Annotated in this window: 192 protein-coding genes, 1 tRNA gene and 1 CRISPR repeat array (2 of these 194 only partly in view); of the genes, 69 read left to right on the top strand and 124 right to left on the bottom strand. The window is 46.9% G+C overall.

Annotated elements, in window-relative coordinates; translation table 11 throughout:
- The 8 genes from GWG06_RS03995 to GWG06_RS03960 all read right to left on the bottom strand — a co-directional run.
- Positions 1–239, bottom strand: partial view of an aminotransferase class IV gene (locus GWG06_RS03995; RefSeq protein ID WP_127038100.1) — the 5' portion only. 604 nt of this gene lie to the left of the window's left edge; 239 of the gene's 843 nt are visible here — the first part of the coding sequence; its start codon is at positions 237–239; its stop codon lies beyond the left edge, outside the window.
- A 195-nt stretch (positions 240–434) separates the two neighbouring features.
- Positions 435–1,091 (bottom strand): 3-oxoacid CoA-transferase subunit B, encoded by a 657-nt coding sequence (locus tag GWG06_RS03990; protein ID WP_160711487.1) that lies wholly within the window; start codon positions 1,089–1,091, stop codon positions 435–437.
- Positions 1,092–1,123: 32 nt separating this feature from the next.
- Positions 1,124–1,816, bottom strand: a complete 693-nt coding sequence (locus GWG06_RS03985; protein ID WP_127038096.1) for a CoA transferase subunit A — start codon at positions 1,814–1,816, stop codon at positions 1,124–1,126.
- Between the two features lie 21 nt (positions 1,817–1,837).
- Entirely contained in the window at positions 1,838–2,320 is a 483-nt protein-coding gene (locus GWG06_RS03980) for a DUF4296 domain-containing protein (RefSeq protein WP_160711485.1), read from the bottom strand.
- Positions 2,321–2,381: 61 nt separating this feature from the next.
- A complete protein-coding gene (gene porD / locus GWG06_RS03975; RefSeq protein WP_127038092.1) occupies positions 2,382–3,311 on the bottom strand; it encodes a type IX secretion system protein PorD in 930 nt (309 codons plus the stop codon).
- On the bottom strand, positions 3,304–4,527 hold the full coding sequence (coaBC, locus tag GWG06_RS03970) for a bifunctional phosphopantothenoylcysteine decarboxylase/phosphopantothenate--cysteine ligase CoaBC (RefSeq protein ID WP_235938129.1): 1,224 nt from the start codon (positions 4,525–4,527) through the stop codon (positions 3,304–3,306). Before coaBC ends, porD begins: the two co-directional genes overlap by 8 nt.
- A gap of 103 nt (positions 4,528–4,630) precedes the next feature.
- Positions 4,631–4,972 (bottom strand): DNA-directed RNA polymerase subunit omega, encoded by a 342-nt coding sequence (locus GWG06_RS03965; protein WP_078668842.1) that lies wholly within the window; start codon positions 4,970–4,972, stop codon positions 4,631–4,633.
- Complete coding sequence (locus GWG06_RS03960; protein ID WP_127038090.1) at positions 4,941–5,771, bottom strand: outer membrane protein assembly factor BamD; 831 nt, start codon at positions 5,769–5,771, stop codon at positions 4,941–4,943. Before GWG06_RS03960 ends, GWG06_RS03965 begins: the two co-directional genes overlap by 32 nt.
- 438 nt (positions 5,772–6,209) lie before the next feature.
- Between GWG06_RS03960 and mraZ the strand changes: the two genes are divergently transcribed.
- The 13 genes from mraZ (at position 6,210) to ftsZ (ending at position 23,013) form a co-directional block, all read left to right on the top strand.
- Positions 6,210–6,677 carry a division/cell wall cluster transcriptional repressor MraZ gene (gene mraZ / locus GWG06_RS03955; RefSeq protein WP_127038088.1) on the top strand — a complete coding sequence of 156 codons (468 nt, stop codon included), beginning with the start codon at positions 6,210–6,212 and terminating at the stop codon, positions 6,675–6,677.
- A gap of 10 nt (positions 6,678–6,687) precedes the next feature.
- Positions 6,688–7,599 (top strand): 16S rRNA (cytosine(1402)-N(4))-methyltransferase RsmH, encoded by a 912-nt coding sequence (gene rsmH / locus GWG06_RS03950; RefSeq protein ID WP_127038086.1) that lies wholly within the window; start codon positions 6,688–6,690, stop codon positions 7,597–7,599.
- A 101-nt stretch (positions 7,600–7,700) separates the two neighbouring features.
- Complete coding sequence (locus GWG06_RS03945) at positions 7,701–8,081, top strand: FtsL-like putative cell division protein (protein WP_235938127.1); 381 nt, start codon at positions 7,701–7,703, stop codon at positions 8,079–8,081.
- A 188-nt stretch (positions 8,082–8,269) separates the two neighbouring features.
- On the top strand, positions 8,270–10,375 hold the full coding sequence (locus GWG06_RS03940; RefSeq protein ID WP_127038084.1) for a penicillin-binding protein: 2,106 nt from the start codon (positions 8,270–8,272) through the stop codon (positions 10,373–10,375).
- Entirely contained in the window at positions 10,376–11,842 is a 1,467-nt protein-coding gene (locus GWG06_RS03935) for a UDP-N-acetylmuramoyl-L-alanyl-D-glutamate--2,6-diaminopimelate ligase (RefSeq protein WP_160711483.1), read from the top strand. It abuts the gene before it with no gap.
- Between the two features lie 83 nt (positions 11,843–11,925).
- Positions 11,926–13,185 carry a phospho-N-acetylmuramoyl-pentapeptide-transferase gene (gene mraY / locus GWG06_RS03930; protein WP_127038081.1) on the top strand — a complete coding sequence of 420 codons (1,260 nt, stop codon included), beginning with the start codon at positions 11,926–11,928 and terminating at the stop codon, positions 13,183–13,185.
- Positions 13,186–13,219: 34 nt separating this feature from the next.
- Positions 13,220–14,560, top strand: coding sequence for a UDP-N-acetylmuramoyl-L-alanine--D-glutamate ligase (gene murD / locus GWG06_RS03925; RefSeq protein WP_127038079.1), 1,341 nt, complete (start codon positions 13,220–13,222; stop codon positions 14,558–14,560).
- 160 nt (positions 14,561–14,720) lie between these two features.
- Entirely contained in the window at positions 14,721–15,917 is a 1,197-nt protein-coding gene (locus GWG06_RS03920; protein ID WP_235938126.1) for an FtsW/RodA/SpoVE family cell cycle protein, read from the top strand.
- Positions 15,918–15,954: 37 nt separating this feature from the next.
- Positions 15,955–17,046 carry an undecaprenyldiphospho-muramoylpentapeptide beta-N-acetylglucosaminyltransferase gene (gene murG / locus GWG06_RS03915; RefSeq protein WP_127038077.1) on the top strand — a complete coding sequence of 364 codons (1,092 nt, stop codon included), beginning with the start codon at positions 15,955–15,957 and terminating at the stop codon, positions 17,044–17,046.
- A gap of 58 nt (positions 17,047–17,104) precedes the next feature.
- Positions 17,105–18,454, top strand: coding sequence for a UDP-N-acetylmuramate--L-alanine ligase (gene murC / locus GWG06_RS03910; protein ID WP_127038075.1), 1,350 nt, complete (start codon positions 17,105–17,107; stop codon positions 18,452–18,454).
- A gap of 63 nt (positions 18,455–18,517) precedes the next feature.
- Positions 18,518–19,603, top strand: coding sequence for a cell division protein FtsQ/DivIB (locus GWG06_RS03905; protein ID WP_160711481.1), 1,086 nt, complete (start codon positions 18,518–18,520; stop codon positions 19,601–19,603).
- Positions 19,600–21,006, top strand: coding sequence for a cell division protein FtsA (ftsA, locus tag GWG06_RS03900; RefSeq protein WP_127038071.1), 1,407 nt, complete (start codon positions 19,600–19,602; stop codon positions 21,004–21,006). Before GWG06_RS03905 ends, ftsA begins: the two co-directional genes overlap by 4 nt.
- A 174-nt stretch (positions 21,007–21,180) precedes the next feature.
- Positions 21,181–23,013, top strand: a complete 1,833-nt coding sequence (gene ftsZ, locus GWG06_RS03895) for a cell division protein FtsZ (RefSeq protein ID WP_160711479.1) — start codon at positions 21,181–21,183, stop codon at positions 23,011–23,013.
- An 87-nt stretch (positions 23,014–23,100) separates the two neighbouring features.
- Here the strand turns inward: ftsZ and GWG06_RS03890 are convergent, their stop codons facing one another.
- The 3 genes from GWG06_RS03890 to GWG06_RS03880 all read right to left on the bottom strand — a co-directional run bounded on the left by GWG06_RS03890 (position 23,101) and on the right by GWG06_RS03880 (position 28,638).
- Positions 23,101–24,849 carry a DUF4091 domain-containing protein gene (locus tag GWG06_RS03890; protein WP_202182941.1) on the bottom strand — a complete coding sequence of 583 codons (1,749 nt, stop codon included), beginning with the start codon at positions 24,847–24,849 and terminating at the stop codon, positions 23,101–23,103.
- Between the two features lie 128 nt (positions 24,850–24,977).
- Entirely contained in the window at positions 24,978–26,930 is a 1,953-nt protein-coding gene (locus tag GWG06_RS03885) for a KUP/HAK/KT family potassium transporter (protein ID WP_127038067.1), read from the bottom strand.
- 157 nt (positions 26,931–27,087) lie between these two features.
- Positions 27,088–28,638, bottom strand: a complete 1,551-nt coding sequence (locus tag GWG06_RS03880) for an OmpA family protein (RefSeq protein ID WP_160711477.1) — start codon at positions 28,636–28,638, stop codon at positions 27,088–27,090.
- A 312-nt stretch (positions 28,639–28,950) separates the two neighbouring features.
- Here GWG06_RS03880 and GWG06_RS03875 point away from each other — a divergent pair, with 312 nt between their 5' ends.
- Entirely contained in the window at positions 28,951–29,916 is a 966-nt protein-coding gene (locus GWG06_RS03875; RefSeq protein ID WP_173962813.1) for a polyprenyl synthetase family protein, read from the top strand.
- Positions 29,917–30,052: 136 nt separating this feature from the next.
- Positions 30,053–31,762: a single-stranded-DNA-specific exonuclease RecJ gene (recJ, locus tag GWG06_RS03870; protein WP_160711475.1), complete on the top strand. Its 1,710-nt coding sequence runs from the start codon at positions 30,053–30,055 to the stop codon at positions 31,760–31,762.
- Here the strand turns inward: recJ and GWG06_RS03865 are convergent, their stop codons facing one another.
- Complete coding sequence (locus GWG06_RS03865; RefSeq protein WP_202182940.1) at positions 31,763–32,539, bottom strand: carboxylesterase family protein; 777 nt, start codon at positions 32,537–32,539, stop codon at positions 31,763–31,765.
- Positions 32,540–32,688: 149 nt separating this feature from the next.
- A complete protein-coding gene (htpG, locus tag GWG06_RS03860; protein WP_127044329.1) occupies positions 32,689–34,518 on the bottom strand; it encodes a molecular chaperone HtpG in 1,830 nt (609 codons plus the stop codon).
- 274 nt (positions 34,519–34,792) lie between these two features.
- On the opposite strand from htpG, the gene GWG06_RS03855 reads away from it, so the two are divergent.
- From GWG06_RS03855 to GWG06_RS03790, 15 genes are all read left to right on the top strand, one after another.
- Entirely contained in the window at positions 34,793–38,080 is a 3,288-nt protein-coding gene (locus GWG06_RS03855; protein WP_160711473.1) for an Ig-like domain-containing protein, read from the top strand.
- 221 nt (positions 38,081–38,301) lie between these two features.
- A complete protein-coding gene (gene rpsF / locus GWG06_RS03850; RefSeq protein WP_235938124.1) occupies positions 38,302–38,652 on the top strand; it encodes a 30S ribosomal protein S6 in 351 nt (116 codons plus the stop codon).
- Positions 38,653–38,657: 5 nt separating this feature from the next.
- Positions 38,658–38,933 (top strand): 30S ribosomal protein S18, encoded by a 276-nt coding sequence (gene rpsR, locus GWG06_RS03845; RefSeq protein WP_127040719.1) that lies wholly within the window; start codon positions 38,658–38,660, stop codon positions 38,931–38,933.
- A gap of 6 nt (positions 38,934–38,939) precedes the next feature.
- On the top strand, positions 38,940–39,386 hold the full coding sequence (rplI, locus tag GWG06_RS03840) for a 50S ribosomal protein L9 (RefSeq protein ID WP_127040716.1): 447 nt from the start codon (positions 38,940–38,942) through the stop codon (positions 39,384–39,386).
- A 136-nt stretch (positions 39,387–39,522) separates the two neighbouring features.
- On the top strand, positions 39,523–39,681 hold the full coding sequence (locus tag GWG06_RS30525) for a hypothetical protein (protein ID WP_235938122.1): 159 nt from the start codon (positions 39,523–39,525) through the stop codon (positions 39,679–39,681).
- Positions 39,665–40,159, top strand: a complete 495-nt coding sequence (locus GWG06_RS03835; RefSeq protein WP_127040713.1) for a DUF6169 family protein — start codon at positions 39,665–39,667, stop codon at positions 40,157–40,159. The genes GWG06_RS30525 and GWG06_RS03835 overlap by 17 nt, the downstream gene beginning before the upstream one ends.
- A gap of 26 nt (positions 40,160–40,185) precedes the next feature.
- Positions 40,186–41,064 carry a hypothetical protein gene (locus tag GWG06_RS03830; RefSeq protein WP_160711471.1) on the top strand — a complete coding sequence of 293 codons (879 nt, stop codon included), beginning with the start codon at positions 40,186–40,188 and terminating at the stop codon, positions 41,062–41,064.
- Between the two features lie 39 nt (positions 41,065–41,103).
- On the top strand, positions 41,104–41,724 hold the full coding sequence (locus GWG06_RS03825) for a rhomboid family intramembrane serine protease (protein WP_160711469.1): 621 nt from the start codon (positions 41,104–41,106) through the stop codon (positions 41,722–41,724).
- A 47-nt stretch (positions 41,725–41,771) separates the two neighbouring features.
- Positions 41,772–42,533: a hypothetical protein gene (locus GWG06_RS03820; protein WP_160711467.1), complete on the top strand. Its 762-nt coding sequence runs from the start codon at positions 41,772–41,774 to the stop codon at positions 42,531–42,533.
- A gap of 60 nt (positions 42,534–42,593) precedes the next feature.
- Entirely contained in the window at positions 42,594–42,968 is a 375-nt protein-coding gene (locus GWG06_RS03815) for a hypothetical protein (protein WP_127040701.1), read from the top strand.
- Between the two features lie 48 nt (positions 42,969–43,016).
- Entirely contained in the window at positions 43,017–43,580 is a 564-nt protein-coding gene (locus GWG06_RS03810; RefSeq protein WP_160711465.1) for an RNA polymerase sigma factor, read from the top strand.
- Between the two features lie 55 nt (positions 43,581–43,635).
- On the top strand, positions 43,636–44,595 hold the full coding sequence (locus GWG06_RS03805) for a FecR family protein (protein WP_160711463.1): 960 nt from the start codon (positions 43,636–43,638) through the stop codon (positions 44,593–44,595).
- A 225-nt stretch (positions 44,596–44,820) separates the two neighbouring features.
- Positions 44,821–48,102: a TonB-dependent receptor gene (locus GWG06_RS03800; RefSeq protein ID WP_160711461.1), complete on the top strand. Its 3,282-nt coding sequence runs from the start codon at positions 44,821–44,823 to the stop codon at positions 48,100–48,102.
- 24 nt (positions 48,103–48,126) lie between these two features.
- Complete coding sequence (locus GWG06_RS03795; protein ID WP_160711459.1) at positions 48,127–49,734, top strand: RagB/SusD family nutrient uptake outer membrane protein; 1,608 nt, start codon at positions 48,127–48,129, stop codon at positions 49,732–49,734.
- A gap of 151 nt (positions 49,735–49,885) precedes the next feature.
- Positions 49,886–52,246 carry a family 20 glycosylhydrolase gene (locus GWG06_RS03790; RefSeq protein ID WP_202182939.1) on the top strand — a complete coding sequence of 787 codons (2,361 nt, stop codon included), beginning with the start codon at positions 49,886–49,888 and terminating at the stop codon, positions 52,244–52,246.
- Between the two features lie 34 nt (positions 52,247–52,280).
- On the opposite strand, the gene GWG06_RS03785 is transcribed toward GWG06_RS03790, so the two are convergent.
- The 22 genes from GWG06_RS03785 to GWG06_RS03680 all read right to left on the bottom strand — a co-directional run bounded on the left by GWG06_RS03785 (position 52,281) and on the right by GWG06_RS03680 (position 74,463).
- Positions 52,281–53,465 carry a cytochrome P450 gene (locus GWG06_RS03785; RefSeq protein WP_160711457.1) on the bottom strand — a complete coding sequence of 395 codons (1,185 nt, stop codon included), beginning with the start codon at positions 53,463–53,465 and terminating at the stop codon, positions 52,281–52,283.
- A gap of 72 nt (positions 53,466–53,537) precedes the next feature.
- Entirely contained in the window at positions 53,538–54,638 is a 1,101-nt protein-coding gene (locus GWG06_RS03780; RefSeq protein WP_160711455.1) for a D-TA family PLP-dependent enzyme, read from the bottom strand.
- An 11-nt stretch (positions 54,639–54,649) separates the two neighbouring features.
- A complete protein-coding gene (locus GWG06_RS03775) occupies positions 54,650–55,114 on the bottom strand; it encodes a RidA family protein (protein WP_127040679.1) in 465 nt (154 codons plus the stop codon).
- Positions 55,115–55,133: 19 nt separating this feature from the next.
- On the bottom strand, positions 55,134–56,447 hold the full coding sequence (locus GWG06_RS03770; RefSeq protein ID WP_160711453.1) for a gluconate:H+ symporter: 1,314 nt from the start codon (positions 56,445–56,447) through the stop codon (positions 55,134–55,136).
- 49 nt (positions 56,448–56,496) lie between these two features.
- Positions 56,497–57,780: an ABC transporter permease gene (locus GWG06_RS03765; protein WP_127040673.1), complete on the bottom strand. Its 1,284-nt coding sequence runs from the start codon at positions 57,778–57,780 to the stop codon at positions 56,497–56,499.
- A 186-nt stretch (positions 57,781–57,966) separates the two neighbouring features.
- Entirely contained in the window at positions 57,967–59,340 is a 1,374-nt protein-coding gene (locus tag GWG06_RS03760; RefSeq protein ID WP_127042122.1) for an NADH-quinone oxidoreductase subunit N, read from the bottom strand.
- A gap of 89 nt (positions 59,341–59,429) precedes the next feature.
- Complete coding sequence (locus GWG06_RS03755) at positions 59,430–60,845, bottom strand: complex I subunit 4 family protein (protein WP_160711451.1); 1,416 nt, start codon at positions 60,843–60,845, stop codon at positions 59,430–59,432.
- A 33-nt stretch (positions 60,846–60,878) separates the two neighbouring features.
- Positions 60,879–62,777, bottom strand: coding sequence for an NADH-quinone oxidoreductase subunit L (gene nuoL / locus GWG06_RS03750; RefSeq protein ID WP_160711449.1), 1,899 nt, complete (start codon positions 62,775–62,777; stop codon positions 60,879–60,881).
- Between the two features lie 49 nt (positions 62,778–62,826).
- Complete coding sequence (nuoK, locus tag GWG06_RS03745; protein ID WP_127042116.1) at positions 62,827–63,144, bottom strand: NADH-quinone oxidoreductase subunit NuoK; 318 nt, start codon at positions 63,142–63,144, stop codon at positions 62,827–62,829.
- A gap of 37 nt (positions 63,145–63,181) precedes the next feature.
- Entirely contained in the window at positions 63,182–63,652 is a 471-nt protein-coding gene (locus tag GWG06_RS03740) for an NADH-quinone oxidoreductase subunit J family protein (RefSeq protein WP_235938120.1), read from the bottom strand.
- Between the two features lie 82 nt (positions 63,653–63,734).
- Complete coding sequence (nuoI, locus tag GWG06_RS03735; RefSeq protein WP_127042112.1) at positions 63,735–64,238, bottom strand: NADH-quinone oxidoreductase subunit NuoI; 504 nt, start codon at positions 64,236–64,238, stop codon at positions 63,735–63,737.
- Between the two features lie 52 nt (positions 64,239–64,290).
- Positions 64,291–65,334 (bottom strand): NADH-quinone oxidoreductase subunit NuoH, encoded by a 1,044-nt coding sequence (nuoH, locus tag GWG06_RS03730; RefSeq protein ID WP_173962815.1) that lies wholly within the window; start codon positions 65,332–65,334, stop codon positions 64,291–64,293.
- A gap of 20 nt (positions 65,335–65,354) precedes the next feature.
- Positions 65,355–66,452 (bottom strand): NADH-quinone oxidoreductase subunit G, encoded by a 1,098-nt coding sequence (locus GWG06_RS03725; protein WP_160711447.1) that lies wholly within the window; start codon positions 66,450–66,452, stop codon positions 65,355–65,357.
- 88 nt (positions 66,453–66,540) lie between these two features.
- Positions 66,541–67,908 (bottom strand): NADH-quinone oxidoreductase subunit NuoF, encoded by a 1,368-nt coding sequence (gene nuoF, locus GWG06_RS03720; protein WP_127042108.1) that lies wholly within the window; start codon positions 67,906–67,908, stop codon positions 66,541–66,543.
- A 67-nt stretch (positions 67,909–67,975) separates the two neighbouring features.
- Complete coding sequence (locus GWG06_RS03715) at positions 67,976–68,188, bottom strand: hypothetical protein (protein WP_127042106.1); 213 nt, start codon at positions 68,186–68,188, stop codon at positions 67,976–67,978.
- The gene (locus GWG06_RS03710) at positions 68,188–68,685 is read right to left on the bottom strand and encodes an NADH-quinone oxidoreductase subunit NuoE family protein (protein ID WP_127042104.1); all 498 of its coding nucleotides are present in this window, start codon (positions 68,683–68,685) and stop codon (positions 68,188–68,190) included. Before GWG06_RS03710 ends, GWG06_RS03715 begins: the two co-directional genes overlap by 1 nt.
- Before the next feature lie 28 nt (positions 68,686–68,713).
- Complete coding sequence (locus GWG06_RS03705; RefSeq protein ID WP_127042102.1) at positions 68,714–69,934, bottom strand: NADH-quinone oxidoreductase subunit D; 1,221 nt, start codon at positions 69,932–69,934, stop codon at positions 68,714–68,716.
- A gap of 11 nt (positions 69,935–69,945) precedes the next feature.
- Positions 69,946–70,461, bottom strand: a complete 516-nt coding sequence (locus GWG06_RS03700) for an NADH-quinone oxidoreductase subunit C (RefSeq protein ID WP_127042100.1) — start codon at positions 70,459–70,461, stop codon at positions 69,946–69,948.
- Between the two features lie 44 nt (positions 70,462–70,505).
- Positions 70,506–71,069 carry an NADH-quinone oxidoreductase subunit B gene (locus tag GWG06_RS03695; protein WP_127042098.1) on the bottom strand — a complete coding sequence of 188 codons (564 nt, stop codon included), beginning with the start codon at positions 71,067–71,069 and terminating at the stop codon, positions 70,506–70,508.
- A 24-nt stretch (positions 71,070–71,093) separates the two neighbouring features.
- Positions 71,094–71,489 carry an NADH-quinone oxidoreductase subunit A gene (locus GWG06_RS03690; RefSeq protein ID WP_127042096.1) on the bottom strand — a complete coding sequence of 132 codons (396 nt, stop codon included), beginning with the start codon at positions 71,487–71,489 and terminating at the stop codon, positions 71,094–71,096.
- A gap of 296 nt (positions 71,490–71,785) precedes the next feature.
- Entirely contained in the window at positions 71,786–73,516 is a 1,731-nt protein-coding gene (locus GWG06_RS03685; RefSeq protein WP_127042094.1) for a tetratricopeptide repeat protein, read from the bottom strand.
- Between the two features lie 38 nt (positions 73,517–73,554).
- On the bottom strand, positions 73,555–74,463 hold the full coding sequence (locus tag GWG06_RS03680) for a substrate-binding domain-containing protein (protein WP_158631576.1): 909 nt from the start codon (positions 74,461–74,463) through the stop codon (positions 73,555–73,557).
- Positions 74,464–75,028: 565 nt separating this feature from the next.
- On the opposite strand from GWG06_RS03680, the gene GWG06_RS03675 reads away from it, so the two are divergent.
- Together GWG06_RS03675 and hisS are read left to right on the top strand one after the other, a co-directional pair.
- A complete protein-coding gene (locus tag GWG06_RS03675) occupies positions 75,029–75,463 on the top strand; it encodes a low molecular weight protein-tyrosine-phosphatase (protein ID WP_127042090.1) in 435 nt (144 codons plus the stop codon).
- Between the two features lie 24 nt (positions 75,464–75,487).
- On the top strand, positions 75,488–76,840 hold the full coding sequence (gene hisS / locus GWG06_RS03670; protein WP_160711445.1) for a histidine--tRNA ligase: 1,353 nt from the start codon (positions 75,488–75,490) through the stop codon (positions 76,838–76,840).
- Positions 76,841–76,985: 145 nt separating this feature from the next.
- Here hisS and GWG06_RS03665 read toward each other — a convergent pair whose 3' ends face one another.
- The 12 genes from GWG06_RS03665 to GWG06_RS03615 form a co-directional block, all read right to left on the bottom strand.
- Positions 76,986–77,471, bottom strand: a complete 486-nt coding sequence (locus GWG06_RS03665) for a hypothetical protein (protein ID WP_160711443.1) — start codon at positions 77,469–77,471, stop codon at positions 76,986–76,988.
- Between the two features lie 45 nt (positions 77,472–77,516).
- Positions 77,517–77,729: a hypothetical protein gene (locus GWG06_RS30520; RefSeq protein WP_235938118.1), complete on the bottom strand. Its 213-nt coding sequence runs from the start codon at positions 77,727–77,729 to the stop codon at positions 77,517–77,519.
- Positions 77,730–77,780: 51 nt separating this feature from the next.
- Entirely contained in the window at positions 77,781–78,380 is a 600-nt protein-coding gene (locus tag GWG06_RS03660) for a hypothetical protein (RefSeq protein WP_160711441.1), read from the bottom strand.
- 456 nt (positions 78,381–78,836) lie between these two features.
- On the bottom strand, positions 78,837–79,175 hold the full coding sequence (locus GWG06_RS03655; protein WP_160711439.1) for a hypothetical protein: 339 nt from the start codon (positions 79,173–79,175) through the stop codon (positions 78,837–78,839).
- Positions 79,176–83,606 (bottom strand): DUF6443 domain-containing protein, encoded by a 4,431-nt coding sequence (locus tag GWG06_RS03650; RefSeq protein ID WP_160711437.1) that lies wholly within the window; start codon positions 83,604–83,606, stop codon positions 79,176–79,178.
- Positions 83,607–83,635: 29 nt separating this feature from the next.
- The gene (locus tag GWG06_RS03645; RefSeq protein WP_160711435.1) at positions 83,636–86,848 is read right to left on the bottom strand and encodes an RHS repeat domain-containing protein; all 3,213 of its coding nucleotides are present in this window, start codon (positions 86,846–86,848) and stop codon (positions 83,636–83,638) included.
- An 88-nt stretch (positions 86,849–86,936) separates the two neighbouring features.
- Positions 86,937–87,299, bottom strand: coding sequence for a hypothetical protein (locus tag GWG06_RS03640; RefSeq protein WP_160711433.1), 363 nt, complete (start codon positions 87,297–87,299; stop codon positions 86,937–86,939).
- 94 nt (positions 87,300–87,393) lie between these two features.
- Complete coding sequence (locus GWG06_RS03635) at positions 87,394–89,424, bottom strand: protein-disulfide reductase DsbD family protein (RefSeq protein ID WP_160711431.1); 2,031 nt, start codon at positions 89,422–89,424, stop codon at positions 87,394–87,396.
- A gap of 106 nt (positions 89,425–89,530) precedes the next feature.
- Complete coding sequence (locus tag GWG06_RS03630) at positions 89,531–89,986, bottom strand: protein-disulfide reductase DsbD domain-containing protein (protein WP_127043231.1); 456 nt, start codon at positions 89,984–89,986, stop codon at positions 89,531–89,533.
- A 32-nt stretch (positions 89,987–90,018) separates the two neighbouring features.
- A complete protein-coding gene (purQ, locus tag GWG06_RS03625; protein ID WP_127043229.1) occupies positions 90,019–90,711 on the bottom strand; it encodes a phosphoribosylformylglycinamidine synthase subunit PurQ in 693 nt (230 codons plus the stop codon).
- A gap of 189 nt (positions 90,712–90,900) precedes the next feature.
- A complete protein-coding gene (locus GWG06_RS03620; RefSeq protein ID WP_127043227.1) occupies positions 90,901–91,878 on the bottom strand; it encodes a DUF6427 family protein in 978 nt (325 codons plus the stop codon).
- Between the two features lie 15 nt (positions 91,879–91,893).
- Positions 91,894–93,414, bottom strand: coding sequence for a hypothetical protein (locus GWG06_RS03615; protein WP_160711429.1), 1,521 nt, complete (start codon positions 93,412–93,414; stop codon positions 91,894–91,896).
- A gap of 190 nt (positions 93,415–93,604) precedes the next feature.
- Between GWG06_RS03615 and GWG06_RS03610 the strand changes: the two genes are divergently transcribed.
- Positions 93,605–94,519: a TIGR01777 family oxidoreductase gene (locus GWG06_RS03610; RefSeq protein WP_160711427.1), complete on the top strand. Its 915-nt coding sequence runs from the start codon at positions 93,605–93,607 to the stop codon at positions 94,517–94,519.
- 146 nt (positions 94,520–94,665) lie between these two features.
- Here GWG06_RS03610 and GWG06_RS03605 read toward each other — a convergent pair whose 3' ends face one another.
- From GWG06_RS03605 to GWG06_RS03575, 7 genes are all read right to left on the bottom strand, one after another.
- The gene (locus GWG06_RS03605; protein ID WP_160711425.1) at positions 94,666–95,910 is read right to left on the bottom strand and encodes an anthranilate synthase component I family protein; all 1,245 of its coding nucleotides are present in this window, start codon (positions 95,908–95,910) and stop codon (positions 94,666–94,668) included.
- 72 nt (positions 95,911–95,982) lie between these two features.
- A complete protein-coding gene (locus GWG06_RS03600; RefSeq protein ID WP_158631682.1) occupies positions 95,983–96,438 on the bottom strand; it encodes a hypothetical protein in 456 nt (151 codons plus the stop codon).
- A gap of 94 nt (positions 96,439–96,532) precedes the next feature.
- Positions 96,533–97,804: an adenylosuccinate synthase gene (locus GWG06_RS03595; RefSeq protein WP_127044346.1), complete on the bottom strand. Its 1,272-nt coding sequence runs from the start codon at positions 97,802–97,804 to the stop codon at positions 96,533–96,535.
- A 205-nt stretch (positions 97,805–98,009) separates the two neighbouring features.
- Positions 98,010–100,253: a RelA/SpoT family protein gene (locus tag GWG06_RS03590; protein ID WP_127044345.1), complete on the bottom strand. Its 2,244-nt coding sequence runs from the start codon at positions 100,251–100,253 to the stop codon at positions 98,010–98,012.
- A gap of 266 nt (positions 100,254–100,519) precedes the next feature.
- Positions 100,520–101,299, bottom strand: coding sequence for a response regulator transcription factor (locus tag GWG06_RS03585; protein WP_127042603.1), 780 nt, complete (start codon positions 101,297–101,299; stop codon positions 100,520–100,522).
- Between the two features lie 150 nt (positions 101,300–101,449).
- On the bottom strand, positions 101,450–102,886 hold the full coding sequence (locus tag GWG06_RS03580; RefSeq protein WP_160711423.1) for an alpha-L-fucosidase: 1,437 nt from the start codon (positions 102,884–102,886) through the stop codon (positions 101,450–101,452).
- A gap of 2 nt (positions 102,887–102,888) precedes the next feature.
- Positions 102,889–105,387 carry a beta-mannosidase gene (locus GWG06_RS03575; RefSeq protein ID WP_160711422.1) on the bottom strand — a complete coding sequence of 833 codons (2,499 nt, stop codon included), beginning with the start codon at positions 105,385–105,387 and terminating at the stop codon, positions 102,889–102,891.
- Between the two features lie 134 nt (positions 105,388–105,521).
- Here GWG06_RS03575 and GWG06_RS30430 point away from each other — a divergent pair, with 134 nt between their 5' ends.
- Complete coding sequence (locus GWG06_RS30430; RefSeq protein WP_173962817.1) at positions 105,522–105,695, top strand: DUF6728 family protein; 174 nt, start codon at positions 105,522–105,524, stop codon at positions 105,693–105,695.
- A gap of 154 nt (positions 105,696–105,849) precedes the next feature.
- Here the strand turns inward: GWG06_RS30430 and lpxB are convergent, their stop codons facing one another.
- The 7 genes from lpxB to GWG06_RS03540 form a co-directional block, all read right to left on the bottom strand.
- Complete coding sequence (gene lpxB, locus GWG06_RS03570; protein ID WP_127042597.1) at positions 105,850–106,956, bottom strand: lipid-A-disaccharide synthase; 1,107 nt, start codon at positions 106,954–106,956, stop codon at positions 105,850–105,852.
- Positions 106,957–106,974: 18 nt separating this feature from the next.
- Positions 106,975–107,277, bottom strand: coding sequence for a hypothetical protein (locus GWG06_RS03565; RefSeq protein ID WP_127042595.1), 303 nt, complete (start codon positions 107,275–107,277; stop codon positions 106,975–106,977).
- 40 nt (positions 107,278–107,317) lie between these two features.
- On the bottom strand, positions 107,318–108,094 hold the full coding sequence (gene surE / locus GWG06_RS03560; RefSeq protein WP_127042593.1) for a 5'/3'-nucleotidase SurE: 777 nt from the start codon (positions 108,092–108,094) through the stop codon (positions 107,318–107,320).
- Between the two features lie 84 nt (positions 108,095–108,178).
- Positions 108,179–108,958 carry an ABC transporter permease gene (locus GWG06_RS03555; protein ID WP_160711420.1) on the bottom strand — a complete coding sequence of 260 codons (780 nt, stop codon included), beginning with the start codon at positions 108,956–108,958 and terminating at the stop codon, positions 108,179–108,181.
- 2 nt (positions 108,959–108,960) lie between these two features.
- Positions 108,961–109,851 (bottom strand): ABC transporter ATP-binding protein, encoded by an 891-nt coding sequence (locus GWG06_RS03550; protein WP_160711418.1) that lies wholly within the window; start codon positions 109,849–109,851, stop codon positions 108,961–108,963.
- Between the two features lie 96 nt (positions 109,852–109,947).
- Complete coding sequence (locus GWG06_RS03545; RefSeq protein WP_127042587.1) at positions 109,948–112,347, bottom strand: 3-hydroxyacyl-CoA dehydrogenase/enoyl-CoA hydratase family protein; 2,400 nt, start codon at positions 112,345–112,347, stop codon at positions 109,948–109,950.
- A gap of 277 nt (positions 112,348–112,624) precedes the next feature.
- Positions 112,625–113,893, bottom strand: a complete 1,269-nt coding sequence (locus tag GWG06_RS03540; RefSeq protein ID WP_160711416.1) for a M57 family metalloprotease — start codon at positions 113,891–113,893, stop codon at positions 112,625–112,627.
- 339 nt (positions 113,894–114,232) lie between these two features.
- On the opposite strand from GWG06_RS03540, the gene GWG06_RS03535 reads away from it, so the two are divergent.
- Together GWG06_RS03535 and GWG06_RS03530 are read left to right on the top strand one after the other, a co-directional pair.
- A complete protein-coding gene (locus tag GWG06_RS03535; RefSeq protein ID WP_160711414.1) occupies positions 114,233–114,460 on the top strand; it encodes a DUF433 domain-containing protein in 228 nt (75 codons plus the stop codon).
- Positions 114,457–114,801, top strand: a complete 345-nt coding sequence (locus GWG06_RS03530) for a DUF5615 family PIN-like protein (RefSeq protein WP_160711412.1) — start codon at positions 114,457–114,459, stop codon at positions 114,799–114,801. Before GWG06_RS03535 ends, GWG06_RS03530 begins: the two co-directional genes overlap by 4 nt.
- 71 nt (positions 114,802–114,872) lie before the next feature.
- Here GWG06_RS03530 and metG read toward each other — a convergent pair whose 3' ends face one another.
- Positions 114,873–116,999 (bottom strand): methionine--tRNA ligase, encoded by a 2,127-nt coding sequence (metG, locus tag GWG06_RS03525; protein ID WP_160711410.1) that lies wholly within the window; start codon positions 116,997–116,999, stop codon positions 114,873–114,875.
- Positions 117,000–117,126: 127 nt separating this feature from the next.
- On the opposite strand from metG, the gene GWG06_RS03520 reads away from it, so the two are divergent.
- Positions 117,127–118,032 (top strand): S66 peptidase family protein, encoded by a 906-nt coding sequence (locus GWG06_RS03520; RefSeq protein WP_160711408.1) that lies wholly within the window; start codon positions 117,127–117,129, stop codon positions 118,030–118,032.
- Positions 118,033–118,218: 186 nt separating this feature from the next.
- Here GWG06_RS03520 and GWG06_RS03515 read toward each other — a convergent pair whose 3' ends face one another.
- Together GWG06_RS03515 and GWG06_RS03510 are read right to left on the bottom strand one after the other, a co-directional pair.
- Positions 118,219–119,031 (bottom strand): HesA/MoeB/ThiF family protein, encoded by an 813-nt coding sequence (locus GWG06_RS03515; protein ID WP_127044598.1) that lies wholly within the window; start codon positions 119,029–119,031, stop codon positions 118,219–118,221.
- A gap of 15 nt (positions 119,032–119,046) precedes the next feature.
- Positions 119,047–120,420: a sensor histidine kinase gene (locus GWG06_RS03510; protein ID WP_127044597.1), complete on the bottom strand. Its 1,374-nt coding sequence runs from the start codon at positions 120,418–120,420 to the stop codon at positions 119,047–119,049.
- Between the two features lie 461 nt (positions 120,421–120,881).
- Here GWG06_RS03510 and GWG06_RS03505 point away from each other — a divergent pair, with 461 nt between their 5' ends.
- Positions 120,882–121,433, top strand: coding sequence for a YqgE/AlgH family protein (locus GWG06_RS03505; protein WP_127044667.1), 552 nt, complete (start codon positions 120,882–120,884; stop codon positions 121,431–121,433).
- A 502-nt stretch (positions 121,434–121,935) separates the two neighbouring features.
- Here GWG06_RS03505 and atpC read toward each other — a convergent pair.
- Together atpC and atpD are read right to left on the bottom strand one after the other, a co-directional pair.
- Positions 121,936–122,193, bottom strand: a complete 258-nt coding sequence (gene atpC, locus GWG06_RS03500; RefSeq protein WP_127043781.1) for an ATP synthase F1 subunit epsilon — start codon at positions 122,191–122,193, stop codon at positions 121,936–121,938.
- A gap of 56 nt (positions 122,194–122,249) precedes the next feature.
- Positions 122,250–123,752, bottom strand: a complete 1,503-nt coding sequence (gene atpD, locus GWG06_RS03495) for a F0F1 ATP synthase subunit beta (protein WP_127043780.1) — start codon at positions 123,750–123,752, stop codon at positions 122,250–122,252.
- A 337-nt stretch (positions 123,753–124,089) separates the two neighbouring features.
- Between atpD and GWG06_RS03490 the strand changes: the two genes are divergently transcribed.
- On the top strand, positions 124,090–125,319 hold the full coding sequence (locus GWG06_RS03490; protein WP_127043779.1) for a purple acid phosphatase family protein: 1,230 nt from the start codon (positions 124,090–124,092) through the stop codon (positions 125,317–125,319).
- Positions 125,320–125,475: 156 nt separating this feature from the next.
- Here GWG06_RS03490 and pnuC read toward each other — a convergent pair whose 3' ends face one another.
- A complete protein-coding gene (gene pnuC / locus GWG06_RS03485; RefSeq protein ID WP_160711406.1) occupies positions 125,476–126,138 on the bottom strand; it encodes a nicotinamide riboside transporter PnuC in 663 nt (220 codons plus the stop codon).
- 301 nt (positions 126,139–126,439) lie between these two features.
- Here pnuC and GWG06_RS03480 point away from each other — a divergent pair, with 301 nt between their 5' ends.
- Positions 126,440–127,894 (top strand): DUF6600 domain-containing protein, encoded by a 1,455-nt coding sequence (locus tag GWG06_RS03480; RefSeq protein ID WP_160711404.1) that lies wholly within the window; start codon positions 126,440–126,442, stop codon positions 127,892–127,894.
- Here the strand turns inward: GWG06_RS03480 and GWG06_RS03475 are convergent.
- Both GWG06_RS03475 and GWG06_RS03470 read right to left on the bottom strand, forming a co-directional pair.
- Positions 127,891–128,403 (bottom strand): GNAT family N-acetyltransferase, encoded by a 513-nt coding sequence (locus GWG06_RS03475; protein WP_160711402.1) that lies wholly within the window; start codon positions 128,401–128,403, stop codon positions 127,891–127,893. The genes GWG06_RS03480 and GWG06_RS03475 overlap by 4 nt on opposite strands.
- Before the next feature lie 9 nt (positions 128,404–128,412).
- Complete coding sequence (locus GWG06_RS03470) at positions 128,413–129,042, bottom strand: hypothetical protein (RefSeq protein ID WP_160711400.1); 630 nt, start codon at positions 129,040–129,042, stop codon at positions 128,413–128,415.
- Between the two features lie 233 nt (positions 129,043–129,275).
- Here GWG06_RS03470 and GWG06_RS03465 point away from each other — a divergent pair, with 233 nt between their 5' ends.
- From GWG06_RS03465 to GWG06_RS03430, 8 genes are all read left to right on the top strand, one after another.
- Positions 129,276–130,265, top strand: a complete 990-nt coding sequence (locus tag GWG06_RS03465; RefSeq protein WP_235938116.1) for a hypothetical protein — start codon at positions 129,276–129,278, stop codon at positions 130,263–130,265.
- A gap of 431 nt (positions 130,266–130,696) precedes the next feature.
- Complete coding sequence (locus tag GWG06_RS03460) at positions 130,697–132,727, top strand: M48 family metalloprotease (protein ID WP_160711396.1); 2,031 nt, start codon at positions 130,697–130,699, stop codon at positions 132,725–132,727.
- A 90-nt stretch (positions 132,728–132,817) separates the two neighbouring features.
- Positions 132,818–134,782 (top strand): DNA polymerase III subunit gamma/tau, encoded by a 1,965-nt coding sequence (locus GWG06_RS03455; RefSeq protein WP_160711394.1) that lies wholly within the window; start codon positions 132,818–132,820, stop codon positions 134,780–134,782.
- Between the two features lie 117 nt (positions 134,783–134,899).
- Positions 134,900–136,543, top strand: coding sequence for a pyruvate dehydrogenase complex dihydrolipoamide acetyltransferase (locus GWG06_RS03450; protein WP_160711392.1), 1,644 nt, complete (start codon positions 134,900–134,902; stop codon positions 136,541–136,543).
- 204 nt (positions 136,544–136,747) lie between these two features.
- Positions 136,748–137,254, top strand: coding sequence for a GbsR/MarR family transcriptional regulator (locus tag GWG06_RS03445; RefSeq protein WP_160711390.1), 507 nt, complete (start codon positions 136,748–136,750; stop codon positions 137,252–137,254).
- A gap of 56 nt (positions 137,255–137,310) precedes the next feature.
- Entirely contained in the window at positions 137,311–138,312 is a 1,002-nt protein-coding gene (locus GWG06_RS03440; protein WP_160711388.1) for a TIGR01777 family oxidoreductase, read from the top strand.
- Between the two features lie 18 nt (positions 138,313–138,330).
- On the top strand, positions 138,331–138,708 hold the full coding sequence (locus GWG06_RS03435) for a CoA-binding protein (RefSeq protein WP_160711386.1): 378 nt from the start codon (positions 138,331–138,333) through the stop codon (positions 138,706–138,708).
- Between the two features lie 214 nt (positions 138,709–138,922).
- Positions 138,923–139,396 (top strand): ribonuclease H-like YkuK family protein, encoded by a 474-nt coding sequence (locus tag GWG06_RS03430; protein ID WP_127043434.1) that lies wholly within the window; start codon positions 138,923–138,925, stop codon positions 139,394–139,396.
- A 160-nt stretch (positions 139,397–139,556) separates the two neighbouring features.
- Here GWG06_RS03430 and yihA read toward each other — a convergent pair whose 3' ends face one another.
- Entirely contained in the window at positions 139,557–140,165 is a 609-nt protein-coding gene (gene yihA, locus GWG06_RS03425; protein WP_127043435.1) for a ribosome biogenesis GTP-binding protein YihA/YsxC, read from the bottom strand.
- 210 nt (positions 140,166–140,375) lie between these two features.
- Here yihA and ubiE point away from each other — a divergent pair, with 210 nt between their 5' ends.
- The 5 genes from ubiE (at position 140,376) to GWG06_RS03400 (ending at position 146,429) form a co-directional block, all read left to right on the top strand.
- A complete protein-coding gene (gene ubiE, locus GWG06_RS03420) occupies positions 140,376–141,113 on the top strand; it encodes a bifunctional demethylmenaquinone methyltransferase/2-methoxy-6-polyprenyl-1,4-benzoquinol methylase UbiE (protein WP_127043436.1) in 738 nt (245 codons plus the stop codon).
- The gene (porT, locus tag GWG06_RS03415) at positions 141,086–141,787 is read left to right on the top strand and encodes a type IX secretion/gliding motility protein PorT/SprT (protein ID WP_235938114.1); all 702 of its coding nucleotides are present in this window, start codon (positions 141,086–141,088) and stop codon (positions 141,785–141,787) included. The genes ubiE and porT overlap by 28 nt, the downstream gene beginning before the upstream one ends.
- A gap of 152 nt (positions 141,788–141,939) precedes the next feature.
- Complete coding sequence (locus GWG06_RS03410) at positions 141,940–143,283, top strand: dihydroorotase (protein WP_160711384.1); 1,344 nt, start codon at positions 141,940–141,942, stop codon at positions 143,281–143,283.
- A gap of 166 nt (positions 143,284–143,449) precedes the next feature.
- Positions 143,450–144,778, top strand: coding sequence for a MutS-related protein (locus tag GWG06_RS03405; RefSeq protein ID WP_127043438.1), 1,329 nt, complete (start codon positions 143,450–143,452; stop codon positions 144,776–144,778).
- Between the two features lie 109 nt (positions 144,779–144,887).
- Positions 144,888–146,429 carry a YifB family Mg chelatase-like AAA ATPase gene (locus tag GWG06_RS03400; RefSeq protein ID WP_127043439.1) on the top strand — a complete coding sequence of 514 codons (1,542 nt, stop codon included), beginning with the start codon at positions 144,888–144,890 and terminating at the stop codon, positions 146,427–146,429.
- Here GWG06_RS03400 and GWG06_RS03395 read toward each other — a convergent pair whose 3' ends face one another.
- A complete protein-coding gene (locus GWG06_RS03395) occupies positions 146,430–148,556 on the bottom strand; it encodes an elongation factor G (RefSeq protein ID WP_160711382.1) in 2,127 nt (708 codons plus the stop codon). It abuts the gene before it with no gap.
- A gap of 148 nt (positions 148,557–148,704) precedes the next feature.
- Between GWG06_RS03395 and GWG06_RS03390 the strand changes: the two genes are divergently transcribed.
- The 7 genes from GWG06_RS03390 to GWG06_RS03360 all read left to right on the top strand — a co-directional run bounded on the left by GWG06_RS03390 (position 148,705) and on the right by GWG06_RS03360 (position 157,857).
- Positions 148,705–150,483 (top strand): ABC transporter ATP-binding protein, encoded by a 1,779-nt coding sequence (locus GWG06_RS03390; RefSeq protein ID WP_160711380.1) that lies wholly within the window; start codon positions 148,705–148,707, stop codon positions 150,481–150,483.
- 45 nt (positions 150,484–150,528) lie between these two features.
- A complete protein-coding gene (locus GWG06_RS03385; RefSeq protein ID WP_160711378.1) occupies positions 150,529–150,951 on the top strand; it encodes a DUF983 domain-containing protein in 423 nt (140 codons plus the stop codon).
- 430 nt (positions 150,952–151,381) lie between these two features.
- Positions 151,382–151,771: a type VI secretion system tube protein TssD gene (tssD, locus tag GWG06_RS03380; RefSeq protein WP_127044348.1), complete on the top strand. Its 390-nt coding sequence runs from the start codon at positions 151,382–151,384 to the stop codon at positions 151,769–151,771.
- Between the two features lie 50 nt (positions 151,772–151,821).
- Positions 151,822–153,663 carry a type VI secretion system Vgr family protein gene (locus GWG06_RS03375; RefSeq protein WP_160711376.1) on the top strand — a complete coding sequence of 614 codons (1,842 nt, stop codon included), beginning with the start codon at positions 151,822–151,824 and terminating at the stop codon, positions 153,661–153,663.
- A gap of 15 nt (positions 153,664–153,678) precedes the next feature.
- The gene (locus GWG06_RS03370) at positions 153,679–156,933 is read left to right on the top strand and encodes a peptidoglycan DD-metalloendopeptidase family protein (RefSeq protein WP_160711374.1); all 3,255 of its coding nucleotides are present in this window, start codon (positions 153,679–153,681) and stop codon (positions 156,931–156,933) included.
- The gene (locus GWG06_RS03365) at positions 156,911–157,390 is read left to right on the top strand and encodes a DUF5991 domain-containing protein (protein ID WP_160711372.1); all 480 of its coding nucleotides are present in this window, start codon (positions 156,911–156,913) and stop codon (positions 157,388–157,390) included. Before GWG06_RS03370 ends, GWG06_RS03365 begins: the two co-directional genes overlap by 23 nt.
- 17 nt (positions 157,391–157,407) lie before the next feature.
- Positions 157,408–157,857 (top strand): hypothetical protein, encoded by a 450-nt coding sequence (locus GWG06_RS03360; RefSeq protein WP_160711370.1) that lies wholly within the window; start codon positions 157,408–157,410, stop codon positions 157,855–157,857.
- A 65-nt stretch (positions 157,858–157,922) separates the two neighbouring features.
- On the opposite strand, the gene GWG06_RS03355 is transcribed toward GWG06_RS03360, so the two are convergent.
- From GWG06_RS03355 to GWG06_RS03335, 5 genes are all read right to left on the bottom strand, one after another.
- Positions 157,923–160,376, bottom strand: coding sequence for a TonB-dependent receptor (locus GWG06_RS03355; protein WP_160711368.1), 2,454 nt, complete (start codon positions 160,374–160,376; stop codon positions 157,923–157,925).
- A 97-nt stretch (positions 160,377–160,473) separates the two neighbouring features.
- The gene (locus GWG06_RS03350; protein WP_160711366.1) at positions 160,474–160,806 is read right to left on the bottom strand and encodes a hypothetical protein; all 333 of its coding nucleotides are present in this window, start codon (positions 160,804–160,806) and stop codon (positions 160,474–160,476) included.
- Between the two features lie 54 nt (positions 160,807–160,860).
- Complete coding sequence (locus GWG06_RS03345; protein ID WP_127044196.1) at positions 160,861–162,444, bottom strand: DUF1501 domain-containing protein; 1,584 nt, start codon at positions 162,442–162,444, stop codon at positions 160,861–160,863.
- Positions 162,445–162,462: 18 nt separating this feature from the next.
- Complete coding sequence (locus tag GWG06_RS03340) at positions 162,463–164,085, bottom strand: DUF1800 domain-containing protein (protein WP_160711364.1); 1,623 nt, start codon at positions 164,083–164,085, stop codon at positions 162,463–162,465.
- A 239-nt stretch (positions 164,086–164,324) separates the two neighbouring features.
- Positions 164,325–165,503 (bottom strand): thiolase family protein, encoded by a 1,179-nt coding sequence (locus tag GWG06_RS03335; protein ID WP_160711362.1) that lies wholly within the window; start codon positions 165,501–165,503, stop codon positions 164,325–164,327.
- A gap of 153 nt (positions 165,504–165,656) precedes the next feature.
- Between GWG06_RS03335 and GWG06_RS03330 the strand changes: the two genes are divergently transcribed.
- Positions 165,657–165,729 (top strand) — tRNA-Lys (locus GWG06_RS03330).
- A gap of 199 nt (positions 165,730–165,928) precedes the next feature.
- Positions 165,929–166,285: a hypothetical protein gene (locus GWG06_RS03325; protein ID WP_160711360.1), complete on the top strand. Its 357-nt coding sequence runs from the start codon at positions 165,929–165,931 to the stop codon at positions 166,283–166,285.
- 399 nt (positions 166,286–166,684) lie between these two features.
- On the opposite strand, the gene GWG06_RS03320 is transcribed toward GWG06_RS03325, so the two are convergent.
- Entirely contained in the window at positions 166,685–167,845 is a 1,161-nt protein-coding gene (locus GWG06_RS03320; RefSeq protein WP_160711358.1) for an MDR/zinc-dependent alcohol dehydrogenase-like family protein, read from the bottom strand.
- A 492-nt stretch (positions 167,846–168,337) separates the two neighbouring features.
- On the opposite strand from GWG06_RS03320, the gene GWG06_RS03315 reads away from it, so the two are divergent.
- Both GWG06_RS03315 and GWG06_RS03310 read left to right on the top strand, forming a co-directional pair.
- The gene (locus GWG06_RS03315) at positions 168,338–169,081 is read left to right on the top strand and encodes a DNRLRE domain-containing protein (RefSeq protein ID WP_160711356.1); all 744 of its coding nucleotides are present in this window, start codon (positions 168,338–168,340) and stop codon (positions 169,079–169,081) included.
- 202 nt (positions 169,082–169,283) lie between these two features.
- The gene (locus GWG06_RS03310) at positions 169,284–169,793 is read left to right on the top strand and encodes a RidA family protein (protein WP_160711354.1); all 510 of its coding nucleotides are present in this window, start codon (positions 169,284–169,286) and stop codon (positions 169,791–169,793) included.
- A 122-nt stretch (positions 169,794–169,915) separates the two neighbouring features.
- Here GWG06_RS03310 and GWG06_RS03305 read toward each other — a convergent pair whose 3' ends face one another.
- The 17 genes from GWG06_RS03305 to cas6 form a co-directional block, all read right to left on the bottom strand.
- A complete protein-coding gene (locus tag GWG06_RS03305; RefSeq protein WP_160711352.1) occupies positions 169,916–170,677 on the bottom strand; it encodes a hypothetical protein in 762 nt (253 codons plus the stop codon).
- A gap of 12 nt (positions 170,678–170,689) precedes the next feature.
- A complete protein-coding gene (locus GWG06_RS03300; protein ID WP_160711350.1) occupies positions 170,690–174,064 on the bottom strand; it encodes a TonB-dependent receptor domain-containing protein in 3,375 nt (1,124 codons plus the stop codon).
- 180 nt (positions 174,065–174,244) lie between these two features.
- Positions 174,245–175,273 (bottom strand): FecR family protein, encoded by a 1,029-nt coding sequence (locus tag GWG06_RS03295; protein WP_160711348.1) that lies wholly within the window; start codon positions 175,271–175,273, stop codon positions 174,245–174,247.
- 187 nt (positions 175,274–175,460) lie between these two features.
- Positions 175,461–176,063, bottom strand: a complete 603-nt coding sequence (locus GWG06_RS03290; RefSeq protein WP_160711346.1) for an RNA polymerase sigma-70 factor — start codon at positions 176,061–176,063, stop codon at positions 175,461–175,463.
- Positions 176,064–176,226: 163 nt separating this feature from the next.
- Positions 176,227–177,030: a hypothetical protein gene (locus GWG06_RS03285; RefSeq protein WP_127036847.1), complete on the bottom strand. Its 804-nt coding sequence runs from the start codon at positions 177,028–177,030 to the stop codon at positions 176,227–176,229.
- An 11-nt stretch (positions 177,031–177,041) separates the two neighbouring features.
- Positions 177,042–177,827, bottom strand: a complete 786-nt coding sequence (locus GWG06_RS03280; RefSeq protein ID WP_202182937.1) for a hypothetical protein — start codon at positions 177,825–177,827, stop codon at positions 177,042–177,044.
- A gap of 30 nt (positions 177,828–177,857) precedes the next feature.
- Positions 177,858–181,268 (bottom strand): TonB-dependent receptor, encoded by a 3,411-nt coding sequence (locus GWG06_RS03275; RefSeq protein WP_202182936.1) that lies wholly within the window; start codon positions 181,266–181,268, stop codon positions 177,858–177,860.
- Positions 181,269–181,430: 162 nt separating this feature from the next.
- Positions 181,431–182,444 carry a FecR family protein gene (locus GWG06_RS03270; RefSeq protein ID WP_160711344.1) on the bottom strand — a complete coding sequence of 338 codons (1,014 nt, stop codon included), beginning with the start codon at positions 182,442–182,444 and terminating at the stop codon, positions 181,431–181,433.
- 92 nt (positions 182,445–182,536) lie between these two features.
- Complete coding sequence (locus GWG06_RS03265) at positions 182,537–183,121, bottom strand: RNA polymerase sigma factor (protein WP_127036853.1); 585 nt, start codon at positions 183,119–183,121, stop codon at positions 182,537–182,539.
- A 128-nt stretch (positions 183,122–183,249) separates the two neighbouring features.
- Positions 183,250–188,228: a CRISPR direct-repeat array (repeat unit 30 nt; unit sequence ATTTCAATTCCACTTTGGTACGATTAAAAC).
- A gap of 205 nt (positions 188,229–188,433) precedes the next feature.
- Positions 188,434–188,697: a CRISPR-associated endonuclease Cas2 gene (cas2, locus tag GWG06_RS03260; RefSeq protein WP_160711342.1), complete on the bottom strand. Its 264-nt coding sequence runs from the start codon at positions 188,695–188,697 to the stop codon at positions 188,434–188,436.
- Positions 188,698–189,702, bottom strand: a complete 1,005-nt coding sequence (gene cas1b, locus GWG06_RS03255) for a type I-B CRISPR-associated endonuclease Cas1b (RefSeq protein WP_160711340.1) — start codon at positions 189,700–189,702, stop codon at positions 188,698–188,700.
- 11 nt (positions 189,703–189,713) lie between these two features.
- Positions 189,714–190,232 carry a CRISPR-associated protein Cas4 gene (gene cas4, locus GWG06_RS03250; RefSeq protein WP_235938109.1) on the bottom strand — a complete coding sequence of 173 codons (519 nt, stop codon included), beginning with the start codon at positions 190,230–190,232 and terminating at the stop codon, positions 189,714–189,716.
- A gap of 24 nt (positions 190,233–190,256) precedes the next feature.
- A complete protein-coding gene (cas3, locus tag GWG06_RS03245) occupies positions 190,257–193,028 on the bottom strand; it encodes a CRISPR-associated helicase Cas3' (RefSeq protein WP_160711336.1) in 2,772 nt (923 codons plus the stop codon).
- Positions 193,012–193,779, bottom strand: coding sequence for a type I-B CRISPR-associated protein Cas5b (gene cas5b / locus GWG06_RS03240; RefSeq protein ID WP_160711334.1), 768 nt, complete (start codon positions 193,777–193,779; stop codon positions 193,012–193,014). Before cas5b ends, cas3 begins: the two co-directional genes overlap by 17 nt.
- A gap of 12 nt (positions 193,780–193,791) precedes the next feature.
- Complete coding sequence (locus GWG06_RS03235) at positions 193,792–194,703, bottom strand: type I CRISPR-associated protein Cas7 (protein ID WP_160711332.1); 912 nt, start codon at positions 194,701–194,703, stop codon at positions 193,792–193,794.
- Between the two features lie 6 nt (positions 194,704–194,709).
- A complete protein-coding gene (locus GWG06_RS03230; RefSeq protein WP_160711330.1) occupies positions 194,710–196,647 on the bottom strand; it encodes a hypothetical protein in 1,938 nt (645 codons plus the stop codon).
- A gap of 343 nt (positions 196,648–196,990) precedes the next feature.
- Complete coding sequence (gene cas6, locus GWG06_RS03225) at positions 196,991–197,764, bottom strand: CRISPR-associated endoribonuclease Cas6 (protein WP_160711328.1); 774 nt, start codon at positions 197,762–197,764, stop codon at positions 196,991–196,993.
- A gap of 169 nt (positions 197,765–197,933) precedes the next feature.
- Here cas6 and GWG06_RS03220 point away from each other — a divergent pair, with 169 nt between their 5' ends.
- Positions 197,934–199,031 carry a M23 family metallopeptidase gene (locus GWG06_RS03220; RefSeq protein WP_160711326.1) on the top strand — a complete coding sequence of 366 codons (1,098 nt, stop codon included), beginning with the start codon at positions 197,934–197,936 and terminating at the stop codon, positions 199,029–199,031.
- A 36-nt stretch (positions 199,032–199,067) separates the two neighbouring features.
- Here the strand turns inward: GWG06_RS03220 and GWG06_RS03215 are convergent, their stop codons facing one another.
- Positions 199,068–201,443, bottom strand: a complete 2,376-nt coding sequence (locus GWG06_RS03215) for a TonB-dependent receptor (RefSeq protein ID WP_160711324.1) — start codon at positions 201,441–201,443, stop codon at positions 199,068–199,070.
- A 314-nt stretch (positions 201,444–201,757) separates the two neighbouring features.
- Between GWG06_RS03215 and GWG06_RS03210 the strand changes: the two genes are divergently transcribed.
- Positions 201,758–205,063, top strand: coding sequence for a hypothetical protein (locus tag GWG06_RS03210; RefSeq protein ID WP_160711322.1), 3,306 nt, complete (start codon positions 201,758–201,760; stop codon positions 205,061–205,063).
- A 10-nt stretch (positions 205,064–205,073) separates the two neighbouring features.
- The gene (locus GWG06_RS03205) at positions 205,074–208,634 is read left to right on the top strand and encodes a DUF6443 domain-containing protein (RefSeq protein ID WP_160711320.1); all 3,561 of its coding nucleotides are present in this window, start codon (positions 205,074–205,076) and stop codon (positions 208,632–208,634) included.
- 2 nt (positions 208,635–208,636) lie between these two features.
- Here GWG06_RS03205 and GWG06_RS03200 read toward each other — a convergent pair whose 3' ends face one another.
- Entirely contained in the window at positions 208,637–208,981 is a 345-nt protein-coding gene (locus tag GWG06_RS03200) for a winged helix-turn-helix transcriptional regulator (RefSeq protein ID WP_127036864.1), read from the bottom strand.
- A gap of 89 nt (positions 208,982–209,070) precedes the next feature.
- Here GWG06_RS03200 and GWG06_RS03195 point away from each other — a divergent pair, with 89 nt between their 5' ends.
- Positions 209,071–209,940, top strand: a complete 870-nt coding sequence (locus GWG06_RS03195) for an MBL fold metallo-hydrolase (protein WP_160711318.1) — start codon at positions 209,071–209,073, stop codon at positions 209,938–209,940.
- Positions 209,941–210,108: 168 nt separating this feature from the next.
- Here the strand turns inward: GWG06_RS03195 and GWG06_RS03190 are convergent, their stop codons facing one another.
- The 23 genes from GWG06_RS03190 to GWG06_RS03080 all read right to left on the bottom strand — a co-directional run bounded on the left by GWG06_RS03190 (position 210,109) and on the right by GWG06_RS03080 (position 226,202).
- Entirely contained in the window at positions 210,109–211,122 is a 1,014-nt protein-coding gene (locus GWG06_RS03190; RefSeq protein ID WP_160711316.1) for a hypothetical protein, read from the bottom strand.
- Between the two features lie 51 nt (positions 211,123–211,173).
- Complete coding sequence (locus GWG06_RS03185; RefSeq protein WP_160711314.1) at positions 211,174–212,109, bottom strand: hypothetical protein; 936 nt, start codon at positions 212,107–212,109, stop codon at positions 211,174–211,176.
- 76 nt (positions 212,110–212,185) lie between these two features.
- Entirely contained in the window at positions 212,186–213,148 is a 963-nt protein-coding gene (locus tag GWG06_RS03180; protein WP_160711312.1) for a hypothetical protein, read from the bottom strand.
- Between the two features lie 15 nt (positions 213,149–213,163).
- Positions 213,164–214,123, bottom strand: a complete 960-nt coding sequence (locus GWG06_RS03175; RefSeq protein ID WP_160711310.1) for a hypothetical protein — start codon at positions 214,121–214,123, stop codon at positions 213,164–213,166.
- Between the two features lie 13 nt (positions 214,124–214,136).
- Positions 214,137–215,093, bottom strand: coding sequence for a hypothetical protein (locus GWG06_RS03170; RefSeq protein ID WP_160711308.1), 957 nt, complete (start codon positions 215,091–215,093; stop codon positions 214,137–214,139).
- Between the two features lie 14 nt (positions 215,094–215,107).
- Complete coding sequence (locus tag GWG06_RS03165) at positions 215,108–215,719, bottom strand: hypothetical protein (RefSeq protein ID WP_160711306.1); 612 nt, start codon at positions 215,717–215,719, stop codon at positions 215,108–215,110.
- A 1-nt stretch (position 215,720) separates the two neighbouring features.
- Positions 215,721–216,551, bottom strand: coding sequence for a hypothetical protein (locus GWG06_RS03160; RefSeq protein WP_160711304.1), 831 nt, complete (start codon positions 216,549–216,551; stop codon positions 215,721–215,723).
- Entirely contained in the window at positions 216,548–217,033 is a 486-nt protein-coding gene (locus GWG06_RS03155) for a hypothetical protein (protein WP_160711302.1), read from the bottom strand. The genes GWG06_RS03160 and GWG06_RS03155 overlap by 4 nt, the downstream gene beginning before the upstream one ends.
- Positions 217,030–217,887: a nucleotidyltransferase gene (locus GWG06_RS03150; RefSeq protein WP_160711300.1), complete on the bottom strand. Its 858-nt coding sequence runs from the start codon at positions 217,885–217,887 to the stop codon at positions 217,030–217,032. The genes GWG06_RS03155 and GWG06_RS03150 overlap by 4 nt, the downstream gene beginning before the upstream one ends.
- Before the next feature lie 2 nt (positions 217,888–217,889).
- Positions 217,890–218,183 carry a hypothetical protein gene (locus tag GWG06_RS03145; protein ID WP_160711298.1) on the bottom strand — a complete coding sequence of 98 codons (294 nt, stop codon included), beginning with the start codon at positions 218,181–218,183 and terminating at the stop codon, positions 217,890–217,892.
- The gene (locus GWG06_RS03140; protein WP_160711296.1) at positions 218,167–218,463 is read right to left on the bottom strand and encodes an oxidase; all 297 of its coding nucleotides are present in this window, start codon (positions 218,461–218,463) and stop codon (positions 218,167–218,169) included. The genes GWG06_RS03145 and GWG06_RS03140 overlap by 17 nt, the downstream gene beginning before the upstream one ends.
- Positions 218,460–218,675: a hypothetical protein gene (locus GWG06_RS03135; protein ID WP_160711294.1), complete on the bottom strand. Its 216-nt coding sequence runs from the start codon at positions 218,673–218,675 to the stop codon at positions 218,460–218,462. The genes GWG06_RS03140 and GWG06_RS03135 overlap by 4 nt, the downstream gene beginning before the upstream one ends.
- Positions 218,668–219,216 (bottom strand): hypothetical protein, encoded by a 549-nt coding sequence (locus GWG06_RS03130; RefSeq protein ID WP_160711292.1) that lies wholly within the window; start codon positions 219,214–219,216, stop codon positions 218,668–218,670. The genes GWG06_RS03135 and GWG06_RS03130 overlap by 8 nt, the downstream gene beginning before the upstream one ends.
- Before the next feature lies 1 nt (position 219,217).
- Complete coding sequence (locus GWG06_RS03125; protein ID WP_160711290.1) at positions 219,218–220,198, bottom strand: hypothetical protein; 981 nt, start codon at positions 220,196–220,198, stop codon at positions 219,218–219,220.
- A complete protein-coding gene (locus GWG06_RS03120) occupies positions 220,191–220,742 on the bottom strand; it encodes a DUF6046 domain-containing protein (protein ID WP_160711288.1) in 552 nt (183 codons plus the stop codon). Before GWG06_RS03120 ends, GWG06_RS03125 begins: the two co-directional genes overlap by 8 nt.
- A 10-nt stretch (positions 220,743–220,752) precedes the next feature.
- Positions 220,753–222,549: a tape measure protein gene (locus tag GWG06_RS03115; protein WP_160711286.1), complete on the bottom strand. Its 1,797-nt coding sequence runs from the start codon at positions 222,547–222,549 to the stop codon at positions 220,753–220,755.
- 35 nt (positions 222,550–222,584) lie between these two features.
- The gene (locus GWG06_RS03110; protein WP_160711284.1) at positions 222,585–222,764 is read right to left on the bottom strand and encodes a hypothetical protein; all 180 of its coding nucleotides are present in this window, start codon (positions 222,762–222,764) and stop codon (positions 222,585–222,587) included.
- A complete protein-coding gene (locus GWG06_RS03105) occupies positions 222,758–223,066 on the bottom strand; it encodes a hypothetical protein (protein ID WP_160711282.1) in 309 nt (102 codons plus the stop codon). Before GWG06_RS03105 ends, GWG06_RS03110 begins: the two co-directional genes overlap by 7 nt.
- A 43-nt stretch (positions 223,067–223,109) precedes the next feature.
- A complete protein-coding gene (locus GWG06_RS03100) occupies positions 223,110–223,544 on the bottom strand; it encodes a hypothetical protein (protein ID WP_160711280.1) in 435 nt (144 codons plus the stop codon).
- A gap of 31 nt (positions 223,545–223,575) precedes the next feature.
- A complete protein-coding gene (locus tag GWG06_RS03095; protein ID WP_160711278.1) occupies positions 223,576–224,805 on the bottom strand; it encodes a DUF2586 family protein in 1,230 nt (409 codons plus the stop codon).
- Between the two features lie 47 nt (positions 224,806–224,852).
- Positions 224,853–225,317: a CHAP domain-containing protein gene (locus tag GWG06_RS03090; RefSeq protein WP_160711276.1), complete on the bottom strand. Its 465-nt coding sequence runs from the start codon at positions 225,315–225,317 to the stop codon at positions 224,853–224,855.
- Between the two features lie 15 nt (positions 225,318–225,332).
- Positions 225,333–225,959, bottom strand: a complete 627-nt coding sequence (locus GWG06_RS03085) for a hypothetical protein (RefSeq protein WP_160711274.1) — start codon at positions 225,957–225,959, stop codon at positions 225,333–225,335.
- Positions 225,960–225,974: 15 nt separating this feature from the next.
- Positions 225,975–226,202, bottom strand: a complete 228-nt coding sequence (locus GWG06_RS03080) for a hypothetical protein (protein WP_160711272.1) — start codon at positions 226,200–226,202, stop codon at positions 225,975–225,977.
- Positions 226,203–226,529: 327 nt separating this feature from the next.
- On the opposite strand from GWG06_RS03080, the gene GWG06_RS03075 reads away from it, so the two are divergent.
- Complete coding sequence (locus GWG06_RS03075) at positions 226,530–227,012, top strand: hypothetical protein (protein WP_160711270.1); 483 nt, start codon at positions 226,530–226,532, stop codon at positions 227,010–227,012.
- Here GWG06_RS03075 and GWG06_RS03070 read toward each other — a convergent pair whose 3' ends face one another.
- The 5 genes from GWG06_RS03070 to GWG06_RS03050 form a co-directional block, all read right to left on the bottom strand.
- Entirely contained in the window at positions 227,013–227,375 is a 363-nt protein-coding gene (locus tag GWG06_RS03070; RefSeq protein WP_235938107.1) for a hypothetical protein, read from the bottom strand.
- Positions 227,376–227,396: 21 nt separating this feature from the next.
- A complete protein-coding gene (locus tag GWG06_RS03065) occupies positions 227,397–227,627 on the bottom strand; it encodes a hypothetical protein (protein WP_160711266.1) in 231 nt (76 codons plus the stop codon).
- Positions 227,628–227,799: 172 nt separating this feature from the next.
- Entirely contained in the window at positions 227,800–228,222 is a 423-nt protein-coding gene (locus GWG06_RS03060) for a helix-turn-helix domain-containing protein (RefSeq protein ID WP_160711264.1), read from the bottom strand.
- A complete protein-coding gene (locus GWG06_RS03055) occupies positions 228,219–228,908 on the bottom strand; it encodes an AAA family ATPase (RefSeq protein ID WP_160711262.1) in 690 nt (229 codons plus the stop codon). Before GWG06_RS03055 ends, GWG06_RS03060 begins: the two co-directional genes overlap by 4 nt.
- Positions 228,909–228,938: 30 nt before the next feature.
- Positions 228,939–230,686, bottom strand: partial view of a hypothetical protein gene (locus tag GWG06_RS03050; RefSeq protein ID WP_160711260.1) — the 3' portion only. 208 nt of this gene lie beyond the right edge of the window; 1,748 of the gene's 1,956 nt are visible here — the last part of the coding sequence; the start codon falls outside the window, past its right edge — the gene reads right to left on this strand; its stop codon occupies positions 228,939–228,941.

Below are 230,686 nucleotides of genomic sequence, written 5' to 3'. Positions count from 1 at the left end.
TGTGTAAAGAAAAATGTCTTGGTAAAATGAGCAGGAACTTCAAAATGCAGGAGGTTCAGGCTGGCAAGCAGGCGCTCAAAGTGCAGGTCGCCCAGCACTACATTTCCCTGGTAAACCTTCAGGGTTTCAAAACATCCATCCCCGTAGCGGAATGAACGGTTATCGGCTGTTAAGATAGGATCACCGGTATGTACGTATTTACCGTTATAACAAAGGAAACCAACTTGCACCTCAAACATATTTAGCAAGTTGTAAGTTAGCCAATAATTCTGTGATTTGTCGAATTAGGATGGGATAAATAATTGCGAATTACGAATTGCGAATTACGAATGAGGAAGCGAAGATTTAAACGAAGATTAAAGGTGATATGTAATGGTTATCGCTTAAATCTTCGCTTCCTCATTCGTAATTCGCAATTCGTAATTCGCAATTAACTATAAAACCATTTCCGGCACCTCTCCTTCCACAATCAACTTACCTGCTGTTTTGGATTTGATCTCTTCTACGGTTACGCCGGGAGCGCGTTCCAGGAGTTTAAAGCCCTGCGGGGTGACGTCCAGTACGGCGAGTTCGGTGACTATTTTCTTTACGCAATTGACGCCGGTAAGGGGTAAGGTGCAGTCAGGGAGTAGTTTGCTCTCACCTTTGGGGTTGGTATGCATCATGGCAACGATGATGTTTTTGGCAGATGCTACCAGGTCCATGGCGCCGCCCATTCCCTTTACCATTTTACCGGGAATCTTCCAGTTGGCAATATCTCCGTTGTGGGATACTTCCATGGCGCCGAGAACGGTGAGGTCTACCTTGCCGGCCCGTATCATACCGAAGCTCTCGGCGGAATCAAAAAAGCTGCCGCCGGGTAGCAGGGTCACGGTTTCTTTTCCTGCATTAATGAGGTCCGCGTCGATGTCTGCTTCCAGCGGATAGGGGCCCATGCCGAGCATACCGTTTTCCGACTGCAGCATGATGGAAATGCCTGCAGGGATGTAGTTGGCGACCAGTGTAGGGATGCCGATACCCAGATTTACATACATACCATCCCGCAATTCCTGCGCAATTCTTTTGGCAATGCCATATTTATCAAGAGGCATAAAAAGCTGATTTAGAAATTAATAGATGCTGCTCAGATCTGGACAGTTTTACGTTCTATCCGTTTTTCATAGTCTGCGCCTCCGAAGATGCGGTGCACATAGATACCGGCAACGTGTATGTTGTCAGGATCCAGTTCTCCCGGCTGTACCAGGTGCTCTACTTCCGCAATGGTGATTTGTCCGGCTTTGGCCATGGAGGTACTGAAATTACGGGTAGTTTTACGGAACTGCAGGTTGCCCATGGTATCTCCTTTCCAGGCTTTTACAATGGCAAAATCGGCGTGCAGCGCCATTTCCATCAGGTAATGCTTACCGTTGAATTCGCGGGTTTCTTTTCCGGCAGCGATTTCAGTACCATAACCGGCGGGGGTAAAAAAGGCGGGGATGCCCATGCCGGCCATCTGAATACGGGTGGCCAATGTGCCTTGCGGAATCAGGTCTACTTCCAGCTCGCCGGCCAGAAGTTGTCTTTCAAATTCGGCGTTTTCTCCTACATAGGACGACATCATTTTTTTGATCTGGCGGGTTTTCAGCAACAGGCCCAGTCCGAAATCGTCAACGCCGGCATTGTTGGAAATACAGGTGAGTCCTTTGATACCTTTTCTTACCAGCGCAGCAATACTTTTTTCCGGGATACCACACAAACCAAATCCACCCAGCATTAACACCGCGCCATCCGGAATATCATGTATGGCCTCGTCTGCATTAGCTACTACTTTGTTCATGTTTTGGTGTTTTATTATATCTTATGGTTGCCGTTTCACGAAAGGCCGTACAGTGTCGGTATTCGTGGGAATGGCAATGGCTTTTTCTGCGTAGGGGAAAATAATTTTCAGCCGGTGCATCAGTGGGGCGCTTTCACTTCCCGGCTCTCCCAGTTTGGCTTTTCGCGCGGTGAGGTCTGCCTGCACCATTTCAAATACCTCTTTCATCCGGTCAGGATGATTTTCATAATACGTGTAGCTGGTCATAAACGTCTTCGCATCTATTTTATGCAGGTCCAGCACCTGTTTGTACAGCACTTTGACTTTTTCCTGCCGGATAGAATCCGGTACCCGCATATTATCCTGGGTAATATCATTTCCGTAGGCATCTGCCACCGACATATCCACCAGGATGGCGGTCATTTTCTGCTTATCGATATACTCCTTGGGTATCCGGTCTCCATCTCCACAGGCAGTGAGAAACCATATTATTACTGCCGCTAGCGCTGTTATGCTGTTCTTCATTTTTTCTGATTGGTCCTGTTAGCAGCTGTATAACGGCAAAGGCTATACGCTGACAGGTAGCTTATTTCATTTGTTGATACTTCTGTGCATTCGGTATATCCATCTGGGCCAGTAATTCCGCGGCCCTGCTTTTTTCCTGCGGCATGGCCTTGGAAAATATTTTCTGCAGTTCATCTGCCTTTGCCTGGTAGAAAGTCTGCATCAGCATGGAATTGGGTATATCCTGGTGAATAGCATAGAGCAGGTTGAGGCAATTCATAATGGCAGCGCGGCCTCTGGCTGCATCGTCATACATAATATCGAGGCCGTTGCGGTGGTATTGGTACATGACATCGTGGAAGTTCAGGAACTTCACATTGAGGAGGTTATCCTGCAGCCAGTAGCGGTTACGCTGACCTTCAAAGGCTTTCCAGCCGGTGATATCTTTTCCGTCGGGCGCGTTGTTGACGATATTGAGCGCTTTTTTGAAGTAGGCATCGCCGCCGCGCGGGGAAAAGGAATCGTAGTCCAGCCCCAGGATGACGTTTACATAATAGGCCATGACAGCCGTAAGATTAGAAGCCAGCGGGTCATTACCTACCACGCGGTTATCGTTGAATTCCAGCGGCTGGAATTCCGCGTACCGGAACAATACGTTATTGTCCTGGGTGTTGAGCAGGCTGGTCACATACCCGCTGTTATATACGGGCCGGGTAGCCTGTATGGTGAGCGAAGCCTTATAGGTGTTTTCACCGGCCACCCCGGTAATATTGAGCAGGAAATTACATTCAATCCTTTCCGCGGGCGTGAAGGCATCATCAGTCCAGTGGCGGTTATTGAGGAACTCCTTCAGGGCTGTCTGCAGGGTGGTAAACACTTTTCTGTCTACGCCCTGTACCTGGTTGGCGATCACGGTAACGTTGGCCCTGATCTCCTGTGCACGGGCAGTACGGCCGCAAAATAAAAAGAAGGCGCCTGCCAGCAGCAGGGTCAAAGGGAAACGGTTATGCATGTTGCAATTCGATTATAGCAGAAACAATATCCTTGGCAACTTCCTGTTTGGATTTCAGCGGCAGGCTGCGTTCTTTGCCGTGGTGGTCAAACAGGGTTACTTTGTTGGTGTCATAGTTGAATCCGGCTCCTGCGTCTGCGAGGGAGTTCATTACAATCATATCCAGGTTCTTATCCCGCAGTTTTTTGAGGGCGTATTCCCTTTCGTTGTTGGTTTCCAGGGAGAAGCCCACCAGCAGTTGCTGGGGCCCTTTGTTGTTACCCAGTGTTTTCAGGATATCATGGGTTTTCTCCAGGGCTATGCTGAGCTGTTCGTTGTCTTTCTTGATTTTCTTATCAGATGTCTGCGCCGGGCGGTAGTCAGCCACAGCGGCAGCGGCTACCACAATGTCCGATAGCGGGTAAACGGCAATGACGCTGCGGAACATTTCTTCGGCAGACTGTACATTGATGATATCGATACCGGGGTGATGGGTGGTGAGGTGGGTAGGGCCGAGTACCAGTTTCACGCGGGCGCCGGCATCGGCGAGGGCTTCCGCGATGGCGATACCCATTTTTCCGCTGGAGTGGTTGGTAATATACCTTACGGGGTCAATGTGTTCAATAGTGGGCCCGGCAGTTACTACGGCTACTTTACCATCCAATGGCTTGCGGGCATTGGATGCCTGGCTGAAGTGGCGGCGCAGCAGGGCGACCATGCTTTCAGGTTCCGCCATGCGGCCTTCTCCGAACAGGCCGCTGGCCAGTTCGCCGGAGTCCACGGGGATCTGCAGGTGGCCATACTGGCGGAGTTTGTCCAGGTTGGCCCTGGTGGCGGGATGACGCCACATGTCTTCATCCATGGCGGGGGCGAAGAGAACGGGGCAGGCGGCCGACAGGTAAATGGCCAGCAGCAGGTTATCGCAGAGGCCGTTGGCCATTTTGGCGAGGGTATTGGCAGAAGCAGGTGCTATGAGCATAACATCTGCCCAGCGGCCCAGCATGACGTGGTTATTCCAGCTGTTGTGGTCGCTGATATGGAGCGGTACTTCATTTTTGGAGAGGGTAGCCAGGGTGAGCGGGGTGATGAAATCTGCTGCTGCAGGGGTCATCACCACTTTTACGATGGCGCCTTCCTTTACGAGCAGGCGGGTGAGGGTAGCCGCCTTATAGGCCGCGATACTGCCGGAAACGCCCAGCAGAATCTTTTTTCCATGTAGAATTTTAATATCGTCCATAGATATAAAAACAAAAAAAAAGCGGCAGATATTATTCTGCCGCCATGAAATTAATATTTTTATTTTTCGCAATCACGCACCTCACAAAATAATGTGCGGCGGATTAGCTGAACAGATCGTCGTCGTTCTTGCGGAAATAAATTTTATTATCCAGGAACTCCTGAGTAGCCTGAATTGCAGGATTTGCCAGTCTTTCGTAAAAGCGGGAAATCTCAATCTGCTCCTTGTTTTCGTGTACTTCTTCGAGGTTGTCAGTATGACTGGCAAACTCTTCCAGCTTGGAATGGAGCTCCTCTTTCACGGAAATATTGATCTGATTGGCGCGTTTGGCTATCACGGCAATAGACTCATATAAGTTTCCGGTCCGGTTCTTAATGTCGGTAGTATTTTTGGTTTCTACCCAGGGATTAAGACTACTGGTTAGACTTCTCTTTATTTTGCTCATTTTCCAGTGATTTAATATTATTTTGTGCTAAGGTATAAAATTTTTCGGCTTCCGGCTTCAATTTACTGTTTGGATAGTGGTCGGCAAAGTCCATGTACTCACTCACAACTGTTTCGTAGCGTTCTTTTTGCTTTTCCTCTATACTGTTTTTAGCATAATTGAAATAGGCCCTGATAGCCATTATCTTGTAGCCGTCGCTTTTATCAGAGTCCGGGTAGTTGCGCATCAGGTTTTTGAAGGCGATACCGGCAGCTTTATAAAAGCCGAGGTTGTAATACAGTTCGGCGGCTGAATATTCTTTTTTCTCCAGTTTGCGGCGGCAGAGTTCAATCACCAGGTTGGCTTCCGCCACCTTATCCGCGGTGGGATAGTTGTTGATGAAGGTCTGCATCTGTGCCATGGCCTTCATGGTGTTGGTCTGGTCCAGGGAAACCTTGGGAGACTGTTTATAGTAGCAATAAGCCTGCATGTAGTCTATTTCCACAGCTCTGGGGCTGTTGGGAAACACATCCAGATAATTTTTAAAGTGAAATGCTGCCTGCACATAGTCCTTTACATAGTAGGAGCAGTATGCATAGTTATAGTACAGCGCTTCGAATTTTTCAGTTCCCTTGTACACCGTTAACAGGTCCTGGTAGAGCGTTTGCGCCGTATTGTATTTTTTCTTCTGGAACAATTTATCCGCATACGCGAGCTTCTTCTCGAAGTTGTTGCTTTTTTCGATTCTTCTCAGCTCCGTATTACAGGAAGTGGATACTATCAGCGCAAGGATAGTGGTGTACAATAAAAATTTCCGCATAAAAGAGTGGCAAAATTAAGAATTAAATGTAAATGTAAGGCAGAGAGATTTTCATTGCTGTTAAAATTTTGCAAAAGGGGTAATTAAATCGCTGAAACAGCGTCTTTTCCATCCGGAAATTAAATTTTACCACCTGTTCCCACCGAAAATAAAAAAAGGGGGGCAGAAAGTCAAAAAAAGCCGGTAAAAAAATTTTATCAAAGGGGTTACAGATACGCTTTTCAGAAGATATGAACACATAATTCACATTAATTAACACGTTATACACATACATACACACATAATGCACAGCTACGGTGCATAAAGGCGTGTGAAACCCTGTATATTGGCCTTTCTGTTCCTGTGGAAAAAATTTATAAAGTATTTTTTCGTTAAAAAGTGGGAAAAAGTGTTATTTTGTGTTAGAAAATGGATTTTTGAAATACTTTGCCCCATGGTATGACAGGTTTTCTTGGCGAATATGAAGCAACGCTGGACGCAAAGGGCCGCTTTTTACTGCCTGCTGGATTCAAAAAGCAGCTGTCAGAAAGCGCCGGTGGACAGTTTGTGATTAACCGCGGCTTTGAGAAGTGCCTGTCGTTGTATCCCATGAACGAGTGGCAACCCATTTTCGAACGTATCAGCAAGCTGAACGATTTTGACCCGAAAGTAAGGGAATTTAGGCGCTACTTCCTGAACGGGGCTACCATACTGGAGTTAGATAGCGCGGGAAGACTGCTGGTACCGAAAAACCTGCTGTCATACGCTAATCTGGAAAAAGATATTGTGCTGGCAGCAGCATCCAATAAAATCGAGATCTGGGATAAAGGTAAATACCAGGAGTTCTTTGAAAATTTCTCACCAGGAGCCTTCAGTGATCTGGCTCAACAGGTTATGGGAGGAGGAGACAATAATATTTCAATTTAAACTGGAGCATATGGGCGAACAACAATATCACCTACCCGTTCTGCTGCAGGAAACAACAACGCTTCTACAGATTAATCCCGAGGGAACTTATGTAGATGCTACGTTTGGAGGCGGAGGACACTCAAGAGCCATACTGGAGAAACTGGGCGAAAAAGGACGACTGATAGTATTTGATCAGGATGAAGATGCTTACCGCAACAGGATTATAGATGAACGTGTAACATTTGTACAACAAAATTTCCGGCACCTGCAACGCTTCCTGAAATTACATAAGGCGGAACAGGTAGACGGCGTGCTGGCGGATCTGGGTGTGTCTTCACACCAGTTCGATACGGCAGAAAGAGGTTTCAGCATCCGGTTCAACGGAGACCTGGACATGCGAATGGATACGAGAACAACGCTCACGGCAGCACAAATACTGGCTACCTGGGGCGAAGCAAGGTTACAACTGATTTTCCAGGATTACGGAGAAGTGACGAATGCCAAAACGCTGGCACAAACCATTGTCAGGCTACGAAAAACACACCCCATGCGTACTATCACAGAATTCAAATCTGTGATCCAGCCCATCGTAAAAGGCAACCCGCAAAAATATCTGGCCCAGGTTTTCCAGGCCCTGCGTATAGCCGTTAACGATGAACTGGGCGCTTTAAAAGATTTACTGACACAATCTGCCAACGTGTTAAAACCAGGAGGCAGATTGGCCATCATCACCTTCCACTCGCTGGAGGACAGGCTGGTAAAAAATTTTATGAAGACAGGCAGTTTCGAGGAAGCACCGGAAGATCCGTTTGGAAAGGAAACACCCCCCAAATTGTTCAGATTAATCACAAAAAAACCGGTTACCGCCAGCGATGCAGAACTGAAGCTTAACAGCAGATCCAGAAGCGCAAAGCTGAGAGTAGCCGAAAAAACATCGTGATACGGCATTTCGCCGGCTCACAAGATCCTATCCTATCCTATACACATCTGTTGTGATTTGCTTTCATTTTATATTGTCAATCTGTTAAAAAGGCATAAAGCGTGTTGCAGGAAGAAGTTATAGAAAAAAACCAGGATACACCCGAGACAGTTACTGAAACTGCCTCCAGGGATACCAAACGGGAATGGCGTCTGCGCATCAATTACAGAGCGCTGGTGCAAAACATGCCCTTTATCGGTTTCCTGTCTGTTCTGGCATTGATCTATATCGCCAACAGTCATCTCGCTGAAAAAAAAATCCGCCGCATTAATCAGCTTGGCAAAGAAATTAAAGAGCTCAAGTGGGAATACATCAACGTGAAAAGTGAGCTCATGTTTCGCAGTAAAATGAGTGAAGTCAGCAAGTCGGTAGAGCCGCTGGGCCTTAAAGAACTCAGCTCCCCTCCACAAAAGATTGTGCTGAAAAAAGATACTGAAAAATGATTTAATCATTGGTACCTGATGCTGCCCGCCTGATAATCAGGACGGGGATGCTGGTAATCAAAATTGGCAAGCATCTCATATAAAAAAAGCAGCCAGTGTCAGGTACCTCCCTTAATAGCCGTTAGCTGTTAGGCATTAGCATTCCGCTAAGCCCTAACAGCTAAAAGCATAAAGTTAATATTACGAAAGTGGATGTAAAAAAGGACATATTGTGGCGTGTGTATCTGTGCCTGATCGGCATGGCACTCTTCGGTGTGGCCATCCTGGTTAAGGTTTTCTACATCCAGAACATTAAAGGCGACTACTGGCGGAATATGGCTGACAGCCTCCATACCGGATATGTAGCCCTCGATGCGGAAAGAGGAACCATCTACTCTGAAGAAGGCAGAATGCTGTCTACCTCCATTCCCTACTTCGATATACGCATCGATTTCGCCGCCGACGGCCTCCGCGATAAAAACGGCAAAGTGTTCAAGGAAAACCTCGACTCCTTATCCCTGGCACTTTCCCAGACTTTCGGCGACCGCACCAGAGCAGGATACAAACAACTCCTGCAGGAAGGCTACAAATCAAAGGACCGCTACTTTCTCCTGAAAAGAGATGTGCCCTTTAACCAATACCAGCAGCTACGCTCCTTCCCCATGTTCCGGCTGGGGAAAAATAAAGGCGGTATGATCGCGGAAAGCAAAAGCAAACGTATCAACCCCTTTAAACTCCTGGCCAACAGAACCATCGGACTGGCCAGAGAAAACTCCCAGAGCGTGGGCCTGGAAAGAACCTATAACGATTACCTGAAAGGGGTAACCGGAAAAAGACTGATGCGCCGCATCGCAGGCGGTACCTACGTACCCGTGGAAGGCTATGATATCGAACCGGAAAACGGCCGCGATATTATCACCACCCTCGATGTTAACATGCAGGACATCGTGGAAACCGCCCTCATGAATATGATGGTTTCCAATGAAGCAGATCACGGCACCTGTATCCTCATGGAAGTTAAAACCGGCAAAATCAAAGCTATCGCCAATCTGGGCCGGCAACCCGATGGCAGCTACTGGGAAAATATGAACTATGCACTGCAGGTAGGCGAACCCGGTTCCACCTTTAAACTGGCTACCGTCATCTCTGTGCTGGAAGATAAATACGCGACCATGAACTCCATGGTCAATATGGAAAATGGACGCTGGCAGGTAGGCCGCAGAACCGTATTCGATTCTGAACCCCACCCCGGCCCCCAGAATGTAACCATCAAACACGCATTTGAACTCAGTTCCAATGTAGGAATGGCTAAACTGGCCGTTCAGTTTTATGGCAGACAACCCAACAAATTTGTATCTAATCTCAAAAGACTGAGACTGGATCAGAGTACGGGTATAGACCTGGTCGGTGAAGGCAGACCGGTGGTTAAAACCACCGCCTCCAAAACATGGAGCAATACCTCACTGCCCTGGATGGCATTCGGTTACGAAGTGCTGATAAGCCCGCTGCAAACGTGCATGCTGTACAATGCAGTGGCCAACAACGGTAAAATGATGAAGCCCTACCTCGTCAATTCTGTGATGGAATTTGGCCAGGTAGTTAAACAGTTTGAGCCTACCGTACTGCTGGACAGCATCTGCTCCAACCGGACACTCAGACAGGTACAGGCCATGCTGGAAGGTGTTGCTGTAGACGGTACTGCGAAAAGATTACGCAGCCCCTACTACAACTTCGCCGCCAAAACCGGTACCGCCCTCGTCGCCAACGGCAGCAGAGGTTACGCTGATAAAATCTACCAGTCCTCATTCGCCGGATATTTCCCGGTCAATGATCCGCAGTACACCTGCGTGGTAGTCATCAAAAACAAAGCGCACGCACTGCGCTTCTACGGCGCCAATGTAGCAGGCCCCGTATTCCGCGAGGTAGCTGACAAACTGTATGCTATCGCCGTGGAAAAACAAAAGCCCATGCAGGCCACCCTTCAGCTGGATTCAACACTGGCAATGAAAAACGGGAAAGGCGCTGAATGGAAAGAAATACTAGGAACACTCCGGCTGCCCGCCAGTAGCTCCGTCAGCAACAACAGCTGGGTAAGCGCAAAGGTCAGCAACCGGAAAATTGCCTTTGAATCACTGACGCAAGCCAAAGGCGCCGTACCCGACGTAACAGGAATGGGCCTTAAAGACGCGCTGTACCTGCTGGAAAATGCCGGGCTGCGGGTAGTGGTGAAAGGAGCCGGAAAAGTGAGAACACAATCTCTCCCCGGCGGAACAAGAATAGGAACTGAACAGACAATCGTAATAGAACTGAGTTAGATGAAGACGCTGCGCGACATATTGTATAATGCAGGCATCAGAGCCGTTCATGGTAATACCGACATTACCGTGAACGCATTGTGTATCGATTCCAGGGCCATACGCCCCGGAGATGCTTTCATTGCGGTGAAAGGAGTACATGTAGACGGCCATCAGTACATTGATAAAGCCATAGAACAAGGCGCTGCCGCCATCATTTGTGAAACATTGCCGGAACAACTTTCCGGCAACACCGTTTTTGTACAGGTAGAAAACAGTGCGCAGGCCAGCGGTGTCATCGCAGGAAACTTCTATGACAACCCATCCCATAAACTGCAGCTGGTAGGCGTAACCGGTACCAACGGAAAAACCACCATCGCTACCCTGTTATTCCGCCTGTTCACCAGGCTGGGCTATCATTGCGGGTTATTGTCTACCGTACAGAATCAGATCGGCGATAACGTGATACCTTCCACGCATACCACGCCGGACCCTGTCAGCCTCAACGCCCTGCTGGCCAGAATGGCGGACGAAGGCTGCCTGTACGCCTTTATGGAAGTAAGCTCCCACGCAATTCACCAGCAGCGTATCGCCGGACTGAAATTCGCGGGAGGCATCTTCAGTAATATTACCCATGATCACCTGGACTATCATAAAACATTTGATGAATACATCCGGGTAAAGAAAGCATTCTTTGACCAGCTGCCGGCAACGGCTTTTGCTCTCACCAACCTCGATGATAAAAGAGGGATGGTCATGCTGCAGAATACCAGAGCAAAAAAGGCGACCTACAGCCTGCGCACCCTGGCGGATTTCAAAGGTAAAATACTGGAAAATAACCTCACCGGACTGATTATGCAGATCAATGAAACGGAGGTACACTTCCGTCTCATCGGTGAATTCAATGCCTATAACCTGCTGGCAGTATATGGCGCAGCCATACTGCTGGGCAGCGATAAAGCAGCCGTACTCCGCGCCCTCAGCGATATTCAGGGTGCAGAAGGCAGGTTCGATTATATCGTTTCTGCACACGACCAGATCATCGCTATTGTGGATTATGCACACACGCCGGATGCATTGAAAAATGTACTGGCCACGATCAAAAACCTGCGCAAAGGACACGAACAGGTAATTACCGTAGTAGGCTGCGGCGGTGACAGAGATACGGCTAAAAGACCTGTCATGGCCGATGTGGCGGCAGAACTGAGCGACCGGGTGATTCTGACATCCGATAATCCGCGCTCGGAAGATCCTGCAGCCATCATCCACGAAATGGAAGCCGGCGTACCGGTGCATCTGAAGAAAAGAGTGCTCTCCATTACCGACAGGAAAGAAGCTATCAAAACAGCTGTTTCCCTCGCCGGTAAGGAAGACATCATCCTCGTTGCCGGAAAAGGCCATGAAAAATACCAGGAAATAAAAGGAGTGAAACATCCCTTTGACGATAAACAGGTGCTGCAGGATGTGATGAAACTGATGGACAAATAAAACTAAAAGAGGAACCAAGAACTTAATAATCCAATGCTTAACAGCCGGCAATCCGCTGAGGAAGCCGACTACGACTAAAACATATGTTATATTATTTTTTAAATTACCTGAAAACAGAATTTAAGATCAGCGTCATCGGCGGTGGTATGTTTCAGTTTATCACCTTCCGTGTAACGATGGCTCTCCTGCTGTCGCTGGTCATCTCTTTGTTATTGGGTAAACGTATTATTAAGTTCCTGCAACGCAAACAGATCGGCGAAACCATCCGTGAACTGGGCCTCCAGGGTGAAAACACCAAAAAAGGCACCCCTACCATGGGCGGCCTGATTATTCTCGCAGCTATTATCATCCCTACCCTGCTCTTTGCACAGGTAGCCAATGTATATATCTGGCTCATACTGTTATGTACCGTATGGCTGGGACTCATCGGATTTGTAGATGATTATATCAAGGTATTTAAAAAGAATAAGGAAGGACTGGCCGGCAAATTCAAGATCCTGGGCCAGGTAGGACTCGGCCTCATTGTAGGTACCACCCTCTACTTCAATACGGATGTAGTGGTATCACGTGAAGTAATGGGCGCTAAAAAACTGGCCCCTTATGAAAGGCAGATGACCAACCATCCGGAAAGGGTTACCCGCGACGGACACCGGTTTGTGGATGTAAAAACACCCATTACCACTATCCCGTTCGTTAAAAACCATGAGTTCAATTATTCCAAACTGATCTCCTGGATTCCGGGAGCAGAAAAATATACGTTCGTCATCTACATACTGATCGTCATCTTTATCATTACCGCCGTATCCAACGGCGCTAATATAACGGACGGACTGGATGGCCTGGCAACAGGAGTGTCGGGCATTATAGGAATAGGGCTCGGCATTTTTGCTTATGTATCCGGCAACATCCAGTTTGCGGAATACCTCAACATTATGTACATCCCCAACCTCGGTGAGCTGTCTATTTTCATCGCGGCCTTTGTGGGTGCATGTGTTGGGTTCCTCTGGTATAATGCATACCCCGCACAGGTTTTCATGGGCGACACCGGAAGCCTGGCTTTGGGAGGAATTATCGCCGCACTGGCATTCATTGTACGCAAAGAGCTGCTGATTCCTATCTTCTGCGGCGTATTCCTGGTAGAACTGTTATCTGTCATGTTACAGGTATCCTACTTCAAATACACCAAGAAGAAATACGGAGAAGGCAGACGTATACTGAAAATGTCGCCGCTGCATCACCACTACCAGAAACTGGGATACCACGAAAGCAAAATATCCGTGCGTTTCTGGATCGTAACCGTGATGTGCGTAGTGTTTGCCATCGCAACATTTAAAATGAGATAATAAATTAACAGACTAACATAGAAGACTAAACGAAATGGAACATAAACTCATCATATTAGGAGCCGGTGAAAGCGGAATAGGTGCAGCCTTGCTGGGAAAACAGCAGGGATATGATGTTTTTGTATCTGACGGAAGTATCATAAAAGATAACTATAAACAGGAACTGGCGGTAAACCATATCTCTTTCGAAGAAGGACATCATTCCTGGGATATCATACTCGGCGCAGACGAAATCGTTAAAAGCCCCGGTATCCCTGAAAAATCGGAACTGATGAAAAAGGTACGCGAAAAAGGCATACCTGTCATCTCCGAGATAGAGCTGGCCTACCGTTTCTCGACAGGTAAAAAGATAATTGCCATCACCGGCAGCAACGGCAAAAGCACCACTACTGCCCTCACCTACCACGTCTTTAAAACTGCAGGACTGGATGTGGCTATGGTAGGAAATATTGGTGTCAGCTATGCCAGGCAGGTGGCGACCGCCCCGGCGGAGTATTATGTGATTGAAATCAGCAGCTTCCAGCTGGATGACATTAAGGAATTCAAACCCAACGTGGCCATCCTGCTGAACATTACGCCTGATCACCTGGACCGGTACGACTACAAAATGGAAAATTATGTAGCGTCCAAGTTCAGAATCGCGATGAACCAGACAAAAGAAGATTATTTCATCTATTGTATGGATGATCCGGAGATCATGCATCATTTGGCGCAGCAACCCATTTATTCAACATCAATACCTTTTACCATCATGAAACCACTGAAAGAAGGCGGCTTTATTGCCAACGAGCAGTTGCAAATACTGGTTGACGGAGAACCGGTTATCATGTCCATGTACGACCTGGCACTAAAAGGGAAACACAATCTGTATAATTCGATGGCAGCAGCAATTGCAGGCAGAACCATGGATATAAGAAAGGAAAAAATCCGCGAAAGCCTGGCTTCCTTCAAAAGCCTGGAACATAGAATGGAATATGTGACTACTGTCCGCGGTGTGGATTTTATCAATGACAGCAAGGCTACCAACGTAAACTCCGTCTGGTTTGCCCTCGAAAGCATTGAGAAACCTATTGTACTGATTATGGGAGGTGTGGATAAAGGCAATGACTACAGTGCCATCCGCGACCTCGTAAAAGAAAAAGTAAAAGCTATCATCTGCCTCGGTGTAGATAACGCCCCCATCGTGGACGCATTATCCAAAGACACACCGGTCATGATCAGCACCGGCAGTATGCCGGAAGCCGTACGCGCAGCCTTTGACCAGGCAACAAAAGGAGACGTGGTCATGCTCTCTCCCGCCTGCGCCAGCTTCGACCTCTTCAAAAACTATGAAGACCGCGGCCGCAAATTCAAAGAAGCCGTAAAAGAACTGTAACGGAAAAGGAAAAAGATTGAATAAAGGGCTTCCTGAACAAAACACAATCAATAAAACACAATCAACATAACACAATCAACATAACATAATCAACATAACATAAAACAACAAAACACAATAAAATCTCAAATAACAAAATAAAAAAATAATCTGATACCATATGATGGGGTTGCTACATAGAACAAAAGGCGATAAGGTTATCTGGACGATAGTAATATTTCTATCGCTGGTGAGCCTGCTGGCTGTATATAGCGCAACCGGCTCCCTCGCCTACCGTGAGCGGGGCGGTCATACGGAATATTATCTGCTGAAACAGCTCACTGTGCTGGTGATGGGTATTGTGATTATCTATTTCGCGCACCGGGTAAACTACACCATTTACTCCCGGGTGGCGCAGGTAGGTTTCCTCATATCCATACCGCTGCTGATCTACACACTGGCCTTCGGATCGCATATCAACGATGCCAGCAGATGGATCCGGCTCCCGATTATCAACCTGACGTTCCAGACATCGGATGTGGCCAAACTCGCCATCTTCATGTATGTGAGCCGGCAGTTGTCCAGACGGCAGCATGTGATCAACGATTTCAAAAAGGGATTTCTGCCCATTATCATACCGGTAGGCATCATCTGCGTATTGATTATGCCGGCCAATATGAGTACGGCCCTGCTGCTGGGCGCCAGCTGCATGCTGCTCTGCTTTATAGGCCGCGTACCGGTAAGGTTCCTGGCTTCCATGGTGGCAGGCGGACTGGTACTGGTGCTGCTCCTGTTCTTTGTGGCCAAGCTCACCAACATGGAAATGCGTACCAAAACCTGGGAAAAGCGTATTGACAGCTTTCTGCATGACGATCATACAGAGATTCCGTACCAGGTACAGCAGGCCAACATCGCCATCGCCGGCGGGGGCATACTGGGCAAAGGACCGGGTAACAGCACGCAGCGCAACTTTTTACCACATGCGTATTCCGATTATATCTATGCAACGATCATTGAAGAATACGGTATGTTCGGCGCATTCCTGATACTGGCGGCTTACATGCTGCTGCTGCTGCGGTGTATCAGGATATATAAAAAATGCCCCTACGCTTTCGGAGCATTCCTGGCAGTAGGGCTCAGTGTTACGCTGGTGATACAGGCGCTGACCAATATGGCTGTTAACGTACAGCTGTTCCCGGTGACAGGAGTTACCCTGCCGTTGGTGAGCATGGGCGGTTCCTCTGTATTATTTACCAGCATGGCCATTGGCATCATCCTTAGTGTGGCGCGCAACGTGGAAGAGATGGAAGGTAAACAGGCCGAAAGAGAAAGACTGGAAAGAGTAATGGCGAACGCAGATAATACTGCCGTTGCCTGATAATATAAAACGTAAAACGATAAAGCAGACTGAATTCATGCAACGCAAAGTGATCATAGCAGGTGGAGGCACCGGAGGACATATCTTCCCGGCGATAGCGATTGCCAATGCGTTGAAAAAAATCCATCCGGATACCGACATCCTCTTTGTAGGCGCCATCGGTAAAATGGAAATGGAGAAAGTACCCGAAGCAGGCTATCCCATCAAAGGGCTGGAAATTGCAGGGTTCAACCGCAGCAACATCTTCAAAAATATATTGCTGCCCTTTAAAATCTGGAAAAGCCTGCGTCAGGCTAAAGCAATCCTGGCAGACTTTCAGCCGGATGCTGTAGTGGGTGTTGGCGGTTATGCCAGCTTCCCCATGCTGAGAAGGGCACAGAAAAATAATATTCCGACGCTGATACAGGAACAGAATTCCTTTGCCGGCAAAACGAATAAGATTTTAGGTAAAAAAGCGAAGAAGATATGTGTGGCGTACGATGGTATGGAGAAATTTTTTCCGGCAGATAAAATTGTTATTACCGGCAATCCGGTGAGAAACAATATCACACAATCTGCCGCCACCCGGGAAGATGCCATGCAGCATTTCGGGCTGAATCCGGAAAAGCAGACCATCTTCGCCGTTGGCGGAAGCCTCGGCGCCAAATCCATCAACGAAGCCCTGGTGCCTTTGCTGGAAAAAATGGTGCAGCAGGATATACAGCTGATATGGCAGACCGGCAAGCCCTTTTATGAAACAGCCAAAGCGGCAGCTGCCCCGTATGCTGAGCATATCAAGGTGCATCAGTTCATCAACGTGATGGACCTTGCCTACAAGGCAGCAGATGTGGTACTGTCCCGCGCCGGCGCCCTCGCCATCGCAGAACTCTGCGTGGTAAAGAAACCGGTAATATTCGTGCCTTATCCCTTTGCTGCGGAAGATCATCAGACTTCCAACGCCATGAGCCTGGTGAATAAGAAAGCCGGCCTCATTATCAGCGACAGCGAAGTCAGGACGCAACTGGACAACGTACTTTTCAGCCTCCTCCAAAACAGGGCGCTGATGGAACAACTGGAACAAAATATCGGCAAACTGGGGAATCCCAACGCCGATATGGTGATTGCAAAAGAAGTACTGTCGGTTATTTGAGATTTGGTTATTTGATTATTTGATTATTTGAGATTTGATTATCTGGGATTAGAGATATATGGATTTGAACAACATACATAAGGTTTATTTCATCGGCATCGGTGGTATCGGCATGAGTGCCATTGCACGCTTTTTCAACGAGAAAGGCGTTAAAGTGAGCGGCTACGACCGTACTGCTACTCCGCTTACCAGACAACTGGAAGCAGAAGGTATGCAAATCCATTACACAGATGATGTAAATGCTATTGACAAGGATACTAACCTTGTCGTATATACGCCGGCCATTCCGGCTACACATACGGAACTGCAATGGTATCGCGATAATGGCTATGAAGTGGTAAAACGCAGTGATGTATTGCAGGAAATTACCCGTACCCTGTTTGCCATTACAGTGGCAGGCACCCATGGCAAAACAACCGTTTCTACCATGATTGCCCACCTGCTCACAGACAGCGGCTACGGCTGTAACGCTTTCCTGGGCGGTATCAGCGTGAACTACAACAAAAATTTCTGGAGCAGCGATAAACAGGTTGCCGTTATTGAAGCAGATGAATATGACCGCTCCTTCCTGAAATTAAGTCCGGATATAGCTGTGCTTACTGCCATGGATGCAGATCACCTGGACATTTACGGTACGCCGGAAGCCATGGAAGAAGCATTTATTCAGTATACGCACAACATCAAGCCCAATGGCACGCTGATTGCTAGGTTCGGCCTGCATCGCGGCAGTGAGCTGAAAGCAGACAACAAGCTGCTCTACAGTTTACAGAACGATGCTGCCAACGCTTACGCTGCCAACATCCGCATGATTAACGGCGGATACGAGTTTGATGTAATGCAGCAGGACTGGATGATTGATAACCTGCACCTGCAGATCGGCGGTATGCATAATGTGGAAAATGTTGTAGCAGCCATTACCGTAGCACACCTGTTAGGTATCAGCGCAGATAAAATCAGGGCTGCAGTAGCCAGTTTCAAAGGTATCAAACGCAGGTTTGAATATGTGATCAAGAACGATCATCAGGTATATATAGATGATTATGCACATCACCCGGAAGAGTTGCGGGCACTGATTACCAGCGCCAGAGCACTATTTCCCGGCAGACAATGCACGGTTATTTTTCAACCGCACCTGTTCAGCCGTACACGCGACTTCGCGGAGGGTTTTGCAGCAAGTCTTTCGCTGGCAGATGAAGTGATTTTATTACCCATCTATCCCGCCCGTGAACTGCCGATTGCCGGCGTCACCAGCGAGATACTGGCAGCCCGGATTACCGTACCTGTAAAAATTATGCAGAAAGAAGAAGTGCTGGAATGGCTGAAAAAAACACCTGTTCCGCTCCTGATTACTGCCGGCGCCGGCGATATCGATCAGTTAAAAGAACCGATCAGCCATTTGCTTAATTAAGATTTTATCGCAAATAAAATCCGTAAATCAGAAAATTTCATAAATCCGTAAATATTAACATCCGTGTCTAAAACCAGAACAGTATTCAAAAAGCTTGGTGCGCTTCTCCTCTGGGGAGCAGCACTGACCGGTTTTGTGGTACTGCTGGCAGCAGCCAACCAGGATAAGGATGCCGGTAAATGCAAAAGCATCCGGGTATCCTTCGAAGGAAAAGATGATAACTTCTTCATAGAATCAAAGGATATAAAATCACTGATAACGAAAGATAAAAACCTGAATCCGATAGGCAAAACAGTAGGCGAAATCAATATCGCACAACTGGAAGCCATTGTAGACCAGGATCCGTGGGTAAAAAATTCAGAGCTGTACTTCGACAACAGGCATAACCTGCATATCAAGGTAACACAGCGGGAGCCGATAGCCAGGGTATTTACCTTTTCCGGCAACAGCTACTACCTGGATGAAGCGGCAGAACGTATTCCGGTTTCCGCGCGCTATGCAGCCAGGGTACCGGTTTTCACAGACTTCCCTACGGATGCGGAAAAGCTGCAGCAGCCGGATAGCCTGCTTACCGCACAGATCGTGTCGCTTGGCAGTTATATCCTGAACGATCCCTTCTGGATGGCGCAGGTAGAACAACTGATGGTAACGCCTGAACGCAGATTTGAATTCGTGCCGAAAATGGGAGATCAGGTAATTGTATTCGGAGATGGAAATGATATTGAAAAGAAGTTCACCAAACTGCTGGCTTTTTACAAGGAAGGTTTAAACAAAGTAGGCTGGAACAATTATACGCGCATCAACATCGCATTTGAAAACGAAGTAGTGTGCACCCGTAAAGATGGAGTAGCTCCGCTGCAACCGCCAATACCGAAGGATAGCCTGAAACTGGCTATAGCAGACGAGCCGCCGATTGCAGACAGCGAAGACTCAACGGAGAAGGCCCCGGAAGTAAAAAAACCGGAACCAGCTCCGCCCGCTGCCAGACCGGTAGAGAAAAAACCGGCAGCAGCAAAAGCAAAGGCCAGAGCGCCGGAGAAAAAAGTGAAGAAAGAAAAAGCAGCAGCGCCGCCCAAGCAACAACCCAAAGCAGTGTATAAGCCAGGGAATAAATCTGTTAACACATCAAAAAAACAAAAAACGCCATGAATCAGGAAGCTCCCATCATTGTAGGCCTCGACATAGGAACTACGAAGATTGCTGCCATTGCAGGACGGAAGAATGAATACGGGAAACTGGAAATCCTGGGATTCGGTAAAGCTACATCGTTTGGTGTGCAGCACGGTATGGTGCTGAATATCGACCAGACGATCAAAGCTATCAGGCAAGCCCTGGAAAACTGTTATGCCTCCAGCCCCAATCTGGAAATCAACGAAGTGTACGTTGGCATCGCAGGGCACCATATCAAAAGTTTGCAGACCCGTGGCGATATCGTCCGCAACGACACTGATGCGGAAATATCCCAGAAAGATATTGATCAGCTTATCAACGATCAGTACAAAACTGTTATCCCTGCCAGCGATCAGATTATTGATGTAATCCCACAGCAATATATTGTGGACAGTCTGCAGAATATCACCTACCCCATTGGTATGTCGGGGGTGAAGGTGGGTGCAAACTTCCATATCATTACCGGTGATAAAAATGCTATCCGCAACATTAACCGCAGCGTGGAGAAATCCGGTCTGAAAATCCGTGACCTGGTACTCCAACCCCTGGCTTCTGCTGCAGCTGTAATGTGCGATATGGACTTCGAAGCCGGCGTTGCCATCGTGGACATCGGCGGTGGAACCACCGACCTGGCAGTGTTCTACGAAGGTATACTGAAACATACAGCAGTTATTCCTTACGGCGGTGAAAATATTACCAACGATATTAAAAACGGCCTGGGCGTACTGAAAACACAGGCTGAACAGATGAAGGTTCAATTCGGTTATGCACTGGCCGATGAAGCGAAAAGTAATGCCTACATTACTATTCCGGGTTTACGCGGACAAAGCCCCAAAGAGATTTCCGTGAAAAACCTGGCGCATATCATCCAGGCGCGTATGAGTGAAATACTCGATTTCGTGGTATATCATCTCAAACAGATCGGTATGGACAATAAAATGCTGAACGGCGGTATAATCCTTACCGGTGGCGGATCCCAACTCAAGCATCTGATTCAGCTGACAGAGTACACAACCGGCGCCAGCGCTCGCATCGGCTTCCCGAACGAGCATCTCGCCAGCGGTATGTTCGACGATGAGCTGACCAAACCCATGTATGCTACCTGCGTAGGCCTGATACTGAAAGGTTACAATGATTATGAGAATGACCGTAAGTCGCTCGAAGAAAATTATGTAAAAATTAATACCAGCTATCTGGCAAAAGAACAGGCCGCACAAACTTTCTCCCAACCGGAAGAATGGGAAGAAGAAGCAACGCCGTCAACGCAGGAAATCCAGGACAGGAAAGCAAAAGAAAGGAATGCCTCCCTGAAGAATTTTCTGGATAAAATGAAAACGAAGATCATTGATATGTTTACAGAAGAAGAAGATGCAAAACTGTAAACTGTAAATGGAACAATTGTTGTGAACAGCAAACGTTTAATATATAAGAATTAAGAACGATAATTAATAATGACAGGAATATGAACCATAATAATAACGGCAAAGCATACACGCACTTAATTCTTAATCAGTTCATTATTAATTATTCGTACTAACCCATAAAAGTATAGAGTCATGATACATTTTGATCTTCCTAAGGAAAAATCTTCTATCATCAAAGTCATCGGAATTGGTGGCGGTGGAAGTAATGCGGTGAATCATATGTATAGCCAGCGCATTGAAGGGGTGAATTTTATTATCTGCAATACCGATGCTCAGGCTATTGCCAACAGCCCTGTGCCCAACAAAATCCAGTTGGGACCGCACCTCACACAGGGGTTGGGAGCCGGCGCCAATCCCGAAATCGGGAAGCAGGCTACAGAAGAATCCTTTGAAGAAATCAAAAAAATACTGGAGGTTAATACCAAAATGGCCTTCATAACTGCCGGCATGGGCGGTGGTACCGGTACCGGTGGCGCCCCTATCATCGCGCGGATATGTAAGGAACTGGGTATCCTGACCGTAGGTATTGTTACTACCCCATTTTCTTATGAAGGAAAGAAAAGAATGCTGCAGGCAGATGAAGGCGTTCAACGCCTGAAAGAGTATGTAGATACCCTGCTGATCATCTCCAATGATAAATTAAGACAGAAATTCGGTGACCTGAAATTCAAGGCCGCCTTCGAAAAAGCGGATAACGTACTCGCTACCGCCGCCAAATGTATCACCGATGTGATCAACTCTACCGGTCAGATCAACGTGGACTTTGCGGATGTTTGCACCGTTATGCGTAACGGCGGCGTGGCTATCCTCGGCGCTTCCATCGCGGAAGGTGAAAACCGTGCGCAGCGCGCCATCGAAGATGCACTGACATCTCCGCTGCTGAATGATAACGATATCCGCGGCGCTAAATGGATCCTTATCAATATCTCCTCTTCTGAAGGTGAATTTGAACATACACTGGATGAAATGGATATTATCCAGGCTTACGTACAAAGCCAGGCCGGCGAGGATTGCGATGTGATCCTTGGTGTAGGCTACGATCAGACCCTGGACCGCAAGCTGGGTGTTACCATCATCGCTACAGGCTTCGAACAGAAACCTATCCAGCAGATGAAACTGACGCCTTCCAGCCCGGAACGCACAGAGCCTAAAATCGTCATGCAGCTCGGAAAAGACGGCGACGAAAAAAAAATGAACATGCAACAGTCCCAGGGACTGCTGTTCCAGGAACCACAGGACCTGATGGCGCCACGCCTCATGGAACCGGTGATCACACATCCTGAACCGGTAATGGCCTACACGCCACCGCAACCTGCTCCGCAACAGGCGCCTATAGCGCCTGCACGGCAGAACTATGTACTCAATGTGCAGCAGGTACCGGTGCAGCCGCAACCTCAGCCGCAACAGCTGACTCCTGAGCAACAATATCAGCAGCAGCTGCAGCAGCAACAACTGCAGCAACAGCAGCAAATGCAACAGCAGATGCAGCAACAGCAACAGATGCAGCAGCCGCCCGTACAGCCCAATGTGAATGTTATTCAGCCACAATCAGGCAGCAGCGCCGGCGGATACCTGAACAGACCCGCTCATATCTACGTGGAGCCCGGCAACACGCCGCCACCGGAAATGAAAATGGTATACAAGGAAGAAGAAGAAATCAATACGCCCATGCCGCCGGATGTGCCTATGCAGCACTCCTACGAAGAGCTGGAAGAACAAAAACGCAAACAGGCCGAAAGAGTGGCCAAACTGCGCAGTATCAGCTTCAACGTAAAAAACATGGACAATAATGCAGAGATTGAAAACGTACCGGCTTATCTGCGCCGTAACGTAACGCTGGACAACGGTGCAGGATCTGCAGAACATTTCTACTCCAATTACACCGTGAGTGGAGATCCGTCTCAGAATAATCATCCTGAGATAAACACTATCAATACATTTTTAGATGGGAAAAAGCCCGATTGATGAACATAAATAATCCATTCGGACAAATTTGATTGTTTTTTAGTTGTGTTAAAAGAAAATCCTCCGGTTCCCCGGAGGATTTTTCTTTTATAATGTGTTCAGCACTGCCCGGGCATCTTTCAGCAAATCTGCCGCCGGTATGGTTTTCAGCGCATTGATATCTTTAAACGGTTGCAGCAGTGTTTCCAGCTTAGCAGCTGTACCTGCAGTATTCTCTGCGCTCAGTATCCGCATCTTCTCATAATCCTGAATACCTTCTACCAGCCTTTCGAAACGGATGGAAGATCTCGGTCCCGGATATACGAAATAAGTATCACCGGCAGCCCAGGCACGGAAACGGGAATCCTGCAACGGGCGCTTTACCCAGCAGTTATAGGCCCAGCGCAGGTAACCGGTATAGCCTTTCGCAGCGGCATGCCACCCCATATACGCCGCTTCTGCGGAAGGTGAAAAGGTAAAGGTATTCGGGAACCCTTCTGTGCAGCAGGTATAAAAAGTAGTAGGTAACCCTTTGGCTACACGCGCTTTCAGCACTTCGTCAGGAAACGGTTCCTTGGAAGCCACGCAGAAATCATACAGCTCCGGCTCAATCGGCGCATGATAACTGCCGGCAAGCGATACCTTGAAATCCTTGTCTGCCTTACGTATCAGCGTCAGCGCCTCTTGCATATCTGCCATAGGTCTTTCATCCATAGCAATAGTAGTCTTGTTGAACCAGCCCTTTGCTTTCAGGTGTTTTACAAAATCAACCAGCATGGGCTGCCAGTGCGCTGTATATTCCGGAGAACCAGGTTTGGCAATCAGCAATGTATCCTTTCCGCTGGCTTCATCATAGTAATAGAATTTCAGGTTCCAGGGAATCATGCTGTAGCAGTTGATTTCCTTGCTGATACCCAGATCCGTCATGAACTGCACCCATTTATCGAAAATGCTGTAGTCATAAGCCCAGCTGCCATCTTTTTTCTTTGTCCATTTCACCATACTGCCGTAAACATCTTCTGTCTGGCTGTTCCACGGATCATAGATGATGGTGGTGGTAATACATTTCTGTCCGGCATCCGCGAGCATTTTCATATAGGGCTTCATCGCCGCGAAATGTGCTGCGCTCCAGGGTTTTACGTTATACATGCGGGCAACGGCATCCGGACTTTGCCACAGATCCAGGTGAAATTTCCAGTCTTTGGCTGCCGGCAGCGTATGGTTTACCACTTCTATTTCATAAGGCAGACTGGTTGTTTCCTTACCTGTCTTTACTATAACAGCACCTTTATACAGACCTGCAGGGGTGCCTTGAGGTACCTGGATGCTGAGCCATACCGGCTGGGTGGTATTGGCCGCAATATCTCTTTTATTGATGATGTCAATACCGTCTGCTACCAGTGAGGAGTCAAAATTCTCCGGCTTGCGGTAGCCGCAGCCGCTGCCGTCTTTATTCAGTTCGTCGGTCATGACATAGCGCACAAATCCGGTTGTGACTGCGCTGGCTGGAATACTGGCATTACCGGCGCCTTTCAGCGGCCCGTTGATAATGTTTACAGCCGTCAGCGGCCTGGTAGTCCAGATAACTACCTGGGTATGTACCCGTTCCCCTTTCCATGCTTTTGTACGCCACGTTTGTGCGAGAGCGTTATAATCCGGCGCGTTCCGTTTTTCATAACGTATATCAACCGAACCGAAAGCGGCATGAAGCCGGGAGTCTTTCACCGGGTCCCAGGAGGCTTTATTGACAGGACGTGGATCAGGGAGTTCCTGATAATCGGCGGAGGGAATGCTTTGCGCCCATACGTTTTGTTGCAATGCCAGTAGTACCAGCATGCCAAAAAATTTGTTCACCATCTGAATCAGCTGTTTTGCTATTAACAATCCGGGCATTTCATCCCCCGGAAATTTCATCGATGCTCAATATCTATAAAATTTCCGGCTTATGAAATGCCCGGGTAATAATAAATGCTGAATAGCTAAAATCAGTGTATGATACGGCGGAGCTGCAGATTTGTTACCGGAGCCACCACCAGCGGATACTTCTCAATGGTAACATAACTGGAATCCAGCCCGAAGCCCCGTTCTTCCGACAAACTGATCTTCTTCAGGAAGAAATACATCTTCATGATCATTCTTTCATATAATGGCAGATCGTTGTCGTGCGACAGGAATTTTTCCATGACGATAAACTGGAAATCACCTACCACATTGTTTTTGCTGAGTGATTCGTAGCGGCTGGTAATATTCACTTCCTTGTTACGTACCATATCTTCCACCACCATTCTGAACATCAGGTTGATACGCTGTTCCACTTTGAAACCGAGGCGGAATTCCACCCGTATTACCTCATTGGGAATAATGGTTTGCACAGAATATTCGCTCAGATAAGGTTCATCCACCACATCAACGTGTACAAACCAGTAAATATCGGCCCGTTTGGGCTTTTTATTGAGAATGGAATAGATGATCTTATGTTCGATTTCCTTCGGATTATCGGCACTGCTCATATAAACCAGGTGGGTAGCGTATTTCGGGATAGAAGTATCGTTACTCAGCTCCTGTATGATAGGGAGATAATCTTCCAGCCTTACAAATTCCACGTACCTGTTCTTGATCTTCCTGGATTTAAACCATACAATCATGACCAGGAATAATGCGCCTGCAACGATGACAGTAACATAACCGCCGTGCATGAATTTCACGAGGTTGGCAAAGAGGAAGGAGAATTCTATGGAGAAGTAAACGACAAGATAGAGCAATATCCAGCCTATCCAGACTCTTTTCGTATAGAGATAGAAGGCAAAAAGACAGGATGTCATGAGCATACAGATAGTGATGGAAAGGCCGTAAGCCGCCTCCATATGCGATGATTCCTGGAATATCAGTACGATAGCCGCACAACCTACAAACAGCATGGTATTGATGCCGGGGATGTACAGTTGTCCGCGCATTTCAGTCGGATAATTCACCCTCATTTTAGGCCAGAGGTTCAGTCTCATAGCTTCCGCGATCAGGGTAAAGGAGCCTGAAATGAGTGCCTGGCTGGCGATAATGGATGCCAGTGTAGCAATTAATACCCCGAAGATGATAAACCATTCCGGCATGATGGTAAAGAACGGGTTCTGATCTTTCGGGATGATCTGTCCTTTCTGGGTGAGGAGCCATGCGCCCTGGCCGAGGTAGTTGAGTATCAGGCAGGATTTCACGAAAATCCAGGATACGCGGATATTTCCCTTACCGCAGTGCCCCAGGTCGGAGTATAATGCTTCCGCCCCGGTAGTACAGAGGAATACGGCGCCCAGGATCAGGAATCCTTTGGGATAGGTAGTGAGTAACTCTATAGCATAATGAGGACTGAAGGCTTTGAAGATGCTGAGGTCATCCGCGATATGGGAGATACCGAGGATACCGAGCATGGAGAACCAGAGTACCATAATAGGGCCGAACATGCGTCCGATGGAGACGGTTCCGAACTGTTGCATAATGAACAGGCCGGTGATGATGGTCAGTACTATTTTTACGATGGTGAGCTGGCTCAGGTCCTTAAATACTTCCAGTGTCCGGAGCCCTTCTATGGCGGAGGTGACAGTGATGGGTGGTGTGATGATACCATCTGCGAGGAGGGCGGCGCCTCCGATCATGCCGAATATTACAGTCCATTTGGCATGTCGGCGTACCAGTGCATACAGGGAGAAGATACCTCCTTCTCCTTTATTATCTGCCCGCAGGGTAAGAATAACGTATTTAACGGTGGTTTGCAGGGTCAGTGTCCAGATGATACAGGATATACCTCCGATAACGAGGAGGTCACTGATGGGGTTGCCGCCAACAATAGCTTTGAAAACGTAGAGCGGAGAGGTTCCGATGTCGCCGTAGATGATGCCCAGCGCTACTACTAAACCTGCCAGGGATACCCTGTTAATGTTTATTCCCACGTGAATAAAAAGTTGGTTAAAAAAGCCATCAAAATTAGGGGTAAATATTGATTCCAGCAATAAAACGTGTAACAGCTGTTATACCCGCAAAAAAAATCCTCTCCCGGCAGTAGCACGGGAGAGGACTTTATTATCTTCTCAATGAGAGAGGTATTGATTAGTTAGCTGGAGCTAAGTCAACAGTACCGGACTCACCAGGAGTGTTTTGTTTGATGAAGCGACCACGGTCGATTCCTTGTTTGTCAGCCAGGTAGTCGATTACAGAATCAACGCGGCGGCTGGACAGGTCAACACCACCTTTTTTACCTTTAGCACCTGCGTGACCGGTAACCAGTACGTTGCAGGAAGGATTAGCTTTCAGGGTAGCTGCAACAGAAGACAGGATAGCTGCCTGCTCGTTACCTACTTTAGTAGAGCTGCCTTTGAAAGATACGCTTGGCAGAACCAGGCTAGCGCAGGAAGTCTCGGCTGGTCTGTTTTTGCAGCACTCAGGATCCGGGCATTTACCAACGCCATCAGCATCAACTGGCTGGCAGTAAGTAGGAGTGATCAGTTGTTTGTCTTTGTAGTCAGGAACACCATCACCATCAGTATCTTTAGCTACACCGTGAACATCAACAGGAGCGCCTGCTGGTGTGTTAGGCTCGCGGTCGAACTGGTCAGTAACACCGTCTCCGTCAGCATCAGGCAGAACAGGAGTAGGCAGTTTCATGTGACGTGGGTTGCTCAGCTCGCTGTAAGCGTATTCCAGTGGGTTGATCCACCATAATGGCTGTACGCGTTTAGCAGGGTTACCCAGATTGAAGTTCAGACGAACGCTGGTGTAAGAATAGAAATCCTTAGAAGCGCCGTATGGGTTGGAATAACCATCTAACCATGCATCGAATGGCATAGTGATTTTCTCTTCAATACCGATGTTGAAACGTTTAGATACTTTGAACGCTACGCCGGTACCGAGGTCCAGAGCGTGACGGAGCAGTTGGTTATCATCTTTACGACCGATAGTAACCCTGTTACCCTGAGAAGGAGCATTTTGCTCATACTTCTTATCTCTCAGGTTGTTCAGTTGTTTTCTGATATCGCTGCGTTTAGCATTGAAGTTGATACCAGAGTAGTTGTAGCCGTTACCGTTTGCATCCAGTGCGTCAACGTCAACGTCTGCCAGTACGATGGAGTAACCACCTAACAGGTACCAGTTAACTTTAGGTTCTGCTTTGTAGAACAGGATGTTGCTCAGGGAAGCGATCACATCCAATGACAGCTGATGGTTCTGAGATTTGTAGTTTGGTACAATCATACCACCATTCAGTGCTGCAGTCTTAGCCCATGGGTTACCGTTGTAGGCAACAGTAGGACGCAGTCTGTAGTCTTGGCCTTTATCGATAGATCCGATATACTCAGCTCTTAAGGAGAAGGTATGACCCAGTGATTTTCTCAGAGAGATACCACCGCCAAAACCTGGTTGAGGAGGAATAGTTCCGCTGATCAGGTGCAAACCACCGCTGAAACCCAGTTCCCACATATCCCTTGGTTTAGCAGGGAAATTAGACTGGTGGTTCAGGAAGTTATTTTGTTGTACCAACCGCTTGCCCGACACTTTGGAAGAATCCAGCGCATCGTAGCCGGTAGGTTGAACCTGTGCAAAACTAGTAGATGCTGCCAGTAAACTCACAGCGCCTGCCAGTAATAAGTACTTTTTGCTTGCCATAATTGTGTTTTATTTAAAAACTGTTAAAAATTTACTAATAACCCGTTTTTTACCTAGCAAAGGTAAATATCATAAATGAATAATCAAATTTTTCTTGCAATATTATTTTCATTGATAAGTCCCTCAAAATTAGAGCTTAACCGAAACTATTTATATACCTTATTTAGGACCAGGTTAAAGTAATGTCAGGAGCTTGTTAACATAAACCTTAATCCTTGTTAAAGGAATGTTATACTTCATATACAAATTAGAGGCCAAAATGTTAAAATATCCCATATAAAACATAGCTTAGCAATCCTTTTTATTTTATACATGGACGATATTAAGCACCTGATAGGTAAGGAATTACAGGATTTTGAAAATAAATTCGCGGATTCAGTAAAAAGTCACGTACCGCTACTGGACCGCATTATGCATTACATTGTCAAGCGGAAAGGCAAGCAGATCAGACCCATGTTTGTACTGCTTTCTGCCCGGCTTTTCAGTGATAATATCCAGGAAGGCACCTACCGGGCCGCCGCCCTGGTTGAACTGCTGCACACCGCCACCCTTGTGCACGATGATGTGGTAGACGACGCCAACCAGCGCCGGGGATTATTCTCTATCAATGCCTTATGGAAAAATAAAATTGCTGTTCTCGTAGGCGATTATCTGCTCTCCAAAGGGCTGCTGCTGTCCCTTAACAATAATGATTTCAGATCTTTGCAGATATTATCCGAAGCCGTTAAGGAAATGAGCGAAGGAGAACTGTTACAGATTGAAAAAACCCGTAAACTCAACATTAAGGAAGATATTTATTTCGAAATCATCCGCAGGAAAACAGCTTCCCTGCTGGCCTCTGCCTGTGCCGCAGGCGCCTGGAGCACCACTGCCGATGACCATACCACCGAACAGATGCGTCTCTTCGGCGAAAAGGTAGGTATTGCCTTCCAGATCAAAGACGACCTGTTCGATTACGGCTCCGCCAAAATAGGAAAGCCTACCGGCATAGATATCCGGGAGAAAAAAATGACGCTCCCCCTTATCTATACACTGGAACACGCTTCCCCGGAAACCCGCCGGAAAATTATCAACATCGTTAAAAACCATAACACGGAGAAAGACCGCGTAGAAGAAGTCATCCAGCTGGTAAAAGCCTCCGGCGGCATCGACTATACCAGACAAAAAATGCTGCAATACCGCGATGAAGCACTCGCTATCCTGAACCGCTTCCCTGAAAATGATATCAGAAACGGCCTCGAATCTTTAGTCAGGTTTACCACAGACAGGGCTTTTTAGAAGAAAAAAAGTAAAATGTAAAATAATAAATGTAAAATGTAAAAGTAAAATGCATCTGCTGCATCCCTGCTTTTACATTTTACACCGGTTTCTGTTACATTTTTATTTTTAATCTGTTTCTCCTTACCTGAACATAATGCAAAAACGTTGGACAGTAAAAGCATATCAGCCGAATCAGGAAAAATCTCTTCAAGCCTCACTACGCGTACATCCGCTGTTATGCAGATTGCTGGTGCAACGCCAGGTTCACACCTTTGAAGCCGCCCGGCAGTTCTTCCGCCCGTCGCTGGATGACCTGCACGATCCCTGGATGATGAAAGACATGGACAAAGCCATTTCCCGCATTGAACTGGCTTTCTTCCGGCACGAAAAAATACTGATCTACGGCGATTACGATGTAGACGGGACCACAGCTGTGGCTACTGTGTACGCTTTTCTCCACAACCTGTACAATAACATTGAATTCTATATTCCGCACCGCTACCGCGAAGGCTACGGCATCTCGGAACAGGGTATCGCCTATGCGAAGGAAAATGACTTCGGCCTTGTCATTGCCCTAGACTGCGGCATTAAATCAGTAGCCTATATCCGGCACGCCAAAGAGGCAGGCATCGATTTTATTATCTGCGATCATCACCTGCCGGATGCCGAACTGCCACCTGCCGTGGCTATCCTCAATCCAAAACAGTACGACTGCCCTTACCCTTATAAGGAACTGAGCGGATGCGGCATCGGATATAAACTTATTTCCGCCTTCGCCCAGAAGAGAGGACTGCCGGCATCTGCCGCCAACCGCTACCTGGACCTGGTGGCCACCAGCATCGCGGCCGACATTGTTCCCATGACCGGCGAAAACAGGATACTGGCTTTTCACGGGCTTAAAAAAGTAAATGAAGATCCCCTGCCGGGTATCAAGGCCCTCATACAACTGAGTGAACTGAAAGAACAGCTCACCATCTCCAATCTGGTATTTGTGATTGCGCCCCGCGTTAATGCGGCAGGCCGCATGGACGATGCGCGGAAAGCCGTAAACCTGTTCATTGAAGACGATGTTGTAAAAGCCGCTGACATCGCGGCCGTTTTACATGCGGATAATTTCGACAGAAAGGAAATCGACAATACCATCACCCAGGAGGCCCTGGTACTTTTACAGAATGATGCCGGCATCAGTGAAAAAAAATCTACCGTGCTGTATCAGGCACACTGGCATAAAGGCGTGGTAGGCATCGTGGCCTCCAGGCTGATTGATAAATATTATTACCGCCCCACCATCATTCTCACCCAGTCCAATGATAAGGTGGCCGGCTCCGCCAGGTCTGTCATGGGCTTCAATGTGTACGAAGCCATCCATCAGTGCAAGGATCTCCTGGAAAATTACGGCGGGCATTTTTACGCGGCCGGCATGACGCTCAAACCGGAAAATGTAGCCGCCTTCCAGCAGCGCTTTGAGGAAGTGGTAGCCAGCACGATACGTCCGGACCAGCTTACGCCTGAAATCATTATTGATACAGAAATTTTTTTTACCGATATCACCACTGCCTTCAATAATATTCTCAAACAGTTTGAACCACTTGGCCCGGAAAACCTCCGGCCTGTTTTCCTTGCCAGAAATCTTACGGATACCGGTTATTCAAAACTGGTGAAAGAAGAACATATCAGGTTTTCTGTCAGACAGGGCAGATCCAATACTACCCTTACCGGCATTGGTTTTTATATGGCGGAGAAATTCCCGGTAGTCACCGGCAGGCAGCCATTCGATATGGTATTTAATATAGATGAAAATGAATGGAACGGGCAGACTACCCTGCAATTAAAAGTAATTGACATCAGGCCTTCCGGCAAATGATTACGGTTTCCGCTGCTGTAACATCCAGGTATATAATTCTTCGGTAGCATAAGCGCGCGTCCAGGAGTCATGGCCTCCGTCCGGATACTCGGTGTATTTTACATTTCCGCCGATTGCTTTCAGCGCATTTACCATGTCGCGGGAACCTGCCACACTTACGGTAGGGTCATTGGCGGCATGGAAAGCCCAGACGGGCATGGTCTTTATTTTATCCACCTGCTTCGTGTCGCCTCTGCCCGCAATGGGAATCACTGCTGCAAAGTGTTCGGGATTCGCTTCCGCCCAGGCCCATGACTGAATACCGCCCATACTTAACCCGGTGAGATAAATTCTCTTCGGGTCTATATGATACCTGGCTACCACGAATTTGTAAAACGCTTCCAGCGCGGCAGCATTCCACCAGATACGGCGGCATTGCGGCGCTACCATTACAAAAGGTTTTCCTTTTACGGCTTTGGGCAGACCGGTTACTTTTACCTTATTCACATCTGTGCCCATCTCGCCGGTGCCATGCAGGAATATTACCAGCGGCCATTTTTCCTGTCTTTCATTATACCCATCCGGGATATACAGGAGATAATCCGTGATGTTGGAATTTTCATCTCTGGTAAATGACTGATTCGTCATTCCCGGGGTCTGCCGGGTAAAGGTATCCGTTACCGGAGTTGGTACGGATGTACCTTCCGGCATTACACGAGCTGATTTGGAACAGGAGATCAGCACCAGTGCAGTAAGCACGAAGACATGGTTAATAATTTTAATTAAGGTTTTTTTCATATAACTGTATAAAACTAAAAAGTCCTCCGGCGTAACGCCGGAGGACCAGTTCAAGAATATTTTTCCCCTGTTTTGCTGATACAGGGCAGATTTTCCATCTGCAAAGAAAATTAAAAACGGGAATAAATATATTTTATTTTATAGCTATACTATTTCTTTCCGTTTGTCAGCAGTTCTACGCTCCTGTTCACGAATGCAGTAAGGTCTGCACCTGTCAGCAGGTTCTGGGACAACAACGCGAGGTCTGCCAGATTTCTGATCTGTTTCTGTTGCAGCTCATTATCTTTTTCTTCCAGGATATTCAGGTAAACAGGGTGGTTAGCGTTTACGGTCATATTGATTTCATCCGGCATGGAAGCGTACCAGTTCATGCCGCCACCGCCCATGGAAGCCATATCTTTCATACGGCGCATGAATTCGGGGCGTGTAACGATTACCGGCTGTGATTCTCCGCTCAGGCCTTTCAGTTCCACTTTGATGTTAGGCTGTGTAATCTGTGCGGTGAAGATATCTTTCAGGGCGCCTTCCTGTTCTTCAGACAAAACAGTAGTTCCGTTTTCATCCTTATCGATCAGGTGGTCAGCGATATCTGCATCTACGCGGGTGAACTGAACATTCTCCCATTTGGATTCGATGTTGTTGATGAAGGCCGCATCTACCAGTGTTTCCATTTTCACTACGATATAGCCTTTGTTTTTCGCAGCCTGTACGTAGCTGTCCTGTTGTACCGGGTTGGTAGCATACAGTACCACCAGCTTGCCTTCCTTGTTGGTTTGCAGGGCAGCGGCAGCCGTACGGTATTCTTCCTGTGTATAGAAGGTGCCGCCTTCCACGTTTTCCAGCAGCAGGAATTTGTTGGCCTTGTCCATGAACTTGTCGTCTGTCATCATGCCATACTTCACAAACAGTCCGATGGAATCCCATTTCTCTTCAAATCCTTTGCGGTCGTTGCGGAACATTTCATCCAGTTTGTCCGCCACTTTTTTAGTGATGTGCGCGTTGATTTTCTTTACGTTCGGATCGCCCTGGAGGTAGCTACGGCTTACGTTCAGCGGGATATCCGGACTGTCTATCACACCATGCAGCAGCATCAGGAATTCAGGAACAATATCTTTTACTTCATCCGTAACATATACCTGGTTGGAGTAAAGATTAATTTTATCTTTCTGGATTTCGTAGCTCTTGGTAATTTTCGGGAAGTACAGGATACCGGTGAGGTTGAACGGATAATCCACGTTGAGGTGGATCCAGAACAAAGGTGCTTCTGCGAAAGGATATAATTCCTTGTAGAAGTTCTGATAATCTTCCGTAGTGAGTTCACTTGGTTTTTTAGTCCAGGCCGGCGAGGTATTGTTGATCTGTACACCTTCAAATTTTACCGGAACGGGCAGGAATTTACAGAATTTGGTAAGGATAGCACGGATACGGCTTTCATCGAGGAATTCTTCACTTTCTTCGTTGATGTGCATCACTATTTCGGTACCTCTTTCTTCCTTGGTGGTTTCTTCCAGCTCGTATTCCGGGCTGCCGTCGCATTCCCAGCGAACAGCCGGGGCATCTTTCCAGGATTTGGTAAAGATTTCCACTTTACTGCTCACCATGAAAGATGAGTAGAAGCCCAGACCGAAATGTCCGATAATATTGGTACCGCTTTCCTGTCCTTTGTATTTCTTCAGAAATTCTTCTGCGCCGGAAAACGCCACCTGGTTAATGTATTTATCTACTTCTTCAGCAGTCATACCAATGCCGTGGTCAGCTATGGTAATTGTTTTTTTCTCTTTGTCGAGTTTAACTTCAATGTCAATGTTGCCAATGTCACCTTTAAATTCACCTACGCTGGCGAGGGTTTTCAGCTTCTGGGTGGCGTCTACCGCGTTACTTACCAGTTCGCGGATAAAGATTTCATGGTCTGAATACAGAAATTTTTTGATGATGGGGAAAATGTTCTCTGTCTGAACACGTATTGCGCCTTTTTGCATCGGTTATCTGATTTTTTTCAAAACACTTTTTTCAAAGTATGTGCCAGCCGGGTACCGGCTGACAAGATGACAACCTTTTTAACATGCTGAAAATTCACATATAAAAAATCTGCGCAGACAGACCCAATAACATTTATTTTATTTCTAATATTAATAATCTCAACAAATTAACATTTAAATCATATTAAACGCTCCGGGAACCGCTTCAATTTAGTAGATTTAGTATAGCAGATAATAAATAATTGTACCCCACCCTAATCTCTAAATCTTATCTATGGTTAAACCTTTACGCTATTATCTTTTATTGCTGGGTATCCTGAGCCGGACGATGGTTACGGCCCAGAGTGATCCTGCGGCGCAGTCTTTACCTTACACCCAGAATTTTGACGCATTGCCTGCATCCGCAACGGTTTACCCCGATGGCTGGCAAGGCTGGACGCTGCCGGGTTCGCCGTCAGGGAATTTCAACATCTCTGCTGCGTCAGCCGACAAGCCACTCAGCGCCAATGGGAGTGCTTCTTCCACCGCCAACGGCGTTTACAATTACAGTGGTAAGCTGGGTTTTCTGAACAGCGGCAGCGTGGATAACAGCCTGGTGCTGGCGGTTAATGCCGGCGGGCAGGTAAATATTACGGTCAGTTTTGACGTGATGACACTCAGGAATCCTTACGATGGCAGCGCCAATACCCGTATTAATGAGGCCGGGTTGCAATATCGTATAGGCAATACCGGTAGCTTCACCAATATCAGCGGAACAGCCTATCAGAATAATACTTCTTTGCAAACCGGCTCTGGTATTACCTTGCCGCAGAACCTGGCAAACATATCCATTGTGTTGCCGGCAGCATGTAATAATCAGCCGCTGGTACAGCTGAGATGGGTGAACCGGCAGATCGGCGGGGCGGGTTCCCGGCCTTCGTTTGCCATCGACAACATTCAGATCAGCGGATCGGGAGGCGACTTCACGCCTCCGGCCATCAGCAGCCTGATCCCGGCCAATGCTGCCACCGGCGTATCTCCTGTAACCCAGATCAGCGCCTTCTTCACAGAAAATATCCAGGCGGGCAGCGGTAATATTTATCTGCATAACATCAATGCCGGCACAACTGACACATTTGCCATTCATCATCCGGCAGTTACTGTCAGCAATAATATACTGACCCTGAACAAGGTGTTGCTGCCCAATAAAAGTTATTATCTCCTGCTGGACAGCGGGCTGGTGAAGGATTTGTCCGGCAACGGTTTTGCGGGGATAGCAGATAGTGCGCAATGGCAGTTCAGTACCGGCAGCCAGGAGCTGAATTATAACTTCAACGCCTGTACGCCGTCGGGCAGTAGTACGCTCACAGGCGGTTTCCGTCAATACAGTGTCAGCGGTGCGCAGGTATGGGCCTGTACCACTTTTGGCCAGAATAGCAGCAATGGTGTGCAGATCAATGGTTTCAGCGGAAGCGCCATAGAGAATGAAGACTGGCTGATTTCACCGGTTTTTGATTTCAGCGGCTTCCAGGTGCCGTTACTGCATTTCAGCAGCCGCACAGCCTTTAACGGTCCATCGCTCAGTTTGCGCGTATCTACAGATTACAGCGGCAGCGGCGATCCCCGGCTGGCTACCTGGCATACGGTGAACGGCCGTTTCCCGGCAGCAGGCAGTGATGTATGGACATTATCCGACGGCATCAGCCTGTATAACTTCCGGCAATCCAACGTATATATTGCATTTGTATATACTTCTTCTCCGTCATTGCAGGCCGCCCGCTGGACAATTGACGATTTCGGTATCAGAGATACCAGTGCGGTACCTGCGCCTACGATGAACAGCAGTCCGGCTGCACTTGATTTCGATTATGTAAAAGCTGGTCAGCAATCCGCACCGCTGGCCGTCAGCTTCTGGGGCAATGATTTCACCGGCAACCTGCAGGTCAGCGCACCGTCGGGCTTCCTGGTATCCAGTGACAGCAGCAGTTTCAGCAGTCAGTTGACTATTCCGCTGGCAGTTATTAATGCCGGTCCGCAACAGGTATGGGTAAAATTTGCGCCGGGTGTTGCCAATCAGGCTTACAGCGGCGTGTTAACCTTCAGTGCGCCGGGCTTTACGGATAATCATATTACCCTGTCGGGCACCTCGCTGCGTTCCCTGAAAGTGGTGAACTGGAATATTGAGTGGTTTGGCAGTCCTGTGCAGAATCCTGCCAATGACAGTTTGCAGCAGGCCAATGTAACAACGATCCTGCAAAGGCTGGATGCAGATATTTATGCGCTCGCCGAAGTGGTGGATACAGCGCGCTTCCGGGCGGTTGCCAGTCAGCTGCCGGGCTACAGCTATGTTATATCGGATTTCGGTTCTTATGCGGACAGTATTAAAGATGTGGATTATGCCGCTGCGCAGAAGCTGGCATTTTTGTATAAAACATCGGTGATCCGTAAGATCCGTACATATGGTGTATTGAGACAGGGCGGCAGTAATACTGCGTATTATAACTGGTCTTCAGGCCGTTTCCCTTATCTGATGGAAGCTACCGCCAGGCTGGGGAACGACTCCGCGCGTATTAACTTTGTGCTGCTGCATGCCAAAGCCAATACGGGTACCAGGGCCGAAAAACTGGAAGGCTGGAATAGACGGAAGAATGGAGTGAAAGAGCTGAAAGATACGCTGGATGCACAATATCCATATAGTAATCTGCTTATAGCGGGAGATTTCAATGACGATCTTTCCAAGACCATTACAACGGAAAGGGCGCCGGATACGACTACTTCCTATATAGATATAGTGGCAGATACGGTTAACTACAAACCGCTTACGCTGCCGTTAAGTCTGGCCGGGCAGCGGTCTACCGTAAGTTTCTCTTCTGTGATAGATAACGTCGTTTCTTCCAATGAAACAGGTGTAGCCTACATTCCCGGTTCTGCGCGGATTTTGACGCAGGTGCAGCAGTGGGTCAGCAGTTACAGCAGCACTACTACCGATCACTATCCGGTATTGAGCCGGTATAGCCTGCTGGTACTGGCTAATCCGCAGCCATTATCGGGTTTTGATGCCAAACCTGATGGCAGCAAGGTGCAGTTTACCTGGAATACACCGTATGAGATTAACAGTGGCAGCTTTGTGATAGAGCGTTCCCGTAATTTCCGCACATTTGACCCGATAGATACGATTGCGGCGAAAGGCAGTACGGCGGCAGCGAGCAGTTACCTGGCCTATGACAACAATCCATGGCCGGGCTTTGTGCAATACCGGCTGCGGCTGAACGGACTGGATGGCAGTACCAGGTATAGTGTGGTGAAAACTGTCTTTTTAACAGACAGGGATCTGTGGCTGAAGTTGTTATGGTCCATTCTGGGCCACCAGCTGCAGTATTGGATAGACTGGTCTAAGAATGGCCCTGCCAGCGTGCAGCTGATAGATTTACAGGGGCGTATCCGTTACCAGGGCAGAACGGAGCTGAACAAGGGCAGAAATTACCGTACATTGGATATCAATCACTTACCATCTGGTATTTACTTCCTGCGGGTACAATCCGGGGAGCAGGTGCAGGTGAGTAAGATTGTGGTAAGTCAGTAATGATCAAACAAGTATTCAGACAGGCCCTTCCGGTATACCGGAAGGGCTTTTTTTTGCTGGAATATCATTATATAATCGAATCATTTACAGCACATTATACATAAAAGCACAGAAAAGTCAAGATATTTGCTGTTTTGGGGGTGGCGGGAGAGCGGAAATTGTGAATAGTTCTGTATCTTTGCGATCCAATTTTTTTTATCAAACTTTTAAAACAGGGAATTATGAACTACGAATTGATGGTGATCTTTACCCCTGTGCTTTCTGAAGACGATTACAAAGCGGCTCAGAAAAAATTCGCTGATATCATTAAAGATAACGGCGGAGAAATTACGCACGAAAATCCCTGGGGATTAAGATCACTGGCGTATCCTATCCGGAAAAAAACTACAGGAATGTATGTTGTTCTGGAGTACACTGCGCCATCCGACCTCAATGAGAAGCTGAAAATCCAGCTTAACCGTGATGAAAATGTATTACGCCACATGATCACTGCGCTCGACAAATACGCTGTTGAGTATAACGGTCGCAAGAGACATGGTGTAAATGCTGAATCTAAAACCACTGAAGCTTAAAAATTATGGCAGTTAAACCAAAAAAACAGGAAATCAAGTACTTAACAGCCGTAAAAACCGAGAAACGTCAGAAGAAATACTGCCGTTTCAAGAAAATGGGCATCAAGTACGTAGATTACAAAGACGGTGAGTTTTTAAAGAAATTTTTGAACGACCAGGGTAAAATGTTACCACGTCGTATTACAGGTAACTCCCTGAAATTTCAGCGTAAAGTAGCCCAGGCTATTAAGAAAGCTCGTCAAATGGCTTTATTGCCTTATGTTACTGACCTTTTAAAGTAAGAAGTTATGCAAATTATCTTAATACAAGACGTAGATAACCTGGGTCAGAAGAATGAACTGGTTAACGTAAAAAATGGTTACGCCAGAAACTTCCTGATTCCTCAGAAGTTTGCGGTAGAGGCTAGCCCTTCCAACATGAAGCAACTGCAGGAGCGCCTGAAAGTGCAGAAAGTGAAAGAAGAGAAACTGCTGGCTGAAATTGCGAAAGTAGTGGAAGTGCTGAAAGCATCTCCTGTTAAGATCGGCGCTAAAACCGGTACTTCCGGTAAAATCTTCGGTAGCGTTACCGGTGTTCAGATTGCCCGTGCAATTAAAGAGCAGAAAGGTTACGAAATTGACCGTCGCCGTATCCACATCATTGATGATGTAAAAGAATTAGGTACTTACAAAGCACGCCTGGATTTCGGTAAAGGCAACGAAACCGAAATGGAGTTCGAAGTAGTATCTGAATAATATTTCCAACGTTGTTGGAATAAAGAATTTCCCGGGCTGTTATGCAGTCCGGGATTTTTTTTGTGCGTTAAGAAGTAATTAACAAGCGGGGATATCAGAATAGGTAATTTTAGGATATATTTGTAATGTATCTGAAATGAAAACAACAAAAAACATATCAAAGCCTGATCCTAAGATTGTCAATATCTTAAAAAAGATGATTGAGGATAAGAAATTGATTCATGATTACATTACGAACGGTCGTGATTTATCTGAATTAAAATCTAAAGGCATTAAGTTTGTTCAACCCTTATAAACTCACAGAACTCAAGACGGGCGTTTATCAATTTACAACGGATTTTAGCGTTGTATATTCCGTGTATTTTGGTGATGGTCAGAATTACTTCTATGACTATCCCGAATTTGCCGGAGAAGTACTGACTTTTGGATTTGACCGCCTGAGCAGTCATGACCAAAACTATTTTGATATTAAGGTAAGGTATACCATTATCCACCTTATTATTCAGTATTTAGAAACCCATCAGGATAAGATTTTGTTCTTCGTTTGTGATAGTGCAGATAGCAAGGGCACCGGCAGAATGAGAATATTTCAGCACTGGTACCGGCAGTTGCAAGTAGCTGATCTTGAAAAACACGATGAAACTATTGATACCGGAGACATGCTTATCCATTGCTCCATTATTCTCCATTCCAATAACAATATGCGTAATCATATCCTCTCCTCCTTCCGGCACCTCAGCCATTCTACTGCTCAAAAACTCAAATCTTATTAGTATTTTCATACCAGAATACATCCTGTATGAAAAAATACCTTTATTGTCTGTTGATTCCTGTGCTTATCACAGCATGCAGTTCTAACAAGAATAAATACCGTACCATATTACGGCTGTCGTCTATTGGCATTAAAGGCGATTCTATCCCGCAGTATACTTTCCGGTATGACCAGGAAGGCCACCTGGTAGAACTGGTTAAGTATCACCAGTTCAATGACACCAACAATACTACTTTTACATATGACAGTTCCAACCGCCTTTGCAGTATGACTGCTGTCCGCCAGCACAATAATTCCCGGCAGGTACAGCAACATGCACGCGTAAACGCCTGGGATAAAGATGGTAATATCCGTGAGATTGCGTACTTCGATCCGGCGCAGCAGCTTATCAGAACCGCCACCATCACCTGGAAACACGGGTTGCCTGCAGCCCTGAAATATTCCGACTCCACACAGGCTGTCAAATGGGAAAATGATAACGGCAATCCTGACTGGAAAAATATCTGCAGTGATTCCCTGCCGGAAGAAAAGAAAGAAGGCAACCTGCTTGTACGTAATACACAACATGAATGGGATCAGAACTACAATCCCTTGCGGCCGCTCGTAAACCAGCTGCTGCTCAGCGGTTGTATACCGTTACCGGCACAGACCAGGCCTGTTCCCGATTTCGCCAGCCTGCTGCTGCCAATCAGTACCAACAATCCTACCCTCATCAAAATGGAGGAAAAAGAGAAAACAGCATATTCCAATACTTCCATGGAATGCCAGCGCCAGACTACCCTGCAGTTCGATTATACCTATAACTGGAACGGCTACCCGCAGAGCGCCTGGGTGCATTTTCATACAGAAGGATTTACCCGCCTGAGCGGCGACTCTCAGCTCATTATCGACTATCAGTACCAGTAGCCGCACGGCACTTCGGGAATTATCCGTAACTTTTGATATATGGATACACTTACCCGTATGAAGACGATGCCCGTCACGCTCCTGCTCATCGCGGTGAATGTAATCGTATATCTGCTCACCGTACTAATGGGTATGGATATATGGCAGGGCAACGGCGAAAAGCTACTGCACTGGGGCGCCAACTACTGGCCCATGACCATGCAGGGGCAATACTGGCGGCTGCTGACCAGCATGTTTCTGCATGCAGGACTCTGGCATCTATTCACCAATATGCTGGGGCTGCTGATTGCCGGCATGTTCCTGGAGCCTGTCATACGCAGCTTCCGGTTTGCAGCAGCGTATATCCTGACGGGTATCATCGCGGATTTTGTCAGTATCTGGTATCACAGAACTACTGTAGGTGTAGGCGCTTCCGGTGCTGTTTTTGGCATTTACGGCGTATTCCTGGCACTGCTCACCACTCCCCTCTTCCGGCCTTCTGCCCGCTACGGTTTTCTGATTTATGTCAGCATGTTCGTTATACTGAATTTTATTGTAGCGCTTTTCGCGGAAGGCATCGATAATGCTGCACATCTCGCCGGCTTCTGCAGCGGCTTTATTACCGGTTATCTCTACTTCTTCACACTCAGCAAACAGGACGGCGACCGGCTGCCGCAATAGATATATACAAGTTTGATTACATTTGTATTCCTAAAAAACTGTACGCTATGAGGAAACCTATATTGCTACTTGTTCTATCATCCCTGCTGATCTGGGGCTGCGAATCGTCCCGGCAGAAAGGCGGAATGGCAGATTCGCTGCTGGTAACAGATACGATTGTTCCTGAACAGGATATTTACGCTAAACCGGATATTCCGGCTGGCAAACCCTTTGACTCTGTAAAAGCCGGCGATAAAAAATTCCTGCTGTACTACATCGAAAAATCTGAATTCGATAAATATCCCTACACTGTTCCGGACAGCAGCGAAACCATTGCCCTGAAAAAAGATCCTGCCGTCAGGAGAAAGGGCGACAGCCTGTTCATCCGCCTGGAAAACGGGCGTGAAACTGTACGCGTGAATAATACACTGGATGACGGAGATGATTATGTACGCTATAAATATGTGAGCGACCTGGCAGTCATCGGTAAAAAAGGCCTGGACCTCACCTTCTATGAGGCTGATGCCTATCAGCTGACTGATATCAAAACCGGCGACAGCATCTTCCTGTGGACACCTCCTGTTATCTCTCCTGACAAAAAATACTTCATCTGCTCCAGCTGTGACCTGATGGCAGGCTTTAATTCCAACGGTTTTCAGCTGTATGAAATCAATAACGGCCACCTCAAGGAAGTGGCAGAAGTAAACCTGGAGAAATGGGGACTGGAAAGAGTACAATGGATTAACAACAATACCCTTATCGCGGAATACCATACGATGGCCGGAGAAGAACAGAACTATTTCCGGTATGTAAAGCTCATCATGCAGTAAACGTAATTTTATTACGGCTATTTAGTATATTTAGATAGCCGTAATAAATCGCATCTGCGTATGAAAAAACTGATCACATTGTTGCTGGCAGCGCTCTGCTGCTTTGCATATATTGCCAGAAGCCAGGCCCCCACTATCAATATAGAAGGCACCGCCGCCTCTATCGTCAGTAAACTCGACAAATCGCTTTTTCTTACCGACAGGCAAAAGCCCAGAATGCTCACTATTGTGACGGGTTACCTGCAGCAGAAAAACAATATCAGACCATTGCAGCTGAGCAATGAAAAGGCTTATCATACCAAATTAAACAGTATGCAGAACGGACTGCATACCCGGCTCAAGCCCCTGCTGACACTCACGCAGTATACAGAATTCCTGGCCTTGAAACCTAAAGCCTTTGATGAAACCAATGTGCTCTCACAATTATATTATTGAGTAGGAAAGCCGCATATCTTTGCTATGTTTGCGTGAAAAGATTATTAATTGGAGCATTTGTCAGATAAGGCGTTGATGCAGGCATTGCAGGAGAACAGGGAAGACGCTTTCCGCGTGCTTTATGAGCGACATTGGGATATGCTTTACAGCCGTGCTTTCCGGAAGATAAGCGCCACTGATGATATTGCTGACATACTCCAGGAAATCTTTATCTATCTATGGAAAAACCGCCACACCATTCAGCTCCAGTCAACGCTGAGCAACTATCTCCTTACAGCGCTGGACTATAAAATCATTGACTACTACCGCGCAAAAGCCGTACGCATCAATTACTACCGCCAGTTCCTGGAAACCGCATCCGATATTCATTTCGGGGTAACAGAAACTATACAGTTCCGTGAACTGGAAACCCTGATTGCCGGCGAAGTTACCGCCATGCCTTCCCGGATGCAACAGGTATTTGTACTGAGCCGGGACAAAGGAATGAGCGCGGCGGCCATCGCCACTCACCTCTCCATGTCTGAACAAACCGTCAGAAACCAGATCAGCATTGCCCTCCGGCGTATCCGGGAGCGGCTGGCGAACACCTATTCCTTCTCCCGAAAAAAATAATTTCTCCCAAACCGGTATATCCGTTTCCATAAACCGACTCTTTAATAACTGAGTTATGGAAAACGGGAATATCAACAACGATCAGCTGCTGGCGCTGCTGGAAAAATACAGCCGCCATGAATGCACCGAATCAGAACTTCAATGGATCAGGCAATGGTATGAACAACTGGATGTATCCGGCCAGCAGCCGCATGCGCAGCCGGGAACACCCGCTGCTGCCGCGTTGAAGGCACAGGGCTGGGAAACGGTGCTGGATGCCGCACGCGTTCGCCGTAAGCCTGTTTATCTCCGTACCTGGTTCAGGGCCGCCGCTGCAGTACTCCTCATAGGAGGCTGCTCACTGCTGGTATGGCTCCGCTACCAGCCGGCCGCCAACATCATCCAGGCCGGTTCTGCCATTGTTCAGCAACAGTTGCCGGATGGCACCCGCATCTGGCTCAACAGAAAAAGCCGGCTCACCTGCTATCCGAATGATAACCGTACCGTTTCACTGGAAGGGGAAGCATTTTTCGATGTAGCACAGAATGCCGCCAAACCCTTTGTCATACATACTTCCAGGATGGATATCCGCGTACTCGGCACGTCTTTTAACGTAAAGGCATATACGGAAGATATTTCCAGCGAAACGTTGCTGGTTACCGGCGCAGTGGAAATTACGCTGAAAAACAACCAGCAGAAACTACGGTTACGGCCCAACGAAAAAATTGTACTTAAATCAGCCAACACAGGCAGCTATCAGATAAAAACCAACACTGTGAACAATGATAGTACCTATAATGACATCCTCTGGCGGGATAATAAACTCGTATTCAATCACGAAACTTTTGAAGAAATAGCTGCGAAGATGGAACGCTGGTATGGTGTACGTATTCATATACAGGATGCCTCTCTTAAAAACCTGCTGTTCACAGCCATCTTTGAACAGGAAACAATTGACCAGACGCTGACAGCACTGCAGCTCTCAGCACCTTTTCATTATCAGATAAACCAACATGACATTTTTATCACTAAGTAAAATCCACTTATGACCTGATTGTATCCACAGTGAACAACAATTAAAAAGGGAAATGCTGTCACATTTCCCTTAGCTCTGATCAACAGTTGCAGGATTCCCGGTTTGAGAACAGGAGCCTGTCACTTTTTTATTGACCAAAAGTTTCCTAAATGTATGAAAAAATCAAGGAGTTTTTTTCATGAAGGAGCGTCGTATCCCTTCATGATCCTTAAAGCGATTCTTCTTATGAAATTATCGTTCTTTCTTACGCTGATCACCTGTTTACAGGTATCGGCCACCGCCTACTCACAGCGCTCCCGCATTACCGTTAATGTATCGGAAGTGAAGCTGATGAAATTTCTGAAACTGGTGGAGAAAAAATCCAATTGCCGGTTTGTATATAATGATAATGCCATAGCTCCTGATCTTACAGTATCCCTGCAGGTAAATGACGCCGCTGTGGAAGATGTACTGACAACTGCGCTGGCCAATACCGGCCTGCATTTCACGCTGCTGAAAAATGACCTGATTGTGATTGCACCGGAGCATATGGTCATCCAGGATGTTATCATCCAGGGTAAGGTAACTGATAAAAACGGTACTCCCCTGCCTGGCGTAAGCATCAAAGTGGATAAAACCGGGAAAGGCACTATTACCAACGAACGCGGGGAATTCAAGCTGGAAGCACCTGGCGCTGCCAACCTGATATTTACCTATATCGGTTACCAGCAGCTGACCATGCCGGTTAACAACCGCACTGTCATAGAAGCTGTGCTGGCAGATGATACCAAAGGATTGAGCGAAGTGATTGTGGTAGGTTACGGCGTGCAGAAGAAAGCGAGTCTGACCGGCTCTGTGGCTACTGTCAGCGGTAAGGACGTCCGCGCCATGCCCGTTGCCAACCTCTCTAACAGCCTCATTGGCCGAGCTCCGGGCCTCATTGCCCGCCAGAACTCCGGTGAACCGGGCAACGACGGCGCATCGCTGAGTATCCGTGGTAAAAGTACCTTCGGCTACAGCGGCATGCTCGTTATTGTGGATGGTATCCAGCGCTCCTTCGCGGAGCTGAACCCTGCCGATATTGAAACCATCAGCATACTGAAAGATGCATCCTCTGCTGCCATCTATGGTTCGCGTGCAGCCAACGGTGTTATGCTCATCACTACCAAACGCGGCAGCACCGGCATTCCTACCATCTCCTACAACGGTTATGTGGGTTTCCAGCAGCCCACCCGTATTCCTAAACAGCTGAACAGCCTGCAATACATGCAGATGTACAACGACGGTCTGAAATCCAACGGACAGGCGCCCAGGTATTCTGAAGACGATATCAACACTGTACGTAACAATCCCGATCCGCTCCGTGGCCTTGCCAATACCGACTGGTGGAAAAGTACCATGAACAACACCGCCATGCAGACACAGCATGACCTCAGCGTAAGAGGCGGCAGCGATAAAGCCCGCTATTACATTTCCATCGGCTACCTGGATCAGAATTCTCTCTATAAATCCACCAACTACAAACGATATAACATCCGCTCCAACGTGGACGCGAATATTGGCAAACATCTCGTGGCATCCGTTGACCTGGCGGCCCGCCTGGAACGCAGAACTGGCCCCGGTGTAAATGCCACCACTATTTTCAACTCCATTATCCGCGCGGTGCCACTGGATGCTGACTATTATCCCAACGGCCTGCCTGCCGGCACCACCGGCGGCCGCAGCCCGCTCCTGGACGCCACCGAAAGCGGCAACCGCAAACAGGACTGGAATACCTTCCAGAGCAACTTCTCCCTGAAATATGATGTTCCCGGCGTAAAGGGCCTGTCATTAAAGGGTGTGGCGGCATATGACAAAAGGATGCAGTACGAAAAACAGTTCGCTATTCCTTACTCCTACTACAGCTACAATGCTTCGTCCAAAACATATGATAAAATTACCCGCGCCGGTAGTATTAACCTGACACAGAACTCCGAACAGCAGGCTGGTATTACAACACAGGCTATCGTGAATTATATCCGCTCCTTTGGCAAACATGATGTTGACGGTACCCTGCTATATGAAACCTACAATTACCGGATGGATAAAATGAATGCCTACCGTGAACAGTTTGACAGTCCGCTTATTCCGGAACTCTTTGCCGGCAGTGGTAACGGACTTAAAAACGATGGTACCGCAGATATCTATACCCGTGCAGGGGTAGCAGGCCGTTTCAACTACGCCTACAGCCACAAATACCTGCTCACCGCCACTTTCAGGTATGATGGCTCTCTTAGCTTCGCGAGTGACAAACGGTGGGGCTTCTTCCCTGGTGTATCTGCAGGATGGGTAATCTCTGAAGAAAATTTCTTCAAAGACAACGTACGCGCTGTTAATTACCTGAAGTTTAAAGCATCCTACGGCCAGCTGGGAAATGATAGTGTACGTGCATTCCAGTACCTGCCTACCTATTACGCCGGTACAGGCAATGGCACTACTTCTGTTTACATCATCGACGGAAAACCTTATAACGGTATTTTCTCTTCCGGTTATCCTAACAGCGACATCGGCTGGGAAGTGGCTACCACTACAGACTTCGGCTTTGAAGCCTCCCTCTGGAACCGAATGCTTACCATCGATGCAGGCTACTTCTACAAACGTACCAGCAAAATTTTGCGCCCGCGTACGGCTTCTGTACCCGGTACCTTCGGTGAAACATTGCCCTACCAGAACGTAGGTATTGTGGATAACCAGGGCTTCGAACTGGAACTGGGCCATGAGAACAGATTCGGACAGGTTGATTTTAATGCAAAAGGCACCTTCACCTACGCGCGCAACAAAGTGATTTATATGGACGAACCTGCGAATGTGCAGGCACCTTTAAGGCAGACAGGACGGCCGTTTGACCAATATTCCGGACTGGTGGCCATAGGAATTTTCCAGGATGAAGAAGAAATTAAGTATGCACCTAAGCAATACAATTTCAATCCTAAACCAGGCGATATCAGGTATGCAGATATTAACGGTGATGGGATTATCAACGATGATGACCGCACTATCATTGGCCGCAGCAAGGTTCCTGAAATTGTATACGGACTTAACCTCGGCGCCTCCTGGAAAAATTTTGACATCAGCATGTTATGGCAGGGAGCTGCCAATTTCAACACCTATCTGGCCAATGAACTGGCGTATCCATTCTTCAACGTATCCAATCCCATGACCTACATGATGGATTACTGGACACCGGAGAACCGTGATGCTGCCTTCCCGCGGCCGGTGGCAGGTGGTAACGCCAATAACCTGAAACAGTCATCCTTCTGGCTGCGCGATGCCAGTTACATTAAACTGCGCAGCCTGAATATCGGTTACTCACTGCCCGCTTCCATGCTGAAAAAATACAAGGTGCAACAGTTACGCCTATACGTAGCTGCGGCTAACCTGCTCACCATTTCAAAGCTGAAAGGACTGGATCCTGAAGTACCTTCTGAAACGCGCGGTTATTATCCGCAGCAGCGCAGTGTGAATTTCGGTGTGAATCTGACTTTATAATCTCTCTCCGTAAACAGAAAAATGATGAAAAAAATCTCCATATATATTCCGGTTATTATTACCTGCCTGCTTGCCTGGAGTGCCTGCAGCAAAATTGACCAGTCGCCGGTAAATAGTCTTTCTGATGAAACCGTATGGAAAGATCCCAGGCTTGTGCAATTATATGTAGCCGACATCTACGCCAACCTGCCTATCGGATTTGATGTAACCACAGATGGCACCGCCAACCTGTCCTGCATTACCGACGAAGCCCGCGGCAGCTATGCCTGGCTGGGAGCCAACATCCTGCAGATTAACGGCAAATACACTTCCAGCAATGCGCCGCTCGACATCTGGAGCAGTGCCTATAAAAATATCCGTAAAACAAATGTTTTCTTTCAGCAGATAGAAAAAGTAAATAACATGCCGGAAGAAGATAAAAAGAATTTAACCGGACAGGTAAAATTCCTGCGGGCATTTTATTACTTCGAACTGGTGAAACGTTATGGCGGCGTACCATTAATTACGACGCCGCAAACACTGACAGACGACCTGATGGTAAAACGCGATGATACCACTACCGTGTATAATTTCATTTCCACAGAACTGGATGCAGCAGCAGCCTTACTGCCTGCCACCGCCCGCGCCGGGCTGGCTAACAGGTGGACGGCACTCGCGCTGAAAAGCAGGGCTATGCTCTATGCACGCCGCTGGAACGATGCAGCCAAAGCATCACTGGAAATCATCGAAAAAGGTGGTTATGCACTGGTGAATAACTACAGCGATATTTTCAGCACCAAACAGCGTGCATCCACTGAAAGCATCTTTGAAATTCAATACCTCGACCCCAGCAGGGTACATAATTATGACGCCATGAACGTTCCCTATTATGATAACCCCGGCGACTATACGAGTTTAACGCAGCCAACACAGGAAATGACAGATGCCTACGAAATGCAGGCTACCGGCAAAGCCATTACAGATCCGGCTTCCGGCTATGATGCACAGCAGCCGTACAAGGGCCGCGATCCCAGGTTCTATGCCACCATCCTGTATGAAGGTGCACGCTGGAAAGGCCGCACCATCGAAACACGAGTAGGTGGCACCGATGGTATCGTTGGCCGCAATACCACCAATGACAACACAAAAACAGGTTACTACATCCGTAAATACCTGGATGAAACATTGCCACTGGAAAAAATCTGGAACAGCACGCAAAGCTGGGTAGAATTCCGTCTGGGTGAAATCTTCCTGAACTACGCGGAAGCCACCAACAACCTGAACGATCCTGCTACCGCAAAAAAATACGTGGACCTTATCCGCGCACGTGCACAGATGCCCGCTTTACAGGCAGGCATGAACACCACTGCCATGAGTGAAGCCATCATGCATGAACGGAAAATAGAACTGGCCTTCGAAAACCACCGCTACTGGGACCTTCGCCGCTGGCGTACTGCCGTGAAAGTATTAAACAACAAAACCTTCCACGGCATGCAGATCACCCTGGTTAACGGCGCCTACAAATACGAAGTGATAGAAGCCGATCTCGGCGCTTCTTCTCCCAGAGTATTTACAGAAGATTATTATCTGTTACCCATTCCTAAAACAGAACTGGAAAAGAACAAACAGCTTACGCAAAACGTACCGTGGTAATACGTTATCTTTAATTGCGAATTACGAATTGCGAATTACGAATGTAGAAGCGGAGATTAAAGCGAATGATTACATTTTATCAATCGCTTTAATCTCCGCTTTAACTCATCATTCATCATTCGTAATTCATAATTATTCAAAAAGTGAACACATGAAATACACAACTGCTCTATTTTTCTGCGGGCTGCTTACTGCTATGTCTGCTGCAGCGCAGCAGCTGCCTGATTCTGCTGTATTTGCACAGGCGGCCGCGGCTGTAACTTACAAGGCGGCTATCACCGGAGATATGCGCGCCATTACTATGCCGGCGGCTCCGGAAGGCTACCGGCTGCTGTTACGGGGTACAGACAGGCTGCCGGTTATTGATGCCAATGGGAATATTCATACGCCGCTGGTATCGTCCGTTGTAAAACTGTACTTTGTATTACAGCGGCTGAAAGACAGCGCTACACTGGATGTTCCTAATCTGACTGTTACCGTACCCGGCAAATATGAATCGGGCAGTGGTAATACTGCTCCGGGCGTTATCCCTGCATTACGGGAATGGTATGGCGGTAAAGGCAGCTATCAGCTGGCAGCCGGAACATCGCTGGTAATTGACCCCGTATATGCGGCAGCGTTATTACCGGGCGTAACCGCCTTTCAGCAGGACCTGCAGCTACTCACCGGCGGCACACGCTATCAGGTCAGGAAAGGGAAGCCGGGCAAAGGCGATATCTATTTTACCTTATCTTCCCCTGATACATCTGTCGGCGAAGAAGGTTACCTGATGCAGATTACCGACCGTATCACCATTCAGGCCCCTCATCATAAAGGCGCTTTCTGGGCAACCAGAACCATCCTGCAGATATTGGAACAGGATGCGCAGCACCGTCATATTCCGCAGGGTATTACGCGGGACTATCCCAAATATGCCGTGCGCAGCTTTGTACTGGATGCAGGCAGAAAATTTTTCAGCATAGACTTCCTCCGGCATTATGTGAAGTTCATGTCTTACTACAAGATGAACGATTTCCATATTCATCTCAATGACAATGGCTTCGCCAAATTCTTCGGCGACAACTGGGACAGTACCTACGCTGCATTCAGATTGGAGAACACCACCTATCCGGGTCTGACCGCGAAAGACGGGGCGTACAGCAAGCGGGAATTTATAGCCCTGCAGGCGCTGGCAGACAGCTTTGCCGTGAATATTATTCCGGAGATAGATGTGCCTGCACACTCCCTCGCCTTCACCAGGGTAGAGCCGCAGACAGCCAGTCTTACCTACGGCCGGGACCACCTGAACCTTGACAGCGCTTCCTACCGGATGATAGATAACGTATTCCGGGAATACCTGCAAGGGCCGGAACCGGTGTTTAAAGGCGCTGAAGTGCATATCGGCACAGATGAATACGCCAAGAAGGAAGCCGAGAAATTCAGGGCGTTTACAGACCATTACATACGTTTTGTGGAGAGCTTCGGCAAAAAGGTAAGAATGTGGGGATCTCTCACGCATGCCCGGGGCAATACGCCTGTAAAATCCGACGGTGTAACCATGAATGCCTGGTACAATGGTTATGCCGCACCGCGCGATATGATCCGGCAGGGATATGATCTTATCAGCACACCGGACGGATGGCTCTATATTGTACCCGCCGCCGGTTACTACTACGATTACCTCGACGTACAACGACTGTATAATAAATGGGAACCCAACATGATCGGAGATGTAACTTTTCCGATGGGGCATCCGCAGATTAAAGGCGGTGCATTTGCTGTCTGGAACGACCATCCCGGCAACGGTATTACCGCCCGCGATGTACATGACCGCGTCTTCCCCGCCATGCAGGTGCTGGCGGAAAAAATGTGGAACGGCCATACTGAAAGGAGCAGCTACAATACCTTCCGGCCCGTTGCCCTGCAACTGGGCGAAGGTCCGGGTCTGAATATGCGCGCGAAAGTTACCGGTAAAACCACCGAAGTACTCGCCTATGATTTTGCTTCTGCAGCAGATAACAGCGGCAATAACAGAAACATGCAGGAGATGCACCAGGCTTTGCTGACACCGGATAAAACCCTGCTGTTAAAAGGCGGGCGCAGCTTTGTACAAACACCGCTTACGGAAATCGGGTATAATTATACCGTACAGTTTGAGATCAAACCGGCAGCTGGCAACAAACCCAATGCCGTCATCTTCTCCTCACCGGATGCTGCTGTAACCTTGCTGCAGCAGGAAACGGGCAAACTGGGATTCACCAGGGAAGGCTATCATTACTATTTTAATTATCGTGTACCCGTTAACGTTTGGACAACCATTAAAATAACAGGTAATAATAAAGGCACCAGCCTGTACGTAAACGGCAAACTGGCAGAAAGACTGGAAGGCGCTACCATTGCCTTCTCCAACACGAAGGATAAAATTGCTAAAGTACAGACATTAGTTTTTCCGCTGGCATACATCGGTGATAAAACCAACAGCTTTGCAGGAGAAATAAAAAATCTGAAGGTGTTGAATACAGTAGAAGACTGATGATGATATTATAATTTTAAAAGGCCGCGCTGCATCAGCAGGTGCGGCCTTTTTCTATGGCATGCCAGGTGTTGAAAGCGATAGGCAGTTGCTGAAATCCTACTGCAATTCCACTCTCCGAAGGTTGCAGCAATACGCCGGGTTGCAGGTGGATATGTCTCATCCTCCGTAAAATTTCCTCCAGCGCAATACGGACTTCCGTTCTGGCCAGTGTATCTCCTACGCAGTAATGAAGGCCATATCCGAAAGAGAGTACATTTCCCCGGAGATGATTTCTGTATAAATCAAAATTATGCGGATCCGGAAATACTTCCGGGTCGCGGTTCGCGGCGGCTATCCATCCGTTCAGCAGGTCGTCTTTACGAATCAGCTGGCCATCCAGGTACACATCATGCCTGGCCCTGCGGTACATACTCACCGGCGAAGGCCGCAGCCGCAGTACTTCCCAGATAGCCCGGGGAATCAGTTCCGGATTATACATCAGTATTTCCTGTAATTCCGGATACTCAATAAATATCTGTACGGCATTGGTCAGCAGTGAAGCCGTTGTTTCATAGCCACCGATAAGAATTGTCATACAGGTGGCTATCTTCACTGACAGCAGCACTTCTTCGTCTCCTATTTTTGCTAAGGATAGTTTGGTAATCAGGTCATCTTCCGGCTGTTGTTTACGCAGCGCCATCATATGGGTGAAGAATGCGGTCATCTCTTCCTGCGCTTTGGCGGCGGTTTCAGGGCCGCCTTCCACGTAACCGGCATTAACAATAGTTTTTGCCCAGTAGTTTACTTTCGGCAGTGCGCTGGACGGAATACCCAGTATGCTGCCGATAACGCCGGCAGACAATGGCAGGGCAAAGTCGCGCACAAACTCCATTTCATGGTGCTGTATATTTTCTTCCAGGAGAGATATACATAGGGCACGGATATGCTCTTCCTGTTTAGCTACGGCACTGCGGCTGAAAGGAGGCGCAATCAATGCGCGGAACAGACCATGCAGCGGAGGGTCCAGCTGATTGAAATTGCTACCGATAATGTAATCATCCCGCCTCGGCAGAAAAGCATTGCTGAATGTTTCATAGTCCATGAAGATCCTTTGTACATCAGCGTGGCGATACACCTGCCAGGCGCCTTTACCACCAAACATAAGGCGGTGATCCTGATCAAAGTGAACAGGACGGATGTCAACCGGATGAAAGAAAGGCTGGGAAATGACCGGCATAACAGATTAATCTTTTATCAAGTTATCATATTTCACTGCGGTCAGACGGGCGGTCGGAACAACCGGTTATTCCTACACAATAATCTGCCTGTCTCTTGCTATTACTTTCCAGTTGCCGGTAACCTCATTGGCTGCCGCCACGTACGCTTTTTCGTACAGGGCTATGGTCGGACAAATATGCAATGGCACCCCATAGAACACAGTACCCACGGGATATGCAGTCGTATCTCCCACTTTCAGCACCAGGTGTTCTTCGCTTTGCGAAACAGGTTGCGCTTCCGGCGCATTCAGGAAATGTACGCGTGGCTGCGGGTTTTCTGCTGCAACAGATTTATGCCCGAGGTCCAGGCAAAGCAGCTGTTCATCAATAACAGATACCACCCTGGTAACAACGAGTGCTGCCCATTGAAAGGGCTGTTCCGGCAGATTGCGTGCATATCCCCAGTCCCAGAATACAAAGGTACCCGGACTGCATTGGATATGTTCTCTGGCGGCATGAATGGGAAAGGTAGGCGAGCCACCGGCAACGATGACCGGCTGCGGCAGGCCACTGTCTGTTATCTGCTGCTGCAACGCTGCTACCGGTGCATATGCTTCATCGCAACGTTTTTTTCGTATATCCATGTCCGTATCATGCAGGTGCCCGTCGTATGCGTGCAGCCCCTGCGGGATCAGTCCGGGTAAGGTATGCAGGTAGCGATACAGTTCCAGCGCGGCGGCATCCGGGCGGATACCTGTGCGGTTCATGCCTACATTCAGATCAATATATACAGCGATCCTGCGCTGGGTGCTAAATACAGCATGGATAGCATCTGCTGATGCCTTGCTGTCTACCAGGCAGGAGAAAACCGTATCCGGATATTTCTGTGTCAGTTCCAGCAGGCGGGTGATCTTGGGCCCTACCGGCTGATAGGCCAGCAGCACATCTTTTGCACCGGCGATACCCAGCATTTCTGCTTCTGCAATGGTAGCGCATTTAAAACGTTGTATTCCTGCCTTCAGTAACAGCTGTGTCACCTCCAGCATTTTATTCGTTTTTACGTGTGGGCGTAACCGTTGTATGTCATCGATCATTGTCTTTAACAGGCTGACATTAGCCTCTATCCTGTCTTTATAAACTACTGCCGCGGGAGAATCTATCTGCCCGATATTCTTCAGTTGATACCAGTCCATGTTTTCTTTTATTAAACGTGTAATTCAAATAAGGCTTCTATTTCTACGGGGATATTATCGGGCAGTGAACCGAAACCAACGGCACTGCGTACGCCCACGCCATTGTCAGGACCCCATACTTTTGCAAACAGCTCGCTGCATCCGTTAATTACATACGGATGCCGTTCAAATTCGGGTACACAGTTCACCATGCCCAGCACTTTAATTACCCGTTTAATTTTATCGAGGCTGCCGAGGTTATCAATCAGGGTGGCGAGAATGGCCAGCCCTACCTGCTGCGCAGCCAGCTTACCTTCTTCCATACTCAGGTCCTGCCCGATGCGGCCGATGATCAGGCTTCTGTCTTCCTTCACTGTTCCATGCCCTGATACATATACATGTTTTCCGTCTATCAGCAGTGGCTTATATACTCCCAGCGGTGTGGGCGGCGGGGGAAGTACGAGGCCCAGCGCCTTGAAATTTTCTGTGGGTGTCATTTCCGTTTATGCGTTTACGTTATACGATCATATTTAAGATAAGGCAACCGATCAGACCGGCTACTGAAACGATTGTTTCCATTACCGACCAGGTTTTGATGGTATCTTTTACAGACAAGTTAAAGTATTCCCGGAACATCCAGAAACCGGCATCGTTCACATGGGAAAACATGAGACTGCCGGCGCCGGTGGCCAGCACCATCAGGTTGGGATTTACGCCGGAAGAAGCGACCAGCGGCGCTACAATACCTGCGGTTGTTAAACCGGCTACCGTAGCCGATCCTATACATACGCGGATAATAGCCGCAATACCCCAGGCCAGCAGCAGCGGATGCAGGTGCATGTTGCGCAGCGAGGCCGCTATATAATCACTCACCCTGCTATCGTGCAGCAGCTGGGTGAGCGCACCGGAACCGGCTATTACCAGGATGATGACGGCCACGTCGCGCACGGCGTCATCCATCAGCGTCATGATTTTCTTTGAAGGCATTCCCCGTTGTACGCCCAGCAGCAGGATACCGTTCAGCACTGCCAGCAGCATTACAATGAGGGGTTCTCCCAGCCAGGTAGCCACGTGATAGAGCACATGTTCCTGCGGCAGCCATAACCTGGACAATGCAGTTACCGCCAGCAGCAATACCGGCAGCATGGCGGCAAAGAGGCTGGCGCCCATTCCCGGCAGTTCTTCTTCCGGCATGGGCGGCGCTACAAACATCTTTCCGGGTGCTGACCTATAGTTTTTAAGAAAACGGGAGAAGACAGGCCCGGCCAGAATAATGGCCGGAATCGCTACCAGGATGCCGTATAACAGCGTCAATCCCATATTGGCATGGAACTGTGCCACCAGCGCAGTAGGCGACGGATGCGGCGGTAAATATCCATGTGTAACAGACAGGGAAGCCAGCATCGGAATACCCAGATATACCACCGGTAGTCCGGTCTGCGCCGCTACCGTGAATATGAGAGGTACCATCAGTACAAACCCGATATTATAGAACAGCGGAATACCTACGATGAAGCCGGTCAGCATGAGCGACCACTGAATATACCCAGGACCAAAGAGTTTCATTAATCCGCCTGCGATCTTTTGTCCGGCGCCGCTTTCCGCCACCAGTTTTCCCAGCATACTACCGAAAACAATGACTACAATCAGTGATCCCAGGGTTTTTCCGATACCTGTCTGTATCGACTGGGTGATCTCCGTCACAGGCATATGCAGGGCGAGGCCCATCAGCAGGGATACAATGAGGAAGGACAGGAAAGTATTAAGGCGCAGCCAGGTAACCAGGAGTACCAGGAGCAGGATAGCAGCAGTTACAATCAATAAGGGCATGTCTTGTTATTTTGAACAAGAACAAGATAATAAATAGGAACTGGATTTACTATTCGTAACGCAGGGCAATAATCGGGTCCAGTTTAGACGCCTTCACAGCGGGATAAATGCCGGAAATGAGTCCTACTGCGGCGCACAGGCTTACGCCGATGAGTATCCACAACCAGGGTATGATAAAGGGGGATTTCAGCAGGGCAGATACAATATTACCCAGCAACATACCCATGAATACACCGATCAGTCCACCCATCACACTGATAATGATGGCTTCATACAGGAACTGCCGGCGGATGGTAAGGCCGGTAGCGCCCAGCGCTTTGGTAACGCCTATTTCGCGGGTTCTTTCAGCCACAGACACCAGCATGATATTCATCAGCCCGATGGCAGAGCCGAAAAGGGTGATGAAGGCGATAGCCACGGCGAACAGGTTCACCTGGCTCAGGCTCTTGAACAGCATCTCTGCGATACTGTCGCTCTTACTGATCTGGAAGTTATCTTCTTCATTGAGGGCCAGTCCGCGGATAATGCGGAAAACGCCGGTAGCCTCTCCCTGCGCGGCTTCCATCAGTTTAATATCTTTCACTGCCACACTTACCTGGTAGGAAGAAGAGGGCTTGTTAAATATTCTTCGTGTATTGTTTACCGTTGTAATCACCACATTATCAGCACTCATCAGATTACTGCTTCCCTTGGAGGCCAGTACGCCGATAACGCGGTAGCGGATATCGCCCACGCGCACAGAGTTGTTGATAACGTTCTTCATTTTCTTGCCAAACAGCTTCTCGGCCACATCCTTACCCAGGATAGCCACATTACGGCCGGATTCCACGTCAAGCGTATTAAAATTCCTGCCCTGCGCTACTGTATAGCTGGAAATATCCAGGTAGTTCTCATCTCCCCCGATCATATTCACATTCGGGTTTGTCTTCTTATCATCCTTATAAACGGTAGCGATACCGCTGGCGCGGAAGGAGATGCTCACTGTAGCCGGGAATTTATAACGTTCCTTGAACAACACCGCCTCCTGGTACCTGATCGGCTTGTTGCTGTTGGATTTTTTAACCTTCTTCTTCTGATTTTTATTTCCTTTGGAAGCCTTATCTCCGCCGTCATCCCCGAAGTTCACCTGCATGTCGCGGTTACGCAGTGAGAAACTGTTGGCGCCCATACTGGCAAAGCTGGTATAGATGCTGTTTTTCATACTGTCGATAGCAGTGAGAATACCCACCAGTACAGTAATACCTACTGCAATAATAGCTACAGTAAGACCTGTCCGCAATTTATTGCCAGTTACAGAACGATAAGCCAATGAAAATATATCCCGGGATTGCATAGATTAACCAATTAGGATAAAGTTAATGTAAATACATGGGGAAAACCATTCTATTTGGGATAAACGGCTTGGGGAAAATTACGAATTACGAATTGCGAATTACGAATGAGAGCGAAGATGTAAGCGGATATTCGCTTTCATCTTCGCTCTCATTCGTAATTCGCAATTCGTAATTCGTAATTCTTTTTATAAAAAAGATATCAGGAGATTCGGGAACAGGCCGAGTAAAATTACCAGTGCGATCACAGCAATCAGGGTAATTTTAAAGCCGCCGGACACTTCTTCTACTTCAGGGTCGCCCTGTTTGAAATACATGGCGATGATTACGCGGAAGTAGTAGTAAACGCTGATAGCAGCGCAGAGTACCCCAATGATAACGAGCCACAGCAGGTGACCGTGCTGGATGGCTGCCGCGAGCACAAAATACTTGGCGAAGAACCCTGCTGAAACAGGAATACCGGCCAGGGAGAAAAGGAATATTGTTACTGCCAGCGCCAGCAACGGTTGTTTGCGGGCAAGACCGTTAAAGCCTTCGAAGGTATAATCCTTCAGCTTCAGCAGTACGGCGAAAATACCGATGGTAGCGATGCTGTAGGCAGCGGCATACAGGATGATACCCTGTGTAGCCAGGGTGTTCATCGCCACTACTGCAAACAGCATGAAGCCGGCCTGCGCAATACTGGAGTACGCCAGCATACGCTTTACGCTCTGCTGAAATACTGCGCTGAAGTTACCGATAATCAGGGTAGCAGCGGTGATAATAGAGAGAATCAGTGTCCAGTGGCCGCTGATGGCGCCGCCGGCAAAGCTCACATGGAACATGCGCAGGAAAGCCACAAACGCACCGGCTTTCACAACGGTAGCCATGAACGCTGTAAATACGGTAGGTGAACCATCGTATACGTCCGGTGTCCAGAAGTGGAAAGGCACAGCAGATACTTTAAAGGAAAACGCGAACACCATCAGGATGATACCGCATAACGCCAGCGGATGAACGGGGTCAGTACCCAATCCGAGTTCCGCTATGTTGAAAGTACCGGCTGCTCCGTATATCAGGGTAATACCCATCAGCAGGATACCGGTGGAAAAAGATCCCATCAGGAAATATTTCAGGGATGCTTCATTGCTTTTCAGGCTTTTTCTGTCGGCGCCCGCGAGGATATACTGCGGGATAGACATAATTTCTATTGACAGGAACAGCATCAGCAGGTTACTGAAAGATGATGCCAGGGATATACCTGCCAGGATAAAAAATATCAGTGCGTAGTAGTCGCCGACATGTTCCCCCACCTTTACCATTTCACGGCCGGATAACAGGAAGTACAGCAAGGTTGCGCCTAATGCTACGGCATTGAACAGCACACTGAATTTAGATACTTCAATCATGCCATACATCGTAAAGCTGCCCAGCGCTACAGATGGATACTGCGCCAGGTTAGCAATAAATGCTATAATGATGGCCGCTATGGCAAAAAATTTAATATGCTGCTTATTACGTACAAGTAATCCAACAAACATCAGAACAACGCCCGATAAAGCAGTAGAAATTAGTGCATTCATATTTTTGCGTTACAAAACCCGTTTAAAATTTTTCATTTGAAATTTTGTCATTTGGTTATTTACATCTCAAATAACTAAATAAAAAAATCTCAGAATGTTTTGCTTACCAGATCCAACATAGGCTGAGGATAAACGCCCAGCACCAGAATCAGGATCACTATCAGGCTCAGTGCCACGGCTTCGCCAGGCTGTAAGTCGGTAGTTTTATCAGTGAGTTCATTGCCTTCACCGAAGATCACTTTCTGGATCATATTCAGTGTGTATACGGCAGAAAGGATAATACCCAATCCGGCGAATGCCATGAACCAGTGATTATATTGGAACAAGCCGCTGAACATCAGGAACTCACCGATAAATCCGTTGGTAAGCGGTAACCCGATATTAGCCAGGCTGATGATAACCAGGAAGATGGCCATGCGGGGCGCCTTGCGGGCAATACCTCCGAGCTGGTCCATATTTTTCACGCCCAGGCGGTTCTGGATGATCTCCACGATGATCCACAATCCGATGATGTTGATACCGTGGTTGAACATCTGCAGGAGTACGCCCTGGGTGCTTTGTTCGTTATGTGCAAAAATAGCGGCACACATCAGGCCGATGTGAGCGATGGAAGAATAGGCGATCAGCCTTTTGATATCGCTTTGTACCATCGCGATGCAGGAGGCATAGATGATACCGATCAGCGACAGCACAATGGCTACATCTCCCCACATGGCAACGCCCTGCGGCAGTACCGGCATGAGCCAGCGAAGTACGCCGAACAGCCCCATTTTCACCATTACCCCGGAGAGGATCATGGTTACGGGAGTAGGCGACTGCTCGTAAGTATCCGGCTGCCAGGTATGAAACGGGAACACCGGCATCTTGATGGCGAAAGCCACGAAGAACAGCCAGAAGAGCCATTTCTGGTCACCCAGGCTCAGCGGCAGGCTGGTAAAGGCTGTCCAGCTGAAAGAGTGGTCCGGCGTCTGGAAATACAGGTAGATAATACCTACCAGCATCAGCAGGGAGCCGAGGAAAGTGTATACAAAGAATTTAAAGGTAACGGCTATACGTTTTTCACCGCCCCACAGGGAGCAGAGGAAATATACAGGTATCAGCGCCAGTTCCCAGAATATGTAAAACTGCAGTGCATCGTAAGCGGTGAATACACCGGTTAACCCTGCCTGCGATAACAACATCAGTCCGTAGAAGCTGTTGGGTTTTTCATAACTGCGGTTCCAGATGGTGATAAATACCAGCAGGAAAGCCGCAGCAGTGAGTAAGCACAACATAACGCCCATGCCATCCATTCCCACGCGGAACTGACTTCCCAGTTGAGGTATCCAGTCTGCCACCAACGATAATTTTGCAGGCGAGGCATGAAACGTGCATGCTGCTGCTATTGCCGCCACCAGCGTTGCCAGGGATGAAATCATGCCCAGCACTTTAGGCCCGGACCCTTTCAGGCCAAATGCAATCAGGCCCGCAACGAAAGGAATCAATATTAATAAAACTGTCAACATAATTTATCTGCGCTTGTAACTTCCGCTATTGGTTTATAATAAGAATCCGATCACAAATAACACGATCATACCGATCACCATGGCAAAGATGTAGAATCCAACCTGACCGTTCTGTACGAGGCGGATCTGCTGACTGCCCCATTGTACGCTGCGGCCGATGCCATTTACCAGCCTGTCGATACCTGCCTTTTCAACTGTATCGCGGAAGAAGCGGGACAGTTCATACAGTGGTTTTACAATGACAGCTTCATACAGCTCATCGATATACCATTTGTTTTCCAGCACTTTGGCCAGTCCGGTATTTTCTTTACCTGTATCCGTATAATTCGCGAATTTTCCACGGGCAATGAGAATGAACACAATTACCAGCGCACTGCTCAGTCCCATCAGCATCCATTCAGTGGAATGTGACAGGTGGTGCGCAGTGGCAAACGGCGCAGATGGTGCAAACACCGGCGCAAGGTATTCTGCCAGCAGGTTCTTCACACCAAATACTTCCGGTAATCCTACATAACCACCGAAAATGGATAATACCGCCAGGATCATCAGTGGAATGGTGATGGCAGCAGGGCTTTCATGCAGGTGGTGTTCCTGTTCATGTGTACCACGGAAGCTTCCGGAGAAGGTAATGTAGTACAGGCGGAACATATAGAAAGCGGTCATCAGCGCGCCCGCCAGGCCCAGTACATATAATACGGGGTTGTTGGCAAACGCCTGCGCCAGAATTTCATCCTTGGAGAAGAAACCGGAGAAGCCCGGTATACCGGCAATAGCAAGACATCCGACCAGGAATGTCCAGTTGGTGGTAGGCATGAATTTCTTCAGGCCGCCCATTTTGCGGATATCCTGTTCACCGCCCATGGCATGAATTACAGAGCCGGAACCCAGGAACAGCAGCGCTTTGAAGAAAGCGTGCGTCATTACGTGGAATACCGCGGCCGTGTAAGCGCCAACGCCCAGTGCCAGGAACATATAACCCAGCTGGCTCACGGTGGAATAAGCCAGTACTTTTTTAATATCGTTTTGTTTCAGTGCAATAGAAGCGGCGAACAGGGCGGTAGCCAGGCCAATCACTGCTATCACCATCTGAATGCATGGCGCCAGCGTATAAATCACGTTGCTGCGGGCAATCATATAAATCCCGGCAGTCACCATCGTAGCGGCGTGGATCAGCGCTGATACAGGAGTAGGACCCGCCATCGCATCCGGCAGCCAGGTGTACAGCGGAATCTGGGCTGATTTACCCATAGCGCCCACAAACATCAGCATGGCGATAGCTACCAGTACCGGGCTGTTCATGCCCAGCGGCGCTGCTTTCGCAAATACTTCAGGGAAAGTTACTGTACCAAACTGCATAATCATGAAGAAGATGCCCAGCAGGAAGCCGAGGTCACCGATACGGTTCATGATGAACGCTTTCTTGGCAGCATTGTTATAGCTGGTATTTTTAAACCAGAAGCCAATGAGCAGGTAAGAGCAGAGCCCAACGCCTTCCCATCCGATGAACATCATCACATAGTTGGCTCCCAGTACCAGTATCAGCATGGAGAATACGAAGAGGTTGAGATAGGCGAAATACCTGGCAAAGCTCTCATCGCTTTCATCATGCATGTAGGAAGTGGAGTAAATGTGGATCAGGGTACCCACGCCGGTAATAACGAGCAGGAACAGGGCGCTCAGCTGATCTACCTGGAATGCAAAAGGAATATGCAGGTTACCTACGGAAATGAAGTTGAACAGGTGTACTACCTGCGCCTGAAATCCGGGGGCTTTCACCTCAAAAAATATCAATAAGCTCACCACAAAGGAAGCCAATACAGAACCGCTTCCAATAAACCCTACCAGGGACTTGGATAAAAATCTGCGTCCCAATCCATTTACCAGAAATCCGAGTAACGGTAAAAATGGTACCAGCCAAACTAGATTAATCATTTATCAATTCTATTTACGACGACAACTAATAATTACAAAAGGCGAATTATTAATTTTTCAGCCTGTTAAGAATGTTTATATCAACTGAGTGTGTATTTCTGTAAACCATGGTAATGATGGCCAGTCCTACAGCTACTTCCGCTGCGGCAACCACCATAATAAAGAATACAAACAACTGCGCTGATCCGGCATCTACTTTTCCTGCATCTGCCCACATTTTGGAGAATGCTACCATCAGGAGGTTTACGGCATTCAGCATCAGCTCTATGCACATGAAGATGATGATCGCATTACGGCGCATCAATACCCCCATCACACCGATGCAGAACAGGGCGATACTCAGGAATATGTAATATTGAACAGGCATAATATTTTTAATTATGAATTATCAATGATGAATGATGTTAGTCCTTTTTACCGATTACTACGGCGCCTACCATGGCGCTGAGGAAGAGGATACTGCTCACCTCAAACGGCACCACGTATTGTTTGAACAATAATTTACCCAGGTTGCCGATCAGACCGATTTCTGTTGACTCCGTTCCCAGTGCCGGCATACTGGCGTCGCGCAGGGCGGCAACAAGTACTACCAGTAATGCGCCGCCGCTGATGGCGCCGGCATATTTCAGCCAGTTGCGTTTCTGCGGTTCCAGTTCAGCATTCAGGTTCATCAACATCATCACATAAAGGAACAACACCATGATAGCACCTGCATATACGATGATATGCACCACGGCCAGGAACTGTGCATTCAGCATCACATAATGTCCGGCTATGGTAAAGAAGGTAACGATCAGGCACAATACACTCGTCACGGGATTCTTGCTAAGCACTACGCCCAGCGCTGATACCAGCGCCACAAACGAAAGTACCATGAAAATTATTTGTTGGATACTCATTCCCATCTCTGCTATGTTTGACTATTGTATTTTTTAGCTAATGTGCGCTGTGAAAAAATTATTTACCTGTTTTAGGATCAGGAATCAGCAGATCATCTTTTCCATAGATGAAGCCTTTACGCTGATAGTTGGATGGCGCAAAGGTTTCAGACATGTAGATGGCATCTTTGGGGCAGGCTTCTTCACAAAATCCGCAGAAGATGCAACGCAGCATGTTGATTTCATACCTGGCTGCATATTTTTCTTCGCGGTACAGGTTTTCTTCACCTGTTTTTCTTTCTGCCGCTTCCATGGTGATCGCTTCTGCGGGGCAGGCTACTGCGCACAGTCCGCATGCAGTGCATCTTTCACGTCCTTCTTCATCACGGTTCAGTACATGTAACCCACGGAATACCGGGCTGAAATCACGTTTCTTCTCCGGGAAACTAACGGTAGCCTTGCGCTGGAAAAGGTGCTTCAGGGTGATACCCATACCTTTTGCAATAGCAGGTACGTATAATTTTTCCATGAATGTCATCGGCCTGCGGTCTACCGGCTTAGCTCTGTTTGTAAGTGCTTGCATAGTAAATGCTTTATTTAGTCCGCACCCTGCGGTGCGTATAAAGTAATAGTTTTTAGTGTTGACGTAACAATACCACGCCACCGGTAATCAGCATATTGGCCAGTGCCAGCGGAATCAGAACTTTCCAGCCCAGGCGCATCAGCTGATCGTAACGGAATCTGGGGATTGTCCAGCGAACCCACATAAAGAAGAATATGAACAGCAGTGTTTTGATAAACAGTGCTGCAAATCCCAGCAGGGAGATCATATTCGGGCTCAGGCCGAGGCTGTCCATATACGGGAAGGCATAGCCGCCGAAATACATGGTAGCCATCAGCGCGGAGCTGATAAACATGTTGATATATTCTGCGAACAGGAAGAAGCCGAGTTTCATGGAAGAATATTCCAGGTGGTAACCACCATTCAGCTCATTCTCTGCTTCGGGTAAGTCAAACGGTGTACGGTTACATTCTGCAAAAGCACAGATCAGGAAGATGAAGAAGCCCAGCGGCTGATATACTACGTTCCACAGGTCATGGCGCTGTTGCTCCACGATTTCTTTCAGGCTGAGGGTACCTGTGAGCATGAGTAATGCTATCAGGGCCAGTCCCATAGGCAGTTCGTAGGAGATAATCTGGGAAGCGGCACGTACAGAGGCCAGCAGCGAGTATTTGTTGTTGGAAGCCCAGCCGCCCACCATGATACCGTAAACGCCCATACTTACTACTCCGAAGATGAAGAGGATACCGATGTTCACATCAGCCACCTGCAGGGAGATGGTTCTTCCGGCAATGGTGAGGGTATCTCCCCAGGGGATTACGGCACTGGTCATACAGGCCACCACCATGGCGATGGAAGGACCGAGTATAAAGAGGAACGGATTGGAGTTGGTGGGAATAATTTCTTCCTTGAAGAAGAGTTTACCACCATCAGCCAGCGGCTGTAACAATCCCATAGGGCCCGCGCGGTTAGGACCGAGACGGTCCTGGATCCAGGCGGCCACTTTTCTTTCTCCCCAGGTAGAGTACATGGCTACTACCAGCGACAGCACCAATACAGCTGATATCAGCAGTATTTTTTCAATGATAAAAAACCAGTCTATGCTTAATAACGTCATTTCCAGTTACGAATTACGAATTACGAATTACGGTGATTAAAGTCATCCGAGTGAGCCGGGCCGTCGATCTTGGACAGATCTATATCCGGTCTGTTCACCTGGCTAGTGGTATGGATATCGAACAGCAGTTTCGGCTGTCTTCCGTCCAGCACTTCTACCAGCGGATCTTTCGGTTTAACGGTATTCACGTAGTGCCCCTGAGAGATAACGCTGTGGCGGTCTATCTTACGGGGTCCTTCGATGATCCAGTCTTTCGCTTCTTTCTTATCAAAGCGGCAGGTATCGCAGATGAAATTTTCCACTTCGCCGTACTGGTCTTTGCGGGCAGTAACGCGGAATACTTCGTCGCCGCGCATCCACAGTACGGTTTTGCCGCAGCATTTGGGATCTTCGCAGTGACGGTGGGCATCAACCGGTTTGAGGAACCAGACGCGGTTTTTGAAGCGGAAAGTTTTATCAGTGAGTGCGCCAACGGGGCATACATCGATGACGTTGCCGATAAAGTTGTTGTCGAGGGATTGGTGGATATAGGTGCTGATTTCAGAAGCGTCGCCGCGGCCGAGAATACCGTGTTCACGTTTCTCTGTGAGCTGGTCGGCAGTGAATACGCAGCGGTAACAAAGGATACAGCGGGTCATGTGCAGCTGTATCTTGTCGCCTATATCTATCTTGTCAAAAGTTCTGCGTTTGAATTCGTAGCGGGTAGCTTCAGCGCCATGTTCGTAGCTGAGGTTCTGCAGGTCGCATTCGCCGGCCTGATCGCAAACAGGGCAATCCAGCGGATGATTGAGCAGCAGGAATTCCACTACGCCTTTGCGGGCTTCCTGTACTTCCGGGGAAGTGATGTTGGCTACTTCCATACCATCCATTACGGTAGTACGGCAGCTGGCCACCAGTTTAGGCATCGGGCGCGGATCGGCATCGGAGCCTTTGGATACTTTTACCAGGCAGGTACGGCATTTACCGCCACTACCCTGTAATTTAGAGTAGTAGCACATTGCCGGCGGCACTATATCCCCTCCTATCTTCCGCGCCGCGTTCAGTATCGTTGTGCCAGGCTCGACCTCCACGGAGATGTTATCGATCTTAACCTTGAATAATTTTTTTTCCTCCGCCATCTTGATATATTTTTTGCGCTGCGGATCTTTCAGCAAGACATCGGGCGCAAAGTTTATAGTTTATAAGTTAATTTCCAGTCTTATATAATTACACAGTTGCTGCCGGCTCCGGTACAGGAATCGGGTCAGCGTAGTGCGCCAGTCCGAAGTTGCGGGTCAGCGCTTCATCCGGGTTCTTCACGTGCCATTCAAATTCATCACGGAAGTGGCGGATAGCCGCTGCTACCGGCCATGCGGCAGCGTCTCCGAGCGGGCAGATAGTGTTACCTTCTATCTTACGCTGGATATCCCACAGCAGGTCAATATCACTCATTTTACCTTTACCGTATTCGATATTGTGCAGTACTTTCTTCATCCAGCCGGTACCTTCGCGGCAGGGGCTGCACTGGCCGCAGCTTTCGTGGTGGTAGAAACGGGCGAAGGTGAGCGTATTGCGTACAATGCACTGGTCTTCGTCCATCACGATAAAGCCACCGGAGCCTAACATGGAGCCGGTTGCGAAACCGCCGTCGTTAAGGCTTTCGTAGGTCATCATGCGGGTTTCGCCTTTAGCTGTTTTCAGCAGCAGGTTAGCCGGCAGTACCGGAACGGAAGATCCGCCGGGGATGCAGGCTTTCAGGCGTTTGCCGTTTTTGATGCCTCCGCAGTATTCGTCAGAATAAATAAATTCTTCTACAGAGATGTTCATTTCGATCTCATAAACGCCGGGTTTGTTGATATTACCGCAGGCAGAGATCAGTTTGGTACCGGTAGATTTACCGATGCCGTATTTGATATATTCATCGCCGCCGATGTTCACGATAGGCACTACGGCTGCGAGGGTTTCCACATTGTTTACCACGGTTGGGCATCCCCAGAGCCCTTTTACTGCCGGGAACGGAGGCTTGATACGTGGGTTGCCGCGTTTACCTTCGAGAGATTCCAGCAGGGCTGTTTCCTCGCCGCAGATATAGGCGCCGGCGCCGCGTTGTACATATATTTCCAGATCAAAGCCGGTGCCCAGGATGTTTTTACCCAGCCAGCCCTTGTTCTTAGCTTCAGCGATGGCCTGTTCCAGAATATCCGGAATCCAGGCGTATTCGCCGCGGATGTAGATATAAGCTGCATTTGCGCCCAGTGTAAAGCTGGAAATCAGCAACCCTTCGATCAGGAGGTGCGGGATAAATTCCATCAGGTAGCGGTCTTTGAACGTACCTGGTTCAGATTCATCCGCATTGCAGACGAGGTAACGGGGAACGCCTTCAGGTTTGGCGATGAAGCTCCATTTCATACCGGTAGGGAAACCCGCACCACCACGGCCTCTGAGACCGCTCTTCTTCACTTCTTCCAGTACGCCTTCCGGGCCCATGCTTTTCAGCGCTTTCTCCGCTGCCGCATATCCGCCGTTGCTCCGGTAAGTATCATAGTACCGGATACCTTCTATATGTGCTTTTTCTAACAGTAATTTGCGTCCCATTTTCTTCCTTATGGTTTAATGGCGGGTAAATAAATACAGCACCATCAACAGATTTGTGATATATCTTTTATGCCTTACGTATCTGATGTTGCGAAATGCGATCGCCGAGTCTGTAAAACAGCAGGCCGGCGCTGATTCCGCAAACAAAGGAGATGTAGCTGTTTTCCACGCGCCAGATTACGGTAAGTAATCCCATCAGCAGCGCGGCTTCGAGCATGGTCAGTGTATGACGCTGGATAAACTCCCTGATACGCATAGCTATATTGTTTTTCTGATGCATCAGTTTGCTTTTGCCCTGCATTCTGCAATGATCTCATCTACCCTTGCCGGTGTCAGGTGTTCCCTGAAGTGTTTGCCCAGCTGCATCATCGGCGCATAGCCGCAGGCGCCGAGGCATTCCACTGTTTTCAGGGTGAACATACCGTCTGGCGTAGTTTCGCCTACACCAATGCCAAGTTTATTCTTTATATAGTCAATGATCTGATCAGAACCGCTCACCATGCACGGACCTGTCTGGCACACCTCGAAGAGGAATTTACCGACCGGTTTCAGGTTGAACATGCTGTAAAAGGTGGCTACTTCGTACACTTCAATAGGTTTCAGTTGCAACAGGGACGCAACATAATCCATAGTGTCTGAGCTAAGCCATCCGTCAAATTCTTCCTGCGCCAGGTGCAGCACCGGTATCAGTGCGCTTTTCTGCTTTCCTTCCGGATAGCGGGCGACGATTTCTTTTACTTTATTCAGTTTCTCTTCAGAAAATTGAATTGCAGCCATTATTTTAATCAGCTTTAATCTTCAAAAATTATGCATCCAGTTCACCTGCAATCAGGTTCAGACTACTCATACACACGATAGCATCACTCAGCATAGCGCCCTTTACCATTTCAGCGTATGCCTGGTAGTAAATGAAGCATGGACGGCGGAAGTGCAGGCGGTAAGGGCTGCGGCCACCATCGCTGATGAGGTAAAAGCCCAGTTCACCGTTCGCACCTTCTACAGCGTTGTACACTTCACCAGGTAAAATATCTGATTCACCCATCACAATTTTGAAGTGATAGATGAGTGCTTCCATTTTCGTATATACATCCTTTTTGTCCGGGAGATAGTAGGCAGGTACATCTGCGTGATACACATCATCAGGCAGGCTTTTCAGCTTTTCCATTGCCTGACGGATGATGCTGATGCTTTCCCACATTTCCGCGTTGCGCACCAGGTAACGGTCGTAGCAATCGCCGGTAGTACCTACGGGCACGCTAAAGTCGAAGTCCTGGTAGGAAGAGTAAGGATTAGCCACGCGCACATCGTAGTCAACGCCGGCGGCTCTTAAATTCGGGCCGGTGAAACCGTAGCTGAGGGCTTTTTCCGCGCTGATGCCGCCAACACCCTGGGTACGTTCCATGAAGATGCGGTTACGTGTCAGCAGGGTTTCAAATTCTTTCAGTACAGCAGGATATTCCGCGAGGAACTTTTCTATTTTCGCGAAGGCGGCAGGGGTGAAATTTCTTTCAAACCCGCCGATACGGCCGATGTTGGTCGTCAGTCGGGAGCCGCAGATTTCTTCGTAGATTTCGTATATGAGTTCGCGGTAGGTCATCAGGTAAACGAAACCTGTTAACGCACCGGTATCCACGCCCATTACCGCGTTACAGATCAGGTGATCTGCAATACGGGCCAGCTCCATGATGATAACGCGGAGATAGTCTACGCGTTTGGGTATTTCGAGGCCCAGGAGTTTTTCTACGGTCATGATCCAGCCCATGTTATTGATGGGGGCAGAACAGTAGTTGAGGCGGTCGGTGAGTGGAGTGATCTGGTAGTAGGGGCGGCGTTCAGCGATTTTCTCAAAAGCGCGGTGTATATACCCTACGGTAGAAACAGCGCTGACGATTCTTTCCCCGTCAATTTCCAGGATATTCTGAAATACGCCGTGTGTGGCCGGGTGGGTAGGCCCCAGGTTCAGCGTGGTGGTGGTCTTTTCGATAGAGCCTTCCGGCAGTTTTATATGTTGTTTCTGATCTGACATATCCTAAGTTGTTAAATGTTACCCCCGCGACCAAACATTTCGTCGTCTTTATCAATACGCATGGCATCTTCCAGCGGGAACTCCTTGCGCATGGGGAAATAGGTCATTTCGTCCACATTCAGGATACGGATCAGGTTGGGATGTCCAACGAAATCGATCCCGAAGAAATCGTATGTTTCACGTTCCATCCAGTTGGCAGATTCGTAGAGGCTGGTGGCGGTAAAGACTTGAGGAGCTGCAACCGGTGCGAATACCTTGAGGCGGAGCCTTACGTTATCCACGAGGTTATGCAGGTGGTATACTACTGCCAGTTCTTCGTTTTTTCTTTCCGGATAGTGCACGGCTGTGATATCTGTCAGAAAACGAAAACGCAATTCCTCATCATCAAACAGGAATTGCATTATTTTCAGGTTATGATCTTTCTGTGCAGTGAAAGTGAGCAGTCCAAACGGCTCTTCAAAGCCGGTGAGCACATCTCCAAACTTCTCCGTCAGGCGTTGCTGTATGCGTTCGTTTGTTAAAGACATTAACAATAAGAGATTTACGAGTTACAATTTACCATTCCCCTTCACTATTTGATACCGTAGGACTCCATCAGTTCCTTATATCTGTCGGAATTACGGCGGCGGAGGCTTTCCTGGCCTACCAGTTCCTGTATTTTCATGAAGCCGTCGATGATACCTTCAGGTCTTGGCGGGCAGCCGGGAACGTATACGTCTACCGGGATAACCTGGTCAATACCCTGTAATACAGAATAGGTATCGAAGATACCGCCGCTGGAGGCGCAGGCGCCAACAGCCATTACCCAACGGGGTTCGGCCATTTGCAGATAAACCTGACGTACGATAGGGCCCATTTTTTTGGAAATGGTACCCATTACCATCAGCAGGTCGCACTGGCGTGGCGTAAATGCCATACGTTCAGCGCCGAAGCGTGCGAGGTCATAGGTAGCCGCCATGGTAGCCATGAACTCAATACCGCAGCAGGAAGTTGCAAATGGCAGGGGCCAGATGGAGTTCTTGCGCGCCAAACCAATCGCCTTATCAAAAGAGGTGGCATAGAATCCTTCACCGGAATATCCCTCCGGGATTTCCACCGTCTTCACTTTATTGTTATATTGAACCGGACGAGCCATTGCTTAAAATTTAAAGTTTTTAGATTAGTCTTCCCATTTGAGGGCGCCCTTCTTGATAATATAGATAAAACCACACAAAAAGAAGCCCACAAACATCAGCACAGCAGTGAACCCTTCCCAGCCCAGCTCTTTAAAATTAACAGCATAGGGGTAAAAAAAGATCACTTCCACGTCAAACAGCACGAAAAGAATAGCTGTCAGAAAGTACTTGATAGCTACCGGCTGACGGGCATTTCCCCGCTGTTCAATTCCGCTTTCAAAGTTAATCAGCTTATCGCTTGTTTTACGCTTGGGTCCCAGGAAGTGGGTGGCGAGCATGGTGATCCCAACAAAACCTAGAGCAGCAATTAATTGCAGTACTATAGGGAAATAGCTAAAAGGAGTAGTCGTTGCTGACAAAAATACAGTGTCTGTATACATAAGCTTCCCGATAAAACATTGTCCGAATGCGCAAAAATACTGTAAGTAAACCAAATATCAAATCTATTAGGATTTAAAATATTATCTTTTTTTGCCAGACGGAAACCTTAGAAACCGGTCTGTTCTACCCTGGTTTATCCTCCTGTTTTCCGGCTTATTGTTGTTTTTACACACTAAATGCCGCGGCAGCGCGGCATCGGGAGGAGCGGGCATTTCAAATAATCAGGAGATTACCGCTCATAAAAAAGCTCCGGGTAAAAAATACCCGGAGCTTTTTTTTATGTATAGCAAGAAAATTATTTCCTGTTCTGCGCTGGTTTGGCAGCAGGCTTAGCAGCCTGTTTTGACATGGAGGCCTGAGCATCCTTGATCTGCTGTACGGTAGAGTTGTTAGGTTCGATAGACAATACCTTATCTATATAGATTTGCAGGTTAGCCTTATCTTCCTTGTTGTAGTAGTAGATCATCAGGTACTGATACGGGAACATTAACAGGCGCGGAGTAATTTTCGCTTTCTCCGGACCGCCGATTTCAAAGAATTTCTGGAAGTAGGGAACTGCCAGGCCTAATTTGGCGTCAGCATCCTTGGCCATGTTGGCACGACCTCTCCAGTATAATCCGAAAGATTCCTGTTCAGGGAATTTGCTGATGAAAGTACCGTAGGTAGAATCGGCAGCATCGTAGTTACGGCCGTACATTTCCATGGTACCTTTCCAGAAATAGTCGGTTACTTTGCCTGTATTTGCTTTCTCGTCAAAATCGTTTACGAGTTTACCGTACCATTCAGCAGCACGTTTGTAATCGCGCAGTTTTTTGAATGACTCTGCTACGCTTCTGTAGGTATCCACATCTTTGGTCGTATCGGAAGAAGCATATCTTTCCAGATACAGGGAAGCCAGAGAGTCATTGATAGCAGCCTGTGCAGAGTCAGCGATTCTTACGCGGCCGTATACTTCACTTAACTGTTTATAATCCAGTGCTTCCAGCTTGCTTTCGCCTACGCTTTTCACGTATTCATCCATCACCTGCTTAGCGTTGAGGGAGTCACCGCTCTGGAGGTATGCATCGCTGACGAGGCGGCTGAATTTGCCTTTGTATACTGCGTCTGCTCCTGGCAGTGCAGCTTTACCCTTGCTTACAGCGTTTGCGTAATCTTTCTTGAAGAAGGAGATAGAGGCAGAATAGTAGTCATTTTTCAGTTTATCTGCCGGATCAGCCACTTTCATGTATTTTTCCAGGTATTCAGCGGCTTTATCCCATGACAGCTGGTCTTTCCTTGGTGTGGTGTAGAACAGGAACAGTTCATGGAAAGCAGGAGCATAGTTAGGATCCATGTTGGTAGCTTTGGTCCAGTCAGCTACAGCTTCCGCTTTCAGGCGGGCGTTGTAGTTAACAAGTCCTTCTTTCATCACGGCTTCTGCATTATTAGGATCCAGTTCCAGTGCTTTTTCGTAGGCAGTAATGGCTTTACCACCGTTTTCACCACCGAGGTAGCGGTAAGCATCGCCCAGTTCGATCTGGTCGGCAGCGGTAGCTGTATATTGTTCTTTCTTTTTACGTCCTTCGTTGTTGAGGAGTTTCTCCATGATAGTCAGGGCGTAACCGCGGTCGCCGCCTTTGATTTCGGAGTTAGCGTCAGCGATAGCGCGTGCTACCTCGCCATCACGACCCTGAGTAGCTGCACTGGCAGCTTCAAATTTGGCTTTTGCAGCAGCAGCATCTCCTTTTATCAGGTCAATGCGTCCCATACCAGCTTGCAGTAATGCAGAGGTTGGAACGGCCTGCAGTCCTTTCTGAAAAGTAGCAGTAGCGCCTGCCACATCTTCCAGTGCGAGCTGAGCTATACCCATGTAGTAATAAGCCTTGTCATCTGTAGGTTTCGCAGCAATTACCTTTTCAAAATTCTGTTTTGCTGACAGATTCTTACCATAATACAGGTCTTTCAATCCATCCTCCACAGATTGAGCCATCACGCTGCCGGAAGCGGCGCACAGCAATGCTACGAGTAAACTTTTCCGTCTGTTCATTTGCAATCTGGTTTTAGTTTTAGTTGTGTGTTTTTTTTCTATTTAAGATTGGCTTCCCTGAAAACCACATTCAACCTGGCTGGGAATAACCGGAACTGCTTGATAACAAGCTGTCCTTCGTAACTGCCCAGGAAGGTTGCAAATCCTGTGCCTAAGCCATGGTATGGCTCTTTCAGGCAGTAGAAGAAGCCCCTTTTCAGCGGATATGTACCAATGCCGATATAGGCCTGATAAGGTAGAACAAAATCCGAACCATAGTCGGCGCGTAATTTTACAACAGTTACCTTATTGGTGAAGGCCATTGCGAGCGAGTCACTTTCATCAGAGATCCAGCTGACGCCGATGACACCGATAGCATCCTTGTTTTTGGATACATAATCGATTACCTCGGGATTGGTTTTGGCGGCCATGGTGCCGGCCGGCAAAGGTTTACCTTTATTGATGGAATCCTGGATGTATCTCACGGTGCTTGAGTTGGCATTATCAAACACCAGTTGCCATTTCCTGTCTTTGTTGGTGCCGTCCATAATCCCGCGGACCTGATCCATGGTGAGGATGGAGTCCGGGTTGCTGTGGTTGACTACCAGGGCGAGGGCGTCCCAGGCCAGCATCAGGCTGTTTGGAACGATCTTGATTTTTTTGAAGTAGTCTCTTTCAGCCGTATTGAAATCGCGTGTCACGATTACCAGACGGGCACTATCGTTTAAAAGATCTTTAAAACATTCTGCTTCCGGTTTATAGGAAGGAATGATATGCGCTTTCGGATACAGTGATTCGAAAACTTTTATTTCTGAATCTATCAGCGGCTTGTAGGTTTCATCCACACTGATGCGGATAGTTCCTTCAGTTGCCGTATCCAGCTTTTTTGCGTTGTTGGGTCCGCAGGCGGACATCAGCATGGCCAGCGCTGCTAAATATACAGCATTGTTCTTAAAACTGAAAAACATATCATTCTCTTTAGTGCCTGTTAAAAAAAAGTTTCCGTATACCATTATACGCTCTGAAAGCGCCGTATAATATTAATACTGCTCCGATGACAGTCATCCATTGTTGAGATAGACGGAACTCTCCCAATCCCAGCTTCTGCGCAAAAATTGCGAAAAGACCAAAGAGAATAAAGAATATGCCTCTGATAAGTTCACCCATTGGCCTGTATTTATTTTCCAGCCGCCTGTTTGTTTGTTCTTCCAGTTTTTCCATGTTGTGAATTACAATTATACAAAAAAATATTTTTTAATCTGGTATCAGGAATTTTAGAAGAATGTTAAAAAAAAGTGCCAAAACCATGTTCCGACCCTCATCAGGGCGCAATTTGAGGCATTTTTTCAACATGTTGCAAATTTTTGATTTAAAAATTCAACATTTTCTGCCGCTTATAATTAAGGAGTCATTTTATTTTATAATTGGCAGTTTTTGCAAAAAATCCCTGCTTTTTACGGATTAAGATGCAAATGGATAAACATTTCCATAATATCTTGTAGGTTTGCGGGCTGATTTACAATTATATTAACAATGAAGATATTGATGGTTTGTCTGGGCAATATCTGCCGTTCACCGCTGGCCGAGGGTATAATGCGACATCTCGCCGCCGGCAGGGGTCTTGACTGGGAAATAGACTCTGCCGGCACCGGTAGCTGGCATATTGGCGATCCGCCCGATCCCCGTTCCGTAAAAGAAGCGCGGAATCAAGGGGTAGATATTGCCGGTCTGCGCGGCCGACAGTTCCAGACAACTGATTTCGACGCATTTGACCGCATATATGTGATGGATAAGAACAATTACAGGGATGTACTGCGCAAAGCCCGTAACGAAGCTGATAAGGCCAAAGTACATTTCCTTTTGCCGGAAGAACAGGAAGTACCGGATCCCTGGTACGATGATGCGTTGTTCGCACCTGTTTACAAATTAATATATGATGCCTGTAAATGCATCACAGACAAAGCATAATAGCAACTTTAATAACTTTTTGAAATGATAAAACCCAGTATACCATCAGGTACCCGCGATTTTGGCCCCGTAGTCGTAAGAAAACGGAATTACATCTTCCAGACCATCCGCAGCACCTTTGAGGTTTACGGCTTCCAGCCGCTGGAAACTCCCGCCATGGAGAACTTATCCACCCTCACCGGCAAATACGGAGAGGAAGGCGATAAACTCATGTTCCGCATATTATCCAACAACGATGATAAACTGGCTGCTGCCAAAGCCGCTGCCAGCAATAAAGAAATGTCGTCCATACTGAGCGACAAAGCCCTCCGGTATGACCTCACCATCCCGTTTGCCCGTTACGTAGTCATGAATCAGCAGGAACTGACCCTGCCCTTCAAGCGCTACCAGATGCAACCCGTATGGCGGGGTGACAGGCCGCAGAAAGGCCGCTACCGCGAGTTCTATCAGTGCGACGCCGACGTGGTGGGCAGTAACTCCCTGCTCAACGAAGTGGAACTGCTCCTGATCTATGATACCGTACTCACCAGACTCGGACTACAGGGATATGAACTGCGCGTCAACAACCGCAAAATATTAAGCGGCCTCGCAGAAGTAATCGGTAAACAGGACCTCCTCACCGACATCACCATCTCCATAGACAAACTCGATAAGATTGGTGCAGAAGGTGTGAGAAAAGAACTGGCAGCCCGTGGCCTGACCGATGCTGACATTACCACCATCGAGCAATTCCTCGCCATCAGCGGTACCAGCGAAGAAAAACTGGCCCAGCTCAAAACACTGCTGGCCGCTTCCGAAACCGCGCAGAAAGGCATCGAAGAGTTGTCTTTCGTCATCAACTCCGGCTACGCCCCATTCAACACCGCACCTATCATAGACGTCACCCTCGCCCGCGGCCTCAACTACTACACCGGCATGATCGTAGAAGTGAAAGCACCAGCCACCGTGAAAATGGGCAGCATCGGCGGAGGCGGCCGCTACGACGACCTCACCGGCATGTTCGGCATGAAAGGCACGTCCGGCGTTGGTATCTCCTTCGGCGTAGACCGTATCTATGACGTACTCGAAGAACTAAAGCTGTTCCCCGAAGCGACGCAGCAATCCACCAAAGTGCTGTTCCTCAACCTCGGTGAAGCCAGCGCACGCGCAGCCTTCAGCTATATGATGCAGCTACGCGCCAGAGGCATCGCCGCAGAACTGTTTCACGAGAGCGCCAAAATGGATAAACAGATGAAATATGCAGATAAAAGAGGCATACCGTATGTAGTAATCCTCGGAGAATCTGAACTGCAGGAAAATCTGCTCAGTGTGAAGAATTTAGTGAGCGGGCAGCAGGAGAAAGTGAGTGCAGCAGCTTTTGCGGAGATGACGTTTTGATTTATAGCTTTTTTATAAATGAGAACTCCCGGTTACTGAGGTAGCCGGGAGTTTTTGGTTATAGTGTTTAATAGAAAGATTATTTTACTAACTCCGTTTTGAAATTTATACTGTTAATAAAAACGGGGGTCTGCCTTAACTGTATCTATAATACTTCATTAACATTAAAATGTTTCATTCTCTCTAAATTATCATTAATTAATGTTATAGAAAAAAAGTCAGTGATCTTATCTTTAATTACATTGACATCAAGAGTTTTTACTGGTTTCGCTTTCAAAAAATACCTAAAATCAGTGTATTCATTTAAGATTACTTTATCAAAGTAGTAAAATCCACGTGATGCCATAAAATATAGATCTTTCAAGTAATTCTCCTTTCCCTTGTCACTAAAGTTACCTATCTTCTGTAAAACATCTTCTTCAAGTATTATATCATTTGATAAAACCGGAAGAGAACGAAAAAAGCTTATCATCTTCTTTAACTTTTCCATATCAGCAGAGACAGACTCTGGGAGCAACCCACCAGCAGAAGCAACTACAGCTATATGACCATAATTATCAAGAAAAAACCAATCAGTATCTATTACATATTCTAAAGCCATTTTCTCATTTATCCTTTTTTCTGAATACATTTTACTCGATTTTAAACATTGCTTTACAATTGTTGCATGGTACTATTATTTCCATTGTACGTGGCACACACACAATTTTAAATACTGATTATTCCCAATTTCCGCTTCTGCTCCGTTGAAATGCTTAATAAAATCAATATAGTCTACCACAGGCGTAAAATAAATTTGTGACAAAAAAGCGGCTAATACATTTGGATCTACAGGAGTATTCTTTTCTAATAACTTAATATATTCTTGCATAACTACATTCCATGCCATTGTCAACCCAAACGGATAATTATAATTTCTCTTATAGCACTGTATTTTTATCTAACGCGATATAATGCTATTAATCACGCTTGCGTGGGCTAAGGTACTTTCAACAAAGTATACCGTTTGTAGAGGAAGTTCTGATTTAAAATTCGTAACAATAACATCACCAGAATTACACCCTCTCCCCATAGATATTTTATCTGTTTTTTTAAATAGTGTCGCAATTTTTAAAGGTCGTTGCCATTCCTGTATTTTAATCCACTTATCAATATAGTAGCGATATGAAATAATATTTGTCCGGCTTCCATTAAAACATATCAGATAATTAACCAATCGCTTGATTTCTCCATTTTTCACGACCTCAATAACAGCCCATTTCTTACCTTTGCAGTTAAAATCAGTGGTGATTTTCTCCAGGAAAAGCAATCTTATAGATTTATAGTTTATACTGTCAATCCCTTCCCATACTCCCGGCATCGATTCCAATCTATTCTGATACAGTTCTCGTTCTTCCCCTGCAATTGTTGACATTGCTTTTTCTTCCAATGCAGACAAACTTACTTTATTCCAGCGTTGAAGTAAATTATCAATACCAGGGTTCTCAATACTATTTAATATACCCAAAAAACTGACACAGAGGCATGTTAGTATTTTCATAAACTTCAATTATTATGGAAATTTAATTTTAAAATCTATCTTATAATCTATTGGCTTTACCTTGGGTGGAATGGGTGCAAATGGCTGTAATCGGGACTTTGCACCTTGCTCTTTCCGTATCCATGAGTCTTTCTGCCGAACTTTGACTTCTTCCCTTGATATTTCCGAGAATGGCTTTGGCAGTCTACCAGCATGGTACTGGACAAAAAACTACTTAAACGAATAGAAGATATTGAAGCCTTACCAGAGGAGGAAAAAGAAAAAATTTATTACTTCATTGATATGGCTATTACTTATAACAAAACTAAAAAAGCGTATTCACGATAAACAGAAAAGCCGCAGGCGTTCGCCTGCGGCTTTTCTGTTTATCATTTTCGGGAATGAATCTTACAAAAACTAACATGAACGAGGTTTTATGCTAATTTACCCTCATAAAATATTGGCCTTACATTAGTATTACTCCATAAGTTTATAACTCCCATCATTCAAAAAATAATCTTCAATATTGTCCATTTTGCGCACTTCTTTAAGTACATCATGTTCAATATAAATATCAAATTCATCCTCCAAATTAATTTGATTGCAAACAGGGCATATATCTGTTTCTAAGATGCCATATACCTTTACGCAGGGCCATCCAGGAACACCAATGTCATTCCCTCCCCACTTTAACTTATCTCCCAACCGATATTGCAACTGCCAGGTATCCCCATATTTGAATTGAATTTTGGCTTCATAAGTATTCTTGCAATTAGGACATTGCACATTTACTATAAGCAAATTATAAGCTCCCATTTAAAAATTTTTAACTGGCAAACCAATTGCCCGCATGAATTTTACCATCTGTTTATCATTCGAAATTATGGTAGCATTGTTATTCGTTGCACCCGCAATAATACTTGCATCGTTTGTTCCAACTTTCCTTCCCATACTTTCTGCTGTTTGCTGTAACGCTTTGACTTGAGAGGAAGACCCTCCTTTTGTACTAACAGTAGCACCTATTTCTTTCATATAACTCCTTAAAGCATCTTTATCTCCTTTAACTAAAAATTCCTTAATTGCTGTAATTGAAACGATTGGTTTGTCATTACCAATGGCAGCCTTTACTGCATCCTTTGAATTTCCTTCAATAGCATGAACTAACGCATTATTATCTAAACTAACTACTGATCTTTCTGCCACTTTAGCAGCACCCATTTCCGCTTTCCCTCCTGGAATTAAGGATACAGCTACCTCAACACCAGACACTACTCTTGATTTATCTTCTGAAAAACCGCTTTCATAACTCTTACCTACTACTAATTCTGCAGCGGGAACCAAGGGGTTCACGTATCTATTTGCCGCCTCTACTCCTTCGTTTATAATTCCTCCCACATATTGCGCTGCAAACTTAAGCGCAGAACCTACTCCTGTCGGTGCAGTCAATGTATATTCCCTGCCAGTAACAAGTCCTACCCGTTTAATAGGATCTCCTGGCCCGCTTGGCTCATCACCTAAAAAGTCATTGTACTTAATGGGATTGTCATAGTTAGATACATACGGAGACCATGCTTCCATGTTCTCGATCTTCGGATCTATCTGATTCCATCTTCCTATCTGCGGATCAAGATTCCTAAACTGCGCATCATATATATCAAGATCCAGATCGCTCGTATATTCTATACCGTTATATTTCTTCCTGTTTTCAGGATAATTCGACCCCTTCAACGCATTCGAACTAATCCCCGCCATCGTCAACCCAAACGGATAATAATGCGTCTCTTCCAGCATCCTCCCTGCATTCTGCACTACTACCAGGTTATCAAAGAACACATCCTGCGGAGTCTCATTGCTGGTGTATACATACAGGAAGCCGCTCTTCGCTACCGTCATCTTCTCTGTGCCTAACTGCTGCAGTTCATCAGGAGTGGCTTTCACCTGTTTCACCCCACTGTTCACTTCTACTAATTTAAACTGATCGTCGAATAAAACAAAATTCAGGTACGCCTTCGGTTTATCTGCCTGTGGCTGGTCCTGGTTTTTCTCCTGTAATTTCCGGTAATCATTGTTGTAGAAGTTGGTATTGAATGGTGTTGTTCCGGTTGCATCTGTAATACCGTGGGCGCTGTTATCAGTACCGGGACTGCTGAAGGCCCGCGCCAGATCGGCAACCATGTCTTCTGCCAGTGGGGATTTATTGTTCTGCTGAGGACTGGTGGATTTATAAAAAGCCTGTGTGTTGATGGAAACAGTATCCCCTGCCATTACGCGGAGTACCAGAGAGGGACCTATTTTCTGACCACCGGATTTTGCGTTGAGCTTAGCTACAAATTCATTAGGTTCGGATGACTGATCTGTCGGGTAGCCTACCGGCTTGTTGAAACGGGTGTTGTCTACATTGCTGAACAATGCATTTTCTACACGTGCAGCAGCGGTTTCCATGGAAGCCCTGTAAATACTGGTATCCTGCTGTTCGGTTAACACCATCCGCACGTTACCCAGGTGATCTTTCACGAAGTAATCATAGAAGTAGGCCACTGGCTGATTCGCCTTCGCAAAGGCACGGATCCGGCCCTCTTCATGCGGAATGAATTGCAACGTATCATTCTGATACACCAGACTACTGATGTAATCTGTTACCGTCACTTTGGGTATCGAAGAAGTACTGTCTGTAACTGTTTTGCGCAACTTGTTGCCGGCAGCATCATACTGATAGACGATAGTACCTTTTCCCCTGATAGCTACCTGCCTGGGCAGATTCAGGTGGTTGTAACTGATCCCGCCTGCTTTGATGTTCTTGTTATCATCCTGCGTGAGGTTGCCGTTGTCGTCGTAATTGTAGTCATTGCTACCCTGACCATTGATTTCTTTAAAATCTCCCAATGCAGAGGAAGGATCATTTGCATTGTCAATTACTCCCTGCAGTTTGTTGCTGTTGGGTAGATAGGTATAACTCAATCTGTCTATATCAGCACTACTGGTACCTTTCCTCCCCTTCTGCGCCATGGCGAGGATGTTACCATTGGCATCATAGGCAGATGTAGCCATAGTCCCATCTCCCATGGTAACGGTAAAATCATAGCCGGCACTGGTGTTCCAGCCACTGTTGTTCTGGGTGAAATCTGCTTTCAGCAGGCGGTTGGCCGCATCGTAGCGGTAGCCATAGGAACGCCACTGCTGGTCGCTTTTACTTCTCCAGGTAATGCCGGAGATGTTGCCGTTGAACTGCGATTGCGTGTAGCCGTAATCGTAATGCAATTCCGTACCGAAGAAATGCCCCTGTCCGCCGGCCTTTGCAAACTCCTTGTTGATCCCTTTCAGCCACCCGCGGATGTTATAATCATAATCCAGTGATTCTATATTACTCAGTGTCTTTGTCTTTAACTGCCCCAGATCATCGTAGCTGTTCTGCACCATGTCCTTTAGCGGGGTGCCATTCAGGGATTTGCGGATACCGGTCACCCTGCCCATCGCATCGTAGTCCGTTACGGTCAGCAGGCTGGTGACAGCCGCCACCTTGCTTTTCGGATTGTTGACGTACTGATAGGTACTAAGCGTCTTTCCGTTAAAATCATACAGCGTGGAAACAACTTCCTTACCGGTATTCATTTTATCGGAGACAAGCTGTATAGTGCGGCCTTTATCATCGTAATAAATACTGGTCGTCAGCCAGATGTCTGTATTCAGCACACGTACCTTATTGCCGGTAACCAGTCCTGTAGTGGCGCTGCTCACCGCGCTTACCGGTTCTGCATACGGATTATTACCTGCCTGCAGCTTCGTAAAATCAGCTGTCACCGCAGGAAGCGCCCCGGTATAATTATACTTGTCGTAAAAAGTATAGGTCAGCGGCGTAAGTTGGGAAGGGTTAATGCCTGGCAGCGCATTGGTGGCGGCAATAGTAGTACTGCCGGCATTGGCCGCAGGCGCCGTAAACACATCGGTAGTTCCGGAAGCACCGGTATCAAAGCCATCTTCCAGATTTACGCTGTTGGTGGCCTTGTATTCCGGGCTGCCATCATGCTGATTGAGATATAAATCTGCAGTTCCGGGAAAAGTATATGCCACCTGCTGTGTGCCGGTGCTGCCGCTCATGCTGGTTTGCAGCGCGTCGCGGGTAACTGCGGAGTTATACAGCGCCGTCATTACCGGTCGGTTCAGGTTATCATAGAAAGTAGCCAGCCATTGCGGTTGCTGCTGCGTCCGGAGATTGGCATCACGGGTAAATACCAGGCGGTCACGCAGGTCATATACCATCTCTGTGGCGTAGCGGGTGCCGGGAACGCTTTTAGTAATCATTCTCCTGCGGCCGTCATACTGATACTGAAAACACAGTTCATCAGCGATCTGCTGGGAAACAACCCAGTTAGACTTGATCAGCTCCACGGCTTTAGGTGGAATCACAAAACGCAGTAGGTTTAAGTCGTCATACACATAATAAGTACAGAGCCAGCCATTATGCCCATCCGCGGAGCCGGACAGGAGTTCCACCTTCTTCAGTATTACCTGCCCTTCTTTATCCTTGAACTCAACTACCCGGTTGCCGGTTTCATCTGCCGTGATATTTTTAAACAGTTGTCCTGCTGCATACACGCCCGATTTAACAGGAATAATACCATTGGCAGGTACCGACCAGATGACAACTGCATCTGCCGTTGTATTAATCTGATAGTCGCTGGAAACGCCGCGTCCTGCGCCGGCCCAGCTGTTACCCGGAGCCATGGTTTTCAACACCCGGTTCAGCGGGGAAGCCTCAAATACCGTTTCTGAGTAAAATATTTTCTCTCCCGGATATTGATTGCCGGCAAAAGTATTCAGTTCGGTAAAAGGCTGCTGTTTGAATTTTCCATCTGCAGCGGAAGAAACATAAGGCAGGTATTTATACCGTTCCCGCCCCAGGCTGTCATAGACTACCGGTGTCACCAGGTCACGCGGTGTACTGCCGCCACTGGCGCCCTTATTCACCGTCTGTATCAGACGACCCAGTCCATCAAAATACTGTGTGGTTTGCTTCACAGCCTTCACATCAGTAGCAGCGGAAACTGCCGCCGGATCGGCTGCAGGCATCGATGGCTCATATATGCGGATGTAGTTTATCTGCGGTGAATTATAGCCTGCAGGCAATGGCACTGCGGTAGCCGCAGGAATGCTACTGCCATCAGGTTTGAGCTGTGCTGAAATATGCAGCGCGGTAAAAGCGCTGAAGGTTAACAGTATACTTTTTTTTATATAGGGATGGATAATCATTCTATGGTAATTACAAAGGATCTTTTAATTTATTGTGCTGCCGGGGCCTGGTAATTATAGGAAATCATCTTCAATATCTTTCCTTTGGTATCACGGACTAATGACAACCTGCCAAAGCCGTCATACTCGTAATAGATAGTCTGACCGGAAGGATCAGTTGCACTTGTCATTCCCAGCAAAGGCCGGAAGGTATAGGTATTCACCAGTACACCAGCTGTATTCCTCAGCGCAGCTAACCGGTTCCTGATCTCGGTATCATCATAACTGGAACTGACGATACCTGCGTTCACTATACCATCCGCCACAGCATAGGTCATTCCTTTTACGGCGGCTACCGGATACCTGTTTCCATATGCCCAGATAAAAGACTCCGTCATATCATTGGCTTTATGTTGCTGCAATACATTTCCCAGGTTATCATACAAATCAAATACGATAACCGGTTCATACCTGCTATCTTTCGTCACAGCGCCTCCTGCAACGGCAGATGGAGTGAAATTATTCACTGGTGTATTGAGCATCAGTTTATACACCGTTTCGGGATAGGGCCGGTCTGTTTTAAATGATACAAACCTGCCGGCAGTAACTCCGGAATCAGCCCCGGTACTATAAGAAGTCCAGGATTCAATTACCGGCGCTAAAATATGCAGCTGCTGCAGGTTCCGGATTCCGGCAGATATATTATCAGTGGCGGTTGCCTTGTAATTAAGCGGATATCTGAAACGTTCTGTTATTGTTTTCTGACTGGATGTCCGGGTAACTACACCGGGGTTCAGGGAAGTAGTATCGTAGGTATAGGCAGTCACGGTCAGCAGTGAATCACGCATACCGCGGCTATAGGTAATAACAGAGTCACTTATCAATGGCATCCAGTCTGTTTTATGACTGAAATACTCTGTATTGTACTGGGTTTCCATATACTTACCATTCACTATGGCCGACCCGACGCAGAAAGAACGTTGCTGCACCTTGAAATTTTGTACGGAGTAAGAGAAGTCAGGCATAATCGCATACTTCTTTTTCTCCCATAGCAGCAGTTCATTACCGGCACCATAGGTTAATTTATGGGTGAGCAATCCTCTGCGCCAATCGAAGCTGATAGCGGGCGGAAAGGGAGGCGCCTGAATAGTCCAGTCCGGATAGTTATAGGCGGAAGTGAAATAGCTGACTGTTCTGATGGTAGAATCTTTGGTATTCAGCAACTCCGTTACTCTTCTGTAGCCTACCACTCCGCCTTGAGAAGATCCCGGAGCCATCTGGGAGAAAGAAGTATAACAGTTATAAGTGTATCTTTTGCCGCACATAGCAGAATGGCCATCATCTCCCAGTTGAGTATAGGAATAATGATACTGTGGCAGTCCCATTATTACACCGCTGCTGTAAGATTTATCTGCCATGGTGTATTCATATCGTTTGATGACATCATTGCTATGGCTGATACCATCGTAGCTGGTTATTTTAGCAACCCTGGCGCCTCCTGTCAGTCGCTTACGGGTGATAACGCTGTCAGTGAACAATTTATATCCAACCATTCCGCGGAGATAATCGTAAGGGTTGACAACATTTACATCAATTGAATAAGTACCTGGGTCCAGTGTTTTAAAAACCTGCCCTTCTGTGGACCGATCCAGTTCTGTGGCATAATAATGAAGAATAAGTATTTTCTGTGTGCCCTGAATCCTGTAAAGTGCTACTACCCCTTCTGATGGCAGATTATTATAGGAGGTACAGGGTACATTGTCATTACAATTAGTGATATAATAACTAATGCTTACTTCCTGCTTTTGCTGTATCTGAAAAGTGTCTGATTTTGCCCCGGGCACACCAAGGGTATTATACCTCAATCTTGCCCCTGCAGACATACTTTTTTCATAATATTCGGGCGCTGCTTCACCATTCTTTATCCAGCCATAATCATTTCCCTGATACTCAAAGGTGGAATAACCACCTGTCGGATAGTCTATCTTATTTAAAATACCATTTAAAAGATATGTAGTATCTGTTTCCCTGTCTGCCAGCTTTTCTTCCCGGCCGAGGCGGTTAACAATGTAAGGAATCAGTGTATTATTCTGCTTACCATTATAAAATCCCCAATGATCCTGAGAAAGAGAAGTTAAACGGGGTACACTGTTTGGATTCAGGTAACTGAATTTATAAGCAGGCAGGCTTTGCGTACCACTTCCATATTCTATAACCGAATCTAATCTTAACTTCTCTGCACCAGAGAAATAACTATAATTCAGCAAGAATTTCTTCATCCGGTTGCCTTTGCCATCCAGATAAACAATAGAATCTATCTTCTTATCAGTAGCATCTGTTCTGGCAGAATAATAAAATTTCACCTGAAAACCCGTACCTGTTACAGACTTCAGCAAACTGCCTGAAATCATCTGCGAGCTTTCAGTTTTTTCATCCACGGTTGCCGGATAATCTCCTGTTGTAAAATCATACAGGATTTTTTTTGTTTCCTGCTCCTGACGGGTAGACACCGAATAGGAAAAATCTTCATACGTCAGGATAATGGAATCCTTTTTATCAGGAGAAAATATCCTGCTCAGATACCAGGCCTGCGGCGCATTGATAAATGATTCAGATACATTTGAACTGGTAGATGAACTTTCTGCATCTCTAAACTCATACCTGAAACCATTCTCATCTACAATATACTTTTTGAAATTATCCAGATCACCAATATGTAACTTAGAATAAGGCAGGGTTCTGTAAGCAGAATCAAAGAACATGAATTTGCCTGAGCGCTGGTTGTAATTATAATAATACACATCAGATTCAGTATCCTCCAGACCGCTGCCTAAACGCATCAGATAGGAATCTGCATAATCCGTAACGCCATATCCCTGTTTCAGGCCGCCTCGGTCCTTGATGGAATTAAATCCATTCCCCTGCTCATCCGGAAGTCCCATAATAGTTCTGGTAATACAGCCACCCGCATTCAGCGACCAGCCAAGCCCTGCGCGGGATGCTACTTCACCAACCCTGATGCCGCCAGCATGATAAGTTAAAGAAACAGGAAACTGTAATTGTCCGCTCTGCGCAGTGAACATCGGAATTTCAATGGAGGGTATCCCGGAATACAGACTCACCGGAATTTCTCCGTAACGCGCCAGTGCAGCTGCATTCGGAGGGGGAGCAATAGAATAGGTATTGATCTGGGAAGTATTGATCTGGGCACTTACATGTACAAAGTCCAGACAGACAGCCAACAGCATTAACAAACGCTTCATAAGGTATAGTAGAAATTATCTTAAAAACTATGGTAAGATACAAACAAAAATCTGCATCAGTTTTTTATTCCGGGGCAACCCTGTATGCTCAATTCCCACTGCCTCCGCAACACACCTCATTCACCAGCTGAAATATTCTTTCACAAAATGCTGATGTCTCCCGTTGTGCAGGCAATACCAGCGTAATCTGTCTTTCCGTTTCTGCATACAATGCATCAAAAATGATATAGAAAGGCCCTTCGTGATGGCCATTCAGAAAGAAGCCCTGCTGTTCCATTTCTTCAAATGTAATCTTGTCTGCCGCGTAAAAAACGTTGTACACATCCTCTTCAAAATCTGATTCCTTGTAAAATTCCTTCCAGATATCTTTCAGCTTTAATTCAAACGCGTCAAAAAAATCCAGCAGATCTTTTTTTGTGTATAAGATATAGTCTACTCCCGATATTCTCATGGCTACTCCTTTTCTTAAATATACTGAAATATCGCTCCAATAAAAAAAGTCCGGTAATTGCTTACCGGACTTTTTAAGATGAATATGGTAGTGATTATTTTCCCTGGCGTTTTGCAAATTCTGCCTTGGCACTTTCCAGGTATTGAATAAATGCATCGGCATCTTCCTTAGGATCGTAGCCATAACCTTTATTCACGAGTGCTTTACCTTCCAGGTCAACCGGGATATAATAAGGCTGTGAATTACGTTTGAAGTGCGTAGCTTCCAGGTCCAGGTTTTTCTGGCCGATGTTGGTCACTTTGCTACCATCAAATTTGGAAGTATACTGCTCTGCGTCCGGTAAGGATGTTTTTTCGTCGGTGTAGAGAGATGCTACCACGAAATCGTTGCGCATAATTTTCATTACACGCGGATCGGACAATACCGATTTTTCAAACTTACGGCAGTTCACGCAGGTATGACCGGTGAAGTCGAGCATCAGCGGCTTGTTGGCTGCTTTGGCTGCTGCCAGCGCTTCTTCATAATCAAAGAAGAGGTTGTCCACACCGGGAATTTCAGAATGCAGGATATCCACCAGTTTCTTCGGTTTAACAACGGCTGTAGTACCGGAAGAAGTATTTCCGCCGCCGCCGCCACTTTCAAGCGATACCCTGATATCTGTCAGGGATTTATTCAGGTTGAAATCCTGTGATCCTTCATGTGGTAAAAATCCGCTGATACCTTTCAGCGGCGCTCCCCACATACCCGGAATCATATATATCACAAAGGAGAAAGTCACCAGTGCGAAACTCAGACGGGTAACAGAAAGGAACGGAACATCGCTGTCATGGCTGAATTTCAGCTTACCGATCAGGTAAAGTGTTAACAGTCCGAAGATAGCGATCCACAGCGCCAGGAATATTTCCCTGTCCAGCAGGTTCCAGTGGTACGCCATATCTACGTTGGAGAAGAATTTCAGCGCGAGGGCCAGTTCCACAAAACCCAGCGTTACTTTCACCGCGTTCAGCCAGCCACCGGATTTACCGATTTTATTCAGCAGGCTGGGGAACAATGCAAACAGTGAGAAGGGAATAGCCAATGCCAGCGAGAAACCAAACATACCTACCAGCGGGCCCGTATTCCCCCCCTTGGCAGCCAGTACCAGCAGGTTACCCAGAATAGGACCGGTGCAGGAGAAGGAAACGATGGCCAGTGTAAGCGCCATGAAGAATATCCCCAGCATACTGCCCATACCTGCTTTGGAATCTGATACGTTTGCCCATGAGCTGGGCAGCGATATTTCAAAGGCCCCCAGGAAAGAGAAGGCAAACAGCAGGAAGATCACAAAAAAGATCATGTTGGCAATACCGTTGCTGGCCAGTGAGTTCAGCGCGCTGGCGCCGAATATCTTCGTTATCAGGAAGCCCAGGAAGGTATAGATGATGATGATAGACAAGGAGTAGGTAAATGCATTTTTAATACCTTCTGCTCTCGTTTTACTGCGTTTGGTAAAGAAGCTCACGGTAATCGGGATCATGGAGAATACGCACGGCGTAATCAGCGCAATGAAGCCACCGCCGAAGCTGGCGATAAATATCCACCACAGGGATTTGTTGGAGGCATCATCTTCTGCCACATCACCGGAAGCCGTTTCTGTTGCGGCTGGTTCTGCGGTAGCAGTAGCCTGGCCATTGCCCACTGCGATATCGAATTTCTCTTCTTCCGGCAGCACTTCCTCTCCTTTCAGCACCATGTAGCTAACGGTACCTTTCAGTTTGGTTAAAGGCGCATCTGCATTAACGGCCACGTCGAAGGTGGCTTCCTGCTCAAAGTATTTAATATCGATATTGTCAAACAGCGGCTCTTTACGGTTTTCCAGTTTACCCTGTTCTGTTATACCGCCAACTGTTCCTTTGATGGAACTGTCCAGCGCTATCCTGGTATTGGGATCATCATTGCCCATGGTGGTGGAAAACAGCAGCCAGCCTTTGTCTATGCTGCTTTTCGCGTGAAGTATGTATTCCTTGTCGCTTTTCTTCTCGACAGAGAACTGCCATTTCACAGGCTTCGGGCTTTGTTCCTGCGCGCTGGCCTGCAGGCCGAACATCGCAAAAAGAGGTATCAGAAATGAAAGCAATTGCTTCATATAATCAATAGGCTTTAAATACTATAAAGTGGATTAAACAACAACGAGTTCCTTTTTTGGAGGAACTCGTTTGTCTTTATAACGTATAGCGGTTATAGTGCGCAAGTTATTTTCCTCCTACACTAACAGAGAATTCAATTTCTTTAGGCGGCAGACACTGATGATCGTCGCATACCATGAATTCCACAGAACCTTTCACCTTGGTGGCAGCTTTACCTTTTACGGTAACTTTCTGTACAAAGTCAACGGTGTTTTCGTAGTATTTCAGCTCGGAGTTGAAGTTTTTGTCGAAAGATTTATGCAGCTTGCCTGCTTCTGTTACTTTACCCGTAGCTACTGCCAGCGGATTTTTGGCAAACTTGAAAGTGGTAGGAACAGGGCCCTCGCCGGCTTCCTGTGCATAAAGGTGCCAGCCAGACTCGATGGTAGCGGTAGCATGCACTTCATACGTGGTAGCATTTACTTTCTTGGCAGAAAAATTCCATTTAACCGGATTCTCGATCTGAGCGCTTGCCAGAATAGGCAAGGCAAACAAAGCCAGTGCTGTTAATAATTTTTTCATGCTTTTCTTTTTAAGTGGTTGGTGGTGATTGATTAGTTATTATTGATCAGACTCTGGAGAATCAGCTGTCCGTCAGTGTTACCCAGTGCAAGACTGGTAGCTCTTTCCGGATGTGGCATCATCCCAAAAACGTTTCTTTCTTTATTGCAGATACCTGCGATATTACGGATAGCGCCGTTGTGGTTGGCAGATTCAAGAATATTGCCAAACTCATCGCAATAGCGGAACAGGATCTGGTTATTTTTCTCCAGCTCGTCCAGCGTAGCGTCGTCAGCATAGTAGCGGCCTTCTCCGTGGGCAATAGGAATCATCAGCGGTCTGCCGGTTACATCTTTGGTGATGGAGGCTACCGTGTTCTCACTTTTCAGGAAAATATTCTTGCAGATGAACTGCTGGGATTGGTTACGCAGCAGCGCTCCCGGTAACAGGCCGGCTTCACACAGTACCTGGAACCCGTTACAAACGCCGATTACACGACCACCCTTGTTGGCAAACTCAATCACACTCTGCATCATAGGACTGAACCTGGCGATGGCACCGCAACGCAGGTAATCTCCGTAGGAAAATCCGCCCGGCAGTACGATACAATCTTCTGTGCTAAATGCGCTCAGGTCTTTATCCTTATGCCACAATTCTATTACTTCCTGCCCCAGATCATTGCGCAGGGAATCAATCATGTCATGATCACAGTTAGAACCCGGAAAGGTGACAACACCAAATTTCATCTGAAAATGTTTTGTGTTTTATATATAAATAATGCTTTAAAAACTGATTTCCCCTCCCTCCATATTGAATTTATTATTCATACTATGGCTTCCGGGAAAGAACAAAATTACTTCTCCTGCGGCAATTTTCCATTGCCGCTTATCCCGATTTAACAAAATACTGGTAATCAGCTGCTTAAAATTGGCTTTCTAGCTGAAATACTGCATGACAATGACGTAAGCCAGCGTAATGAAGTGGATAATGTTGGCAAATGTTTCATTGGTCACCGACCAGTAAACATTGGCGGCAAAGATGGAAACCGGCAATACCGCCAGCACCCAGTAAGCAGGAGAAAAATGAACATTGAAGAACGGTACCAGCATGGCTACGAGTACATATATTATCAGCGCGGCCCATATCTTCCGGCCCTGTATCAGCATTTTCTTTAACGGACGCTGCAATAACAGCCAGCCCAGTATAAAAAACAACGTACAGGCCACCATGGCGCCCCATACCTTATAATCACTGATCATCGGCAACGACAACCCTATATTCGGAATCTTCCGCAGCAGGGCCATCTGCCCGGTCAGGAACAGGTAGGTGCCCATCAGGTATAACGGACAAATCAGCCCCAGAATGGCAATTATCCACTCTGCCAGCCGGAAGGCACGCATAATCAGCATACTCACCAGCAGCAGCAGACAGAATATAATGGCCGGGAAATAGAACAAACCCGCTATCCCCAGGGCAAAACCAATGTTAAATACCACATCGCGGGCCGAAGTACGTGTATACAGCTCCGTTATGCTGGAAAATACCCACAGCATAATCAGGTTCACCAGCAATGCCGGAGAAAAAGTGTTCCAGCTCTGCAACATGGAAGTAAACAGCAGGAAACACATGGCCGGCAGATAGGTGGCCTTCGGAAATAAACGGTGATGATTGATGATCTTGGTAAATAACAGCGACTGCAGCAGTAACAGCAGAATAGCCAGTCCTGTATACAGGAAAGGACTATCGCCCGTCAGCCGGTGCATCCATTGCACCAGCAACTGGTACAACAGGCCCTCCGACCCGTCGGCCACATATGCGACCGGGTGCAGCAGATAGTAAAACTTAACCAGCAAGGTGTATATCAGCAACAGCAATACCGTAAGCGGATTGCCTGAACGGAAAAATCTTATCACAGTACAAAGGTGTGATTAAAAGTCAATTTTAGCAAAGCAAATATAATTCCTGTAAATACATGGTACCAATACCGTACGGCCACTGATCTGCTTTCCGTAACGCGGCATCCAGGTGAAACCCTTGTCCAGGTTACGTAAGGTAGGCATGCGGTTCAATTTCCCGCCGGGAGCCAGACTCACGTCTGTCAGCATATAACTGCGCCGGTCCAGCTCATTGTACAGAAAACGCAGCTCGCTGCCGATATTCACCATCAGGTAAGATAAATACAGATCGGCATTATCATCAAACTGGCTCTTACGCACAAAGTTGTTCCATTGCATATTGCCTTCTTCATCAAAAGATAATACCGCAATGTTATCATAATGATACCTCACTCCCTGGGAATTATTCCAGTACCACGGGTTGTAATATAAAGGAGAATAAGGAGAGTAATAATAGGGAGAATACATGCCATACGGACTGCCATACATATAGTTCCAGCGGTTCCAGGGCTGGTAGCGGGAAGAAGTATAGAAGGATTCTGCCGTCAGCAGAAATCCACCGTTGGAAGTATTAATGATCTTACGGATGAAGTAATCGTTGAAAGCACTGCTGGTATTGGATTCGCCCCGCGCATTCATTTTCAGTTCATTGGAAAACACCGTTGTTTTCTCATAAACCGGCTTATTACCGGCATAATCAAATTTATACAGGTACATCCCTTCTACATTCCCTCTTTTCTGTTTATAATAGAAGGCGGTTACCAGCGCGGTATGACGGCTGTTATCCAGCTTCATCTTCACTTCATCCAGCAACATGGTTTTGAAACCCATAGGATTCACCTCAAAACTGTCGACCAGGGAACGCTTCATCACCATGCTGCCGCTTATCACATAATCGCGGTTGGACGTGCGTTCCAGCTTATTGAAAATAAAATCCCCTTCGTTGGTGAGATTGAAATTACTGAGGAACTGCTTCTTTCCTTCCATGGGAAGGGACAGCCGGCTGTTGTTCACCAGGCTCATAGTGCTGTCATACAGGAAAGTATAGAACACATTGTTATCTTCCTTATCCTGGTTGATCTTATACACCATGATACGGTTCTTATCTTCCGAAATCTCCACAGAATATACCTTGTTCTCTTTGGAATACATGCCTATCCGGGTAGAGTCAATCAGTATCGGAGCGTCATTGAATTTCGCATCCGGCGTCATCGCAGCACAGAAACTGTATACAGCGTCCTTACGTTGAAACTGGTAAATCATCAGCACTTTATCGGGATAGGCCACGAAATCCATGCTGATAACTTTCCTGGGCAGAAAATCCAGCTTCACGCGGTCTTTCAGCTGCATGTCCGCATCGTATACAGAAACCGCATAGTCGCCCCGGTCTGTTTTATAGACGAGAATATTCCCGGACACCTTTCCAATGATTTCAAACTCAGTACTTTTGTAATCATCCTTTTCCGGTTCGGAATAGGAAATTTTCTGGGCCATTGCTGCATTGCCGGCAAAAAACAGCAACAGGAACAGTTGAATGCGGTATAGCGTGTGCATGCTGTAGATATGTTTCAGATACTGTGTGATAAGTCAGAGATGTGCTAGTGCGCATCCTGTTCAAACTTACATCAAAAATCAGAAATTAATGCGCCTATTTCACAGAAGCGATCGTCGCCTTTACTTTAATACCAAAAGGCCCGATTTATTGTGTATTTTTAATAAATTTTTTTAAAAGCAGATAAACTTAATGGAGACCGTTATTATAACCGGTGGAACAGGATTGATAGGTACGGCGTTAACCCGCCTGCTGCTGGAGCGTGGATACAAGGTGATTATTTATACCAGGGATCCCGCCAAAGGCACAAACAAATCTGTTACCTATGCAGCATGGGATATAAATAACCAGACACTGGACGTTACTGCCCTGCAGGCAGCTGATTATGTTGTTCACCTCGCAGGCGCCAACGTAGGCGAAAAACGCTGGACGGCCGCCCGCAAACAGGAAATCATCGACAGCCGCACCAAAAGCAGCGACCTGCTTTTTAAAATGATGCGCAGTCATCCCAATAAAATCAAAAAGGTTATCAGCGCATCCGCAACCGGCTTCTATGGAGAATACACCGATCATATTTTCAGGGAAACAGATCCGCCGGCTACCGACTACCTCGGCAGCACCACCCTGGCCTGGGAGAAAAGTATTTTACCCGTTACCACCCTCAATAAAAAACTCGTCATCTTCCGCACCGGCATCTGTCTCAGTAAAGATGGCGGTGCCCTGAAAGAATTCTATAAACCACTGAAATTCGGCTTTGCCACCGTACTCGGCTCCGGTGATCAGTTCATCAGCTGGATACACCTGCAGGACCTCGTACGCCTTTATTTCAACGCTATCGTCAACGACCGGCTGGAAGGTATCTACAATGCCGTAGCGCCCAACCCTGTCACCCATAAGGAACTGGTACTCGCCATGGCCCACGCTGCCAAAGGCAACAGCTTCATCACCAGCTATGTTCCCGCTTTCGCCCTCAAGCTCGCCCTCGGCGAAATGAGCGTAGAAGTACTCAAAAGTGTGAAAGCATCTTCCCAGAAAATCCAGGATACCGGGTTTCAGTTCTCCTATCCGACGGTGAAGGAGGCGATGGAACAAATATTTAAGGCTTGAATTACGAATTACGAATTGCGAATTACGAATGTAGAAGCGAATTTTAAAACGAAGATTAAAGAGGATATTTAATACTTATCACCTTTAATCTTCGTTTTAAAATTCGCTTCTACATTCGTAATTCGCAATTCGTAATTCGTAATTAATTATCTGTTCAGTACTTTCTTCATCGCGTCTGCCTTCAGCAAACACTCTTCCCATTCTTTTACCGGGTCACTGTAGAAGGTAACAGCGGAGCCGGTCTGGAAGGAAAGGTATTTATTGGCTGCATTGTACAGCATGCTGCGGATGACAACGTTGAAATCGAAGTTCCCTTCGGGAGTGAAGTAGCCTACGGCGCCGGAGTAAAGGCCGCGGCGGGTTTGTTCATATTGCTCTATCAGCTGCATGACGCGTATTTTGGGTGCGCCGGTCATGGAACCCATTGGGAAGGCGTGCCGGATAACGGCTGTAAGCGGCAGTTCCGGCGGCAGTTCCGCGGAAATGGTTGAAATCATCTGATGCACCTGTGCGAAGGTGTAGATACCGCAAAGTTCCGTCACCTGCACACTCCCGCGCACGGCAGTATGTGAAAGATCATTTCTTACCAGGTCTACCACCATAATGTTTTCAGCGCGCTCCTTCGGATTACGCTGCAGTTCCTGCCGCAGACGCTGATCCGTAGCCGGATCGGCATCCTTTCTGCTGGTACCTTTGATAGGCTGGGAGATAACCGTGTTGCCTGTCTTCTGCATGAAGCGTTCCGGGCTGGAGCTGATCAGGTAACGGTGCCTCCATTTGTAGAAAGCGGCAAAAGGTGCGGGCGACAACGCATTCAGCTGTGCAAATAACGCCGGCGGATACACGCTGGCATCTTCCATATAATTTTCCCGGCAGAAATTCACTTCATAGCAATCACCGCGCAGGATATGCGCCTGCAGGGCTTTTACTGCACTGATGTAGCGGTCATGGTCAAGCCGTGCCTGAAGCGGCCCTTTTATAAGCGCTGCGGGCGGAGTAACGTTGACGGGCATACGCTGCACATCCCGTAAAACTGCCAGCGCATCTTCTTCAGAAAAGCTGATGCCGCCGATATGCACTTTTCCCCGCTGCAACTGTATTACTACACGTGGCCGGAAAAAACACAGGTCATCCAGCCCGATACCGTCGTAGTTGTCCGACTGCAGACCGGGTACAGTTTCATTCTTCAGGTCGTAAGCAAGGTGTCCGAAAAGCCAGTCCCGGTGAGTGGAATGGAACTGGTCCAGGGATTCAAAAGCGTTGCCGGCATTGAGTTCCAGCGTTTGCAGCGCATCAGCGCCTAGTAAGACTTCGAAATGATGATAGCCGGAGGCATAGTTGTTATTGTCCAATAAACAACAAATGTTGAACTGGTTGCCCCAATTCAACATTTGTTGTTTAAATATTTTGTGATCATCAATCGGAAAAGTGTGGAATATCCTGATAACAATCGCTTTTAGTGCTTAAAAATCGTCGTCGTCGTCATCGAAGCGGTCGTTGAACAGATCCATGTCCTTGAAATCGTCATCGAGGCCCAGATCGTCATCATCGTCAGCGCCTTTTTTAGTGGTGCCACCAGGGCGGCCGCGCTTACCTTTAGACTTAGGCATATCGAATTCTTCGAAGTCAGGATCATAGTCATCATCTTCTCCCTTCTCCCATGCGTCATCCATATCATCATCGCTATCGTCATCTCCGTCTTCATCATCCTCGTCGTCATCGCTTTTACGTTTGGATTTAGAAGCTGGCTTATCTGATTTCTTTGAGGTCTTTTTTGAAGCTGTTTCTTCTTCATCTTCGTCCTCATCATCATCATCCTCCACCTCTTTCTTAGGCTTAGCAGCTTTAGGAGCGTCTTTGGCAGTCTTAGGAGAAGTAGTTTTCTTCGTCTCTTTCTCTTTATCAGATTTTGATTTCATAATAGGTTTACTTATTTCTTTGCCGTAAAGTTTTAATAGTTTTTTTTATTAGCCAAATTTTTTTTGCCGTTTTTTTTCCTTAATTTTTTGTCATTTATCTCTCCAGGATCTGATCGCGTCCGGGCCCGTTGGAAACGTATTTCACGGGAACGCCCAGATACTTATCTACTGATGAAACAAATGCTTTCATTTCAGCCGGTAACTCGTTGAATTGCTTACAAGTAGCAGTTTTTTCTGTCCAGCCACCGAAGGTTTCATACACTGGTTTTATTTCCAGTCCGTTCAGCTGGAAAGGCAGTTGTTTGGTTTGACGGCCGTCGATTTCATAGGCGGTGCAGGCCAGTACTTCATCAAATTCATCCAATACATCACTTTTGGTCATCACCAGTTGGGTAACGCCGCTCAGCATGCAGGTATAGTTCAGTGCAACCAGGTCAATCCAGCCACAGCGGCGGGGGCGACCAGTAACAGCGCCGAACTCATGACCGGCAGCACGCAGCTTTTCGCCAGTAGCATCGTGCAGTTCAGTAGGGAAAGGTCCGCTACCCACACGGGTGCAGTACGCTTTGGTCACACCAATCACTTCTTTAATCCACTGCGGTGCAATACCCAGTCCGGTACAAACGCCCGCAGAAATAGTATTGGAAGAAGTCACGAACGGATAAGTACCGAAGTCCACATCCAGCATGCTTCCCTGAGCGCCTTCCGCCAGTACTTTCTGACCGGCTTTCAGTTTTTCATTCAGGAAATATTCACCGCTCACGATATTCATTTTTTTCAGGAAAGGAATAGCTTCGAAGAATTCAGCTTCCCATGCGGCAATATCTGCATCCAGGCCTTCTACCTGGTATTGTGACAGCATCTGCAGATGCTTCTGCTTCAGCTTTTCATACAGCTCTTTAAAATCAGGAGAAACAACATCTCCTACCCTTAAACCGTTACGGCCGGTTTTATCCATATACGCAGGTCCGATCCCTTTCAGGGTAGAACCGATTTTTTCGTGTCCTTTGGATAATTCAGAAGCCTTGTCCAGCGCACGGTGCGTAGGAACAATGATATGCGTTTTTTCTGCAATAAACAGATTTTTTGTCAGGTCAATGCCCAGGGCAGCAATATCTTCGCTCTCTTTCTTGAAAGCTACCGGGTCCAGCACCACGCCGTTTCCGATAAGGTTAATGGTTTTTTCGTGGAATACTCCGGAAGGAATAGTGCGTAACACCACTTTTTGTCCGTTTACATACAGCGTATGTCCGGCATTCGGACCACCCTGAAAACGGGCAATCACGTCGTACTTGCCGGCAAAATAGTCCACAATTTTACCTTTGCCTTCGTCGCCCCATTGCAGGCCTAACAAAACGTCTACCATAATGATTTAATTAATTATCGGAGGTTGTTGCTTTTAAAAGAAGACGCAAAATTAAGCTGAATTACAACAAAATCAAATTATTTGAGATTTGGTTATTTAAGATTTGGTTATTTAAAATGCAGCGGGGATATAAGCGAATACAATCAGCTATGATCTTCGCTGCATTTTAAATAACCAAATCTCAAATAACCAAATTTCAAATGAATCAGGATTCTTCCAGGCGCTGTACAGATTGAATGCCATCCAGCCTTTTGAGCCTGTCTACCAGTTCGTCCAGCTCTTCTTTATCGTGCACGTAGACTTTGATAAGGCCCTCGAACAGGCCTTCCTTGGACTCAATACTGAGGGCGGAGATATTCACTTTCAGTTCGCCGGAGATGATATTGGTGATTTTGTGAATGACGCCTACATCGTCCATACCAATGATCCGTAATCCCGTGAGGAAGGAGATTTCACGGTTTTTCACCCATTTCGTTTTCACTACGCGGTGGCCATAGTTAGCCAGCAGCTGTGCGGCATTCGGACAGTTGGTACGGTGAATTTTAAGGCCTTCGCTGGCAGTAATGAACCCGAAAACGTCGTCGCCGGGGATGGGGCGGCAGCAGTTAGCCAGCTTATAGGCAATCTTGTCGGAGCTTTCGCCGAAGATAATCAGTTCCGCATCCTTTTTGGAAGGCAGCTGATGTTTGACATGCTCTTCAGGCACGTGTTCCGGTATTTTCACCGGTTTGGGCGGCTCCAGTTTGTCGCCCAGCACCGAGAACTGTTTCAGTTCCTTGAGGTCAATATTTTTCACCGCAATCTGATAGTACAGATCCAGCGGGGAAGGTTGTTTATAGAATTGCACCAGCTCATTGATGTTATGCTGGCTGGCGGCGATCTTCATATGGTCCAGCTTGCGTTCCAGCGCAGCTTTCCCGTCCATGGCCACTTTACGTTTTTCTTCCTTCAGCGCATCCTTGATTTTGGATTTTGCCTTGGCTGTCAGCACAAAGTTAAGCCAGTCTTCCGACGGTTTCTGTTTATTGGAGGTGATGATCTCCACCTGATCTCCGCTGCGCAGCTTATGGCTGAGCGGCACCAGTTTATAGTTCACTTTGGCCCCGATACACTTGTTACCGACGGCACTGTGAATAGAATAGGCGAAATCCAGTGCGGTAGAGTTTACCGGCAGTATTTTCAGGTCGCCTTTAGGGGTATACACGTAAATTTCTTCGGTGAAGAGGTTGCTCTTGAAATCGGCCAGGAAGTCCAGGGTATTGGAATCCGGGTTACTCAGGATTTCGCGGATCTGGGTAAACCACTGATCGAATTTGGATTCCTGCTGCGGGTTCTGTGCGCCTTCCTTATAGCGCCAGTGCGCCGCCACGCCTTTTTCCGCGTAGTCATTCATACGCTTGGAGCGGATCTGTACTTCCACCCATTTACCCTGCGGCCCCATTACAGTTACATGCAAGGCCTCGTAGCCGTTGGATTTGGGATTACTGAGCCAGTCGCGGGTACGTTCCGGGCTGGGATGGTAAAAGTCGGTAATAATGGAATATACCTTCCAGCAATCAGCCTTTTCCTTGTCCAGTGCGGAATCCAGGATGATACGGATAGCGAAGAGGTCGTATACTTCTTCAAAGGCGACGCCTTTGGTTTTGATTTTGTTGTGAATAGAATGGATAGACTTCGGGCGCCCGTAAATCTCGAAGTTAAAGCCTTCTTCCTGGAGTACTTCCTTGATAGGCTTGATAAATTCATTGATATAGCGGGTACGTTCACGTTTCGTTTCCTTGAGTCTTTTAGCGATTTCACGGTAGGTCTGCTGTTCCGTGTATTTCATCGCCAGGTCTTCCATCTCCGATTTGATGTTATACAGCCCCAGGCGATGCGCCAGCGGTGCATATATAAATACGGTTTCGGAAGCTATTTTCAGCTGTTTCTCCCGGCTCATGCTATCCAGGGTGCGCATGTTATGCAACCTGTCTGCCAGCTTGATAAGTATTACCCTGGGATCGTCTGCCAGCGTCAGCAGTATTTTTTTGAAGTTCTCTGCCTGTGCGGTGCTGGTGCTGGAATCTATTACGGTGGATATTTTAGTCAGCCCGTCAACGATATGCGCGATTTCAATTCCGAATTCCCGGGATACGTCTTCCAGCGTCACTTCCGTATCTTCCACGGTATCGTGCAGCAATGCACAGATGGCGGAGCGTACGCCCAGCCCGATTTCTTCCACGCATATCTGCGCCACTGCCAGCGGATGCAGGATATAAGGCTCACCGGATTTCCGGCGCATTTCCTTATGCGCATCTGCCGCCATTTCAAAAGCAGTACGTACCAGCTCCCTGTCGCCTTTTTTCAGACGGGGTTTCAGCGCTCTCAGCAGGGCGCGGTAATGCCGGACGATTTCTTTCTTCTCCTGCTCTTCGTCTAAGTTGTATTTTTGAACTGCCACTGTTTCCATTGGCCTTAAAGTTACGATTTAATATAATCTTTGAGATGTGGTTATTTAGTTATTTGATTATTTGAGATTTTGAATAAATCAGGGAGCCCCGTTGAGTATTTACGGATTTTGGAATTTTGGAATGTTGAGATTTTATAATGCAGCGAAGACATTCACTGTGTTTCTGCCATTTATAAAATCTCAACATTCCAAAATTCCAAAATCCGTAAATACTCAACGGGGCTCCCCGATTTATTCAAAATCTCAAATAATCAAATAATAAAATATTATTGAAGTTTATTCTGCAAGGGGATAGTGATCTTTTCCGGCAGGAGGTCTTCCGGGACGTTCAGGCGCAGGCCTACATTGAAAATGGTTTCCAGGGTTACCCGCGGCTCAATCCTCAGCTGCTTGCGGATTTTCCCTACAAACACATCCATACTGCGGCTGGCGTGGAAATCGTCCTTACCCCAGATTTTCATCAGCAGTTCATCCTTCTTGATGATGATATTGGGACGGCTGAAGAAGTACCTGATAATTTTGGCTTCTGTGGGAGAAAAAGTAGCGATGGCCTCTCCCATATTATTATTCTTATAGACTTTGAGTTTGCGGTAGTTGTAGGTATAATCCCCGAATACATGCCCTACGAGCAGTTCGGATTTTACGGGGCGGGTCCATTTCAGGAAGGCTTTGATACGGCGCTGCAGCTCCAGCAGGCTGAAAGGCTTAACGATGTAGCCGTCTGCCCCCAGTTCAAAGCCACGGAGCCGATCGGCATCCATTGTTTTTTCTGCAGAAAGAAAGAAAATAGGGATGAGAGAATTACGTACCCGTACGGCCTGTGCCAGTTCAAAACCGTTTTTCTTCGGCATCATAATGTCCACCAGCAGCAGATCATAACGTTTTCGCTGAAATTCTTCCCATGCCTCATGTCCGTTACAGCAATGCTCCACCTGATACCCTACACTCTCGAGGTTACGTTTAACTATATCACCCCAGGCCTTATCATCTTCTGCCAGCAGTATTCTATGGGGCTTGGTCACGGCAGTGTTCATAGTAAGTTCCATATCAGTTCCTCCGGATTATGGTTAAAAGAGATATTTTTTACTAACGCTCGTGTTCATACTATCGTTAATAATTCCACTATATAACAAAAAAGAGGAGCCGGCGGGTTATCCGGTTCCTCTTTTTTATTTCACGTTCTTCTAACAGGAAACTCACATCTTTTCCACACTACCCAAACGAATAGCAACAGCATGCTTAAACCCTTTACTACGTAATACCTCAGGCAACTTCACCTCTACTCCGTTTCCGGTAGTTTTCCACACTAATTTTCCGGACACCCCTAACATATTCACACTTCCTCCCTTTTTGGGACGGATACCTTTAAAGGAAATAACAGCCGGCAGGGACTCATTTTCATCCAGCAGGCAGATGGCGTACACTGTGCCGTCTTTTTTCTGCGTAAAACATACCTTGCCATCCTTGTAAGGCGCTATGGCACGCGTACCATAAATAGCCTCTCCGTTGACATGCATCCAGTCGCCGATACCTTTCATAGTTGTATAGGCGGCATCATGCAGCTCCCCGTCAGGGCCCGGGCCTACATTCAACAGGTAGTTACCGCCCTTCGCTACTATATCCACCAGGTTATGTACCAGGGTATTGACGGATTTGTACTTGTCATTGGGTGCATAAGACCAGGAACCGCCCATCGTCATACAGGTCTCCCATGGGTAGCTCAGCGGCTTGTCAGGGATCTGCTGCTCCGGTGTACGGTAGTTCTCATAAGGCCCGTGCACGCTGCGGTCTACCACTATCAGTCCGGGCTGATGGCTCCGGGCCATGGCAGTGATCTTTCCCATATCAATGTCCTGATCCTGCGGCGGCGTCTTGCTCCAGGAGAGCGATTCCTGCGTCTGCTGCTTCAGCGGCCTTACCCAGCCGCCGTCCAGCCACAGTATCTCCAGCTTGCCGTAACCGGTCATCAGTTCTTCTATCTGATTATAGGTATACTGTTTAAACTGATTCCATCTTTCAGGATACTTCTTCAGGTCATAATTCACATTCCGGTCGTGCGGCGGGAAATAATTCCACCAATAGGAATCCACATGCCAGTCGGGCTTGGAGAAATAGGCGCCGGCATGCACACCTTCCTGGCGGAATGCCTCAAATACCTCTTTGGCGATATTTGCGCGCGGGTTCTTGCTGAAAGCCACGTCTGGCGCAGTTACGCGGTAATCGCTCTGTTTTGTATCAAACATGGCATAGCCATCGTGATGCTTGGTTGTAAACACCACATACTTCATCCCTGCGTTGGCAGCGGCTTTAGCCCATTTCTCCGGCGCAAAGCGGGTAGGATTAAACGATTTACCCAACGCTTCATATCTTTTCACATATTCGAAGTAGGAATATTTCGGATCATGCTGTGTCCATCCTTCATCTTCCGGGCAGATACTCCAGGACTCCACCACTCCCCACTGGGAGTACGGTCCCCAGTGAATAATCATTCCAAATTTCCAGTCCTGCCACTCTTCCAGCTTCTGCAGCACCGCTTTGTCTGTTTCAGGCACATAAGGCGGTTCTCCGCTCTGTGCATTGGCTGCGTGCAGGCTTAACCATACACAACCTAATGCCATCCATAATTTTCGCATAGTCAACGTTTATAAGAATCTACCAAAGATGTTACTTTCAGCGCGGCTTTGACTGCTACCGGATTACGGGTGGTAAACACCCTGATAGTGCGGGTTTCACCCGGCAGCAGGTCGAAATAATTCTCCTCGAATCTTTCTTCCGGAGATGATCCTTCCAGCTCCAGCGATACATTTCTGGCCAGTTTATCAGCGTGCACAGTCATATACAGATAGTCACCACCAGACTGCTGCTTACCGAAAGTCACTGATATTTCCGGCTGCGGCAGCTGCATATCCTTCGCAGGTACAAAATAAAAGATATTACGCTTTACGGGCTTATTGTCTATTCGCAGTTGTGCATACCATATTACCATGGCAGGGTTCTTTCCTTTCAATATTTCGGCTGTATCTACTGCAAATACCTTACGACTGGCATTGGCAGCGATGTTGATCTGCTTCAGGGTCTGCTGCCAGAGTACCTTTCCATCCAGGTCTGTAGCCGTCAGTTCCAGGTCTGCCCGGCGGTCCTTCAGCTCATCGGATACAACATATGTCGCCAGCTGCCTGCCTTCGATCACATTGGACACCAGCAGCGGGGTAAAGGCATCTTTCACATAGTACTGCAGGGCTTTCCAGCGGCCATAGTAATCACGTCCCGACCAGGAAGGACCCGGCCAGCAGTCATTCAGCTGCCAGTAAAGTGTGCCCATGCAATACGGCATCGCCCGGCGATGCGCTTCTATAGCCATTTTCATACCTTCTGCCTGCACTACCTGACTTAAATAAACAAAGGATGGAAAATCTTTCGGCGCCTGATAGTAATGGAGCATATAGGTTTTAATAGCGGTATTGCCTTTAGCCGGACTTTTCTGATGTGACTGCATCACATTGGAGAAAATATCGTAATCCTGCGGAGCGGCAAATGTGCGGATGGTTTCCATGCCGGGGAACGACTGAAAACCATATTCACTCATAAACCTTGGGATATGCGTATTGAAGGCTTCAAACCATTCCATACCGTGCCATACGCCCCAGTAATGATTATCGCCTTTAGTAAAGTCTTCCTTAGTGCCCCAGTTACTGATCGGGGAAGAGTGGAAGTAAAACCGGCCCGGATCATGTTCCTGCACCAGCTGCGGCAGCAGGGATTTAAACAGTTTGTCGTAGCCCGTCTGCAGCTCCTTCCACTGCTGATCCGTATAGGCGTAACCGTTCTGCCAGCCCCAGTTTTTAATAGCTACCGCCACTTCATTATTGCCGCACCACAGGGCCATAGACGGGTGGTTGCGCAACCTTTTCACATTATAAATCACTTCCTGTTTTACATTCTCCAGGAAAGCATCATCAGACGGATACAGCGTACAGGCAAACATAAAATCCTGCCATACCAGTATTCCTTTTTCATCTGCCAGGTTATAGAAATGGTCGTTTTCATAAATGCCGCCGCCCCAGATACGCACCATATTAAAGCCGGAGGTCTGCATATCTTCAAAGAGTCGGTTGTATTGCTGCGTGGTAACGCGGGGCAGGAAATTATCCTGCGGTATGTAGTTGGCGCCTTTCATGAACACTGGTATGCCATTCACTTTCACATAAAAGCTCTCTCCCAGGCTGTCCGGTTTATTCACCACCTCTACGGTCCGCAGCCCTATCTGCCGGGTATCTGCAGACAATACCTCTTTTTCCTGCAGCAGCCTGGCCTCGAAGGTATAACGCGTCTGCGCACCAAGGCCGGCAGGCCACCAGCGCTGCGGACGGGAGATGATTACAGGTATGTTGATGGTGTTTTCACCTTTCTTTAAGGTCACCTTTTTTACGGCAGACCACTGCTTTTTTCCATCCAGGACCGCCTGCAACTGCAGGCTGTAATCTCCTTCCGTCACTGCTTCTACTGCAACCGCAGCGTTTATTTCCGCTCCTTTTGCCTGCAGTGATTGCTGCTGATACCATACTTCACGGATCGCAGCCCTGTTCCACATCTTCACCGTCACCGGGCGCCAGATACCGGATGTAACCAGCCGCGGGCCCCAATCCCAGCCATAATGATAAGGCGCCTTACGGGCATAGATGCTTAGCGGAATATCGCTCGCATCATTACCCGCCGGATAGATAATATTATCCCGCAGAAACTGCGGCATATCTGTTTTAACGGGACTTTTAAACAGGATACGCAACTCGTTGTCTCCCGCCTGCAGCCAGGGTTTTGCATTCACCCGCTGTGCTACAAACATATTACGGGAGGTCAGTACCCGCTGGTTATTGATAAATACTTCCGCATAAGTATCGAGCCCTTCGAATTCCAGTTCTATCACATCATGCAGGAGGTCCGCCGCTGTTATCATCCAGGTTCTGCGATATTGCCAGTCCTTTTTATCCACCCACTGCACCGCTTTTTCGTTGGTGCCTGCAAACGGATCCGGAATGAGGTGCTGCGCCATCAGATCGGTATGTACGGTACCAGGCACCGTTGCCGGCCGCCATATACCTTCATCCGTCCGGGAAAACTCCCATCCTGACGACATTTCCTGCGCATAAATCGTTTTAGTAAAACTGGCTAAAAAAAAGATCGTGACCAACAGCCGACCCCATGCTATCATTTTCATATCCGTAAATTTCAGGTGCTTCAAAAATAGCATTGATTTACGATCTTTGGAACATGAAAAGCATCTGGCAGCAAATATTACGATACTTCTATATAGGAAAAAAAGACCCCAATGCACCTAAAACCCGCTATGTGGCAATGATGCATGGCATGAACAGAATATCGATACTGTTGTTTCTGATAGCACTGGTAGTGCTGGTGGTAAGGCTTTTGCGAAAACAGAACTAATTATAAATAATTGCGAATTACGAATTGCGAATTACGAATGTAGAAGCGAAGATTAAAACGTAGACCAAGGGAGTGTTTAATTGTTATCTCCTTTAATCTACGTTTTAATCTTCGCTTCTACATTCGTAATTCGCAATTCGTAATTCGCAATTGTTTACACCTTCTTCCCGTAATCATATATTACTTCCGCCGCTCTCTTACTCGCGTCCTTTTCGCCCAGTTTATGCCACAGGGCGGCATAGTCTTCACTCAGGCGGCGACGGGAGTCCTGATCTTTCAGCAGGATGGTGAGGTCTTTCAGCAGATTTTCTTCGGTGAGGTCGTGCTGAATAAGTTCTTTTACCACCAATTTATCCATTACGAGGTTAACGAGGGAGATGTATTTTACTTTTATGAGTCTTTTCGCGAAGAAGTAGGAAATGGGGTTGCCTTTATAGCAGACAACCTCCGGAACGCCGAACAGGGCGGTTTCCAGGGTGGCGGTACCGGAAGTTACCAGCGCGGCTTTGGCCTGGCGCAGGAGCTTGTAGGTTTGCCCTTTCACCATGGATACGTTGGGATGCTGGCCGGTAAGTGATTGCAGGAATTCGTCATCCAGGCTGGGGGCCTGTGCTACGATGAACTGGTATTCCGGAAAATGCCGGGCCATTGTGAGCATGATGGGCAGCTTTACGCTTACTTCCTGTTTACGGCTGCCGGGTAGTATGGCGATAATGGGTTTATCGGCCAGCGGCGGATCAGCGGGCTGATCTTTGGCCGCCTTAATTACTTCTACCAGCGGATGACCTACATATTCCACTTCATAATTCCATTTGTGATAGAATTCCTTTTCGAAGGGAAGTATGCACAGCATTTTATCTACACTGGCTTTGAGTTTCTTTACACGGTTTTCCTTCCAGGCCCATACCTGCGGGGAAATATAGTATACTGTTTTAAATCCCTGCTGTCTGGCCCATTCAGCGATGCGCATGTTGAAGCCGGGATAATCTACCAGCACCAGTACATCGGGCTGAAAGGCGGCTATATCCTTCTTACATAAATCCAGATTACGGAAAATAGTGCGGAGATTCATCACCACTTCCACAAATCCCATGAATGCCAGTTCCCGGTAATGCTTTACCACTTTGGCTCCGGCTTCTTCCATCAGGTCGCCGCCCCAGCTGCGTATATCCGCGGCCGTATCCAGCTTCCTCAGCTGTTTGATGAGGTTGCTGCCGTGCAGATCACCTGATGCTTCTCCCGCAATAATGTAATATTTCAATATGTTGTTTATTAGAAATTATCTGATCAGTTTGAGCAGCAATATGCCGATGGCATAGAGCATGGTCACCAGGAATATGCCTTTCGCGGTTACATCTTTCCGGGTTCTTGTATACAGAAAAAAGACCAATCCGTTTACCAGGAGACAGATACTCACAATTTTAGGAATCATCTGCCGGTTACCTTTCAGGATAGCAAAAAACTGTCCCAGGCCAATATTATTATGTGGCCTGATAACAAAAAAATAGTACAGGAAAAAGGCCAGCAGGGGAGTTAAAAGCCCCAGCACAATGCCTAAAGGAAGATTGTCTTTTTTCAACATACGGTTATAATATAGGCGATATGACGATTGCAGCTGCTTCTCACAAATCCGTCCATTCTTCTTCCAACTTCTTTTTCAGCTTATAGTTGGTAAGGTCAAACTGTACCGGCACCAGCGAAGCGTAATTGTTTTCGAGGGCCCATACATCTGTATCTGTTCCGGTATCCCGGTTTTTGAATTCTCCGGTCAGCCAGTAATATTTTTTCCCATGCGGGTCGCGGCGTTCATCAAATTCTTCTACCCATTTGGCATCTGCCTGCCGGCAGATACGCAGTCCTTTAAAGTCCTTTTCTTCCGCGATGGGAATATTCACATTAAACAGGGTGCCTGCGGGCAGATCTGCCTCCAGCATACGCTGTGTTACTTCCCGCGCTACCTTTGCCGGCAGGGAGAAGTCCGCATCATAGCTATACTCCAGAAAAGAGAAACCTACGGAAGGAATACCTTCGATAGCGGCTTCCATGGCGGCAGACATCGTTCCGGAATAGATAACATTGATGGAATGATTGGCTCCGTGATTGATACCGCTTACACAGATGTCTGGTTTGCGGTGCAATATCTTGTCCCTGGCCAGTTTCACGCAATCAACCGGGGTGCCGGAACATTGCCATGCTTCTATATCGCCGAAAATATCCACCTGATTCAGACGCAACGGCACGCCGATGGTGATGGCGTGTCCCTTGCCAGACTGCGGGCTGTCCGGCGCTACCACCACTACTTTTCCCAGCGGCTTTACCGCTTCAATCAATGCGCGTATACCCGGCGCCGTTATACCATCGTCATTCGTTACCAAAATGATCCGCTCCTGTTTATCCATAATACACATTTTAACTTTGCACAACAAATTTAAGCTCTATTGGAAACATTTCGCTTTAAAAGAATGTGAAATATATAGATATTTTTAAAGATCCGACCGCAATATTTTCCTGAAAACCAGGTAGATGACAACAGCGATATATAACAGCAGGCCAAACAGGTAAATGCTGTCGTCGTATCTGTCTGCGCTGCTGATCATTTTGCCTACCACCGGAAACGGCAGCAGCTCGTCAGCTGTCTGCAAAGGGAGCAGTCCGCCGATACGGCCAACAGAACGTTTCAGCATAAATACCAGGGTTTGTTCCAGCATCATGGTGTATCCCAGGAACAATACGATGGCGAAGCCCGCCCGTTTCACCCAGACGCTGAGCAGCAGGGCGATGCATAACGTCAGCACCACCTGCAGCCAGTAATAGATCAGGTAAATGAAATTCTCTGTGCTGAAAGGCTTGTCACCGTACACGAATCCATAGGTGCAGGCGGTGAGCGCTGACAGCAAAAAGGCCATCAGCGATAATGCCACCACCCAGAACAGCTTCGCATATACGAACTCTTTCCGGTCCCAGCCATCAATAATATTTTGCCGGTTAGTACGGAAGGTATATTCATTGGTTACCAGGATGACCATCAGTAAACCAAAGAGGGTAGTCACATAGCTGCTGATATTGGCGACGGTCTGCCATACTACCGGAAAGCTGAAAGGGGCTTGTCCCAGCATTTTGGCGGCATCCTTCAGTTGCCGTGTGTATATTTCCGCAGGCACATAGCTTCCTGCCGGAATCATAATGGCAGCGATGACTAGTATCACCCAGAAAACGCGGTAATTTTTAACTTTAAGCCATTCGGTATAGATGATCCGTTTCATAATTACAGGACGTTGGTGATTTCCAGGAATGTTTTTTCAAGACTCTTTTTGCGCAACAGCAGCTGCTGCAGCCAGATACCTTTTTCTGCCAGGTAAGCGTTTACGGCGGCCGCATCGGGGGTGGCGCTGAATATGGCGATGACGGTGGCGCCGTTGATTTCAGCGCTGGTGCAGCCAGGATATTGCAGCATGGCGGCTTTTAGCGCACCGTTGTCGGCGGCGGACAATTCCAGGTAATCATTACGGCTGATTACTTCGTTTACAGCGCCGGATAACAGCAGCTGTCCTGTTTTCAGAATGGCTACATGCGTACATACTTTTTCCACTTCATCCAGCAGGTGGCTGGCGAGGATAATGGTTTTGCCGGTATCTGCGAGGCGGCGGATAAGGTCGCGTACCTCTGCGATGCCGGCGGGGTCCAGCCCATTGGTAGGCTCGTCGAGAATCAGTACTTCAGGATCTCCCAGCAGTACTGCTGCCAGCGCCAGCCGCTGCTTCATTCCCAGGGAATAGGTTTTAAAGGCAGAATGCTGCCGTGCGGTAAGTCCGCAGATCTCCAGCACCCGCGCAATGTCTGCTTCGCTGCGTTGTTTGACAGCAGCAGATATGCGTAGATTTTTATACCCGCTCAGGTAATGATAGAAATTGGGCGTTTCCAGCAAGGTGCCTATCTGTCTGCGTTCCGCCGCGGTGGCGGTACGGTCAAATAAAGTATAGGTACCGCTGTCTGCTTTCAGCACATCGGTAACAATACCCAGCAACGTCGTTTTGCCGCTGCCGTTAGGGCCCAGCACCCCGAAGATGGCGCCGCGGGGTACGTCGAAGGTCACGCCGGACAAGGCCTGCAAGGCGCCGTAACGTTTTGAAACATTCTGTAAGGATAATACAGGCACAGGAAAGTTCTTTTAAGCATCAATAAAAAAAGGAAATGCAGCGAATGATCTTATGGCTAATCTTCACTACATTTCCCTTTAAGATATAAAAAGTAATTAATTACGTACAGGTTTGCCTGTTTTGATGACGCTTTGGAGGCGTTCCAGTGTTTTGCGTTCTCCACACAGGCTGAGGAAGGCTTCCCTTTCCAGATCCAGCAGGTATTGTTCACTTACGAAAGACGGCTCTGTAAGGTCGCCGCCACACATAACATAGGCCAGCTTATTAGCTACTTTCTGGTCATGCTCTGAAATATAATTACCGAATCTCATGGCGTAAACGCCTGCGAGCAAGGCTCCCAGAGCGCTGCGGCCCATCACTTTGATATCGGTTCTTTCTACAGGGCGGGTGTAGCCTTCATCGGCGAGGGCTATCACACTACGTTTGGCATCCGCTATCAGGCGGCTGGCATTCATGGTTATTTCATCGTGTCCCTTGCGGAGTACGCCCATATCAAAGCCTTCAAAGCCTGATGTGGCTACTTTGGCAGTGGCTACGGTCATAAAATAATCTTTCAGCGGTTCTTCCTCAATACGTCCTTCTTTGAATTCCAGGCTGGCGCGCAGGGTCATTTCTTTGGTACCACCACCGCCGGGAATGAGGCCTACACCGAGTTCCACGAGGCCGATATATGTTTCTGCCGCTGCCTGTACCTTATCGGCGTGCAGCGCCATCTCACAGCCGCCACCCAGGGTGAGCGCATGCGGGGCTACTACTACCGGTATGGAAGAATAACGCAGTCGCATGGTGGAGCGCTGAAACAAGCGTACAGCCATATCCAGTTCATCATACTCCTGCTCTGCCGCCAGCATAAAGATCATACCTACGTTTGCGCCGGCGGAGAAATTAGTACCGTCGTTACCTACTACCAGGCCACGGAAATCTTTCTCAGCACGGTCTACCGCCTTATTCAATCCTTCCAGCACTTCGCCTCCGATAGTATTCATCTTTGTTTTCCAGTCGAAGCACACAACGCCGTCACCGATATCTATCAGGTTGCAGGCACTGTTTTTCCACACAATATTATTGGAGTAGTTTTCCAGGATGATGAACTCGCCTTCGCCCGGAACAGCCTTGTAGGCCTGGGATGCGAGGTCGTAATAGAATTTCTTGCCGTTGTCTGCCTTATAAAAGGTTTTGATACCTTTTGCGAGCATCTCTTTCACCCAGGGGGCTACGGTAAGCCCTTTCTCTTCTATCAGTTTCACGGAGTTTTCCACACCGAGGAGATCCCATGATTCAAACGGACCTATCTCCCAGCCGAAACCGGCTTTCATGGCATCGTCTACCTTGTAGATATCATCTGCTATTTCAGGAATGCGGTGGGACACATAGGAAAACAGGTGGGCATGGAACTGCTGATAGAACTGACCAGCCTTATCAGTAGCGGCTGCCAGTGTGCGGAGACGCTGTTTCAGATCTTCAATAGGTTTGGCAGCTTCTATACTACCGAATTTCGGACGCTGCTTAGGCCCGTATTCCATCGTTTGCAGGTTCAGCGTCAGGATTTCCTTTCCGCCTTCTCCCTTTGTTTTTTTATAGAATCCCTGTCCTGTCTTATCTCCCAGCCAGTTATTCTCCACTACTTTCTGCAGGAACGGAGGTATCTCAAAAATGGCGGCGGCCTCATCATCCGGACAGTTATCCTTCACCCCTTTGGCCACTTTCACCAGCGTGTCAATGCCCACTACATCCGCTGTGCGGAAGGTAGCAGATTTAGGTCTGCCTATTACCGGCCCGGTGAGGGCATCTATCTCATCAATACCCAATCCCATCTCCTGCATGATATGGAAGATAGCCATAATAGAAAACACGCCTACCCTGTTGGCAATAAATGCCGGTGTATCTTTACAGAGTACGGTGGTTTTGCCCAGGTACAGGTCCCCGTAATGCATGAGGAAACTGATTACATCCGGGTCAGTATGAGGAGTGGGAATTATTTCAAGCAGGCGGAGGTAACGCGGTGGGTTAAAGAAGTGGGTACCGCAGAAATGTTGCTGAAAGTCTTCGCTGCGGCCTTCTGTCATCAGGTGGATAGGAATGCCGGAAGTATTGGAAGTAATCAGGGTACCGGGTTTGCGGTATTTCTCCACTTCCGTGAAAACAGATTTTTTAACATCCAGGTTTTCCACCACCACTTCAATGATCCAGTCAACATCCGCAATGCGTTTCATATCATCCGTGAAGTTGCCGGTTTTGATACGTTTCACCACATCTTTGGTATATACCGGGGAGGGATTTGATTTGATGGCGGCCTGCAGTGCATCATTCACGATCCGGTTCTTCACGGCAGGGCTGTCCAGGGTTAAATTTTTCTTTTTTTCACCGTCGTTCAATTCCTTCGGGGCTATATCCAGCAGTAACACCTGCACGCCAATGCCCGCGAAATGACAGGCAATCCTTGATCCCATTACTCCTGAGCCCAGTACGGCTACTTTGTTGATGTGTCTTTGCATAGCTTTTGGCTTTAACTGTTAGCTGTCAGTCTTTAGTGTAGCTTCCAGCGATTGTGACTTATTTTCCGATTTTCCGATCCCTGAATTTAGTGTTTTTTGTTCTTCAAACCGTTGAGCTTATATGAATTCTTTTATGCGGGAAAGGATATTTGGGAAGATGTTAACAGTTAAACCTTTTATATAATACTGGTTTTCATCCTGTGCCGCAAGGCGGCGGGGATGAAAACCAGCGGGGTTAATATTCAGTAGCGGGCCTCAGGTACCGGTGTTTAATAGTTCAGGGGGCCTGGATGTACCAGCGTTGATTATCATTACCGAACCAAATCCATTGTTGTATTTTAGCGCCATCGCTGCCAATCCTGATAGCATCCACATCCAGCGTCTTACCACTTGCCCTGTTGATAAGGGAATAAGTTCCATCTGCTTCAGGTTTTACCACCCAATGTTGGTTGGCACCATCCAGCCAGCCCCATTGTTGCACCTTGGCACCGTTTCCGCCAATGTAGTTATAGTCAACATCCAGTACTTTGCCGCTGGCAACACTGGAAATCTGGTAATAACCATTTCCCAGGTAAACAAATCTCCATTTCTGATTATTGGTATTAGACCAGACCCATTGCTGCACCTGTGCCCCATCGCTGTTGATACGGTTAAGATCGACATCCACAGCTTTACCGCTCGCAACACTTATAATTTTATAAGTTCCGTTGGGTATGGAATAGGTACCATGCTGATCACCATATAAATATCTCAATGCTACCTGGTCATTGGCATTGAACGGACGGCTCACACCGGAGCCTACACAGGCCAGCATCCAGCTGTTGGGATCTGCGGCTGTCGGCGTACCGGGAATGTTCACAGCGCCTATACCGGCATCTCCTTCGTTGATACTACTGCCTCCGCAGCTGTAAGCCCTGTTGAAATAGTCAGTATGACGTAAGCCGATCGTGTGGCCTATTTCATGTGCTATAATAGTAGCCATGTAAGCCTGATTAGGTGTACTCCCTATATAGCCGGCATTAAGCCTGATCGGGCTGGGCGGGTTACCCTGCGCATCCGGGAAGCCGGCAGACTGACCCAATACTCCCCAGCCGAGGTTGGCATTGATGATATCCACTTCTCCTCCGCTGGCAACACGACGGAAGGTAAGACGCAGACCCAGCGCATTATAGCGGGCAATAGCCTCATCTGCCGCCGCGACATAGGCAGCCGGAAGATTCGTAACAGAAACCGTAATCTCACGGGTACCGGGAATAGCAATCAGGTTATTGGTCTGATACTGCTCTGTTTTGGCTATCAGCAGCTTCTGTCTGTCAGACTGCCCGCTTAAAGATTCGTCAGACAGAAAAATATCTCCTTCTACCACATAACCATTTTCTACTCTCCTGATATCTTTCGTACTAAATCCCTGGGATTTAATCTGACTGATAACATCCGCAGTGATTTCCTTCCGGGGTTCTTGCTTTACCTGCTGGTCTTTCTGGCAGGATGTGAAAATAAGACCTGATACAAGCAGGCATGCACATGCTTTCAATAAATGCTTCATGTAAATTAATTTTCAGATTTTGGGATCTGGGTTAAAAAATATTCCCTGGTAATGAGGCCCGGAATTGCTTTCCGGCAGGGGGTATTTGATTGACTGATGATGGTTTAATCGTTTTTCAATAATATATTTCAGTATAGTGACACGAATTTCAGACATCTGACATGCATTGATACTTCAGTGGAAAAGCACTGCAATTAATCCAGTAGTCCTAACTAAAAAAATAAATACGTAAAAACACGTAGAAATAATTCAGTCAGGCGACACCCTCAATTAATCAAATAGTATAAAAAAGTCTTCTTTTTTACTTAAATTCGCTAGACTTAATAACACAGGAATATTATGGACTACAGGGATTACATAGAATCAAACATCAATATAATGCTAGGCAAACCCGTTATCAAAGGAACCCGCATTTCTGTTGCCCTGGTTCTGCAGCGATTATCTGAAGGAGCAACTATACCTGATCTGCTTAATGCTTATCCAACTTTAACCCCTGCTGCTATCAATGCCGTATTAGCCTATGCATCAGACGTGATTAATAACGAAAGTATTATAGCAGTTGCATGATCCTGGCAGATGAAAACATACATACTTACATCATTAAATCCTTGCGGGAAGCTGGTTTTGAGGTAACCTCAATAACAGAATTAAATAAGGGTATTAAAGATGAAGAAGTAATTGAATGGACATTAAAAAATGACTATCTGTTGCTGACGGAAGACAAAGATTTTGGAGAATGGGTATTTGCCCATCATATAAAGGATCTTAGCGTACTTTTCCTCCGATATGCTTTTTATGAATACAAAGAAATTACGCAATCCGTCATCTACTTACTAACTACACAGGAATTGCAACGGCCTGTTTTTGTCACGCTTACTCCGAAGAAAATAAGAATCCGACAATTATAACCTTTTCAATATTAAAGCGGAAAGCCGGCGCTCAATGCACCGGCTTTCCGCTTTAAATATATCATAAACACTTAGCTGATCGCGCTTCCCGGAGGGGTTGCCTCTGCAGGGTTTACAAATATCAGCTTGCCGTTATGTTCTGCCATCAGGATCATACCCTGGCTTTCAATTCCACGCATTTTGCGGGGCGCCAGGTTGGCCACCAGGGTTACCTGTTTGCCTACAATCTCTTCCGGTGTGAAGTGCATGGCTATACCGGAAACGACTGTACGTTTTTCTGTTCCGATGTCTACCTGCAGCTTCAATAATTTATCTGCCTTCTCTACCTTCTCTGCCTGAATGATGGTACCTACACGCAGATCCAGTTTAGCGAAGTCGTCATACTGAATTTCTGGTTTCGGCGGCGCTGCAGGCGTGGCTGTTTCAGCAGGTGCAGGCGCATTTTCCGCGGCCGATTTTTTCAGTCCTGCATGCAGTTTTTCTATCTGCGCAGTCACCTGTTCATCCTCTACTTTCTTGAACAGCAGTTCAGGGGCACGCAGGCTGTAACCAACGCTCAGCAGTTTGTCGCTGCCGGCATTTTCCCAATCCAGCATACGATCCACCACTTTCAGCATATGGCATATTTTCCTGGCGGTAAAAGGCAGGAAAGGATTAATGAGGATAGACAGGTTAGCGGTCAGCTGCAGGCATACATGCAGGCAGTTCTCGATTTTCGCCTGTAATGCAGGAATATCAGCCTGTGTGTATCCGGCTACTTCCTCTCCGGCATTCAGTTTTTCTATGGTTCTGGAATAGATCCACGGTTCGCTTTTCTGCAGATACTGATTGCCTTTGCGGGAGAGTTCGATCACTTCACCGAGCGCTTCCCGGAAGCGGTAGTTCTCGATGCTGTTTTCCACTTTTTCTTTTGCAGCAGCAAATTCGCTTAACAGCTGGCGGTCTGCTTCATCGGCAGTATCCTGGTGCAATGGCGGCACTTTGCCTCCGCAGAGTTTATGCATGAGTACCATGGTACGGTTAATGAAATTACCGAAGATGCTCACCAGCTCATTGTTATTGCGGTCCTGGAAATCTTTCCAGGTGAAGTCGTTGTCTTTTGTTTCCGGCGCGGTGCTGCAAAGTACGTACCGCAGTACATCCTGCTGATCGGGGAAGTCTTTGATATATTCATGTACCCAAACCGCCCAGTTACGGGAAGTAGATACCTTCTCTCCTTCAATATTCAGGAATTCGTTGGCCGGCACGTTCTCCGGGAATACGTATCCGCCGTGTGCCTTCAGCATTGCCGGGAAGATAATGCAGTGGAATACGATATTATCCTTACCGATAAAATGTACCAGCTTGGTATCTTCCTTACACCAGTAGTCAGCCCATTCGGGGGTGAGTTCTTTGGTAGCGGAGATATATCCGATAGGTGCATCGAACCATACGTAGAGTACTTTACCATCAGCATCCGGCAGCGGCACTTTGATACCCCAGTTGCTGTCGCGGGTCATGGCGCGGCTTTGCAGGCCGTTATCGATCCAGCTTTTGCACTGTCCGTATACGTTGTTCTTCCATTCCTTATGTCCTTCCAGCAGCCATTCCCTGAGCCAGGGTTCGTAGTTCTGCAGCGGCATGTACCAGTGTTTGGTCAGCTTTTTCACAGGTACCGCATCGCTGAGTGCAGAGTGTGGGTTGATGAGTTCATCCGGGCTTAATGTTCTGCCGCAGCGTTCGCACTGATCGCCATAGGCTTTATCGTTGCCGCAGTTAGGGCAGGTGCCGACAATATATCTGTCTGCCAGAAATACTTTTTTCTCCGGATCGTAATACTGTTCTGATTCTTTTTCTTCGAACAGGCCATCATTATACATCTTCAGGAAAAATTCCGAAGCGGTTTCATGATGAACGGGATCGCTGGTGCGGGCAAAGATATCGAAGGAAATACCCATCGCTGCAAAGCTGTCGCCGATGATCCTGTGGTATTTATCCACTACATCCTGTGGGGTGATGTTTTCCTTCATGGCCTTGATGGTAATAGGAACGCCATGTTCATCGGTGCCACATACAAATTTTACGTCAGCCTTTTTTGCACGCAGGTATCTTACGTAAATATCTGCGGGCAGATAGCATCCGGCCAGGTGTCCGATATGTACCGGGCCGTTGGCATACGGTAATGCCGCAGTTATTAGATATCTATTAAATTTTCCCATACTATCTTAAAGAATGCTTAAATAAATTTTAAATCGGTTTTTTGTCTTTGGAATCACCAAACAATTCACCACCTTAGTTGCGAATAGTAAATGTATTCACTAATCTGCAAAGGTAAACAAAAGTACAATGGTAAAAATTCCGCCATATCTGAAAAAAGGCGATCTGATAGGAGTTACCTGCTCCAGCAGCAAAATGGAGCTGCAGGCAGCAGAATATGCAGCCGGTGTGCTGTCATCGTGGGGGTACCGGGTTCACCTGGGAATCACTGTAGGCACCAGTTTCCACAATTTTTCCGCGCCGGATGAACTCAGGCTGGAAGAACTGCAGGATATGCTGGATGATCCGGAAATAAAAGCCATCGTATTCGGCCGCGGCGGATACGGGATGGTCTGTATACTTGATAAGCTCGATTTCACCCGCTTCCGCAAGCATCCCAAGTGGTTATGCGGCTACAGCGATATTACCGTGCTGCATGCACATATACATCAGCGTTATGGCATTGCTACCATGCACTCGATGATGTGCAGCGGCATTACGCCTGAAACCATTGACAACGAATATGTGCAGAGTCTTGAAAATGTGCTGAAGGGTAAAAGCTACAAATATTCCGCGCCCGCCCATCCGTTCAACCGCGAAGGGAAGGCAACCGGGCAGCTGGTAGGCGGCAATCTGTCCCTGCTGGCCAATATCTCTGGCAGCAAATCACAAATCAAAACAAAAGGCAAAATACTACTGCTGGAAGACATCGGGGAATACCGGTATAATATTGACCGCATGATGTATAACCTGAAACGCGCAGGCTGGCTGGATGAACTGGCCGGACTGGTGGTAGGCGCCTTCACTGACGGAAAAGAAACCACTACCCCTTTCGGGCAAACCGAATACGAAATTATCCACAACCTGGTAAAAGACTATGGCTACCCGGTCTTCTTTGGCTTTCCCAGCGGCCACCAGCCCGAAAACTACACCCTCCAGCTAGGCATAAAACACCAGCTGAAAGTCGGGGAAAAATTTAGTTATTTAGCTATTTAGCTATTTGAGATTTTATTATTTGATTGACGGATTTTGGAATTTTTTGATTTTGAGATTTTGAGATTTTTTGAATGCAGCAAAGACTTTCGCGTATATGTCCGCTGCATTTAAAAATTCCAAAATCAAAAAATTCCAAAATCCGTCAATCAAATAATAAAATCTCAAATAATAAAATAATAAAATACTCTAGTCTTCTACGTCGGGAACTATCTCCAGGCCGTATTCTTCGGCGGTCAGGATGCCGTTGGCGATAGCAGATGCTATGATGGCTTTGTCGGCCGTTAGTTCATGTACCTGCGTGTGGTTATGCAGGTAGTCCATACCGTAAAGTTTGCCGGCGAGGCCGCCGGGTACTTCAATCAGATATTTCAGCACTTCACAGACGATATGCATGCCGGTAGCGCCATGGGTGATACCGAGGGCGCCTGCGTCAAAATTACGGTACTCTTCTGTCAGCGGCAATGCGCAGCGGTAGGTGGCAGTACGGGTGCCATCGGGCAGGGGCATATTAAAACCTCCGAACCAGGACAGCCAGTTGTGTACTTCTCCGATAACGAAGGGAACGTTATGTTTCAGGCAGGCATCGTTCACTACCAGGTGCGTAGGGTGGTGCTGGGAGCAATCTATTACCAGGTCGAAACCGGGCAGCAGCAGGGCTACGTTGGCAGGCTTTACCTGTACCAGCATGGGATAATGCTTGGTAAACGGATTCACCGCCCAGAGGCGGCTGGCAGCCATTTTTGCCTTATGCTTGCGTATGTCCTGCATCTGATAGATGGGCTGGCGATGCATATCTTCATCGTTGATAACGCCATAGTCGGCAATACCGATCACCCCTACGCCGCTGGCGCTGAGGTATTGCAGTACCGGGCTTCCCAGGCCTCCTGCGCCTACTACCAGTACACGCGCCTGCTTTAATTTATCCTGCATATCTACGCCTATGCCCGGAACGGCGATAGGGTGCTTAAAATGCTGTAGTTCTTTTTCACTTAATGTCATTGCCTGATCCTTTATCTATTCCTGCAGAAATTCCAGGGTAAACTTACTTCCTTTACCGAGGGTACTTTCCACTTTAATTTTTCCCTTGTGCGCGTCCACGATGGCTTTTACATAGGTGAGGCCCAGTCCGAACCCTTTTACATTATGCACATTACCGGTGTGGGCGCGGTAAAATTTCTCAAAGATACGTGAAATAGTATCCCGGCTCATGCCGATGCCATTGTCTGTGATAACGAGCACCAGGCTTTTGCGGGTATTATAGGTCTGGATTCTTATCTCCAGGTTCTCGTTGGAATATTTGATAGCGTTATCCAGCAGGTTGAAGATAACGTTGGAGAAATGCACATCATCCGCCATGATAACGGGGTTGATGGCATCCAGCTGCAGGTCTACCACACCGTTCCTGGAGGCCAGCTGCAGCTGCAGGTTATCGGTGGTATTGCGGATAACGTTATGTACATCGGTAGCCTGCAGTTTGAGGCCGATTTCGTCTTTCTCCAGCAGGGCGGACTGCAGGATGCTTTCCACCTGCTTGTTCATCCGTTTGTTTTCTTCCTTGATGATGCCGGAGAAGTACTGGATTTTATCGGGTTTACTGAGCACCTTTTCATTGCCAATAGCATCGATGGCCAGGGAGATGGTGGCCAGTGGTGTTTTCAGCTCATGGGTCATGTTATTGATGAAGTCCGATTTGATTTCGGAGAGTTTCTTCTGGTTCAGCAGGGTGCGGATGGTCAGGGCAAAAGCTGTTACGATGATCATGGTAAACAGGATACCGCCGGTAATCATGATACCCAGCTGTTTGGCGATAGAATCGTCCGTAGGCATGATCACCATGAGAGATTCAGTATCCGGCCCTATGTTCATGGCGTCTTCCAGGGGTACGATCTGTATCTGGTATTTCCGGTGGTTGGTAGCATCCAGGCTGTCCTTTTCGTTTTCCTGCAGCATTTTCACAAATCCGGGGGATTTCAGTTGCAGGTCGGCGCCCAGGGACGTCTGGGGCACAATGATGGCAAATTCAAAATTGGAGGTGTCGAGGTGATTTTTCCTCATGTTGGTAGCAATCAGGTTCCTCAGTTCCTGTAATTTGAAGAATTTACGCACGGGAGGGAGCGGCTGATTGATGGGCAGTCCTTCCAGGGAAAATGCCGGGTTTGTTCTGTCAAAGGCGTTGGGATCGTTGAGTTTGAACGTTATGACAGTTTGCCGGGTATACAGCATGTCATTTTGTACATCTCTGATCATATTGACACTTCTTTCGGCTATCTGTTCCCTTTTAATGGCAATAGCACTGCGGATCCAGTTTACCTGGATGTAGATAATGCCTAATAATGATAAGGTAATCAGTACAACAATGACAGGAAATATTTTCTTTAGTGGTATCATGCAATTTTAGGTCAGGCCTTAAATATACTTAACCTGAGATATTAATAAGTGTTAAAAAAGATATTTGCTATAGCAACCTTGATACAAAATTAAATAGTTAGGCTTGCTACCAGGGCTGTTAACATCAATACAATATTACTTTAACGTAATTTTAACTGGCGATTGCTGATTTTTTTAATGCTACTTTTCTTACCTTTGTCTCACAAGATTGGTACTAAATTTGATTAGTAACAATCATAACAAAGTAATTAAACTTTCTACATACATCGACGTGGATTCGTTCCATAAGCGATTTAGATTTTGGTTGATAAAATGGTAAGGAGGTTTTCTAGCCTCCTTTTTTTATTTCCTTTATTTTCCCCCATTTATATTTTCTGCTTCATTTTCAGCTTTTTAGATTTCAGGTACTTTGTATCAATCATTTATTTTAAATTTGGTCAAGCGATCAAAATTGTATGCATATGGTAACCTTGTCGCCCGGTATGTTGTTAATAGCTGACCCATTTCTTAAAGATCCCAATTTTTCCCGCACCGTCATATTGTTATGTGAGCACGAAGAAAAGGGGAGTTTTGGTTTTGTGATCAACCGTTTATTTGATCAGCAGCTGGATGCGCTGATTCCGGATGTGCTGAGAACAAATATTCCTGTGTATTACGGAGGCCCTGTACAGGTAGATACGATTCATTTTGTGCACCAGCAGCCGGAGCTGATCCGGGGTGGTGTGGAAATCATTCCGGGTATTTACTGGGGCGGTGAGTTTGACAATGTGGTGGAATTACTGAATAACGGCACCCTGGATCTGAATAAGATTAAGTTTTTCATTGGATATTCCGGCTGGACTACCGGTCAGCTGGAAGAGGAGCTGAAGGAGAAATCCTGGATACCTTCCAGCAGTTCTCCGTCGCTTGTATTTGAGCCACAGGAGCAGCAGATATGGCAGTTATCGCTGAAGCATCTGGGTAGTAACTTCGCTATGATGGCAAATTTCCCGATTGATCCTTCTCTCAATTAAATTGTAATATTCTGAAAGAGAAGGACATGCACACTCATATATTCATATGATAAAAAATGAATAAAAATGAATGGTGTTTTTTGAAACAAATTAAATATCTTGCTAAAGCAACAGATACGAAACGAATAAAAATAACCCGTTAATATCAGGTAAGGAACAACCGATTAGATACACCTATGAAGGCAAAACCTATGAAAAACATTTGCTCCTTCAGTAGACCGAAGCCGAATTTACCTGATCAACGATAGATAATATCATTAAAGGCATTATTCATTAGGTAATATACACAGCCTGAGAAGGCTGTTCATTGATGTACGTGTATGACTGCGGTTATTCCATATAACCGTGAGGTTCATGTATTGTACTGAGATGAATAATAGCGGAAATCCCGACAGGTATTCTTACTGTATTGACGGGTCTTCTAAGATTGGAATAGTTAGGACAAAACGAAGGCCGGGTAATCTTACCCGGCCTGTTTTATTTCCTTTATACTGGTAATATGTTATTTCTCTATTGCTACAGCACCTTCTACGAGCACAGTAGCCTTATTGCGCAACACTTCTACAAATCCGCCGCTGATAGTGAAAAACTCAGTATGGTTTTTATCTTTCAGCACTTTCATTTTACCATTTCCGAGCGCTGCGATTAATGGCGCATGTTTATCCAGTATTTCAAAAGAACCGTCAATGCCGGGCAGTTGTACGCCGTACACTTCGCCTGCATATAATTTTCTTTCTGGTGTTAATACTTCTAATAGCATGTTATGATCGTGAATGGTGAATGGAAAACGATCCCGGCGCGCCGGGATCATTTTAATTAGTTATTGGCTGCTTCCAGTAATTTCTTACCTTTTTCAATAGCTGCCTCGATGTTACCAACGAGGTTGAAAGCTGCTTCCGGATACTCATCCACTTCACCGTCCATGATCATGTTGAAACCACGGATTGTTTCTTCGATCGGAACGAGTACGCCTTTCAGACCGGTAAACTGTTCTGCCACGTGGAAAGGCTGTGACAGGAAACGTTGTACACGGCGTGCACGGGATACAGTCTGTTTATCTTCGTCGCTCAACTCATCCAGACCCAGGATGGCGATGATATCCTGTAACTCTTTATAGCGCTGCAGGATAGCTTTTACACGTTGTGCGCAGTTGTAGTGAGCTTCACCTACGATAGCAGGTGTTAAGATACGGGAAGTAGAGTCCAGCGGGCTCACAGCAGGGTAGATACCAAGGTCGGAGATCTTACGATCCAGTACCGTGGTAGCATCCAGGTGGGAGAACGTGGTGGCCGGAGCCGGATCCGTCAAGTCATCCGCAGGTACGTAAACCGCCTGTACGGAAGTGATGGAACCATTTTTAGTGGAAGTGATACGCTCCTGCATCAGACCCATCTCAGTGGCCAGGGTTGGCTGGTAACCTACCGCAGATGGCATACGGCCTAACAGCGCGGATACCTCAGAACCTGCCTGGGTGAAACGGAAGATGTTATCAACGAAGAACAGGATATCACGGCCACCACCTGCAGTACCATCTCCGTCACGGAAATATTCTGCCAGGGTCAGACCGGACAGTGCCACACGGGCACGTGCTCCAGGAGGTTCGTTCATCTGACCGAACACAAACGTAGCCTGTGATTGTTTCAGTAATTCTTTATCTACTGAAGTCACGTCCCAATCGCCGTGCTCCATGGATTCTTTAAACTTGTCACCGTATTTTACGATGTTCGCCTCAATCATCTCACGCATCAGATCGTTCCCTTCACGGGTACGCTCACCTACACCGGCGAATACGGACAAACCTTCGTAACCTTTCGCGATATTGTTGATCAGCTCCTGGATCAATACGGTTTTACCTACACCCGCACCACCAAACAAACCGATTTTACCACCTTTTGCATATGGCTCGATCAGGTCGATTACCTTAATACCGGTAAACAGTACTTCCGTGTCAGTTGCCAGATCCTCAAATTTAGGCGGCTGGCGGTGAATAGGATAACCGTTGTCGGTTGCGATATCGCCCAGACCGTCAATAGCCTCACCTACCACATTGAACAAACGTCCTTTAACCTGGTCTCCAATTGGCATTTTAATAGGCGCGCCTTTATCCACTACGGCCATTCCGCGAACCATACCGTCGGTGGAGTCCATTGCCACGCAACGTACGCTGTCTTCACCCAGGTGCTGTTGTACTTCTAATACTACTTTCTGACCATTTTCGCGGGTTAATTCCAATGCGTTGTAGATTTCGGGCAATTTGTCCTCAAAGTGCACGTCCACCACGGGACCGATAATTTGTTTGATCTTACCTGTGTTAGGCATATTTTTAAAGAGGTTTATAAAATACTAAAAAGTTATTTCCTCAAAAATCATCAGACTCCTGACAATTTCTAAAATTTGCCGCAAAGGTAATAGTTAATGGGTGAAAATCAAAAAGCGATTACGGAAAAAAATCCTTTTTCCACCCCATTTTTTACCCTGATATCCGTTATATCACCTGTCGCTACCCCCAATTTAAAGCAGCGCCTGTCAAATATACTTTTTATTCTATCTATAACTATCTGCCTGCAACCCACCCTCCATTCATGTAAAAATAACACCGCTTTCCCATCCCGATCACTATTTTTAACCCCAATCGTTATATATGCAATAATATAATATGAAAAAACACAACAGTGAACTATCCCGCCGCTCTTTCATCGGCAACCTGTCCAAAGCAGGACTGCTGGGCGTAGCCGGACTGGCCCCCGTAGCCGCCAAAGCCAGCGCCCTCAGCACCAGCACCGCCCGCACAGCAGACAACACCCACTCCTTCCTCTGTAAACCTTACCTGCAGTACCCCGCACCGGATACCATATCCGTTATGTGGCTCACCGCACGCCCCTGCTACAGCTGGGTGGAATACGGAACAGACGGACAGCTCAATCTGAAAGCACACCATGTGACCAGCGGGCTCGTGGACGCCAACAACCGCCTCCACCGTATAGACCTGCCACACCTGCAGCCCGGTAAACAATACAGCTACAAGGTGTTCTCCAAAGATATCGTGGAATTTCAGCCGTATAAACTCACCTACGGCGAAACCATCTCCAGCGATACCTACACCTTCACCGCGCCGGACCCGCACGCCAAAGAGGTGTCCTGGCTCATGATAAACGACATTCATGACCGCCCGGAATCTATCCCCCACCTCGTTGGGCTCCACGGGCAAAATCCGTATGACTTCGTATTCTTCAATGGTGACGTATTCGACTACCAGGCTGATGAAAAACAAATCATCGACCACATGCTCACCCCCTGCGGCAATACCTTCTCTACCCAAAAGCCCTTCATGTACGTACGCGGCAACCACGAAACCCGTGGTAAATATGCCCGCGAATGGCACCAGTATTTCGATAACCCCGGCCACGGCAGCTACTTCGCCTTCACCTGGGGCCCCGTGCACGCTATCGTACTGGATACCGGAGAAGATAAGGAAGATACCCATCCCGTATACGCCGGCATCGTAGACTTCGATAACTACCGCATCCAACAGGCCCAATGGCTGGAACAGCAACTGCAAAGCCCCGCCTACCGGAAAGCCAAACATAAAGTTGTCATGATGCACATCCCGCACTACCACGGCGGCGACTGGCACGGCACCGTTCACTGCCGCAACCTGTTCGGCCCCCTCTTCAATAAATACAAAATTGACATCCTCATCTGCGGCCATACCCATACCTACGGCGTTCATGCCCCGGTACCCGGCCAGCACAACTACCCGCTGATCATCGGCGGCGGCCCGAAAGACGGCAAACGCACCCTCATCAGCCTCAAAGCCAACCAGCAGGAACTGGTACTGACGATGCTGAAAGACGATGGTAGTGTGGTAGGGGAATATAAAGTTTAGTTTAATTACGAATTACGAATTGCGAATTACGAATGTAAACGCGAAGAGCTAAACGAAGATTAAAGGTGATAAGTATTAAATATCACTTTTAATCTTCGTTTAGCTCTTCGCGTTTACATTCGTAATTCGCAATTCGTAATTCGTAATTATTATCGTTTACCCATTAACGTTAGTAACCCCATCCCCCGTCTTACCATACGCCCTCACCCACCCCACAAGCCCCATAGTGGCTATTATCAGCAGAATAAAGTATTCTACACCGAGGAACATCACTCCCTTTTTGAAATAGATAATGGTGGCTACAGCATCTACCAGTACCCACAGCAGCCAGTTTTCCCAGATACGTTTCGCCAGCAGGATATTGGCTACCACGCTGCAAACCGCCACCAGCGAATCTGTATAAGGATATGCCGCCGGATGTACAAATACCGAAGGCCACCAGATATGCAACCGGCTGATAACCCATCCGGTGCAGGCGGACAGTAACAGGGTAATGATACCCAACACCCACCTGTGGCTGTTTGCCAGCGCATACACCGGCTCGTTCTCCGGCTTTTTGTGGTACCAGAAAATCCATCCGTATACACCTGTGGCAAAGAAATATATCTGCAGAAACATATCTGCGTATAACTGCAGCTGCCAGAACAGCAGGAAGAAACAACTCACATTAATCAGCCCTGCCGGCCACGTCAGTATATGATCGCGGGCAGCCAGCCAGACACATATCAAACCTGTCACCGTTCCGATAAATTCTATATAGCTGACCGGATACCCCAGTGCCGTAAAAAAGTGATTATTAACATGGAAAAAATCTATCATAACACAATAATACACGTTTTCATGAAACATTCTGCCAGCAAAGGTTACAGCGGGTTATTTTTTTTGGAACGCAATTTGTTTTATAGTAGTTGTAACGCCGGAACTGCAGCATAAGCGTTATAAAATTTTTAACATTTTTCTTTAACATTTTTCAGCAATTTCTGCTTTAGACCGCGTTAAAACCACCATTTAAACATCAGTAGCAGATACCGGAATAATCAGAGAGGAATTACTCACCAGCCATTATATCTCCACAAAGTCTAATAAACAGGAAAACAAGAAAAGACTAAAAATCAGGAGTATGAACAGAATATTAAAAATATCAGGATTATCTCTTTTACTTATATCCTTCCTTGCCAGTTGTGCTACCACCTATGCACCATATGACGGCGGCTACGGCTCCGGATCCTACGGTTCCTACGGTTCAGGTTCACAATTTCAGGTAGGGGCCTCTATATCTTTTTATGATGAACTGAGTCCCTATGGCCGGTGGACAAATTACGGCAGTTATGGCAACGTGTGGATACCCAATGTAGGACGTGATTTCAGACCGTATTACAGTGGAGGTCACTGGATGTATACGGATTATGGCTGGACATGGATGTCCGACTACTCATGGGGCTGGGCTCCCTTCCACTACGGACGCTGGATATTTGACAACTTCAGCGGATGGATGTGGATACCGGGCAATCAGTGGGGACCAGGATGGGTAGACTGGAGAAGTGGAGGAGACTACTACGGATGGGCGCCTATGGGTCCCGGCGGATATGCTGTTCCGGTTAACAGCTGGGCATTTATCCCGAGACAATATATCGGCAACAGGTATATCAACAATTATTACATCAATAACAGCAGAAATACCTACATCTACAACAATACCACTGTGCTTAACAGAACAGTCAGAGGCGGTTCAAGCGACAGAGTGATGAGCGGCCCTACCGCCCGTGAGGTGGAACGCTACACTGGCAGCGCTGTACGCCCGGTACGCGTCACTAACCTTGACAGGCCAGGTACAGGCAGAGTGGAAAGCAACCAGGTACGTATGTACCGCCCGGATGCTGCCGCCATAGACAGAGGTAACCGCACCGGTACAACCGGTAACAACGGCCGCCCGTCAAGAGTAATGGACGGCGGTAACAGCAACAACGGCGTGGGCACAGGCACAGGCCGCCCATCCAGGGTAATGGATAATAATAACAATAACGGTACCTGGCAGCCCAATAACAATAACAATAACAATAACAATAATAACAGCGGAAGAATTTCCAGGGATCAGTTCCCGGCAAACAACGGTAATAACAATACCAGCCAGCCTGTTAACAATGGCCGTCCGTCAAGGGTTGCAGACCAATGGCAGCAGGACCAGCAACGGATCCAGCAGCAACAACAACAACAGCAACAACAGCAACGGATTCAGCGTGAACAGCAATGGCAGCAACAACAACAGCAGCAACAGCAACAAAGAGTTCAGCAGGAACAGCAACAACAGCGGATCCAGCGCGAACAGCAATGGCAGCAACAACAGCAGCAGCAACAGCAACAAAGAATGCAGCAGGAACAACAGCAGAGAATGCAGCGTGAGCAGCAACAACAACAACAACAACAACAAAGGCAGCAGATGGAACAACAGCAGCGGGTCCAGCGTGAACAGCAGCAAAGACAACAACAGCAATACCAGCAACAGCAACAACAACGTCCGTCAAGGGTTGCTGAACCAGCCGGTGGTGGCGGAAGCGGAAGAGTAAAAAGGGATTAAGGCTGTTTGTACACGTATTTATATAGTTGATTTTTTACTTGCAGAAAGGTTTCACCAGGTGTGAGACCTTTCTGCATTAAACGCAGTTCCAATGGCGGAAATCCTTTGTGATGGGGCGGTTGATGATATACCTCCGGAAAGGCCTGATAACCCAGCCTTTCATAAAAAGCAATACGCCTGACTGCCTGCGCTGTGAGTGGTGGTTCTACTTCCAGCACGATGCCGCCCGTCTGCTCTTCCAGCAGCCGCATAACATGACTGCCGGTGCCACCACCTCTCATATCCGGATGTACCGCGAAATACTCAATAAAGAAATAATCCGGCAGCTGCCAGTAAAACAGAAAACCGCCGAAAACGCCTTCCTTATCCAGCGTCAGCAACCGTAGCCGGTCATGTTTCAGCAATTCAGACAAACTATCCCAGGGCCGCTTCTCCTCCAGGGGAAACGATGCTTCATACAATTCTCTTACTGCTTCTTCAGGTGTTACGGTCGGAACTAAACGGATCATGCCTGCAAATTACTGATTATTACGGGGTGAGGGCACACATTCGTAGGGATCCGGATTACCGGGAGGAGCAACTTTGCCGGCAGACCAGCAGAAATTCATAGCCTGACTGGTGATGCCCAGCAGCTTAATGTTTACTTTGGAGCCTTTACGGCTATTCGAAGCATTTACAGTGCCGGTGCCTTTTTCCGCGATATGTTGGATGGTATATTCTTCTGTCTTGAAAACTTCATTGTTATTACGCATATACTGCACCATCACCACGACGTTGTCCAGCGGGTATTCTGTCTGATTACGGACTATAACGCTGAGGTTCCGGATACCTCCCAGCAAACCGGTGCGGTAATCGCTGGCAGCAACAGTGATAAACTGTTGCCAGTTGCGGCGATAATAGGCGCGCCTTTCAATGAACTGCCCGGCTACGCGCTGCTGTACATCCCGTCGGTCATCGATTTGCCGGCTAACGTGGTTATATTCCTCCAGGCTTTTGCGCAGATCACGGTTTTCATTCCAGAGGCGCTGATTTTCAGACAGGATCCTGCGGGTATGCCTTTGCTCCCGGCAGTAGCCCAGGAACAGGATTACAATGAGGGTGAGCGATATAATGAGATAAATTTTACTACGGGTCATGAAAGTCTGCACAGAAAAAAATGTGCCAATGACTTTTTTTTTACATTTGTACAATAGCTTCAAATTGTCTCATGGAATTGATAATAGTAAATGATGCAATGCGTGCGGCGGATTTTTTAGCTGTGCACATCGCATTGAATAAGGAAGTACCTGGTTGGATAAGGCCATTGGATAAGGATATCGAGGGAGTATTTGACCCGGAAAAGAATAAGGCCTTCCGTCATGGTGAATGTATAAGATGGATTATGAAAGATGCAAAGGGCAATCTCACGGGGAGAATTGCCGCTTTTGTAAACAAAAAATATAAAAACAAGGGAGATACCTGTTCCGTTGGAGGTATAGGCTTTTTCGACTGTATAGATGATCAGGCGGCCGCCAACCTGCTGTTTGATACTGCCAAAGCGTGGCTGCAGGAAAGAGGAATGGGCGCCATGGACGGCCCTATCAACTTCGGCGAGCGGAATAACTGGTGGGGCCTGCTCACAGAGGGTTTTCACGAACCCCTATACGGCATGAACTTCAACCCGCAGTATTATATCCGGCTCTTCGAGCACTACGGTTTCAGATTATTCTTTAATCAGATATGCTACGGCATGCTGGTCAGTGAACGCTTACAGGATAAGTTTTATCAGCGTCATGCTATCATCAGCGAAGATCCTGCTTTTAAGGCGGTGCATATCCGTAAAAACCAGCTGGAAAAATTTGCGGAAGATTTCAGTATCGTCTACAATAAAGCATGGGCCAAGCATGCCGGCGGTAAAGATATGCCCAAAGCACAGGCCCTGGCGCTTTTCAAACAGATGAAACCTTTGCTGGATGAAAAGATCGCCTGGTTCGCCTATTACAATGATGAACCTATTGCCATCTGGCTGAACCTGCCGGACCTCAACCAGTACGTGAAGCACATGAACGGCAAAATGGATCTCATCGGTAAACTGAAATTCCTGTGGATGAAAATGACCGGCAGCTGTAAAAAGATGGTAGGCATTATCTTCGGGGTAATCCCGGAGTTCCAGAGCAAAGGCGTGGACGCCTATCTTATTGTGGAAGGCGCCAGGCTTATTCAGCAGTCCCGTATTTTTGTTGATTATGAAATGCAGTGGATCGGCGATTTCAACCCCCGGATGATGAATGTGGCGCAGAGCCTCGGCGCCACCCCTTCCCGGCAGCTGACCACCTACCGCTATATATTTGACCGCAACGCTCCATACGAGCGCCACCCCATAATCGAGTAAGAAAATTTGGTTATTTGATTATTTGATTATTTGAGATTCTGCGCCTGTTCATGATTTTCTCCGGAACCGATAAGTATCAAGGAGAATCATGAACAGGCACAAAATCTCAAATAACCAAATAATCAAATAACCAAGTCTTTCTTCTTTGTCACACTAACGTACTTTTACCATGCATGACGATTTAAAATATAGGTCGTCAAAACTCTTTAAAACGTCGGTTAACAGCCTCTTTCCGGTCTTCCTGCATTTTCCTGGTAACAGTTGCTTAGCAAATTAATCACTGAATTATCTCTATATTTAAATCCCTTTTGCGGCGACCAACGTATTTAACCTGATGTTTTGTTATGACCAACTTATATCCTGAAAGTCCGGGACCCCTTTATTCCGGTCTTTTGGAGTCCACAACGGTATTTAGGTTACAGCTAGTCAAGGTGATTGGTTTTATAGCGATATTCTTTCTGTTATATGTGGTAGTGCTGTTGACTGCTGTAACACTGGCGACTGCGTTCATTGTCGGGGGCATTGTGCTGATCGCTTATTATCATAATATTTACACTGTCATCCTGGGGCTGGCCCTCTCGGTGCTGGGCGGAATGGTATTGTTTTTCCTGATCCGGTTTCTTTTCAACAAGAATACGCCTGTTAACCCATACCGTACGGAGATACACGCCGGCAGCCATCCGCAGCTGTTTGATTTCATTGCCCGGCTGGTCGGCGAAACCAGGATTACTTTTCCGCAGAAGATATTTGTAGTGCCTGAAGTCAGTGCCAACGTTTTTTACAAAACCACTTTTTTAAGTCTGCTCTGGCCGGCGCGTAAAAACCTGGAAATAGGGCTGGGCCTGGTCAACAGCCTGAACATCAGTGAGTTTAAAATGGTGCTGGCCCGCGAGTTTGCCCACTTTTCCCGGCGCAGTATGAAGCTGGGCAGCTATGTATACACCCTTAATAAGGTGTTGTATAATATGTTGTATGAAAATCACAGCTGGAATGAGATGATGATCCGGTGGAGCGGGAACGGGAGTCTGCCGGGCTTTTTTGCGCATATCACCACCCTGATTGTAAATGGCATGCAATACCTGTTGCGGAAATTATATCACCTGATTAACCGGCAATATATGGAACTGAGCAGGGAGATGGAATTCCGGGCAGATGCGCTGGCAGTATCCCTGGCGGGCACCGCAGCTGCTATCAGCAGCATCCGCCGCATGGAGATGAGCAGCTATTGTATGGACAGCTGCATGCATAAATTGCAGGAGCTGGCAGAATGCGGCCAGCGTTTCAGCAATGTATTTTCCGTACAGCGCGCGCTGATAACGTATTACGCCGGGCAGAACAACATACAGCTTGATGCCCAGGAACTGCCGCTGTTGACAGACAGCTACTTTCATACTTTCCTTAAAAGCCGTGTGCAACTGCGGGAACAGTGGGCCAGTCATCCTACCCGGGAAGACCGCGAAGCGCGTTACCGGCAGGCCAATATCCTCTCTGAGCCGGCAACAGGCAGCGCATGGCAGTTGTTCAGTCAGCCTGAAACCTTGCAGCAGCAAAGCACACAGCAGTTATATGATCTGCTGGAACCTGATGAAGGCGGTTATGATCTGATAGAAACAGCAACATTTGTCAACAGCATTACCCAACGTCACCGGCTATACGAATATCCGAAAGCGTTCAATGACTATTACGACAACCGCTCTTTCGCTCCCATGCCGGAAGATACCTTTCTGCCGTATACTACGGCAGCAGAGGAGAGCATCTCCATGCAGGAAATCTATCATCCGGAGGTGATCCGGCGGATGCGCCGTTTTTACCGCGACCAGCAGGATGTGGAAACCCTGCAGGCCATTGCTCTCGGTCAGTTCCAGACCCGCTTCTTTGAATTTGACGGCCGTAAATACCGGGCGGCAGAGGCGCGGATACTTGCCCGCAAACTGGCCATGCATGTAGAACAGGAGCAACGCTGGCTGGCATCGCAGGACCGCCTGGCGATCCGGTATCATTACAACCGGGCGCTGCATCATGGCCCCGAAGCAGCTGCACAGCTGCAGGAAAAGTACCGGTACATCCTGATGCACCAGGCATTTGCCAACCGGCTGAACGACCAGGTGGTCCACATCATCCATCATATCAGCCAGCTGTTCAATATCGGCGCGGGTAATATAGATCAGGTGTGGCCCTGTGTGGATGAACTGACAAAAGAATGCTGGAACTTCCGGAGGCTGCTGCACGAGGTGATGAACTCTAAAGGATATAGCGGTTGTTTGACGGAGGAATTGTATAACCGGGTCATGCAGTTCCGGCAGCAGGATTGTGTGTTTGTCAATGACCATGTTCCGGACTACGCCGCCATACAGGAACTGCACGAGATTACATCTTCCGTAATGGAACAATACAACAACAGTAATATATTATATAAAAAATTATTCCTGGAGTTCTTACTGCGTTCAGAACCAGTTGGATAATATTCCCCTGAAACCGGCGCTGACACTACGTATTTTTCTCTTACTGAATTTGTGCGTATTTTCGGCCCTCGCGAAAGCGTTTGCAGTCATATGGAGAATTTTATCGTTTCAGCCCGTAAATACCGTCCACAGAACTTTTCAACAGTAGTAGGACAGGCGCATATTACCACCACTCTGAAGAATGCCATCCGCAACAGCCAGCTGGCCCACGCCTTTTTGTTTTGCGGGCCGCGCGGAGTTGGTAAAACCACCTGCGCCCGTATCCTGGCGAAGACCATCAACTGCGAAAACCTGCAGCCCGATGGGGAAGCCTGTAATGAATGTCATTCCTGCAAATCGTTCAATGAGGGCAGCTCCTTCAATATTCATGAGCTGGATGCCGCCTCCAACAACTCTGTAGATGATATACGTACGCTGGTAGAGCAGGTGCGCTTTGCGCCACAGGCCGGGAAATACAAGATCTATATTATAGACGAGGTGCATATGCTCAGTTCCTCGGCCTTCAACGCCTTTCTGAAAACCCTGGAAGAACCGCCTTCCTACGCTATCTTCATCCTGGCGACTACAGAAAAGCATAAGATATTGCCTACTATCCTGAGCCGGTGTCAGATCTTCGATTTCAAGCGCATCACCATCCAGGATACCGTAGACCACCTGAAGGAAATCTGTGAGAAGGAACAAATTCAGGCTGATGCCGACGCCCTGCACCTGGTAGCCCAGAAAACCGACGGCTGTATGCGCGACTCGCTCAGTACCCTGGATAAAATTGTGAGCTTCACCAGCGGGCATCTCACGTATCAGAATACCCTCGAACACCTGAATATCCTGGATTATGATTATTTCTTCAAGATCATGGATACTGTGCTGCAGCAGGATATAGCCAATGCCCTGCTGATATTTGATGAGATTTTACAGAAAGGTTTTGAGGGAGACAATTTCCTGAACGGCTGGGCAGAATTTCTGCGCAACCTGTTACTCAGCAAAGATGACAAGGCCCTTCACCTAGTAGAAGTATCAGGCAACCTGAAGGAAAGATATAAACAGCTGTCCGGTCAACTCAGTCCGGCTTACCTGATTACCGCGCTGCACCTGCTGAATGAAACGGAGATCAACTATCGCCTGGCGCGCAACAAGCGCCTGCATGTGGAGATGGCGCTGATCAAACTCTGTTTTCTGCAACAGGCAGTGACGCTGGTCAGCGATGACAGCACCGGGGAAGTATCAAAAAAAAAACTGGTAGCTGACGGTACGCCCGCACAGAAACTGCGCGCTCCCGGCGCTCAGCCGGTAACGGCCAGGACGCTGACAGACAAACCTGCTACCACCGCCAGTATAGCGGCTACGCAGCCGGAAGCCGCCAGGCTGACCGTAGAAACACCGGAAGTTAAACCGGCGCCGGCAGCAACTGCGCCTGCACCAGCTCCAGCTCCGGCTCCGGCAGCAATACCAACACCCGCTCCGGCCGCGACAGCGCCGGTGCCTCCACCCGTAGCAGCACCGGCTCCTTCCATAGCGCCGGCAGCACCTGTACCTGCCACCACGGCCACACCGCCGGTCAGCACACCGGTGCAGGCGCCTAAACCTGCAGCAGCGGGGGGCGGTAAGCTCACCGGACTGGCAGCCATGAAAGAAGCGCTGGCAGCCAAACAGCAGGACCACAACGTAGTACAGGCCATCCCGCTTACTTCCGGCGCACTGCACGTATACTGGGAAGAGTTCATCGATAAATTCAGGCAGGCCAATAAAATGACCGTGGTGAGCAACCTGCAGCTGGCGGTACTGAAACTGCTGGACACCGCCGAAATCGGTATTGTGAGCCGTAACATCGTACAGTTCCGGTTCATGGAAGAAGAGAAGCTCGAGATCTCCGAGTTCTTCAAACAGAAATTCAACAATCCGGCTATCATCCTGACCCTGCAGCTGGATGAAAGCCAGCAGGCACAGGATATAGGCCCGGCGCCGCTCTCCAGCCGTGAACAATTCCAGCAGATGGCAGATAAATATCCGCTGGTAAAAGAACTGAAGGACAGACTCAATATGGAACTTGATTTTTAATCAGGATTCTATTGTTATATATTAACTATCATTGGACTTTTTTAAACAGTTTACAATACCTTCTTTGCGTTTTTGCGCAAAAACATGTAGGTTTGAACAAAATTTTGAATAAACACTATGGCAGAAGTTATCAGAATGCCCCTCCTGAGTGATACGATGACGGAAGGGGTGATTGCGGAATGGCATAAAAAGGTGGGCGATCAAGTAAAGGCAGACGATGTTATTGCTGAAGTGGAGACCGACAAGGCTACAATGGAAGTGATGGGTTATGTGGAAGGAACCTTATTGTATATCGGTGTGGAGAAGGGAAAAGCAGCAAAGGTAAATGGAATCATTGCCATTGTGGGGAAACCCGGGGAAGACTACAAACCACTTCTCGATAAAGAATCCGGCGCTCCGGCCGCAGCTCCTGCTCAACCAGCCGCTGCCGCACCGGCACCACAGGCCGCGCCAGCCGCTGCCCCTGCTGCTGATGATGCTGCATTGAAAGAAGCACTGAAAAATGCTACTGTTATCCGTATGCCGCTCCTGAGCGATACCATGACAGAAGGTAAAATAGTTGCCTGGAACAAGAAAGTAGGCGACGTAGTAAAAAGCGATGATGTACTGGCAGAAGTAGAAACTGATAAAGCCACCATGGAAGTTATTGGTTATGCTGACGGTACCTTATTATATGTAGGTGTTAAAGAAGGAGAAGCTGCAAAAGTAAACGGTATTATTGCCATTGTTGGTAAAGCCGGCACCAATGTAGATCCTATCCTGGCTGCTGAAAATGCGGCTCCTGCCGCTACTGCCGGCGCTGCTGCACCTGCTGCCAATGGAACGCCTGCTCCCGCAGCTGCTGTTGCCGAAGCTCCTGCTGCCGCTGCCAACACTGCTGACGGCCGCGTAAAAGCGTCTCCGCTGGCTAAAAAACTGGCTGCTGAAAAAGGTATAGATATTAACCAGGTAGCCGGTACCGGCGACAATGGCCGTATCGTGAAGAAAGACGTGGATAACTTTGTTCCGTCTGCCGCTCCTGCAGCTGCCAAACCTGCTGCCGGCGCACCAGCAGCTTCAGCATTTGTACCTGCCGGTCAGGAAGGTTACACTGATACACCGCTCTCCCAGATGCGTAAAGTGATTGCAAAACGCCTCAGCGAAAGCAAATTCACCGCGCCTCACTTCTATCTGAAAATAGATGTGAACATGGACAAAGCGATGGAAGCCCGCAAAGCGATCAACGAAATTTCTCCTGCCAAGATCTCCTTTAATGATATGGTGATTAAAGCCTGTGCATTGGCGCTGCGTCAGCATCCTGATGTAAACAGCAGCTGGATGGGCGATTTCATCCGTCATAACCACCATGTGCATATTGGTTCTGCCGTAGCTATCGAAGATGGCCTGATTGTTCCGGTGATCCGTTTTGCAGATCAGAAAACACTGAGCCAGATAGCCACTGAGGCAAAAAGCCTGTACGATAAAGCTAAAAACAAGAAACTGCAGCCACAGGATTTCAGCGGTAATACCTTCACCGTTTCCAACCTGGGTATGCTGGGCATCGACGAGTTCACCGCTATCATCAACCCGCCGGATTCAGCCATCCTGGCTGTAGGTGGTATCAAGGAAACTGCCGTTATTGAAAACGGTCAGGTGAAAATAGCCAACATCATGAAACTGACCCTCAGCTGCGACCACAGAAGCGTGGATGGCGCTGTAGGCGCACGTTTCCTGGCTACCCTGAAAACTTACCTGGAGAACCCGGTGACAATGCTGGTTTAATTTTATCATTTTATTATTTGGTTATTTGAGATTTAACCTTAGCGAATAGAAAAATGCAGCGGAGAATATCTGCTGCATTTTTTTTATCCGCTCAGGTCAAATCTCAAATAACCAAATAATAAAAATCTCAAATAATCTTTGTTTTCATAAAGTTTTGAAAGTTCAAAAACTTGGCTTACTTTTGATTCATAAACAAATACATTCATGAATTTAGCGGAGGCAAAAGCACAGTTTGTTCAGACCTGGGGTTCCCTGGGAGCGCAATGGGGCATTAACCGTACGATGGCCCAGATACATGCGTTACTGCTGGTGATGCCTGATCCGCTCAGTGCAGATGATATTATGGCGGAGCTGAATATCTCCCGTGGTAATACCAATATGAATGTAAGGGAACTGATTAACTGGGGCCTGGTAGAAAGAGTGCTGATTCCGGGTGAGAGGAAGGAATTTTTTGTGGCAGAAAAGGATATCTGGAAGGTGGCCACCTATATTGCCCGCGAGAGAAAGAAGCGCGAGCTGGACCCCATTATGAAAGTACTGCAGCAACTCCAGCAGGCAGAAGGCGATCCGCGGGATAAAGAGCTGAAAGCCTTTAAAGACTCCATTTCCAATATCAACAAGTTTGCGTCGCAGACGGATAAGACGATCAGCGCATTCATTAAATCAGAAGAAAACTGGTTCTACAGCAGCCTGCTCAAACTCATTAAATAAATTTTTTTCCGCCATTCTTTCAATATTTTCAGAAACTTCCAAACAATAGAAAAGAAATGAAAAACAAAAATACCTTCTCCCTCCCTGCTCATCCGGACGATATTCCCGTTCCGGAGAATAAACGCATTGTCATCGCCGGCGGCAGCGGTTTCATAGGAAGCGGGCTGGCAGAACATTTCGGGCAGCATAACGATATTATCATCCTTACACGCAGGCCACAGGCCCCGCAAGGGCGGGTGCAGTACCTGGCCTGGGATGGCCGCACCCGCGGGGAATGGGCCTCCGCACTGGAAAACACTGACCTGCTCATCAACCTCACCGGCAAAAGCGTGAACTGCCGTTATACCGCCGCTAACCGCCAGGCAATCTTTGACAGCAGAACCAACGCCACCCGCATACTGGGAGAGGTCATTCAAACGCTGCAATCGCCGCCCCGCCTGTGGATCAACGCTGCCAGCGCCACCATATACCGGCATGCCACCGACCGCCCCATGGATGAAGCAGGCGGAGAAATAGAAAACGATTTCTCCGTACAGGTATGTAAGCAATGGGAGCAGACTTTCCAGGATATAACGCTGCCCCATACACGAAAAGCCATTCTTCGTATAGGCGTAACCATTGGCTGGCAGAACGGCGGCGTCATACATCCTTACCTCAACCTCGTGAAGTTTGGTCTGGGTGGCCACCAGGGCAACGGCCGCCAGATGTTCACCTGGATACATATTACCGACGTATGCCGTATGATGGCCTGGCTGCTGCACCGGCAGGACCTGTCCGGAATATTTAACTGCACCTCCCCCCATCCCGTTACCAATAAGCTATTCATGCGCCGGCTGCGCGAAAGTACCGGCCATACTTTTGGTCTGCCGGCGCCGGCGGCCCTCCTGGAACTAGGTGCAGCCATTATCGGCACAGAAACAGAACTGCTGCTGAAAAGCAGATGGGTGCTGCCTTCAAGGGCATTGCAGGAAGGGTTTACCTTTCAGTTTCCCCACCTTCCGGACGCCTTCGGGGATATCATCGCCCACCTGCCGCGGACCGCTTACCACTTGTTTTGAATTTCGTACCTTAGAAATATGGAAACCACCAACAATACAAAACGCACGGTAGTATTAGGCGCATCGCCTAACCCGGAAAGATACAGCTTCATGGCTGTTAACCGGCTCAAATCGAAAGGACATCCGGTAGTAGCCATCGGCAGCAGGGCCGCAGACATCGGCGATACGCCCATTATCACCACACCTCCGGCAGTGGAAGACGTAGATACGGTAACACTTTACCTGAATCCGGCACGGCAGCAGCAGTACTATGATTATATACTGCAGCTGAAGCCCAGAAGAATTATTTTCAATCCGGGCGCTGAAAATACTGAGCTGGAAAACATCGCCCGTAAAAACAACATCGAGCCGGTGAATGCCTGCACCCTTGTATTACTGAGCACCGGCCAGTTCTAGCGCCTCCGCCTTACTTTCTTCCGGAAATAATATTTAAATCACCTGTTGGTTACCAAATAACTGACAGGTTTTCGTATATTCGATAAATATATATCAGTTGCTTAACCCTATAGACGCATTCCATCCTGTTAACCCGAAATAGCTTGGCATTACTTCATCTGGCTGGCATTAGTATGTACAACATTGCACACGTTCACCCTTTAATATATATTTTATGCAATGGAGACGATTTAATGGAGAGGCCATCCACCTTCCAATCAAGGAAGAAGTACGGGAGGCCATTATCCGGGAAAGCGCACGGGGTTACCGCCTCAAAGTATGCATCGGCACGGATTCCCAGGTAAAAGGCCTGGATACCGAATTTGCTACGGTCATTGTATTCCTGCGGGAAGGCCACGGCGGATTTATGTTTATCCACAATGAAAAAACGAAGGACTGCTACTCCATCAAGGAGCGTATGCTCGTGGAGGTAGCCAAGAGTATTGAAATCGCTTATGAGCTGTGCGACCTGTTTACAGCATATGATGTGGACATGGAAGTACACGCGGACATCAATACCAATCCTCAGTTTAAAAGTAACCTGGCCCTGCGTGAAGCCATGGGTTACATCCTGGGAATGGGCTTTGCCTTTAAAGCCAAGCCGGAAGCCTTTGCCAGCAGCAGCTGCGCCAATAAGGTAGTTAATTAAGCCCCGGCCACGCACCTGTTTGTTGTACCTCTCTCATTTAATTTTATGACGTGCTGCCACGTCAGGTAAACTCCTCTCCCCTTTTCAGCCCTGATTTCCGGACATAAAAAAACTAACGCTTATGGTTAAACGTTAGCCTTTCCTGTGTATAATATGTTTATCAGGCGATAGCCCTGAATTGTGCATTCAGCTCTTCGATATAGCCCAGGATAGCATCCCTGCCGGATTTTTTCACCGTTGAAGTCACAAAATTAGGCGGCAGAAACTGCCAGGTTTCCCGCATCTTGTTCAGAAACGCCTTTACGTTGCGGCTTACTTCCGCCTGCGTGCTCTTGTCTGCTTTGGTGAAAACAAGGCTGAAAGGAATCTGCCACTCGCCCAGCTGATTGATAAAATCAATATCTATTTTCTGGGGATTATGGCGGCTGTCGATCAGCACAAACACATTCACCAGATTAGTTCTTTTACGCAGATAGTTCTCAATCATCTGTTCCCACTGGCGGCGCTGGGACATGCTCCTTTTAGCAAAGCCATATCCGGGCAGATCCACCAGGTACCAGTCTTTATTCATCAGAAAATGGTTGATCAGCGTGGTTTTACCTGGTGTACCCGAAGTTTTGGCCAGCTTCTCATTATTCGCCAGAATATTGATCAGGGAAGATTTCCCCACATTGGAACGCCCGATAAAAGCGTATTCCGGCAGGTTGGGTGTCGGACATTTATCCCATGAAGGGCTACTGATCAGGTACTCTGCAGATTTGATAATCATAATAATGCACTGTTTAATTAATACTGTCCTCTGTAAGGCGTCATTTGAGATTTACGGATTTTTTGATTTTCTGATGTTGGAATTTATACCATACAGCAAAGATCCGCACAAATTTTTTCGCTGCATTTATACATTCCGATATCAAGAAATTCCAAAATCCGTAAATCTCAAATAAATAAATTAGTTCACAACTTTCGTAACTTGCGCCCTATGTCAAATGTTCAGAAGATTGTTCCCTTTGAAGGGTCAAAATTAAGCAAGAAGGAGCAGATAGCGTCCATGTTTGATGATATTGCTCACCGGTATGACTTTCTTAACCATTTTATGTCACTTGGTATAGATGTCATCTGGCGCAAAAAGGCGCTTTCTTACCTGAAATCCCTTCAGCCCAAAAAGATGCTGGATATTGCTACCGGCACGGGAGATTTCGCGGTAATGGCGGAAAAGCGGCTGCAACCTGACAGTATTATGGGCATAGACATCTCTGAAGGCATGCTGGCCATTGGAAGGGAAAAAATCAAAAAACGGGGCCTGGAGCACAAAATAACCCTGCAGCAGGGCGATAGTGAAACAATATCTTTTCCGGATGCAGCGTTTGATGCCATAACGGTAGCCTTTGGTGTGAGAAATTTTGAAAACCTGGAGAAAGGGCTGTCTGAAATGAGACGGGTATTGAGACCTGGCGGAAAATTAGTGATCCTGGAATTTTCAAACCCAACTGTTTTTCCCATTAAACAATTATATAATTCGTATTTTCGTTATATAGTTCCCCTGTTCGGGAAATGGATAGCCAAAAGCCAGGCGGCCTACAGTTATCTGCCTGAATCTGTGAAAGCGTTTCCGCAGGGAGAAGCAATGCGAACAATATTAACTAACACAGGTTTCCAGGCCGTTACATGCAAAACGCTTACATTCGGCATATGTTCTATCTACTGCGCTACGCGCTGATATTCCTGTTAGCTCTGACCGTGCTTCCGGCAAAGGCACAGACTAACCTGAATATGGAAGATCATGATGCAAAACCCTATTACTTCGGCATTACATTGGCTGCTAATCAGTCATTCTTTAAACTGTATCATGCCCCTGCCTTCCTGTCGGACGATTCCATCATGGTAGCAGAACCTTTGAAAACAATGGGCTTCAACCTGGGGTTGCTGGCCAATGCCCGTCTCAGCGAGCATTTTGACCTTCGTTTCAATCCGCAGCTGCTCTTTGCTTCCAAAAACCTCTATTACCGGGATACCTATCCCAAGCCGCAGGATACGGAAAAGAAGATAGAATCCATTCTGCTCAGCTTCCCGCTGCAGCTGAAGTTTAAATCCGACCGTATCGGCAATATGCGCGTTTACGTGATCGGCGGCCTCAAATACGATTATGACCTGGCCTCCAATGCGCGGGCCCGAAAAGCAGAAAATCTCATCAAAATAAAGACCAGCGACTATGGATACGAGTTCGGAGCCGGCTTCGAATTCTATTTCGAGAGCTTTATCTTCTCCCCTGAATTCAAAATCAGCAACGGCATTGGCAATGTACTGGTCAAAGACCCTAATTTGCGGTACTCCAATGTGATAGAAAAGCTGCAATCGAGGATGATAGTGTTTTCGATACACCTGGAAGGATAATTACGAATTACGAATTATGAATTACGAATGACAGGCGGAGATATTAGCGAAGATAACAGCAATAACCTTTTTGGAACTGTTTCCATCTTCGCTAACATCTCCGCCTGTCACTCGTAATTCATAATTCGTAATTCGTAATTATCTTTGCTCCTATGCAAAATTATCTCATCAAAAACATAGCTGTAGTAAACGAAGGTAGTACTACTGTTCAGGACATATATATCAGGGAGGGCCGTATTGAAAAGATGGCTCCGCAGATCAGTATCAGCGGTAATTACGTTGAAATTGACGGTACCGGCAAGCATTTGCTGCCGGGGGTGATTGATGACCAGGTGCATTTCAGGGAGCCGGGACTGACAGAAAAGGCTACTATCTATACGGAAGCCAGGGCAGCGGTAGCGGGCGGTACCACCAGTTTTATGGAGATGCCCAATACTAAGCCGGCGGCGCTGACGCAGGAGTTGCTGGAAGATAAATATGCTATCGGGAAACAGCATTCACTGGCCAATTACTCCTTTTTTATGGGGGCTTCCAATGATAATGTGGAAGAAATCCTGAAAACCAATGCCAAAAAGGATATTGTCTGTGGTGTGAAGGTGTTTATGGGATCTTCCACCGGTAATATGCTGGTAGATAATTATCTCACGCTGGAGAAGATTTTTTCTTCTACTGAGTTGCTGGTAGCCACCCATTGCGAAGATGAGAAAATCGTCCGGCATAATGCGGAGCTGTTCAAACAGGAGAAGGGGGATCAGCTCACCGCAGCGGATCATCCGCTGATACGCAGTGTGGAGGCTTGTTTCGAATCATCCTGGACGGCCATACAGTTTGCCAAAAAACATGATGCCCGTTTACATATCCTGCATATTTCCACCGCCAAGGAATTACAGCTGTTTACCAATATGATGCCGCTGGCTGATAAGCGCATTACTGCCGAAGTTTGTGTGCACCACCTGCATTTTACAGCAGATGATTATGCACAATACGGCAACCTGATTAAATGCAATCCTGCCATTAAATCGGCCGACAATAAGGCTGCGCTGTGGGAAGGGCTGCTGGACGACAGGCTGGATATCATTGCCACAGATCATGCGCCGCATACCTGGGCCGAAAAGCAGCAGCCTTATCAGCAGGCGCCGTCCGGCGTACCGCTGGTACAGCATAGCCTGCTGCTCATGCTCCAGTATGTGAAGGAAGGCAGGATTTCCATAGAAAAAGTAGCAGAGAAAATGAGCCATGCACCGGCCATCTGCTTCCGTATAAAAGAAAGAGGCTTTATCAGGGAAGGCTATTTTGCAGATCTCGTGATCGCAGACCTGCAGGGCAATACCGGCGTAAATAAGGAAAACATCTACTACAAATGCGGCTGGAGCCCGTTTGAAGGCCATACCTTCCCTGCCGCCATTACCCACACCTTCGTCAGCGGCCACCTCGCATACGAAAACGGCCAGTTCAACGAAAACGTGAAAGGCCACAGACTGACATTTAATATTTAGTTATTTGGTTATTTGAGATTTGAGATTTGGCCTGCAGGGTAGATTTTTTTGTGAAGATCTTCGTTGCAGGCCAAATCTCAAATAAAAAAATAATCAAATAATTAAATGGTTATGGAATTTCCAGGGTGGTGCATCTTCCACTTTATATTAACCAAAATGATGTTGCATGCAACTGGACAAAACATCCTATTACGACTTATCGATCTTTAACAGAGACGAAGAGTATTCCCTGTTTCACCGGCTTGATTTCACGACTACTGCGGGCGGAAGAGATTATCTGCGCCAGCTGTTCAGTACTCCATTGCAGGACATCGCTGCCATAACGCACCGGCAGAAAGCGCTGCAATATATACTGGACAGGGAAAGCAACTGGCCTTCCATTATCTCCAATGGCACTATAGTGGTGGTGGAAAATTATATGGAGGCGCAGATAGAGCCTATTTCCAATACCGAGGGGGTGGCCCTGCGTATACAGGCCGTTATCAATAAGACATTGTATGCGCCTGACTTTGGTTACATCAAGTTTTCCTTTACGCAGCTGGTGAATCTGCTGCGTGGTTTCCGCACATTTGTAGAAGTGTTTAACGGCGACGATGCCCCGAAAGTGCTGAAAGTCTTGCTGGACAGGGCACAATCGTTACTGCACCGGAATGAGTTCAATGATATACTGGAGATAGAAGCGGCAGGCAGACTGAATTACGTCGAGATCCTGCGTTATGATAATTATGTCAGAAAGCGGCATAAGAAAGTGGTAGAGGAGCTGATTACACTGTATCATCAGCTGGATGCGTTTTATGCGATGGCGAAGGCGGTGAAGCATTTCGACCTGCATTTTCCGGTGTTCACCGGCAGTACGCGGCCGGTGGTGAAGGCCAGGCAGCTGTATCATATCATATTACCTACGCCGGTGGCGTACGATATAGTGCTGAACGAGCAGCAGCATTTTATGTTTCTGACGGGGGCCAATATGGCCGGGAAAACTACGTTTATCCGTGCCGTGGGTATAGCGGTGTTTATGGCGCATATCGGGATGGGCGTACCGGCGGCGGAGATGGAGCTGAGTTTCTTCCATGGCATTTTCAGCAATATCCAGGTACAGGACAACATTTTCAAGGGGGAAAGTTATTTCTACAGTGAGGTACTGCGCATCAAGCATACCATTCAGCAGATCAACAACGGAAAGAACTGGCTGGTGCTGATAGACGAGATGTTTAAGGGTACCAATGTGGAAGATGCCAGGAACTGTTCCCTGGCGGTTATCCGGGGATTGCTGAACAGTTCGGACTGTTTGTTTATTTTATCTACCCACCTGTATGAGATAGCAGATGAACTGCGGGATGAGCCGAGGATATTATTTAAATATTTTGAGTCGGAGGTGATAGATGACAACCTGCATTTTACTTATCTGTTGAAAGATGGTATAGCAAAGGAGAAGATCGGGTATCTGATACTGAAGCGGGAGAAGGTGCTGGATTTATTAAAAGAGATAAAATAGGAAAGGCGGAGAAAATTTCTCCGCCTTTTTTGTGCCCTTTCCCCATTTTTCATCTTCGCTTCATCTTCCCCCGCTACCTTCGTTTAAATACTTGTTAACCCGTATCCATATGATTGTAAAGACCTTTGGCAGCGCTATACAGGGCGTACATGCCATTACTATTACCATAGAAGTGAATGTTGCATCACAGGGAAACAGGTTATTCATTGTCGGATTGCCGGATAATGCCGTAAAAGAGAGTGAGCGCCGTATAGAATCTACGATTAACAGCATAGGATTTCAGATGCCGAGGACGAGAACGGTGGTGAATATGGCGCCGGCGGATATACGAAAGGGAGGAGCGGCTTATGATTTACCGATTGCGCTGGGCATACTGGGCGCATCGGGGAAGGTGGTAACCACGGCCTTTTCCGGCTATCTGATGATGGGAGAATTATCGCTGGACGGCATGGTGCTGCCTATGCGGGGAGCGCTGTCTATGGCGATGCAGGCGAAGCAGGAGGGTTTCCGGGGCTTCATACTTCCTGCGCAGAATGCTTCGGAGGCCGCGATGGTAAATGGATTAGAGATATACGGGATCAGGCATATCAGCGAAGTGACCGCTATTTTCAACAAACCGGGCACGGTACAACCGCTGGATATTTCCGGGGAGCCGGATTTTTTCCAGGCGCAGTCAGCATTTGATGTGGATTTCAGCGATGTGAAGGGACAACACCATATAAAACGGGCGCTGGAAATAGCTGCGGCAGGTGGCCATAATGCCATACTGATTGGCCCGCCGGGGGCCGGCAAGACCATGCTGGCAAAGCGGCTCCCGACCATACTACCACCGCTTACGCTGCAGGAGGCACTGGAAACCACCAGGATATATTCTGTTGCAGGCAGACTGCCGCAACATGCCTCTCTTATTTCACGGCGCCCTTTCCGATCTCCGCACCATACTACCAGCGACACCGCGCTGGTGGGCGGCGGCGGTATTCCGCAACCGGGAGAAATATCGCTGGCGCACCATGGCGTGCTGTTCCTGGACGAATTACCGGAATTCAAAAGGAAGGTGCTGGAGGTGATGCGGCAGCCGATGGAAGAGCGGATGGTAACTATCTCCAGGGCGCGGCTGGCGGTAGAATTCCCGGCCAGCTTCATGCTGCTGGCTTCGATGAACCCTTGTCCCTGTGGCTATTTCAATCATCCGGAGAAATCATGCACGTGTGTACCCGGAGCGGTTCAGAAATACCTTAACAGGGTATCGGGACCGTTGCTGGACCGGATAGACCTGCACGTGGAAGTAACACCGGTACCTTTATCCGCCCTGGCTTCAGATGCGGAAGAAGAGCAAAGTACGTATATCCGTCACCGTGTGATAGCTGCGCGGCGGGTACAGGAGCAGCGGTTCAGCGGGGAGGCGGGCATTTACTGTAATGCGCAGATGAACAGCCAGCTGCTGAAAACGGTGTGCACGGTGAGTCCGGGTTGCAGGCAGCTGCTCAAGCAGGCGATGACACGGCTGAAACTCTCTGCCAGGGCATATGACAGGATATTGAAAGTAAGCCGCACCATTGCCGACCTGGCGCAGAGTGAGGCAGTAGAGGTGCCGCATATGGCGGAGGCGATACAATACAGGAGTCTGGACCGCGAGGGTTGGGGAAACTGATTATACGGTTTCCTCCTTTGTATATTCCTCGCTCAGCTTTTTCTGTATCTCGGGGGGTACGGGAGCATATTCGGCAAACTGTGATTTAACTTTAGCCTTCCCCTGGGTAACGTTGCGGAGGGCGGCGAAGAGCTTATCCAGTTCAGCCTGTGGCGTACGGGCTTTGATTACCTGGTAGCCATTCAGTGTATCCATTCCCGTTATGATGCTGCGGCGGCTTTGCAGCTCGCTCATGATATCGCCCATCATTACGTCGGGAGCGGTGGCTTCCAGATCAAAAACGGGTTCCAGCAGCTGAGGTGCAGCCTGATGGAAGGCATCCCGGAAAGCCATCATACCGGCGATTTTGAAGGAGATATCGTTGCTGTCCACCGGATGCATTTTGCCATCGTATACGCTTACCCGTATGTCGCGCACATAGGAACCGGTAAGCGGGCCTTCCTGCATTTTTTCCATTACCCCCTTGAGGATGGAGGGCAGGAAGCGGCTATCGATGGCGCCGCCTACGATACAGTTATTGAAAACGAGCTTGCCTCCCCATTGCAGTGGTACTTCTTCTGTATCGCGAACGGTGTATTCTTTCAGGGGAGGCATACCCTCAAACCAGGGTTCTATCTTCAGAAACACCTCTCCGAACTGGCCGGCGCCACCGGATTGTTTCTTATGGCGGTACGAAGCGAGGGCCGGTTTGCGGATAGTTTCGCGGTAGGGTATTTTGGCCGGGTAAAAGGTGACCGGCATTTTATAGATATTTTCCAGCCGCCACCTGGTTACCAGCAGGTGCAGGTCGCCCTGTCCATGCAGGATCACCTGTTTCAGTTCCCGGTTGAATTCTACCAGGAGGGTGGGATCTTCCATATGGATTTCAGACAATACCTCGCTGAGTTTTTCATCATCAGCCTTGTTATTGGCTTCAATGGCTACTCTGACCTTGGGCGTAGGAAAAACAACGGGGGCGATGGGTGCATTAAAGGATTTATCTGCCAGGGTGTGATTGGTGAAGGTATTTTTCAGTTTCAGTGTACAGCCGATATCTCCGGCACGGAGAGATTCCACATTGTTACGGTTCTTTCCGTCGGCGATGAATAACTGGCTGATACGCTCCGTAGTATTGCCGGTTTCGTTGAGGAGTTCCATACCGGGTCTGATTTCACCGGAGATAACCTTAAAAAAGGAGAGGCGGCCGATATGTGGCTCCTGCAGCGTTTTAAAGATAAAGAGGCAGGGAGGGCCGGCAGGGTCGCAGGGAACAGTAGTGCCTTCGGTGGTGGTTTCGGGCGGCATTTCGGCGGCTGATGGCGCTACATTGTCAATAAACCCCATCAGGCGGCCGCTGCCCATATTATTCCGCGCGGAAAGGCAGAATACCGGGAAAACCTGGTGTTTCAGCATGCCTATTTTGATACCCAGGCGTAGTTCATCTTCATCGAGATTACCTTTTTCAAAGTATTGCTCCATAAGGGTATCATCATTTTCGGCTGCCTTTTCTACCAGTGCATTATGCAGTTCTTCCGCCCTTTCCCTTTCATTGTCAGGGATAGGTAGTTTTTCGGGCTTACCACCGTTTTCCGGGAACCGGTACATGGTCATCTTCAGCAGATCGATGATAGCATTAAAGCCGGCGCCCTGGTTAACCGGATATTGCATAACGGTGACAGCATGGCCCAGCACGCGGACGGCGTCCTCAACGGCTTTATTAAAATTGGCCTGTTCCGTATCAAGCTGATTGACAGCGAGGATGGTGGGTTTCCGGTACTTATCCACATAATCCCAGATGAGTTCCGTACCTACTTCCACCCCGTGCTGTGCATTCAGCAGCAGCACTGCGGTATCGCATACGCGGATGGAGGAAATTACTTCGCCGATGAAATCTTCCAGGCCCGGTGTATCTATAATATTGATTTTGTAATCCTTCCATTCTGTGTGCAGGGTGGTGGCATAAACGGAGTTACTGCGTTCATGCTCTATTTCGTGATAGTCAGAGATGGTATTTCTTTCTTCTACTGTACCGCGCTTGCTGATAATTCCGGCTTCAAAGAGCATAGTTTCAGAGAGGGTAGTTTTGCCACTTTTAGGAGCGCCTAACAGTACGATGTTTTTGATATGCTTTTCATCATACGTCTTCATATGGTGGAGATTTAAGAGGGTAAATCATTATCACAGAACCTGGAAAGAACTTAATATTAAGTTAACGAATTTTGGCCAAAATATGACCGCAGTTTTACACTGTAATATGTTGTAACATGCAGTAACTTTGAGGCTCGAAATCTGATATATGAAATTATTACTACGTTACTTACAGAACTATAAAGGACTAATAGCACTGGCCTTGTTGCTTGCTGCAGTGAATCAATTGTTCTCACTGCTGGATCCGTACATTTTCGGAAAAATCATCGATCAGTTTGCCTCACACCCGCATGTGACGGTGAAGGGGAGCGGATCGCCGCGCAGCGAAGGCTCCTATCTCAACGGGGTACTCCTGCTACTGCTGGCTGCCATCGGTGTGGCCATGATATCCAGGATAGCCAAGGCATTCCAGGATTATTTTGTGAATGTAATTGTACAGAAGTTTGGCGCACAGGTATATACAGACGGGCTGAAACATTCCTTGCGCCTGCCTTATCAGCAGTTTGAGGACCAGCGCAGCGGAGAAACGCTGGCTATTCTGCAGAAAGTGAGAACTGACTGCGAAAAATTCATCACCTCTTTTGTCAATGTATTATTTGTGGCGCTGATCGGCGTCATCTTCGTCATGGTATATGCCATCAGTGTTCATTGGACCCTGGTACTGGTTTACCTGGGCGGTTCTGTATTACTCAGTTTACTGATGAATGTACTCAGTAAAAAAATCAAGGTGATACAGAAAACGATTGTGAAGGAAACCACGGCGCTTGCGGGTTCCACTACAGAATCGCTGCGTAATATTGAGCTGGTGAAAAGTCTGGGGCTCACCCAGCAGGAAGTACGCCGGTTAAATTCCACCACGCTGAAAATCCTGATGCTGGAATTAAAGAAGGTGCGGAGCATCCGCAGCATCAGCTTTGTGCAGGGAACCTTTGTTAACCTGATGCGGCAGGCCATATTATTCCTGTTATTGTTCTACATCTACCGGGATATTGTATCCATTGGCCAGCTGATGACCTTACAGCTGTATTCCTTCTTCATTTTCGGGCCTTTACAGGAGCTGGGCAATATCATCCTGAACTACAGGGAGGCGCAGGTATCGCTGCTGAACTTCCAGAGCATACTGAATACACCCGTAGAGCAGATGCCTGCCAATCCTATACGGATCAACAAAATAGATCACCTGGATTTCCGCCAGGTTGGATTTAAACACCTTACAGCCACCACAAAGGCGCTGGACCAGGTGAATTTCTCTGTACAGGTAGGAGAAACCATTGCCTTTGTAGGCCCGTCGGGCTCAGGTAAAACCACACTGGTGAAATTATTGGTAGGCTTGTACAAGCCGAATGAAGGACATATCCTATACAACGGCACTGATGCCAACGAGGTAGACATGGAAGAACTGCGCCACCAGGTAGGCTTTGTAACGCAGGATACACAACTGTTTGCCGGTACTATCAAAGAAAACCTGCTCTTTGTAAATCCGGGTGCAACAGATGCCGAGATCATGGAAGCGCTGAATAAGGCATCCTGCTATTCGTTGCTGGCACGTGCGGACAAAGGACTGGAAACGGTGATCGGGGAAGGTGGTATCAAGATTTCCGGTGGGGAGAAGCAACGTTTATCCATTGCGCGGGCGCTGTTACGCAAACCGCGGCTGCTGGTATTTGACGAGGCAACATCTGCACTGGACTCTATAACAGAAGAGGAGATTACCAAAACCGTAAGACAGGTAACCGCCTCTAAGCAGCATATTACTGTGATGATTGCCCACCGTTTGAGCACCATTATGCATGCAGACCGTATTTACGTGCTTGAAAAAGGGCGTATAGTCGAAACCGGCAGACACCAGGAATTACTGGAAGAGAAAGGTCTTTATTACGCCATGTGGCGTCAGCAGATCGGGGAACGCAAGCTGGAAACAGTCTAGTAAATTAAAAGGCTTACTTTTGTAGCGAATCACTGATCCAATAGTATGAAGCATAAGCGTCCGAATTATTTATGGAGTCTGTTGACCATGAGATGTCCGAAATGTCGCAGAGGAGATATGTTCAAAGACAAAAATCCATTTCATGTTAAATTCTCGAAGATCTTTAACATGTATGACAACTGCCCGGTATGCGGTCAGAAGTATGAACTGGAGACCGGTTTCTGGTTTGGAACGGGGTATGTGAGTTATGCTTTATCTGTTGCTTTCAGCGTATTTAACCTTATCTGGTATGCAGTATTTTTCGGCATAACCTGGAGAGACAACAGTATTTTCATCTGGCTTGGTGTAAACGGCGTATTGCTGGTATTGATACAGCCATGGCTGATGCGTATTTCCAGGGTGATTTATCTGTATTTCTTTGTTTACTATGATGAAGATGCAGTAGAGGAAGCCGGAAAGAATAAATAATTTTCCTTGAATGGTTTAAAAAAACAGGGGGCTGTAAAAACAGCCCCTTTCTTTTTCAACCAAAATCTGAACCAATGGTGGTCAGAAAAAATTTATAAGCAAAACCAGTGAATAATTAAGTGGGAAAACTGTTTAACGGACGTGGCGGGACAATCAACCACACGACTAAAAAGTAGCGCTAAGCTACAAAATCTAATAATATCACCCTTACTAATTTATATAAGTGGTAATAAATCTATACCATTTTTAAAAAAAACCGGTAATTTATCATGCTGTAAAAGGATTTATTTGTAAATTCAATTACCAATGAAAACCATGATCGTTCTATTATAAAAGCGATACGCCGGATACGGCAATTGTCTGTGAAAATCAGCCCCAGTCTTCATCTTACATATCCTGTTGATTAATAAAATATCAAATCAGCAGTATTATGTCTTTTAAAGCAATTTTTACAATAGAGGGAGAAGAAATGAACGTGCTGGAATGTCATTTTACTTTTCTGCAAATGATGGATGAGTGCGGGAAGCCTTCTGCACGGCCCTGTGGCGGCACTATACATATTATTATCGAGTCTGGCGGCAACACGCGTTTGTTTGACTGGATGATTTCTGATACGCAAACAAAAAATGGTGTTATAACTTTCTTACGGAGAGATACGATTTCCCGCTTGAAGGAACTCCGTTTTACGGATGCGTATTGCGTAAAGTACAGCGAGCATTTCAGCGCCAGCGGAGAGCATCCTATGCAGGTCAGGTTGCAGTTATCGGCGCGGGAACTGGCGCTGAATCAGTCTGTATTCCGCAATCCCTGGCCGGCATAAAGCGCACAAAAACATATATCCATATCTGTTATCCTCAAAATTAAATTGTTATGCCCCTGAATACAATAACCCTCATTTATATAGACAGGAAGGAATTCCGGCATTACCGGCAATTGCTTATCCGGCAGGATATGCATGGCCATCATACCTTTGAATTACAGATTCACAGCGGATGGCTCAGGCAGCAGGAAGGTAGTTTGTTCAGCAGTACGCGCAGCCTGCTGGGTAAACCGCTGAATGTTCATATTGCAGCGCGGGAGCCGTTACCACAGCTGAAACCGCTCAGCTTCACCGGCATCATTACTGCTGTTCATGCTGGTAAAGAAGGTGACAGCTCCGGCGGTTTCTGTACGTTGAAAGGAGAAAGTCCGGATATACTGCTAGATGGCGACCCACATATGCAGGTGTATGAAGAACAGTCTCTATCCGCTATTGTAACCGGTTGCAGTAAAGATGTTACACCATACATTAATACCCGCGTTACACCAGCTAATCAATCTGTTCATCCCTATCTGGTACAATACCGGGAAAGTAACTATGCCTTCCTGCGAAGGCTGGCGGCACGTTTCGGGGAATGGTTCTTTTATGACGGCCAGCGGCTGATCTTCGGGAATTATACTCCGCGGAAAATAACACTGACGCATCCCTCCGACCTGGCAGACTTTGATTTGTCCTTACGTATAAAATCCAACAACAGCAATATCGGCGTTTATGATTATCTGCACCATCACTGGATAGCCGCAGATACAGCCAATGCATTACAACGCAGCTGCAATGAACACAACCATCATGCACTGCAGGTAAGTAACCGGTTGTTTCCATCAAAATCCGCAGGCAAGCTGCAGATATATCAGGGTAATGATCTCCGGGAGCAGCTATCGGCGCAGCAGCAGCGGTATACAGCCTGTCATCTGTCAACGCTGGTACAGTTAAACGGTAGCAGCAGGAATCCTGGCATACGGATAGGTGATACTATCCGGGCCCGCGAAATGCCACTTGTTCGTATAGCCGGTTCCGTTATCAAGGAAGAAAAAGTACCGTCGCCAGAACTGGAAGGAGATTTTACCATTACCCAGATCACGCACCACTGCAACGGCGACGGCGCCTACAACAATACATTCAGCGCCATACCTACAGACTGCTGCAAACCATCACCGGCGCCATTCGCAGCCCCCCGCTGTGAAGCACAGAGCGCTGTTGTAACAGATAACCATGACCCTGCCGGGTTGGGCCGTATCCGTATAAAATTCAGGTGGCAGCAGCAGGGCAACTCGCCCTGGGTCAGAATAGTATCTCCGCATAGCGGCGATGGCAAAGGATTTTACTTCCTCCCTGAGAAAGGAGAAGAGGTATGGGCAGACTTTGAAGGTGGTAATCCGGAACTGCCTTTTATACTGGGCAGCATGTATAACGGCAAGGACCATACGCAATTCGGAGATGCCGGCAATAACCTGAAGGTTATTAAAACACGCAGTGGACATACTATCCGGCTGGACGATACCAGCGGAGCAGAACAGCTGCACATCAGGGATAAAAGCGGTAACTCCGTCATCCTGGATACAGCCCGCGGGAATATCACCATCACCTCTCCGGGCCGGTTGCTGCTAAATGCGCGGGAAATAAGCCTGCAGGCTACAGATAACATTGATATACATGCCGGAGAGAATATCACACAGGGAGCGGGAGAAAGTCACAGTACCTATGCCGGTACGCATGCGACCACACTGGCGGCGCATATCACGCAGCAGGCATGGGAAAACTTCACACGTACTTCCGCCAGACTGGAAGAGCAGGCCGATCATATCCGGATCAGCAGCCTGAAAGAAAACATCACGCTCTCCTCTTCCAAAACAGTTGTTATCAAAGGTGCAGAAAAAGTAAAACTATCATGATTAAATGAGAACCCCATGTTGAATTCATCCAAGGAAACCCCTGTACACCTGGTATGTGAAGGAGCTGTCTGCAGCTGTGATAAATCAGTTGTACCGGCTATTATACAGGTCACTTCCCATCACAAATATTATATCAATGACAGCAAAGGATCAGAGAAACTGATTGCCACCACACAGGATAACAGCATCCGTTCCATTAACTTCCGGACCTGTGTGGCAACGGGTAAACCTGAACCCTGCACTGCGCAGTTGCAATGGCAGGCAACATCTGCTGTACTTCATCTTAGCGAAGCAGGTAATGCACCACCCTTAACAGATGACAGCTCCGCCACCTGTCTTTCGCGGGGTGGCCGTATCCGGATTATTTCACATGGACAGGCTACAGGCAGCCAGACCGATAACCAGCAGCCAGAACATGCGGAGAAGCAGGAAGCTGTATGCCAGCAGCACGACGGGAATACGGATCATAACAATGACCGCCATGCGCAGCAACACAAAGCGGCAGCCACAAGTGGCTTTTCCATAGAAGGGCCAGCCACCCTAAGCTGCGGGCAATCAGGCTGCTACAACGCATTACCATCATCAGCAGCAGGCACGGATCCGGTCATTCTGCGCTGGTATTTATCAGATACCGACGGCTGTCTTATTTCCATGGCATCGGGAGAAAGCTGCTTTGAATACCGGTTCGACATAGCGGGAAGTTATATACTACGGCTTTTCAGCGGAGAAGATGGAACCGATATGACCGCGAAGAATATCACCGTTACAGATAACCAGCCGTTCACCATAAAATCCACGGCAACGACTATACGTCCTGATCAGCGGGTAACGTTTACGCTTTCAGGATGTACAACTGCAACGAATATCTCCTGGCGGCAGGAAGATGCTGCCGGCAACGGGATCGTACTGGAAAGCGCTCCGGCGGCCACCAGCATTACGCAGACATTTCCGGCCACCGGCTGGTACACCATCTCTGTTACTACGGAAACCAGTTATGCATACACCTTTATTACCGTGAGTAATAATGCTGTAAGGGCCATCAGCAGCAATAAACGGCCGCATACCGGTATTCCTGTTACCTTCTCTGTATCAGAGATGATATTCCCGGTATTCAGCGAAAAAGAAGTGCATAAACTGAAATGGCAGCTCGATGGCCCTGAAAGTACTACTGCCAGCGGCATACAGGATTTCAGCCATACCTTCAGCCATCATGGAAAATATACGCTGTATGCTTATCTCTATGATAAAACCTGCGAAGGGCGCCTGGAATTCCAGGTAATCACCCCTGCAGTACATAGCGGCAAATGGGCGGACAGCGATGGAAACATTATCCGTAAGGCAGGTTACGGCCAGGATATCTGTATTTACTTTGAGCAGGCTGGGCTGGAAGAAGAAACTGTTTTACTGGAAGTTTTTGCCAGACAAACCATGCGGGAACAGTTGCTGCTTTCCCAACAGATAAAACTTCCTGCAACAGCCGGCGTTTATTACACCATGCATACCGATGATAACATCAGGCAGAAAATCAACTCCGGATGGAATCAGCCATCAGCCACACTTTACTTTAAAATAAAACCAACAGGCAGCCTGAAAATACAAGGAAACGGTCAACCGTTTCCCGTGAATCCGGCAGATTACCTGCAGCTCAATGAAGAAAGAAAAATCAGGCAGGCATATTTTACAGACGCGCAGGATCGCAGAGAATATTTTGTCATCAGTATCAAACAGGCAACCATACTCAAAATATATGCGACCAACCTGATTGGCAGGCAACTGGATATTACCTTCCTGCTTGCCCGCAAACCCACCCCCCTCAATAAACCCCTTACTTTATACCCGGCAGCGGATATACATTCCTTAACAAAAGATGATACCATCCTTTATCGCTGTAAAGGAATCATCGATAAAAAAGGGGAGCTGCCGGTCACCGCAGATCTGAAAAACCTGCCGGTAAATATGCATCTATACCTCGTATATGCGGTCATTCAACTACCGGATCACAACGCTGTATACACAAAGCTATTAATGGTTTACAGGAATGATAAAATACAGCTGTCGCCCGCCACCCGGAGCAGGTCTGCAGCAGTGATTGAACGTGTCAATATTCAGCAACGAAGCGAGGGTTGTGATTCACTGGTATGGGGAGCTAAAGTAAGCTGTGCCTTCCGGATGAAAGTACGTGAGATAGCCAGGAAGCTGAAAGCAGATCCCAATCACCTCATGACATGTATGGCATTTGAAACAGGCGGTGGCTTTTTACCTTATCAGTTAAGTGGATATAGCAGGGTGAATATGCCGCTGCCGGAGAAGCTGACGGATGGGCTGTTGGAGAGACATGCGGTAGGGTTGGTGCAGTTTACCAAGGATGCAGTTGATGAAATAAACCGAAAGTTCAAAATGCATCTTACAAAACGAAAACTCGCCAATATGGATCAGATAGAGCAATTGGACTATGTATATCATTATCTTAAAAGATTTAAAGGCCAGCTTAATTCTTTAGATGAATTTTACATGGCTATATTAAACCCCTCCTTAATAGGAAAAGCTCCTGATCATGAAGTTTTCAGTTTAGATGCTGACATAAGGGACAACAAACTTTTCTACACTAAGAATAAAGGATTAGATACAAACAAAGATGCTATAGTTACTAAAAAAGAAGTCGGAGCTATTCTACATTCTAAATATGCTCAAGGGATCAGTTTAAAAAATGACTGTAAGAATGATTGTATGCTACGAGATGCAAATGAGAAGAAAAATGTCTGCCTTCAATGGCATCATCCTACTGACAATCTTCAATTAAGGGGGTGGTATGCTACATGGAATCCAGCCATGAGTAAATTTGGGATTATTGAAGCAAGAAAAAGTGGTAAACATCAGGGTATGGACTTTTATGCTCCAGTTGGATCAAAGGTATATGCTTGCGTCAGTGGCAATATTTACGCTACCTACTTTTCTAATTCATATGGCCATGTTATTATTTTAAATGGTGATTATGGAGATACCAACTATTATTTCATGTATGCTCATTTAGAAAACCAGGGATTATACAAACCTGGTGACCTTGTTACTGCAGGTACCATAATAGGCTATACTGGTAAGACTGGTAACGCATCGTCATTAAAAACCAAACAGGAGCATTTACATTTTGAAATAAGAACTCAAAGTAATGTAGGGAGAGGATTTGAGGGAAGAGTTGACCCACTTAGCATTATTCAGGAATTTAATAATGAGAAAATTCTTAATCCAAATGAAAACCAACAACATGCTTAGGCCGCTATTCATTATTACATTATTCATTTCTATCACAGCGTGTAAATCTCAAACGTCAAATTCAAAAGTTTCAAACAGGTTCAGACACAATTGGGATAATACTTATACACTCCATACTGAATCAGGTGAAACACTAAATGGATTTGATGTATTTTATGACTATACATTAATTATTCACACAGACAGCGCAACATTCTCTCTGATAGGTATACAAGCAGGATTTCGTGACAAATGTTTTCTTAGCGAAAAAGATGATACCCTTTTAGGAAATTTTGCCTACGATTTAGACGGATATGAAACATCACATGATCAATTTCATCCTTTATTCAAAATCTTTAAAAAAGATAATGCATACTATATCATTTCTCCCATCATCGCCCCAATGGATTCAAACAAAATCTGGCATTTAAAAACATCCCTGCCCCCCGGCACAACAACAACCCAAAAAAATCAATAGCTTTATACCCAACTAACGTGACAACCGTGTATAAATCCATTATCCTATTATCAATTTGTACCTGCTGTTTTTTTGCGTGTCAGCAGACCGCAGAGAAAACAGACGAAGCAAAGCCGTCTGCAGCCAGCGCTGCAGACGCCAAAGCCTTTAAGCTGACAGGTGGCAGTAAAGACAGTGCCCGTGCAACGTTTACCCTGTCCGGAATCAGCGTGGCCTTCAGCAATAATAACGATTCCCTCCCGGTACAAACTATCAGTATACGGCAGGGCAACAAACGACTCGTCAATTATATCCGGGCGATTGATTCCTCAGAAAAAATATTACCAACACCTTATCTCTCTGTACAGGGAAAAGATACCCTCATATCTTTCTCCGTGAAGAAAGCACAGCAACAGCAGGACTTCAGCTTCAAAATCAGAGACGGTAAAGCCACTCACAGTAAAACGACATATAACACACAACTATAAAACAAAAGGGCCGGCCATATGGCCAGCCCTTCTTCGTAACTATTGTAACAAAAAATCAGCTGCTCCTATTTAAAATCAATAGGTATCGCCAGCTTAACACTAAAATTCCGACCTATATTGTATACACCGGAGCGGCCTGTCACCTCATTTACCGGTGCATATTTCAATCTGCTCAGGTGATTCTGATACGCTACATCTGTAAAGTTATTCACTGCAAAATGCAGAGAGAACAACGTTCTGCTTTTCCTGTTCACGAAATCCGTACCCAAACCGGCATTGAATAATGTATAACTGCCGGTTGCCGTTTCTGTATTATACGCAGTGAATACATTATTCTGCGCGAAGTTCATATTCATCTGCACACCGATGTAGGCATTCTGCAACGGTCCGCCTACTTTGCGGAACTTACCTTTTAATTCAGACAACCACCTGCCCGCCGGAATATTGGGGAGATACCTGGTGGAATCCGTACCATTCGCCAGCCGCCCTTTTACATAAGACAACGTGTTCTCAAAATGCAGCCAGTCGATCGGATGCGGGTGAATATCCAGCATCAGCTCACCTCCGTAAAGGTTGGCAGTACCCTGCTGGTATTTGAAAGCGGCATATCCTTCTTCATTATTCTCTGCAGGGATAGAATCCGTACCGGCTGCATTGAACAGCTTGCGGGCAAAGATGAAGTTGTTGATATGATTATAAAACAGGCTGGCAGTGAGGGACACGTGCTGCGTGTTGAAATCAATACCGGCATCCACCTGTGTGCTTACCTCCGGTTTCAGGTCCTGGTTGCCCAGCTCATACTTGATAGTACCTTCATGTACTCCGTTGGCCGACAGTTCTGCAATATTCGGAGCGCGGAAACCACGGGCGGCGTTCACCTTCAGCACAACACGGTCGCTGGCTTCATAGCTCAGTCCTACGCTGGCGGAGATATTGCTGAAATTTTTGCTGAAGGAGGCGAAACGTACATCTCCATCCGGAGATGGCTTGCCATCCGCATCCAGCAGTAATGCATTGGAACGGAGCGAGCGGTTATCGAAACGCAGACCACCGCTGAGTGTCAGCTTATTGAATGTCTTGCTGGTAACGGCAAAACCACCGATATCGAAGAGATCATAAGCCGGGATCAGGAATTCATCTCCTTTATTTTCATTCCGCTGCTGCATACCGTTCACGCCTACTGTGGTCTGCCAGCCGCTCATTTCAGGCAGATAATATTTCAGGGCGTAGTTGAACGTTTTCAGCTTCAGGTATAATTCAGGTTCATTGGGTTGCAGCACATTACCATATTCCCGGCGCTGGTTCAGCTGATAACCCAGCGTTAATCCCAGGCGTCCGCCATTGTGCAGGTACAGGTTGTTATCCCATACTATTTTCTGGTGATTGATCTGTTGCTTGGGCACTTCCATGCTGTAGGAAGTATTATCACCTCCGGTTACAGGCGCTTCTCCGGCTTCGCCGTTAATATTGACAGGCTTGATGAAGCGGCCCTGTTCATCGCGTTCTCCTTCTACCAATCCCAGGTGCTGATTGAAGGAGGTGAAAGTCAGACGGGAATATCCCCATTGTTTATTGATACCGATGTTAGCGCCGAAGTTGGTATTATTGAAACGGGAGTTAAATACGTAATCATCGTATTTATTCTTATAGTCATGCGCCTGTTTCTGTGTAACAAATGCGCCCCAGCTGAAACCGTTGGTATTACCGGCAATATCGGCATGATAAGCCATCAGTCCGTTGTTGGACTGGTAGTTAGCTTCCACATTCCCTTTAATTTTCCCCAGCGGCAATGGCGGTGGCGGCACAATATTCACCACACCGGCAAGCGCATCAGAGCCATACACCAGGGAGGCAGGGCCTTTCAGCACTTCTATGCGGCTCACGTTGTAGTCATCTATTTCAATACCATGTTCATCACCCCATTGCTGGCCTTCCTGGCGGATGCCGTCCCCTACTACCACCACACGGTTGTAACCAAGCCCACGGATAAACGGTTTGGAAATAGCCGGTCCGGTAGACAGCTGGCTGACACCCGGAACTTTGGAAATTGCATCGATGATGTTGGTAGAGATGTTATCAGTCAGGTAATCGCGACGAATAACATTGATCGGAGTCGGCGTTTTTTTCATGGAAGTAGCCAGGTTGGCGCCGGTGATGACTACCTCATTTTTTTCTATCAGTGTTTCTGACAGCTCAAAATCCTTAGTGGCAGTACCATTGATGGTAACAATTTCCGAATAGGCGGAGTAACCGATATAGTGTACATCCACCACGTATTTTCCTTTTGGCAGATTTTTGATGATATAATTTCCCTGGGCATCTGTAGCAGCGCCGACGTGAAGATCTGGCAGGTAAACAGTAGCGCCGGGAAGCGGCTGCTTCGAAATTTTATCAGTGACCTTACCGGTGAGCACATTGGAAAGCGCGCCATCGCCCGGGTTAGCAGCGGCATAAGTTGTAGGGCTGCCTATAAATAATATACCCAGCAGGCCGAGTATAAATACACGCAAATAATGCATATCTGAGAGATAAGTATTCAGTAAATAATAACCATGAAGATGCCTGACGGCATAATAACAATAATGGCCCGCCTATGTTGGCAGGTAGTAGCTCAAATCAGGAAAGGAAAGCCGGAGGCGCCCGGGGCGACAGGTCGCAGTAAGGAGAATGGGTGGTTTCCGGTAACTCCAGCGGATTAAATATCCATATCAGTTTTCTGACAGGAGAAAAATAAGTATTGGTCTGCTGCTCATAGGGAGCATTGGCAATCTGCAGGAAATCGCAGTGCCGGTGCTCACCGGATACCGTAGCACCGGGATGTGTCCAGTGCTGGTCCTGTGTATCCTCATGGCCGGCAAAAAGGTGTATAAATTCCCGTGGGACAGTGTTTAAGGTAAACACTCCCAGCAGGATCACTGCTACAATTCTTTGTATGTAGTTTTTATACACAGCTGCAAAGGTAACAAACTTTAACTATTTGCAACAAAGATGCATAATTTATTCCTACCTCACTTTGAGCATGGGGCGCACCTGTTGTACGGAGCCATTCTGAAAGCGGGCGTAGTAAATGCCGTTGGGCAGATATTCCGCGTCAAAAGTGGTGGTATAGGTGCCTGCAGTATGCACTTTATTGACAGGTACACTCACCAGCCGGCCCATCGTATCAAAAATCTGAATCATCGTATTACCATTTCCGGTTATATAAGTAATGGTAGTAGCATTCGTAAACGGATTCGGACTATTGGTGATATGTATCTTTTCTTCTGTAATAATATCAGGTAATCCTGTAATGACACCGCAGGCTACACCACTGATAAGTGGCAGCCGCTGATAATCTTTCTGTAATATCTTGTTCAGCTGTGTCTGATCCACGCAGAACCACTGTTCCAGGATAGAAGCATATACAGAGCGGAAATCGTATTGCATCGGGATATTATCGATGACAGATGAATTATCCGGCAGTGCGGGAGAATTGCCCAACACGCCCTGCATCACATAATCCCCGAAGACAATCATGGGCGCCGCAGCTCCGTGATCCGTACCCATACTGAAGTTGGATTTGATACGGCGGCCAAATTCGGAGAAAGTCATACCTACTACCCTGCGGGAAGCCTTCAGCCCTTTCAGGTCATTCATGAATGCCTGAATGGCTGCTGACACCCCTTCCAGCAATTTGGCATGTCCGCCTTTGGTGGTATCACCGGCTTCGGCCTGGCTCGCATGTGTATCAAAACCGCCGGTGCTCACCATGTACAGCCTGGTTTTCAATCCGCCGGCTACCAGCCTGGCAACAATTTTCAGCTGGTCAGCCAGACTGTTATTAGCAGGGTACTGGCCCTGGGAGGTTATTTTAGCGGCAGCTGTTTTGATGCGCTTTTCATAGCTGTTGGTCTGCCGCGCAATTGTTCTGATATATTCCAGCTCCTTCCCTGCTTTGGTGGCAGGAACCGGGTCTATAACGCCGTCAATGAGGTTATAGAAATCCGTGGCGCTGGTGATAGCCATCCCTCTGGTGCCTTCTGCGCCCTGGAAGGCCGGAGACACGATAGAGCCAATCTGGATAGCCAGCGGGTCAGGGTTATCTGTATTGGGAAAGCTATCCGGCGGACCGGGGAACTGCGTATCCAGGTAACGCCCGCCCCATCCGGTAGTCAGTACTTCGTTGGAATCCGAACCGGTGAGCCATATATCGGTAGCACGAAAATGCGAGAAGTTGGGAGAAGGGTATCCGACGCTTTGTATGATGCTTACCTTGCCTTCGTTGTATAATTCCTGGATGCCCTTCATGGAAGGGTGCAGCCCGGCTTTGAGGTAATTATCCAACCGCAGCACTTTGCCTTCCGGTATGGCGATATTGGTACGGGCAGCCTGGTACTTGCTGTATACATCCAGCGGGATGACCATGTTCAGGCCATCATTGCCACCGGTGAGCTGAATCATCACCAGTACGTGATCATTGTCAGCAGCGGCGCCGCTGAGGGCTGTCAGCATAGGTGAGGAGGCAAATGCCTTGATGGAAAACCCGTTGATAACAGTTGGCAGGATAGCAGCGGGGGCTGTATATTTCAGGAAATCTCTTCTTTTCATAGTAAGGTTTTTCAGCAATCAGGATAATTGATACTCCGAAAGGTCCATAATGTACTTATACAGCGCCTGCAGATGCCCGATTACATCATTGGTATTCGCCATATCGGAAGGAGTGGATTTATAACGGTTCCAGGCATTGGTCCAATAGGCGTTCGTATTCTGACCGGCAAGGAGGATATTATCTTTCAGGAATGTCTTCAGGGTATCGGAAACGTCTATACGATATAATACCGCGAGGGAATCATTCACCAGCGTAACCGGGTTTCCCGGGTCAGACATTTTATCGGCGAAGGCCAGCGGATCGATGCGCAGGTTATTAATACCGTTGCCGATGAGGCCATCACTGAACTGGTTCCGTTTCGGCAGGGTATCGGTGTTTATCCACAATTCATGAAAGGAAGGTTCCTGATAGTAGGCATCCCAGCCTGCCACCAGTGGCGGATCGCCGAGATTCTGCAGCATGAGTGCCATCACCCGGTGAATAGCACCCCATTTTTCATATTGTGTCGGGTAATCTGCCGGGAACTTCACATTAAATTCGCGCAGCAGGCCTATGCAGAAGTCTGCCGGACTTTTAATCAGGCAGGCCATATTAAGCGGATCGAAGAAATGTTCGCTGGTTAACAGCGCCCTGAGTACCACGGTAATATCGTATCCGCTGTTACGGAAGATATCCGCCAGCGGGGTGATTACATTATCTTCCGTGGCCTGATCGATTTCATAGTAAACAAAGAAACGGTATAATTTTCTGCAGATGAATTTAGCGACTTCAGGTTGCAGGAAGATGATTTTCAACAGTTCATCCAGTTCCTGCGCACCATCCGGACCGGTTTGACCGGATATCACCTTATTGCCGTAGAAACCGGAGAAGGCTTTATTGGTCAGATCGTGCTGCGTAGTATTGAAAGTGCTGACAATGTTGGTTCTATCTACCCGGAAGCCTGTCAGCACGCGGGCGGTGGCTCTCACATCATCTTCTGTATAGCGGGAATCCGGTCCTTTGCCGACGGTGAACAGTTCATGCAATTCGCGCGCATAGTTTTCATCGGCAGCGCCTTTGGAGTTGAGGTATCCATTGAGATATACCAGCATAGCCGGGTCCAGGGTAACAGCCTTTGTGAGGGCTTTGAAATTACCCAATGCATGATGCCTGAGCGTGAGGTTATACTGGTAGATGAACCTGCTGTCATTCACCATAGTGGTTTCTGTCACGAAATGATTATGCCAGAAGAGCACCATTTTTTCGTGTATGCCTGCCTGTTGGTTGATCATTTGTCCTACCCACCAGGCTTTATACGATCCTATTCGTTTCCTTTCCAGCTCTTCGCTGCCGAGGGCGGCTCTTACCCAGACAGCACCCGGTGCTACGCCTCCGTCATCAACACCGTAGTTATTGACCGGCGGGGCGGGATCAGGCTGCGGGGTGAGGAGGGCGTCTACCACCTGTTGCATGGTCATGCCGGAGAAGGCATTGATATGATCCGGGGAAGCCCCGAAGGTAGTACGTTTCAGCAGGTGAATGAGCTGCAATTTTCCCCAGCTGCCGGTATAGGGCGTCATACCTGAGGCGGTACGGGCAAGTGCATTACGCGTCTGCTTGGCGCGGCCAGGAGATAAGGTAAGGAATTGTCTGCGATCCATAAAGCGATATGGTTGTGTTGGCGGGAGCCGATTTAATACACCAAATTAATAAAAATTTTAATTCATCAGGATTAAAGTTTTTTTAATTACGAATGACGAATGATGAATTGCGAATGTAAGCGAAGATAGTAGCGTATATAAAAGCGAAGAACCCGTCTGATTTTCATACCAGACGGGTTCTTCGCTTTTATATACGCTACTATCTTCGCTTACATTCGCAATTCATCATTCGTCATTATCTAACTAATATTTTCGATCACGCCTGCTATTCCTTGTCCGCCGCCTACGCAGGCAGTAACGATACCATACTTTTTGTTGAGGCGTTTGAGATCGCCCAGCAGTTGTACGGTCAGTTTAGCGCCGGTACAACCCAGCGGGTGTCCCAGTGCGATAGCGCCACCGTTGATGTTTACGATATCGGGGTTGATACCCAGTTCTCTGATAACGGCTATGGACTGTGAGGCGAATGCTTCGTTCAGTTCCACGAGGTCGATATCACTGAGTGTTTTGCCGGCGCGCTGTAATGCTTTAGGGATGGCAGCTACGGGGCCTATGCCCATGATGCGGGGGTGTACGCCTGCCGATACGCAGGATACCAGGCGGCCGATAGGTTTAAGTCCCAGTTCGTTCACCATTTTCTCACTCATCACGATCACGAAGGCGGCGCCGTCGGAGGTCTGGGAGGAGTTACCGGCAGTAACGGAGCCACCGGCGGCGAATACAGGCTTCAGTTTACCCAGGGCTTCCAGGGATGTGTCTGCGCGTGGACCTTCATCGGTGTCCACTACGTAAGAGCGTTTTTGTTTTTTGCCTTTTTCATCCACGTATACTTCCTCGATGTTGACAGGGAGGATACCTGGTTTGAAATAACCTTCCTTGATAGCACGGAGCGCTTTCTGGTGGGAGTTATAAGAGAACTCATCCTGGTCCTGGCGGCTTACTTTAAATTCGTTGGCCACTGCTTCAGCGGTGAGTCCCATTCCGATATAATAATCAGGTGTAGCGCTGGCAACGGTGTAGTTAGGCACTGTTTTCCAACCGGCAACGGGTACGAGGCTCATGCTCTCGGTACCTCCGGCGATGATACAGTCGGCCATGCCGGATTGTATTTTCGCGGTAGCGATGGCAATGGTTTCCAGTCCGGATGCGCAATAGCGGTTCACGGTCATCCCCGGCACATCGATGCCCAGGGCGCGTACGGAGATCATTCTTCCTATCTGCAGGCCCTGTTCAGCTTCCGGTACGGCGTTTCCGACGATCAGGTCGTCCACGCGTGCGGGATCCAGCTGCGGTACGGACTGCAGCAACCCGGTAATAACATCTACGGCCAGATCATCCGGTCTGTAAAAACGAAAACCTCCTCTTTTAGACTTACCTACCGCAGTGCGGTAACCGGCAACGATATACGCTTCTTGCATGAATCTAAGATTTATAATGAGCTAACATTTACATTATCAATGTAATGGATATTTATCCACATTTCAGCATTTCTACCAAATTTAATTAAATTAACTACATAAATATTGCCCGGAAGCGTTAAATTTGCCGTCACTGTTTTAACAGTTTTGCAAGACTCTGTAGCTCAGTTGGTAGAGCAGCTGACTCTTAATCAGCGGGTCTAGGGTTCGAGTCCCTACAGGGTCACTTTAGTGATAAAGGGTTTCAGCTTTTTATAGGTTGGAACCCTTTAAAATTTGCAAACAATTTGTAAACATGGTGGCTGAGGTTTGTAGTAGCTGCGGAGCGTTTAAAAGTGTTTGTGAAGAAGAAGGTGATTTATCACTTTGCATAAAAAATTAAAAAATTTCCCTGGGCTGATCACGGCCTTTTATTTATCTCTCCTATGATTAGAGAAAGATTTGTAAAGCTCCTCCCGTTAATAGTTGTCGTTTTAACAGCGATCTATCTGTTGTTTTCTGTCTGGCAAAATAGAATTGTACTACAGAAACCACATATTGCGGGGTTGGTAGCCTTAAATATTGTAATCATCGTTCAGATAATCAATGAGAAGGCGGGGTATTATCTTACGCTTTTTATGCTGGCTTTAGGAACCCTTTCTGCTATCGCCTTTACTCCTACTATTTTTACTTTTTATATAGGGCTGTTCAGTCTGGATTTGTTCTGTTTACCAGTACTATTGATCTTTTTAGTAATTCATAGAAGGCTGGTAGCTGATATTTTCAGGGAGCCAAAGAAGTAATCTCCAATTAATTCTGAATACTTAATGATCCAGGGCTGCTAACGCCGTGCTTCCGAAGCCCACGGCGGGGGTTTTCAAACAACCAAAAAGGGAAAATCAGCGGCACAAAAACAATGAAAATAAGTCTCAAAATCACAAAGATTGCCAACCTATCATCCAGTGAAAAAGCCAGAATTTTAGGCGGAAGTACCACACTCACTGTCACCTGGTCAAATGTAATTTGTGAATCAGGTAAGAAACCATGTCAGACAAAGAATGGCTGTGGATTTTTCTAAGAAGATAAATCACTGCATGTAATAAAAAAGGCTGAAAGGAAATTAATCCCTTTTCACCTGATATGTAATAGTTCTGAATTGATCTGACAGTCAGATCAATTCAGAACTATACAGGCGTAATCTTTTATAGCGGATTAACTTCAAACAAAGGGAAAAAAGAATTTACTTTACCGGCTCCAAAGTCCTTAAACAACTGCGGGATTTCTTCCCAGCCATACACATATTCACCTTCTACCTCCGGCATCCAGTTGTTCTCCACTGCATAACGGATGGCATCCTGCATTTCATTGTAGGTGATATAATGCGTGTTTACATGGATATGCCTGTTAATACTTTCCAATGCTCTCATGTGACTGATCTTCATTCCCTCCTTCCAGCCGCAGGTAGCGATAACTCCTTGTCTTGACAAAGCCTTGAGTGTGGCCCTGTATACCGGCAGGCCGATATTATCAATGAATATGGCTGCATTCCGTCCGTTGGTGATGGCATCTATTATCTCCAGAAATGTTTTTTCTGATTTCAGGTAACACTGTCTGTATTCCTTATCTGTTGCATAGCGATCTTCCATATAGTTGAGATCAGGAAACAGATTCCTGTCAATCGCCTGTATATCATACTTCTGCAGTTCACTGATCCTGTTGTTCATAGAGGATATCATGGCCACCTTAAATCCTTCCTGCCTTGCCAGCAGGATTTCACCCAAACCAACACCGCCTCCCCAGGAGATTACAGTTTCTTCTTCTCTCTTAACGTGCCCCATCTGTACTTTCCAGCAATTATAAGCTACCTTCCAGTTACTCCATGCCGAAGGATATCTTATAGAAAAAGCAGCCCATTGTTTCGGGGAGAAATGAGAATTATCAGGAAGAGGTATGAAATTATCCTTGTGCAATGCAAGTTTCTTTGCCAGAAAGCCAACGGTTCCAGGAGCGTCGTAGGCGAATATTTTTATAGGGTATCCTTCTCGGTCGGTTGGAGTGGCTGCATATACTATACCCAGGGTGCCCGGTTTAAGGTGAGATGCATTTGAACCGGATTCCAATATCCTTACCACACCGGCATTTCCCAATACTATCTTCTCCTCTTTCCTTTGATGACAAATATCAACAGGGTCACGCATTACAGCATGATACATATTTCCTTCCAGAGAACAATAAACTGGTTCCACCAGTACTTCATCCTTTTCATCAAAGGTAATTTCTATCATTTCCTCAATAAGCTCACCTGGAATACAAATGCCATTGTTGGTGTGCAATGCCCAGGCCTTAGTTAATACTTTCTTCATTTAAATGTTTTTTACATGTGTAACAAATGCTAAATAAGCTCATAATGATTAGCTCATTCGTACCTTTAATCGCAGCATATGCATGCCGGATGAGTGATATTATCATTCCCTTTACGGGAAGCAATCATGCAAAAAGTAAATTATATAAGGTAGAAAAGAAGATAATGAATTAACCTAACCCTGAGTAAGTACAAACTTTATCATTACCGCCGCTAAACTAGTCACAGCACCTGCATTATTTTCTCAGTCAACAGAATAAATAAAAATATTAATCACACATTGTTTTCTATCCAAATTTTAGTGAAGTAGTATTACACTTCCTGTGTATTACTTTAGCATCATAAAATGCTAATGTAAATTCAAAATAACCAGTATTGTTGTTAACCAGGATATTTCAGAAAGCCCTTACTATTTCTATTCACCACCACTCATGTACCCTTCATCACTATCTGTGTTTATCCATTTTTTTATTATTCACTTAACCTTTTATGTATGAAAATCTCCAACCTTTTCCTTGCCTTAACAGTAGCAACAGCATTCCTGATGACCAGCTGCCGCAAAGATCTAGCAACAGACACCAATCTGCAGCAGCAGGATCAAGCCCTCAATGCCTCCGTAAAAGACGGGCAGAAAACTATTATCTTCGGCGGCGGCTATGACAAAGCCGGCGCTCAGGAAGATGCACACGTCTACAGCAAACCTGATTGGGCCAACGGTAACTTTAGTGCCTTCGAGGACTTTCTCACTTCTTCCTGGACTTACCAGGGTACTCCCGGTACGGCCCGTCAATTCTTAAAATTCAATGGCCTCAGCAGCCTCCCGTCAGGTACTGTCATTACCTCTGCTACCCTTACCTTAACCGGTATAAGCAGCAGTGCGGCCGCCCCACAGGGCAACTCCTACTATCCCGGCTCCCCGTACAACTCCTTCGGCACCAACCCCGCCTGGATAAAACGTGTAACAGGACCGTGGACAGCAAGTACTATTACCTGGAATAACCAGCCTACTACCACCACTACCAATGCAGCTCCCATTGCACCTTCTACCTCACAGTGGAATTACAGTGTAACCGTTAACGTTACTGCGCTGGTACAGGACATCATCAACAGCGGGCAGAATTATGGCTTCAGCCTGCAGCTGCAGACAGAAGCATACTACCGCAGCCTGATCTTCACCGGCCCCCGCAATGCTGATGTCAGCAAACGTCCGAAACTGATAGTTACATACGAGATATAGCTCATACAAACCAGCCATATATTGTATAAAGCAGATAACCTGTCTGACTGTATTCACTCCGGTTATTTCAGAGGCGCTGTCTCAGATAGTATGAGACAGCGCCTTCACATATACTCCTGTGATAGTATTTCCGTAGTCTATTATCAAATGCAACGTTGTTGCATTTGATTTTTTACATTATTTTTGATGAAAACAACGGAATATGAAAAAACAGATCAGTATACTGACAGGAATTATCATGTTGCTGGCGCTTGCAATCTCCGGCTGCAAACAGGAAACTCCTAAAGCCGGCACAGCAGCAGTTGAAACGGCCACTGCAGAAAAACCAGCGTACTTTCTGCTACGCCCCGAACTGGAAAAAATGTATGGCTATACGCAGGCGGTAAAAGTGGGCAACATCGTCAAAATAGGCGGCGTAATCAGCATCAACGATAAAGGGAATCTGACAGGTAAAGATGATTATCCGCAACAGATGAAAAATTGCTATGCCAGCCTGGAAAAAGTATTGAAACATTATGGCTGTACTTTTGAAGATGTTTTTCTGGAGAACATTTATACTACCAGTATGGCTGCACTACAACAGAATGCTTCCTACCGGCATAAAATATACACCGGTCATTTTCCCACCGGCAGCTGGATCGGCGTAAACGAACTAGGGCTGCCCGGAGCCATGATCGAAATAGAAATGGAGGCGCTCATTCCGCAGCATTAATCATCACTTACCCTGCATCTGCTGAATGGCTTTCTATTCTTCCGGTGTGGATTACGACTAAATAACAACGGGCTGGTTACAGGTAATTCCTGTAACCAGCCCGTTGTATTCTCTTCAAAAAATTAATTCAGGTACTGCGTCAGCTCCAGTCCTTCAATGCCAGTAAACCTATCCATCTGGTCTGCTATTTCCTTTATCATCATCAGATAGCCTCTGTCAGGTTTGGGCGAATTCAATGTTATGATGTAACTCGCTGCATCCGGGGTATATCTCTCAGAAGGGCTGTCAGCCTTCACCAGGCTGCATGTAATGTACTGATAACCGGCAGGGAAAGTCATGTCCACAAAAACAGTAGCATCTTCATTAAAAGTATACCGCTTTATGATAGTAGGCTGTCCTCTTCTCTTGGCTGCTACCTCTACTCCGATATTCTTTGCGGCCACCTTACTGTATTTTCTTTCGGGAAAACTCAGGAGTATGCCTACATTCCCTGCTGCCGGCTTTGGAATGTCAGGTAATTTATCGGTAATGGTGGCGCCATCATAATAGAACTTGATAAGATTTGAAACAGCAGCCCCATCAATTTTTCTTTCTAACAGCAGCTCTCCCTTGCTGTTCAATACGGCGAAACTGGTAGCGCCATTGGCAACCCACCTGGTACTTACGGAACCGCCAAAGTAGGGAGACGCCGCTTCGGGATAAGGCTTCAGGATATTTCCGCCCAGCCTGAACTGCAGCGAATCCTGTGCGATGTATGCTTTCACATCTATATCAACAACATTATTCTCAGGATAAAACTCCTGCTGTGATTTGGAACAGGAAAACAGGGAGATACCTGTTAATACTATGGCCAGCTGCCTGGATATTTTATGTAAGCTCTTCATGTTTTACTTTTATCAGAATTTATAATTCACACTCAGCGAAAACCGGCGTCCGGTCTGCGATTTATAGGTTATCTGGTCGCCTTTGTCATAGTTCCGGGATTTACCGGACTTCAGCACAACATGTTTCGTATAGAAAACCGGGTTACTTAAACGGGGATCCATCGTGTTGTTACCATTCTTTACTTCTGCATCATACTCATAACTGTCGGCATTATTGTAATACAGGATACTTTCGTTAAACAGGTTGGAAATATTGAGTACCACTTCCAGTCTTTCCTGTTTCAGGCATTTGTAGCTAAGCTGTATATCCACTTTTCCGAAAGGGTTCTGCATTTCGGAGTGGAGTAAGGAAGTACCTACCAGTGTATACTTTCTACCGGTTTTATTATACAGTACATTGATGCCGTAGCGATTGGAAACATAAGCCAGTCCGATATTGTAACTGTAGGGCGCCTGACCGTATAACGGACGTGTGTCGCGGTACACTATTTCTTTGGAAACCGGTTTTCCTTCACTGTCCAGCTCCAGGGGATTACCTTCTTCGTCAATAGTGGTAGTAGCGTAAGCATCTACCACACTATTATTCAAAGCCAGGTTAGCAGTGAAACGGAGATTCCGTAACGCGTCATGAATGAAGCCCAGATTTTTCTGCATATCCATCTCAAATCCATACACCTGTGCTTTTTTGGAATTTCTCAGGGAGAATTCGCTTTTATTGGTGGCCGTCAGTGCATTGTACATTTCTATCGGATCGGCGATATCCCTGTAGTACAGGCCGCCCGACAATACATCACCGGGTTCAGGATACCATTCTGCTTTAAAATCATAGCCATTTGTGACAGAAGATACTACCGGAGAATTCCAGATGTAAGCCGAGTACGTAGGATCATAGTAGGAGAAACGGTTTCTTTCTGCGAACTGTGGTCTTGATACTGTTTTGGCATAGGCCAGGCGGAAGTTGAAATTACTCCAGGGGCTATACGTAAAATTAGCCGAGGGCAGGTACTGCCATTTTTTCTCTTCCGGCAGCGGTGCATCCGGCGGGCCAAAGCGGCCATCATTAGGATTCTGTCGTTCTTCATACTGATAGTATTCAGCGCGCACACCCCATACCAGCCTGAACTTGCCAAAATGGTTATCCAGCATGGCAAAAGGCGCATGCTGATACACATCTCCTTCATACCTTGAATTACCGCCAATAGTCGGCAGCCAGGCAAACCCGTTGCTGTGGAAGTTTGCAGGGTTTTGCAATGCTCCTGCAGAGATGTACTGATACTCCCTGGGCAGCACATTGGATAAATTATACAATCCTGCTTCAAAATAATCCTGTGCGCCGCTTCTGTTGGCGCCAAAGTATCCTGCCTTGAAAATCTGTTTTGCAGAAGATATATGGAAAGGAATGGAAACCGCTGCATTCCAGTTCAGATCTTTTCCTGTATAGGCGTAAGTACCGCGACTGAATGGGAAACGGCTGGTAGTAGACATGACATTGGTTACCGGGAAATAAATAATCTCATTATTTATCCTCGCACTGGAATATCCCAGGTAAGTCACATCTTTCTGATTCCTTTGCACCACTGTGCTGGCCAGCCCCCAGTCTATCCGGATCCGCCCCAGCTGATGCTGTCCTTCCAGCTTATGCTGGAAAAAGTCAGTAAACAGTGGCCTGTTCACTTCTTCAATAACAGGAATATCATTCTCAAAATCTGTCTGATCCTTGTTCCAGCCTTTAATCTGTGTAAAATCCTGATTGAAGATGTGAGAGTAAATATTACGGAAGGTCAGTTTACTTTTAGCTGTATGGAATCCCATGTTTAACAGGCCGCCCCAGGTAGTATTGATATTGTAGGTATTTCCGGTGTTAAAATAGCGGCTGTTCTGATGATCATTTTCCAGGTTGAGGCCCAGGGCGTTCTGCCAGCCACCTCTGCTGATGAAATCAATATTTTCTGTTTCCTGTGTATTTTTGAAGGAGAGGGAAGCGATGACGCCAAATTTATTGGCGCGTGTTTTACCTACCCGGAAAACGCGGCCACCGGCCAGTTTCATGTTCAGGCCCAGCGGTGTCTGGCTGGAGTAGGTAGTGAAATTATCGTGGGTGAATAATTTTGACTGCTCATGCAGCGCCGGATTTTTCCGTATATCACCTTTAACTTCCTTTTCCAGCTCCAGTGCTGTTTTCACCTGATCCCGCTGCGGCATTGATCTGCGGCCGTCATCAAATCCCAGGTAGTCATACTTCCCGGACTGGCGGCCGAGTTGCTGGCGGAATGTACTCTGATCATTGTAAGAGACACCTGCTGATACCGTCATAAAATTTTCTTCCGGAATATCCCTGGTATTCACCTGTACGTATCCGCCGGTAAAACTGGCATTCATATCCGGCGTAGGGGTTTTGCTGACAATGATGTTATCGATAAGGCTGGCCGGTATCAGGTCAAAGGAGAAGGATTTTTTGAGCGGCTCCGTACTGGGTTGTGTGATACCGTCTATAGCAGTTTCATTCCAGCGTTCGCCCATCCCGCGTACCACTACATATTTTTTATCGATAGTTGTTAACCCGGTAATACGGCCCAAAGCATCTGCTGCATTGTTATCCGGGCTTCGGGAAATCTGTTCTGCCGAAATACCGTCGGATAGTTCTGCTGCATTTTTCTGTTTTGCCAGCAGGCCGGAAACGCTAGCTTTTTTATAACCGGATGTTATCACTACCTGATCCAGGTTGCTGGCTTTAGCCTTCATGGCTATTGTAAGTGAAGTAGCGCTGCTTTCCTTTACTATTACATCCGTTATGCGCTGCGCCTGGAAAGAGATGTAGCTGACCTCCACCGTATATGCACCTGGTTGAACGCTGAGCATATAACTGCCGTCGGCGGCTGACTGTGTAGCTTCGTTGCTGCCGCTGATGCGGATGGAAGCGCCGATGAGTGGTTCTCCTCTGTCACTGATGATCTTACCGGTGATACGGCCGTTTTGTTTTCTTTGTTCTTTCTGTGCTGTTCCTGTGCTGCCGGCGGGCTTCTCATCAATCAGGATATGATAGTTGCGTTGGGTATAACGCAGGTTGGTATTCTTCAGTACCTGTTCTATAGCGTGCTTTATGGTAATATTGTTAGCATTCAGGGATACTTTCACTGACGTATATCTGTTGATATCGCTGCCGTATACAAATTTGAAACTGCTCTGTTGCTGAATGGCGGCCAGCGCTTCCCTGACTGTGCGGTCAGACAGCTGCAGGCTGATCTTCTGCCCGTCCAGCTGCTGGCTGCGGGCCGTCAGCGGCATTATCAGATACAGCAGGAATAACGTTACAAGGGAAAGGCTGTACCGCATTCCCGATCGGAGGATAATTGCCGGCACTCCTGGTAAGGATGTGTTTTTTTGCATATTATTGTAATTGTTTACTGAGTAATTGGTAAATCCGGGAATTCCCGGTGTAGCTGTAAAGTCATTCGGACCGTCAAATCGTAGGACTTTTGCAGTTGCAGGGTGTCCCGCCACTGGTGGGACATTTTTTTTAACGGGTAGTATTACGGTACATATGTATTGTTTTTGCTGTTAAAGAATTTATTTGATGAAATATGTTTTGCCGTCTGCCGACAGGCGGTAACTGAATTTACCTACGAAGGCCAGCATATCCACTATGGCCGGCAGGGAGTCTGCAGCGGAGAAGGATCCGCTTACCACGTGTCTGGCGGCGCCTGCATTGTCAAAATGGAAAGCGATACCGTACCTGCGTTCCAGCGCTATGGCCACGTTGTGCATCGGCATTTCTGTAAACAGGAGTCCGCCTGCCTTCCACTGCTCTATGCTGCTGATGTCTGCCGCTCCGGGCACTGCTTTTCCCGTCTCCGGATCATACGTAATTTTGCGTCCGGGCGTCAGCATTCCCAGCTCCGTTATTTTCGCTGCGGCCACTGTGCTGATGCTGACTTTGCCGGTAGCTACGGCGACTTCCTGCTGCTGTCCTTCCCACGCGGTTATTCTGAAAGAGGTGCCCAGTACGCGCGTCAGGATCATTCCCGACCGGATGGTAAAGGGATGTACTTCATCCCGGGACACATCGAAAAATGCTTCGCCCTGTAATTCAATATCACGGCCTGTCTGCGGGTAGGTATCCGGATATTTAAGACGGCTGCCGGCCGCCAGGTACACAACGGTACTGTCGGGCAGCAGGTAGCGTTCGGGGGCGCCCTTTGGATTAACTTTTTCTATATAACGTATAGTCGTATCAGTTACCCGTTGCTTACGCAGTTCCCGTATTGTCAGGCCGGACAGCAGAATCAGACCTACCCATACAGCGGCATACCGGAATATTTTTCCCAGGTTGATGATGCGGCCCACAGGGGGCTGTTCCCTGTTTTCATTATCCTGTATGCGCTGTTGCATTTCCGCCTGTTTGCGGCGAATAACTTCCTGCATGGCGACATTGTGTGCCGGCGGGTTGTTCCAGGCTGCTGCTTCGCGGCGATGCAGCAGTTCGTCCAGCATCGTGCGGCCTGCTTCGGTGTCCAGCAATATCTTTACCTGTTGTAATTCTTCTTCTGTACAACGGTTATCAATAAAATTGTATAGTAAATTTTCTGTTTCTCCCATTGCTGAAATTTATGCGGATGAAAAACCGGAGATCCCTTATTGCAAAAGACTTTATACGTCCTTCTGATTACAAGGACGCAAAACAACCGCCGGCACCACCTATGCCGTAATATTTTTTTCAGAAAAAAAGAGAAGAAGACATCATCATCACCTGCGCTATGAAAGTCGCAGCGGGATAGCATTTCAGTTACAACAACGTGTTGGTAAAATCGCTGAGGAGCAGCAGGGGAATAACAGCGGAGGGAACTTTTTCCTTCAGATTTTTCCGCAGGCAGCTCAAAGCGGCTACCATATAGTTTTCCACGGTATTTACGGAAAGGTTCATCCGGCGGGCTATTTCCGGATAAGTCAGGTTTTCTTCCCGGCTGAGCATAAATACCTGCCGGCGTTGTGGACTCAGTTCATTCAGCACCTGGCGGTAGGCATGTTCGGCCTCCCTGGATAACAGGCGGTAGTCTGAAGACCGGTCCAGCTGCGCATCTTCCTGTAGTTCATCAAGATCTGCCATCACCGGGATATTCCGGCGCATTTCACTGATGATACGATTACGTACAGAACGGAAAAGGTAACCTGAAAAACTGGTGGCAATAGTAATTTCAGCGCGTTTCACCCAGAGGTGGAATAACTGATCCATACACAGCTCTTCTGCACTCATGGCATCACGGACATAACGGCGGGCAAGCTGTAACATACGGGGATAATACCTGCTGAACAGCTCATTGTAAGCGTGCATATCATCCTGCTGACAGCATTGCCACAGATCATTGTCAGACGCCTGTTTATAATCCATCGGAAAAATAAATTACCGATGCAAAAATGCAGGTTTAAATATTACCTGTGTATTAAGTTTTTGTAACCTGCCTGCAGGAGATAATTATACAACTAAAATAATCAGGGCACAGATGGCATAAAAAAGCCCGCCCTTTAACGGGCGGGCCTGCATAAATCTTCACTTACCACAATCTGTCCGGATTATGGAATAATCTGATTCTTTCCAGATCAAATCTACCCTGCGCAATAAAATAAGCCTGCACCAGACCAGCGTCTCCCTCTATCGGGAAACTGAGTCCGAACGTAGAGAACTTACTTCTGCCTTCTGTTTCTTCAAATGCCCACTGATCCACCGTACCTGATTTGGTAAAATAAATGCTGGCTCCACTCAGGATGTTTTTGCTGTTGAATGCGGCGGAAGGAGTGTAGTCAACATTTATCCATGTACCGGGTTTTACGTTTTTAGCAAGATATTCTCTGAATTCCTGTCCGGTTGTATTATCCATTCTGTAGAGAAACATATCAAAAGGCGCGTCACTGGCTGTATGATGAACATAGAAAATCAGTTTGGAAACAGCAGGATTTGCCGCAGGAGCAGGTACGTCCAGTATTTTTCCATCTAAATAAACAAAGTTATAATATGCCAGGGTACCCGTGGCAGGTAAAGGCTTAGTGAAAATTACCTTACCGCTGGCAGGTTCTTTAATGGTCACATCAGCATTAAGCTGTGCTGCCCGGTATGTATATACCACATTAAAACCGGCCATAGCTGATGGTTTCATCAGGAATTTCCCACCTAAAGCTGTTTTATCATACCTGGTAGTATCAATATTCACCTCCAGCTCATCCGCGCCGCCATTGTAGCCATTGATAACCACCTGTATGGCTTTTTCACGGAATTCGTCTTCCTTGTTACAGGCGGTAAATGTCAGCAGCAGCAATACAGACAGCAGCGGTATCTTTATGTAATGTATCATTGATTTCATGGTAATACTTTTTATAACTCCACAGTTTTATTAAATCTCATTGTCTGTCCGGCAGCACTTTCGCTGAAAATATACAGTTTGGAAGTTGCTGTTGCTGCCGGCGGCTTGGGTGCACTGGAAGAAATAGGGCTTGAAGTGTATTCTGTTCCTTCCGTATAAAACTCATTGGTACCGGCTTTATAGACGTATATATTAAACTGTACGGCAGTAGGCTGTCCGTTGTACTGCTGATTGGCAGTAGGGAAAGTAGCGAGTGTTACCGGTTCTGTGAATGTATACGGTTTTACGTTTTTTATCCGGGTGATTTCCTCGAACACTTTTGGTGTTACAAAATATTTTCCCAGTACAATATCTACCGGCTCCGTGTAGTTGGTAACGGTAGGCATGAACATGTAGATCAGTTTGAGCTTTTTATCTTCTACATCAGGCTTTACCGGCATATCCGACACTTTTCCGTTCAGGTAAAGGAAATTGATGGTAGTATGTACATCTTCCCGGTTGATTACCTTTTCCATCACTGCTTTGGAAGTATTGCGTTCTGTAATTTTCAGCTTTACGCTTTGCTGATTGTCCGGGAACAGATACCCCTGATTGAGCAGGAATGCACCATTCTGCAATTCGTATTTGCAGGTATCTAATGTCACATCCAGCACATCGCCGCTGCCATTATAGCCTTTGAGTGAAACGGCCAGCATTTTCTGCTTGTAATAATAATCTTCTTCGTTCTTGCTGCAGGCAGCCAGCGCCAGCAGTAAAACTGCCGACAGTATTGTGGATAATATATTTGTTGTCTTCATGATTTATAATTTATATCAGACTGAAAAGAATCAGAACGAATAAGAAAGAGACAGACTGAACGCGACACCTGTCTTACGGATGAAGGTTTCTTTATCGCCTACTCTGGTCTTTGTTTTACCATCAGAAGATGTTTCGAGATGACCTTCTTCATACTTTTGTGAGAACCCTGGCTTCCATTCATAGATCTCGCTCCATTCTTCAGCAGTGATACCGCTGTCGATCACACCCTCCCATTTGGCCAGTTTTTTATAGGTATCGAGGCCGTTGATATAGAAGCGGTGCGGCGTATTCAGGATGTTGCTGATGCTCAGGCGGGCCTTTAATCTTTTATCTTTTAAAAAGTTATAGCTCAGCTGCGCATCCAGCTGGTCACGCGGGCGTTCATATTCCACAATATGCGGTGTCAGACCGGTAGTAAAGGTTTTGTAGCCCATGTGGTTAAAGGCAACGTTAGCGCCTAAACGATTACCGGTGTACTGCAACGCTACATTGTACAGTACAGGCACCTGACCGTACAGTGGTCTTTTTTCCTTCTGATTTACCTTGGTACGGTATTGATAATTCTTTCCGTATTTATCTTCTGTCATGGCTTTACCGACAAACGTGCTGGCTTGTACTTCAGATGTTTGCAATGTCAGGTTAGCGCTTACGAAGATATTATCCAGGAACTTCCAGTCAGACCGGAGAAAGCCGAGGCCTTTGCGCAGGTCTACTTCCAGCCCGTCTACCTTTGCCCAGTCAGAGTTCTGTACATTCAGGTAAATGCGGGCGGTAGCATCAGGTTGTGTGCGGTATAATTCCACGGGTTTATCAAAATATTTGTGGAAGTAGCCGACAGAAATTACTTCACCGGGATTGGGATACCATTCCATGCGGAAGTCGTAATGGTCTATCAGGGTAGACAATACTCCTTCATTCTTGCGGTATGCAGCAATTAAAGGGTCATAGCGGATCATGCGGGAGTTCTCAATCAGCGCAGGTCTTACGACAGACTGAGAATAGGCAGCCCTGATATTGAAATCCTTTAACGGTGTTGCAGTAAGGCTGGCAGAGGGCAGATAACGCCAGGTTTTTTCTTCCGTTGTAGGATCAGCAAATGGTGCTACTATATTTCCGGATGCCGGATCTACATACTTGAGTTTTTCACCCTGTTCAATCAGCGAGTTGATGGCCAGGTCATTTGCGCCGCTCTTCATTCTTTCATATTTATAGTATTCTGCGCGAACACCCCATACCAGTCGCAGCCAGTTGGTGAAGCGGTTGTCGAGCATACCATAAACAGCCTGATTGGTATTTTTACCTTCATATCCGTTCTGGGAAAAGCCGGCCGGATAGTAGAACAGGTCTTTTGCAGGATCTTTGAACTCGAGGTATTTACCCCATTCCTGCACAGGTATATAGGGGTAGATGTTACCGGTTGGTTCCACCGTACCGATCGGCAGGAGTGTCCAGTCGTAGGTACCGTGGCGCTGCATGTACTGGTAGCCGGATTTAACGATCTGTTGTTTTCCGAGCACATTGAACCGGTAGCTCAGTGAGCCTTCCGCTATTTTGTTGGTTTCTTCGTAAATATATTTCGCCCGGTTGAATGTTCCTCCGCCGGGGTTGCTCACGCCGCTGGGCATAATATTATATACGGTGCCATTGAGCATGGTGGAAGGGGCCAGCCAGGCTTCCACGGCATCTTTTTCCAGGTTAACGAGTTTATTACGCGCCACGTTCCATTCCAGGCGGAAGGCGCCGAAATTATGTTCCCCGTTGATACGGTTCTGCAGCAGGTCTACAAACCTGGGGCGGTCGTATTCCCTGATGGCCGCATGTTCTCCGTATCCGATGTCATTACCCCATCCTACGATGCGGGAGAACTGGTTGTTGAATACCCGTGAATAAAAATTGCGGACAGTGATCTTATGATTTTTTGAGCTCCATCCCATATTCAGCAGCGCTCCCCAGGTAGTATTGAAGTTATACTGTGTAGAGTAGGTAGGATCTACTTCTTCTCCGGTGTCTGCCTTATAGACGCGGTTACTCAGTTTTTCCCAGTTTCCTCTTCCAAAGTGGGAGATATCATCAATTGACTGTTCATTACGATAGCTGAGCGATCCTACGAAACCGAAGTGGTTATTACGATAGGTGTAGCTGCGTCCCATGCTGAACTGGTAGTTTTGTCCGGGTGCGGCTTTATAGGTACGGGTACCTATTCTTTCCAGGCCGCCGATTTTCCTGTTATTTTCCGCAATCATGGCCGGCGTAATTCCTGGGATATTGGGATTGGGCCTGGTGTTGGGATTTTTAGGATCGTAGTTCTGACCGTTAAAGATCAGCATCTCTTTCGGAAAATGTTCTCTGCCGCCGTCATCGAAGCCCAGATAGTCCTGCTTACCGCGGGCATATCCCAGAAAGTCTTTTCCGGTGCTGCCATCTGTATATTTTGTGCCGATGCTGAAGGTGTTGAAATTTTCGTTGGGGATAGCGAAGGTATTGATCTGAATCAGTCCGCCGCCGAAGCCGAAGCTCATATCCGGTGTAGCGGTTTTGGAAACCACCACATTGTCGATCAGGTTGCTGGGTACGATGTCGAATTCAAAATCGCGTACCTGCACATCGGTGCTGGGCAGTACGGCGCCGTCCATCATGGCCAGGTTGTAGCGTTCTGCTATACCTCTCACGACTACACGACGATTATCGTTGGTGCTGACACCGGAAATACGTTTCAGTGTTTCGCCCACATTCTTATCGGGCAGGGCGGCAATCTGTTCCCTGCTGATACCGTTGGAGATACCGGCTTCATTCTTCTGACGGAGGTACAAGGCATTAACACTTTCCTTTCTGGCAGAAGATCTCACAACAACGCCAGTCAGCGTATTTCTTGTTTTTTTAAGAGAGATATTCAGATCAAACAGCTGATCATCTTTTATGATGATGTCTGATACTATTTTTTTGCTATAGCCGATAGAAGTTATTTCTGCTTCGTACCTGCCTGCCGGCAGCGCAAACATAAACCCTCCATTAGCAGCGCTGGTAGCGCCTTTAGTGCCAATGCGGATGGTAACGCCGGGCAGGGCTTCTCCTGTTTCTTCATCTATAATTCTTCCGCTAAACCGGCCGGGCCCTTTTGCAGGCGGGGTGCTGTTTGCGGGAGGAGTTGCCGGATCCTTTACCAGCAGTATGCTCTTACCTTGTTGTACCAGGCGAACAGCAGTGCCATTCAGCAGTTTCCGCAGGACTTTCTGCACAGGTTCGTCCGTAGCCCGGATGCTGACCAGCTGATCCTTGTTGATAACATCATGCCGGTATTCGATTGTCAGGCCTGATTTCTGTTCAATTTCTCTGAATACTGCAGACAGGGGCTGTTGCTGCACCTGTAAAGAAATTTTAGTAGTAGCTGCATCCTGCGCCTGACCGGGGTTGGCGAACAGCAGCCAACAAATGAGCGTCAAAATACAATAGAGTGGTTTGGTCAGTCGGGGGTATTTCTTTCGGTCCCCGGGCATAGTTGCACTTAATTCCATAAATTCGTGTTGCTTTTAGTCATTAATGAATATTGATGGCGTCCCGGCCATTCCGGCTCCAAACGGAATGGCCTTTTTATTTACAGGTAATCAGGGAATGCAGGGTGTGCCGCTGATGGTGATGGTGCTGTCTTTCCGGGAAAAGTGCAGGTTACCCAGCAGGGATAATTTATCCATTGCCTGCTGCAGCGTTAGTCCATCGAAGCGGGTAGAATACTGGCAGTGCAGCAGCGCAGGAGTAGCCGGTGTAAACCGTACTCCATATTTTCTTTCCAGCGCCAGGCAGATTTCTTCCAGGGATGTATTTTCAAATACCAGCAGGTTATTTTTCCAGCTACCGGCATTTTCAGGAGAGATGTCTGATACTGCCAGCTTATGTTGCAGACCGGTGTAAACCGCCTGCATGCCGGGCGACAGCTTTACGGCTTCCATCCTTTCTCCGGTAGTATTTTTTACCGTTACTAGTACCTGTCCCGTTTTTACGGATACGGTAACAGCCGTAGCATCTCTGCCGGCAATGATATTAAAAGAGGTACCCAGTACAGTGGTGGCTACATTGCCCGTCTGTACAATAAACGGCTGGGCGCTGGCGGAGCGGATTTCAAAGAAAGCCTCTCCATGCAGGCGGACCATACGTTGTCTGCCCTCAAACTTTCCGGGGAAATGCATACTGCTTCCACCATTCAGGTGTACTACAGAACCATCTGCCAGCCTGATCATCTTTTGTTCTCCGGGAGCTGTGCTGACAACCAGTAAGGTATTTTCCTTCACAGTAGTATGCAGCAACCGGTAACCGGCTATTACCATTAATAATACAGCCGCAGCTGCTGCCGGCAGCCAGCGCAGGCGGGCAGATATTTTGCGGGCAGCCTTGTCAGGGCGTGCATCTCCTTCCAGCACATAACGCAGGGTATTCTGCTGCAGGCGTTCCGTCAGCGAACCTTTGGCGGATGTCTGCTGCCAGTCTTCATACGGGAACAGCTGCTCCGGATCACGGCGCAAGGCATCTTCCTCCCACAGCTGATGCAGTTCTTTCCTGTCAGCAGCGGTAGCAGTCCGGTTCAGCAGTTTCCGGAAAAGGTTATTAAAACGGAGATCATTCATGACAATGTATATTATAGAGGAGCATCCTCAACTATAAGTACACATAAAAAGAAGGGAACCACAGTGAAAGTATGTTAACTTAATATGAACAACTACCGGAACAGGAAAAGTACCAGCAGGATATAGCTGTCTTTCAGCTCGGTGCGCAGCAGTTTGAGCATGCCGGAGATATAAAATTCCACCGTACGTACGGAGATATTGAGTTGTGCAGCAATCTGCCGGTGAGACAGGCCTTCTTCCCTGCTAAGGCGGAAAGCCTCGCGGCGCTTATCATCCACACCTTTGAGCACCTGCAGGTATTGCTGATAGACCTCCATATACCCCATCCGGTGTATATCCCAGGCCGCATACGCCGGAGCGGTTTCCTCCAGGTTGCCCGAAGCCGTCAGCTCATAGCCTATCTGCTTCCGGACAAAATTCAGGAGTGCATTGCGGGTGATCGTAAACAGGAAGGCTTCAAAATTGGTGGAGAGATCCAGGTTTTCCCGGAACTGCCATAGCTTGATAAATACATCCTGCAGCAGCTCTTCCGCATCAGATACGCCAATGCCCTGCTTTTTGCAGTAGTTGAGCAGCTTGGGGCCATAAAGCTCCAGGATTTTCTTCAAAGCGGATTCATTACCCGCTTTCAGATCAGCCAGTAAAGAAGTAGTGATATGTATGACAGGAACAGCCACGGTTGATTATTGCGCGAAGATAGGGGGTTAGTATTATCGTAATGTTAAGGATAGGGAGGGAAGGGGAAATCCATCGTGGTGCGATTAAAACCAGACCTGCCATAACCAGCTGGCCCGGATATACTTCTACTTCAAGTCTACTTTGGTACAATTAAAATACCAACAGCTGAAAGGACTGGCGCAGGCCCTCGTATTTCAATTCCGCCTTGGTACGATTACGCCGTTAAATGGGAGGACGCAGCACAGGCGTTTTTATTTCAATTCCACTTTGGTACGATTAAAACTATTCCCTGCAATAAAATCCGGTGGTCCACCAACGTAATTTCAATTCCAATTTGGTATGATTAAAACAAATGAAGCAGAGGACGCCATATTGACAATACTCAAATTTCAATTCCACTTTGGTACGATTAAAACCTAGACTTTTCGCAGACGGCGTACAGCCAGGGCCTATTTCAATTCCTATTTGGTACGATTAAAATGAACAGCAAGTATACGCAATTCGCTGGCTTAATTTGATTTCAATTCCACTTTGGTACGATTAAAACCGATAAGCTCCTGGTTAAATAAAGCATAAGTACCTAATTTCAATTCCACTTTGGTACGATTAGAACGAGCTTAAATCTTGCTGCCCGTATCATTTAGTATCATTTCAATTCCACTTTGGTACGATTAAAACATTTGCATTAATGGACCAACTTACGAAGAAGATCAAATTTCAATTCCACTTTGGTACGATTAAAACCATGTATATTATTTAGGCCGGGGCACAACCCGATAAGATTTCAATTCCACTTTGATACGATTAAAACAAAGGATGGGGTCAGAGTACTCCATCATCTGCATAATTTCAATTCCACTTTGGTACTATTAAAACTGGTGGCGCTGCTACTCCTATCGTTGCTACTTCCTAATTTCAATTCCACTTTGGTACGATTAAAACCCTGCGGAACCTTACCTTGGTAGTCATTTGGCAGCGTATTTCAATTCCACTTTGGTACGATTAAAACCCAATGTTGCCAAGCGTTCGCTGAATACAGCCTACAATTTCAATTCCACTTTGGTACGATTAAAACCATGACCGAAAAGGTACTACAGGTATATTTTAAGCAATTTCAATTCCACTTTGGTACGATTAAAACCGGTAAAGTTCTTTTTCGCCTGGTCGTACTCCTCATATTTCAACTCCACTTTGGTACGATTAAAACCGTACCTGAATTCGTTGTTAAATGTGGTCGGTAAAATTTCAATTCCACTTTGGTACGATTAAAACCTAAAATGTGCCTCATTTGATCCGTTTTATTTTGACGATTTCAATTCCACTTTGGTACGATTAAAACCAGACCAGGATGGTAATATACTTGAAACGGGGAAGAATTTCAATTCCACTTTGGTACGATTAAAACGCCTATCATCTGTAGCAACACCGGCCCATACCGGGAATTTCAATTCCACTTTGGTACGATTAAAACCAAATAAGGCATTGTTCCCTGGTGTGCCGGGAATGGATTTCAATTCCACTTTGGTACGATTAAAACAGGTCAAGGCGGCGGCGGCGCGACTGTTATTTTCCCATTTCAATTCCACTTTGGTACGATTAAAACCTGCCTGGTAGATGGGAATTTATCCGTTCTTTCTGAATTTCAATTCCACTTTGGTACGATTAAAACGGTCTGTGATTCATCATCACCAGTGACATATCTGGATATTTCAATTCCACTTTGGTACGATTAAAACAATTTCGGGCCGGTCCATTCTCAATAACTATGTCTTATTTCAATTCCACTTTGGTACGATTAAAACCACAACGGGCCGCAGATGCCGCAAAAATCGTTAAACATTTCAATTCCACTTTGGTACGATTAAAACTACGCAGGAACTCAGCTTTACCTGGACCAAAACTATATTTCAATTCCACTTTGGTACGATTAAAACGGCCGCGTCGCTCATGCCGCCTATGTCGTCGTTGTATTTCAATTCCACTTTGGTACGATTAAAACCGCCATCGGTACCGGCAGACAAGGACCCTAAAACCCATTTCAATTCCACTTTGGTACGATTAAAACTGGGTTTAGCCATTCCTACAGCCTGACTGTAGAAGAATTTCAATTCCACTTTGGTACGATTAAAACTTGTCCAATACCTGGGATAGTATCCCATGATACCTCATTTCAATTCCACTTTGGTACGATTAAAACTTTCGTAGCACACCGGCACTGGATTACTTCTACAGATTTCAATTCCACTTTGGTACGATTAAAACATTAACAGGTCAGTATTGTCAGTTACAGGAACTGCAGATTTCAATTCCACTTTGGTACGATTAAAACGAAATACCGAATGGGAGCGTCCTACGTTGCCCGCTGCATTTCAATTCCACTTTGGTACGATTAAAACATTGAAAATCGTATCAGGTGTCGGGACGCCATCCAAATTTCAATTCCACTTTGGTACGATTAAAACACAATTAGTTTTTCTTGCTCAGCAGTTGCCTGCTTTATTTCAATTCCACTTTGGTACGATTAAAACTCCCTCCGGATACGGCCGATTTAACGCCGCTATCATATTTCAATTCCACTTTGGTACGATTAAAACCGTCATTCACGTCGTCATGTGGAGCGTTAGGAAAATATTTCAATTCCACTTTGGTACGATTAAAACAGCTATCTGAGCTGCATACGCAGGCGAACAAAACATATTTCAATTCCACTTTGGTACGATTAAAACTTTTCGGAGTGGTAAACAGGGGAGATTCAGTACGTAATTTCAATTCCACTTTGGTACGATTAAAACTGGTCGCTCATTGTACTATGCTTTTTATAAGTGATATTTCAATTCCACTTTGGTACGATTAAAACCTTTCTTACACATGAGGATGTCATCGTCCTTGCCCATTTCAATTCCACTTTGGTACGATTAAAACTCCACCGTTACCGTTCCACCGGGACAACGGCCACTGAATTTCAATTCCACTTTGGTACGATTAAAACCACAACTTTGTCAAGTTGGTATGCTAGAAATGCCTTATTTCAATTCCACTTTGGTACGATTAAAACAAGGCTTTAAAGGTTTCTTTAAATCGCTTTTCAGAGATTTCAATTCCACTTTGGTACGATTAAAACCACTGTCAGCGCTATTTTTGTCAACCCCTTTGAGGTATTTCAATTCCACTTTGGTACGATTAAAACTTTATTTTGCGCTTCCAGTGCCTCGTTTACGGCCTATTTCAATTCCACTTTGGTACGATTAAAACTGGGATTAGGCAGTCAGGATAGCGCCCAACAGCGATATTTCAATTCCACTTTGGTACGATTAAAACCCGGCACAACATAGTTCCAGAACTCCGTAACAAAAATTTCAATTCCACTTTGGTACGATTAAAACTCCGGAAGAATGGGATCCCGGCAACATTAAGCAACCTATTTCAATTCCACTTTGGTACGATTAAAACATCCACCCGCATTTATACTCCCGGCATGATTGTAACATTTCAATTCCACTTTGGTACGATTAAAACCCATACACGCTCATCCTTATTAAATTCGTAAGTTCCATTTCAATTCCACTTTGGTACGATTAAAACTGTTGCCAGTCAGAAAGCACTTCAGGCTAAAATAAAATTTCAATTCCACTTTGGTACGATTAAAACGGCGTCCCAAGTGAGCCAGATTACACTTTCTTCTTATTTCAATTCCACTTTGGTACGATTAAAACCCCTCACCTGACTCAGCATTTCTACACCATCAAAATATTTCAATTCCACTTTGGTACGATTAAAACCCTATATTAATTGGGAAAGGGGCACTACGAAGAGAAGATTTCAATTCCACTTTGGTACGATTAAAACACGGCGAAAATATGGCGAACAATATTTGTAAATAATATTTCAATTCCACTTTGGTACGATTAAAACGGACTACGACCATGATAATCTTTATCACTACATCATATTTCAATTCCACTTTGGTACGATTAAAACTGTACATAGTCTTTATCAGTATTGCGCTGCCACAAGAATTTCAATTCCACTTTGGTACGATTAAAACAGATATGTACCAGGACGATAATGTTTCCGCCGCGATATTTCAATTCCACTTTGGTACGATTAAAACACCTTATCGTCTCCTGTATAGGCGGCGGTATCAGTATTTCAATTCCACTTTGGTACGATTAAAACGTACAGGAGGGGTTACTCATGGCCCACAACTTGACAATTTCAATTCCACTTTGGTACGATTAAAACCGGGCTGGCCAACCAGGATACCGCGATTTACTGGAAATTTCAATTCCACTTTGGTACGATTAAAACGCTACAAACATGGGGCGTATACAGGCAGCCATCGAATATTTCAATTCCACTTTGGTACGATTAAAACTTGAAACCATTGACCTATACGAAATGCTTTATTAAAAAATTTCAATTCCACTTTGGTACGATTAAAACCTTTATCAGGCTATCTATTTTAATATTTATAGTCACATTTCAATTCCACTTTGGTACGATTAAAACCATAACACTTATTAGCTTGGAAAGGCTTTCAACAACATTTCAATTCCACTTTGGTACGATTAAAACTCTTTTTTCGCAGCCTGGATGATGGATGACTTGATCATTTCAATTCCACTTTGGTACGATTAAAACCTTCGACTGGGATCATGTTTCTGTATCTATACCCACATTTCAATTCCACTTTGGTACGATTAAAACTCTTTACGAAGTCCCAAACGCGCGGATAATTAGCTCATTTCAATTCCACTTTGGTACGATTAAAACGTTTATCACCCATAAAGGCGGCGCTAATGGATATTCAATTTCAATTCCACTTTGGTACGATTAAAACTATTTGTGTCGATGGCTGCGGCTTCCAGTTCAAGGCTATTTCAATTCCACTTTGGTACGATTAAAACGGTGTTTGATATAGTAACTATTCCCGTATCAAGCAAATTTCAATTCCACTTTGGTACGATTAAAACGGGAAACTGTTCAAACATTCGGGAACAGTCTGATTGCATTTCAATTCCACTTTGGTACGATTAAAACGGCAGGACATGAAAGATATGGCCACCAAACAGGATCATTTCAATTCCACTTTGGTACGATTAAAACCCGCCTAACCGGCGGTGAAAAAAGGCCATTTTACTGGCCTGTAGCTCCTGAATCCCCACTAAAATACTCCAAAAAAATCGTCGACCTATAAAAGTAAAATTTCACCCGGCTATCGACGACTTTCAAATACATTAATTATCAACACATTACAATTCCTTAATTTTAAAGTTCGTGATAAAAACCACTTAAATCCTCACACCGACGACTACAAAAGATTGTCTAGATCATTCTTTTCCAGACCAATCACCTGTTTATCAAGCCATTTCTCATCCCTGCTGCTAAAAATAATAATACTATCCTTCCTGGTGTTCATAAATGCTTTTGCTTCTATTATCAATTCCTTCAATTTCACTTCTGTAATCTCTCCTTCAAACACGCTGTTTTGTATCCAGTTCAAATAGCGACGACACAGCTTCAGCATTTTCGTCACCTTTTCCTGCTCCATATCATATACCAGAATAACGTACATTTACCACCAGGCTTTAAATGGCTTATAATCTTCCATGCCAAGAATATGCTTTACCAGCTTATAACATTCTAATCTGACAAGATGTCTATAACTCACTTTTCGCTTTAATGACCGATGTTGAATAGTCTCTGACAATCGTTCATCCCAGGCACGAACCACTTTTTTCCTGCCGCCATCTTTCAATAAACAGCTATTCAATTGATAATCGAAGTCACTTTTCCCTATTATTCGTTTGTTTAATAACGCAAACACGAGTCTATCAGACAATAATGGCTTGAATATCTCTGCAAGGTCCAGTGCCAGCGAATATCTCCGGGCGCCCGGCTGATGCAGATAACTGATAGTGGGATTAAGTTGCGTATGATGAATCATATCCAGACAAAGTGTATAACACATCATATTAATAAAAGAACAGAGCGCATTTACTTCATTTGAGGGAGGGCGCTTGGTACGACACCCCATCTCAAAATCATTTATTATAATATCAAAGGCCTGATAGTAAGTATTCCGTATATTGCCTTCTATCCCCATTAGCATATCAACCGCTGTCATCACAGGAATCTGTTCCATCAATAATTCAATATGACTAATCTGCTCTGATGTATCCTTCTCCCTGCTATTATAATAACGTAGATTCCTAAGCATATTGAATGCAGCCCCTTCCACAAACCGGGAGGCAAGCACTAGTCGTTTGCGGGGATTACTGTAATTTTCTGTCTGAGCAATAAGGGTTTTTCCGCTCAGTAAATAATCTCTGGACATAAAACTGCCGGTATAGTGTTCATAATAATCGAAAAAATGAACACTGATTTGCTGTTGCCCAAGAAAATTGAACAAGGCACTGTTAGCATCCAATGCGCCAAAAGCATATAAGTTATCAACACTTTCAACCGGTATATATCTTGCAGGGCCCTCTATGCCATTTTCATCCAGTGATGTGAACTTCAGGGTATGATCCTTTCGACTCATCCGACCAGAGTTAAATAAGTAATAGCTTTTCCGCATAAAAATCATTTTTAGCTTTCATTCTCCTCAACATAACACAGATCGTAATATGAACAACTCCCACATATTTTCTTATTCAACCTGGAAGGACATATATTTTTTCTCAACATAACTGTAATCTGCGAAACTACATCCTTCAAATAGCTTCTGTCCTGTTCTGTAATCCACACCTCATGCCGCTGACGCAGCCGGGGATACTCCAGCACTGCATGTACATCAAAAATATTATTCAGTTCGAATAACCAGATATAAAACTTACTCTGCCACTCATGGGCAGACGCCACTTTATCACTCCGTTTGGTTTCATGGATAACCTTCTGATGCACATCGTAGAAATCAATCTTCCCGCTTAGGGAAACTCCATCCGGAAACTGAAATCCCAATTCTATTTCTGTATATTTTTCTGCCCTTTGAGGGTAACTACTTTCATGTAACAACTTACCATCGTAAACTACATCAGAGGTATGTTCCATGCGAATGCCACTGGCATGCAGCCAACATTCCCGTGGACAAACATGATACAGATTCACAAGTGTTGCATTAATTACCATTATCTAAAAAAATCTGGTTTCATCAATATCATCAAGCCCCCTGACATCCAGCCCACCCTTCACGGAATAAATACGCTCCCATCGCTCCACATATTCATATCCATACTGCGACTTTTCCACATCGACAAAGTGTACCAGCTGATTCTTCAGCCTGGGAGTAGAAAAGATAGAGAAGATATATCTGGACAAGATACGCTGTAGTGAGAGCATTTGAATTTTTGCCTCTGTAAAGCCGATCTTATTCTGTAAAGAACGGAGATACAGGCCGAATACTTCCTCACCGCTGATTTCATTATCCGCATTGGGATATACGCCATTACTCTCCAGGAACTTCAGCTCCATTTTACTAAAAACCGGTTCTTCTTCATTTACGACCAAAGGTATCTTCAGCGGTATAAAGCAGGTTATCTGCTGTTGATCAATAAGTTTAAATTCTTTATGTACAGCACTGAATTTAAGGTGAGTTATTGTTTGTTCATAGGCAGACAGGTTTATCACCATTTCATTTTTGTTCAGGATATTCCGCTGAGCTAATACCTTGTTGTATATAGCATCAAAATTCTTCCGTTGCAATATTTCCTTATACTCGTCAATACCCATACTATGTGCTACTTCCCACCGTTTATCCCTTCCATAAATTACTGATTCCCTGTTATAGCTAAACAGATACAGCACACAATGCTGTTTATTCACATTCCGGTTAATACGGCCCGCCAGCTGTTCATCAGCATCAATTAGGGAACGATCCTTAAAACCGATGTCCATATCTATATCCACACCGGCTTCCACTACCTGGGTGGTTATTAAAATTATCCTTTTACTTCTGTTGACAGGATTCTTTAAATAACTGACAATCTCCTTTCTCCTGTGATCCAGAATGGTTCCTGACAACAAAAACACCTCGTCAAAAAAACCATATTGCTCAATAATGCTATAAAATGTTGCGGCGGTCTGCTTATAAATAAATTCTACAATAGTATATACACTACCACGGGGCTTGGCAGCTCCGAATTCAAAATCTGTATACGCCCGGGATGCCGTAATAGTTTTATCTGCCAGCTCTTCCAGGGTAATTTTCCCCCGTTCAAGCAGAGAGGAATCAAATTTCACCCTTCCCGAAAAGTTAGGGTTATTGAAATATAAACGCTTGGCATCAGGAAGCAAATAGATAAAATGATCTGCCTGATCTTCTATTACCTGCAACCTGTCCAATTTGGGCAGTGTAGCAGACATCAGTATAAATTTTATATTAAATTTGTCTGCATACTTCCTGATAAAATAAATCACCTTATCCCAGTGATCAGGATTGTAAGATTGGAGTTCATCAATAACTACTATAGAATTGGCTAATCGATGCAACAGATAATTTGTTTCTTTCTCATCAGTTTTAAGTACATCGAAAAATTTAATATGGGAAAGCAGGCAAAACGGGTAATTACAGAATAAATAGTTGATATAGTTCAGTTTATCTTCTCCATACTGCCCATCTTCCACATCTTCTTTGCCTTTCAGCTCAGCTTTTGAGTGCAACGTTGTAATTTCATCATCGTCCAGTCCGAGCAGATTACGAATTGCAGCATAAGTCTGTGTAATCAACGTAGTAAAGGGAAAAACATAATACACCTTATTATAGCTGCCTTCATATATTTTTAGCAGTTCTATAACTGACAGGATTGATAAGTTAGTTTTACCCCCGCCGGTGGGAGCTTCAATATAAAACAGGTTATGTTGATGGTAAAGTCTTATATTCCTGATTACTTCAACTGCCATTTCCGTCCGCAGTATATTCAGGTTATATCCATTCTTCTCCCCTGGGTTTTCCAACCGGTAATTATCCAACTTTTCATAGATATCCTTGTTATAGTTTCTTTGTCCTTTTCGTTCATCTATCCATTCGTGTTCAGAAACATGCTGATACAGTTCATCTATTCGCTGTTTGGTTAATACACCCTGCGTAGCTATTCGTTGCCGGCTCATGTATTCGTTGGTAGCCTGATAATCTGCGGACGTCAGCAGAGAGAAGTTAAGCCGGCACAGTACATATAAATCGAATGAAAATGGTTTACCGTTCAGTAACTGTTCAGTAAACTTCGTATTCCCGATAAGGTTTATGATGGCAGGAGGTACTTCAAACCGGTAATATGAAAGGTAGTTTGCCATAAAGCGGCGTAACTCGTTTTCCTTACCTTTAGATCTGATAAACAATGCTGCAAAATCAATGGTATTTTTGCTGTCATCATCAAATCTATATCCATGATGTCTGAAGATAGAATAAGAAAAGTACAGACAGCAGGATATTACCAGAGGATTATTAGCGAACGGCTGCTGCGTGATTTCAGTCAGATGCCGGGTCAGATAAATGAACGCACTCAATAGAGAATGGGAAGTCCCCAACAGCCCCGTATTTCCGGCACCTGTGGTAAAATGTGTATTCTTCAGTCTGTAAATCTGAAAACACTCATTTACCTTTCCAAAATCGTGATACAGGGAAACATCCACAAACAATTTCTTGATATAATTTCCTGTTTCAATAGTTATATCCGGATGCAACCCTTGTATGAGTTTATCTATTACAGCATCTAGCCCATGGCTGACTACCAGTTCCTGAAAATAGTAATTTACCAGGTGCACATGTTCTTCCAGGGTTTCAGGCTCCATTCTGGAGTTTCCGGATGGCGGCCGATGGGCATGGTACCGGGCAGCGTTGACCAGATAAGTACCTAATGCCGGTAACTCATTTATTAATTCACTGACTGTTTTAAAACAACTGGACATAAGTATTCAGTTCTTTCAGCAGATACAGGTTTTGCATTCCGTCCGGATTTTTTATGTAATAATTGGAAAAAACGAACTCACCAATAGCATATTGCATTAAATCCAGATTGAAATCAAGTGGCAGCCTTTCAAAATAAATGAAGGGCTGTGGCTCATTACCGAAATTCAGCAAATCGATACCCGGACCTTCTATATTACTTTTCAGGGTACTATGCTTCTGAAAAACCGTTTGCAGCTGAATACTCCGGGTTGCCTTTTCGTATGGCAGAAAGCTATATTCCGTATAGGTTTCCGGCTCCCACCAGGCAGTGAATTCATTCTTGCCTAAATAAGGAATATAGGTAGCCATGCCCTTTACAAGATGCTCTGCCAGCGTAACATGCATTTTTATCTGCTCGTCCAGTAAAAGATAAATCCGGTATTCAGGTGCAACAAGGGTGAGTTCTTCTGTCAGGAAGTTAGCTCCTTTATTGGCGTAGCCTATAGTATTGCTGTACTTTATATTTGTTTTGCTGTAATTGCCCTTCTCGTGATTCAGCGGTTCAACCCCGATTCTGATGTCTTTCAAAACATCAAAATATTGTGGCAATTTTCCTTTTTCCTGGTAGCCATCCAATCCCAGGATAGCGCCTAAAACACCCAGTACAGCCGGCCGATGTATAATATTATACGACAGGTTGATAGTACCGTTGGTTTCAGGCTTTCTGAAGAAGGCAAAATCAGCCTTCAGATCAAAAGATATTAATTTCATGGGCCAACGGGTTTATAACGCTGAAATGATGGCGCCGGCAGGTTCATTCAATATTTTTGTATTCAACTTATTATAGTAAATTTCCACCTTCTCTACTTCCGATTTCACATAATCCTTTTCCAACAGCTCACTCACCCTGGACAGGTCTATCTCCCTTTCTTCATTAATATCAATCATACTCACAAAAGAAGGCAGCACTATTTTAGCGTCTGGTTTAAGTTGTATCCAAAGCAAAAGTTCATTTTCTGTTCCTGCTTTGGCAGCTGAATCATAATAGGTAACTCCTTTCTTCAGTCCTTCTTTCAGGTGGTTAATATCCTGCTGTGTTAACCCTTCTACACCTGTTCTTTCTACATCGTCGGCTATATTCTTCGGGTTGATGGAAAAATGATGAACATAATGACCTTCCTGCAAGCGGGACTGGGACCCTAAAGTTGTCATTTTGCTATCTGCCTTTGCATCATTTGAATTTCTGAAAGGAGACATAATCTGCTCGGTGTAAATCACATTATCGGGATACCTGTTAAGCCCTGGCGTAATCTGGCAGGTTCCATGGATGGATATGTTTGTTTTACCGGCATAGGTACCTCCAAACAATCTTACATCCAGGCATTGCAGCAGATTACTTAATACTTCTAGCCGCATTTTATTCTTATCCTTTTCTTTAGAATCTCCAAAATGGAAACTATACGTTTCATCCAGCGAGCGGGGTGACATATCTTCACTTAAAGATTTAAAATAGAATACTTTCTCATTCAACGCATCTCTCCAATAATTTCTTATGGAATATTTCAGCACTTTATCCGTAGCGTATACAGTACCACTAGGCAATTTCCGAGGCATGCCAGAGAAATCAGCATTATAATTGGAGTTCACGGATTTAATAATGGCAGCGCCATATACACGGTTATTGAAGCTATTCATTACTTTTTATTTTGAAGAAGATGAACTGAATAATTGATTTTTTGCAAATACACCTGAAAGAAACTGCGGCATTAATTTCCGGATATTGGAATCTGTTTCATAAGCGAGCACCAAAGCAGCAACATACTGATAACTCCTTGAAAATTCTTCATGTTTATAACGATTAAAATCGTTCACTATGGAGGCTTTAAACTCAGTATACTTAGACTGCTGCAGATATGGCTCCAATAATTTATAACTGGTATCTGCCGATTCACTTTTACTATGAAGATATTCTATTAGCTGTCCGGCGGCAAAAGCAACCTTTTCATCCGTAACTTCCATCGGAGACTCTCCTTTTATAACGGAAGTGACAAAATCCTGATATTCTTTCAATTTATTAATCATATCAATTGATTTATCATTATTAAAAAAATCATATAGGCTGTACCAAATATTCAGTTTCTCCTTCACTTCATATTTATTCCCTTTCTTCACATCATCCAGAATGGCATTAAAAGCCATTTCATCCCATATCCTGCCATCAATTACATTTCTTCTGGACTTATAGACATAGTCATAAATCATCTTCCGGTACTTGCAAAAAGAACTAAAGGTTAAATCATGACCTGTATATAATTCTTTCTCGAATTCACCGAAATAATCCAGCTTATGATACCTGTTCTGTAACAGTGGTTTAAACACCTGCTGTTCCATATCAAACGCATCTTTAATCAATGGGTATCTTTTGAGGGAGTTGTCATTTTTCCCCTTTAAGCCAAACAGATTCTGTATGGCCATCGCCTGGGGAAAGCTATACTCAAAACCTGACACATAGTCAAAATCACGAAAGACAATTCCATCAACAGTATTTTGCCAGAAAAGAAGATAATAATTGGGAGCATCCTGCTTATAATATTCTGCGATGCTGTCAATCATGTCTTTGTACCCTATCTTATTACCTCCTTCCCGGAAAACTGGTATCATTCTCTCTAACTCATCCTTATAGAGAAATATAGGCAAAGGATTAGGTAAGGTTTTATTAGGCAAAACATTCAACAGGTCATTCAGCAATCGGGCATCTCTGTTGGAAATGCGGCCGCTGATGTCGAAACTTGCTGTCTGATGCATCAGAAAAGGCATCTTATCATTAAAGGTATTCATGAAGTTATTGGTTCCATAAATAACACCCTGCTCATCTGGTACAGTATTATAATCCGCTTTATTAAAAAGTTTATCATCCAGGTATCTGGTATGCACCTGACGGTATGTTTCTAAAGGAACATCCACATAAAAAATGATGTAGTTACTATCTTCCAGGGGTTTTACTTTGAGCAGCTGCTGTTCGATTTCAGTTATAGATTCCTTTATTAATCCTTTTTGTATCTCATCAATGCTCTGTTTCAGCTCTTCTTTCTTTTCCTGCAGGCTAACTTCTAATGCTTCTCTGCGTACAATATTCTTTTCACCAATCTTTAGAAGAATACCATTAAATTCACCACTGGTGAATAACTGGCTGAAAACCTTATATGTTTCAGCTTCTTCAGGACTCTTAAACAGTTCAAATGCCCTGTTGAAATAGTCGCCAAAGCGTTCATTAATCTGCCTTTTGCTGCGCGCCTGATTTTCATTAAACTTTACCCCTCCTTCCAGATGTTCTCGCTTAAAACCTACTGCCAGCGGCGAACAGGTATGTATAGCCTTTGTGGGCAGATCGAAACATTTATTGGTATCAATACACCAAGCATTTTGATGGAATAGCTTACACTTATTTAAGAAGTCAGAAGGCGCCTCCTTTTGACTTTTATAAAACTGTTCATATTCAAAATGCTCCATATCTATACTTACCCGCTGATCTTCCTTTTTTATATGCAGCAACACATGTATTCCTTCTTTAGGAAGTGAGCCCAGCATTTTAAACTCTTCATCCAACGCAGCAGCAAAGTTTACAAGCTCTCTTATCATTATTGAAACAGGTTTTTAAAATAATTATAGGCTTCCGGACAGGAAAAGTCACTTTCACAAAAAGTGAATGCTTCTTTTATTAATCCTTCATAAAGAATGTAACTGATAAAACTTTCAGTATCCATTTCGCTTCCGTCACTCACTAGATAATAAAACTCTTCCATGAGATAATTTTCTACCAAGGTAGTAAAAAATCATCATAGTTATATCATGGTATAATAACCTGGATCGGAAATTTTTATTAATTTTACATTGTCAGTATTTCATACATTTTAATCGAACTTTAAAAGAATTGAAATTAGTTTTATCAAGGTATTGGGATACTGACACTTATACATATATTTTATGAAACATATCCCATTCCTTGCCCATTATATAATCCAACGCCTGAGTTAATTAATAAATCCACAAAACATTTCTGCCCCGATATCATCAACTCAAAATTCATCCACCCACGTATCTTAGTTTCTGCTAATGTATTAGCTTTTATTGTTATAAGTCTGGATTTAGGAGGCTTCTCGAACGGTGGACATATAATTGATACTGCTGCTTCTCTTGCAGCGCTTTCATCATAAGAGGAAGCTATTTTACTCCGCCAGTTATACATAAGCGTTGCATTGAACCTAGAATCATCCGGAGATAAAAAATTGTAGTACCCCCTTTCATCCTGCAGACCAGTAACCACAGGAGACAATGGTTTTACTTTTATTTCTACCACTTCCTTCTCTTGATAACTACTTAAAGAATCAGGCAAACGCTCTATTCTCTGAAAACGAAATTCTGCCCGTGATTTACGGTCAGCTATAACTAGAACTTCAGATTGAAACAATCCGGTAATAAAACTTTCAGCAGCTTGTGGAAGATGAAAGGATATAAAAAATGAAAGTTCCCGTCCCAGGATACGCAAACGATCCCCTTCTATGCGAAATGGACAATTAATCTGCGAAAAAGAAAATAGTTTGAACCCTTTTCCATAGCCTCTTTCATGAAGAAACTCAGCATATTCCTTATCACCATTCGCCAGAATTCGATAAATCGCAGCCGATAACGGATAAGAGTAGTTAATTGGTATAGTACAATTATCACTCACACTAAGGAGCCTCGCAGCAAATCTCATGAACAATTAAATTTTAAAACAGTAAGTGAGATGGGGTTCGCTTACTAAACAGGTATTTTAATCAAACAATTAAAGTAACGAAATTTTCGTTACCAGCAAAAACGGGAAACCGTACTTTTATTTGATTTAAAATTACATTAGTAGCAAAATTCACGCAGCAATTATTATCATGCAACACCTCCTCTCCACCCTACTCCTCTTCTCCTTCTTCTCTGCGCGTGCGCAAACCACCGCCCTATCCCTGCACGTTCCGTATCCGCCGCAGGCACAGACCATTAATAACACTCCTTCTATTTCCTATGAATTACAGCTCATCAACTACGCGCCATCGCCTGTACTGCTGACAGACATTCAGCTGCGGGATGCCGCCACCGGCCGCCTGCTGCTGCAACTGGATAAAACCACTATTCCGCAATGGATATACAGCGCCGACAAACATTCGGACTCCGGCAGAATGATGCCCGGCAGCACCGCTATATTATACCTGGAAGCTGCTGGCCAGCTGCCCGATACCATTATACATCATATTGCCGGAACTACCGGCAGTAAAGCGTTTAGTATATCCGGCGCTAAAACGGCACTGGTGAAACGCGCTCCTGTAGTCTTAGGCCCGCCGCTGGGTGCTGGCATATGGGCGGCTATCTACCACCCTATGTGGGCACGCGGCCACCGCAGGGTGATATTTGTAAAAGAGGGTACTCCCCGTATCCCGGGACGTTATGCGATAGACTTTATTCAGCTGGATAACAATGGTAAATATACTGATGGACGTAAGGAAGATTCCATCCGCAGCTGGATTGGTTACGGCGCTGAGGTGCTGGCCGTTGCCGATGGCGAGATTGCTGCAGTAAGAAATGATTTCGCGGAAAGCGCCACTCTCTCTTCACATCCTGCCTATGGCGCAGATGATGCCACCGGCAATTATATATCCCTGAAAATAGCTGACAATACCTATGTCTTCTATGAGCACCTGCAACCGGGAAGTATCCGTGTAAAACCCGGTCAGCGTATCAAAAAGGGAACGGTGATCGCCAGCCTGGGATTCACCGGGCAGTCTACCGGCCCGCACCTGCACCTGCATGTGGCTGACAGTAACAGCCCGCTGGGCGCGGAAGGTACCCCGTATGTATTTGATGCGTTCATAATAAAAGGGGTGTATCCTGACCTCAGCATACTGGGGAAATCGCTATGGCAAAGTGTTACAGAGAAGACCATCAAAAAAGAACATCCATCTCCCAACAGTGTTATTCGTTTCTTCGTAAAATAAAATCAGGCTCCGGTAAGAGCCTGATTCATCCATTCTTTATTTCCCGAATTTTACGGTGACACCAGCACTTAGCCTGCGGGGCATCATCTGGCCGACATAACTTCCCCAGTAAACTTCATTCGTTAAATTATCAATTTTCAGAGAGGCTTTATAAAAGGAGCGCTCATAGCTTACTGCCGTGTTAAATACGGTATAGGCGGGCATGTAAAACATACCTGCTGAGTGTGACTGATCAATATATGCCCTACCATTGGCATTACCGCCAACACCTATGCCCAGCCCCTGCAGCGGACCATGCAGAAAGTAATAGTTCAGCCACAGGTTGGCTGTCTGCGCCGGACCTGTCCATTGCCGCAGCCCATCTACATCAGGGTTGGTGTTGATGGTATAAATATCATTGTATGCATAACCGGCAATCAGGTTGAATCCGCTGAACGGGTTTGCAATTACCTCCACCTCAATACCCTTGCTCAACTGGCCACCATCCTGTATTCTGAAGCCTGTACGCCCCGGTGAACGGTCGTTGCGGATGACATCCTGTACCTTGATATGATAGTAACTGATGGTGCTGTTTAATTTTCCGTTGAACAGATCCATTTTCACACCTGCCTCCCACTGATTGGCCTGACTGGGTTTGAAGTTAATAACACTACCGTCCGGCTGACGGCCAGGGGCATTGTTACTAAACCCGTTCATGTAATTCCCGAATACGGACAGCTTTTGCGGAAGTAGCTGATACACCAATCCCAGCTTGGGAGACAAGGCAGTCTGACTGTATTTGTCTGTTACGGTATCTTTTACGAGATCCTTGCTGCCCTTGTTTATAAAATGGTCTACCCGCAGACTGGCCATCACCAATAGTTGCTTTGTGATGTTGATCACATCGGATACATAAGCGCCGTAAGTATGCTGGCCGGTTGAGGTTTCACTGAACGGAAATTTTTCCAGCGCTGCAGATAAAGTAGCTCCTGTCAGCCCGTAATACTGCGGATCATTTCCTTTGATGCCTACTTTATCAAAACCATAAATTTCGGCGGCAGTACTACGCTCCACTGTGGTAAAATAATCCAGACCTGCTACGATACGGTTACGCATACCTGCCAGTTTGAAATCTCCGTTGAAATTCTGCTGCACCTGCGTATAGTCGTAAATGTTATTGGCATATCCGGGATTACGTGATACACTGTCACCCATCAGTTCATTCCAGGTGTAGTATCCCTTCTGTATGGCATGGGTATAGGCAACGCTGGTCTGCGATTTCCAGGTATCCGATAGTTTATAATCCACGCGGCCATATACAGTGGCAGAAGGCTTGCGCTGATACAGGTCATTGCTGCCGTAAGACCGGCGCCAGTCTACCTCAAGATCGCGGGGATTGGTTTTAACAAAAGATGTTTGTGGGAACAGCCTGTTGAAATCGTTGGCTTTCTGTGCATAAAATTCTGCATCTACCAATATCGAAAGTCTTTCATTTGGTTTATATAACAGTGACGGTGCTACGAAAAACCGACGGGTGAAGCCCACATCCTGGAAACTGTTCTCACTATGAAAAGCCGCATTGGTACGCAGGTACAGCCCACGTTGCTGACTCAGCGGTGTATTCACATCCAGGGTTACGCGCTGCAGCCCAAAGCCTCCGGCCATATAGGACACTTCTCCCCTGAATTTATCAAAAGGCTGTTTGGATACACGGTTCAGCAGTCCGCCGAAAGATACCAGGCTGCTGCCAAACAGGGTAGCTGACGGTCCTTTCAGTACTTCAATCCTTTCTATATTCACGACCTCTATACTGTTGGTTTTAAAATCCTGCAAACCGTTACGCAGATAACTGGTGGTGAAAAATCCCCGCAGGTTGAAGGAATTGGAGCCGTTCACCAGCGCCTGACTCACGCCTGTTACATTTTTCAATACATCGTTATAGCTGATGATCACCTGGTCCTGCAGCAGCTCTTTGGGAATTACATTGTATACCTGCGGATTCTCCAGGTTCCTGATCGGCAGGCGGGCAACATCTTCTACCTCTTTACGGGCAAACTTGTTGTAACCTGCTGTCACCCTGATTTCCTGCAGCGCCTTCACATCTTTCTCCAATGTAAAATTTTCGGTCAGCTGCTGCCCGGTGGTGATGGTAATATCTTTCTGCTGTGGCAGTAGTCCTATATACCGGATCTGCAAGGTATAACTGCCGGGTGTAATGCCGGTTACTTCATACCAGCCTTTTTCGTTGGTAACGGCGCCTTTGAGTGTACCGGATAAAGTGACAGATACGAATGGCGCCGGCTGGCCGCCAGCCATGATGATACCGCGGATACTACCGGTGTTGCTCTGCCCCCGGCCTGTCAATACTGCTAATAATAAAAGGAACGCAATACTGATACTGCTGTAAACCCGTATCGGGAAAGTGATTTTCATAAATTGCAGGTGGTCATCCAGGAATGATTTTATGAAGATGGATGTCACCGCAAAATTGATGCATTCCCACAGGAGCAGTTAATCATATCGGAAAAAATCTTTACGGATTCGGGAAAATCCCTTTCTTCCAACATGATAATTTTATTGAAAAATACCTTCCCCTTTCACAGGGCGAAATCAGTGAATTATGCCACCTGTCAGCATCCTGCAGCCAAAGATTGTAAATTAAGATACCAAATCTGATATCTGCCACCTGTAACCGGACTCTCCTATACTTGCTATATTTTTTCTTTCAGGTCATAAACCCCTGTACCATGAAAGCATCACACATATTACTATGCCTGCTGGTATGCATGCAGACAGTTCATGCGCAAGGACCTTCCGCCCTGTATACCGCCGCTTCGCGGGCGGCACTCCGCGCAGTACAGATCACATCGCCCGCGCCGGAAGCCGCTGCGCTCGGCAAATACGTCAATATGCCGACCGGCCTTTATTCCGGTACGCCTGACATCAAAATACCCTTGTATGAATTAAAAGGCAACAGCCTCACACTCCCCGTGTCGCTTCGCTTTCATGCCGGTGGCTTCCGCCCGCAGGAAGCACCCGCCTGGACAGGACAGCACTGGTCGCTGCATGCAGGCGGTGTCATCACCAGATATGTGCGGGGCAAACCGGATGACGAACATTACAGAACGTCCGTACTACCATCCGGCGACAACTTCTTCGCACTGCAGGATACCCTGCGGCAGCTCAGGAACGGTGAACAGGAAATGGAGCCCGACCTGTACTGCTATAACTTCGGACCTTATTCCGGGAAATTTATTATCACTCCTGCCGGAGAAATTATCACGAAAGAAAAAAATATGCTGCGCATCAGCCGCTCCGGAGCTGAGATGAGTGTTACAGATGATAAAGGAAATATCTACCGTTTTGCTGATGTAGACTCCACCCTTATGGAGATACCGGCAGACACGCTGCCGGATGCTGCCACCGTACTCAGTTATAACTATATCTCCAGCTGGTATCTTACCAGCATCACATCAGCCAATGGACATGAAAAAATATTATTCAGCTATCAGCTTGCAGCAGCACATCCGCTGGATGCCCGGCATATCAACAACAGATCTGTATCCTGGATTTTCAATACTATCCTGCGGTACGACAGTACCGGCAGCAGCTCGGTTGTCAACACTATAGATACGGCGATCTACGCGCCGGCAGGCCCATTCACTTACAGTACCCGCAATTTTCCGCAGCAGATTTCGCTGGTACGCGATGACAGCCTCATAGCCTACATAACCCTCCATGCTTCCGGCAACCGCGAGGATACAGAGTTCTCCGATATTCCGAAGCTGGACTCGCTGTCAGTTTACAATGCCATTGGTGGCAATCACAGACTGGCAAAGCGCTTCCGCGCCGCCTACAGTTATTTCACCAATGCCGCGAATACCTTTATGCCCAAAAGGTTACGGCTGGACAGCCTGCAGGAAGTATCTCTCACTACCACTACTCCTGATCCGCCTCCTTACCGTTTTTATTACTATACGGATGCAGATATGCCGGAGCTGTTCACTACAGGCATCGACCACTGGGGATTCTATAATAAAGCCACGAACAGCACGCTGCTACCGGCGGTAAGCATTGCCCCTCCGGTGCTCGTCGAAGATACGCTCATAGGCGGTTACGCTAACCGGGAACCGGATCTCAACGGCTCTGCCTATGCACTGCTCCGTAAAATAGTGTACCCCACTAATGGATTTACTACCTATGACTATGCCCTGCATACTGCCCTGGATGAATATGATGATTCCACACATATACTGGGTGGCGTCAGAGTCACTGCTATTACAGATTATGCACTCGGTAACAAGCCAGCACGCACCCGCTTATATAATTATAACCAGGATAACGGTAAAACCAGCGGCCGCACGGATGCGCTGTTTCCCGGCTACCTGTATATCTCCTCTTACTGCAACCGGGATACAGATACGCACACCGGCGATTACCTGCAGGAAGCTGCCTGCTTTACTGTCAGCGCCGGTGAAAACTTTCCGGCAGCGGTATTCCAGGGTGGACACATCGGATACAGGCAGGTAACAGAAACCGTGACAGACAGCAGCCGGCTGCACACGTTGGGGAAAACGGTATATACGTACCGGACCGATACTCTTGACAGCAAAGACGAAAATATAGCCAACGGTACGCTGTCTGCCGTAAAGATATACAACCGCCAGGGCAAGCTGTTAAATGAACAGCAATATTACTATGCGGTACTAAAAGATACGGCAGTACCGGCAGTGCAGGTATGGCCGGAGATGTCGCAGACCAATGAAATACTATGGTGCCTGACAACAGGCACTTCCGGCGACACTATCTATAACGCCTACACGCCGGAGCAGGGGCTGCCTGCAGGATGTGCAGAGACCCGTACCTATCCGGTAATATGGATTCCGGGGGGATACTCATTTCTGTCACAACGAAAATATCTTACTACCAAAACAGAAAAAATATATGATCAGCAGACAACAGATTTTCTGTTAAACGGTACCCTCTACAGTTATGAAAATCCGCTGCATATATATCCGTCGGTGATCACCACCTTTACTAATAATTCCGAACAGCTGGTTACCCGGAAGAAGTATATCGCGGATTATGCCGCTTCGGCCGCAGGGCCCGATGATGCAGGCATTCCGCTGATGCTGTTTAAATATATCCCAGGCGCGGAAGTCGAATCCTATCAATACCGGCAGACGGTAACGGGAACGGATAAACGTATTATCAGCGGTGTTATCACGCGTTACGGCGCCGATCTGCTGCCCGTTCAGGTATCACGGATAGAAACAAAAACGCCGCTTATCAGCTACCAGGAGTCTGCGCTGACTGCAGGCGTATTCACCACCGACGCCTCCTACAAACCGTGGTGGTGGTTCACCTATAAAAACGGTGTACTGGCCTCCCGGCGGAAAGAGAAAGGGATACTGAGCACCTGGCTATGGGGATATAACAACAGTTATCCGGTGGCTGAAATCACCAACGGCAACAACCTCCCGGCAGGCTATGCAGGCTTTGAAGATGCAGGACTTTCGTGGTCAGGCGCGCAGCTCATCGGTTACACCATCAATGATACCATTGCCTATACCGGCAGTCATAGTGGGAACCTGTTTTTCAACAGCGTTATCCTGTTACCGGCAACTACCCTCAATGCCTCGCTGACACTATCTTTCTGGCTACGCACCGGAACAGTGGTAGTAAAACAAGGCACCACCGTTCATTCACCTGCTGTAACGGGGCCGGTCAGAAACGGCTGGACCTATTACCAGTATAACCTGATAGGCGCAGCGGCAGGCCATATTATACTTGCCGGCAGCAACGCCATTGCCGATGAGCTGCGGCTTGTTTCCGCCTATGCTGATATAACCACTTACACGTATCAGCCACTGGTGGGCGCTACCAGCAGCAATCCGCCGGACAACCGCACCCAAATATCTGAATACGACGGATTAAACAGGTTACTGAATATCCGCGACGGCGGCAATAACATCCGCAGAAATTTCCTGTACAATTATGGTCCGGGCATGCCTGTAGACGAGCCTGTACAGGCAGGTATCCTTTCATATTAAACCCAACGGTATGAAGTACTTACTACTTACTGTCAGCCTGATACTGGCCATAACTACCGCCAGCGGACAGGTAACCACTATCAGTAATTTCGTGGCGCAATCAGTTATCACCGCCAACGGCGTTACCACGCAGGCAGCCGTAAATGCACTCGTTCCGGAGCAACGCAAAAGAACAGTCATCTATCTCGATGGGCTGGGACGCCCGCTGCAGCATATTCGTGTACAAGCCAGCCCTGACGCATATGATATTATCACCCCGGTTTACTTTGATAATTTCGGAAGAAATACTACTACCTTTCTGCCCTTTGCCGATTGGAACGGCGGCACGGGATTCCTGCGCCCAACGGCATTTCACGACCAGGCATTCTTTTATGAACCCGCCTATTCCACGGTGCCGGATGTTCCCGACGACAGCTTCCCTATTATCCGGCAGGTACCGGAAGCCTCCCCGCTGAACAGGATGTCTGAGCAGGGTTATGCCGGCAGCTCCTGGCAGCCAGGCACCGGACATACCACCAAAACAGTATACGCTATAAATACCAATGCAGATAAAGTGCTGCGGTGGCTCATTACAGCCGACAGTGGCGCTGTTCCGCAGGCGGCGGTATATCTCCCCGGCGAACTGTATAAAATAGTCACCACAGATCCCGATGGCCGTCAGCACATTATCTTCAAAGACCAGGAAGAACGGCAGGTGCTGCAACGCCAGGTAACAGACAGCGCCTGGCTGGATACCTATTATGTGTATGATGATTTCAGCCGCCTCCGTTACATCATTCCGCCCAAAGCTACACAGGCGATTATCAACAACGATTATACCTTCAACAGCCTGCCATTTGTAAAAGATGAATTATGTTACATCAATGAATACGATGAACGCGGCCGCGTAATCAGGAAAAAGCTGCCCGGCACAGGCCTCCGGGAAATCACCTACGATGCCCGCGACCGCGTGGTTTTCAGCCGGGATGGCAATCTTACTGCCCGTAACAACTGGCTCTATCAGCTGTATGATTACCTGAGCCGCCCTTCCGGAACAGCCCTGCAGACTAAAAACGCCTCCCGCTACGCCATGCAGGCGCAGGTAAATAATTACTATGTAGACACCATTACCGGCATGCTCCTGCAACGGCTGCCTGATTTTACACCCACTATCGCTTTAAAAGGCGACATCTATACACAGTACAGTCCGGATCCCAATCTCTCCAAACCCTTCAACAGCACCGACATGGGATTTCTGCAATATGGTTACAGCATGACCCCGGATCCCGCCACCACTTACTCCCGGCATGTCAGCGGCCTGCTCACCTATGGTTATTCCAGGGTAATGGACACCACCACCCTGCTGTATACCACGTATTATTACGATGATAAAGGCCGGCTGATTCAAACCATCGCAGATAACATCAACCAGGGCACAGATACCAAAAGCACCCTGTACGATGTGGAAGGGAAAATACTGAGTACCTACCATCATTACACCAACCCGAAAAGTACTACCACACCGGACTTACGGATACTATCCGTATATCATTACGACCGGGGCGGTAACCTGCTCCGCATTTTAAAACAGCTGAATAATTCCGGGCTGCCTAAAACCCTGGTACACCTGCGCCGTAATCACCTCGGACAGATGGTATGTAAAACATTCGGCAGCAGCCTTGACAGTATGCAGTATGTCTACAACATCCGGGGATGGCTGAAAAGCGTAAATAAAGCATATGTCAGCACCGGCAACAGTTACTACTTCGGTTTCGATCTGGGCTACGACAGCACAACGCCGGTCATCACCGGCGCAGATTATACGCATCCGCAGTACAATGGCAATATCGCCGGCACCGTATGGCGTTCCGCCAATGATAATATTCCCCGTAAATATGATTTCAGTTATGATGAAGTAAACCGGCTCACTGCCGCCGCCTTCTCCCAGCAGAATACCGGCGGTTCCGCCTGGACCAATGACCAGGTAGATTATACCGTCAGCGGATTACGCTATGATCTTAACGGGAACATGCTTTCCATGAATCAGAAAGGGCTTTCCGGCACTACCTCCATATTAATTGACAGCCTGAAATATGACTACATCCTCAACAGCAACAAACTGTTTGCGGTTACTGACTATGTGAATAACCCGCTGAGTATACTCGGCGATTTTAAAGAGCTGAATACAGCGGGCGCACAGGATTATACCTATGACGACAATGGCAATCAGCTGGCAGATATGAACAGCCTGACAAGTATACTGCGTTACAACTGGCTGAACCTTCCGGATTCTTTCTACCTGTGGGGCAAAGGTTATATTACCAGCTCCTATGACGCACGGGGTAATAAACTCCGGAAAAAAGTGACTGATTATACCGGTACCGGCAGGGTAACCATTACAGATTATATAGACGGAGTGGAATTTGTAAACGATACGCTGCAGAGCATTCCGCATGAAGAAGGCCGCATCCGGTCGGTAGTAAAGGCTGGTCAGCCGGTCAGATATTTTTATGATTACTTTGAAAAAGATCATCTTGATAATACCAGAATAGTGCTGACAGAACAAACAGATACCACGGTATACCTGGCTTCCATGGAAACAGCGCAGGCCGCAAAAGAAGAATTGCTATTCAGCAACGTGGTATCAGCACGCAGTCCTAAGCCTGCAGGCTATCCGGCAGATGGCGCCAAGGTAAAAAATGAATTCATCGCGTTACTGCCGGCGAAGACAACGGAAAAGAAAACAGGGCCGTCGCTGGTATTACGGGTGATGGCGGGAGATACCGTACAGATCAGTGCCAGCGCATTTTACAAGAGTATAGCCGGGAAGAAGCAGGAGGCAATGACACCGCTGAGCGGTTTGCTGAATAGTGCCTTGCAGGCCCCTTCCCGGAGTGCCGCCACAGATATTCACCAGGTTACCGCCGCCGGCAATGCTGCTGCCATGGGTATCACACCTGCAGCATATGAAAGTATGAAGAGAAAGGAACAGGAGATGGCCCGTCCGCTGTACATCAAAGCAGGGCTGAATTTTGCGCTCTTCGATGACAGACTTAAAATGATAGATGAGGGCAGCGGCACACGACAGGTGAAGCGGATCCCCGATCAGCTGCAGGTATTGGGAACAGATAAGATGATTATCTCCCGGACAGGTTATCTGTATGTATATCCCGACAATGAAAGCGACCAGCCGGTATACTTCGACAATATTGCCGTACAGCTGCTTTCCGGTCCGCTGCTGGAGGTAACGCACTATTACCCGTTTGGCTTAACCATGGAAGGCATCAGCACCAATGCGCTGAAAGGCACCCGGTATCCTGAAAACAACAGAAAATTCAATAGCCTGGTATTCCAGCATGGCGAGTTTGCAGACAGTACAGGACTGCATCTCTATGAAGCGCAGTTAAGAATGATGGATCCGCAGACTGGGAGGTGGCATCAGCCGGTATTTCAGCAAGGCAGGGAGTTACAGAGCCCGTACCTCTTACATGGAAATAATCCGGTAAGATACTATGGCGGCTCCTCACAGGATGCTTCTCCAGGAGATATATTCAAACCGGAGCCGTTGCTATGGCGGAAACTGGATCCCTGATATTACACGCCCGGCATATGTTTCCGGCCCCAGACCCTCATAGCGTCGATGATAGGCAGAAGGCTGCCGCCGTACGCAGTTATTTTATATTCCACGCGGGGAGGTACTTCCGCAAAAACGATGCGTTCAATAACGCCGTCGGCTTCCAGCTCCCGCAGCTGGTTGGTGAGGGTCTGTTTACTGGCTTCCGGCATGGCTTTCAGCATCAGGCTGTATCTGTTGGTATTATTCCGGATCAGGTGTATAATGACCGGCTTCCATTTTCCTCCGATGATATTCATACAAAACGTCACCGCACAGTTGGTGGGATTAAAGTCTTTGTTCTTTCTAACACTTGTCTTTGCCATTGGTCTGAAATTATAGCCTGAGTCAAAAAGTATGGTCTGTCCTGTTAACCATACAGCAAAGGGGAACTTTGCGTAAAAATTATCAGGATATGATTATTCATTCAGCAGAAGCGCAACAGGCTTCCTTCTTCACTTATCATGGCGGCGCACGGAAGATACTCGTTGTAAATGACGGGGAAGTACCGTATGACAACGCATGCTTTGCACCTGGCGTTGCACGTTCCGCATTGTCAAATATACGCAACACGACGGAGCATTTCAGGCTGCCGCATAATATACTGGTGCTGCGTTCCGGTGACCGGACGGTGTTAATGGATGCCGGCAATGGCCATAACAGCGGTGGCCTGCTGACGGCCAACCTGCAGACAGCCGGTATTCAGCCGCAGGAGGTAACGGATATTGTGCTGACGCATGCGCACCCGGACCATATCTGCGGGCTGGTACAGGCAGATAGGCAGCTGGTGTTTCCTGCAGCAACGATTCATCTGTCCTGCGAGGAGTATACTTTCTGGCAATCGGCAGTGCCGGATTTTTCGCGGAGTAAGGAAGCAACGACAGTACTGTCTGCCATGCAGCAGGAGATCAGGACTATCCTTACAGCCACCGAAAGCAGGCTGCAGTTATTCAGCGGCAGCACTCCCCTGTTTGATTTTCTGAAACCGGTAGCAGCAGCAGGACATACGCCCGGACATTATATGTTTGAAATACAGTCGGAGGATAAAAGTTTTATGCACATGGGAGATATTTGTCATGATGACCAGGTACTATTCAGGCATCCGGACTGGGGAACCGTTTTTGATATTGATTTTATGCAGGCGGCGCAGGTACGCGTTGCTGTACTCCGGCAGATGGCGCTTTCCGGGCAGCTGGTATTCGGGTATCATTTGCCGTGGCCGGGGTTCGGGCGGGTAGTGGCAGACGGGGAGGCTTTCCGCTGGGTACCGGAAATAAATTGCTGATATAAGGGAGAAAAAACCAGGCGTCCGAAGGAATAAATCGAAATGTCTTATTTCTCTCAAACGCTTTACTGTAAATGATTTCAGCATTACAAAAAAATCCATCCGCCTGCAAATAGAACAGGCGGATGGATGAGTTAAACATAGAACGGTGGATAACTTCTTTAGGGGCTACTGCGGTGAGGCGTAGGAGAGGATGATGCGTAAATCCTTCAGGGTGGCGTCGTAGGTGAATTCTGGCCACTCATCGCTGTTATCCATATTAGTAACATATACCCCATTTTTATAAACCGCCAGCTTTACCGGGCGTTGGTTATCAAAAGATACCGCAGTTGCATCTTTCAGTAAAAACAGCCCTCTGCGTCCTATGTATGAATTAACAGCTCCTGATCTCTGCACTTCTATCTTATTGGAATAGCTGATGCTTTTCTGCGGAGGAACGACCTGCCCGTGGAAGTGTAGTGTATAATCATCTGTTTCATTGACCAGCTCAAAATGAGGTTTAATCAAGGTGTCCCGTGGCCGTTCAAGCGAGTCCCTGAGTCCAAATATAAGCCCCAGCTCATGTCTGAATCCACCAGCCTGTACATTCAGGGTATCGCCGAAGTAGATCTCCCTTTCTCCAATGTTATATCTTACAGAATTCTGTCTGAAATCCTCTGAAGAACCAGAGGACATAAAGGAGGGTTCCGTAAAAATGGTAGAAGGGAAGTTGGTATACTCAAAAAACAATACTGTTCCCGGGGTGCGGTTAATATAAGTACTGCTTATACTGAATGGTGGTTTTCCCTTCACCAGGATTCGGTTGCCTGCATATAGCTGCAGGGTAACAGGGGTGCTGATGCTATCCGCACTGATAATATTAAACTTTACGGAATCCCGGCGGTTAAAATCATAGGTTTCCCAAAAGCCGTTGTTGAAGATAGATTCCACCAAAATCTCTTCCTGCCTGGGCAGGTTGATAAATTTTGTATCGATATATGATTTCAGGGAAGCATCAGTAGCGATAGTATTTGTTGATGTGTTGTGCAGGCTATTATCATTATTAACAGCTTTAATCCATCGATCGCTCAGCCGCAGAGAATCTCTGACTGTCACCCGTGTGGCATTAACGGTACTTTGCGCATAGGAACGGGTTATTAACAATGCGTATAAAAGGCCGGAAAGTAAAAAAAATTTCTTCATAGCTAATATTGATTATTGAAGGCTACAGATTGGCAGACATGTTTTATATACTTATTCAGCAGGTTTGGACTCCTCTTCTTCAGGCATATAATCCAGTTCGATATACAGGTCCTTCCAGCTGGGATCAACAGACAGATCAGGTGGCCAGACTCTCCTGCCAGAGCCATAGGGATAAGGATGCGGTTCACCATTCTTATATGTTCTGAGCAATGTCCCTATTCTGCTTTCCATTCCGGTAATACCTCCGTTCTTCATCTTGGTCATATTCCATCTGTCAAACGGGCCAAAATTTGTATATCCTATTTTACTCATAGGGAATCTCATAAAATAGGAACAGGTTGTTTGTGCAGGCACTCTATTGCCCAATATTTCAAGAATGCTTTCTTCGGTAATATTTTTCAACGTTATATGCAGGCCAACCAGCGTATCAGCATCATTCATAGAGGATAACGAATCTGCTACCTTAAAAAACATATTCATATTACCCAATATACTCTCCGTTAACAACTGAAGGGTATCATGCAGGTACGCTTGTCTGCTGAACTGATTATATATTACATCAAAATTCTGCTCATAGATGCTGTTGATTCTGTAACCCAATACTGTTCCAGGTTTATTATTGATATACTGTCCTCGGATCTTGAATGGTGGCTTTCCTTCAGCAAAGATTTTATCAGCTGATTGCTGATAAATCTTTGCTGGTGTTACAATGCCTTCACTACTGACTATCTCAAATTTTATGGAATCCCGGTATCCGGGCGATGCATTTTCGAACCGGCATAATACGTGAATACCAGGTATATTTCTACCACTTACCTTATCTACATACTGCTTCAGCACCGCATCCGTTGACACGGTATTTCCGTTTGCCTGCAGCAGCCGGCCGTCATTATTCACACCTCTTATCCAGCGGTTGCCCAGCTGCAGGGAATCTCTGATGATCAGCCGATGTGAGGTCACGGTGCCCTGTGCCATTGCAAATGACACTAGAAACAATTGTAAAAATCCGGGCAGTAAAAATCGTTTATTCATATTCATTGTTAGTATCATTAAATTTTACGCATTAGTCTACGGGGACATAGGAAAAAACGACCAGCATATCTTTCCAGGTAGTATCCAGTTTCAGCGGCAGCCTCTCAGACGTACCGGAAGTATGCTCCCAGGCAGGAATACTATCCCCGTTCTTAAAAATCATTATTCTCACCTGGCGGTTATGCCACATATTAATAGCCACTCCATCTTCTGCCACATATAAACCCCGGAAAGAATAATAAGGATCCATCTCTATTCCAGTTGCCCTGGACATATGGACCGGCATTGTGTATACGAAAGATTTTCCGGGTGGCACATCATTCCAGAACAGAGAGAAGGCATTTCTGCTTGTATAATTTATCAGTTCTACATTTAATTTCACTAATGTATCCGCATCTCCCAGATTGTTTATCGAATCGTTGAGCATACAGTAGATATCAACCCCATACCGGAGGTCAGGATATAAAAGCTGCAGGGTATCATTTACATAGGCTGTTCTTGATATGGCACTGTAAGGAATACGAGCTGCATTACTAATATCACAAGACAGATTTACACCGGGTATATGACCAATATACCGGCCACGTATTGTATAGGGCGGCTTTCCGTAGGCATACAACCAGTCTGCCGTACGGTTCTGCATAGTAAAAGAAGTTACTATACTGTCTGCGCTGATAACTTCCAGTTGAAGAGAATCCCGGAAAAGAGGTCCCCATACAAACTGGTCAAAAAAATAGTTTATATAAAAACGATTCTCTTTCTTTCCGCTGGCAGCGTCATCTATATACTGTTTCAGTGCTGCATCCGTTGAAAGCGTATGCGTTGATGCATTCCGGAGATCACCTTCGTTATTAATGCCTGTGATCCAGCGACCGCGTAAGGACAGGGAGTCGCGGACAGTTACCCGGTTGGCCGTAACAACGCTCTGTGCGGAACAAACCATTACCAGTAGCAGGCTTAGTATCCAGGTTAACAAAAAACGTTTATTCATCATAGTTATGTTATCGGATTAATCATTCGGTTCGTAGACAGCTATTATTTTAAGCTCCTTCCAGGTAGGGTCAAGGTCTATGTAAAGCCAGTCTGAGCCGGACTGAAACTTAAACTCTTCGCCATTTTTGAAGACCTGGTACATGATGCGGTCGTTATTGCCCATGTACACAAAACGCCCGTCGGGCAGTACGGCTACGGGCACCCTGCTCATGGCGAATGGCAGCGGTTCCGAGCGGTGTAATACCATTTGCTTTTTGTACACAACGCCGTATCGTGGTGGCAGGATATTATCGACCGTCTGCACCAGGTCGTGCTCCGTTGCATTGATGATGTCAATGCTGAGGGTTACCAATGTATCGCTGGCGGGTACTGGCGGTTCATCTCTCATGGAGGCTTCTATTCTGAATCCGCCATACAGCAGGTAGGTATCCAGCTGTATGGTATCCTTGTACCGGGCAAAGCGCTGTGTAAAATTTGCAGGCTGCAGCTGTGACAGCTGTCCCAGATCGTCCTTAATCAGTATATCCACCACAGTACCCGGCGTGTTATTCACATAGCTGCCTGCAACGCTGAATGGCGGCCTGCCTTTGGGTTTAAACAGGTTGGCTTCCTGCATACGTAAAGTGATGGGAGTAACGATGCTGTCTTCACTGGTTACCGTCAGGTGAATGGTTCCCTGCAGGTATGGATTTGCGGTATATCTGCGGAACGTATGCAGCAGGGAAATCCTGTCAGGCTTATCTGCTGCGTTACTGATCTCCGTGCGGAGATAATTTTTCAGGGCGCCGTCAGTAGAAATGGTTTGCGGAGAGGCATAGCGCATATCGTTCTCGTTGTTTACGGCTTTGATCCAGCGGTTGCCCAGGAACAGGGAGTCCCTGACGGTGATGCGGCCTGCGGTGATAACATTCTGTGCCGGCGCATAGCCGGTACTCACCAGGTATAATGCGGCCAGCAGCAGCAATTGTTTACTCATCTTCCTCATATTATTAATCATTTGGCGCATGGCTGACAATTATTTTCACCTCTTTCCAGGTGGTATCAAATACTAAGGATGGCGGACTGGTGGCGGGTCCTCCTGTTTCTGTTCCATTCTTAAAGATGCGGATCTGACAATTGTTGTTGTTCATCATATTCATATAAGTATGATCTGACATTCCGGCCACCGGAAACAGGTTAATCGTTTCTGTCATACTACCGGTACGCATCAGGCTAAGCCGCTGCTTAAACTTAACGGCAGACATGGGAGGCACTATATTTGCAAAAACAGTTACCAGCCAGTCAGGAGTATTATTAACAATTTCAATACTCATAGCCACCAACGTGTCTTTCTTCGCTATCTGGGCAGAGTCTCTCCATGATGCGGTAATACTCATAGTACCGTAGTAGCCTTTAGCATTCAGCAGCAGTGTATCCCTGTAATAAACAAATCGTTGTGCCGTATTGTATGGCACAACGCCGATCAGGGTCATTGGCAGGAACATGACATTCAGGTCCATCACTGTACCTCGTTCCCGGTTAATGTAGGTACCGGTTATGCTGAACGGTGCTTTACCACTGGCTGTAAAGAGATCCGCGCTGCCTGTACGCAGGGTCACCGGCGTAACAATACTGTCTGCGCTGATAATTTTCAGGTTTATCTGATCGGTCAGGTAAGGATTAGTCGTGTTTCTTCGGAAAGCATGCAGCACGGTTATATCTTCCTCATTATTGCCTGTCTTGCTGGTCTTTTGCTTAATATATTTCTTCAGGGCGCCGTCTGTAGAAATAGTATGTGCTCCGGCATGTTCCAGCAGGCTGTCATTATTAACATCCCTGATCCAGTATCCGCGCAACGCCACCGAATCCCTTACCAGCAGACGATTGGCAGCAATAATATTTTGCGCTGCCAACCGGCATGTCAGTATCACCCCGCCGAGTATCAGCAGTAATAATCGTTTATTCATAAACGTTATATTAACTATCTTTTGTAAAAACGGATGGTGGTATTGGCTGTTATTCCACTGAAAAAAATCATTTTATCTGTCTGAGCTGCATAGACGTCTAATTGTATAACATTACCTGCGTTAGCTTCCAGGAGCAGATCAGACAGCAGATCTTTTCCACCGGCAGTGGTACCTATGCTGAGTGTTTGCGCAACCGGAGACACCACCGTAATTTTCTCCAGCATACTTCCGAGTATAATTCTGTAACTATTATTGGAAGTAAAGGTTAACTCCTCCACAGCACCTGCATTAATCATACGCTTCAATTGATATATGGCTGCGCTGGTGGCCAGTACCTGAGTATTATTCTCGTCGGTGGAACTGGATATAGCATTGGGCAGTTCTCCCAACCCAATCTGTGCTTTTGTAACCTTATGAGGATTAGCTTCATTCGCGAGATGCCCCTGCAACAATTCGTAATCCGCCTTTGCATTCAGCAAATCCCGGAGCCCGGTCACATTATTGATAGTGATGGTATCCTCCTGCTTATGAAAAAAACTGTCTATCAGATCCCAGAACTGCTGTTGTGTAGGATAATCACCTGTTTCAAACCAGCTTTTGAGTTTATTTCTTTCCTGAATTGGCATATTATTTTAATATTATTGCGTAGTCAAATGAAATACTCTGAACGTCGGTAGATACAGACCTGAGAAGTAATGTAAACACATAAGGAGCCAGGTCCTTGACAGACCATATGACGTCGTTATCATCATTATAATTCCAACCGTGGCTTATAAGAGATCCCACCACCATGTAATCACCATTAATTACCGGATTGAGTGAGATATAATAGTAGTTATCAACACCGACATCTCCTATCTTGAAATTCCCGGTACGTACCACCTTCAACATGTTACTGGTGGCCCTTGTCGTAGCCAGTACATTGGGATCATTAAGAGCAGGATCATTGGAGATGGCATTGGGCAGATTACCCAGTCCTACCTGCTGTTTGGTAACCGCATGCGGATTGGCAATATTGCCGGTATGCTGTAACAGGGTGGCATTCAGATTTGTCAGCGTAGTATTCAGTGTACTGATACCCTGCTTCATTGCGGCAATGCTATCCAGCCTGATCAGTTCTGAATAAGGTGCACCGCCGCTGCCGAACCTGGCATAACGCGTATAATATACCGTATGCGCTGTTCCATCTTCAAACAGTTCATCACTGTTCTCATCAATGATGATGTAGGTGCTTTGTTTCGGACCTGGCAGAAAAGGAAGCAGTTCCCCATTATGAATAATCCATCCGGCACTTACTGTGCCGTTGCTTTCCACCATGCCTGATACGATTACTTTATCCCCGCAGACACCTGCCAGTCCGGATATAGCATCACGATAGGAGGCCTGCATATATCCCAGCACATCCTGGGTAAGGGGAAAACCGCCCAGGTTGCTGAAATCCACTCTTTTATTACTCATGTCATTTGAATTTTATAGTCTTTACTGGCTAGCTTATAGCTATTAATAAATGCGCGCATTTCATCTTCTGTGTAACGCAGCCCGGCAGGAAGCATTACCAGAAAGTCCACGCTGATGTCGGTGGTTTCCTTGCGCGTATAAATGAACGGAGGTTGCCCGGCTGCTCTTCCGGCCACATAAAGCGGTTTAAGCGCTTCCCGGCGGAAAATATATTTCGGGTCGTGGAGAATATTTTCTCCTATGCGGATACGGCGGCTTACATAGTCATAGCGGTCATTCAACGCTTTCTGCAGATAACATACCTGCGGAGTAATACTCAGCCGGTACAGGTTATTCTTTCTGTTAGCCCGGAAATCGTTGTAAAGTAACTGCACCGCATATACAATCGAATTGAGCCAGGCCTGTAATACCGGTTTTCTTAATACCGGCGGTAACATCAGTGCAACCAGCCTTCTGTAATCGACATCGAAGATTTTCATCATAGGATACTGCTTTGAGGTATATATTCCACCAGAAGATCATGTTCTTCATCAAAGAAGCGCAGGTATCCGGCATCAGGCTGGTACATCACATCGAAGGATTTATACTGTTCTCCTCCCTGCCGGGCATCTGCACTTACAATCTGGGGTATTACCACGCCGTCAACCTGTTGCAGACGGTCTATCAGATAGGCAAGTACCAGTGCTCCGTTAAAAGGCAATTCTTCCAGGTACTTTTTCACTTCATTTCTTACAGGATTCGAATCAGTACCATCCAGCCGGGAGCCATTCTTCCCCAATACCAGTGGGTTGTAGTAGATGTTTATCTTCATCCGGAGACTATCCGGGTCAGTACTGCTCACTATCAGCCTTACTCCTGCATCCCGGATGGTATTCATGTAGGCAATAAATGACAGCCGCTGAATCTCCTCCAGTTTCCCCAGCACGTTATCCTTTTTAGTAGCTACTTTTACCCGCAGCGCTACTTCCTGCCTGCTGTCTACCTGTTCCACGATAGCACAGGAATGAATAATCCTGCTGGCTGCGATTACGTCCGGAGACACATTGGTATTATCATAGGTATCGCTTTCCGGCAGCAGATTAAATCCGTACTGAAACTGTTTTGCCTTCTCCGCATACCATTTCAGGCTATGAGGTTTCATCCTGCTGATAATGTCATTCACCTCCTGGCGATGCAGGTCAAATAGCTGTTCCAGCGACCACTGACATACCGCTATCACGTAAATGAATACACGATACACAGCTGTTTTGCTGACACTGTTCAGTGCCTGTAGTTCAGGTGTTACGCTTACCTTGTCCAGTATAAGCGACTGTATTTGTTCTATTGTTCTTGCCATGATTAACTGATCTTGAAGTCAATGCCAATACCCATGAATCCGATACCACCTTTCTGTGGTTCGTTAATCTGCCTGGTGATGAAAGTACCCGGATAGATATTTCGTTCCCGGTAGTAACCGGTAATACGTTGATTGATATCTTCGAATGCGGGTACCTCCAGTTGCTGACCGCCCTGCAGGTCATCTGTCAGGTTAATTCCGTTACGTACAGCCAGGTCCAGTGCGCTTGCAATGGAGCCGGATTCGCGTAGCGCAATATCAAAGAGGCACTGATGTGGTTTAACTGTTATTGCCATATGCTGCGTCAATGTTTAGCGTACCGGCTGCGTCCATCCTGATGAAATTGATTTTCATTCCGTCAGTTTCAAACTGTACTTTGATATCTGTCATGACAGCGGCAGGATCTTCATCTTTCAGATAGTTAAACAGGCCCACACCAACTACGGGGTATTCCCGCCAGTCGCCCATATTGGTAACGAGCAACAGCTGCTGATGCTGCCGGGTACTTTCACCAATAAGGAAGTCGCCGTCTGCAAATGAGAGATCATTCATTTCGTTAAGAAGCACGTCGGTCATTGTATTGTATAATTAAATATTCCGGATACGGGTCCTCCGCTGGTGCTGTTAAGTCCTGCGGTATAAGTTATTTTCAGTTGTCTGACTTCTGCTACAATAGCTTTTGCCAGTTTTTCCGCTATTCTGTCCATCGCTGCACCAGCATCATTTTTCTCCTCCGCTTCATTAAAGGCAGCTCTGATAGTGTTTCGAAGTCTGTTTTCATCAAGCATCTTTCAGTAATTTTTTAACGCGTTCTTTAATTTTTTCAAACTCCAGCCGGTTAATCAGCTCAATGGTAGGGCCATTCTGAGTTGTAAACCTCATCCTGGTAATCTCTGCCAGCAGGTCTTCCAGCACTTTGCGCAGCGACTCTCCCTGGCTCGATATGAAATAGCCGTTCTTATCAATATCCAGTACTGTTTTATCTACTTCATAATGGTACTTCCTGTCATCCATATCCAGCGTGGATGTTTCGATGACGTACAGTATACGGCTCACTTCATGCACAGATACGATGACATAGTCGTCGCTGTTTTCAATACGGGCTATCTGTACCGTACTTTCTGCTTTAGGTACCAGCAGTACTTTTCCACCGTTTTCAACGACGCTTTTCATCCTGACATCATCCAGCTCCAGACCGCTGCTCAGTACCACCTGAACGGTGTCATCGGCATTAATTTTCTTTACTACTGCCGGTATAATGGCGGCTGGTCCGTATCTGGCGGCAAAGCTGGCCATTGCTGAGGCGATATCGCTGATCTGTTTTGACATACTATTTCATCTTTGCGCCGATAGTAACAATACGACGGGCTCCTTTGGAACTATAGTTTACCTCTGTGGCCTGTACATAATACCTGCCATCTTTTTTGGGAGATTTTTTATCACGTATTTCCGCCTTGAAACCAGGTATACAGAATGGTTGCAAAAAGCAGGTAATCTTTCCTTCATATCCGTCGTAGCTAAGCTGGTCGTATTTCTTCTCTGCTATCTCCTTCAGGGTTTTCGGATCAGAAATGTTATTGACCTTTACCTCTACCTTCTGGCTGTCTTTTTTCTGGCTGCCTGTTTTACTGGTCAGGGATTTTCCGTTCTTTTGCGGGCAGGATGCGGTTACCGTCACGTTTGTCTTATCAGTGGTGCGTAATTTCAACGCATCGCTTTCAATGACATTCCATCCCATCTGATATTTCACGGTTCCTCCTTCATGTGGTTGCCGCAGGTTGGCATTCAGTACAGCACCTGTAAAAAAGAAGTCAATGAGATAGGCTTCTTTCAGTGCCAGCAATATTTCCGTCCCGTTTTTAGATTCGGCCACATACTTGTCGATTTTTACGTCCGGGAGATCCTTTGCCAGCTTAATATCTGTGCCTGTTGTGATGATGTTCAGAATATCCTTCAGCGATTTCACCTTCATTTTCTCATTGAAAGTTTTCTTTCTCAGCTGATAACTATATCCTTCACATTCCAGTTCTACTGTTGGCAGATCGTTTACACGCGTAACAAATCCTACAAACTCCTCTTTCAGCTTATCGTTGTATCCCAGGCTGATGCTGACCATATCTTCTTCATGGAATAAACGGGCTGTTTCCTGTTTATCCTTTGATACGCTTTTACCTTTGACCTCGTATGCCACAGCCGGGAGCTTAACTACGGCCTTGTCCACGAAATCAAAAATGCTTCGTGTCACCTTCACTTCCACGGGTTTGATGGAGGTATATTTACCGATGCTTATCTTGCTTTTCAGTTCAAACATATTCAGGTATTTCTAAAGTGTATTCAACATCGCTGACCAGCGTGATTTCATATGGCCTGGCATGCTGTACCCCATTAGTGACTGCCGGCAATTTAAGATCTGTGATAACCACTGTAGGCCGGCCTTTCAGGAACATATCCGTAATTATATTATGCAGTTCCACGGGAGTACCGGGTACAAACAACTCCTGCAACTTCGTCAGCTCCTCTTCGGGAAGATGATCGTCTGCGCTGACTGCCACTCCTCTCACTGAAATAACATAATCATCGGTACTGATCATTTCCTTTACTGTGCCGGATCTTTCGGGCAGGGAGGTAGATACAATTGTTTTCTTACAGGCGATATCAATAGTAGCGAATGGCAGCACGTAGTCATTCAGTTTTACGGGCAGATAGAATACTCTTCCGTAAAGGCCATTCGCATAATAAGGCTGCGAAAGGTTACTGGACTTGCCCTGCGGCAGCTTTTTCGGTTCCGCCTGTTCTTCCGGCATTTCAAATCCGAAAGCGCTCCGGAACATCTCCTTTATTTCAAAATCAGCCATGGCAAACGGTTTAATGTCCTGGTTTTGCATTTAAGTTATTCATCACCTTACGCATTTCTTCACGGATCAGGTGACTGATTTCTTCTGCACCTTCTTTTACGGTGGTGGTATGTACTTGCAGCGTTTCAATCTGTTTCCCGATGTTGATGGTAACGGAACGTTGACCGCCATCGTTAATACTGGCGGCCCTCGCCATCGGCCTGTCCTGGTCTGGCTTACCGATTTTGGAAGTATCCACCTGGGGCATCTTTCTTCCTTTCAGCTCAGGCCCCTTGCCGCCACTCATTTTCTCTACCTGCTCAACATTGAGGCCCTTATAGATATCGGGAGGCAGTGTCTCCATTCCCGGCGGTGGTTTAATCTGGCTTTCCAGCTGGTTCTTCTTGAATTCGGCCCGGCTTTTCTCTGCGGCGTCCTTTGCTGCTTCAGGCACCTTTTCCATGTCTTTGACCAGCTTATCGGTGCTGACAAGATTTGAAAAAGAATTACCTGCTTTCTTTGCTGCATCCCAGGCTTCACTCCATTTACCCTGGAAAAAGAGCATTACTGCTTCTCCCAGCGCGGCGAACCCATCCAGCAACGCACCGATTTTATCCAGCACATAATCCTTGATGATGCTGCCCAGTGCTTTAATACCTCCCCATACCGCATCTATAGCGGCTCTGAAGCCTTCAAAATGTTCATAGGCGTAAACTACGAGTCCTATCAGCATGCCCAGAACAGACACCACTACCATCAGGGGGTTAGCTTTCCAGGCGGCATTCAGCACTTCCGTAGCCAGCGCCAGGCCCTGGGTGACTGTTGTTCCCAGCACGCTCACGGCCAGATGCCATCCCAGTACGCCCGTCAGTAAAGCCAGGGAGCCTGCCAGTATCAGTGCGCCGGTGTCTCCGTCCAGTACGGCGTTGCCGAAGTCGAGCAACAGAGATGTGACTGGCTTGAAAGCATCTCCGACGGAGGTAAGCACTGAATTCATGGATTGATTCAGCTCTCCCCATTTCCCTCCAATGGTATTGGCATAGTCCTGCATACCGTTGGCGAACTGGCCGCCTTCGCCTGTGGCCATCTGAAAAGCGCCTTTGATCATTTCGGCAGAAATACTGCCTTCTCTCATCCGCTGCTCCAGCACATTCATCGCAATACTTGTCTTATCCGATATGGTCTGTAACGGGTCAAACCCCGCTGCTGTCAGCGCATCCATGGAAGTCTGCGTCAGTTTGCCTTCTTCTGTTATCTTACCGAAGGCCTCTGTCAGCTTGTCCAGTTTGTCGGCCTGCCCTCCGCTCACATCGCCGAGCATATACATGATCGGAATGATTTCCTTTGCAGCTACCCCGTAATTTTTCAGTGCAATTACATTGGGTGTCAACTGGGCTTCGTCAAACGGGGTGGCATCAGCCATTTTGGTAATCTTCTGTTGCTGGGCAACACCTTCGTCTTTACCGAAAGCTGTTTTCAGCGACAGAGAGCGTTGTTCCTTTTCGGCAGACAGCACCACTGCTTTCTTCAGCATTTCCCCGGCGCCGGACAGCACTTTACCGAAACCTTCCTTTATTTTATCTTTCAGATCATCGGCTTCATCTTCTGACTTTTTATTCTTCAGGGCTTCTGAAAACTTATCTGTATTTCCTTTCAGCGATTTGAAAGCAGACGATAGCTTGTCGCCCTGGTCAGCCGCTATATTTGCCAGTCTGGATAAATTAAGTCCCGCGCCTGTACCATGCCTGGTGATATCGGCCATGGCCGGCGCCATAGTGCCCATCAGCCGGGATAATCGTTCTAATTGTGGTTCAAGAGGGCTAGCCATTGTGGATAACATTTTTTTGAAAAGGCCCCCTCCGCTCAGCGGCTGAGGCCCAGTTGTTTTGCTTCATTTCTACGTATATCTTCCAGGATAGCCCAATGCTGTGCCCACTGATCATCGTCGAGCTGCGAAGGATCCAGACCGAAATGATAACGTAACTGGAGGTCGATGTAGAGAATAAAATTGCTCTGAAATTCGCCGTTGGCACTGGTTAGCACTCCCCCAGCTCACCTTTCTTCTTATTCATCAACTCTTCTACAAAATCACTGAGACCAAAGTAGTAACGGTCTTCTTTGCGGATCGCCTCATCGCCGCCCAGCCAGATACCGTTAATAACGGTTTCGTTGAACTTGGCAGGACTGGTGGATACCTTCGTAGCTGCGAGACTGTAAACATCTCTTGAAACGGTGCGGAGGTAACATACCCGGCCTTCAATGGTGTAGGAATAAACTTTACCGTGTTCATTTTTCCAGGCCTGGATCTGCTCTGCAGTAGCCTGGCCAATCAGTTGTTTTGACATTGCTTACTTTTTTGTTTTGATGAAATAAAAATTCCGGAGACACTTACTTGGCTTCTTTGGTGATGCGCAGGCAAACAAAATTGAGGGTTACCTCCTTGAATTTTTCACCTTGCTTCATCCCCTCTTCAAACTCTGTAAATTCTACATTGTTAATTTTGTCCGTAAGGATTTTCGCATCTCCCTTGGTGTAGCTGCAGACAATATTTATCAGGCTTCCGGGTACATCAACAATATCTTCATAACCCTTCTGCAAGGCAATCGCATTCAGCTGATCCAGCTCGCTTTTGAGCAGGGTGATGGTGCCTTCATATTTTTTGTTGCCGCGCTGTATAGCCAGCGGAAGATTACCGGCAGCATAGAGATGTTCCTTTTCCTGCGACTTTTTATAGGTGAGTCCACGCAGACCGGAAATTTCACGATCGAAGATGACCACCTTTACATCTGCCCATTCAAATTCCCTTGAATCAAATCCTGGCATATTTTTAATTTTTTAAGTGATAAGATGATAATTAAGCGGTAGTAAAGCCCAGGAATACATCGATGTATTTGAGCGCGCCTTTAGGTCTGATGCGTACAAAAATGTAGATGCGGTTGCTGGAAAGCACATTGAGGTTCGGGTTATCAATGTTTGCTGCGCTGTACAGGGATGCATATTGTGCAGGATCAGGATTCACCAGTGCTTCTACGGCTGCGGAGCCGTCTGTATTCTGACTGATCTCCCCGTTCATACGACGGCTTATTGCATCTTCAATACGCTGTTCCAGAGCTGCTTCGATAGCAGGACTGAGACGGCCACCGGCATCAACATTTACATCGTCCTTCAGCTCATTGTAATAGGTTTCATAGGCGATGCGTACTGCTTTATCGATAGTACGGCCGTTGCGCAGGTTGCTGAAATCGCTGGTGACAGCGCTGAGCATATTGTCATCACTGAACAGGTAACCAGGTGCGGCTTCGTTGCGTTCAAAAGTGATGTAGCGTTTGTTGTGCAGTGTTTCCAGGTCAACCACTTCTGTTTCTTCCACGGTTTTGGCGCCTATTTTCACCACTGCATTTTCTGCTATGGTGAGGCTGCCGCTTTTCACACGGCCGATGTTCCTTTGTACAGGCACTCTGGAAGCGCGTCCCAACGCCAGCAAGGCAGCAAGTGCGCTGTTGTCGTTTATGCTTCCCAGCACAATGCCTACATTATCTTTCACATCAGCGGTATAGTCTTTCAGGTCGCTGGCTTTTGTGTAGCCATATCCCTGAATCAGACAGCGGAATGGTTTACGCAGGTCAAACCATTTTCTGGCAAGTGTCTGTGCAGCTGCAGCAGCAGTGATTACGTCAGCATCCACACCTTCTGTTACTACCGGGGTATAACCAACGGCAGGGAATTTCGCGAGTGCCAGGAGGCTGATGTTACCGCCGGCGAAAGTCAGCAGTTTATCGGCATTGGCAGGCAGCAGCATATCTGCCAGGGTGGTAGTCTGCGCCAGGAACAGGCAGTACAGGCTGGTACCTTCTGCGGCTTCGGCAAAGAAGCCATCCAGGACAGCCAGCAATGCAGGCATATTGGAGGCATGTGTCAGCTGTGCAATGGCCTGTTTTTTACTTTTAATCAGCACGGGAGTGCCAAAACCGGCTGCGGGAGCCTGGGGAATAGCCATAATCAGCCCGGAAATGCCGTCCACATTGGGGGCCAGGCCACCCAGATTTCCATTTGTTGTGATGATATTTACTTTAGGTCTTGCCATTTCTCATAATTTGTAAATGGATGTATAGAATTGAAATCAAACTGTTTTTAATCAGGAAGTATAAATCCCTTGATGGTAGATAACAGCCGCCGGCGGGTACATACTTCATAGCCTTCCCTGCTGCCGTCGTCGTTGGTATTGCCTTCTACGGTGTAGATAAAGCGTTCATCGGCCTGTACCACAAATCCCGTATGTCCGAAACCGTTACCATAGTCCATGATGAAGATGGCGCCGGGCTTCACATAGCGGCTGCCGGTTACTTTACGCAGGCCGGTAGTACGCCACTGCAGCAATACGCCGCCGGTTTTTACCAGTCCGTTTTTTACCTGCAGGGCGTTGGCGGCTTCCTGTACACACCAGTATACAAAGGCCATGCACCAGGGTGCTCCGGGCCCCAGCCCTACACTTTTCAGGTATTGGTTTACCTCCGGACCGCTGTTGCTGCCTTTCGGATTTTCTGACACACCTTCCTGTGAAAGTGCTATCTCCAGTGCTTTTGCTGATAGGGTCATATGTTTTCGATGAGGTTAAAAACGAATCAGGTTGTATTGTATGCCGATGCCTGCACTCCAACGGAACTTTCCGCCGGCGTAGTGCCAGCCTATCTGTGGTCCTATGGAAACCCGCAGCAGTGCTGCCTGCCGGTCTGTACGGATAGCTTTCAGTCCGCTGATAACAGTATGCGGGTTGGCGCTGAAACCATCCATGTAGGCGACTTTCCGGAACAGGCCCGCCTTCCGGTGCCAGGTCACAAACCAGAGGCTGTCGCGCAGCTGATAGCTGATACGGAGCGAGTCCTTCATTTGTCCCAGGATACTGATCCATTTATCCTCATAATGAAAACGGAATCCCGTATCCGTCTGCTGCGGTGCTATGGCGGGTAATGTATCTGCAGTAACGGTGGTTGCAGTGGTATATTCCCGTATATTCTTCTCCGTTATACCTGACTGCCGCATGATCTTTTTGACCGGTGCCGGCGGCGAAGTATGTACCACCGGAGTTACAGCATGCTGCCGGCCGGCGGCATCGCGGTAACGCCTGATAGTATCGGCAGTGGCGGCACGTAGTGCAGTCAGTTGCCGTTCCTGGTAACAGCTGCGCCAGCAGGCTGCTGCGGCTGTCAGGATAAGGAGAAGAATGATGACTGTTCTCACGGGAATATATTTTTACTATTCGCCTTCCACAGCGGCGGCGGCTACTGCCACCATCACCGATCCGGCAATGAGTAAGGCTTTGGCTGCTTCCAGGAGTATCCCCGGCACAGGCATGGCGGCTGAAGGAGCCAGTATAGCGCCGGCTCCGGCCATCAATACTTTACCGGCGATCTTTATTTTTCTGAAGAAACTGGGTGTAGGAGATGATATTCTTTCCTTTGCTTCGTCAATAAATCGTTTCATATCCGTTTGTATTAGGTTAACTGTTGCAGCCCCCGCCGGTGGCCCCCGCCTTACAGGACGGGGAACAGAGGCGGTGATGTTCACGGTGTATATGTACAACTGATGCGCTGCTGAAACTGTTCCTGATCATTGTACGTTACCAGTTCCGTTCTTGTGATTACAAAGATGGGATGTTGTGAAAGCCTTACCAAATGGGCTTCTGCGCTTACTCTTTTTACAGCGGTATCATACTCCTCCGGGTAGCGCATCATGCCGGATAAAATTTTATGAAGCCTGCTGATACAGCAACTTTGCAGTAACAACATTATTTACCTCAAACAACAACACATGAGTAACGTATTCGGAGATTATTCAGCAAAGCTCATTCAGCGCATTAAACAGGCGGTTCCTGCACTTCAGTTCACCGGTGCGGACAGTGGACAGCTGGAGATATTTGACGCCACTGCAGGACTGCAAATAGCGCTGCCCTGCTCATTGATTGACTTCCGGGAACTGATCTGGGAAGATCTGACAGATAATACACAAAGAGGAGAAGGTTTTTTACAGATCAGGATTGGTATTGACCCTGCCGCTACGGATGCTGCCACTTTCCATGAGCTGCAGCAGAAAGTACACAAGGCGCTGCATGGCTTTACGGACGCGCCTTTCGGAAAATTGCTGAGAAGAAGGTCTGACACCGAACAACGGGAAAACAAATACTGTGTGCATGTTATCCGGTATGCACTGTCTGTAACAGATGTTACCACGGCGCCGGAATATACCAGCATACCGCGGCCCGTTCCGGTAGTTAACGGAGATGAAGCGCCATAGCTATTTCCACACCATCCACGGATACCGCCGGCGCAAGGCGGTCAGTCCCGGTTGCTGGGCAGTCAGCTGTTTCAGCAACCGGAAATTTTCTTCCAGCTGCAGCCGTTCGATAATGGTATAGGCAGAGAGATCAAATTCTTCCGATAATACCTGCAATATCTGATCATATCTTTTTTTGCAGAGACGGAGATAATAATAATGACGATACACGAGTCTTTCATCACGACGGGCAATCAATGTGCGGCTCCTGCCGGGAGTCCGGGCAGGCGTATCTTCCGGGGAGGAAGACAACAGCTGGGAGAATAATGTCTGTGCACCTTTCACAATGGCAAAAATAAAAAATGCTCCCCTTACGGGGAGCATTAAAATGTTGACACAGTACACTTATCGTTTGTAAATTTTTTCGAGTTGTTGTTCTTCCGGCAACATGGCCGACAACAGATCCAGCAAGCGTATATTGGCCTGTTTTACGCTTTCGGGCATTGTATCCGGATGTTCCAGATTATGCTTTACAACGAGGATAATTCCCTGCATCAATCCGATATGCACGCTTTCAGGCGTGAGCGTGGGGATATGTAATGATAAGCCTTCATTCTGATAATGCACGTTCTTCATAATTCATAGGTGTTAGCCAGACACCTGTCCATTCCCTGATGTAACTTGCCAGGTAATAGTTACCGTCTTTTTCTAATGCCATGGAGCAAAATAGGGTTCAACGGGCAGCTGCAGGACGATTAAAGATACAGGATTTAAATAAAGGTTGTACTACCTGTTTTCCACAGGTTATCTACGCGTTCAAAAACAGTTCATGGTTATTTATTTTAAGGACATCTGCTACGGGTTGGTGTTGTAATGCCGGTTGCGTGACTATGCGCCATTGCAGTAACACAGGTATCACCTTTGACCAGCAATGCATAAAAAGTTCGTCCTGAACTTTAACGTGCTTGGCTGCTTCGCCGAAGTTATAATGTACGGCGGGTCTGCTGCGGTGAATAACTTTACCTGTTGCTGCAAAACTGATGTCGGTAAATCTGCATAGCAGATAACAGATCACCTGTCTGGCACAAGCCACTTCTTTTGTGTTTTTTCCCGATAATAAGACTTCTATACGCAACTGAAGTGCGTGGCAGATTAAGCGCACCATATCCTGCGCCAGCTGCGGGTTTTCAGCTGATGAAAAAATAATATGCCGGTACAATATTCTTTTCATGATAAAGCAGTTTGTTTTCTTCTCTGCTTATGAACAGCGCGTTCTACGCGGCGGATGTCTCCTTCGCAGTCGTGAAAAATAGCGGCAGTATCTTCTGCGGAGCTGATACCGTTTGCCTGGCAGATGGCGGTCAGTTCTTTTTTGTTCACTCCTCTCAGCACAATGAAGCGGCGGCCGATACGGGAGTAGAGTTCTGCATATCCTTTTCTGTTAAGGCGCCGGCCCCTGTCTACCCGTTTCACCAGGTGACTGGTTGCGGTCATCACAATACCGCATCTGCCATGCAACAGGTTGTAGAGGGTGATGAAGAAGTATAGTACCTGATCGCTGAGTTTATCTGCTTCATCGAGTATGAGCAGCGGTTCGTGCAGCGTGCAGAGGGCATGCACTATATCTTCCATCATTTCGCCGGTGCTGTGGCCGCTGCGTTCGCATCCGATGGCCTGCAGCAGCTTTTCCAGGAACAGTTTCCGGTTCCAGTGCTCAGCACATTCCAGGTGAAATACAGCGGTATTGTTTGTGGCATACCAGGCGGCGGCAAAGGTTTTTCCGCTGCCTGCAGGCCCCGTGAGGGCAAACACATTACCGTAGGTCTGCGCATCGCGGAAATAGGTAATAAGGGTATGAAAATCCGTGGTTTCAACCAGCTGCCATTCATGCCGCTGGTGTTTCTTCTGAGGGTTCATAATAAGTCGGTTGATACGTTAATGAAGGAGTTACATGAGGTCCAGCGGGTCAAATGGCGTTGCGGGGTTACCGGAAGAAGCCCAGGATGCTTCTGCGGCCTGTCTGATTTCCTTGACCATTACACGGGCCTGTAATAATCCGGCCGCATCCAGCTGATGCTGTTCCAGGATGCTTTCTCTGTTTTTCTTGTTGCGGAGAATAGTGTCGATGTAGGCTTTCTTTCTGTGCAGCTGCCGGAAAAGTTTCTCCTGGTCGTCTGCCTGGTAATCGGCTCTGGCAGCGGGCAGCTTCTCATAGCTATGCGCTATGAAACGCAGCTGTTGCCCATCGGTGACGAGTATACGGGAAAAGTTATAGGGATCGTAATACGCCTGTATTTTTTTCCCGGCGAATCTGAGGTATTGTTCCGGTATTTCATATTCATGCACGTTCCCATCAATGGTCAGACGGATACCACCATTGGTAATGGTGTTGGAATAATCATGCAGGATACCGAAAAGAAAGAGGAACTGTTCTTCACTGATCTCCTTTTCCCTGGCCAGCTCACTGGCGTTAAAAGCGGCTTTCCATACCTCCTGGCGGGTCATGCCGGTACGGGGCTGCGGATCACGGCGCAATCCGTCTATAAAGGATTCCAGGATCTGGCAGCTGTCATCTTTGTGCGGATATAGTCTTTTGCTGCGTTCTACATGTTCGGGGTTGAGCCGGAATCCGGAAGTGATGTTATTGCCGGCGTAATTGGGAAAACGTCGTAAATGCTGATGCCAGCGGGTGCCGAAGGTACGCTCTATGTACTTTGACCGTGGCGCTTTGGCGGCTGCGGCAAAATAACCGGGGTCAATACGCTGGTAGAAGGGCAGCAGGGCCTTCTGATTCCAGCGGTCTGTCTGCAGCTGATGCGGCAGGTACCAGCCGCCTGTCAGCTCCCGGATATGGTACATGGCATCCAGGTAAGCCATCTTTACTACGTGCACGCTGAGGTTATCTGCATAAAAGAAGCCGAGGGGATAATCGTTGAAGGCATCACTGATGACCACTGCCCGGAAGCGGTGATAGTACTGCACGGATAACTGGTTACCTTTTCCGGTAGTTTCGTTTCTGAAATACAGGTCTATGTCGTTATCGTCTGAACCTACGAGCAGCAGCGGCGCTGAGGGCCGGAAGCGCTTGATATGCCGGCCGTAGCGGTTATACCAGGCGGCATTACCTTCCCGGAATAGCTGCAGCTGATAATTGTTGCTGCGCCGGTGCAGCCCTACGGTAGCAGCGGTGATGGCTGCATAGCCGTGCGCGGCCGCCCACCGGTTATATGCAGCAGCAATGATGGTATCGTCGTGCTGATTGGGGTGCGCGATCAGTTCCAGTAACATGGATTCGGACAGCTCATCTTTAATTTTGGCACTGTTGCGGTTACCGAAACGCCAGTCTATCAAGGCGGCATATCCTTCCTGGCGATAGCTTTTTATTCTCTCCGAGAGCCGTTTGTAGCTCTGCGGCAGCGCCACGCTACGGGCAGCTGTCAGCTCCGGTATCAGCTTCCAGAAATGTTCCATGGTGATGCCCAGCTGCTGCCGTACGAAACGTTTATCGTCCTGCATCCTGATGAGCATATTCAGCCAGGAAGCAGCGGTGACATACTTTTCTACCTGCGCGGGAGAAAGACATTTATCTGTGCCGTAACGGTATTCCAGGAAGAATTTTTCTGCCCGCGTATCTTTTACCACCAGTTCCAGCAGCGGCTGCCTGCTGGCATATTCATAGGGGTTGCCGAAGTGCG

This window comes from Chitinophaga solisilvae, assembly GCF_009928525.1.
GTDB classification, from domain to species: domain Bacteria; phylum Bacteroidota; class Bacteroidia; order Chitinophagales; family Chitinophagaceae; genus Chitinophaga; species Chitinophaga solisilvae.
The sequence above is the reverse complement of the archived record's forward strand: the minus strand, read 5'-3'. Positions and strand labels throughout refer to the sequence as shown.

Bases quoted from the DNA above. Each gene is read 5' to 3' on its own strand.
- GWG06_RS03505 (WP_127044667.1), top strand. From the start codon at position 120,882: ATGGTAACCTTGTCGCCCGGTATGTTGTTAATAGCTGACCCATTTCTT.
- mraY (WP_127038081.1), top strand. From the start codon at position 11,926: ATGTTATATTATTTTTTAAATTACCTGAAAACAGAATTTAAGATCAGC.
- GWG06_RS03385 (WP_160711378.1), top strand. From the start codon at position 150,529: ATGAAGCATAAGCGTCCGAATTATTTATGGAGTCTGTTGACCATGAGA.
- atpD (WP_127043780.1), bottom strand. From the start codon at position 123,752: ATGCCTAACACAGGTAAGATCAAACAAATTATCGGTCCCGTGGTGGAC.
- rpsR (WP_127040719.1), top strand. From the start codon at position 38,658: ATGGCAGTTAAACCAAAAAAACAGGAAATCAAGTACTTAACAGCCGTA.
- GWG06_RS03270 (WP_160711344.1), bottom strand. From the start codon at position 182,444: ATGAATGATCTCCGTTTTAATAACCTTTTCCGGAAACTGCTGAACCGG.
- GWG06_RS03800 (WP_160711461.1), top strand. From the start codon at position 44,821: ATGAAATTATCGTTCTTTCTTACGCTGATCACCTGTTTACAGGTATCG.
- GWG06_RS03300 (WP_160711350.1), bottom strand. From the start codon at position 174,064: ATGCAAAAAAACACATCCTTACCAGGAGTGCCGGCAATTATCCTCCGA.
- GWG06_RS03710 (WP_127042104.1), bottom strand. From the start codon at position 68,685: ATGGCTGCAATTCAATTTTCTGAAGAGAAACTGAATAAAGTAAAAGAA.
- GWG06_RS03230 (WP_160711330.1), bottom strand. From the start codon at position 196,647: ATGATAAGAGAGCTTGTAAACTTTGCTGCTGCGTTGGATGAAGAGTTT.
- porT (WP_235938114.1), top strand. From the start codon at position 141,086: ATGTTCTATCTACTGCGCTACGCGCTGATATTCCTGTTAGCTCTGACC.
- GWG06_RS03985 (WP_127038096.1), bottom strand. From the start codon at position 1,816: ATGAACAAAGTAGTAGCTAATGCAGACGAGGCCATACATGATATTCCG.
- GWG06_RS03805 (WP_160711463.1), top strand. From the start codon at position 43,636: ATGGAAAACGGGAATATCAACAACGATCAGCTGCTGGCGCTGCTGGAA.
- htpG (WP_127044329.1), bottom strand. From the start codon at position 34,518: ATGCAAAAAGGCGCAATACGTGTTCAGACAGAGAACATTTTCCCCATC.
- nuoH (WP_173962815.1), bottom strand. From the start codon at position 65,334: ATGACGTTATTAAGCATAGACTGGTTTTTTATCATTGAAAAAATACTG.
- GWG06_RS03145 (WP_160711298.1), bottom strand. From the start codon at position 218,183: ATGGCAATAACAGTTAAACCACATCAGTGCCTCTTTGATATTGCGCTA.
- GWG06_RS03175 (WP_160711310.1), bottom strand. From the start codon at position 214,123: ATGAGTAAACAATTGCTGCTGCTGGCCGCATTATACCTGGTGAGTACC.
- GWG06_RS03660 (WP_160711441.1), bottom strand. From the start codon at position 78,380: ATGAAAATACTAACATGCCTCTGTGTCAGTTTTTTGGGTATATTAAAT.
- GWG06_RS03475 (WP_160711402.1), bottom strand. From the start codon at position 128,403: ATGATCCGTTTAGTTCCGACCGTAACACCTGAAGAAGCAGTAAGAGAA.
- GWG06_RS03090 (WP_160711276.1), bottom strand. From the start codon at position 225,317: ATGACCCTATCAGCAAAAGCACTGGAGATAGCACTTTCACAGGAAGGT.
- GWG06_RS03280 (WP_202182937.1), bottom strand. From the start codon at position 177,827: ATGAAGACAACAAATATATTATCCACAATACTGTCGGCAGTTTTACTG.
- GWG06_RS03685 (WP_127042094.1), bottom strand. From the start codon at position 73,516: ATGAACAGACGGAAAAGTTTACTCGTAGCATTGCTGTGCGCCGCTTCC.
- purQ (WP_127043229.1), bottom strand. From the start codon at position 90,711: ATGAAATTTGGTGTTGTCACCTTTCCGGGTTCTAACTGTGATCATGAC.
- GWG06_RS03600 (WP_158631682.1), bottom strand. From the start codon at position 96,438: ATGAAATCAAAATCTGATAAAGAGAAAGAGACGAAGAAAACTACTTCT.
- GWG06_RS03480 (WP_160711404.1), top strand. From the start codon at position 126,440: ATGAACAGAATATTAAAAATATCAGGATTATCTCTTTTACTTATATCC.
- GWG06_RS03545 (WP_127042587.1), bottom strand. From the start codon at position 112,347: ATGCAAAGACACATCAACAAAGTAGCCGTACTGGGCTCAGGAGTAATG.
- GWG06_RS03775 (WP_127040679.1), bottom strand. From the start codon at position 55,114: ATGACACCCACAGAAAATTTCAAGGCGCTGGGCCTCGTACTTCCCCCG.
- GWG06_RS03335 (WP_160711362.1), bottom strand. From the start codon at position 165,503: ATGCAAGAAGCGTATATCGTTGCCGGTTACCGCACTGCGGTAGGTAAG.
- GWG06_RS03920 (WP_235938126.1), top strand. From the start codon at position 14,721: ATGATGGGGTTGCTACATAGAACAAAAGGCGATAAGGTTATCTGGACG.
- GWG06_RS03295 (WP_160711348.1), bottom strand. From the start codon at position 175,273: ATGGGAGAAACAGAAAATTTACTATACAATTTTATTGATAACCGTTGT.
- GWG06_RS03135 (WP_160711294.1), bottom strand. From the start codon at position 218,675: ATGCTTGATGAAAACAGACTTCGAAACACTATCAGAGCTGCCTTTAAT.
- GWG06_RS03195 (WP_160711318.1), top strand. From the start codon at position 209,071: ATGATTATTCATTCAGCAGAAGCGCAACAGGCTTCCTTCTTCACTTAT.
- nuoK (WP_127042116.1), bottom strand. From the start codon at position 63,144: ATGCCTGTTCAATATTACATATTCCTGAGTATCGCCCTGTTCTGCATC.
- GWG06_RS03080 (WP_160711272.1), bottom strand. From the start codon at position 226,202: ATGAAACGATTTATTGACGAAGCAAAGGAAAGAATATCATCTCCTACA.
- GWG06_RS03605 (WP_160711425.1), bottom strand. From the start codon at position 95,910: ATGTTGAATTGGGGCAACCAGTTCAACATTTGTTGTTTATTGGACAAT.
- GWG06_RS03770 (WP_160711453.1), bottom strand. From the start codon at position 56,447: ATGCCCTTATTGATTGTAACTGCTGCTATCCTGCTCCTGGTACTCCTG.
- GWG06_RS03795 (WP_160711459.1), top strand. From the start codon at position 48,127: ATGAAAAAAATCTCCATATATATTCCGGTTATTATTACCTGCCTGCTT.
- GWG06_RS03095 (WP_160711278.1), bottom strand. From the start codon at position 224,805: ATGGCAAGACCTAAAGTAAATATCATCACAACAAATGGAAATCTGGGT.
- GWG06_RS03130 (WP_160711292.1), bottom strand. From the start codon at position 219,216: ATGTCAAAACAGATCAGCGATATCGCCTCAGCAATGGCCAGCTTTGCC.
- GWG06_RS30520 (WP_235938118.1), bottom strand. From the start codon at position 77,729: ATGGCATGGAATGTAGTTATGCAAGAATATATTAAGTTATTAGAAAAG.
- GWG06_RS03445 (WP_160711390.1), top strand. From the start codon at position 136,748: ATGAATTTAGCGGAGGCAAAAGCACAGTTTGTTCAGACCTGGGGTTCC.
- GWG06_RS03520 (WP_160711408.1), top strand. From the start codon at position 117,127: ATGGTAAAAATTCCGCCATATCTGAAAAAAGGCGATCTGATAGGAGTT.
- GWG06_RS03340 (WP_160711364.1), bottom strand. From the start codon at position 164,085: ATGGATCGCAGACAATTCCTTACCTTATCTCCTGGCCGCGCCAAGCAG.
- GWG06_RS03170 (WP_160711308.1), bottom strand. From the start codon at position 215,093: ATGAATAAACGATTATTACTGCTGATACTCGGCGGGGTGATACTGACA.
- GWG06_RS03890 (WP_202182941.1), bottom strand. From the start codon at position 24,849: ATGGTGAACAAATTTTTTGGCATGCTGGTACTACTGGCATTGCAACAA.
- GWG06_RS03435 (WP_160711386.1), top strand. From the start codon at position 138,331: ATGGAAACCACCAACAATACAAAACGCACGGTAGTATTAGGCGCATCG.
- GWG06_RS03855 (WP_160711473.1), top strand. From the start codon at position 34,793: ATGGTTAAACCTTTACGCTATTATCTTTTATTGCTGGGTATCCTGAGC.
- GWG06_RS03650 (WP_160711437.1), bottom strand. From the start codon at position 83,606: ATGATTATCCATCCCTATATAAAAAAAAGTATACTGTTAACCTTCAGC.
- GWG06_RS03635 (WP_160711431.1), bottom strand. From the start codon at position 89,424: ATGAAGCAATTGCTTTCATTTCTGATACCTCTTTTTGCGATGTTCGGC.
- GWG06_RS03610 (WP_160711427.1), top strand. From the start codon at position 93,605: ATGGAGACCGTTATTATAACCGGTGGAACAGGATTGATAGGTACGGCG.
- GWG06_RS03630 (WP_127043231.1), bottom strand. From the start codon at position 89,986: ATGAAAAAATTATTAACAGCACTGGCTTTGTTTGCCTTGCCTATTCTG.
- GWG06_RS30525 (WP_235938122.1), top strand. From the start codon at position 39,523: ATGAAAACAACAAAAAACATATCAAAGCCTGATCCTAAGATTGTCAAT.
- GWG06_RS03165 (WP_160711306.1), bottom strand. From the start codon at position 215,719: ATGCCAATTCAGGAAAGAAATAAACTCAAAAGCTGGTTTGAAACAGGT.
- GWG06_RS03820 (WP_160711467.1), top strand. From the start codon at position 41,772: ATGAGGAAACCTATATTGCTACTTGTTCTATCATCCCTGCTGATCTGG.
- nuoF (WP_127042108.1), bottom strand. From the start codon at position 67,908: ATGGGACGCAAATTACTGTTAGAAAAAGCACATATAGAAGGTATCCGG.
- pnuC (WP_160711406.1), bottom strand. From the start codon at position 126,138: ATGATAGATTTTTTCCATGTTAATAATCACTTTTTTACGGCACTGGGG.
- GWG06_RS03150 (WP_160711300.1), bottom strand. From the start codon at position 217,887: ATGGCAAGAACAATAGAACAAATACAGTCGCTTATACTGGACAAGGTA.
- GWG06_RS03215 (WP_160711324.1), bottom strand. From the start codon at position 201,443: ATGAAAATCACTTTCCCGATACGGGTTTACAGCAGTATCAGTATTGCG.
- GWG06_RS03755 (WP_160711451.1), bottom strand. From the start codon at position 60,845: ATGTTGACAGTTTTATTAATATTGATTCCTTTCGTTGCGGGCCTGATT.
- cas6 (WP_160711328.1), bottom strand. From the start codon at position 197,764: ATGAGATTTGCTGCGAGGCTCCTTAGTGTGAGTGATAATTGTACTATA.
- metG (WP_160711410.1), bottom strand. From the start codon at position 116,999: ATGGGAAAATTTAATAGATATCTAATAACTGCGGCATTACCGTATGCC.
- GWG06_RS03455 (WP_160711394.1), top strand. From the start codon at position 132,818: ATGGAGAATTTTATCGTTTCAGCCCGTAAATACCGTCCACAGAACTTT.
- tssD (WP_127044348.1), top strand. From the start codon at position 151,382: ATGTCTTTTAAAGCAATTTTTACAATAGAGGGAGAAGAAATGAACGTG.
- GWG06_RS03155 (WP_160711302.1), bottom strand. From the start codon at position 217,033: ATGATGAAAATCTTCGATGTCGATTACAGAAGGCTGGTTGCACTGATG.
- cas2 (WP_160711342.1), bottom strand. From the start codon at position 188,697: ATGTACGTTATTCTGGTATATGATATGGAGCAGGAAAAGGTGACGAAA.
- ftsA (WP_127038071.1), top strand. From the start codon at position 19,600: ATGAATCAGGAAGCTCCCATCATTGTAGGCCTCGACATAGGAACTACG.
- GWG06_RS03580 (WP_160711423.1), bottom strand. From the start codon at position 102,886: ATGCGAAAATTATGGATGGCATTAGGTTGTGTATGGTTAAGCCTGCAC.
- GWG06_RS03615 (WP_160711429.1), bottom strand. From the start codon at position 93,414: ATGCACACGCTATACCGCATTCAACTGTTCCTGTTGCTGTTTTTTGCC.
- GWG06_RS03315 (WP_160711356.1), top strand. From the start codon at position 168,338: ATGAAAATCTCCAACCTTTTCCTTGCCTTAACAGTAGCAACAGCATTC.
- GWG06_RS03310 (WP_160711354.1), top strand. From the start codon at position 169,284: ATGAAAAAACAGATCAGTATACTGACAGGAATTATCATGTTGCTGGCG.
- GWG06_RS03210 (WP_160711322.1), top strand. From the start codon at position 201,758: ATGAAAGCATCACACATATTACTATGCCTGCTGGTATGCATGCAGACA.
- GWG06_RS03305 (WP_160711352.1), bottom strand. From the start codon at position 170,677: ATGAAGAGCTTACATAAAATATCCAGGCAGCTGGCCATAGTATTAACA.
- GWG06_RS03980 (WP_160711485.1), bottom strand. From the start codon at position 2,320: ATGAAGAACAGCATAACAGCGCTAGCGGCAGTAATAATATGGTTTCTC.
- yihA (WP_127043435.1), bottom strand. From the start codon at position 140,165: ATGATTATCAAATCTGCAGAGTACCTGATCAGTAGCCCTTCATGGGAT.
- GWG06_RS03830 (WP_160711471.1), top strand. From the start codon at position 40,186: ATGAAAAAATACCTTTATTGTCTGTTGATTCCTGTGCTTATCACAGCA.
- GWG06_RS03575 (WP_160711422.1), bottom strand. From the start codon at position 105,387: ATGTCGTCAGGATGGGAGTTTTCCCGGACGGATGAAGGTATATGGCGG.
- GWG06_RS03595 (WP_127044346.1), bottom strand. From the start codon at position 97,804: ATGGTAGACGTTTTGTTAGGCCTGCAATGGGGCGACGAAGGCAAAGGT.
- ftsZ (WP_160711479.1), top strand. From the start codon at position 21,181: ATGATACATTTTGATCTTCCTAAGGAAAAATCTTCTATCATCAAAGTC.
- GWG06_RS03390 (WP_160711380.1), top strand. From the start codon at position 148,705: ATGAAATTATTACTACGTTACTTACAGAACTATAAAGGACTAATAGCA.
- rsmH (WP_127038086.1), top strand. From the start codon at position 6,688: ATGGGCGAACAACAATATCACCTACCCGTTCTGCTGCAGGAAACAACA.
- GWG06_RS03235 (WP_160711332.1), bottom strand. From the start codon at position 194,703: ATGAATAGCTTCAATAACCGTGTATATGGCGCTGCCATTATTAAATCC.
- GWG06_RS03395 (WP_160711382.1), bottom strand. From the start codon at position 148,556: ATGAAGACGTATGATGAAAAGCATATCAAAAACATCGTACTGTTAGGC.
- cas5b (WP_160711334.1), bottom strand. From the start codon at position 193,779: ATGAAATTAATATCTTTTGATCTGAAGGCTGATTTTGCCTTCTTCAGA.
- GWG06_RS03960 (WP_127038090.1), bottom strand. From the start codon at position 5,771: ATGCGGAAATTTTTATTGTACACCACTATCCTTGCGCTGATAGTATCC.
- GWG06_RS03700 (WP_127042100.1), bottom strand. From the start codon at position 70,461: ATGTCTTTAACAAACGAACGCATACAGCAACGCCTGACGGAGAAGTTT.
- GWG06_RS03865 (WP_202182940.1), bottom strand. From the start codon at position 32,539: ATGAAAAAAACCTTAATTAAAATTATTAACCATGTCTTCGTGCTTACT.
- GWG06_RS03690 (WP_127042096.1), bottom strand. From the start codon at position 71,489: ATGTATACAGACACTGTATTTTTGTCAGCAACGACTACTCCTTTTAGC.
- cas3 (WP_160711336.1), bottom strand. From the start codon at position 193,028: ATGTCCAGTTGTTTTAAAACAGTCAGTGAATTAATAAATGAGTTACCG.
- GWG06_RS03645 (WP_160711435.1), bottom strand. From the start codon at position 86,848: ATGAAGCGTTTGTTAATGCTGTTGGCTGTCTGTCTGGACTTTGTACAT.
- nuoI (WP_127042112.1), bottom strand. From the start codon at position 64,238: ATGCAAGCACTTACAAACAGAGCTAAGCCGGTAGACCGCAGGCCGATG.
- GWG06_RS03115 (WP_160711286.1), bottom strand. From the start codon at position 222,549: ATGGCTAGCCCTCTTGAACCACAATTAGAACGATTATCCCGGCTGATG.
- GWG06_RS03990 (WP_160711487.1), bottom strand. From the start codon at position 1,091: ATGCCTCTTGATAAATATGGCATTGCCAAAAGAATTGCGCAGGAATTG.
- GWG06_RS03285 (WP_127036847.1), bottom strand. From the start codon at position 177,030: ATGAAATCAATGATACATTACATAAAGATACCGCTGCTGTCTGTATTG.
- GWG06_RS03365 (WP_160711372.1), top strand. From the start codon at position 156,911: ATGAAAACCAACAACATGCTTAGGCCGCTATTCATTATTACATTATTC.
- GWG06_RS03715 (WP_127042106.1), bottom strand. From the start codon at position 68,188: ATGCATCAGAAAAACAATATAGCTATGCGTATCAGGGAGTTTATCCAG.
- GWG06_RS03785 (WP_160711457.1), bottom strand. From the start codon at position 53,465: ATGCCGGTCATTTCCCAGCCTTTCTTTCATCCGGTTGACATCCGTCCT.
- nuoL (WP_160711449.1), bottom strand. From the start codon at position 62,777: ATGATTAATCTAGTTTGGCTGGTACCATTTTTACCGTTACTCGGATTT.
- GWG06_RS03490 (WP_127043779.1), top strand. From the start codon at position 124,090: ATGAAAAAACACAACAGTGAACTATCCCGCCGCTCTTTCATCGGCAAC.
- mraZ (WP_127038088.1), top strand. From the start codon at position 6,210: ATGACAGGTTTTCTTGGCGAATATGAAGCAACGCTGGACGCAAAGGGC.
- rpsF (WP_235938124.1), top strand. From the start codon at position 38,302: ATGAACTACGAATTGATGGTGATCTTTACCCCTGTGCTTTCTGAAGAC.
- coaBC (WP_235938129.1), bottom strand. From the start codon at position 4,527: ATGGACGATATTAAAATTCTACATGGAAAAAAGATTCTGCTGGGCGTT.
- GWG06_RS03180 (WP_160711312.1), bottom strand. From the start codon at position 213,148: ATGATGAATAAACGTTTTTTGTTAACCTGGATACTAAGCCTGCTACTG.
- GWG06_RS03515 (WP_127044598.1), bottom strand. From the start codon at position 119,031: ATGACATTAAGTGAAAAAGAACTACAGCATTTTAAGCACCCTATCGCC.
- murD (WP_127038079.1), top strand. From the start codon at position 13,220: ATGGAACATAAACTCATCATATTAGGAGCCGGTGAAAGCGGAATAGGT.
- GWG06_RS03075 (WP_160711270.1), top strand. From the start codon at position 226,530: ATGAGTAACGTATTCGGAGATTATTCAGCAAAGCTCATTCAGCGCATT.
- GWG06_RS03200 (WP_127036864.1), bottom strand. From the start codon at position 208,981: ATGGCAAAGACAAGTGTTAGAAAGAACAAAGACTTTAATCCCACCAAC.
- GWG06_RS03140 (WP_160711296.1), bottom strand. From the start codon at position 218,463: ATGACCGACGTGCTTCTTAACGAAATGAATGATCTCTCATTTGCAGAC.
- GWG06_RS03430 (WP_127043434.1), top strand. From the start codon at position 138,923: ATGCAATGGAGACGATTTAATGGAGAGGCCATCCACCTTCCAATCAAG.
- GWG06_RS03450 (WP_160711392.1), top strand. From the start codon at position 134,900: ATGGCAGAAGTTATCAGAATGCCCCTCCTGAGTGATACGATGACGGAA.
- GWG06_RS03055 (WP_160711262.1), bottom strand. From the start codon at position 228,908: ATGAACCCTCAGAAGAAACACCAGCGGCATGAATGGCAGCTGGTTGAA.
- GWG06_RS03740 (WP_235938120.1), bottom strand. From the start codon at position 63,652: ATGGTACTTTCGTTTGTGGCGCTGGTATCAGCGCTGGGCGTAGTGCTT.
- GWG06_RS03555 (WP_160711420.1), bottom strand. From the start codon at position 108,958: ATGAAACGGATCATCTATACCGAATGGCTTAAAGTTAAAAATTACCGC.
- murC (WP_127038075.1), top strand. From the start codon at position 17,105: ATGGATTTGAACAACATACATAAGGTTTATTTCATCGGCATCGGTGGT.
- GWG06_RS03705 (WP_127042102.1), bottom strand. From the start codon at position 69,934: ATGTCAGATCAGAAACAACATATAAAACTGCCGGAAGGCTCTATCGAA.
- GWG06_RS03790 (WP_202182939.1), top strand. From the start codon at position 49,886: ATGAAATACACAACTGCTCTATTTTTCTGCGGGCTGCTTACTGCTATG.
- GWG06_RS03160 (WP_160711304.1), bottom strand. From the start codon at position 216,551: ATGAGTAATAAAAGAGTGGATTTCAGCAACCTGGGCGGTTTTCCCCTT.
- GWG06_RS03680 (WP_158631576.1), bottom strand. From the start codon at position 74,463: ATGTTTTTCAGTTTTAAGAACAATGCTGTATATTTAGCAGCGCTGGCC.
- GWG06_RS03765 (WP_127040673.1), bottom strand. From the start codon at position 57,780: ATGCAATCCCGGGATATATTTTCATTGGCTTATCGTTCTGTAACTGGC.
- GWG06_RS03060 (WP_160711264.1), bottom strand. From the start codon at position 228,222: ATGAAAAGAATATTGTACCGGCATATTATTTTTTCATCAGCTGAAAAC.
- GWG06_RS03585 (WP_127042603.1), bottom strand. From the start codon at position 101,299: ATGGAACTTACTATGAACACTGCCGTGACCAAGCCCCATAGAATACTG.
- GWG06_RS03935 (WP_160711483.1), top strand. From the start codon at position 10,376: ATGAAGACGCTGCGCGACATATTGTATAATGCAGGCATCAGAGCCGTT.
- GWG06_RS03695 (WP_127042098.1), bottom strand. From the start codon at position 71,069: ATGGCTCGTCCGGTTCAATATAACAATAAAGTGAAGACGGTGGAAATC.
- GWG06_RS03105 (WP_160711282.1), bottom strand. From the start codon at position 223,066: ATGTCAAAACAACTGATTGGCCAGGCTACTGCAGAGCAGATCCAGGCC.
- GWG06_RS03345 (WP_127044196.1), bottom strand. From the start codon at position 162,444: ATGAAAAGAAGAGATTTCCTGAAATATACAGCCCCCGCTGCTATCCTG.
- ubiE (WP_127043436.1), top strand. From the start codon at position 140,376: ATGTCAAATGTTCAGAAGATTGTTCCCTTTGAAGGGTCAAAATTAAGC.
- GWG06_RS03530 (WP_160711412.1), top strand. From the start codon at position 114,457: ATGATCCTGGCAGATGAAAACATACATACTTACATCATTAAATCCTTG.
- GWG06_RS03965 (WP_078668842.1), bottom strand. From the start codon at position 4,972: ATGAGCAAAATAAAGAGAAGTCTAACCAGTAGTCTTAATCCCTGGGTA.
- hisS (WP_160711445.1), top strand. From the start codon at position 75,488: ATGATAAAACCCAGTATACCATCAGGTACCCGCGATTTTGGCCCCGTA.
- GWG06_RS03070 (WP_235938107.1), bottom strand. From the start codon at position 227,375: ATGCTCCCCGTAAGGGGAGCATTTTTTATTTTTGCCATTGTGAAAGGT.
- GWG06_RS03375 (WP_160711376.1), top strand. From the start codon at position 151,822: ATGCCCCTGAATACAATAACCCTCATTTATATAGACAGGAAGGAATTC.
- GWG06_RS30430 (WP_173962817.1), top strand. From the start codon at position 105,522: ATGAAAAGCATCTGGCAGCAAATATTACGATACTTCTATATAGGAAAA.
- GWG06_RS03815 (WP_127040701.1), top strand. From the start codon at position 42,594: ATGAAAAAACTGATCACATTGTTGCTGGCAGCGCTCTGCTGCTTTGCA.
- atpC (WP_127043781.1), bottom strand. From the start codon at position 122,193: ATGCTATTAGAAGTATTAACACCAGAAAGAAAATTATATGCAGGCGAA.
- GWG06_RS03320 (WP_160711358.1), bottom strand. From the start codon at position 167,845: ATGAAGAAAGTATTAACTAAGGCCTGGGCATTGCACACCAACAATGGC.
- GWG06_RS03220 (WP_160711326.1), top strand. From the start codon at position 197,934: ATGCAACACCTCCTCTCCACCCTACTCCTCTTCTCCTTCTTCTCTGCG.
- GWG06_RS03510 (WP_127044597.1), bottom strand. From the start codon at position 120,420: ATGATACCACTAAAGAAAATATTTCCTGTCATTGTTGTACTGATTACC.
- GWG06_RS03540 (WP_160711416.1), bottom strand. From the start codon at position 113,893: ATGAAGCATTTATTGAAAGCATGTGCATGCCTGCTTGTATCAGGTCTT.
- porD (WP_127038092.1), bottom strand. From the start codon at position 3,311: ATGCATAACCGTTTCCCTTTGACCCTGCTGCTGGCAGGCGCCTTCTTT.
- cas1b (WP_160711340.1), bottom strand. From the start codon at position 189,702: ATGCGGAAAAGCTATTACTTATTTAACTCTGGTCGGATGAGTCGAAAG.
- GWG06_RS03410 (WP_160711384.1), top strand. From the start codon at position 141,940: ATGCAAAATTATCTCATCAAAAACATAGCTGTAGTAAACGAAGGTAGT.
- recJ (WP_160711475.1), top strand. From the start codon at position 30,053: ATGCAAAAACGTTGGACAGTAAAAGCATATCAGCCGAATCAGGAAAAA.
- GWG06_RS03535 (WP_160711414.1), top strand. From the start codon at position 114,233: ATGGACTACAGGGATTACATAGAATCAAACATCAATATAATGCTAGGC.
- GWG06_RS03565 (WP_127042595.1), bottom strand. From the start codon at position 107,277: ATGTTGAAAAAAGACAATCTTCCTTTAGGCATTGTGCTGGGGCTTTTA.
- GWG06_RS03065 (WP_160711266.1), bottom strand. From the start codon at position 227,627: ATGAAGAACGTGCATTATCAGAATGAAGGCTTATCATTACATATCCCC.
- GWG06_RS03120 (WP_160711288.1), bottom strand. From the start codon at position 220,742: ATGGCTGATTTTGAAATAAAGGAGATGTTCCGGAGCGCTTTCGGATTT.
- GWG06_RS03400 (WP_127043439.1), top strand. From the start codon at position 144,888: ATGATTGTAAAGACCTTTGGCAGCGCTATACAGGGCGTACATGCCATT.
- GWG06_RS03325 (WP_160711360.1), top strand. From the start codon at position 165,929: ATGATTAGAGAAAGATTTGTAAAGCTCCTCCCGTTAATAGTTGTCGTT.
- GWG06_RS03880 (WP_160711477.1), bottom strand. From the start codon at position 28,638: ATGGCAAGCAAAAAGTACTTATTACTGGCAGGCGCTGTGAGTTTACTG.
- GWG06_RS03640 (WP_160711433.1), bottom strand. From the start codon at position 87,299: ATGAGAATATCGGGAGTAGACTATATCTTATACACAAAAAAAGATCTG.
- GWG06_RS03355 (WP_160711368.1), bottom strand. From the start codon at position 160,376: ATGCATTATTTGCGTGTATTTATACTCGGCCTGCTGGGTATATTATTT.
- GWG06_RS03405 (WP_127043438.1), top strand. From the start codon at position 143,450: ATGCAACTGGACAAAACATCCTATTACGACTTATCGATCTTTAACAGA.
- GWG06_RS03125 (WP_160711290.1), bottom strand. From the start codon at position 220,198: ATGTTTGAACTGAAAAGCAAGATAAGCATCGGTAAATATACCTCCATC.
- GWG06_RS03825 (WP_160711469.1), top strand. From the start codon at position 41,104: ATGGATACACTTACCCGTATGAAGACGATGCCCGTCACGCTCCTGCTC.
- GWG06_RS03590 (WP_127044345.1), bottom strand. From the start codon at position 100,253: ATGGAAACAGTGGCAGTTCAAAAATACAACTTAGACGAAGAGCAGGAG.
- surE (WP_127042593.1), bottom strand. From the start codon at position 108,094: ATGGATAAACAGGAGCGGATCATTTTGGTAACGAATGACGATGGTATA.
- GWG06_RS03190 (WP_160711316.1), bottom strand. From the start codon at position 211,122: ATGAAGAAATTTTTTTTACTTTCCGGCCTTTTATACGCATTGTTAATA.
- GWG06_RS03205 (WP_160711320.1), top strand. From the start codon at position 205,074: ATGAAGTACTTACTACTTACTGTCAGCCTGATACTGGCCATAACTACC.
- GWG06_RS03290 (WP_160711346.1), bottom strand. From the start codon at position 176,063: ATGGATTATAAACAGGCGTCTGACAATGATCTGTGGCAATGCTGTCAG.
- GWG06_RS03675 (WP_127042090.1), top strand. From the start codon at position 75,029: ATGAAGATATTGATGGTTTGTCTGGGCAATATCTGCCGTTCACCGCTG.
- GWG06_RS03655 (WP_160711439.1), bottom strand. From the start codon at position 79,175: ATGGGAGCTTATAATTTGCTTATAGTAAATGTGCAATGTCCTAATTGC.
- GWG06_RS03725 (WP_160711447.1), bottom strand. From the start codon at position 66,452: ATGGCGGAGGAAAAAAAATTATTCAAGGTTAAGATCGATAACATCTCC.
- GWG06_RS03440 (WP_160711388.1), top strand. From the start codon at position 137,311: ATGAAAAACAAAAATACCTTCTCCCTCCCTGCTCATCCGGACGATATT.
- rplI (WP_127040716.1), top strand. From the start codon at position 38,940: ATGCAAATTATCTTAATACAAGACGTAGATAACCTGGGTCAGAAGAAT.
- GWG06_RS03875 (WP_173962813.1), top strand. From the start codon at position 28,951: ATGGACGATATTAAGCACCTGATAGGTAAGGAATTACAGGATTTTGAA.
- GWG06_RS03370 (WP_160711374.1), top strand. From the start codon at position 153,679: ATGTTGAATTCATCCAAGGAAACCCCTGTACACCTGGTATGTGAAGGA.
- GWG06_RS03780 (WP_160711455.1), bottom strand. From the start codon at position 54,638: ATGGACTGGTATCAACTGAAGAATATCGGGCAGATAGATTCTCCCGCG.
- GWG06_RS03760 (WP_127042122.1), bottom strand. From the start codon at position 59,340: ATGAATGCACTAATTTCTACTGCTTTATCGGGCGTTGTTCTGATGTTT.
- murG (WP_127038077.1), top strand. From the start codon at position 15,955: ATGCAACGCAAAGTGATCATAGCAGGTGGAGGCACCGGAGGACATATC.
- GWG06_RS03465 (WP_235938116.1), top strand. From the start codon at position 129,276: ATGAAAGATGCAAAGGGCAATCTCACGGGGAGAATTGCCGCTTTTGTA.
- GWG06_RS03665 (WP_160711443.1), bottom strand. From the start codon at position 77,471: ATGTATTCAGAAAAAAGGATAAATGAGAAAATGGCTTTAGAATATGTA.
- GWG06_RS03100 (WP_160711280.1), bottom strand. From the start codon at position 223,544: ATGCCAGGATTTGATTCAAGGGAATTTGAATGGGCAGATGTAAAGGTG.